We start from the raw sequence: 228,000 nt of genomic DNA on the forward strand, positions 1-228,000 counted from the left end.
AACGGGTGCGGCACGCCTTCGGGCAGCCGGTCGGACAGCGACGGACGCATCGGCTGCACGGTGCGACCATGCCCGCGCGGCCACATTTCGTGGCGGGCGGTGTCGACATCCTGGTCGATCCATGGCGGCACCTGCGGATGCGCGGTGCGGGTGTGGTAGCTTTCCGAGAAGTTGTCGGTCACGAACTTCCAGTTGGCGTTCAGCGCGATGCGGTACCACGCCACGCGGACGGCGCTGTCCATCGGGTAGCTCTTGTAGAGCTGCGGCATCGGATCGAGATAGTCGAGCAGCGGCTCGGCCTTGGGGTCCATCGTGTACCACACGAACCCGCCCCATGTGTCGCAGCGCAGTTCCTTCAGGCTGAGCTTTCCGCACGGATCGCCCTGCGGAAAATCGTGCCCGTCCTGCGCGAACTGCAGCACGCCGTCCTTGCCCCACTTCCAGCCGTGGTACGGGCAGGTGATCGCCTCAAGCGAGGAGCTTTCCGCAACCATGCGCATGCCACGGTGGCGGCAGGAATTGTAGAAGGCGCGGATCGACCCGTCATCCTGGCGGATGCAGATCACCGATTCCTTCATGAAGGTGTGGACGAGGAAGTCGCCCGGCTCGGGAATTTCGGCAGTGCGCCCGGCGACATGCCAGATGCGCGACCACAGGCCATCCCACTCCTTTTGCGCGAATTCCTTCGAATAGTAGCGATCGCCGGTGATCGGATCGCCACGCAGGTTGGCCGGATCGCGGCCATCGAGCGCGGCAAAGCTGGCGCTGTTCTCGTTCATCGTCGTCTCCCGCTCGTCCGTCTGCTGCGGATGCCGTGGGCCAAGCTGTGGCCCAGCGGTGCACGGCGGGATACTGGCAGAAGAACCAGATTAAAGTCCAGTCGGATTGTTTTCTTCGAGGTCGAGAATACCGGCAGCCGCCTCGGCGTGCAGCAAAGCCACCACGCGCGCCACCAGCCGGCGAACCAGCGCCGCGCGCTTCGCGCCGATGACGGGCAGGTTGAGCATGAGACCCATGTGGGCCGTCACCACGAAATCGCTGACGAGCTTCATCGTCTCCCACCGCGCCTGCCATTGCGGGAAGCTCTCGATCATTTCCGAGATCCAGACGGCATCGAAGCGCTGTGCGGCGGGCAGGAACACCCGCTCCAGGTCGCTATCGCTGCGGGCCGCCACAGCCAGCTCGACATAGGCCGCATAGTCGCGCGTCTGGACGCTGCGCCAGTACGCCTCTGTGCTGATTTCGAACAGCGACTCGTCGCGCGCGCCGGCGACAGCAGCGAGGTAATCGTCGAGGAAGGCCTGCATCCGGCGATAGAACACATGCTCCACCACGGCGGCGGCAAGATCCATGCGGGTGGCGAAGTGGTGGTGCATCGCCCCGCGCGAGGAGCCCGTACGCTCTGCCACCTTCTGCGTCGTGAGCCCGGCGTACCCCTCCTCGACCAGGCAGTCGATCGCGGCTTCCACCAGCCGGACGCGCGTGCGCACGCTCTTGCGCTGCTGCCAGCGCTCGGGCTCTGCCGCGAGATCTGCGGGAAGCATCGCATCGAGCATGCGTTGCTGCATCGTGGTGGCCATTCGGGCTCCTATCACAAACTTCAGGTTTTCGCGCGTGTGAACGGTGGCAAAAGAAACCGGCAAGGGTGCCTGTTTTCACGCCTCAAGCCGCAGAAATGCAACCTGCGAGTTTGGTGAGTGGGCATGAGGCGGGCATCAGGAGGATAGTGCGGTCCAACGGTCGCCGGCGTTCCAGATTCGCCGTCAGACCGCCCCTTGCGGGGAGCCGCCTGGAGAGGAACCGAAGATGACCGTTGAGCAGCCGATCTCGCGCTATTCGCCCGAATTCGACGTCGCCGTGCGCGGCGATACGATCACCGCAGACCGCTACATCAGCAAGGAATGGATGGAGCTGGAGCGCGACCGGCTGTGGCCCAAGGTGTGGCACCTGGGCGGCGTGACGGCCGAGCTGGAGGAAGAAGGCGATTTCATCCGCCACAACTTCGGCAAGGAATCGGTCATCATGGTCAAGCAGGCCGATGGCTCGATCAAGGCGTTCTACAACTCCTGCCCGCACCGCGGTAACCGCCTGATCCTGGGCGATGCCGGTTCGACCCCGCGCATCACCTGCGGCTATCACGGCTGGCAGTTCGATCCCGACGGCACGCTGGTCCACGTGCAGGACCCGGACGATTTCGCCGGCGGCAACCCCTGCGGCAAGACCAAGCTGTCCGAACTGCGCTGCGAAACCTGGGGTCCGTTCGTGTTCTGGTGCATGGACGACGATGTCGCCCCGCTGCACGAATGGCTCTCGCCCTTCCCCGAACGGCTCAAGGGCTACAAGCTGGAAAACTGGGTGCGCGTGCTGAACGTGTCGGCCGATGCGAACTTCAACTGGAAGATCATCCGCGACAACTTCAACGAGAGCTACCACCTCCCCACCATCCACCCCGAGCTGGCCACGTTCATCAACGACGGCCTGCCGACCACGCTGTTCGAGATGTACGAGAGCGGTCACAACGCGATGTGGATGATCGGCCACCAGGCCACCACCCGCAAAGACTACGTCAGCGGCGACGTGCCGCCGGGCCTCTATGAAGCGGCCGAAGCCTGGGGCATCGATCCCAAGGAATATCGCGGCCGCACCAACGACATCCGCGAGGCGGTGATCAAGGCCAAGCGCGAAAAGGGCGCCGAGCGCGGCTATGACTACAGCGAGATGACCGACCAGCAGCTGGTGGACTACTTCCACTGCACGCTGTTCCCCAACCTCACCATCACGATGTCGCCCGAACAGTGCCAGATCCTGCGCACCGAACCGCACCCCACCGACCCGGAAAAGTGCGTGTTCCAGCACTGGTGCCTCTATCCGCCGGTCGAAGGCATGACCGAGATCGACACGCCCGTGGGCCGCGCACCGTTCATGCACGATGCGATCCACCGCCACTCGGTCTACGGTGACGGCGTATCGGTGGGCTACGTCGCCGATCAGGACCTGTCGATCGGCACCACCCAGCAGCAGGGCCTCAATTCGCGCGGCTTCAAGGGCTGCCTGCTGCCCGGCCAGGAAAAGCGCATCCAGCGCTTCCACGAACTGCTCAACGACTACGTCAAGGGCGGCGCGTGAGCGCACTGCCGCAGGGGACGGCCGCCTTGCCGGCGGTCGTTCCCGGCCGCACGGGGCCGCACCTGATGCAGGCGGCCTTCATCGTCGATGACGTCGAAGCGGCCGCGCGGGCCTGGACCAGGGCCACCGGCATCGGCCCCTTCTTCATCGTGCCCCACATCCAGCTGGCCGAACTGGACTATCGCGGGCGACCGGCAGAGGGCATCGATTTCTCGGTTGCGCTTGCCCAGTCGGGCGGCACGCAGATCGAGCTGATCCAGCAGCACTGCGACCGGCCCAGCGCCTATCGCGACACCATCGCCAGGGGTGCGCAGGGGTTCCACCACTTCTGCATCTACACCGATGCCTATGACGAGACGCGCCAGCGCTATCTCGACCAGGGCTTCATCAGCGCGGTCGATGGCCGGTTCGGCGCGATGCGCTTCTGCTACATCGATACCTCTCCCGAGCTCGGCTGCATGATCGAGATCGTCGAGGAGGATGCGGGCCAGACCGAGGCGTTCACCCGCATCGCGCAAGCAGCGCTGGATTGGGATGGCGTGACCGACCCCATCCGCCCCCTGTTCGCCTGACCACAGACCACGATGCAGCCCGCAAAGGGCGCGTCGCAACAGCACCTCACCTTGGGAGAAAACCGTGTCCGTGACTTGCCCGATCGAGGATCGTCTCGCGATCCAGGACCTGATGATCGCCTATGCCCATGCCGTGGACAGCATCGGCAACATCGATGGCATTCTCGACGTGTTCACCGAGGATGCGGTGTTCGATCTTTCCGGGATCGGCCTCGCCGCGCTCGAAGGCCATGACGGCATCCGCGGCTTCTTCACCAACGTCTTTGCCAACATGGCGCACCATGCGCACTACCTGACCAACTTCGCGGTCACCGCCTATGCCGGCGATACGGCATCGATGCGCGCCTATGTGATCGGCATGGGCGTGGGCAAGGACGGCAGCACGGTCACCGTCAACGGCCGCTATTACTTCGACGTCCGGCGCACCGCCGCCGGCTGGAAGGCCACGCGCTACACCATGGATTTCCTGCTGCCGCTATCGGGCACGCTCGAGAACGCGAAGTAGGACGGGAGCGAAAACGTGAACCCAGATCTCGTGAACCTGACCGGCAAGGTTGCCATCGTCACCGGCGCCGGCGTCGGCATGGGCCGGGCGACCGCCTGCCTGCTCGCCGCGCGTGGCGCCAGGGTCATCGTCTCGGACATCAACGCCGAGACTGCCGCCGCCACCACGGAGGCGATCCGCGCGGCGGGCGGCGAAGCCCACGCCTTCTGCTGCGACGTTGCCGACGAAGCGCAGGTCGCACGTCTGGTGGCAGAAGCGGTCGCGGTGTTCGGCAAGCTCGATTGCGCGGTCAACAACGCGGCGATCACGCCGGACAACCTCCCCATCCACGAAGCCGACATGGCGGCTTTCGACCGGGTGATGAACGTCGACCTGCGCTCGGTCATGCTGTGCATGAAGTACGAGATTGCGCAGATCCTGCGCCAAGGCACGCAAGGCTCGATCGTCAACATCGGCTCGGTCAGCTCGGTGCGACCGCAACCGTTCAATCCCGCCTACGTGGCCGCCAAGCATGGCGTGATCGGCCTGACCAAGGTTGGCAGCCTTGACTACGCAGGCAAGGGCATTCGCGTGAACGCCGTGCTGCCCGGCGCCATCGACACGCCCATGCTGCGCGGCGCGCTCGAAACCACGGGCAATACCGAAGAAGATTTCGCCCCTGCCCTGTCGCTGTTCGGCCGCTTCGGCAAGCCGGAGGAAGTCGCCGAAGCAAGCGCATGGCTCTGCTCGGACGCCTCGAGCTATGTCACCGGCCACAGCCTTGCGGTCGAAGGCGGCTATCTGACGCGCTGACCGATTCGCACGCCGCGCAACGAAAAGGCCCCGGCTCCTGATGGAACCGGGGCCTTTTTCATGTCAGCTGGACGATGGCGTCAGACCTGGCTGAAGCCGCCGTCGATCACGAATTCGGCGCAGGTCACGAAGCTGGCCGCTTCGCTGCACAGATAGACAACGCCGCCGCCCATCTCGTCGGGACGGCCCTGTCGCCCGATCGGGTGGCGCGCTTCCATGTTGGCCTGCGCCGCTTCGCGCGAAGGCGCCGCGCCCAGTTCGACATAGCGGTCCATGATCGAGCCGAGCATGCCGGTATCGACCCCGCCCGGATGCACCGAGTTGACGCGGATGTTGTAGCCCAGCGCGGCGAATTCGGCGCCAAGGCACTTGCTCAACATCTTCACCGCCGCCTTGCTGGTGCAATAGGCCGCGTTGAACGGCGCGCCGCGCAGGCCGCCCACACTCGAGAAGTTGACCACCGACGCGCCCCCCTTCCGCGCCTTGCCGCCTTCGCGCAGCAGCGGCAGCAGCACTTGCGTGCCGATGATGATCGAATCGACATTCACGGCGTTGACGCGGTGGAACGCCTCGAGGCTGGTATCCTCGAATTTCTCGACGATCGAGATGCCGGCATTGTTCACCAGCGCGTCGAGCCGGCCGTAGTCCTTGTAGATCTTGCCCGCTAGCGCTTCCCAGTCCTGCTCGCTGGTGACGTCGTGCCGCACATAGGCATCGGCGCCTTTGATATCGGCGGTTTCGGCCATGTCGGTGGCGATCACCGTGGCGTTTGCGGCCTTGAGCGCCTTGACCAGTTCGCGGCCGATGCCGCCGGCCGCGCCGGTAACCACGGCCACCACGTTGTCGAGAGCGATTGTCATTGTGCGGTGAATCCCCCGTCGATGACCAGCTCGGCGCCGGTCATGTAGCTTGAATCCTCGGATGCGAGGAAGAATGCGGCGCTGGCCAGTTCGCTCGGCTGCGCGAGCCGCCCGATCGGCGTCGAGGCAACGACGCCCGCCACCAGATCATCGGGCTTCTCTGCAAAGCCCTGGTCGACCCAGCGCTGGAAGCCGGCCTTCAGCAGCGGCGTTTCGACGAAGCCGGGATGCAGCGAGTTGGCGCGGATCGGCGTCTGCTTCTGCGCGAACTCGATCGCTATGCCCTTGGTGAACAGCCGCACGGCGCCCTTGCTGGCGTTGTAGGCCGAAACCTCGTTCATGCCGACAAGGCCCATGATCGAGCTGACGTTGATGATCGACGAACCGCCGCGAACATCCTTGCCGCTTTCGGCCATCAGCGGGGTGAAGTGCTTCACCCCCAGGAACACGCCGTCGACGTTGATCGACATGATCCGCCGCCAGCCTTCCATCGACAGGCTCTCGACCGCACCGGTCAGGTCGATGCCGGCATTGTTGACCAGGATGTGGCACTTGCCGTGGCGTTCCTTGACCAGGGCAACGGCGCGCTCCCAGTCCTCTTCCTTGGCGACATTGGCAGAAACGTAGCTGGCCGCCTGGCCAATCCTGGCCATCGTCTCGCGCGCCAGATCGCTGTCTGGCGCATCGAGGTCGGACAGCACGACTTCGGCACCTTCGGCCAGGAAGCGTTCGACGCAGGCGAGGCCGATGCCGCGCAGGCCGCCGGAGACGAAAGCGACGCGGCCCTTCAGCCGCTGGGCAGACAATTCCATGCTCTCAGACCCCCATCATGCCGGCAGTTGTTGCACCGTCGATGGCGAGTTCCGCGCCCGACACGAAGGCCGCCTCGTCCGAAGCGAGGTAGGCGACGAGGCCAGCGATTTCTTCCAGCTTGGCCATGCGGCCCATCGGCGACATCGCGTTGTACATCGCGCGCGCGCCGTCCGGATCGGCCTGCGCGGCAAGGATGCCCATGATCAACTCGGTCTCGACCACGCCCGGCAGGATCGCATTGACGCGGATGTTGTAGCCCCGCTGCCCGCAATGCACCGCCGCCGACTTGGCGAGCGCGCAGACTGCCGCCTTGGTCACCGAGTAGGTGACGTAGTTGCCCAGCGGGCGCGTGGCGTTCATCGAGGAATTGATGATGATCGACCCGCCCGAACCGCCGGGATTGGCCTTCATTGCCCGAATCGCGTGCTGCACGGTCAGCATAACGCCGGTCTGGTTCACGGCGACGACGTTGTTCCAGCCGTCGATCCCGACGTCTTCGATGCTCGCATCGCCGCTTTCGGTGCCAGCATTGGCAAAGGCGATGTCGAGCCGTCCGAACGCGCTCAGAACCTCGTCGATCAGGCCGGGCCAGCTATCGGCATCCTGCACGCGGTGCGTGGCAAAGCGCGCGCCGGTTTCCTCGCACAGCGCGCGGGCGACTTCGGCCTTCGAGCCGGTGAAGAACACCTTCGCGCCGTCCGCGCTCAGTCGCCGCACGGCGGCCGCGCCGATCCCGGTCGTGCCGCCCGTGATGAGCGCGACCTTGCCTTCCAGTCTTCCAGCCATGTTCTCTCCCGCCGGTTTCCGGCTCATCAGGAATTCCGTGGTCGAAAGTGGTAGGCGACTGGGCTCTCTGCGCAACCTATGCTTTTTTGCAAGGTGACGCGCGCACGCGGGACCGGCAAAACCGGCAACATTGACGGAAATATCCCGACCGGGTGAGGAATCGAGAAAATGGCCGAAAGTGACCCCCAGATCGGCGGCGGACTCGCCCGCTGCGACAACGGCATCAGCTGGCAGGACCTGATGGCGCAGGATTCGCGGCCCGCGCCCGCGATCCTGACCGAAGAAAGCTACCAGTACCGCGGCAGCGAGCCGCTCGACGCCGCCCGCTACACCAGCGAGGACTTTGCCAAGCTCGAGCGCGAGAAGATGTGGCCCCACGTGTGGCAGTTCGCCGCGCGCGAAGAGGACATTCCCGAGCCCGGCGACTACATCGTGTTCGAGAACGTCGGCCGTTCCTGGCTGATCAGCCGGCAGGACGATGGCTCGGTCAAGGCAATGCACAACGTCTGCCTCCACCGCGGGCGCAAGCTGCGCACCGAGGACGGCGCGGCCGACAAGTTCGTCTGCCCGTTCCACGGCTTTGCCTGGAACAAGGACGGCAGCTTCGACGGCATGCCCTGCTCGTGGGACTTCAAGCACCTGCAGAAGGACAAGATGGGACTGCCCGAGGCCGAAGTCGGCCGCTGGGGCGGATACATCTTCCTGCGCGAGGAAAAGGGCGGGCCGACCCTCGAGGAATTCCTTGCCCCGATCCCCGAATTCTTCAAGCGCTGGCGCCACGAAGAATGCACCACAGTGATCTACGTCGCCAAGGAAGTGCCGGCGAACTGGAAGGTCACCGCCGAAGCCTTCATGGAAGCCTGGCACACCGTCGTCACCCACCCGCAGCTGCTCCCCTTCACCGGTGACGCGAACAGCGCCTACTGGACCTGGGGCGACAACGTGAACGTCAATCTGGTGCCCTTCGGCATCATGAGCCCGCACATCGACGGCGAAGGTCGCAGCCAGCAGTGGATCGTCGACGAATTCGTCAAGTACAACGGCCGCAGCGCCGACAATTACGAATCGAGCGGCGATCCCTTCGCGGTGACCGTGCCCGAAGGCATGACGGCGCGCGAAGCGCTCGGCGCGGCGATGCGCAAGGGCTATACCGAACAGACCGGCTACGACCACGATCACGCCACCGATGCCGAACTGCTCGATGGCCTTGTCTATAACGTGTTCCCGAACTTCGCGCCGTGGGGCGGGTTCATGCCGAACATCGTCTATCGCTGGCGCCCCGGCGCCACGCCCGACACCTGCCTGATGGAAGTGCGCATCCTCGCCCGCGTCAAGAAGGGCGAACCGATCCCTCGCGCCGTGCCGATGAAGCTGCTGACGGCGGATCAGAAGTGGACCGACGCGCCCGAACTCGGCGTGCTGGGCGACGTGTTCGAACAGGACATGGAAAACCTGCCCTATGTGCAGCAGGGCCTCCACGCCTCCAAGACCGGCCAGGTCAACCTGGGCGACTACCAGGAAATCCGCATCCGCCAGTTCCACCAGACGCTGGACAAGTACCTGAACGGCGAGCTGGGGGCCAAGGCATGAGCGAAGACGCGACAGAGAGCCATCCGCCGCGCATCGACTGCGTGCTGGTCTGCGGCGGGGTCTGGCATGACATGGACTTCGCCCGGCTGGAGCTGCTGAAGCTGCTGGCCGAAGACCCGCGCGTGCGCACCCGCGTGTTCGAGGATTACGAGAACATCGCCGCGATCGAGGCGGCCGACATCCTCATCACCTACACCTGCGACGTCACGCCTTCGCTGAAGGCGCAGGAAGCGCTGCGCAGCTGGCTGCAGGCGGGCGGGCGCTGGTATGCGCTGCACGGCACCAACTCGGTGCTGCGCTTCCTGACCGAAGGGCCGAACAAGGACCTGTGGGATGCGCCGCGCTGGGCGCCGCTGATGATGGACCTGCTCGGCAGCCAGTTCATCAGCCACCCGCCGATCGCGCCCTACACGGTCACCGTGGCCGACCACGATCACCCGCTGACGCAGGGGATCGAGGCGTTCGACACCACCGACGAGCTGTACCACCTCGAATGCCACGGCGATCTGCACGTGCTGCTGGAAACCGAGTGCACCGAACCCGGCACCGGCTTCGTCGAGGCGGCGGACGCGCCCGGCACCCATCCGGTGATGTACATCAAGGCCCATGGCAAGGGTGCGGTGCTCTACAACACGCTCGGCCATTGCCGCGGCCACTACGATCTCCAGCCGATGCTCGACTGGTGGCCCACGGTGGATCGCTGCGCGTGGGATCTCCCGGTGTTCTACGACCTCCTGCGGCGGGGGATCGGCTGGATCAAGGACCGAGCGCCCCGGCAGGGCTGAACTCGACGAATTCGCCTCCCGCATCGACCGGAGGCTTTGCCACAACGGACGGCAGGGCGCACAAGTGGCCCCTGCCGTTTCCCGTTTCGGGGATCGGCGCCAGGAAGGTCCCACCATGTCGTTCCGCCTGCCCCGCCCGGCCCGCATGATCTTCGGCCTTGGCCTTGCGGCTGTGGGCTTCCCGGCGATGGCCGCGCCCGATCCCGGCCTCCAGGCCTTTCTGGAGAGCACCGTGGCACAGGTCCGCGCGCGCAACCACCTGCCTGCCGTTGCCGCCGTGGTGCAGATCGACGGGCGGATCGTTGCCGAAACCGCACAAGGCCTGCGCGCCAACGGCTTTGCCGAGAAAGTCACGACCGGCGATCTCTGGCACATCGGCTCCGATACCAAGGCGATGACCGCCACGATGATCGCCCGCTTGGTCGAGCGCGGCCTGCTGCGCTTCGACGAGACGATGGGCGAGGCATTCCCCGATTGGGCGGCGACGATGGACCCGGCGATGCGCAAGGTGACGATCGTCCAGCTGCTCAGCCACACCGCCGGGCTCCTGCCCGTGACCGACGACAAGGACCTCGACAGCGTGATGGCGATCGCCGGCCCTGCAAGCGGCGGCTGGCAGGTGCAGCGCGCCAATGTCGCCCGCGCCTTCCTGTCGCGTCCGCCCGCCACCGCCGTGGGGGATTTCGCCTATTCCAACCTCGGCTACATCATCGCCGGCGCCATCGCCGAAGCGCACACCGGCAAGCCGTGGGAACAGCTCGTGGCCGAGGAAGTGTTCGCCCCGCTCGGCATGATGCACTCGGGGTTCGGCAACCCCGCGCTGCCCCACGCCCACGACCAGCCGTGGGGCCACAAGCCGGTGCGCGGCAGGCTCGTCGCCATCGATCCGGGTTCGCCGGGCAGCGACAATCCGCCGCTGATCGGCCCGGCCGGCATGGTCAGCCTGCCGCTGCACGACTGGCTGCTGTTCGCGCAGGACCAGCTCGACGGCGTCCACGGACGCGGCCGGCTGCTGAAGCCCGAAACCTATGCCCGGCTGCACACGGTGGTGGTGGCGCCCTACGCGCTCGGCTGGGGCGTCAAGCCGGGGGCGGACGGCAAGCCCGACCTGCTGACCCATTCGGGCAGCAACGGTTACTGGCTCGCCGATATCCGCATCATGCCCCGGCACGACATCATCACGCTGCTGGTGACCAACGCGGGCAACGATGCCGCCAACAAGGCCATCGTCGAGATCGGCAAGCCGCTGCGCGACCGCCTCAAACCCTTCGATTGACCTGCCTTCGATGGAACGGCGATCGACCGACCGGCGCCGCGATCAGGCGGCGTCGGCGAACCGGTCGAGCGCGGCCAGCGGGCTGTCGGGCCAGCGCGACAGCACCAGCAACCGCTTGTGTCCGTGGCCGATGGTCAGTTCGTCGGTCACGCCCATGCCGCCGTGGAACTGGATCATCTCGTGGCCCAGCGTCACCCCGGCTGGCGCGATGTAGGCGCGCGCGCCCGCCACCGCCTTGGCAAAGCCGTCGGTGCCGCTGCTGACCATCGCAAGGTTGAGCAGCGCGCGGGCCTGTTCGATCACGCCATACTGCGCGGCCATGCGGTGCTGGATCGCCTGGAACGATCCCAGCGTCACGCCGAACTGCTTTCGCGTGCGCAGGTAATCGAGCGTGTCGTCGAACAGGCGCTGCATGATGCCCAGCCCTTCGGCCGACCGCGCCAGCGATGCCAGCGTCTCGGTCTCGGCAAGCTCGGCCTGTCCGCCGGCTAGCGCAACCGCAGGCGTTCCCGCCAGTTCGAGCCGCACCGCCACCGATCCGTCGGCCATGCGCCAGGGCGTGGCGACAAGCCCAGCGGCCCGCGCTTCGACGAAGTAGAGGCCAAGCCCTTCGGCATCGCCCGCCGCGCCCGCTGCGCGCGCGCTCACGATATAGCCATCGACGCCCGCCCCGGCGACGACGCAGGCCTTGGTCCCGGTCAGTTGCGCCTCGGCCCCCGCACCTTGCGCGCGGGTTTCTACCCACAGGCTGCCATCGCGGCTGCCGGCTTCGGCATGGCCCAGCGCGATGCGGCGGCTGCCGTCGAGCAGCCCGGCAAGCCAGGCATCGCGCAGCGCATCGGGTGCCACTTGCGCGAACAGGCGCGCCGCAACCAGCACGTTGTCGATCAGCGGTTCGACCACCAGCCCACGGCCCAGCGCTTCGAACACCGTAGCGATGGCCGTGGCATCCAGCCCCAGGCCGCCATGTTCTTCGGCAAACGGTGCGGCGATCAGGCCCAGTTCGCCCAGCAGCGACCAGTTGGCGCGCGAGAAGCCTTCGTCCGCCGCGACGTATTGGCGGCGGCGATCGATGTCATAGTGGTCCTCGACGAAGCGCTCGGCCAGGGCCTTGAGCATTTCCTCGTCTTCGGTGAGGTCGAAGTTCACGAAGGGTTCCCTCTGTCCAACAGACGGCCAGCCCTACCACCGTCGAACACTTCGCCACGCTCTGCAAAAAGCTAGGGCTCTTGCGGGAATGTGATGATTGTTCAGCGCCTATAAGACCCCTATGAACCAAAAGGCATTTTGGGAGAGTTGCGGTGCTTTCGGTGGAATCGATCGACCGGGTCCGGATCAGTGGACCTGGAGACGTGCGGCGCGCAGCCGAGGCGCTGCACGAATTTGCGCTGGCCGCCGGGATGCGCGCCGCGCCCGCCCACGACATCGCGGACAAGCGCACGCCGGTGGACGCAGACGGCAACATTCTGGCCAACGACGTGTTCGGGTGGAGCGATGAAAAGGTGTGGTGGCGCAATTCGCGCATCGCGCTCGATTCGCCGATCACATCGGCCTGCCGGTTCGAAAGCGAACCGTTCTGGGTCAATGCCAGCGGGTTCCACACCCGCCAGCCCAACCATTACCTCAACGCGATCGACCTCACCAATTTCGAAACGCGCGCGATGACCCGCGCCGCGATCGTCGTGCCGGTGCACCTGCCCTTCGGCCAGATCGGCGCGGTCAGCTTCAACCCGGTCGATCCGACGGTGACCGAGCTGGATGACGCCTTCCTCGAACATGGCGATGCCTTCGGCGTCTATTCGCGCACGTTCATTGCCAGCTACGTCCACGCCATGGGCTCGGTCCAGGCGCTGCCGCCGGGCTCGCGCCTGTCGAAGCGCGAAGTCGAATGCCTGCGCTGGGCGGCGATCGGCAAGACCGACCTCGAAATCAGCATGATCATGGGCCGCAGCCGCGCCACCGTGCGCTTCCACATCCACAACGCCTCGATGAAGCTGAATGCGGTCAACCGCAGCCAGACCGTCTTCAAGGCGGCGCAGCTTGGTTACATCTCGCTCAACACCTGAAGGCACCCCCGCATGACCGACAAGCCGTTCGATCCCGTCGCCGCCTGGGCGGACATGGTCCAGAAGTGGGAGCAGGAGATCAACGGTTGGTCGGCGAAGATGACCGACAACGAACAGTTCGGCGCGCTGGTCGGCAACGTTTCGCGCATCCAGCTGGTGGTGCAGCGGATGGTGGCCGAACAGATGGAATCGATGCTCACCACCCTCGCCATGCCGACCAAGGCGCAGGTCGAGGAACTGGCCGAGCGCATGGCGGGGATCGAGGATTCGATCGACCGCCTGCGCCTCGCCATCGAAGCGCGCGTGCTCGCGCAGGGCAATGCGCCGGTCGATGCAGCGCCAGCGCCGGTGGAACCGAAACGCACGCGCAAGCCGCCGGTGAAGGGATAAGCCGGCCTTGGCGAGCGGAACCGAACCAAGCCGGGAAGACATCGCCGAGCGGGTCCGCCGCGAAGTGGACCGGGCGCTCAAGCGCAACATCAAGGGGCTCGAATTCCTGACCGCCGGGCGGCAGGACGTCGGCGCGATGAAGAAGGAGCTGGTGCACCGCGAAGGCACCGCGATGCTTTACCGCTTCACGCCGGTGGTCGACGAGATCTACCGCCTGCCGCTGCTGATCGTCTCGCCCCCCAGCAACAAGGGCTACATCTTCGACCTCGCCCCCGGGCAGAGCATGGTCGAATACCTGCTGCAGCGCGGCTACGACGTGTTCAACCTCGACTGGGCGCCGCCGCGCCACGATGAAAGCCACCTCGGCCTGGCGGACTATGTCGATCGCTTCATCCCCGACAGCATGGCCCGGATCGAGGAGATCACCGGCGAACGCGAACTGACGCTTGCGGGTTACTGCATGGGCGGCACGCTGGCGACGATCCATACCGCGCTTCATTCGGGGCCGGAGGCGCAGGGCGCGGCGGCCAACCGCGTCACCAACCTGCTGCTGTTTGCCACTCCCATCGACTTTGCGACGATGCGCCTGTTCCAGACCTGGGCCGACCAGCGCCACTTCGATGTCGACATGATGGTCGAACGGCTGGGGGTGATCCCGCCCGAACTGATGCTCGGCGCGTTCGATCTTGCCCGCCCCGCCAACCGCACGGCGGGCCGCATGCATCTGTGGACCAACATGTGGAACGACGAATTCGTCCGCTCCTACCGCATGTTCGATCGCTGGGCGGCGGAAACGCTGCCGGTGCCGGGCGAATACTTCCGCGAACAGATCAAGAAGCTGATGTGGGACAACGGCCTGGTCAACGACCGGCTGGAGGTAGCCGGGCGCATCGCCCACCTCTCGTCCATCACCTGCCCCATCCTCAACATCATCGCGCAGCACGATCACGTGGTCAGCCGCGAAGCCGCCGGCCCGCTGATGACGCTGACCGGTTCGACCGACCGCGAGGAAATCATCTCCAAGGGCGGCCACGTCAGCCTCGTGGCCGGCCCCGCAGCCTTGCGGCGCTTGTGGCCGCTGATCGACGACTGGCTTGGCAAAAGGTCCGTTTGATGTCCCAGACCGTTTCCTACCCCCGCACCATCGTGGCCAAGCAGCACCGCATGACGGTGCGCCCGCTCGCCGCGCACGATGCCGACGATATCGTCGCCTTCGCACGCTCGATCCCCGCGCACGACCTGCTGTTCCTGCTGCGCGATATCCGCAACCCCAAGGTCGTCGCCGCCTGGGTCGAACAGGTGGAGCGTGGCCAGATGGCCAGCCTCGTCGCGCACGACGCCAATGGCAAGGTGGTGGGATGCACCGCGCTGGTGCGCGACGAACTCAGTTGGTCGCCCCACGTCGCCGAGATTCGCATCGTGGTGGACCCGTCCTTGCGCGGCAGCGGCTTCGGCCGCGCCTTCACCCAGGAATGCATGGCGCAGGCGCTGGACCTGCCGGTCACCAAGATCGTCGCCCGCCTCACCCCCGATCAGGCCGGCGCGCTCAAGGTGTTCGAGGACATGGGCTTCGTGCCCGAAGCGCTGCTGCGCGACCATGTCCGCGATGCCGAGGGCGAAACGCACGACATCGCGATCATGGCGCTCAATATCGACCGCCAGGGCGGCCTCAAATCCGCTTACGGCATGGGTTGAGTCGAAATGCGCTGAGCGCGCGCGTTCAGGGATAGAACGCGGCGAACGGTCCCGCCTTTTCGAACGGCCGCCAGCCGCCTTCGGGCAAGGCGAGGCGGTCTGCCACGGCATAGAACACCGCCGGGTTCGACACGAAGCCGAAGTGCGAACAGTGCACCTCGATGTTCTCGGTCCGCGCGTCGGTCCCGCTTACGCAGTTCTCCCACGCGGTGATCCCGTCGGTGCGGCTGTAGATCGCGCTCGACGGCACCGGCAGCGGCTGGTGCCCCTGCGCATAGCGCGCCGATGTCTCGTTGCTCGAAACCTTGTTGCCGGTCAGCAGCTCGTAGAGCGAGGTCAGGCTGGTCGCGCGCGGGTTGCCGGTGAACGGGCTGCCCAGCGTGATCACCTGCCGCAACGCGCCGTCCGGCCCTTCGCGCCGCGCCGCCTCGCGCGCGATCACGCCGCCAAGGCTCCATCCCACGAGGCTGACCTTCGCCCCGGCCTTCTGCGCGATCTCCTCGATCCGCCGCGCCACGTGCTCGCCATTCTCGCCCGCGCTGTGCTGGTCAAGGTTCCAGCCAAGGTCCCACGGGAACACGTCGTAGCCGACCATCTGCAGATAACGGCGCAGCAGCGCGGTCATCGCATCGTTGGTGGCAAAGCCGGGCAGCACCATCACCGGATGCCCATCGCCGCGCGGCGTGGAAAACAGCAGCGGCCAGCTCAGCGCCAGCGCCCCGGCTTCGGCCAGAAAGCGCGGACTTTCCAGCATCGTCCAGCCGAAATGCGGGCGGCGGATATCGGCCACGGCGGGCGCATCGCCCGTTGCGGACCCGGCCCGCACGTCCTTGAACTTGATCACCGCCATCAGCCTGAACTTCCCTGCAGCGCGCGGGGGGCGTTCGCGACCCGCGCCTCTCCCCGTCTTCGCACCGGCACAATGGCACACTGGCAAAAGGGGTAACCCTAGCGTTTTGCAGAGTCGTCGTTGCCCGCGCGGTGGCGCTTAAGAGATGAATGAAGGAATCGATTGACGGGGCCGGGGCCAGAATGCGCGCTATCGCCGAAGGAATATGGACGGACGAGGCAGAACCGCGCCTGATCGGGGGTGTCGACGCCGATACCGGCCGGGTGGTGTTCCCCTGCCCGCCGGGCGGACGATACGAACCGCGCGCCCTGTCGCGCACCGGCACGCTGTGGTCCTACACGATCCAGCGGTTCCGGCCCAAGAGCCCGCCCTATGCCGGGCCCGAAGCGTTCCGCCCGTGGGCCGTCGGCTATGTCGAGCTGCCCGGCGAAGTGATCGTCGAAAGCCGCATCATCAACGTGCCGTTCGAGGATATCCGCATCGGCATGCCGCTGGAAATGACGCTGGTCCCGCTCGATCCCGAAGCGGCCGATCCCGTCCTGATCCACGCCTTTCAACCCATAGGAGCTGCGGCATGAGCGGCGACGTCTGCATCGTCGGCATCGGCATCCACCCCTTCGGGCGCACCGATGGCGTCTCCGGGCTCGACCAGGGCGTGTTCGCCGTCCGCCAGGCGCTCGCCGATGCGGGCATCGCGTGGCAGGATCTCCAGTTCGCCTATGGCGGCTCGGACGCGGCGGGCAATCCCGATACCATGGTCGAACGGCTCGGCCTGACGGGCATGCAGTTCATCAACGTGCGCAACGGCTGCGCGGCGGGCGGTTCGGCGCTGTTTTCGGCGCAGATGGCGATCAAGTCGGGTGAATTCGAGCTTGGCCTTGCCGTCGGCTTCGACAAGCATCCGCGCGGTGCGTTCAACGCGCTGCCGTCGGAATACAACCTGCCCGACTGGTACGGCGATGCGGGCTACATGGTCACCACGCAGTTCTTCGCCAACAAGATCACGCGCTACATGCACCTGCACGGCATCAGCCGCACGACGCTCGGCCGGGTCGCCGAAAAGGCGTTCCGCAACGCGGTGCACGCCCCCCACGCCTGGCGGCGCGAACCGGTGGCGCTCGACGAAATTCTCGAAGGCGCGATGGTTTCGGACCCCTACAGCAAGTACATGTTCTGCTCGCCGGCTGAAGGTGGCGTCGCGCTGATCCTGGCCAGCGAGAAGAAGGCGCGGGAACTCGGCAAGCCGCTGATCCGGCTGAAGGCCGCAGCCATGCGCACCCGCCCGCCCAAGAGCTTCGAGGTCTTCGCGCCTTCGGTCGAGCTCGGCGGCGGCACCGCCACCGCCACGCAGATCGCATCGGCGGCCGCGTTCGAGATGGCCGGCATCGGCCCGCAGGACATCGCCATCGCGCAGCTGCAGGATACCGAATGCGGTGCCGAAATCATGCACATGGCCGAAAACGGCTTCTGCAAGGATGGCGAACAGGAAGCCTGGCTTGCTGAAGGCCGCACCGAAATCGGCGGCGCGCTGCCGGTCAACACCGATGGCGGCTGCCTAGCCTGCGGCGAACCGATCGGCGCTTCGGGCTTGCGCCAGGTCTACGAAAACGTCGTGCAGTTGCGCGGTGATGGCGGCGGCCGCCAGGTTCCGGGCGACCCCAGGACCGCCTACACCCATGTCTACGGCGCGCCGGGCGTTTCGGCCGTCACCATTCTCGAGCGATAAGACCCAAGATGGATATCGAGCTTTCCCCCGACGACCTTGCCTTCCGCGACGAAGTCCGCGCGTTCCTGGCCGCCAACCTGCCGCAGGACGTGAAGGACGGCGCCGCCGCCTCGCCCACCGTCTTCGTCGAACCCGACATCGGCCAGCACTGGAACCGCGTGCTCAACGAAAAGGGCTGGCTCGCCTACCAGTGGCCGAAGGAACACGGCGGCACGGGCTGGAGCCCGGTGCAGCGCTACATCTTCGAGAAGGAATGCGCGCTCGCCGGCGCCCCCAACCTCACCGTGCTGGGGCTGAAGCTCGTCGCCCCGGTGATCTACACCTTCGGCACGGCGGAACAGAAGGCGAAGTACCTGCCCCGCATCCTGTCGGGCGAAGATTACTGGTGCCAGGGCTTCTCCGAACCGGGCTCTGGTTCCGACCTTGCCAGCCTGCAGACCCGCGCGGTGCTGAGCGAGGATGGCAGCCACTACAAGGTTACGGGATCGAAGATCTGGACCACCCACGCGCACTGGGCGAACATGATGTTCACGCTCGTGCGCACCAATGCCGAGGTCAAGAAGCAGGCGGGCATCAGCTTCCTGCTGATCGACATGAACCAGCCTGGCGTCTCGGTGCGGCCGATCCTGACGCTGGCCGGTGATCACGAAGTGAACCAGGTCTTCCTCGAAGACGTGGTCGTGCCGGTCGAAAACCGCATCGCCGAAGAAGGCGACGGCTGGAAGCTCGCCAAGTTCCTGCTCGAAAACGAGCGTGGCGGTTCGTGCCACGCGCCCAAGCTCGGCTACGATCTCGATCAGGTGGAAGTCATCGCGCAAGGGCAGAACGACGGTTTCGGCGGCACGCTTGCCGAGGACCGCGACTGGAAGCGCCGCGTCGCCAAGGTGCGGCTCGAAGTCCAGGCGCTCGAGATGATCGAGCTCAAGATCCTGTCGGAAGTGGCCAAGGGCCGCCCGCCCGGCCCGCAGACTTCGCTGTGCAAGCTGCTCGCCTCGAACCTGCGCCAGGACGTCGACCTGCTCGCGGTCGATGCGCTCGGCACCGCCGGCCTCCAGCTTGACACGATCCGCCCGCTCTATGGCGACAACGCGCCGCCGCCGGTGCAGGGTCGCGAAGCGCAGGTTGCCGCAGCACGCTATCTGAATTCTAGAGCGTGGACTATTTTTGGTGGGACAAACGAAGTGCAGTCGGGCATCATCGCCAAGACAGTACTGGGACTCTGAGGGAAGAAGCAGGATGCAGCTGAGCCGTGAGGCGCTATTGCGCGCCTATCGACAGATGAAAGTGATCCGGGAGTTCGAAGAACGGCTCCACGTGGATATCCAGACCGGCGAGATCGCCGGCTTCACCCACCTCTACTGCGGCCAGGAAGCCGTCGCGGTGGGCGTGTGCGAACACCTTTCCGATGACGACAAGATCGTGTCGACCCACCGCGGCCACGGCCATTGCCTCGCCAAGGGCTGCGACGTGAACGGCATGATGAAGGAAATCTGGGGCAGCCGCGAAGGCCTGTGCAAGGGCAAGGGCGGATCGATGCATATCGCCGATGTCGACAAGGGCATGCTCGGCGCCAACGGCATCGTCGGCGCGGGCGCTCCGATCGCGGTCGGCGCGGGCATCGCCGCCAAGATCGATGCCAAGGGCGCGGTGGCGATCGCCTTCTCGGGCGACGGCGCGTGCAACCAGGGCACCACCTTCGAAGCGATGAACATGGCGGTCGTCACAAAAGCCGCATGCGTGTTCGTTTTCGAAAACAACCACTACTCCGAACACACCGGCTTCGAATATGCCGTGGGCACCAGCAACGACATCGCCAGCCGCGCCGAAGCCTTCGGCATGAAGGTGTGGCGCGGGGACGGCACCGACTTCTTCTCGGTCTACGAGACGATGCGCGAAGTGCTCGACTATGTCCGCGTGCCCGGCAACGGCCCGGCGGCGGTGGAATTCGATACCGAACGCTTCTTCGGCCACTTCGAAGGCGATCCCCAGCGCTACCGCGGCCCGGGCGAGCTCGACCGCATCCGCGAGATGCGCGATTGCCTCAAGAACTTCCGCAAGAGCGTGACCGACGCCAAGCTGCTCGACCACGCCGATCTCGATGCGCTCGATGCCGAAGTGCTTGAAGCGATCGAGGAATCCGTCCGCCAGGCCAAGGCCGCCCCGCGCCCGACCGCCGAAGACGTCCTTGCCGACGTCTACATTTCGTACTGATCGGGGGAGCGAACGACATGGCCAAGATGATGTATCGCGACGCCGTCGTGACGACGATCGCGGAAGAAATGGAGCGCGACGAAAACGTCGTCGTGCTGGGTGAAGACGTCGTCGGCGGCATGGGCACGCCCGGCGGCCCCGAAGCCATCGGCGGGATCTGGTCGACCTCGACCGGCCTCTATGGCAAGTTCGGCGCCGCGCGCGTGATCGACACGCCGATCTCGGAAAGCGCCATCGTGGGCGCGGCGGCGGGCCTCGCGCTGTCGGGCAAGCGTCCGGTGGCCGAACTGATGTTCGCCGACTTCATCGGCGTTTCGCTGGACCAGATCTGGAACCAGATCGGCAAGTTCCGCTACATGTTCGGCGGCAAGACCAAGTGCCCGGCAGTGATCCGCATGGCCTATGGCGCGGGCTACAACGCCGCCGCGCAGCACAGCCAGGCGGTGCACCAGATGCTGACCGGCATGCCCGGGCTCAAGGTCGTGATGCCCAGCACGCCCGCCGACGTTAAGGGCCTGCTGCGCCAGGCGATCCGCGACGACGATCCGGTGATCTTCCTTGAACACAAGGCGCTCTACGGCATCACCGGCGAAGTGCCGGACGACAAGGACTTCACCATCCCCTTCGGCCACGCGCGCCTCAGCCGCGCGGGCGAGGACGTGACGATCGTTTCGACCGGCCTGTTGCTGGGCTTCTGCGAAGCGGTGGCCGACAAGCTTGCCGCCGAAGGCATCGGCTGCGACGTGATCGACCTGCGCACCACCAGCCCGATCGATGAAGAGACCATCCTCGATTCGGTCGAAGTGACCGGCCGCCTCGTCGTCGTCGACGAAGCGCCGCCGCGCTGCAGCCTTGCCAGCGACATCTGCGCGACCGTGGCCAACAAGGCCTTCGCCAGCCTCAAGGCGCCGCCGCAGGCGGTCAACCCGCCGCACACCCCCGTCCCGTTCGCGCGCGAGCTGGAATCTGCCTACCTTCCCTCGGCCGACAAGATCGAGGCGGCGGTGCGCAAGGTTCTCTCTTACCGCTGAGGAGCCAGAACATGGCCAATATCCGCCCGTTCTGCATGCCCAAGTGGGGCATCGAAATGACCGAGGGGACCATCGCCGAGTGGATGGTCAAGGAAGGCGAGGCCTTTTCCAAGGGCCAGACGCTTTGCCTGATCGAAACCGCGAAGATCACCAACGAGGTCGAGGCCGAATACGACGCGGTGCTCAAGCGCCTGCTCGTACCGGCAGGGGATGACGCGCACCCGGTGGGGGCCCTCCTCGCCGTGTTCGCCGATGCCGACGCCACCGACGCCGAAGTCGATGCCTTCGTCGAAGCCTTCAAGCCGGCCGACACCGCCGTCGCGGCCAAGGCCGGCGCGGGCGCAGCTGCCGAAGCGCCCGCCCCTGCCCCGGCTGCGCCAGCCGCCTCGGCCCCTGCGCGCCAACCGATCAAGATCGTCACCAACCGTCCGATCAGCCCCGAAGCGCTCAAGCTTGCCGAAGCCGAAGGCGTCGACATCGAAGGGATCGAAGGTTCGGGCCGGAATGGGCGCATCACCTACCAGGATGTGGCCCAGGCGCTGAAGCCCGAACGCGGGGCCAGCTATCGCGGCACCGTGCTGCTGCCCGAAGAGATCCGCGCGATCTTCGCCTCGCCGCTCGCGCGCCGCATCGCCGCGCAGAACGGCATCGATCTGTCGGGCCTTGCCGGCACCGGCCCGCGCGGCCGCATCAGCAAGGCCGACGTGCTCGCGCTGGTGAAGCCCAAGGCTCCGGCGGGCGCCCCGGTGTTCGGCGCGCCGTTCGAGCCGGTGGACAACCGCCCGCAGGTCCAGCCCTTCGACAAGGTGCGCAAGGTCGTCGCCAAGCGCCTGACCGAAGCCAAGCAGACGATCCCGCACTTCTACCTGCGCGTCTCGGCCGCGGTCGACGAACTGATCGCCCTGCGCAAGACCGCCAACATGGTGCTGGGCGTCAAGGCGTCGATCAACGACTACCTGGTCAAGGCGGTGGCGCTGGCGCTGGTCAGGCACCCCGACGTCAACGTGCAGGTGCATGGTGACAGCGTCCACGTGTTCCCGCACGCCGATGTCGCCATCGCGGTTGCCAGCCCCAAGGGCCTGGTCACGCCGATCGTGCGGCAGGCAGACCGCATGCACATCGCCCAGATCGCGGCCGCCACGCGCGCCCTGATCGACAAGGCGCAGGCCGGTCGCCTTGGCTACGAGGACATGGACGGCGGCACCTTCTCCGTCTCCAACCTCGGCATGTTCGGGATCGAACAGTTCGATGCGATCATCAACCCGCCGCAGGGCGCGATCCTTGCCGTGGGCGGCGTGAACAAGGTGGCGATCGAGCTGCCGAACGGGGACATCGGCTTCGAAAGCCGCATCCAGTTCACCATGTCGGTCGACCACCGCGCCATCGACGGCGCAGCAGGGGCGCAGTTCCTGCAAACGCTGAAGGGCCTGATCGAAGCGCCGGAAGGGCTGTTCCAATGACCCGCAAGATCCACGAACTGGGTCCGGTCGGCCAGCTCGCCTACCTACCCTCGGACTTCGACGCCACGCTGAAGTACTGGACGCAGACGATGGGCGTGGGCCCGTTCTTCCTGATGGAGAACATCCAGCTCACCGACTGCAAGTACAAGGGCGTGCCCACGGACGCGATGTTCTCGATCGCCATCGCCTATTGGGGCGATGTCCAGATCGAGCTGATCCGCCCGGAAAACCGCGAACCGTCGATCTACACCGGCGAATACGCGGTCACCGACCAGCTGCACCACATCTGCATCTTCGTCGATTCCATCGCCGAAGCACGCGCCGCCTGTGCCGAAGCGGGTGCCGAAGTGCTGGTCGAAGGTAAGGTCGGCGATGATGGCGAAGTGATCTACGTCGATCCAGGTGCCAGAGATGGCGGGGGGGGCCCGGGCCACGTGATCGAACTGCTGCAGAACACTGCCGCTGCACCCGGCCTGTTCCAGATGATCAAGGATGCGGGCAAGAACTGGGACGGCAGCGAGCCCTTGCGCAAGCTCGGCTGATCGTCAGCCCCACCAACCGACAGAGGCCCGGTGCACCCGATGCGCCGGGCCTTTTTCGTGTCAGCGTCGCTCCCACAAGGTCAGGTCCTGCGACAGGATCGTGCCCCGCTCGCGCGCCACGTAGCCCTGCCGCATCGCCCGCGCCACGATCGGCGCGGTGTGCGACTGCGGGTCCATGCGAGGGTCGGTCAGCGTGACCACGAAGCGCGGATGCCGGTTGAGCGCGGCCTCGACCAGCGCGCGCTGCGACACGCCCAGCGCGCCGTCCTCGAACCCTGCGCTGTGGTGCGAAGGGAAGGCAAACCGCCCCCCTTGCGTCCCCGTCGCCAGGTAAAGCGATGACGGCCCGTAGACGACATAGAGCCCGCCCGCGCGCCCGCCATCGCCGATGCGCTGCACGATGCGGTCGAACGTCGCCACATCGCGCCGGCTTTCGGCAATGCGCGATGGATAGTTCGCCGCCAGCAGGAACGCCGCCAGCAGCAGCGCCGCGCCAATCTGACCTGCCCGTACGCGCACATCGATGAACGGCACGGCCAGCAGCACCGCCCACGGCACCAGAAAGGCGTAGTAATAGGCCAGCACATTGGCCGTGCTGAAGATCGCCGCGATCGCCCCGGCGGCCAGCGCGGCAAGGATGGCATAGTCGACCTTCGCGTAGCTTCGCCCCATGCGGAAAAAGGCCCACAGCCCCACCGCAGGGGTCAGGAACAGCGGCCCGATCGCCGCCAACGTCTCCGCCGGCCAGCGCCCCACCGTCACCGGGCGCAGGAAGATCGACACGAAGTTGGCAAAGACGAACGCCTGCCCTTCGCCCATCGCCACATAGGCAAGCCACGCCAGCAGCGTCGGCGCTAGCCCGATGGCGGCAAAGCCCAGTGCCTCAGCGCCCAGCCGCAACGGCCGGCGATGCACCTGCCAGCGCTGCACCAGCGCGATCAGGCCCGCCACCGCACAGAACGGTGCGACCGAATACTTGATCTGGATGGCGATCCCGCCGAGCAGCATGGCCAGCGCCAGCGCGCGAAAGCTCCCCCGCCGCACGATCAGCAGCCACGCCATGGCAAGGCACGGCACCGCGAAGAACAGCTCGCTCTGCCCCCCGCGCGAACCATAGGCGTCTAGCCCGAGCAGGTAGAGCGCGGCGCAAACAAGCCCGGTTCCCGTCCCCGCAAGCCTCCGCGCGATCAGGAACGTCAGCATCGCCCCGCCCCAAGCAAAGCCCAGCGCCACCGTGAGGTAGGCATTGGCCCCCGGCCCGAATGCCGCGTGGGCGGCGGCATAGATCAGGAACAGCCCGATCGGCTTGCGGTCCCACACATCGACATACGGCAGCTGCCCGTGCAACATGGCATTGCCGACGTAGGAATAGAACGGCGCGTCAAGATCGGTCGCCGGATTGCCGAACCACCACAACCGGCACGCCAGCGCCATCAGCAGGATCGCGAGCGCAGGCCACCACGCAGCGGCCCGCCCGCCACGCCGCGTCTCGTCCCCTTGCGCCAAAGCCCCCGTCGCCATGATCGTCGCCATGACCGCGAGGCATAGCGGCCCGGCGTTTAAGAGGTCTTAACCATGAACGCCGCGCCACAAGCGAAAGGGGCGGCCCAACGGACCGCCCCCTCGTATTGACCGTCGGTCAAAAGCTCACCCGCGGGTGAAGCTGCCGCCGCTTGCCGCCTTTTCGACCAGCAGCTTGCACGGTTCGATGCCGGCGGCCTTCAGCCCTTCGACGACCTTCGACAGGCCGACGGTATCGCCCCAGAACATCGGCCCGCCGGTGTAGAGCGGCCAGTTGTAGCCCAGGATGCAGGCCACATCGATGTCGCTGGCGCGGATCGCCACGCCTTCTTCCAGCACCTTGGCGCCTTCGTTGACCACCGGATAGAGCAGACGGGCAACGATGTCCTGCTCGCTCAGCGCGCCGGTCGCGGTCACGCCCTTGGCCTTGGCGAAATCGGCGATCACCTGCGCCGCCACCGGGCTGGGCGATGCCTTGCGCTTTTCGTCATAGTCGTAGAAGCCCCCGCCCGACTTCTGGCCCAGGCGGCCCAGCTTGACGAGGTCGCCCGACAGCGTGCGCTCGTTGCTGCCGCGTCCGATCACGTCGAGGCCGACAAGGTCGGTCATCGCAAACGGGCCCATGGCAAAGCCATAGTTGAAGATCGCGGCGTCGATGTCCGACGGGGTCGGCCCTTCGAGCACCAGCGCATTCGCGGCGTAGGAGCGCGGCGCCATCACGCGGTTGGCGATGAAGCCGGGCCCGACGCGCGACACGACCGGCACCTTGGCGATGGTCTTGGCAACCTTCAGCGCGGTCGCCAGCACGTCGTCCGCCGTCTTCGCCCCGCGCACGATTTCCAGCAGGCGCATGACGTTGGCGGGCGAGAAGAAGTGCAGCCCCACCACGTCCTGCGGGCGGCTCGTGGCCGAAGCGATCTCGTCCAGATCGAGGAACGAGGTGTTGGAAGCGAGGATCGCGCCCTTCTTGGCAATGCTGTCGAGCTTGCCGAACACGTCCTTCTTGATGCCCATTTCCTCGAACACCGCCTCGATCACCAGGTCGACGTCCGACAGCGCCTCCAGCCCCAGTGCCGGGGTGATCAGCGCCATGCGCTGTTCCACCTGTTCGGCGGTCATGCGGCCCTTGGCGGCGGTGTTCTCGTAATTCTTGCGGATGACGCCCACGCCACGGTCCAGCGCGGCCTGGTTCATTTCCACCAGCGTCACCGGAATGCCCACGTTGAGGAAGTTCATCGTGATGCCGCCGCCCATCGTGCCGGCACCGATCACGCCGACCTTCTTGATCTCGCGCTCGGGCGTGCCCTTGGGCAGGTCGGGAACCTTGGCGCCTTCGCGCTCGGCGAAGAAGTAATAGCGCTGCGCCGCGCTCTCGGTGCTGGTCAGCAGTTCGAGGAACAGTTCGCGCTCACGCTCCATGCCCTGGTCGAAGGGCAACTCGGCCGAAGCCTCGATCGCCTTGACGATGTTGAACGGCGCCTTGAAGCCGCGGAACGCGCGGGCGTTCTTCTTGAGGTATTCGGCATAGACTTCGCTCTTGCCGCGATAGGGTTCGACCTTGTCCTGCCGGTCGCGCACGCGCACCAGCGGGCCGCCTTCGGCCACCAGCTTCTTCGCGAAATCGATCGCGCCTTCGCGCAGCTTGCCCTCTTCGGCCAGCGCATCGATCATGCCGAATTCCAGCGCCTTCTTCGCGCCGATCGGCTTGCCGCCGGTGATGATGTCGAGCGCGGCCTCGATGCCGACGATGCGCGGCAGGCGCTGCGTGCCGCCCGCGCCCGGCAGCAGGCCCAGGTTCACTTCGGGCAGGCCGACCTTGGCCGAAGGCACTGCCACGCGGTAATGGCACACCAGCGCCGTTTCGTAACCGCCGCCCAGCGCGGTGCCGTGGATCGCGGCGATCACCGGCTTGGTGCCTTCCTCGATCGTCTTGAACACGGCGTTGAGATCGGGGCCCTTCGATTCCTTGCCGAATTCGGAAATGTCCGCGCCGGCAATGAAGGTGCGGCCCGCGCAAATCAGCACGATCGCCTTGACCTCGTCGTTGGCGAACAGTTCGCCGAAGCCGTCGGCCAGCGCCTGGCGCGTCGCCGCGCTCAGCGCGTTGACCGGCGGATTGTCGATGGTGAGAATGCCGATGCCGTCGACGACTTCGGTGGTGCCTACCTGACCCATTGAAACGTTCCTCTCGTCTTTATCGCGGGGCCATGCGGATCGCGCCGTCAAGGCGGATGCTCTGCCCGTTGAAGTATGTGTTGCGTACCAGTTCCAGCGCGAAGCTGGCGAATTCTTCCGGATTTCCCATGCGCTTGGGGAACGGGACCGAAGCGTTCAGCCCGTCCAGCACCTTCTGCGTGTTGCGGGCAAGCAGGGGCGTGTTGAATATCCCCGGCTGGATCGCGTTGACCCGGATGCCCAGATCCATCAGGTCGCGCGCCATCGGCAGCACGAGGCCCGAGACACCCGCCTTGGCCGAACCATAGGCGATCTGCCCCACTTGCGCATCCTGCGCCGCCGCCGACGATGTCAACACGATCGCGCCGCGCTCGCCATCCTCCAGCGGATCGAGCCCCGCCATGCCCAGCGCCGACAGCGACGCCACGCGGTAGGTGGCCGTCAGGATGCCGTGGACTGCAAAGGCATAGTCCTCGCTCGAAAACCGCGTGAAGGCGCCCGTCTCGCGGTTGCGGCCCACGGTCTTTCCCTTGCGGTTGACCATCGCGCAGTGGACGGTCACGCGCTCCTGCCCGTGCGCGGCGCGCGCCGTGGCAAAGCCCGCCTCGACCGAAGCCTCGTCGGTGATGTCCACCTTGACGAACAGCGCGCCGGTCGCCGCGGCGACTTCGGCGCCCAGTTCCTCGTTCAGGTCGAAGATCGCGACTTTCGCGCCCGCCGCCGCCAGCGCCTCGACGGTCGCGCGGCCAAGGCCCGAAGCCCCGCCCGTCACCACCGCCGCGATGCTGGTGTCGATCTTCATTTCAGGAAGCCCTGCAGGCGGCCCTCGATGATGCCTTCGGCCTCGGCGATGATGCGGTCGATCAGCACCTGGCAGGTCGGGATGTCGTGGATCAGCCCCTGGATCATGCCGGCCCAGAACACGCCCTTCGACAGGTCGCCGGTGTCGAGCAGTTCCTTGCCTGCAGTGCCCGCCACCAGTTCGCGCACGTCCTCGAACACCGCGCCCGGCTGGGCCAGACGGCGCACGACTTCGTCCGAAACCGCGCTCTTGCCCACGCGCGCGGTGTTCTTGAAGTTGCGGAAGATCAGGTGGCTGCCGCGCTCGTCGTTGTCGATATAGGCCTGCTTGACGTTGTCGTGCACCGGCGCTTCGACCGTGGCGCAGAAGCGCGTGCCCATGTTGATGCCTTCGGCCCCCAGCGACAGCGCCGCGACCAGGCCGCGCCCGTCACCGAAGCCACCGCTCGCCAGCAGCGGGATCTTCACCTTGTCGGCGGCGGCGGGGATCAGGATCAGGCCCGGAATGTCGTCCTCGCCCGGGTGGCCGGCGCATTCGAAGCCGTCGATCGAGATCACGTCCACGCCCGCCTTCTCGGCCGAAACCGCGTGGCGCACCGCGGTGCACTTGTGCAGGATCTTGATGCCGTGGGGCTTCAGCTGCTCCCAGATCTCACGCACGGCGGGGGTGCCTGCGGTTTCAACCACCTTCACGCCGCCGTCGATGATCGCCTGGGCATAGGCCTTGTAGTCGGGCGAATTGATCGTCGGGAACACGGTCATGTTCACGCCGAATGGCTTGGCTGTCATGCTCCGCGTGCGTTCGATTTCCTCGCGCAGCTTTTCAGGGCTTGGCTGGGTCAGCGCGGTGACGATGCCGAGCCCGCCCGCGTTCGACACGGCCGAAGCCATCTCGGCGGTGCCGACATTCATCATGCCGCCCTGGACGATCGGATGCTCGATCTCGAGCATTTCGGTGATGCGGGTCTTGAAAGCCATGGGAAAAGCCCCCCTCGAAGCTTCTTGAAAAAGGGATGCCCGCCGCCTTCCCTCAAAGGCGACGGGCAAGAGGTTGCCGGCGCGTCAGGCCGGGATCTGGTTGAACGGCACGCCCTTGTCGGGGCGGTGATCCTGCGGCAGGCCGAGGATGCGTTCGGCAATGGTGTTGAGCAACATCTCGTCCGCGCCGCCGGCGATGCGGCCGGTGGGCGCGCTGATCCAGCTGTTGGTCCAGTCCTCGCGCGGAGAGTTGTGCTCGCTATAGGCGAAGCCCGACTGGCCCTTGAGGTCCATGGCCAGTTCCGACAGCTTCTGTCGGCTGCGCACCGCCACCAGCTTGTTGAGCGAGCCTTCCGGCCCCGCTTCCATGCCCGCCTGCATCATCAGCATGGCGCGCGCGGTGATCGATTCCAGCCCCGCGCGCATCGCGTGGTTGCGCGCGATCTGCGAACGGATGCGCCCGTCGGAAATGGCCGGGCGGCCGTTGTAGTCGGTGGTCTTGGCCAATTCGACGAACACGTCGAGCGGGGGGCCGAAGCCGGCGCTGTCGGTCGCGATGTAGCGTTCGATCATCAGCGTGTGCATCGCCACGGCAAAGCCGCCGCCCACCGGGCTCATGCGCTGGCTGTCTTCCAGTCGCACGTCGTCGAAGAACACTTCGTTGACGTGGCTGTCCCCCGCCGCCAGCTTCACCGGCCGCACCTCGACGCCGGGCGCCTTCATGTCGACCCAGTAGTAGGTCAGGCCCTTGTGCTTCTGCGCGGTGGGATCGGTGCGCGCCACGATCACGCCATAGTCGCAATACTGCGCCCAGCTGGTCCACAGCTTCTGCCCGTTGAGCCGCCAGCCGTTGCCGTCCACTTCGGCGCGGGTGCGAAGCCCTGCAAGGTCCGATCCGCCCGAAGGTTCGGAGAAGAGCTGGCACCAGATCTCCTCGCCGCGCAGCGCCTTGACGATGCGCTCCTTCACGAAGTCCTTGTCCTGACCGTAGTGCATCAGGATCGGCACCGGCATGCCCAGCGAAATGCCGAAATAGACCACCGGCATGCCGTACTTGGCCTCTTCGGTGTCGAAGATCAGCTTGTGCGTGTGGGTCAGCCCCTGTCCGCCATATTCCTTGGGCCAGCTGATCCCGCCGAACCCGGCGTCGTACTTGGTCGCCATGTAGCGACGGCCAAGCGCCAGATCCTGCTCCACGTCCAGCCCGCGCCGGGCGTCCTTGCCGAACTCGCCGGCCACGGATTCGAGGAATTCGCGCGCGCTGGCGCGGTAGGCTTCGAAATCGGTCATGCCGCTTCTCCCAGGTGATCCACCAGAAGGTCTTCCCAGAACATCAGGTTGCCCTGCTCCACGGCAAGGCTGCGCGCGCGGCGCATGTGCAGGTGCAGGCCGCCTTCCCACGTGGCGCCGATGCCGCCGTGGATCTGCACGGTATCGCGCGCGGCGGTGTCATAGGCATCGGTCGCCGAAATCCGCGCGTCGGCCGCGGCGAGAAGGAAGTTGTCCTTGCCCTCGCTTGCCACCGCATGGATGCAGTTGGCCCGCGCGATCTCGACGAAGCCGTAAAGCTCGGCGATGCGGTGCTTCACCGACTGGAACGCACCGATCGGCTGGCCGAAGGCCTTGCGCGTCAGCGCATAGTCGCGCGCGGTGAACAGCAGCGCTTCGGCCGCGCCGGTCTGCTCGTGCGCGGTCACCACCGCCATGCGGGCGAGCAGGTCGAGCGCCAGCGCCGATGCCGCCTCACCTTCGACCAGCAGCGTCGCCGGCGTGCCGTCGAACACCAGGTCGGCATAGAGCCGGGTGTTGTCGTAGCTGTCGATCGCGTTGCGCGTCGCGCCCGCAAGATCGGCCAGCACCAGCGCCGGCTTGCCCTGATGGCTCGCCAGCACCACCGCGACGTCGGCGGTGATCCCCGCGGTCACGCCCGGCTTGGTGCCGGACAGCTTGCCGTCGGCAAAGGTCACTTTCGGATTGGCGGGAAGCGGCGCGGTGCCTTCGGCAAAGGCCACGGTGCCGATCGCTTCGCCCGCCGCCAGCTTCGGCAGCCACGCGGCCTGCGCCTCGGCAACGCCGCTCGCCACCAGCGCCTGCGAAGCGCCATAGCCCACGGTCAGGTAGGGCGCGCCGGCGATCACCGCGCCGGCCTGCTGCGCCACCAGGCCCAGTTCGGCAAGGCTCAGGCCCAGCCCGCCATGCTCCTCGGGGATGGCAAGGCCGGTCCAGCCCTGCTCGACCGCCGTATCCCAGAACGGCTTGTCCACCTCACCCGTGGTCGTCAGCAACTTGAGCAAGCGGTCCTTGCTCGTGCGGGCTTCCAGAACGCGCCGCGATTCGGTCGCGATTGCCTGCTGCCCCTCGTCGTAAAGGATCGACATCCCTTTGTTTTCCTGTCCCACACTGCCTGACGCCGGTTGAAAACCGACGTGGCGATTTGTTTAATCGCCCCATTAAACTGGACCGGATGGCGCGGCAAGGCAAGCCGTGAAATGGCCCCGGCAATCGCCTTGCACTAACGGGTTGCCACCGGCCCCGCGCATGTTAATCCATCGGTTAAATAACCGACGAGAGGATCCTCATGTCCAAAACCGTGCGCATCGGCGGCGCCTGCGCCTTCTTCGGCGATTCGAGCGTCGCGCCAACGCAGCTGATCGCGGGCGGGGTCGATTACCTGATCCTCGATTACCTCGCCGAAGCGACGATGTCGGCGCTGGGCAGCCTCAAGCGCCACCGCGCCGATCTCGGCTATGCCAGCGATTTCACCGAATGGGTGTGGAAGGACAACCTCGCCGCGCTCAAGGCCACTGGCACGAAGATCGTCACCAACGCCGGCGGCGTGAACCCCAAGGCCTGCGTCGCGCGGATGCAGGCGATCGCGGCCGAGGCGGGCTACCCCGATTTCAAGATCGCCTATGTCGAAGGCGACGACATGCTCGGACGCCTTGATGACATCGCCGACCAGAGCGAGATGTTCACCCACGCGCCCTTCCCCCCGCGCGACAAGATCATCACCGCCAACGCCTACCTCGGCGGCGGCCCGATCGCGAAGGCGCTGGCCATGGGCGCCGATGTCGTCATCACCGGCCGCTGCGTCGATTCCGCGCTCACGCTCGGCATCTGCATCCACGAATTCGGCTGGGCGCCCACCGACTACGACAAGCTTTCGCAGGCCAGCCTTGCCGGTCACGTGATCGAATGCGGCGCGCAGGGATCGGGCGGCCTGTTCACCGATTGGGAAGACGTACCCGATTGGGAGAACATCGGCTATCCCATCGTCGAAGCCCATGCCGACGGTTCGTTCATCGTCACCAAGCCCGAAGGCACCGGCGGCCTTGTCAACAAGGCGGTCGTCGCCGAACAGATCCTCTACGAAGTCGGCGATCCGCAGGCCTATCTCCTGCCCGACGTCGCCTGCGATTTCACGCAAGTCCGCCTCGAACAGGTCGGCGAAAACCGCGTCCGCGTCACCGGCTCGATCGGCCGCGCGCCCACCGGCAAATACAAGGTCTGCGTCACCTGGGCCGATGGCTTCCGCTGCATCGGCTTCATGGCGCTGGTCGGTCGCGATGCCGCGAAGAAGGCGCAGCGCCAGGCCGAAGCGGTGCTGTCGCGCTGCAACCGCATGCTGCGCGATCGCAACATGGGCCCCTATCGCGCCAGCCGCATCGAACTGATCGGCGCGGAATCGAGCTACGGCGCCAACGCGCGCAACACCGATACGCGCGAAGTGGTCTACAAGCTCGCCGCCGAGCATGACGAGGAAGAGGCCTTCAAGCCCTTCCTGCGCGAATTCGACAGCCCCACCACCTCGATGTCGGTCGGCACCGCCGGCTGGTTCGGCGCCCGCGCGCAAGTCACCCCGGTGTTCCGCGTGTTCTCCGTCGCCATTGCACGCGATGCCGTGCCCGTCACCATCACGCTGGGCGATGCCCAGGAAACACTGACCGAGCCCGTCCCCGCCTCCGTCTTCGACGCATCCGCCATCGAACGCCCCGTCCCGCCCGCGGAACCCGACGCGCGCGGCGAAGAGCTCGTCGAAGTCCCGCTGGTCGATGTCGCCTGGGGCCGAAGCGGCGACAAGGGCGATGCCTTCAACATCGGCGTCATTGCCCGCAAGCCCGACGCCCTTCCCTGGATCCGCGCCGCGCTTTCGCCCGATGCCATGCTCAAGTGGTTCGCGCACGAATTCGAAGGCGGCGCCAATCCCGCCGTGCTGCGCTATGACCTGCCCGGTCTCGATGCGGTAAACCTCCACTTCCTCGACGCGCTCGGCGGCGGCCAGTTCTCCTCCCTGCGCCTAGACCCCCTCGCCAAGGGCAAGGCGCAGCAACTGCTCGACATGCCGATCAAGGTGCCCGCAAGCCTGGTTGCATGAACCCCTCCTCCCCGCCAAGGGGGAGGGGGTGCGGCCCCAAGAAAGAAGAACAGTCCTTCGACAAGCTCAGGATGGGCGGGGTTCGGGGCGAAACCATTACCCGCCAAAATAGCGTCATCCCAGCGAAGGCTGGGATCGCTGGCCGCCAAGCGCCTACCAACCGCTCCGCAAACCGCCAACGATGCCAGCCTACGCTGGCATGACGACCCCGGAAGCAAGAACTACCCCCTCCCCCATACCCGTTGCCCTGAGCCTGTCGAAGGGCTGCCCTTGTCCTTCCAGCGCAACAGCGAGATCGAACGCAGCACCTCCCCAAAGCGCTTGGCCAGCGCCGGAAGACGTCCCGGGAGCGCGAGGGGGTGACCCCCTCGCATCTGCTCTGTTCTCTGCCCTTCCTTCCCGACCTTGACAAAACGTACCATATAGGTTATACGCCCGCCCACGGACCGGGAGCGGCATGGCCGGCTTGCTCTTCGCTCCTTCGGGCCAATCTCCACGATGGGAAAGGCCCGACGCGACCGGCGCGGGTCGGCGCTGCGGGAGCCGGATCTCTCTCACGGGATACGGCAGCGAGGGCGTTAAGCCCCAAGTCCCTCAGGGCAACCCAACGCCACTGCAACGGACGGGCGGATGTGGTGCGGTGGTTCAACCGCGTGCATGCGCCTCCCTGAAGTCACAGTGCCCCATGACCTGCCGAAGATCCGCTTCCACGCCGATCCGATGCCGTCCGGGCTGATCCTTCAGGGACTTCTTCGCTACGGACCGGGCCGCCTTGCGAGCCGCCGCCCGGGTTTCGAGCCCCCGTCCGAATAAAGGCTGAGCCGATCCGGGATAGCCAACGCCCCGCCGGCCACTCGCCACAGCGTTCCTCTTGCCCTCCACGCGCACGCGCCACGCATGGCGCCCGCGCCGGTCGCGCAGGTCCGTATACTTCCCCACGGCGTTATCGTCCGGGCTCGCCGCCGGATAATCGCTCGTGCGCGTCCGGCGGCGGTCCGTGCCCCTTATTTGGGCGGCATGCGGATCGCGCCGTCGAGGCGCAGGTTCTGCCCGTTGAAGTAGCCGTTGCGCACCAGTTCGAGCACCAGGCTGCCGAATTCGGGCGGGCGGCCAAGGCGCTTGGGGAACGGCACCGAGGCTTCGAGCCCTTCGAAGATCGCGGGCGCGCGGTCCTTCACCGCCAGCATCGGCGGGGTGGCGAAGATGCCCGGCATGATCGAATTGACGCGGATGCCGATGTCCATCAGGTCGCGCGCCATCGGCAGGACGAGGCCGTTCACCCCCGCCTTCAGCGAGCCATAGGCGATCTGGCCGATCTGCGCGTCCTGCGCCGCGACCGAGGCGGTCAGCGTGATCACCCCGCGCTCGCCGTCCTCCAGCGGCTCGAGGCTCGCCATGCCCAGCGCCGAGAGCGAGGCGAGGCGATAGCTCGCGATCAGCACGCCGTGCGCGGAATAGGTGTAGTCGTCGGTCGAAAAGCGCTTGTAGGCGCCCTTCTCGCGATCCCAGGCGAGCGTCTTGCCGCCCTTCATCGTCGCCGCGCAGTGCACCAGCACGCGCTCCTGCCCGTTGGCCGCGCGCGCCGCCTCGAACCCTGCGACGACCGATTCCTCGCTGGTGATGTCCACCTTCACGAACGTCGCACCGATCTCGGCGGCGACCTTCTGGCCCCAGTCCTCGTTGATGTCGAAGATGGTGACCTTGGCCCCCGCCCCGGCAAGCACTTCAGCGCTGGCGCGGCCAAGGCCCGACGAACCGCCGGTGACGACGGCGGAAACCGAACTGTCGATCTTCATGTGCTTTCTTCCTCTCTTTTCGTGTTGGTTGTCGTTTCGTCGCCTCATCAGCTTTGGCAGGCTGGCCAAACCGGCAAGGCGCTATAAGTTGCATTGCGCAACGCGCCGGACGTCGCGCGCAATGGGAGAACGAGCATGTCCACTGCTGCCTGGGGCGCCACCGCGCCGGATTCGGGGATGGCCCCGCTGACCATCGAACGCCGCCCGCTTCGCGACGAGGACGTGGCGATCCAGATCACCCACTGCGGCGTGTGCCATTCGGACTTGCACACCGCGCGCAACGACTGGGGCCGCACCAAGTACCCGGCGGTTCCGGGGCACGAGATCGTGGGCATCGTCCGCGCGGTGGGCGCCGGCGTGACGAAATTTGCCGTCGGTGATCGGGTGGCGGTCGGCACCGTGATCGATTCCTGCCGCACCTGCGATGCCTGCACCCACGGGGACGAGCAGTATTGCGAGGTCGGCAACACCGGCACCTACAACGGCACCGACCGGATCGACGGCAGCCCCACCTATGGCGGCTATTCCGCCGATATCGTCGTGGCCGAACCCTACGTGCTGCGCGTGCCCGACAATCTCGACATGGCGGCCGCCGCCCCGCTGCTCTGCGCCGGCGCCACCACGTGGTCGCCCCTGCGACACTGGAAGGTCGGCCCCGGCACGCGTGTCGCCGTGATCGGCCTTGGCGGGCTCGGCCACCTCGGCGTCAAGTTTGCGAAAGCACTGGGCGCCCACGTGACGATGATCACCGGCTCGCCTTCGAAGATCCCCGATGCCGAGCTGCTCGGCGCCGACGAAGTGCTGCTGTCGAGCGACAAGGATGCCATGCGCGCCGCCGCGCGCAAGTTCGACTTCGTGCTCGACACCGTGCCCGTCCGCCACGACGTGACCAAGTACCTGTTCCTGCTCGATCGCAACGGCACGCTGTGCATCGTGGGCATGATCGACATGATGCCCGAACTGCATACAGGATTGCTGCTCGGCGGCCGCCGCGCGGTTTCCGGATCGGGTGTGGCGGGCATTCCCGAAACGCAGGAGATGCTCGATTTCTGTGCCGAACATCAGGTCCTGCCCGAAATCGAGATGATCCGCATGGACGAGATCAACCACGCCTTCGAGCGGATGGAGCGCGCCGACGTGAAGTACCGCTTCGTCATCGACATGGCCACGCTCGCCCCCGCTGCCTGACGGCTCAGCCCCAGCCGGCCTCGACGGCGGCCAGGCGCTTGCGCCAGCCGTCGCCGGGGACGCGCGCGGCGAATTCCTGCGCCAGCCGCGCGACAAGCCCGGCCACCGGCTCGATCCCGTCGATCAGCCCCACGCTCTGCCCCGCGCTGAACGTATCGCGCCAGCCGACCAGGCCTTCGGGCAAGTCGACCTTTCCGGGCGAGCGGATCGTCACGTCGTCCAGCCCGGCTTCGGCGAGCGAATCCCGGATCCAGTTGGCCGGCACGCCGTTGATGGCCGCCGAAACGACGATGCCATCCACCCCGGCGCGTTCGATGTGGCTGCGGTGCCCTTCGACCACGCCGCTTTCGGGCGTGGCGATGAAGCGCGTGCCCATGCAGGCGATGTCGCCGCCCAGCGCCAGCGCGCCCGCCATGCCCGCTGCGTCGGCGATCCCGCCCGCCACGATCAGCAGTCCGTCCCACACGCGGCGAACCGCCGGCACGAAGGCCAGCGGGGTGAGGAACCCGGTGTGCCCGCCCGCGCCCGAGCAGGTCACCATCAGTCCATCGACGCCCACCGCGATCGCCTTTTCGGCATGGCGCATCGTCGTCACGTCCTGGATGACCTTGCCGCCCCAGCCGTGCACCCGCTCGACCACCGCGGAAGGATCGCCAAGGCTGGTCAGCACCAGCGGCACGCGGTGCTTTTCCAGCAGGTCCAGCTTGGCCGGCCCGGTCGGCTCGGTAGCGATCCGCGCGGGCAGGTTGACGATGGCGGGGCCAGCAGCCGGACCAGCCCCCGGATCGGCCGCCAGCGCTTCGAGATAGCGCTCGAATTCGTCCATCTGGGTGTAGGTGCCGCCCTGCCAGCCGGCGATGATGCCGGCGCGCGCGCAGGCGGTGGCGAGATCGACCGAGGAGGCAATGCTCATCGGCGCGCACATCAGCGGGGCGGAAAGTTTCTCGAACATGCCGCAGTGATGGCCTTAATCAACCGACTAATCAATTCCCATAAAGGTACACTTTGCCCGAACGAAAGTGTTGCCGCACCGCCAAGGGTTTGAAAGAACCGTTAAAGTCGCGAAAGAAACAGGGTTACCGCCCTTCCCCGCAATTCCCCGCAGGGAGGGCTTCACCCCGATCTCACGCGATCGGCACCAGATTGCCGGCAATGCGTTGCAGCCCCGGCAGCTTCTTGCCGGACACGATCGAAGGGGTCATCCGCGCCGTGCTTTCGCGCCGTTCCGATCGCAGTGCAGCCCTCGCCATGGCGCTCATTGCGCTGTGGCCGGCGCTGGCGCGGGCGGATTCGCGGTTCGAGACGGGCACCGCATCGCCCACCAGGGCGAGCGCGCACCTCGACTTCACGATCATCGTGCCGAGCGTCGCCTTTTTCCGCCTCGGCACCGCCGGGACGACGACGCCCGCGCCGCAGACGATGACCCTGACCACAACGACCGCCACGACGACCACCACGGAAAGCTCGGTCCTGTCGGCGCAAGTGCTTGGCAATGCGGGCAGCCTTTCGCTCGGTACGGATGCGCAAGGGGCCGAAGGGTCAAAGGCTCTGGCGCAGGCGCTGCCGGTCTCCGGAAACGGGATCACCCGGCTCGATACCACGTGGACTTATGCGGACGCCGTACCCGTCAGCGCCGGACTGCCGACGCGCGTGACCTATTCGCTGGCGATGCCCTGAGCAGCCCCCGGAACGGGTCCAATTCCTGTTAAAAATTGTTTAATTCCATCTGAAAACTCGGCACTTTCACGGCATCCGCCGCAGCGGCCGGCATTGGCTCGCTTGCGCCGGGTCGGCGCTTCTGCAAGAATCGGCGGCAAGGATGGAGGATGCGTCGGCACAAGGGTCGCACGCCGTCTGAAGGCGATGGAATGGCGATCGGGGCGTGGCGCGGGATCGGCACGACGATGATCGGGACGGGGAATGAAAATGGGGTGGGTCGCGCATGGTCACGCACAGTGGCCGCGCTGTGGAGTCATTAACAGGCGCGCAATGGCGGGCGCGGCGCTGCTTTGTGCGATCGCGCCGGGGCTTGCCCATGCCTATGTCGTGACGATCGCATCGGGCACGCGGGCGATCTACCTGCAGGTCGGCGCGGGCGGCTACAACGCGCCCTCTTCACAAGGCGGCACGCCGGCCAGCAACAGCACCATCAACACCGTTTCGGTCTCGGTCGCGGCCACCGACGTCGGTTCGGGCACCGACCAGACGATGACGTCGAACAGCACCGTGGCGCAGAGCCCGATCGATGGCTTCGCCTTCTGCAATCCGCCCGCGCAAGTCTATATCGGCGCCTGGTCGCGCCCCGGCACCGGCACCGGCAGCGCCACGCTGACCGTGACGACGCCCACCAACCTGACCAGCGGCACCAGCACGATCCCGTTCAGCCAGATCCGCTGGACGATGTCGGGCAACAACGACACCACGTTCCAGTTTCCCGACGGCACCTTCAACGGCGCCACGCAGACGCTCGGCACGATCCCTCCCAACACGTGGAAGGAGCAGTGCATGACCTTCATCTACCTCAACGATGCCATCCCGGCCGCCGGCACCTACACCGGCCGGGCGGTCTACACGCTTTCGCTACCGTGATGCGCCGCTCCCTGATCGCCGCCGGCGCGCTGCTGATCGCGCCGGCCCTGGCCGCCCCGGCGCTTGCGCAAACGACTGCCGGCCAGTCGACGGCCGGAAGCGCCGCGCAGCGGGTCGACGACACCGGCACGGTGGTGATCGATCCCTATCTCGAGATGAAATGGATGCCCAAGCCCGGCAACGCCGGATCGCGCATCGTCGAATCCGGCACGCGGGTCAGCGTCCAGCTGAACCTTGCGCCCTACATCGGCCGGTCGGGCCGCATCTACATGGTGTTGCCGCGCGGCACCGGCCCAACGGTGCGCGCCACCTGGACCAGCGGGGGCAAGCTGCTGCCGGGGCAGGTCCTCTCTGGCGAACGCGCGCTGGTCTACAGCGGCGCGGTGCGCGGCCCCCTGCTGACCGACCTGCTCGACTTGCGCCTGCAGGTTGACAGCACCCGCCTTACCCAGCCGCAGGCGCTTGCCTTTGGCTTTGAAATCGAGGTCGATCCATGAACCGTTCCGCCGCCCGTTCCGGCCTGATGCTGCTGCCTGCGCTGACCGGGCTTTTCGCGCTGGCGCCGGCCGCGCATGCCGAGGAATTCGCGCTGTCGGTTTCGCCGCCGCGCTTTGAATTGAGCGCCGATGCGGGCCAGACGGTGCGCGGCGTGGTCGAACTGTCCAACGCATCGGCGATGGCGACGCCGCTGAAGTTCTCGACCGCGGAATGGGACCTCAACCCCGATGGCGGGGTGCGCACCAGCGACGCGCTGCGGCCCAATTCCTGCCGCCCGTGGGTGGCGATCGAGCGCAAGGAAACGACGCTTCAGGCCAAGTCGCAGCTGCGCTACCGCTTCGAGGTAACGCCGCCTGCCGGGACCGCGCCGGTCGAATGCCGCTTTGCCATCATCGTTGCCGGGCGGGACGAGAACATCAAGTCGAACGGGCTGGAGTTTCCCGTTTCGGCCCAGATCGCGGTGCTGGTCTATGTCGCGGTCGGCGGGGTCAAGCCGCAGCTCGAAATCGTCAAGGCCGACGTGCGCACGATCAACGGGCAGCAGACCCCGGTGCTGGAAGTGAAGAACAACGGCCAGGCCCACGGCCGCCTGTCCGCCTTCCTCAAAAGCGTCGATGCCAAGGGCGTGAAGCGCGAACTCGCGCCCTCCACGCTGCCGATCCTGCCGGGCGAAACGCGCACGATCTCGCTGGGCGTCGACAACGGCACCGATGCGGTGGAAGCCGACAAGGCCAGCCCGCCAGCCAAGCCCGATCCGATCACCTTCCCGCTCAAGGTGTCTGGCACGATGAACGATTCGGTCAGCGCCTTCGCCTTTGAAGGCACGTTCGAGCCCTGATGTCCAAAGGGGGGGACGACCAGCCGCAATGGGCCCCGCGCCCCGCGCGCTGCGACGCGGGCTCGCTGCTCGCGGTCGCCGGCGCGCTGCTGGCCGTGCCCCAGGCCGCCACGGCGCAGACCGCGCCGCACCCCGCCGGCACCGACGATCCGCCGAGCGACCGCAAGGCCGAGCCTGCGCACGCCTTCGTTCCCGAACCGGCCTTTGCAAAAGATGCACCGGCTCCTGCCGAACCGGCGGGCTACAGCGACCGGCTGATCTCGGACGGCAAGCTCGCGCCCGATACATCGCGCAGCGATGAGCCTGCGCACAATCGCAGCGGGCGCATCCGCTCGATCGTGGCCGAACTGGGCGGCACGCTGATTTCCCCGCACACGCGGATCAACGGGGTTACCTCCAGCGGATCGGACCAGGTCCAGCGCGAAATCGGCCTGTCGCTCTCGGGCCGCTACCAGACCGACAACTGGGGCATGCTGGGGATCGATGGCGAACTGTGGCGCGGCACCGCCGGGCGCAGCGGAACGAACAGCAGCAGGCGGCTGCAGGGCACGCTGGCGCTGAGCGACCGGCGGCTGGCGCTGGGGCGCGGGTGGCTGGCCGATACCACGCTGGGCACGCTGTCGGCCCCGGTGCTGACGCTGATGAGCCAGCAGCCGCGCTTCTACACCCCGTCGCTGCCGCTGCTGGGCGGCGGCGTGGTGCTGAACCGTTATCGCGCGCTGACGCCCAGCGATGCCGACGAAAATCCCAAGTCGGTTTCGACCGTGAACCTCGCCATCGGGCAGCCGGGCCTGTTCGGCGGGCTGCGGCTGGGCAACTTCACCGGGCTTGGCGGCCTGGCGATCAGCGCCGGCGCGCAGTCGGAACTGAGCGGGCGGCTGACCGCCGCGTTCCAGGGCATCGCGGTAGAAAACACGCGTGATCCCTATGGCGTGGTGTTCGGCACGGGCGATGGCACCACCGCCGTCCCGCGCGTCACCTCGCGCGGGGGGATCGCCAGCATCGCCTGGCGTGCGCCCGGCTGGCGGCTTCAGGCCAACGCCATCGTTTCGAGCGTGCGTTCGACCGGCGGCAGCGCCTCGTTCATCGCCAGCAGCGGCCTTGCCGCAGGGGCCTGGATCGACGGCAGCCACCGTTCGGGCCGCACCACGCAGACCGCCGGGTTCTATTACTTCGCGCCCGACCTTGCCTGGGGCAACGCGGCGGTGATCAACAATGTCTGGGGCGGGTACTACCGTTACAGCACATCCTCGCAGCGCTGGCGCTGGACGGGCACGATCGACGCGGTGCGCTCGGTCAACCGGCGGGGCACCGACGGCGCCCTCGCCACCGCCGACGTGCGCCGCCAGCTGACCTTCACCACCGACGTCGGCGTCAACGCCGCGCTGCGCGCCTCGCAAGGCCGGGTCACCGCGCAGGCGCTGGGCTATGTCGATTTCTCCACGCGCTTCGGCACCACCCGGGCCGAAGCGGGGTGGAGCCACGTGCCGACCTACGACCTCTACCGCGTCGCCTGGAACCAGACGTGGAGCCTGCCCCCTTCGCTGCCGGCGGGCGCGCGGCTCACCACCCAGATCGCGTTCGACCACCGCCGCGAAAGCGAGCTCGCCGCCACCACCACGGCATCGGCGGGCCCCGCGCACAGCCACAGCAACGCCGTGTCGATCGGCGTCAACGCGGGCGCCAATCCCTTTGCCGGCGTGGGCTTCGATGCGAGCGTGGTCTACAGCACCAGCGCCACGGCGCTGTCATCCAGCGTCTATGGCCCGGTCGACGCGGGCGGCGGCGTGCTGAGCATGCTGTCGACGCAGAGCGGGCGCACGCTGACCGCCAACGTCACCGCATCGGCGCGGCTGTCGTCGAAGTGGACGGCGATCGCCTCGTTCATCAGCACCCGCTCGAACACGCTCAACCGCTATGGGCTGACCGATCCGTCGCAATCGCCGATCGGGACGCTGCCGGGCGATTACGACAGCCGGCAGAAGACCTCGTTCCGGCTGGTCGCGGGATACCTGACCCTGCGCTATTCGATGTCGGCGGGATCGGCCCACCAGACCAACGGACTGCGGCATTATCCCTTCAGCGGCACGGGCGAGCTGGTCGGGCGGGTGTTCCTCGACGCGAACGGCAACCACCGGCGCGATCCGGGCGAAAAGGGCGCGGCCGACATCCTGGTCTACATGGACGGGCTCTATGCCGTGCGCACCGACGAGAACGGCTACTACCGGTTCGACAGCGTGGCCGAGGGGCCGCACCGGATCACGCTCAACGCCGATGCGCTGCCCCTGCCCTGGTCGATAACCGCACCCGAAGGCGCGGGCACGCAGGGCACCTACCTCAAGACCGTGGACGTGGGCGTGCGCCGCACCACCGAACTGGACATCGCCGCCGAGCGCGAGTGAACCGACAGGGTTAACGCCGGCGAAATGGCAAAGGATTGCGTGAGCGCAGATCAGCATTTGCGCGTATGGGAGCTGTTGTTTCCCTTATTTTAAGCCTCATTTACGGCCCTGCGAAACGCCCTGCACTGACAATTAGGCCATAGGACGAGCGGAGGACATTTGAAATACAGCGAGTGGAAAGCCCCTTTTGCAGTTCTATAATCCGCCCATCGCAAAAATCACGACGAAACTCGCTGAAATGTCCGAACCAAAATCCGCGATTTACTTAGCCGATATACCAAAGGAGGTATTTCCTTAACCAGCGTTATGTTACGTCACGGTCATACGTTCGATTACGAATAAAGTTGCTGGTCAAGATTTACCATTAAGCACTTTTCAACCAATCGACGCCATTAACCACATTCAAGGCCAACCGAATTGGGGGGGGCCGGTTGCAAGAGTGTGGAGCTAGTTTGATGACCAAGAAGATCCTTTGCGCGTCGCTCGCTGCGCTGGCCGCATCGGTGGCCATGGCCCCGGCCGCGCATGCTGAATCGAAGTTCGTGACCGGCACGGCATCGCCGCTGACCGCGTCGGCCAGCCTCGACTTCACCATCACCATTCCCAAGTTCGTCTACATCCGCGTGGGCACCGGCACCAACGTTGCCAACAACACCAACGTCGACAGCCTGGTGTTCAGCGTGCCCGCCGCCAACGTCGGCGACGGCACCTCGATCGCCGGCACCGGCGGTGACCTGACCGGCGGCGTCGTGACCGCCCGCGTCACCGGCAACAACGGCACGATCGCCTTCTCGTCGACCACGGCCGGCGCGCTGGGCAACGGCGGCGGCGACACGATCTCGTGGTCGCAGATGAACGTCGCGGTGGCGACCAACACCAGCACGACCGCGCTGGCCCACCCGACGCTGGCCGACAACAGCACGACCAGCATCAACCTGACGCCGACCAGCGGCACCAAGGTCACCAACCTCGATGCCAAGTGGACGTTCAGCTACAAGAACAGCAACATCGTCGCAGCCGGCACCTACGGCGGCGTGAACACCAACAACGGCCGCGTGACCTACGCGGTGTCGATGCCCTGATCCTCCGCCGGCGGGCTCACCCCGCCGGACCATCCACGGACGACGAGGCCGTCGCGACCATCGGTTCGCGGCGGCCTTTTCGCGTCGGCCATTTCGCGTCGGCTGGCGCGTCACTTCCCCGTGACGCGCGCCCCTGCCGGTCGCGTCACTCCACCGTGACGCTTTTGGCCAGGTTGCGCGGCTGGTCCACGTCGGTGCCCTTGGCCACCGCCACGTGATAGGCGAGCAGCTGCACCGGCACGGCATAGACCAGCGGCGCGATCAGCGGGTGCACCTTGGGCATCTCGATCGTGGCAAGGCAGCCCTCGCCCGCTTCGGCAATGCCTTCGGCATCGGAGATCAGCACCACCTTCCCGCCGCGCGCACGCACTTCCTGCATGTTGCTGACGGTCTTTTCGAACAGCGGCCCCGATGGCGCGAGCACGATCACCGGCACGGCTTCGTCGATCAGCGCGATGGGGCCGTGCTTCATTTCGCCCGAAGCATAGCCTTCGGCGTGGATGTAGCTGATTTCCTTGAGCTTGAGCGCCCCTTCCAGCGCCAGCGGATAGTCCGGCCCGCGCCCGAGGTAGAGCACATCACGCGCCGGCGCGATCAGCGGAGCCATCGCCGCGATCTCGTCGTCATGCGACAGCGCATCGTTGAGGCAGGCGGGCGTTTCGGCAAGCTGGTCGACGATGTCCGCCTCTTCCGCGCGGGTCAGCCGCCCGCGCTTGACCGCGAGATGCGCGGCGAGCGCCGCCAGCACGGCAAGCTGGCAGGTGAACGCCTTGGTCGAGGCGACGCCGATTTCCGGACCGGCATGGGTGGGCAGCAGCAGGTCCGCCTCGCGCGCCATCGAGCTGGTCGGCACGTTGACGACAACGGCGATGGTCTGGCCCGCCGCCTTGCAGTGGCGCAGCGCCGCCAGCGTATCGGCGGTCTCGCCGCTCTGCGAAATGAACAGGGCGAGGCCGCCCGGCTCGAGCACCGGGTCGCGGTAGCGGAACTCGCTCGCCACATCGATATCGACCGGCAGGCGCGCGAACTGTTCGAACCAGTACTTGGCGACCATCCCGGCATAGAAGCTGGTGCCGCAGGCGACGATCGTCACGCGGTTGATCTTCGACAGGTCGAAATCGATCTGCGGCAGCGCCACGGTCTGGTCGATGCGGCGCAGGTAGCTGCGCAGCGTCTGCGCCACCACGGTCGGCTGCTCGAAGATTTCCTTCTGCATGAAGTGGCGGAATTCGCCCTTCTCGATCGCGGCTGCCGTAGCGCCGGATGCGACCACGGGGCGCGTCACGGCATTGTTGTCGACATCGAAGATCTGCGCGCCTTCGCGGGTGATGACCACCCAATCGCCTTCTTCAAGGTAGCTGATCTTCTGCGTCAGCGGGGCGAGCGCCAGCGCGTCGGAACCGAGGTAGGTTTCCCCTTCCCCATAGCCCACCACCAGCGGCGAGCCGAGCCGGGCGCCGATCAGCATGTCGTCATGCTGGCGGAACGCGATGGCGAGCGCGAAGGCACCGCGCAATTGCGGCAGCACGGCCTTGACCGCGTCCTGCGGGGAAAGACCCGCCTCGACCTGTTCGGACACGAGATGCGCGACGACTTCGGTGTCGGTCTCGCTTTCGAACTTGCGACCGCGCGCGATCAGCGCCTCGCGCAAGGGGCGGAAGTTTTCGATGATGCCGTTGTGCACCAGCGCCACTTCGCCGGTGGCGTGCGGGTGGGCGTTGCTGGTGGTCGGCGCGCCGTGCGTGGCCCAGCGGGTGTGGGCGATGCCGATCTGCCCGGCGGCGGGATTGCGCGCCAGTTCGATCACCAGGTTGTTGAGCTTGCCTTCGGCGCGCCGGCGGATCAGCGCGCCGTCCTTGACCGTGCAGACGCCCGCGCTGTCATAGCCGCGGTATTCCATCCGCTTGAGCCCATCGACAAGACGGTCGGCCACTTCATCCTTGCCGACGATACCGATGATTCCGCACATGGGAGCAATTGCCTTTGGTTAGAGAGTATAAGGGACGCGGATCCCCGGCATTTCGGCCGGAAAGTCCTTGGTGTTTCGCGTAATCAGGATTGCGCCATTCACTTGCGCCGTGGCGAGGATATACGCATCCATCATCTTCATCTTCATGCGATGCCGGATATCGGCTGCGGCGGCTGCTATGCGCGCATCAATCTCAACCACTTCAAACGGAGAGATTAATTCGCGCACATGTTCGCGCCGTTCCAGCGGTTCGCCCGCAAGCACTTCGGTCCAGACGATACGACTGATGCGATGACGCCTGTAGCGCAGCAACTCGACCTTGGCCGGCGCCTTGCGCTTCAGCCAGTCGACCACGATGCTGGTGTCGAAGAAGGGATCGGACACGCGTCAGATGTCTCAGATATCGTGGTAAGGTCGGCGGTCTTCCCGCATGGCGCGTTGATATTCGACCCCGTCGCCGATGTCGTCGCGGTGCGCCCAGTAGCCGAACCCGCGCTCGATCCAGTCACTGTCACCTTCGTGCTGGACGAGGTAGAGCCTTACCGCTTCGCGGATCGCCGAAGCGCGCGAACGCTTCTCCCGCGCGGCCAGGGCATCGAGCTTTTCTAGGTCGTCGTCCGGAATATCTGCAAGGATGCGGGTCATGGCGATATCATGATATCATATCATGATATCGTCAAGCCTTGGCGGTTCGGTTTTCGCGCCACCAGCGGAAGGTGAACACCCCATCGCCTGGCCCTTCCGCGCCCAGCTTCGCCAGCATCGCCATGCCTTCGGCCACGCTGGGTTCGTGGCCCTCTGCCACCGGCCACAGCGCCATCGACGGCTCCAATGGGTCGAACCAGTCCTTGCGCCGCGCCAGCACCGCGCGATGGTCCGCCTGGCGATAGGCGAAGGCTTCGAGCGAAGGCACATCGCGCCACACCGACATGTTGACGATGAAGTCCGGATCGTCGGGGATAGCGGCGATGTCGGTCGCATTGCCGCCATCGCCCACCAGCCGCCAGACGAACCCGTCCGAGGCTTCGGCCATCGCGTTCACGTGATCGAGCGCGGCCATGAAGTCGGCATTGGCCGGATCGTCCTTGGCAACGCGAAACCGCGCGACGTTGATCTGGGCAATCGGCATGGACCCTCGTTCGATCTTTTGCGGCAAGCGGGGCGGGAACCCCGGGCAGGAACCTCATGCTGCGTAATCGTCCATACGTCCAGTGGCGGCTTGTCGACGCGCCGGGATCGCCATACCCTGCCCGCCCCGGGGGCTGAACGGGGGGACCGCAGACCATGACCTTGCACCGCATCGCGCGCTGGCTCGCGCCATTGTCGCTCGTACTGTCCACCGTGCCAGGGGCAGCCGCCCCGCCCGACAGCTACTACGCCACCGCCGGTCGGGCCGACGCGTGGAGCGGCGGCGCGACGATGATCCCGATCCACACGCCAAAGGGCGATTTCCGCGTGTGGGTGAAGCGCGTGGGGAACAATCCCAAGCTCAAGGTGCTGCTGCTCCACGGCGGGCCCGCCGTGCCGCACGACTATCTCGAGGCGATGGACAGCTTCCTGCCGGGCGCAGGGATAGAATACATCTACTACGACCAGCTTGGCGCCGGGCTCAGCGACAAGCCGGACGACGACGACCTGTGGACGCTGGAGCGCTATGTCGACGAGGTGGACCAGGTGCGCACCGCGCTGGGCCTCGGTCCCGGCAACTTCTGCCTCTACGGCCAGAGCTGGGGCGGCATCCTGGCGATGGAATATGCGCTGAAGCACCAGGATGCGCTCAAGTGCCTGGTGATCTCGAACATGATGGCGTCGATCCCGGCCTACAACGCTTATGCCGACAAGGTGCTGAAGCCGCAGATGAAGCCCGACGACCTCGCCATGGTCGAACAGCTCGAAGCGCAGGGCAAGACCAGCGATCCGCGCTACATGGGCATCCTGATCCCCGGCTTCTACGAACAGCACATCCTGCGCCGCCCCGCTGCGCAGTGGCCCGAACCGGTCAACCGCGCCTTCGCCAGGCAGAACGTGCACGTCTACACGCTGATGCAGGGGCCGAGCGAGCTGGGCTCGAGCGGGCGGCTCGAAAAGTGGGACCGCTTTGCCGACCTGCACACGATCAAGGTGCCGACGCTGGTCATCGGCGCGCGGCACGACACCATGGACCCGGCCTACATGGAGCGCATGGCGAAGGAGTTTCCCAAGGGCAGCTACGCCCTGATGGCCAACGGCAGCCACCTTGCGCTCTATGACGACCAGCAGGCCTACTTCGCCGCGCTGATCGCCTTCCTCAAGCGGCAGGAGTGAGCGCGGGGGGCGGTAGCGCTCAGCCCTTGGCCTTTTCGGCCTTTTCCGCCTTCTTCTTCTTCATCGCGTCGTGGAACTGGTCGGCCCAGCCCGGCTTGATCAGCTGTTCGGCGCGCACCAGCCGCAGCTCGCCATCGGAGACATCGCGGCTGACCGCGCTGCCCGCCGCGACGATCGCGTCCGCGCCGATCCGCACCGGCGCGATCAACGCCGAGTTCGAGCCGATGAACGCGCGCGGGCCGATCACCGTCTTGTGCTTGAAGTACCCGTCATAGTTGCAGGTGATGGTCCCTGCACCGATGTTGGCGCGTTCGCCCACCTCGGCATCGCCAAGGTAGGTCAGGTGGTTGGCCTTCGCCCCCTTGCCCAGCCGCGCGGCCTTCATCTCGACGAAGTTGCCGATCTTGCTGCCTTCTTCCAGCACCGCGCCGGGGCGCAGCCGCGCGAACGGGCCGATGCTTACGCCGCTCGCCAGGCTTGCCCCTTCGACATGGCTGAAGGCGTGGATCACCACGTTGTCCGCCACGGTGACGCCGGGGCCGAACACCACGTTCTGCTCGATCGTCACATCACGGCCGACCTGCGTGTCCCAGGCGAACCACACCGTTTCGGGCGCCACCAGCGTCGCCCCGTCGGCCATCGCGGCGGCGCGGCGCTTGTCCTGCCAGCGGGCTTCGGCAATCGCCAGTTCGCCGCGGCTGTTGATGCCCATGACTTCGTCGGCATCGTCGGTGACCACCACCGCGCAGACGCGCCCGTCGCCGTTCGCCACGTTGACGATGTCGGTCAGGTAGTATTCGCCCTGCGCGTTGTCGTTGCCGACCCGCGCCAGCAAGCCGAACAGATCGGCCCCGCGCACCGCCATCAGCCCCGAATTGCACAGGCGACAGGCACGCTCGGCGTCGGTCGCGTCCTTGTGCTCGACCATCTTGGCAACCACGCCATCGTGCGCGATCACGCGCCCGTACTGCAATGTGTCAGCCGGTTCGAAGCCCAGCACGACCACCGCCGGATTATCATCCCCGTGCAGCCTCTCGAGCATCGCGCGCATGGTTTCGGCGCGCACGAACGGCACGTCGCCATAGAGGATCAGCACGTCGCCATCAAAGCCGGCAAGCGCGCCTTCCGCCTGCTGCACCGCGTGGCCCGTGCCCAGCTGCGGGTCCTGCACCGCGATCGTCGCCGCGCCGCCCAGCGCCTTTTCAAGCTGTTCGCGCCCGTGCCCCGCCACCACCACCTGGTGTTGCGGCGAAAGCTGCGCGGCGCTCGCCAGCAGGTGCATCAGCATCGGCCGTCCGGCGATGGGGTGGAGCACCTTGTGCAGGTCGCTCTTCATCCGCGTGCCCTTGCCGGCAGCGAGGACGACGATCGCGAGAGGGGCGGTGAAGGAAGCAGCGAGGGGGGAGGAAGAAACGGTCATGGCACGGGCTATTGCCAGCATTTGCTTGCAGTTTCCAGAACGGGACGGCACGTGAGCGCAACATGACGCATTTCTCATTCGACGTGGTCGGGTTCGATCTCGACGGCACGCTGCTCGATACCGCCGCAGACCTTGGCAACGCGCTGAACCATGCGCTCGCCCTCGCCGGCCGCGCGCCGGTGCCGCTGGCGGAAGTCCGCCAGTTCATCGGCGGCGGTGCGGCGCAGATGCTGCGCAATGCGCTGATCGCCGGCGGCGGGGTGGACGAAGCCGCCTTCCCTTCGCTGCAGGCGAGCCTGCTCGAATACTACGCCGCCAACATTGCCGTTCATTCACGCCTGTTTCCCGGCGGCGAAGCGATGCTCGACGCGCTCGACGCGCGCGGCGTGAAGATCGCGGTCGCCACCAACAAGCGCGAGGACATGGCCCTGCGCCTGTTCGAAGAGCTTGGCCTGCTCCACCGCTTCGCCTGCGTGATCGGCGGCGATACGCTGGGCCCCGGCCGCGCCAAGCCCCAGCCCGACATGCTGCACGAAATGATGGCGCGTTGCGGCGGCACGCGCGGCGCCTTCGTCGGCGACACCACGTTCGACGTCGGCGCGGCGCGTGCGGCGGGCCTGCCCGTCGTCGCCTGCCGCTTCGGCTTCTGGGACCTGCCGCCCGACGAACTCGGCGCCGACGCGGTGATCGACCACTTCGACGAACTGGTCCCCGCGCTGGAGGTGATCGGGCGCAAGGGATAAGCCTTCTGGGATTGCGCGCGCCCTGCCGCCCCCTTCTGGACCGAAAGATGCACCCTTTCCCATCCCCCGCCGATTTGCAGTTCCTCGTCGGCAAAGCGCTCGAAAACATCTCCCTGCGCTTTTGGAGCTTTGGGTTCGGCTTCGGCGGCAATGTATCGATCACCGTCGAGGGCGATGTCCAGCACATCGGGGCGGACGGGACCTTGCGGCAGCACAATACCGACGAAGATCGTCTGTCGCCTCTGATGATCCACCACCTGATCGGCCAGACCGTGCGGCTGCTAGATGTCGAACCGTACTGCCTTACGTTGACGTTCGACCAAGGCGACAGACTCCGCATCCCGTCGGACGATGGTCCCTTCGAATGCGGACAGATCTATGATGAGGCCGGTCGGCTGAAGGTGTTCTAGCCGCCTGCGCGGGCAGAGCGCTGCGCCCTTGACCGCCATGGTTCCCGCCCCTTCCTACAGCGGGTACCGCATCGCCACGTTGCAGCGTTCGTAGCGCGCGCCGTAGTCGGCCATGATCTGCGCGTCGTGGACGAAGCCCAGCTTCTCGTAGAGATGCACCGCAGCCTCGCAGCGGCGGTTGGTCAGCAGATAGAGCAGCTCGGCGCCCATGGCGCGGGCGCGCTCGATCATCGCGGCGAGCAGGAATTCCCCCGCTTTCAGCCCCCGCGCGCTTTCGCGCACACCCATCTTGGTCAGCTCGAACCGTCCCGGCCCGGTCTGCTGCAGCGCGCAGGTGCCCACGACGCCAAGGCCGGGCGCGGCCACGAACAGGATGGTCCCGCCGCCATCGATGATCCGCGCGCGCGGGTTTTCCAGCACCTCGCGGTCCGTCTGTTCCAGCGCGAACATGGCGGTGATCCACTGCGCGTTGATATCGTGGAAGTCGGCCGCCAGCGTGTCATCGTATTCCAGCAGGGTCAGGCCCTGCGGCACCATCCGCGCCGCGCGCCCGGCAATGGAGTCCGCATCGAGCGCGCGCTCGATCGCGGCCAGCTCGGCCATGAAGTGCCGCGTGCCCTCTCCCAGGATGTCTTCCACCGCCATGCCGATGCGCGGCCACATGTCCGCAGCGGCGCGCCGGGCCGCATCGCGCCCCGCCGGCGTCAGCGCGATCAGCCGCGTGCGCTGGTCGCTGCCGCCCTGCTCCTCGGCCACGATGCCCAGCTGCTTCAACTGGCCGACGCTGCGCGTCACGCCGGGCTGGCTGATCCCCGCCGCTTCGGCCAGCTGGCCCACCGTCATCGGCCCGGTGCGCAGCGCCGCCAGCACGACCATGTGCGCCGGCTGCAGCGGCAGCCCCGCCTGCTCGATCACCTGCATCGCGCCCGCCTGCAGCCGTTCGGCCAGCCGCCGCAGCCGACTGCCCAGAAACGATGGCCCCATGTCCGCAAGAATGTCCGTCACGCCCACCTCCATATCGTGTTATATAACGTGATATGGAGGTGGGTATTCGTCAAGCGGGAAGTTGGCGCGCCTGCTTATGATCGGAACGGACGCGCAACGATCACAGCGGAGCCGGAATCGAGCGGGAACCGGCCAAATACATAAAAACCCTTCCGTCGCCCCGTGCTTGACACGGGGATTGGCTTCCCTTGCGACCTTGCGATCGCAAAGCGACACGAGGAACTCGACGTCGCCATCGCGCGCGAAAAATCGTCAGGCAACGGCGCCGAAGGGAAATTCGCGCTGATCGAGGCGGACAACTTCTATTGGCTCGACCTTCGGGAGCAATGGCATGCGGCAGCGGTGGCGCAAGGCGCGAGCGCGAAACAGCCAAGCCCCGTGTCAAGCACGGGGCGACGACGGATGTTGGTGGGGAGCGGACGCTTTCCTTTTCTTCGTCATGCCAGCGAAGGCTGGCATCGCTTTCGGCTGGGCGCTGGCTCAGGCAAGATGATCAAAGAGATCGTCCCAGCTCGGATTGGCTTGTTCGATCAGCCGGATTTTCCATTCGCGCTTCCACGCTTTCAGCGCCTTCTCGCGCGCAATGGCTTCCTCGATTGAAGCATGACGTTCGGCCAGCACTAGCCGGCTGATCCCGTACTTGCGACAGAAAGCCGATCCCGCGCCTTGCCGATGCTGCGCCATACGCGCAGCCAGATTACTGGTGACACCAATGTAGAGCACACCGCTCGGCTTGTTGGTCAGAATGTAGGTCCAGCCGCCCTGCTCCATGATCCGATCATCGCACCACGACGAGAGCGATGCCAGCCTTCGCTGGCATGACGGTTGGGAATCACACGTCCGCTACTGGGCGGAACCGGACATTGTAATTCGCCAGCACAGCCACGCTCGCGAACAAGTTGACACATACCTTGCATACGCAATGATTGAGCCACTGTCCTACACGCCAAACCGCGCGTAAAAGGCAGCGCGTCGCTCTTTCAAACCGTTGATATCAGGCGAACTTCCGCAGCTGCCCACCAGCGGCGCCCTCACTGCCGGTTTTGCCTTTGGAACACTGTCAACTTCGTCAACTTGGGGGGCGCGTGCCTCACCCCGCCTTGAGCAGTTCGACCGCGCGGGGGCCTTCTTCCAGCAGGGCGATCAGGCCGCGTTCGGCGCGGCTCAGCCAGCGGGTCGCGCGCGGCAGTCGCAGCCCTTCGCGCCAGGCTTCCTGTTCGTCAACCAGCGCCAGCACGGCGGGGTGGATGTAGGACTTGCGCGCGATGGCGGGCGTGTTGCCCAGCCGTTCGGACACGTCCATCAACAGCGCTTTCAACGGCACCTTCTCGCGCGCATCGGCGAGCAGTTCGAAGCCCAGCGCGCTCGCGTGCCAGGTGCGGAAATGCTTGGCGGTGAAGTCATCGCCCATTGTTTCGCGCAGGTACGCATTGACGTCGGCCGAGCCCACCGGGCAGGCCTCGCCGTGTTCGTCGAGGTACTGGAACAGGTGCTGGCCCGGCAGGTCCTGCATCTTCTTGACGAAGCGGACCAGGCCTCGGTCGGAAATGCGCATTTCGCGCAGCTTGCCCGACTTGGCCTTGAACCGCAGTCGCAGCACCTGCCCCTTCACGGCCACGTGGTCCATGCGCAGCGTCGTCGCGCCGAAGCTTTCGTTGGCCTTGGCATAGGCTTCGTTCCCAATGCGGATGCCGCCGGTATCGAGCAGGCGCACGACCGAGGCGATGCAGCGTTCGCGCGTCAGCTTGGGCGCGGCAAGGTCGTCCTCCACCCGCTTCCTCACCAGCGGCAGCAGGTGGCCGAAGCGGGCGCAGCCGTCGAACTTTTCCCCTTCGCGCGCGGCGCGGAATTCGGGGTGGTAACGGTACTGCTTGCGCCCCTTGGCATCGATCCCGGTGGCCAGGATGTGGCCGTTGGCGGCGGGGCAGAACCATGTCTCGCCATAGGCGGGCGGCAGACCGATGGCATTCAGCCGGTCGATCTCCTCGCGGTCGGTGATCCGCTGGCCGTGCGCGTCCCAGTACCCCCAGCCCCGGCCACAGCGGCGACGGCGGATGCCGGGCAGGGAATCGTCGACGTAGATCAATCGGGTCTTGCCGAAACGCAGCGCCTGGGGTTTGCTTTCCATCTTCGGCGAACGGGATAGCCCCCTTGCGGTTCCTGCCCCAGCCCCCCAACTTCCGCCCAGCTTCCCTTACGTTCACCTGCCAGCAAGGATGCCCGCATGTCCGAACAATACGTCCCCCCCAAGGTCTGGACCTGGGACCAGCCCAACGGCGGCGCCTTCGCCAGCCTGAACCGCCCGATCGCCGGGCCGATCCGCGAAGCCGAGCTGCCCGTGGGCGACCATCCCTTCCAGCTCTATTCGCTCGGCACGCCGAACGGGCAGAAGGTCACGATCCTGCTGGAAGAGCTGCTCGAAGCCGGCATCAGCGAAGCCGAATACGACGCCTGGATCATCAAGATCTTCGAAGGCGACCAGTTCACCACCGGCTTCGTCGACGTGAACCCCAATTCCAAGATCCCGGCGATGGTCGATCGCAGCGGGCCCGAACCGATCCGCCTGTTCGAATCCGGCGCGATGCTGCTGCACCTCGCCGAAAAGTTCGGCAGGTTCATCCCCACCGACGCCAAGGGCCGCGCCGAAACGCTGTCCTGGCTGTTCTGGCAGATGGGATCGGCCCCGTTCATCGGCGGCGGCTTCGGCCACTTCTACGCCTATGCCCCCTACAAGATGGAATACCCGATCAACCGCTATGCGATGGAAACCAAGCGGCTGTTTTCGGTGGCCGACCGCCGCCTTGGCGAAAGCCGGTTCCTGGCGGGCGAGGACTACACCATCGCCGACATCGCCACCTATGCCTGGTTCGGCGGGCTGATCCGCGGCGATGCCTATGGCGATGCGGCGACGTTCCTGTCGATGCACGAATACGAGAACGTGAACCGCTGGGTGAAGGAAATCGACACGCGGCCGGGCGCGCAGCGCGGCCGGCTGGTCAACAGCCCCAAGGGCCTGCTCGAACGCCATTCGGCCAAGGACTTCGACACGCTCTCGCCGGCCTGAAGCCGCTGTCGGGGCGGGCTCTGCCGGCCTGCCCCGACGGGTGCCACAAGCCCCCTTTTCACGAAGCGAAAGGCGGCTATAAGCGCGCCTCCTGCTGGGGCGTCGCCAAGTGGTAAGGCACCGGTTTTTGGTACCGGCATTCGCAGGTTCGAATCCTGCCGCCCCAGCCAGGCAGGCGCATTAGCGGCAAATTCCGCGCCCCGGCCGCTTTGTCCGGCAGGACGCCATCACGCGAATGTCAGGTAACCGGCCCGGGATAGGGGATCGTGGCGAGGCCTGCCGTGCCGCAATCGACTTCGAACAGTGCGCCGTCGAATTCGGTCGCGTCCAGACCGATCGAGGCCGACGTCACGAACATGCGATCGTGGTTTTCTCCGGCAAAGGCGATGTTGGTGATTCGCCGTGCCGGCAGTTCGATCGTCCGCACGCGGACGCCATCGGGCGAATAGCGGCTGATGCGCCCGCCATCCCAGTGCGCGATCCACACGAAGCCATCGGCATCGGTCGTCATGCCGTCGGGGAAGCCATCATCTTCATCGAAGACGGCGAACACGCCATCCTTCTGCGCCCGGCCGTCCTCCAGCGCAAAGCGGTAGATCGTCCGCCGTCCGCTGTCGGTGTGGTAAAGCCAGCGGTTGCACGGGGAAAACGTCGGGCCGTTCGGCACGATGTAGCCGATGTCTATGATCGACATGTCGCCCTGCGGGCCGATGCGATAGAGCGAGCCGCTGGCCTGCGTTTCGCCCATGTCCATCGTGCCGCACCAGATGGCGCCGGTGGCATCGGTCTTGCCATCGTTCATCCGGTTGCCCGGAAGGTGCGCCTCGATCGCCTTGCGCGGCCCGACGACGAGTTCGGGATCGACCGTGATCGGCGCGATGCCGGAGCGGAAGCCGCCGACAAGTCCGCCATCGACATGGACCACCACCCAGCCGAGCGGCTCGGGCATGTCCCAGCGTTCGACCTGCATCGTCGACAGCGCCAGGCGATTGAGGGCGGGCGCCAGGATGTCGACCCAGTAGAACGCGTTGTCACGGGCGCACCACAGGGCGCCTTCGCCCAGGACATCGCGAACGCCGGCGCGCTCGATCACCTTCCAGTTCGACATGGCGGCCAGCTCAGTGATTGTCGCGGGGAAGCCCGCGGGTCTGGGCGATGCGCTGGTACTTTTCCGCGCCTTCGAGAATGGCGCCTGTGTTCAGCTGCCCCACGATACTGCGCTGGATTTCCTGCCACGGCGTCTGCGATTCGGGATAGGGATAGCCACCCGCCGCTTCCAGCGCGGCGCGACGCTCGGCAAGGTCCGCATCGGAAATCAGCACGTCCACGCGGCCCTTGCGCAAATCGAGGCGAACGCGGTCGCCGGTCTGCAGCAGGGCCAGACCGCCCATCGCCGCCGCTTCGGGGCTGGCGTTGAGGATCGAGGGGCTGCCGCTGGTACCGGACTGGCGGCCATCGCCAATGCACGGCAGGGCGCCGACGCCTTCGGTGATGAGGTAGGCCGGCGGACGCATGTTGACCACTTCGGCGGCTCCGGGATAGCCGATCGGCCCTGCCCCGCGCATGAACATCAGCGTCTGCGCGGTGATGCCGAGCGCGGGATCGTCGATGCGGTGGTGGTAGTCCTCGGGACCGTCGAACACCACGGCCGGCCCTTCGAACGCTTCGGGATCGTCGGGGTTGGAAAGATAGCGCGCGCGGAATTCCTCGCTGATGACGCTGGTCTTCATGATCGCGGCATCGAACAGGTTGCCGGTGAGCACGAGGAAACCCGCCTCTTCGCGCAAGGGCTGTGCGAACGGGCGAATGACCCGCTCGTCCTCGATGACGGCATCCCGGCAATTGTCGCCGATGGTGCGGCCGTTGACCGTCATCGCCGCTTCGGCGATCAGGCCCTGCCCCATCAGTTGCGCCACCACGGCGGGCACACCGCCGGCGCGATAGTAATCTTCGCCCAGGTATTCGCCCGCCGGCTGCAGATTGACGAGCAGCGGAACCTTGTGACCCTTTTCCTGCCAATCGGTGAGCGGCAGCTCGACCCCCACGTGCCGTGCAATCGCGGCAAGGTGGATCGGCGCATTGGTCGATCCGCCGATCGCGGAATTGACGACGATGGCGTTGTGGAACGCTTCAAGCGTGAGGATGTCCGAGGGCTTGAGATCTTCGCGCACCATGTCGACGATGCGCTTGCCGGTGTGATAGGCGCATTCCTGCCGGTCGCGGTACGGCGCGGGTATGGCCGCCGAGCCCGGCAGCATCATGCCCAGCGCTTCGGCCAGGCTGTTCATCGTGGTGGCCGTGCCCATCGTGTTGCAATAACCGGTCGACGGGGCGGAGCTTGCGACCAGCTTGATGAAGCCGTCGGCGTCGAGCTCGCCCCGGGCCATCATCTCGCGCCCCTTCCACACGATCGTGCCGGAACCCGTGCGTTCGCCCTTGTGCCAGCCATTGAGCATCGGGCCGACCGAGAGCGCGATCGCCGGAATGTTGACGGTGGCCGCCGCCATCAGCAGCGCGGGCGTGGTCTTGTCGCAACCGGTGGTCAGCACCACGCCATCGATCGGGTAGCCATAGAGCGCTTCGACCAGCCCGAGGTAGGCAAGGTTGCGGTCCAGCCCGGCGGTCGGCCGCTTGCCGGTTTCCTGGATCGGGTGAACCGGAAATTCCAGCGCGATGCCGCCCGCTTCGCGAATGCCTTCGCGGATGCGTTCGGCCAGCACGATGTGGTGGCGATTGCAGGGCGAAAGGTCGCTGCCGGTCTGGGCGATCCCGATGATCGGCTTGCCCGAGCGCAGCTCCTCGAGGCTGATCCCGAAGTTGAGATACCGTTCGAGGTACAGCGAGGTCATGTCGATGTTGGCGGGATTGTCGAACCACGCGCGGCTGCGCAGCTTCATCGAAGGGGTGTCGGTCATTGCAGCTTTCGCTTGGGTAGGAACTTCGTTCAGCGGGCGACGCTGAGGCGATAGATCATGGTGTGGCGGTAGGGCTTGCCGGGATCGACGCGGGCGGACACGAACGCGGGCTGGTTCGGCGCATCGGGGAACTTCTGCGGTTCAAGCGCGATCCCGTCCCCCATGCGGTAGAGATGGCCCTGCTTGCCGACGAGCGTGCCGTCGAGGAAATTGCCGGAGTAGAACTGGACACCCGGTTCGGTGCTGAGCACTTCCAGCACGCGGCCCGACGCCGGATCTTCAAGACGCGCCGCGAGCTGCGGGGTTGCCGTCACGCCCTTGTCGAGCGCGAAGTTGTGGTCATAGCCGCGACCGACCACGATCTGCCGGTCGCGCCCGTCGCGAAGACCCTGCGCCACGGTTCGCGGCGCGCGGAAATCGAACACCGTGCCATCGACCTTTCGCAGTTCCCCGGTGGGGATCAGCTTTTCATCGACCGGCGTGAAGGCGGAAGCCGGGATCGTCAGAAGCTGCCCCATCGCTCCTGCCGCCGAACCTTCGCCGGCCATGTCGAAGATGGCGTGATTGGTCATGTTGACGATCGTCGGCTTGTCGGTCTTCGCTTCGAAAGCGATGGTCAGGTTGCCCGCTTCGTCGAGCGAGTAGGTCACCGTGGCTGCGAGGGTGCCGGGATATCCGGAATCGCCATCGGGGCTGAGCAGCGAGAGCACCACGCTGGCGACCGGCCCCGACTTGATCGAGACAACCTTCCACGCCTGCTTGTCGAAACCCTTGCCGCCGCCGTGCAGCGAGTTGGTCTTGTCGTTGAGCGGCAGGCGATACGTCTTGCCGTCGAGCGTGAAGGCGCCGCCCGCAATGCGGTTGGCGTAACGGCCAACAGTCACGCCGAAATAGTTGGGGTGATCGACATAGCCGGCAAGATCGTCATAGCCGAGGAGCACGTCCGCGAGCGTTCCATCGCGACCGGGCGCCTTGAGCGATTGCAGGGTGGCGCCGTAGGACAGGATGCGCGCCGAAATCCCGTTTGCGGCCTTCAGCGTGATGGCCTGGATCGGGGCGCCGTCGGCAAGGGTTCCGGCCGCTTCCTGCGTCGCTTCGGCGGCGACCGCGCCGGTACCACCCAGGATGCTGGCGCAGAGCGCTGCCGCCACCACCGCCGAATTCTTGCCGCGACCCCTCATTCCCGTATCCTTTCACGCAGGCAGCCCCATTGACGCCGCCGTTTAGTGCATATAGTCCGACAAATAGAACGAGCGCAAGCCGGTAAGAGACGGAACGCAAGACTTGCCGTCGGTGCCGTTGCACAGCGAGAGGACATTACAGTTATGCCGCCAGTGGTATCGCCGGGTGCAAGCGCCACCCCCCACGAGAGTTCCGTGCGCTACGGGCCCGCACTGACGCTTCTGGCCAGCCTGTTCTTCATGTGGGGCTTCATCACGGTCATCAACAACACGCTGCTGCCGCATCTGCGCGCCGTGTTCGACCTGAACTACACGCAGACCACGCTGATCGAGAGCGTCTGGTTCATTGCCTATTTCGTGGCATCGATCCCTTCGGCCAAGCTCATCGAGAAGATCGGCTACCAGAAGTCGCTGGTGACCGGCCTGCTGATCATGGCCGCCGGGGCGCTGGGGATGATGCTGGCCGCGTCCATGCCGTCGTACGGCGTGACGCTGACGATGCTGTTCGTGATCGCCAGCGGCATCACCTTGCTGCAAGTGGCCGCCAATCCCTATGTCGCCGTGGTGGGCAAGCCCGAGACGGCTTCGTCGCGGCTGAACCTGGTACAGGCCATGAATTCGGCAGGAACGATGCTGGCGCCGATGTTCGGCGCCTACCTGATCCTGGGCCGTTCCAAGAGCGGCACCGCGACTGCTGGCACGGTGCTGACGCAGGCGGAACGTATAGCCGATGCGCAATCGGTGATCCTGCCCTATGCGCTGGTGGCGACGGTCCTGATCGTGCTGGCCGTGATCATCGCGCGTTTCCCGCTACCGGCGATGGGGTCTGCGACACAGCGCCTGGCCAAGGAAGAGCGCAAGAAGCACTCGCTGTGGCAGCACCGCAACCTGGTGTTCGGCGTGCCCGCCATCTTCATCTACCTGATCGCCGAGATCGGCGTCGCCAATCTGTTCGTCAATTTCGTCAGCCAGCCGCAAATCGCCAACCTGACCCACGAGCAGGCGGGCAAGTACCTTTCGTTCCTGTGGGGCGGGATGATGATCGGCCGCTTCGCAGGCTCCGCGATCATGCAGAAGATCGACGCAAGCATCGTGCTCGCGGCCTTTTCGATCGGTGCCTTCGTGGTCATGCTGGTCACGGTGTTCAGCACCGGACCTGTCGCGATGTGGTCGCTGATCCTGGTCGGGCTGTTCCATTCGATCATGTTCCCGACCATCTTCACGCTTGGCATCAAGGGCCTTGGCCCCCTGACCGAAGAAGGCTCGGGGCTGCTGATCATGGCGATCGCCGGTGGCGCGCTGGTGGTGGTTCAGGGATACCTGGCGGACAGCTACGGACTGCAGACCTCGTTCCTGCTGACGGCGGCTTGCGAGCTTTACGTGCTGTTCTACGCGCTGTGGGGATCACGGCCGACGCACGCGCTGCCCGACGCGGCGATCGAGAGCTGACGCGCAGCCCTGCAAGGATTGTCGGCAGCAAGGGGCGGAGCCGGAAGGTTCCGCCCCTTTGCGTTACCTGCCAGCCGGGCGGGCTCAGCCAGTCGGGATCAGCCGGTCGGAATCAGCCGCTCGGAATCAGCCTGGGCCCCGCTCCATCGAGCTGCGCGTATCTTCTAGCGCCAGATCGACCAGCACACCCATCGCTTCTGCCGCGGCGTCGGCATCGCCTGCGGCGATGGCGTCCAGCACCCGGGCATGGTCCGGGATCGGATTGCGCGGCAGTTCGCGGGTCCGCTGCTTGAACTGGGTGGTCCAGTGAACGGCCGCGCCGATGCTGGCGGACAGCACGACCATGGCGTGATTGCCGGTTGCGCGAAGGATGGCGTCGTGGAAATCGCGGTCCGCAGCGCGACCGGCCTCGGTGGTCAAGGTGTGCCGACGCATCGCGGCCAGCGCTTCACGCATCAGCCGTACATCTTCCTTGGATCGGCGCAATGCGGCAAGCCTTGCCGCCGCAGGTTCGATGATCGAGCGCAGTTCGAACAGGTCGCGCACGAACGCCACGTCCGGTTCGCCGGCAAAGGCCCATGCCAGCACTTCGGGATCCAGGAGGTTCCAGCGTTCGCGCGGGAGCACCTTGGTACCCGCCTTGGGCCGGCTGGCGACCAGCCCCTTGGCGGTCAGCACCTGGATGGCTTCACGATAGGCGCTGCGCGAAACCTTCAGTTCTTCGGCAAAGGCTACTTCGCCTGGCAGGACATCGCCGGGCGCGTATTGGCCGGACAAGATCGCGGTACCCAGCTTGTGCGCCAGCGCGCCATGCAGCCGCCTGCCCGGTCCGCGCGTGGCGCCGCCCTTGGCGCCCTCTGCCGGGTTGCGCTGGTCGGAAAGCTTATCGGGTACGGCGTCCGTCACGTGCTGGGGTTCCTCCTGCTGACTTGGCTTAACAGCCTGTACCGCACGGCGAAACGATTAATGCAGCCAGGCCTGCGCAAGATATTGCGTTTCGCCAAGCGCCATAATATGTCGGAGTAAATCAGGAGACTCCAATGACCGACTTCCGCTCCGTGGCCGCCGCAACCGGTCAGCCACAAGGACCGTCCTTTGCCGTTCATGGCCCCGCCGATGTCGCCAATGCCTGCGCCGCCGCGGCCGAGGCGTTCGACACCTATCGCGCGACCGATGCGGAAGTTCGCGCTGCATTCCTCGAGCGCATTGCCGAGGAAATCCTTGCCATCGGGGACGACCTGATCGAAGCGGCGATGCAGGAATCGGGCCTGCCCCGGCCCCGCCTGGAAGGCGAGCGCGGCCGCACCGTCGGCCAGCTGCGGCTGTTCGCCGATGTGGTGCGCAAAGGCGCCTGGCAGCAACTGCGCATCGATCCCGCCCTGCCCGACCGCCAGCCGCTGCCGCGCCCGGACATTCGCCTGCGGATGATCCCGCTCGGCCCGGTGGCGGTGTTCGGCGCATCGAACTTTCCGCTGGCGTTCTCGACCGCCGGTGGTGACACCGCCTCCGCCCTCGCGGCCGGCTGCCCGGTTGTCGTCAAAGGCCATCCCGCGCATCCGCAGACGGGCGCGCTGGTCGCCGCCGCGATCGAGCGGGCGGTCGCTGCCTGCGGGCTGCCATCGGGCGTGTTCGGCCACCTTGTCGGCCCGTCGAACGAACTGGGTGCCGCGCTGGTGCAGGACCCGCGCATTGCGGCGGTGGGCTTTACCGGTTCGCGTGCAGGCGGGCTTGCGCTTGCCAAGCTGGCACAAGCCCGTGACGTGCCGATCCCGGTCTATGCCGAAATGTCGAGCATCAATCCCGTGCTGCTTCTTCCCGAAGCGCTGAAGGCGCGCGGCGAAGCGCTGGGCACCGCCTTCGTCGCGTCGCTGACCATGGGCGCTGGCCAGTTCTGCACAAATCCCGGACTGATCCTTGCGATCGAAGGCGAAGGGCTGGATGCGTTCGTGGCGGCTGCGACGTCGTCGGTGGCTGCGGCTGCGGCACAGACCATGCTGACCAGCGGGATTTGCCAGGCCTATGCCAGTGGCGTATCGGCGCTGGAAGGAAACGCCGCAGTCGAAACGCTGGCCAAGGGTGCGCCCGGCGAAGGGACGCAAGGCGGCGCGGCCCTGTTCCGCACAACCGCCAGCGCATTCCTGGCCGACAAGGCAATGGGCCACGAAGTGTTCGGTGCAGCGTCGCTCGTCGTCGTTTGCAAGGATGAGGCCGAACTGCTGGCGCTGCTCAAGGGACTGGAAGGACAGCTCACCGCCACGCTGCACATGGATGTCGCCGACGAACCGCTGGCCGCGCGTCTGCTGCCGGTGCTGGAGATCAAGGCCGGGCGCATCCTTGCCAACGGCTGGCCGACCGGCGTCGAAGTCTGCCATGCGATGGTGCACGGCGGCCCCTTCCCCGCCACGTCGGATTCGCGCACCACGTCGGTCGGCAGCCTGGCCATCGACCGCTTTCTGCGCCCGGTCAGCTACCAGAACCTCTCCGCCAATCTGCTGCCCCCGGAACTGCGCGACGATGCGCATGGCGCGCCCCGTCTGGTCGATGGCGTCCTGAAGATCTGAAGGAATAAACGATGTCTCTTCGCCTGCTTCAGCATCGTGCCCCCGATGGCACGCGATCGGTCGTCTTTGCAGATGGCGCCAGTGCTCACGTTCTGGACGGTGTCGCCAGCGTGCGCGATCTGGCGCAGCGCGCGATCGCCGGCGGCATAACCCTTGCCGCTGCCGCGCGCGCCTGCGCCCGAGGCAGCGACATCGACCTGGCGCAGGAACTGGCCGAAGGGCGCTTCCTGCCACCGATCGACCATGAAGATCCGGCGCATCTGATCATGACCGGTACGGGGCTGACCCACCTCGGATCGGCCGAAGGGCGTGACAAGATGCACCGGGATGCGGCAACCGCTGCGCACCAGACGGATTCGATGCGCATGTTCCTCGAAGGGCTGGAGGGCGGCAAGCCGGCACCGGGCGCGGTCGGGCAGCAGCCCGAATGGTTCTACAAGGGCGATGGTTCGCAGCTCGTCGGCCCGGGCGAGGCGCTCACGATGCCCGCGTTCGCAAAGGACGGAGGCGAGGAGCCCGAGCTTGCCGGAATATACCTGATCGGCACGGACGGCACGCCGTTCCGCCTGGGCTTCGCGCTCGCCAACGAGTTCTCCGACCACGTGACCGAACGGCACAACTATCTGTGGCTGGCGCACTCCAAGCTGCGCCAGGCATCGCTCGGTCCGGAGCTGCTGATCGACGAGGCGCCGAGCGACGTTCGCGGCACCAGCCGGATCGTGCGCAACGGCGAGGTGCTGTGGGAAAGGCCGTTCCTTTCGGGCGAGGACAATATGAGCCACGCCCTTGCGAACCTTGAACACCACCACTTCAAATATGGCCTGTTCCGTCGTCCCGGCGATATCCACGTCCACTTCTTCGGCACGGCCACGCTATCGTTCGCCGACGGCGTGAGCACCCAAGTCGGCGATACGTTCGAGATCGAGGCTGCGCCGTTTACCCTGCCGTTGCGCAATTCGCTGGCGCGGGCGGCCGGCGACGACGCGCCGGTTGCCGTCAAGGTCCTGTAACCATCATGGACCCGATCCGCATCGCCGTTGTCGGCGTGGGCAAGATCGCCCGCGACCAGCACCTTCCCGCCATTGCCGGCAACCGTGCCTTCAGCCTGGCCGCGACGGTCAGCCCGCACGATCCGGGCGTACCCGAGGTTCCGCATCTCGAAAGCCTGGAACAGCTGCTCGAAGATGGCCCGGCGGTCGATGCGGTGGCGCTCTGCACCCCGCCGCAGGTTCGCTACGGCCTTGCCGCGATGGCGCTGAAGCGCGGCATCCACGTGTTCCTGGAAAAGCCGCCGGGCGCGACACTGGCCGAGGTCGCCGCGCTGGAAAGCCGGGCGGACAAGGTGGGCGCGACGCTGTTCGCAGCCTGGCATTCGCGCTTTGCCGCCGGCGTGGCACCAGCACGGGCTTGGCTCGCCGAGCGACGGATCGAGCGTGTGGAGATCACGTGGCGCGAAGACGTGCGGGTCTGGCATCCGGGTCAGGCGTGGATCTGGGAGCCGGGTGGCCTCGGCGTGTTCGATCCCGGCATCAATGCGCTGTCGATCGTGACCCACATCCTGCCGCGGCCTTTCTTCCTCAAGACCGCGACGCTGGAAATCCCGGCGAACCGCGCGGCACCGATCGCGGCAGACATGCACTTCTGCGACACCGGTGGCGCGGCGATCCACATGGACCTCGACTGGCGCCAGACCGGCCCACAAAGCTGGGACATCGTCGTGGAGACCGACGCCGGCACGCTGAAGCTGTCGAACGGCGGAGCGGTCCTGTCGCTTCCCAGCGGCACCGAACACGCCGAGGACCACGAATACCCCGGCCTCTATGCCCGTTTCGCCACACTGATCCGCAGCGGCCGCAGCGACGTCGACGTCGATCCGTTGCGGCTGGTGGCCGACGCCTTCCTCCGAGGAAAGCGCGCCACCACCGAAGCATTCATCGATTGACCGACTGCCTTGGGAGAGGCCCGATGACATCACTTTTCCGCCGCACCGCTGCGGCCGTCCTGCTCGCCGCGAGCGCACTTGCCACGTCTGCACATGCCGACACCGGTGGCCGCCCTATCAGTGCCACGCTCCACGCCGATACGCCCGGCCCCGTCTATGACAGGCGGATCTTCACGCAGTTCGCCGAGCACCTCGGCAACGGCATCTACGGTGGGCTCTGGGTAGCGGACGACAAGTCGATCCCGCAGACCAACGGCTTTCGCAATGATGTCGTGGCGGCACTGAAGAACCTGTCGGTACCGGTTATCCGCTGGCCGGGGGGGTGCTTTGCCGACGAATACCACTGGCGCGAAGGCATCGGGCCCAAGGCAAAGCGCCCGGTCAAGGTCAACACGCACTGGGGCGGCGTGACCGAACCCAACGCGGTTGGCACGCACGAATTCTTCGAACTGCTGCGGCAGGTCGGTGCCGAAGCCTACATCGCCGGCAACGTGGGCAACGGTACGCCGCAGGAAATGGCGGAGTGGGTCGAATACATGACCGCCCCGGCCGGCAGCCTGGCCGACCTGCGCGCGCGCAACGGGCACAAGCAGCCGTGGGCGGTACCCTACTTCGGCGTGGGCAACGAACTGTGGGGCTGCGGCGGCAGCATGCGGCCCGAATATGCTGCTGACGTTACCCGCCGCTACGCCACCTTCATCAAGGCGCCGGCCGGCACCCGGATTCTGAAGATCGCCGCCGGGGCGAATGTCGACGACTACACCTGGACCGAGACGATGATGCGCGTGGCCGGTGACATGCTGGATGGCGTGTCCCTGCACTATTACGTGCATCCGGCCGGAGGGTGGCCTCCGCGGGCGCCGGCGGTCGATTTCGACGAACATGGCTGGGCCGATGCCCTCGCCGGCGCGCGCCGGATGGACGAGTTGATCACCCGTCACACCGCAATCATGGACAAGTACGACCCAAAGAAGCGGGTCTTCCTGGCGGTTGACGAATGGGGCGCGTGGTATGCGCAGGATCCGGGCACGCATCCGGGCTTCCTGCGCCAGCAGAATACCCTGCGCGATGCGCTGATTGCCTCGATCCACCTCGACATCTTTGCCCGCCACGCGGACCGCGTGCGCATGAGCGCCATCGCCCAGATGGTCAACGTGCTGCAGGCGATGATCCTGACCGAGGGCCGGAAGATGGTGCTCACCCCGACGTATCACGTGTTCGAGATGTACAAGCCATGGCAGGACGGGACCGTCCTGCCGATCGACATCGACGCGCCGTGGTATGCCAAGGACCAGTTCACGATGCCCGCCGTGAGCGGTTCGGCCGTCAAGGCCAAGGATGGCAAGACCTACGTCGCGCTGTCCAACCTCGATCCCAATCAGGCCAACACCGTGCGGGTGAAGTTGACCGGGGTGGCGGCCAGCGGTGTCTCGGGCCGCGTGCTCACCGCGCCGGCAATCAATTCGCACAACACGTTTGATGCGCCCGACGTGGTCAGGCCGGTGTCCTTCGACGGAGCTTCGATCAGCGACGGTGCGCTTTCCGTCACACTTCCTGCCAAGTCCATCGTGGTCCTGACGCTACAATGACCGCGGCGCAGGTCCTTGGCGACTGGGGCGGCACCAACCTGCGGCTGTGGCGGCTGCGCGGCGGGACGATCACCGACCGGATTGACGGACCCGGAACGACCGCGCTTGCTGGAAATGCAGCGCAGGTTCTTGAGGAGCGCCTGACGGCCTGGGCCGCGCAGGGACCGATTGAGCGCGTTACGCTGTGCGGCATGGCGGGCTCTCCCGCCGGACTTCTGCTGGCCCCGTATGTGCCCTGCCCCTGCACCTTGACGCAGTGGCTCGCCGCGCCGGCCACGGTAAAGGTGGCAGGTATCGACGTCGACGTCTTGCCGGGCCTGTCGCATCGTAGCGATGCGGCCGTGCCCGACGTGATGCGCGGCGAGGAAGCGCAGGTTTTCGGGGCGATTGCGCTGGAACCCTCTCTCGGGCAGGGCAGCCACGTCATTGTCCTGCCCGGGACCCACAGCAAGTGGGTAACGCTCGACGACGGCGCGATCCGTCGCTTCTCGACCGCACCGACCGGTGAAGTGTTCGCCTTGCTTGCTGGCAAGTCGTCGCTGACAGGAAGCAACGAGGGCGGAACCGGCAGTTTCGACGAGGGCTATGCCCGCGGCCTCGAGCGCGCGGGAGAGCCCATCCCAGGCGCCCTGTTCGAGGCCCGGGCAGCCCGCCTGATGGACGGGCGATCACAGGCATGGTCGCGCGGTTACCTCTCCGGCCTGCTGATCGGGGCGGAAGTCGCGCAATTTGCGCCGGGCACGGGGACCGTGATCGTCATCGGCGCGCCAACGCTCGCCACGCTCTATTCAGGCGCGCTGCAAAGCCGCGGCATCGCCTCGCGCACCATCGACGGCGATGCCGCCGTGCTCGCGGGCCTTACCCAATCGCTCCAGCAACAGGACCGGACATGACCATCGAAGAAGCATTGGCTGCGGGCGCTCCGCCGATCGTGGCGATCCTGCGCGGCATCGGCCCGCACGAAGCGGTCGCCGTGTCCGAAGCCCTGGTTGCCGCCGGCGTCCGCCTGATCGAGGTGCCATTCAATTCTCCCGACCCGGCGGTCTCGATCGCGGCCATGGCCGGCGCACTCGGCGATCGGGCCGCGATCGGCGGCGGTACGGTGACCAGCATCGCATTGGCCGAGGCACTCGCGCAGGCGGGCGGATCCTTCATGGTATCGCCCAACGTCGATCCCGGGGTTATCCGGCGCTCGCTGGACCTGGGGATGGACGTCCTGCCCGGTTTCCTCACTCCCACCGAAGCTTTCGCCGCCATCGGCGCGGGCGCGACAAGCCTGAAGCTGTTCCCCGGATCGGTGCTGGGCAGCGCCTATGTCAAAGCCATTGGCGAAGTCCTGCCCGCTGGCACGCGGATATGGGCCGTGGGCGGGGTGGGTCCGGCCAACGTCGCCGAATTCCGCAAGGCCGGTGTATTCGGTATCGGTGTGGGAGGTAGCCTGTACAAGCCGGGCGACGAGCCCGAGGCGGTTGGCGCGAAGGCGCGCGCTCTCGTCGAAGCCTGGATGGCATGCGAGGCATGAGCCGGCTGCGCGTTACCGTGCTGGCGCTTGCCCTGTGGATCGTCCCCACGCCGGGCAACGCGCAGCCCACCCCGTTGACCGGCGACCTGACGGTGCACGACCCCGTGCTGACCCGCGAAGGGGCGACATGGTACGTGTTCAGCACCGTAGGCAAGTATGTCGGGATCAAAACGTCCGCCGACCTGCGACACTGGACAGATGCCGGATCGGTTTTCGCCGAGATACCCGCCTGGGCGCGGCAAGCCGTGCCGGGGACGGAGGGGATCTGGGCACCCGATATCGCTTATGTGAACGGCGAATACCGGCTCTATTACTCGGTATCCACCTTCGGTTCGAACCGCTCGGCAATCGGCCTTGCGACGAGCCCGACCCTCGACCCCAAATCGAAGGCCTATCGCTGGACGGACCGCGGCATGGTTGTGCAATCCACGCCGCAAGACGATTTCAACGCCATCGATCCGAACTTCGTGGCCGAAGGCCAAGGGCGGCAATGGCTTGCGCTGGGCAGTTTCTGGAGCGGTATCAAGCTGTTTGCACTTGATCCGAAGACGGGCAAGCCCGCTCCCGGGACCGAACCCTATACCCTCGCCAGCCGGCCTGCCCCTGCCACCGCACCCGCAGCGATCGAAGCCCCGTTCATCGTGCCGCACGGGGGCGCCTACTACCTGATCGCATCGTACGATTACTGCTGCAAGGGCGTGAACAGCACCTACTACACCGTGGTCGGACGGGCGGACAGGATCACCGGCCCCTACAAGGGTCGCGACGGCAGTTCGATGCTGGAGGGAGGCGGCACCATTCTGCTTCGCGCCGATCTGCAGGAAAAGCAGCGCTATCGCGGACCAGGCCATGCCGGCGCGTTCACCGACGCGGACGGGACGACCTGGCTCGTGTGGCATGCCTACGATCGTGAAGCCAACGGCGCGCCTAAGCTGCGCGTCGGCAAACTGCGCTGGGACGAAACCGGCTGGCCTGTGGCGGAACCGATCGACTGAAGCCAATACGACAGAGAGGACCTGCCATGACAATCTCGCTCTCGCGCCGTGCCTTCGTTGCCGGCGGCGCTGCCCTGCCCATCGCCTGCACTCCCATGGCGGCACACCTGCCCTTGCCGTCGGCTGATGCGGGCCCCGTCAACCCGCTGGTCCGCCAGCGCGCCGACGCCCAGGTATTCCGGCACGACGACGGCTTCTATTACCTGACCGGTTCGGTTCCTGAGTACGATCGCCTGGTGCTGCGCCGATCGAAGACCATCGCGGGGCTTGCGACGGCAGAGGAGCGCGTCCTGTGGCGCCACCAGGCGTCAGGGCCGATGTCCGGGTTCATCTGGGCGCCAGAGCTGCATCTGATCGACGGGCGCTGGATCATGTACTTCGCAGCCGGCCCCAGCGGCGGCGGCGAAGACGTTTTCCGCATCCGCACGTTCGCCGTCGTCTGCGACGGACCCGATCCGATGGCCGGCAACTGGACGGTGCTGGGCCAGTTCCAGGCTCCTTGGGACAGTTTCTGCCTCGATTCCACCAGCTTCGTCCACCGCGGCACCCGCTACTTCGCCTGGGCGCAGCGCGAACCGGGGATCGAGACGAACTCGAACCTCTACATCGCCCCCCTCGCCTCGCCGCTAACCCTCGCGCGCCCGGCGACACGCCTGAGCATTCCGACGCTCGACTGGGAGGTGCGCGGCTTCAAGGTCAACGAGGCGCCCGCCGTGCTGGCCCGCAACGGTCGCCTGTTCATGACCTATTCGGCGAGCGCGACCGACGCGCGCTATTGCCTGGGAATGCTGACCGCGCCCGAGGATGCCGACATCATGGACCCGCGCGCCTGGACCAAGGCGCAAATGCCGGTGTTCGTCACCAGCCGTGAGACGGGCGTGTTCGGCCCAGGCCACAACAGCTTCACGGTCGATGAGCAGGGACGCGACATCCTGGTCTATCACGGGCGGGACTACGAACGGATCGATGGCGATCCGCTGTTCGATCCCAACCGCCACACGCGCGTTCAGCGGCTCTATTTCAAGGCCGATGGGTCGCCGGACTTCGGTGTCCCCGTGGGCAACGGGCCGCTCCCCGTCCGCCTGCTGGGTCCCGACGGATCGGCGCTTTGCTGTGAAGAGGGCCGCCTGTTCGTCGGTGCTGCCCATCTCGCATCGACACAGTTCCGCATGATCGAGGATGCGGCAGGAATCGTGACGATCCAGCCGATCCTGCGCCGTGACGAGCTTGTTACCGTGCTGCCGGATGGCGGCATCGGGCTTGCGCGCAATGGTGCAAGTCCAGCCCAACGTTTCATCGCGCACCGCTCCGCAGAAGGCACGGTATCGCTTGAGTCGGCCGCGCGCCGCTCGTTTGCCCTGTCGGCATCGCGTACCTTGGCGCTCGTTCCGGCGCCCAGCGCAACGCTTTGGCGCGTGGATTGATTACTCGGCGTTGTTCATACCAATGCATGGTGCAGATTGGAGAGCTGCCTGGCTGCTGCGTCGCTTTGGCAGCACTTCTTCCGACCGCCTCCAGAGCGCAAAAAAATCCCCTTGCCAAGAATAACTCAGACAAATAATTAGTCAGACAAATTTGGGCATGGCGAAGGGGCTGGCCCATAACAGGGAGGGTGATCTCATGGCGATCAAGCCATTTGCTTTCGGTACGACGTCGGTTCTCGCGCTCACGCTGTCGACGGTTGCGCACGCGCAGGCTGTGGACGCGGCTTCTGCGGACGCGGCGGCGGGCGATGAAATCGTCGTCAGCGGCGTGCGCGCCTCGATCGTGGGCGCATTGAACGTTCGCAAGCAGTCGACCCAGATCGTCGATTCCATCGTCGCGGAAGATGTCGGCAAGCTGCCCGACAACAACGTCGTGGAAGCGCTGCAGCGCGTTACCGGTATCCAGATCACCGATCGCGCCGGTGGCGAAGCAGGCGCCGTTACGATCCGTGGTCTGTCTGACCCGCTGACCACGCTCAACGGCCGCAATATCTTCACCGCCGCCGGACAGTCGTTCGCGTTGCAGGATATTTCCGCAAACCTCGTCAAGGCGGTGAACGTCTACAAGACGCGCTCGGCGGACCAGATCGAGACCGGCCTTGCCGGCCAGATCGACGTCGAAACCCGCCGCCCGTTCGATTTCGATGGGTTCACCATCTCGGGCCTCGCCCGCGGCATCTACAACGAGCAGGCCGATAGCTATAACCCCAACGTTGCCCTGCTTGTCAGCGATCGCTGGGAAACCGGCATCGGCGACATCGGACTGCTGGTCAACGCAAGCTACAGCAAGACCAAGTACCGGAACATGAGCACGACGGCCGGTGCCTTCGTGCCCTTCGCCACCGAGACGCCGCCCGCGGGTTCGGGCCTGAGCAAGCTTGAGCGCATCTTCCCCGGCCCGGGCAACGTCAACTGGCAGCCAGGGCTCAACGCCGGCCTACCCACGGCTGCGGGCTCCACGCTCAACATCAATGGCGTCGACGTTCCATATTACCTTGGCCGCGATGCGGTGTTCAGTTCGGACCTGTATGGCAAGCGTGAACGGCCCTCGTTCAACGTGGCGCTGCAATGGGCACCGAACAGCAGCTCGGTCTACACGGCCGAGGTGTTCTATGCCGGCTTCCGCGGCAACACCTTCAATTCGCTGCAGTTCAGCTTCGTCGACTGGTGGGGCAATCCGGGACCGGTCCAGCTCTATGATGGCACCAACATCATCAAGTCGCGCACCGTCGACAATGTCTACGGGTTCAACAGCGGCGATTACGCCACCAACCGCACCGACAGCTACGTCTATGCGCTGAACGGCAAGTGGGACCTTGGCAACCGCGGCAAGATCACAGCAGACCTCGCCTATCAGACCAGCACCAACAAGACGACGTTCCAGGCCATGCGCACCGATCGTGTCGCTGACCAGATCGTGGTCGATTTCAACAAGAGCGGCGGAATCCCCTCGTTCCACTTCAACGATGACAGCCTGCTGGCTGATCCGTCGGTTTGGAACGTCGCGGAGTTCTATGACAACGCCAATGAAGCCAAGGGCGATGCGATCACCGGTACGCTCGACGGCTACTACACCTGGGACGACGGCTTCCTTCGTTCGATCAAGGCCGGCCTGCGCGTCGATCGCCGAATCGCGCAGACCTTCGTGCGGACACAGGATGGCGGCCGCCTGAACCGGGCCTTGAACGCGGCCCTTCCCGCTGACGGCCTGTTCACAAACAGCGGCTTCTTCGACGGCCGCGCCGATGTACCGACCAGCTGGGTCTTGCCGAGCGGATACTGGATCAACTCGCACGCCGACGAAGTGCGCACACTTTATGGCCTGAAGACTTCGGATCAGCTGGTGCTCGATCGCGTGTTCGACATCACCGAAACGACGATGTCGGCCTATATCATGGCCGACGCGCAGATCGACCTGTTCGGGCGCCCGCTGAAGCTTCAGGGTGGCGTGCGTTTCGTGAACGTCGATACCGACAGCCGCTTCTTCGACCGCTATAACGGCGGTGCCGAAACCAACGCGTCAAGCGGATCGAACAAGTTCCTCCCGGCCTTCACGCTGCGGTATGAGGTGACCGATAACCTGCGGCTGCGCTTCAATTACGGTGAAACGCTGCGTCGTCCGAACTTCACCGACATCAACCCGAACTACAGCCTGACTGGCGATCTCACCAACGTCGGCTATGGCTCGGGCTCGGCGGGCACGGCGAACCTTCGCCCGACCCATTCGAAGAACTTCGACCTGGCGCTCGAATGGTACTTCGACCGCGACAGCGCGATCTACGTCACCGGCTTCCGGCGCGAGATCGACGGGCTGGTGGTGCCGCTGACGGTACGCGAATACATCCCGAACAATGGCATCCAGGCCGGCGCGACGGACTACTTTGCGATCACCCGTCCGGTGAATGCATCGAATGGCGTGCTCAAGGGCGTCGAAGTCGGCGTGACCTACTTCCCGCACTACCTGCCCGGCCCGCTCGACGGCCTGGGCTTCCAGGGCAGCGTCACGATCCTCGATTCGAAGCAGAACATCCCGGAATCCGACAGCGCCGGAAACATCGTCGGCCAGTCGACATCGCAGTTCTTCGGGGTGTCCAAGCTTTCGTACAATGCGACGCTCGCCTACGACAAGGGGCCCTTCAATGCCCGCCTGTCGTACATCTGGCGCAAGGAGTTCCTCCACAACAACGAGGCACGCCTGTTCGCCAACCCGATCGGCGTGTGGTTCCGCCCCGAAAAGAGTCTCGACCTTCAATTGACCTGGAACGTCACGGACAAGATCGGCGTCACCTTCGACGCGGTAAACCTGACCAACTCGACCCAGCAGAACTATTATCGGTTCGGCGACGTCGGCAATGCGGACCAGTTCAACCTGGGCACCACACTGCTGGCGCGCACCTTCGCGCTGGGCGTGCGTTTCAAGTTCGACTGATCGCGCCACTTGTACGGCGAAGGCCGCCCCGCGCTCCCTCGCGCCGGGCGGCCTTCCTGGTGGCGGTCGCCTGGCGCCGAAAGGCTTCTCTCCGCGCGTAGCGGCATGCGACCGCCATCAATACGTAGGAGGTTATGCTCAGGCCGCAGCCCGCGCCCAGTCGCGCGCTTCGGCCGAGGCGGTCCAGCGGATCGCGTTCTCGATCAGGCGGCGATAGACCGGGTTGGCATAAGTCACCTCGTCGTCGCCCGGCTGGAGATAGACCAGCGGGCTGTTGCCCGCGCGCTTGGCCCAGCCGATCAGGTTGCTGCCAGGCGCATGGTCCCAGCCTTCGTTCGAGAACATCGTGCCCTCGATCGCGGCGGTGGCGGAATAGAAGTTGTCGCGCTCGAACCGGTAGTCCGAGCGCAGCAGCGGAACGACGTCCTCCTCGAAGATCTCGGCGAGGTAGAGCTCGTCGGTCAGCGCAAACATCGGCGGTATGCCGGCCATGACCGGGTGATCGGGCGCGACCACCTGCGCGTTGTAGCTCGCCTGGTGGCGATAGCCCGAATCGAGCCGCGCCGCGCCGCGCAAGGTGGCGGCGCGATAGAGAAAGCGCCCGCCGACGATTTCGGCAAAGCCTTCCCAGGCGGGCCAGCCGGCAATCGCGTGGTGCGTGGCGACGACGCCGATGCCCCGCTCCAGCAACCGGTCGATCCCTTCGCGCACCGCGTCGGGGATCGGCACCGGCGCGCCCGGAACGGGTCCGTGGAAATCGATACCGGGCATGTCGTAGAGCAGCAGCACGTCGAACTGGTCGGCCAGATCAGGCTGCATCAGCAGCGACGCGGCGGGCTGGTCGACGAAGGTGACCGAAATGCCCTCCATGCCATCGAACAGCGCGGCATAGGCGTTGCGGTCGAACGGATGGCCGCGCACGGCGGCAAGGACCTTCAATGGGGCGTGATAGTCGATTGTCGGCATGCCGCCTTGGTACCACCCTGCCCTCCGAGCGCGATGCCCACTTTGGATAGGGGCCGGCTTGCCGAGAGCTTCGGGCGAGGTCTTGCGCGAGCCGGTAAGGGGCAATCAGTCCCAGTTGCCGACGAGCGCCATTTCCTCGTCTGCGCCCAGCGGCGACGTCGCGCCGATGCGGCGGTAGGCGTCCTCGATCGCCGGCGACGGCGCACTGTTTCCGGACGATGCCGCGTCGCCTTGCGCCTCGGTCACCCAGCGTCCGTTGCGGCGGCAGGCAAGGCCGCTGGCGCGCGCGAGGGTGTATTCGCGGCACCAGCTGCCGTCGGCGGCCCGCACCGTCAGCACGGGCGTCAGCATCCGGCCATCGGCGAGATGCGCGGTGCGCCCGGAAGGCGTGCCTTCGAGCGCGAGCGACACCGGATCGGCCGCGCTCTTGGCTGCACGCGGCCTTAGCGCCGAGACGACACCCGCTGCGACCATTGCCATGGCAGCGACGATCATGGCCAGGCGCTTCCAGCTCCAAGCCCCCGGCCGTGGTGCCGCCACAGTCTGCGGCCGGGCATGGCCTCGGCTCAGCCGCTCAACAATTTCAGGCTCGACCGATGGTGTGCGGCGCGGGGCGCGGTCGGCAAGCTGGCGGTCGCGGTCACGCCGTTCAAGCGCCAGGCGGGCCAGTACCACGTCGGCGGCGATTTCGCGGTCGAACGCGGCTTCCTCATCGGCAGTCATCGCACCGTCGAGATAGGCAGCAAGGCGTTCTTCGGTGTGGTCGCTCATCACCGTGTCTCCGCGCTACGGGGCATTCCGGCGGGCATTTCCGCGCGGGCGGACACAAGACCGCTGCAAACCGAAACGCTCGGCACGGCGGAAGCTTGCGCAATGGGATGGTAACGCAATTCGCGGGGCCAGACGAGCAGCCAAGTCCCTGTGACACCTGTACAAGCGCGACCAGTACGGCAGCGATCCGCGCGGTATTGGAGCAATCGTCCGTGACGCAGCGGCAGCGCGCGTTGCAGGGAGATCGCCGATCGCATCGTCATGATGCCAAGTGTCCTCCTCCGCGCGGTTAAGATCAAGGAAATAGTCGGACGACCGAGAGGGCAGACGTAATCGGTTGACGACCTTTCGACATTTCGGCAATATTCGAAATATGGATTCAGACGAGCAAGCTTCCCATGTCGTCCGTGCGCTCGGCGCGCTGGCGCAGGACCATCGCCTGGCAGCGTTTCGCCTGCTGATCGAGGCCGGCGGCAACGGCCTTGCCGCGGGCGAGCTTGCCGCTCGCCTTGCGCTCGCGCCCTCCTCGCTCAGCCATCACCTTGCGCTGCTGGCACAGGCCGGGCTGGTCAGCCAGGAACGCCGCAGCCGTTCGATCATCTACCGCGCCGAACTGGCGGCGATGAGCGCGCTGATCGGCTACCTGACCGAAAATTGCTGCGGCGGGGCGGACTGCGGGATCGCCGCCCCCGCCTGCACGATTCCCGCCCCTTGCGAGTGAGCGGCAGGATGACCCGCCCGATTCTGGCAGAGGCCGTCGGCAGCTTCCTTCTGTTTGCGACCGTAATCGGCTCGGGCGTGATGGGCGAAAGCCTGGCGCAGGGCAACGTCGCGGTGGCGCTGCTGGGCAACACCATCGCCACCGGCGCGATGCTCCACGTGCTGATCACCATGCTCGGGCCGATCTCCGGCGCGCATTTCAATCCGGCGGTAACGCTGGTGTTCCGCATCCTCGGCGCGCTCGATACGCGCCAGGCGCTGGGGCACGTTGCGGCGCAGATCGCGGGCGGCATCCTTGGCGTGTGGTGCGCACACGCGATGTTCGGGCTCGATGTGCTGCAGTTGTCGACCAAGGCGCGCAGCGGCGCGGGCCAGTGGACCGGCGAGGTGGTGGCGACGTTCGGTCTGGTGCTGACGATCATCGGCACCCTGCACCATCGGCCCCGCGCGGTACCGGCCGCGGTTGCGCTCTATATTACCGCCGCCTACTGGTTCACCTCCTCGACGAGCTTCGCCAATCCCGCGATCACGCTGGCGCGCAGCCTGTCGGACACCTTCGCCGGCATCGCACCTGTCGATGCCGCCCCGTTCATCGCCTGCCAGCTGGCCGGCGCCCTGCTCGCGCTTGGCGCTGCCCGGCTGTTGTTCCCGCAAGCCGAGCTCGACAAGGACGCCACCGCCGATGCCTGAAACCGCCACCCCAACCGCTCCCGCTCCGGTCGACATCGTCGTCTACCACAACCCTGCCTGCGGCACTTCGCGCAACACGCTGGCGATGATCCGCAACGCGGGGATCGAGCCGCACGTGGTCGAATATCTCAAGACCCCGCCGACCCGCTCGCTGCTCGAAAGCCTGATCGCGCGGGCCGGGATCACCGTGCGAGATCTGCTGCGCGCCAAGGGCGATCTCTACGACCAGCTCGGCCTTGCCGACGAAAGCCTGTCCGACGCGGCGCTGCTCGATGCGATGATGGCGCACCCCATCCTGATCAACCGACCGCTGGTGGTCTCGCCGCTGGGCGTGCGGCTGTGCCGTCCGTCGGAACTGGTGCTCGATCTGCTCCCCGCCGCGCAGCAGGGCGCGTTCGCCAAGGAAGATGGCGAACAGGTGGTCGATGCGGCAGGCAACCGCGTCGGATGAGCGATAGCAAGCATGGTCGTCTGCGCACGCTCGATGCGCCGGGCGTGCTGCCTGCGCTAAAGCCTGCCTATCTCGACGCAAGTCCGGCGCTGGGTCTTGGCCCGCTCGATCACCCGCCCCGCATCCTGCTGCTCTATGGCTCGCTGCGCGAACGCTCGTTTTCGCGGCTGGCGGTGGAGGAAGCGGCGCGGCTGCTTCATCACTTCGGCTGCGAAACACGGATCTTCGACCCTTCCGATCTGCCCCTTCCCGACCAGGTGGCGGGCGACGATCATCCCGCCGTCCATGAACTGCGCGAACATTCGCTCTGGTCGGAAGGACAAGTCTGGTGCAGCCCGGAACGGCACGGCCAGATCACCGGGATCATGAAGGCGCAGATCGACCACCTGCCCCTTGCCTACAAGGGCCTGCGCCCGACGCAGGGGCGCACGCTGGCGGTGATGCAGGTCTGCGCAGGGTCGCAATCGTTCAACTCGGTCAATACGTTGCGGGTGCTGGGCCGGTGGATGCGGATGTTCACCATCCCCAACCAGTCGAGCGTGGCCAAGGCCTATGAGGAGTTCGACGAGGCGGGCCGGATGAAGCCGTCGAGCTACTACGACCGGATCGTCGACGTGATGGAAGAACTGGTCCGCTTCACCGTCCTGCTGCGACCGCATGCCGATCGCTTGGTCGATCGCTACTCCGAACGCGTGGAGCAGGACCGCCCGGTTGCCGCCGCATCCGCCATCCTTTCCTCGATCTGAGGATAGCGCCGCAAGAAGTTCTTCTTGGGGGGTGTGTAGCAAAGCATTTGCTTGACGCTCATGAGTCTATCAAATAGATAGAGATTAACCCGAGGCGAACGGAGTCCAGGCCGTTCCCTTCGTTTCAAGGGTTCCAGGACCGCGGCATTTTACGGGCAAGCTTTGCTCCGCGTGACCAATAGCTAAAGCGCGCGACACCAGGGCGACATCGCCAGGCGTCGTGTTCCCCTCAACAACGAGGTGACATGATGCGCATGACCATGATGCGCGGCTAGGCCGCGTAACGGCAGGACCAGGAGCAGCCGGGCGCCCCTTTGGACGGGAGGCGCGACGCCTTCTCCTTGCGCCTTAAAACCCAGACACATCAGCACTTCCGCCGCCATCGCGCGGCAGGGGGATCGCCATGCACAGACTGACGCAGGCCGACCTGCGCGATCTGGCGCGATATCCGGTGTCTTTGCAGCAGATCATCGCCGCCCTCGCCGGCGTCGAGCTTTCGGCATGCGCCGAAGGCCTGCCCCGCACTGCGCCCGCCGCGCCCGCGTCCGCAGAAAACCGGCCCGACTAAGCATCCGCAAAGAACGAAGGTTCAGGGATCGACCAATGAAGAACGTACCGAACACTGTCAGCACCGCGCTTCTTGCTTCGGCAAGCGCGCTCGCCCTTTTCGCCAGCCCTGCGTTCGCCGCCGATGGCGCGGCCGAGGAGCAGGCGTCCTCTTCCGCCGCCACGCTCGCACCGTCGGACGCGGCTGACGAAGGCGGCATCGTCGTCACCGGTTCGCGCCGCCGCGAAGAGAATGTGCAGGATATCCCGCTCGCCGTCTCGGTGGTCAGCGCCGCCGCGCTCGAAAAGCGGGGCGATTACACGCTCGGCCAGATCCAGCAGCAGGTGCCCAGCCTGCAGGTCTTCAGCTTCAACCCGCGCAACACCAACATCAACATCCGCGGCCTCGGCTCCAACGTCTCGCTGACCAACGACGGGCTCGAAAACGGCGTCGGCTTCTACATCGACAACGTCTACTACGGCCGTGTCGGCCTGACCCAGTTCGACCTCGTCGATCTCGAAAGCATCGAAGTGCTGCGCGGGCCCCAGGGCACGCTGTTCGGCAAGAACACCACCTCGGGCGTGATCAACATCACCAGCCGCAAGCCGAGCTTCGACCCCGAAGCCTCTTTCGAAGCGAGCGTCGGCAACTACGGCTACCACCAGATCCGCGGATCGGTTTCGAGCGCGGTGATCAAGGACCTGCTCGCCGTGCGCGTGTCGGGCGCGATCAGCCAGAACGACGGCTTCGTCTACAACAAGACGACGGCGAGCCGCGCGCAGGATTATCGCAACGAAAGCATCCGCGCGCAGGCGCTGTTCACGCCTTCGTCGAACCTCGAAGTTCGCGTGATCGGCGACTATTCGCGCCAGCGCCAGCACAACGTGCTCAACCTGTTCGTCGCCAACCACACGACGTATGCCGACGGCACCAAGATCGCCAATAACTTCACCGATCGCACTTCGCGCTTTGCCGGCTACACCCTGCCAAGCTTCAACGCCTTTGACCGCGTGGGCGAAGCGGACAGCCATTACCAGGCGAACATGGCGGGCTATGGCGTTTCGGGGCAGGTCGACTGGGATCTGGGCGGCGCGGCGCTGACGTCGATCACCGCCTATCGCTGGTGGGACTGGGATCCGGCCAACGATGCCGACAACACCTCGCTGCCGGTGATCGTCAAGGCGCAGCAGGCCAACCGCCAGCGCCAGTTCAGCCAGGAAATCCGCCTTGCCAGCAAGGGCACCAACACCTTCGACTACGTCGTCGGCGCCTATTACTTCTGGCAGACGGTGCGCGGCTATGGCGCCACCGGCTATGGCTCGGCAGCGCCGACCTGGTTCATCCCGACGGTGGCCAAGGCAGTCGCCAACGCCGCGCTCAACGGTTACGAGGTCAACTCGTATTCCGAGCCGCAGACCCGCACGATCGCGGCGTTCGGCCAGACCGACTGGCACGTCACGCCTTCGCTGACGCTCACCACGGGCCTTCGCTTCACCCACGAGGAAAAGAAGGGCAAGTTCCAGCAATGGGTGGCAAGCGCCGCCAATATCTCGGCCTTTCCCGCCGCCGTACAAGCGGCAATCCTTGGCATCCGAGCGAACTTCAACAAGGTCGTCCCGCTCTACAAGACCCGCTTCAACGACGACAGCCTGTCGGGCCTCGCTTCGCTGAGCTGGAAGGTCGCGCCCGACGTCCTGCTCTATGGCACGTACGCGCGCGGCAACAAGTCGGGCGGGCTCAATCTGACGCAGCTGCCGGCCAGCATCACCGACCCGACGGTGCGCCCGGAAAAGGTGAATTCGTTCGAAGCGGGCTTCAAGTCACAGTTCTGGGACCGCCGCGCCACGTTCAACGCGGCCGCGTTCCTGACCGAGATCAGCGACTACCAGACCGCCATCACCGACGTCGACCCGGCCAACCCGCTGGTCACCCGCCAGTACATCGCCAACATCCCCAAGGTCCGCTCGAAGGGTGTGGAAGGCGACTTCAACCTGGCGCTGAGCCAGCATTTCCAGGTCAACGCATCGGCCAGCTACACCGAGGCGACGTACGTCCGCTACACCAATGCCCCGGTCGCGCCCGAACAGCACGGCATCGTCAACCAGGACCTGTCGGGCGAGCAGCTGCCCGGTGTGCCCAAGTTCGCCTATACCCTTGGCGCGGATGCCAATGCGCCGCTGGGTGAACTGGGCGGGCGCGAACTGAGCATCTACGCCCACGCCGACTGGTCGTACCGCACCCACTTCAACACCTCGTCGAGCAATTCGGCCTGGGCCGACGTCGCGGGCTACGGCCTGCTCAACGGCCGCATCGGCTTCAAGACCGCCGACGGCCTGTGGGATGCCTCGATCTGGGCCCGCAACCTGCTCGACAAGAACTACTACCTCAGCCTCTCGGCCGCGACCACTGGCGTCGTCACCGGCCAGGTGGGCGAACCGCGGACCATCGGCGCCACGCTGCGCACGAAGTTCTGATCCCACCAGCCAGACGACCAGGGAGCTGCGTCATGCCCTTTCATACCGCAACGGAGGATCGCCCCTCTGACGTGCTGGGCAGGACGCGGCTCTTGCGCTTCTCGGCGATGGCCGTGCCGATCTATGCTGCGGCGCAGCCGGTGGTGGCCTTCGTGCCGGCAATCCTGTCGCGCCACTATGGCATACCGCTCGCCTCGCTCGGCGTGCTGTTCCTGATTGGCCAGGCGCTCAATTCGCTGCTCGATCCGGTGATCGGCGCGCTGTCCGACCGCACCGTCAGCCGCTTCGGGCGGCGGCGGCCGTGGATCGCGGGCGGCGGTTTGCTGTTCATCATCGGCTGCGCGATGCTGTTCTTCCCGCCCGCCGGCTTCGTCAGCGTGGCCTGGGTCTCGATCGCGGTGCTGCTCTACTACACCGGCGCTGCGGCGACGGTCACGCCGCTGCTCGCCTGGTCGGGCGAGATCAGCGGCGATTACCATGAACGCACGCGCATCGCCTCGCTCTTCACCTTCCTTTCGGCCTCGGCGCTGGTGCTCACGCTGGTGCTGCCGGCGATCGCGGACCAGCTGCGGCCCGACGATGGCCCGCTGCGGCTGACGCTGTTCGGCATCCTCGTGCTCGGCACCGCCGTGCCCAGCCTGTGGCTCACCCTGACCGCCCTGCCCGATCGCAGCGCCGTGCCGGGCGAACAGGGCCCGTTCGATCTCAAGGCCACGCTGCGCGCGGTCTTTGCCAACAAGCTGCTGCTGCGCGTGCTCGCTTCGGACACCGCCGTCACCGCAGGTCAAGGCGTGCGCACCGCGCTGCTGCTGTTCGTGATCACGATCTACTTCGGCAAGCCCGAATGGGCCGCCGGCATGTTCCTGTTCCAGTATTCGTTCGGCATCCTGGCCGGGCCGATCTGGCAGCGCATCGGCCAGGCGCTGGGCAAGAGCCGCGCTGCAGTGCTCGCCGAACTCGTGCAGACCGCGATCAACCTCGGCCTCGTCTTCCTGACGCCGGACCGGTTCGGCCTGATGCTGTTCCTCGCCTTCCTGCAGGGGTTGAGCCAGGGTTCGGGCAACCTCATGCTGCGCTCGATGGTGGCGGACATCGCCGACCATCACCGCGTCGAAACCGGCGAGGACCGCGTCGGGCTGTACTACTCGGTGTTCAGCGTCTCGCAGAAGCTCGGCGGCGCGCTGGCCGTGGGCATTGCCCTGCCGCTGGTGTCGGCCTTCGGCTTCGATCCGCGCGGCGTGGTCAACCCGCCGCAGGCACTCGAGGCGCTGGTGCTGGTTTTCGCGCTCGGCCCGGCCCTCGCCCATGCCCTTTCCGCAGCGCTCGTCGCCGGCTTCCCGCTCGACAGCCGCGCCCACGCCGAAATCCGCAGCAGGCTCGATGCCCGGGTGCCCGAGCTTGTTCCGGCAGAATGATCCCCTCCCCCCTGAAGTGCCCCCGACATCCCTGAGGAGACGTGAAATGACTGCAATCGTGACCTACGCGAACGCCAAGGACCCCGCCTCGCCGCTCGACATCCGCCCCGTGACCGGCACCATCGGCGCCGAAATACGCGGCGTGACCCTGTCGGGGGATCTGGACGGCAGCACCGTTCAGGCGATCAAGGACGCCGTCGTCCGCCACAAGGTGGTGTTCTTCCGCGATCAGCATGAACTCGACGATGGAGCCCACGAAGCCTTCGCCGCGCTGTTCGGAGATCCGGTCGCGCACCCGACCGTGCCGGTCGCCGAAGGTTCGCGCTACCTGCTCGAGCTTGACAGCAAGGAAGGCTACGCCGCGTCGAGCTGGCACACCGACGTCACCTTCGTCGATGCCTACCCCAAGGGTTCGATCCTGCGCGCGATCACCATTCCCGAAGCGGGCGGCGACACGCTGTGGGCCAACGGCGAGACGGCGTACGAAGGCCTGCCGGAATCGCTGCGCCAGCTGGTGAACAACCTCTGGGCGGTGCACACCAACGTCTACGACTATGCCGCCGTGCTGCAGAACGCGCCGAAGAACGACGAGGCGGAGAAGAACCGTTCGGCCTTCAACCGCAACGTCTTCGCCTCGACCGTCTACGAAACCGAACATCCGGTGGTCCGCGTCCACCCCGTCTCGGGCCAGCGCAGCCTGCTGCTGGGCCACTTCGTCAAGCAGTTCGTCGGGCTGAACCAGGCGGATTCGGCGCGCCTGTTCCAGATCCTGCAGGATCACATCACCCGCCCCGAAAACGTCGTGCGCTGGAACTGGCGCAAGGGCGACGTGGCGTTCTGGGACAACCAGTCGACCCAGCACCGCGCCGTGGCCGACTTCGGCCTGCAGCGCCGCACCCTGCGCCGCGCGACCGTGGCGGGCGAAGTGCCGGTGGGCATCGACGGCCGCACCAGCCGCATCGTGCGCAAGGAAAAGGCCACGCAGTACGAACAGGCCTGATCGGCCTTACCTGACACGCTCCCTCGGAGGCGGCCCCCTCGGTCGCCTCCACCCATTTCCCGATGCGAAGGTTCGCCCCGATGTACCGTGACGCCCAAACCGACCACGGCTGGGAAGCGCCCCTGGCGCCAGGCCATCCAGCGCCCGCACGCCAGCCCTTGCTGCGCCGCCTTCTGCGCGAACCGCTGACCCATTTCGTCGCCATCGGCATCGGCATCTTCGTGATCAGCCACGTGATCGAGGAGCGCCAGTCGCGCTACAACCTCACGCTGACCAACGCCGACGTGCTGCGCATCGCCAACTCCTACGCCCAGCAATATGGCGCGCAGGCAACGCCCGAACAGATGCGCACGATGATCGACAACGCCGTGCGCGAAGAGATCTACCTGCGCGAAGGCCTCGCACTCGGGCTCGACCGCAACGACGAGATCGTCCGCCGCCGCATCGCCCAGAAGTTCGATTTCCTGCAGCAGGACCAGGCCGCCCCGCGTGAACCGAGCGAGGCGCAACTGCGCGGCTGGTACGGCTCGCACCGCGACCGCTTCGCCGCGCCCGCCAAGGTTTCGTTCGAACAACGCTACTTCGCGCCGGATCAGCGCGGGGATGCTGCGGCCAGGGCACTCGCCACGTCCGCATTGGCCCATCCCGAAACCGCGCCGGGCGACACCTTTCCCGGACCGCCCCGGATCGTCTCGCTCGCCCGCGACGACGTTGACCGCGTATTCGGCGGCACAGGCTTTGCCGCGAACGTCTTCGCCGCGCCCACGGACCGGTGGACGGGCCCGTTCCGTTCGGGCTTCGGCTGGCATCTCGTCCGCGTGACGGAGCACAGCGCCGCCCATCCGCGCAGCTTTGACGAAGCCCGCGCCGATGTGCGCAGCGACTGGATCGAGGCGGACCGCAAGGCGCGCAATGACCAGGCGTGGCAGCAACTGCGCGCGCGCTACACCGTAACCGTGCCGCAGGTGCGCTGATGCGGCGGATCCGCGCCCTTCTCGCGCTCTTTGCGCTGCTTGTCGGCGTAGCCATGGCCGGCTCGACGGGCGCTTGTGCGCACGAAGTGCGGCCCGCCTTTCTCGAGATCACCGCCCGCGCGGATGGCAAGGCCGACGTCACCTGGAAGCAGCCGTCCATCGGCATGCTGGTTGTGCCCTTGCGCCCGCGCATTTCGGGCGGGCTGATCGACGGCAAGGCAAGCCGCGTCGAAAGCGCCACCAATTTCGAGATCCGCCATTGGGATGGGGTCGACATTGGCACGAACGGGCTCAATGGCCGCGAAGTGCGGGTCGATGGGCTGGACCAGACGATCACTGACACGCTCGTCCTGATCCACCTTGCCAATGGCGACGAGGAAAGCCGCGTGCTGACCCCGGGTGAGCCGGCGATGACGATCGACGCCCACGCCGGTGCCGCCGTTCCCGCCTATCTCGTGCTCGGCATCGAACACATCCTGACCGGCATCGACCACCTGCTGTTCGTGTTCGGCCTGTTGCTGCTCAGCTCGGGCTGGCGGCAGCTGCTGCGCACCATCACCGCCTTCACCATCGCCCATTCGATCACGCTCGCGCTTACCGCGCTGCACGTGATGGCGCTCGATCCTGCGCTGGTGGAAGCGATGGTCGCCTGGTCGATCCTGTTCCTCGCGGTCGAACTGGTGCGCAAGCAGCGCGGCGCCGATGGCCTGACCCAGCGCCAGCCATGGCTGGTCGCCTTCGGTTTCGGCCTGCTCCACGGCGCTGCCTTCGCCGGCGCGCTCAAGCAGATCGGCCTGCCGCAAGGCAACATCCCGGCCTCGCTGTTCCTGTTCAACGTCGGCGTCGAGATCGGCCAGCTGCTGTTCGTTGCCGCTGTCATGGCCGCGCTGTGGGGCCTCAAGCGGCTGCGCTGGCCCGCCGCCACGCCGCGCATCGCCTGGACGGCGGCGAGCTACGCGATCGGCTCGTTCTCGTTTTTCTGGTTTCTCGAGCGGTTCCACGCCGTGATCGACTTTGCATGACGACAGGAGGGGACTTACCATGACCAAGCGTACCCGCTGGCTTGCCGGCGCTGCCATCGCCGCACCGCTCGCCTACCATCTGCTGATCGGCTTCGGCACCGCCTCGGCCAGCCAGCCGGTCGGCGCCGCAAGCGCCGCGGCGCAGCCGGCCGGGGTGCAGACGTTTCCGGACAAGCAGGCCTTCTTCGGCGACCTGCACCTCCACACCACCAATTCGTTCGACGCCTATGTGCTGATGGGCACGCGCACCACGCCCGAAGATGCCTATCACTTCGCGCGCGGCGACACGATCCAGTACCTGGGCCAGCCGATCAAGCGCAGCTTCCCGCTGGATTTCGAAGCGGTCACCGACCACTCCGAGAACCTCGGCGTGTTCAACCAGCTCGACGATCCCAACAGCACATTCTCGCTTTCCGACATCGGCAAGCTGGCGCGCGAAGGTGGGGCGGCCAACTTCATCAAGATCGCGCTGCTGATCACCAGTGGCAAGCCGCTGGGCGGCAATGCCGATCAGGTGGCAGCCTCCACCTGGGCGCGCGAGATCGAGACGGCAAACAAGTTCAACGAACCGGGCAAGTTCACCGCCTTCATCGCCTATGAATGGACCTCGATGCCGGGCGGCGCGAACCTGCACCGCAACGTGATCTTCAAGGGCGACAAGGCGCCCGCGCCGTTCACCGCAATCGACAGCAAGGATCCGAAGGACCTGTGGACCTGGCTTTCGAAGATCCGGGGACAAGGCTACGAAGCGCTGGCCATTCCGCACAACGGGAACGCCTCGAACGGGCTGATGTACGACTGGACCTCGCTTGACGGAAAGCCGATCGACGAAGCCTGGGCCCAGCTGCGCGCCACCAACGAGCCGCTGTCCGAAGTCTCGCAGAACAAGGGCACCAGCGAAACCCACCCGGCGCTTTCGGCCAATGACGAATTCGCCAACTACGAAATCTTCGACAAGCTGCTGCTCGGCAACACCCCGAGCAAGCCGGCCGGTTCCTACTGGCGCGATGCGCTGGGTCGCGGGCTCGTGCTGCAGCAGAAGCTTGGCGTGAACCCCTACAAGGACGGTGCGGAAGGATCGAGCGATCTGCACGGCGGGCTGCAGGTCAGCACCGCACAGGAATACGGCGGCATTGCCGGCGCGAACCTGGGCGGCGGCAAGCTGAAAGGCGACACTGCCAAGGAACAGCTCGGCCTTGCGCCTGGCCACACCGTCGGCCTCAATCCGGTGATCCTCAGCCCCGGTGCCCTGACCGGCGTGTGGGCAGAGGCCAACACGCGCGACGCGCTCTACGCCGCGTTTCGCCGCAAGGAGACCTATGCCACCAGCGGAAGCCGCCTGATGGTGCGCTTCTTCGGCGGTTGGGACTTTTCGCGCAGCTTCGTGGCCAAGCCCAACTGGGTGCACGATGCCTACAAGCTCAGCGTGCCGATGGGCGGCGACCTGCCGCAGGCGCGCGCCGGAAAGGCGCCGAACTTCGTGATCGAGGCGGTGAAGGATCCGCTGAGCGGCAATCTCGACCGCGTGCAGGTGGTCAAGGTCTTCCTTGAAGGCGGCAAGCAGCAGGAAAGGATCTTCGACGTTGCCTGGGGCAATGCCGCCGGCGGCGCCCGCAAGGTCGACTCCAGGACTGGCAAGCTGGCGCCCATCGGCAATACGGTCGATCTCAAGACCGGCAAGTGGGACAACTCGATCGGCGCCGCCCGCCTCGCCACGGTGTGGACCGATCCCACCTTCAAGGCCGACCAGGCCGCAGTCTACTACGTCCGCGTGCTGGAAATCCCGACCCCGCGCTGGTCCACCCTGCGCGCGATCGAGTTCGGCCTGCCGCTGCCCAAGGAAGTCGCGCCGACGATCCAGCAGCGCGCCTGGTCCTCGCCGATCTGGTACACGCCCACACGCAGCCGCTGATCGCAGCGCCGTGCATTGAACGGGGAGGCGCGCCGGGCGTGCCTCCCCGTTTTGCTTATGGGTTCTTTACGCCCGCGCGCCGCCTTTCCCGTGGAAGCTTAACGGGCACGCGGCCCACATCGTCTCTCGCGCTATCCTTCAAGGAGCCCGAGATGATTTCCACCCAAAGCCTTCGCCGCGCCGCGCAAGGTCCGCGTTCCCGCCGCCTTGGCGTCGCGCTGCGGCTGACCGGCGCGGCCGTGCTGGCCGCCTCTGTCGCCACCGGCGCGTTCGAGGAACGCGAACAGCACATTTTTGGCGGCGCCAGCGCGCTTGCCCTGCTGCTCTCGCTCGCCGTCGTCCTGCTGGCGTGGAGCGGGCTGACCCTGCTCGTCGGCGGGCGCGAACTGTTCCGCCCGCAGCCTGCGCCGCCGCGCTCGTGGCTGCCCGAACGTCGGCGCCACCGGTCGTGACCGATCTCGTCTGGATCGCCGTGCTCGCCGGCCTCGTCCTCGCCACGCTAGCCTTCCTGCGCCTGTGCGAAAGCGCCTGAGGAGACTTTTCCCATGCATCTGCCCGAACTGCTCGCCGCGATCACCGCGGCGGGCCTCGTCGTCTATCTCGTCGCCGCGCTGCTGCGGCCCGAGCGGTTCTGAGAAGGGCCCACCGTCATGACTTTCGCCGGCTGGCTTCTCATCCTCGGCTTCACCGCGCTCGTCGCGCTGCTGGCCAAGCCGTTCGGGCTGTGGCTCTTCGCGCTGTACGAAGGCCGCACCACCCCGCTCCACCGCGTCGCCGGCCCGATCGAGCGCGGGTTCTATCGCCTGTCCGGCATCGATCCTGACCGTCAGCAAAGCTGGCAGGCCTATGCCGTGCACATGCTGATGTTCCAGCTGGTGACGACGCTGTTCACCTACGCCGTCCTGCGCCTGCAGGGCGTGCTGCCACTCAATCCGCGCGGCCTTGCCGGCGTCGGCGCGGATGGCGCGATGAACACGGCCATCGCCTTCGTCACCAACACCAACTGGCAGTGGTATTCGGGCGAGGCGACGCTTTCCAACCTGTCGCAGATGCTGGGCCTGACGATCCACAACTTCCTGTCGGCCGCAACCGGCATTGCCATCGCCTTCGCGCTGTTCCGCGGCTTTGCGCGCACCGCGACGAAAACGGTCGGCAACTTCTGGGCCGATATGACGCGCGTCACGCTCTACCTGCTGCTGCCCGCCTCGATCCTCTACGCGCTGTTCCTGGTGCTTTGCGGCGTGCCGCAGACTTTCGCCGGCAGCATCGATGCCACGACGCTCGAAGGCGCGCGCCAGACGATCGCGCTTGGCCCCGTCGCCAGCCAGGAGGCGATCAAGATGCTTGGCACCAATGGTGGCGGCTTCTTCAACGCCAACTCCGCCCACCCGTTCGAAAACCCCAGCGCGCTGACCAACCTGGTCCAGATGCTGTCGATCTTCGTGCTCGGTGCGGGGCTTACCTTCACCTTCGGCAAGGCGGTCGGCAACACCCGCCAGGGCTGGGCGATCCTTGCCGCCATGCTTGCGCTGTTCCTTGTCGGCGCATCGGTAACGTATTGGCAGGAAGCCGCGGGCAACCCCGCGCTGCACCAGATCGGCCTTGCCGGCGCCAACATGGAAGGCAAGGAAGTGCGCTTCGGCATTGCCGCCAGCGCGCTGTTCTCGGTCGTCACCACCGCTGCATCCTGCGGCGCGGTCAACGCCATGCACGACAGCTTCACCGCGATCGGCGGCCTGGTGCCGATGTTCAACATGCAGCTGGGCGAAATCGTGATCGGCGGCGTCGGGTCGGGGATCTACGGCTTCCTGCTCTATGCCCTGCTCGCGGTGTTCATCGCCGGGCTGATGGTCGGTCGCACGCCCGAATACGTCGGCAAGAAGATCGAGGCGCGCGAGGTCAAGCTGGCGGTGCTGGCCATCGTCATCCTGCCGCTCTGCATCCTCGGCTTCACCGCGCTGTCCGTGGTGCTGCCGGCGGGTCTTGCAGGCCCCCTGAACAAGGGCCCGCATGGCTTCTCCGAAGTGCTCTATGCCTTCAGCTCGGCCACCGGCAACAATGGCTCGGCCTTTGCGGGGCTTACCGCGGGCACGCCCTTCTACAACGGCCTTCTTGGCGTTGCGATGTGGCTGGGACGCTTCCTCGTGATCGTCCCCGTGCTGGCCATCGCCGGCAGCCTTGCCGCCAAGAAGCACACCCCCGCGACATCGGGATCGTTCCCGACCACCGGCGGCCTGTGGATCGGGCTGCTCGTCGCCACGATCCTGATCGTCGGCGGCCTCACCTTCCTGCCTTCGCTCGCGCTCGGCCCGGTGGCGGACCACCTGACCCTGCTGTCCGGCAAGCTTTACTGAGGACCATGAACGTGTCCCAATCAGCGTCCCAAGAAACCTCCAAAGCCACGTCGATGTTTTCGGGCGAGCTTGTCCTGCCCGCCATCGGCGACGCCTTCCGCAAGCTGAACCCGCGCGAGCTGGTCAGGAACCCGGTGCTGTTCACCACCGCCGTGGTCGCCGCGCTGCTCAGCGTGCTCTTGTTCGTCGGCGGCAGCGGCCTTTCGCTCGGCTTCCAGCTCCAGCTGATTGTCTGGCTCTGGCTGACGGTTCTGTTTGGCACTTTTGCCGAAGCGCTGGCCGAAGGACGTGGCCGCGCCCAGGCCGCATCGCTGCGCGCCACCAAGTCCGATCTCGTCGCCCGCCTCCCCTCGGGCGAACAGGTGCCCGCCGCAACGCTGCGCCGGGGCGATACCGTGGTGGTCGAAACCGGAGACCTGATCCCGGCGGACGGCGAAGTCATCGAAGGCGTTGCCAGCGTCAACGAAGCGGCGATCACCGGCGAAAGCGCGCCCGTGATCCGCGAAGCCGGCGGCGATCGCAGCGCCGTGACGGCCGGCACCCGCGTCATTTCCGACCGCATCGTCGTGCGGGTAACGCAAGAGCCGGGGCAAGGCTTCCTCGACCGCATGATCGCCCTTGTCGAAGGCGCGCAGCGGCAGAAGACGCCGAACGAGATCGCGCTCACCATCCTGCTCGTGGGGCTGACGCTGATCTTCCTGATCGCGGTCGGCACGATCCCAGCCTTTGCCAACTATGCCGGTGGCCGCATCCCCGTGGCCGTGCTGGCCGCGCTGCTGATCACGCTGATCCCGACGACGATCGCGGCCCTGCTGTCGGCCATCGGCATCGCCGGCATGGACCGCCTGGTGCGCTTCAACGTCCTCGCCAAGTCCGGCCGCGCGGTCGAGGCGGCGGGCGATGTCGATGTCCTGCTGCTCGACAAGACCGGCACGATCACCATCGGCGATCGTCAGGCCAGCGCCTTTCGCCCGCTGTCCGGCGTCATGCCCGAAACGCTCGCCGAAGCCGCCCTGCTGGCCAGCCTTGCCGACGAAACGCCCGAGGGCCGCTCGATCGTGCGCCTTGCGGGCGAACTGCACGGACTTGTCCGCCAGGGCGTGCCGGACGGCGCCGAAGTGATCCCCTTCACCGCGCAGACCCGCATCTCCGGCCTCGCCCACAACGGACGCCTTGTGCAGAAGGGCGCGGTCGATGCGATCCTGCGCGCCAACCCGCAGGGCGAACGCAGTGCGACCGCCGCCGAACTGCGCCAGATTGCCGAAACCATCGCCCGCGCCGGACAGACCCCGCTGGCGGTCGCATCGGACGGCGTGCTGCTGGGTGTCGTCGCCTTGAAGGACGTGATCAAGGCCGGTGTGCGCGAACGCTTTGCCGAACTGCGCCGCATGGGGATCCGCACGGTGATGATCACCGGCGACAACCCGCTGACCGCCGCCGCCATCGCCGCCGAAGCCGGCGTCGACGATTTCCTCGCCGAAGCGACGCCAGAGGACAAGCTCGCGCTGATCCGCCGTGAACAGCAAGGCGGCAAGCTGGTGGCGATGTGTGGCGATGGCACCAACGATGCCCCCGCGCTCGCGCAGGCCGACGTCGGCGTCGCGATGAACACCGGCACCCAGGCCGCGCGCGAAGCGGGCAACATGGTCGATCTGGACAGCGACCCCACCAAGCTGATCGAGATCGTCGGCCTCGGTAAGCAGTTGCTGATGACGCGCGGCGCGCTGACCACGTTCTCGATCGCCAACGATGTCGCCAAGTACTTCGCGATCATCCCGGCGATGTTCATCGTGCTCTACCCGCAGCTGGGCGTGCTCAACGTGATGCGGCTGGCCAGCCCACAGAGCGCGATCCTTTCGGCGATCATGTTCAATGCGCTGATCATCCCCGTGCTGGTGCCGCTCGCGCTCAAGGGCGTGCGCTACCGCCCGATGGACGCCGGCTCGCTGCTTGCCCGCAACCTTGCCGTCTACGGCCTTGGCGGCCTCGTCGCCCCGTTCATCGGCATCAAGGCGATCGACCTCGTCGTCGCCGCGCTCCACCTCGCCTGAAGGATCGCTTCCATGCTCAAGGAATTCGTCGCCAGCCTTCGTCCGGCACTGGTCATGACCGGCCTTTTTGCAGGGCTGCTCGGCCTTGCCTATCCCGCCGCGATCACCGCCGTGGCGCAAGTCGCCATGCCACAGCAAGCCAATGGCAGCCTGATCGTGGAGCGTGGCAAGGTCGTCGGCTCGCACCTCATCGGGCAGCAGTTCGCCGCGCCCGGCTACTTCCACGGTCGCCCCTCGGCCGCCGGCAATGGCTACGATGCGGCGGCCTCGTCCGGCTCCAACCTGGGCCCCGCCTCGCAGGCGCTGCACGACCGTGTGCGCGATGCGCTCAAGTCCATCCCATCCTCACCGGGTTCCCTCGTTCCACCTGACCTGGTGACCACTTCCGCCTCGGGGCTCGACCCCCATGTAAGCCCCGAGGCGGCCTTTCTTCAGGTGAGCCGCGTCGCCAAGGCCCGCGGCCTACCAGAGGCGCGCGTCCGCACGCTGGTGCAGGACCATGTCGAAGGCCCGCTGCTCGGCCTTCTGGGCGAACCGCGCGTCAATGTGCTAGAACTCAACATCGCGCTCGACGCGATGGCCGCTTCGGGGGCAAACGGACCGACGTGAGCCCTGCCCGCCCCGATCCAGACGCCCTGTTGCGCGCCGCCGCGCGCGCCAGCACCGGCCGCCTCAAGGTTTTCCTCGGGGCGGCTCCGGGCGTGGGCAAGACGTACGAGATGTTGAGCGACGCCGCCGCCCGCCGCGCGGGTGGGCTGGACGTCGTCGTCGGGGTCGTCGAAACCCATGGCCGTAGCGAAACCCAGGCGCAGCTTGTCGGGTTCGAGATCATGCCCCGCGCGCGCATCGCGCATCGTGGCCAGCCGCTCGAGGAGATGGACCTCGACGCCATCCTCGCCCGCCACCCGGCGCTGGTGCTGGTGGACGAATTCGCGCACACCAACGCGCCGGGCAGCCGGCACGACAAGCGCTGGCAGGATGTCGAGGAACTGCTCGCCGCCGGGATCGACGTCTGGACAACGCTGAACATCCAGCACGTCGAAAGCCTCAACGATGTCGTCGCCTCGTTCACTCATGTCCGGGTGCGCGAAACGGTGCCCGACCGCCTGCTCGACAATGCCGAGATCGAAGTTGTCGACCTGCCCCCTGACGAGCTCATCACCCGGCTCAAGGCAGGCAAGGTCTACGTCCCCCACGAAGCGGCGCGGGCGCTCGATCACTTCTTCTCGAAATCGAACCTTTCCGCCCTGCGCGAACTTGCGCTGCGCCGCGCGGCGCAGGCGGTCGATGCGCAGATGCTCGACGATCTGCGCGCATCGGCCACCGGGGGATCGTGGGCGGTGGGCGAACGCCTGCTTGTCGCGGTCGGCGCCAACCCGGTGGCGAGCGAAGTCGTGCGGGCGGGCAAGCGGCTGGCCGATGCGTTGCGTGCGCCTTGGACGGCTGTCCACATCGAAACCACGGGCGAGCGCAGCGGCCCCGCCGCCGCCCATCTGGCGCAGGCGATGCAGCTTGCCACCCAGCTCGGCGGGCAAGTGCTGACGCTGTCCGGGCCAAGCGTGGTCGATGGCCTGGCCGATGCGGCGGCGGACACGCGCGCCACCCTGCTCGTGATCGGCCGCCCGCAGCCGCGCCGCTGGCCCTGGCAGCGCCGGCTCCACGCCCGCCCATTGGCCCGCCGCCTGCCGGGGCTTTCGCTTCACCTTGTCCAGACCAGCCATGCCGAGGCGGCGGGGCACGGCCTGCGCCCGCCCATGCCGGGCATCCCGGCAGGCCTCGTGCCCTCGTTCCTCGCCACTGCGCTGGTCACCGCGCTCGGCCAGGCGATCTTCGCGCGGGGCAACAACATCACCAACGTGGGCCTGCTCTACCTGCTGCCGGTGCTGTTTGCCGCGACCCGCTATGGGCTTGCCACCGGCATCCTCACCGGCCTTGTCGCCTCGCTCGCCTACAACTTCTGCTTCATCCCGCCGACCGGCACCTTCACCATCGCCGATCCGCAGAACATCATTACCGTGGGCGTCCTGCTGCTCGTCGCCGCCGTGGCCAGTCAGCTCGCCGCCCGACTGCGCGCGCAGGCCCTGCTCGCGGCCCGCAGCGCGCGCCAGAGCGCGGCGCTCGCTGGCTTTGCCCGCACGCTGACCGGCATGGCCCGGCCCGAAGCGCTGGGCGACGTGCTTTGCGCCGAAGCCGCGCGCCTGCTCGATGTGCGCGCGGTGCTGCTGCTGGGCTCGGCCGACGACCTGTCGATCCTCGCCACGACCGCGCCCGAAACCCCGCTCGCCGCACTCGATCTCGCCGCCGCGCGCTGGAGCGTGGACAAGGGCCAACCCGCCGGACGCGGGTCGAGCACGCTGACCGCCTGCGAATGGCTGTTCACCCCGCTGATGGCCGGCGGGGCCACGCTCGGCACGCTGGGCGTGGCGCGCGGCGATGGCGCCCTGCCCGTCCGCTCCGACCAGCTTCCCCTGCTCGGCAGCCTGGTCGATCAGGCCGCGCTCGCGCTGCAGCGCATCCGGCTCGAACAGGAAGCCGCCGACGTGCGCACGCTCGAAGAGCGTGACCGCCTGCGCGCCGCGCTGCTTTCCTCGGTCAGCCACGATCTGCGCACCCCGCTGACTGCCGTGCTCGGCTCGTTGCGCACGCTGGAGCCGCGCGATGACGAACAGCGCGAACTGCTCGGCGTCGCCCGGGCAGAGGCCGACCGGCTGCAGCGCTTCGTCGCCAACCTGCTCGACATGGTGCGGATCGAAGCCGGCGCTATCGCGCTGTCGATCGAGCCGGTGGACCTTGCCGAAGCCGTGGCCAGCGCCGTGCACGACCTGCGCCGCGCGCTGGGCACGCAGCCCCTGCGCATCGACATCGCGCCAGACCTGCCGCTTGCGCTGGTCGATCCGCGCCTATTCCATCATTGCCTGATCAACCTGATCGAAAACGCCGCGCGCCATGGTGGCGAAGGCCCGATCGCCATCGTTGCCGCGCGCCGGGGCGACGGGCTGGACCTGATGGTCATCGACGCCGGCCCCGGCCTTCCCCCCGGTAGCGAAGCACGCGTGTTCGAAACCTTCACCCGCCTCGAAGGCTCAGACCGCAAGGGCGGCACCGGCCTTGGCCTCGCCATCGTGCGCGGTTTCTGCAAGGCAATGCAGCTCGATGCGATCGCCGCCAACCGGAACGACGGGCCGGGTGCATGCTTTACCATCCGCTTCCCGCCTGACCGCCTGCGCCAACCGAGCGAACCCGAATGACCCTGCGCCTCAAGATCCTCGTCATCGATGACGAACCCGCCATCCGCCGCCTGCTGCGCGGCAGCCTTGGCCACGAAGGCTACGATGTGATCGAGGCGGGCGATGCGCGCGCCGGGCTGGCCGCCATGTCGATCGACAAGCCCGATGCGGTGCTGCTCGATCTCGGCCTGCCTGATCGTGACGGCATGGAGCTGGTGCCGCTGGTCAAGTCGGCGGGCGCGGCGCTGCTCGTCGTCTCGGCGCGCGACACCACGGAGGAAAAGGTCGCCGCGCTCGATCTCGGCGCCGACGATTACGTGACCAAGCCGTTCGATACCCACGAAGTCCTCGCCCGCATCCGCGCCGCGCTGCGGGCCCGACGCCAGCAGGGCAGCGAGGACAGCATCGTCGGCTTCGGCGAAGTCGAGGTCGATCTCGCCGCCCGCCGGATCACCCGCCGGGGCGAAGAGGTGCACCTCACCCCCAAGGAATACGGCTTTCTTGCCGAACTGTGCCGCCATCCCGGCCGCGTCGTCTCGCACGCCCAGCTGCTGCGCGCCGTGTGGGGCCAGGGCCATGAAAACGACGTCGAATACTTGCGCGTCGCGGCGCGCGGGGTGCGGCGCAAGCTTGAAGACGTCGATGTCGAACGCAGCGCCATCCGCAACGAACCCGGCGTCGGCTACCGCCTGATCGCGTGATCCGCAGGGCCAGAGCGCCCAGCAAACTTCGCCATTCGCACGATTGTCCTTGTATGGCGCCCGATCGTCCCTACATAGGCGAGGCTACCAGTCGCACACTGACGGTTTTTCGGCGCTTCGCGGCTGCTGCGTTTCCCTCAATCCCTGCCCCTTGCAGCTAGAGGCTCCCGCCTTTCGGAGAGCCGTTTTTGAAAGGATACGCACATGGCTATCACCGGAACCGTCAAGTTCTTCAACGTCGACAAGGGCTATGGCTTCATCGCGCCTGAAACCGGCGGCCAGGACGCTTTCGTCCACGCCACCGCCGTCGAGCGCGCCGGCCTGCGCACGCTGAACCAGAACCAGCGCGTGAGCTACGATCTCGAAACCGACCAGCGCGGCAAGACCAGCGCGGTCAACCTGCAGTCGGTCGACTGATCCGGCTGCCGGGCGTTCCTGCAAAGGATCGTCCGGCGCCAGTCGCAGCCGGCCTTCGCGTCGGCAGCGGCGTCACCAAACGGCAAAGGGCCACCCCCGGCGGATCAAGCCAGGGGTGGCCCTTTCGTTTTGCCTTATCTGTAGCGTACTTCGTCATGGCGCAGGAACGCGAACCTCTTCACCGCGCCTTCGATGATCGCTTTCTTGAATACCACGCGCGCCGCATCGGCGCCCTCGATCGTCAGGCAGACGAGATGCGTGCCGCCCGAACGCAGCGGCTCGATCGCGCTGATGCGGATGTCCTTGCGCTTGCACTGGTCGATGATGTCCTGCTCGGGCAGGGCGAGATTTATCGCGCGTGTCGCCATGTGATGCTCCATCGTCTCGTCACGAGGCCCGACCGGCGGCCGCCCCGTCCTTCTGGCGCAGGCGCTGGCCCGGACGGCCCCGCCCACAGCGCTCACCGGGTACGGTGACGCAACGCAGGGCCCCGGCATTGCCGGACCTCCCGCGAATTTCTCCGCGCGGCGCATGCCGCCAGCGCGGTCAGCGCGCCCAACGGCTGCGCTCTACCTGCGGGCGCCGCGCGGCGTCGCGGTGGATCATTTTCAGAACCTTGATCAGACCCCAGCGAGAAGCCATCGCCACCCGTTCGGGCGCTTCGCCAAGTTCGCCCTGCGGCGTCGTCATAAACGTCTGCGCTGCGCGCGGTCCGCCAAGCAGCTCGAAAGCTAGGTGGAAGGCCTGCCCACGGCGCAATACGGCGGGATTGCGATAATGCAGTTGATAATGCCGCCGCTCTGCTCTCCGCGGCAGCACGCTCAAGACATGTCGCCGACCGGCATGCCGCACCATTCGGGATAGGCCGACGCCCCCAGATGGTGACGCAGGCGATCAATGCGGACCTGGTAGTGCCGCACGAGATCGAAGCGCGATCCACATCCCGCCTCGTTCGACCCGGAAGCGCGCAGAACCGCGACCTGATGCTGGAAAAGGAGGTGATTGAGGTCCACGGCAGCTCTCCGATTTTGCGGGAGCGCGTTGGTCTCTCAGCCGCCTGGTGCATGTTCATGCAGGCGATGTCCATCAGATAGGGATGAATTGCGACTTTTGCAAGTCAGCCCCGGTGCCCAGCTTCATCTCGCCTGCCCTGCCCGGCCTTCCACCATTGCCTCCATCGTGAGGCTAAATGAAAAAAGTGCAACGTCGGGAAAGGCTTGCGTCACCACGCATTGATCCTCCAAGTCCCCTTGCCGGGGCAGGGAGCCGGTGATGAAACTGCCAGACTGGACGACCGCGGAATGGCTGGTCGCCCTGCTGATTGCGGGCTTGATCGCCATTGTTGCCGTGCTGGGCTTGGTGGTGCTGTTAGCCATCGTCTGACGCCTGGCGCCGGTGGCGCGTCGGACAACCCGCCTCATCCCTGGGCGCGAAGTCTCAGTTCCGCCAGCACGGCGCGAAACGCTGGCGAAAGGTTGTGCCGGTCGGGATAATAAAGGTGGTGCCCGGCAAAGGGCTCGCACCAGTCATCAAGCACCCGGACCAGCCGCCCGCTGGCAAGGTGTTCGTGCAGCGGCGCATCTTCCAGCACGCAGGTCAGCCCATGCCCCGCGATCGCCGCCTTCACCGCCATTGCGCTGTCGTTCAGCACCAGCGGCCCCTCGACCCTCACGCTCAGCGACTGGCCATTTTTCTCGAATTCCCAGGCATACAGCGTGCCGCGCGTGGCCATTCGCAGATTGATGCATCGGTGTTCCAACAGATCGCGCGGCACAACAGGCGTTCCGTGGCGCTCCAGATACGATGGCGCACCCACGACCGCGAGCCGCAGATCGGGTCCGATACGTACGCCGATCATGTCCTTTTCCACGCTTTCGCCGAGGCGCACACCGGCATCGAAGCGGTCGGCGACGATGTTGGTCAGCGCGCCGTCGATCGACAGCTCGACCTCGATCTCGGGATAGCGCGCAACGACCGCGTCTATCGCGGGCCACAGTATGGTTTCGGCGGCATGGCGACTGGTGGTGATGCGGACCAGCCCTGCGGGTGCACTGCGAAAGTGGCTCAACCTGGCAAGCCGCTCGCGGATGTCGCCCAGCGCGGGACGCAAGGTTTCGAGCAATTGTTCGCCCGCCTCGGTCGGCGCGACGGAGCGGGTCGTGCGAGCGAGCAACTTGATGCCGAGATTTTCCTCGAGGCGGCGCACCGCCTGGCTCACCGCCGACTGCGACGTGCCGAGCCTCGCCGCCGCCCGCGTGAAGTTGCGTTCCTCAGCCACGGCCAGAAGAATTGCCAGGTCGCCGAGTTCATCCCGCGCCATTGATTAGATTCCAGTATTGGTTCGTGCAGAAATCCGCGTCTAATCGAACAGATGCGCAAGGTCTATCTCCAGCAGGCACAGCAGGAGATCCCACATGGAAATGCGCAAGCTCGGCACGCTTGACGTATCGGCGATGGGCTTCGGGACGATGAGCTTCACCGGCATCTATGGTGCCGCGCCGGACCGGTCCGAGGCCATCGGCGTGATCAGGGGCGCGTTCGAAGACGGCGTCACCTTGTTCGACACGGCCGAAGCCTATGGCCCATTCACCAACGAGGAACTCGTCGGCGAGGCGCTGGCCCCCGTTCGCGATCAGGTGGTGATTGCCAGCAAGTTCGGCTGGAACATCGATCCCGTAACGGGAGAACGACGCGCCGGCCTGAACAGCCAGCCGGCGCATATCGTTCAATCGGTCGATGGCATGCTCAAGCGGCTGCGGGTCGATACGATCGACCTGCTCTACCAGCATCGCGTCGATCCGGCGGTTCCGATCGAGGAAGTTGCCGGCACGGTGCGTGACCTGATTGCCGCGGGCAAGGTGCGACACTTCGGGCTGTCGGAAGCTTCCGCCGACACTATCCGGCGCGCCCATGCGGTCCAGCCGGTGACGGCGGTGCAGAGCGAATATTCGCTGTGGACGCGCGATCCCGAAGACGAGGTCCTTCCCCTGTGCGCCAGCGAAGGAATCGGGTTCGTGCCCTGGAGCCCGCTCGGCGCGGGGTTTCTCACGGGCACCATCGACGCGACGACGCCCATCGCTGCGCAAGACTTCCGTTCGGCTTCGCCCCGCTTCACCGAGCAGGCCCGGCAAGCCAATCGCGCGCTGCTCGACGTGATCGAAGCCATCGCCGCTTCGCTTCAGGCCACGCCTGCGCAAGTCGCGCTCGCCTGGCTGCTCGCCCGCGCACCATTCATCGTGCCCATCCCCGGCTCGCGGCGGCTTGACCGGGTGCGAGAGAACAACCGCGCGACCACCCTTCGAATTCCGCCGGCAGACCTTGCCCGTCTTGACGACGTTCTCTCCTCCATCGCGATCGAGGGCGCCCGTCTGCCCGAGACCGTGCTGCGGTATTCCTACCTTTGAAAGGCAGAGCAGATGACCAGTGAAGTGATTGTAGTGATCGGGGCTGGCGGGATCGGCGAAGCGGTCGCCCGCCGGCAGGGCGTCGGGCGCACCGTACTGCTGGCCGACATCAACTCGGGCGTGCTTTCCGCAGCCGCGACCCGCCTGCAGGAAGCGGGCTACACGGTCGAGACGACCTTGGTCGACACAACGTCGCGTCCGTCGGTCACCGCGCTCGCACAGCGTGCGGCAGACCTCGGCGCGGTTGTGAACCTCGTCAACACGGCCGGTGTATCGCCCAACATGGCTCCTCCGGCGCGCGTGCTGGAGGTCGATCTCTACGGCACCGCGCTAGTGTTCGAGGTGTTCGAACAGGTGATCGCCCGCGGCGGTGCCGCGCTCGTCGTGTCCAGCATGGCAGGCCACATGATCCCGCAGCTTCCGGCGGAACAGGAAAAGGCGCTCGCGTTCACGCCGGCCGATGACCTGCTCACGCTCGACTTCCTGTCGCCGGCTGCCGTACCGGATTCGATGGCTGCCTATTGCCTCGCCAAGCGGGCCAACACGCTGCGGGTGCGCGGCGCCTCGATCGCGTGGGGCAACCGTGGCGCGAGGATCAACGCCATCTCGCCGGGAATCGTGGTCACGCCGCTTGCCCTGCACGAACTCGCCTCGCCCATCGGCGATGGCTACCGCGCCATGATCACAGCCTCGCCGGCCAAGCGCATGGCGCCACCTGATGAAATCGCGGCGGCCTGCGCGTGGCTGCTCGGCCCCGAAGCCGGGTTCGTGACCGGCAGCGACCTGCTGATCGATGGCGGCGTGATCGCTGCCATGTTCGCCGGCAAGATCGGCCTGCCCGGCTGAATTTTCGAAGTGAGGAAATGATGATGCAACACCGCAATCTCGGCCAATCCGGCCTTTCCGTCTCCGCCCTCGGCTATGGCTGCATGGGCATCGACTTCGGCTACAACAGCAAGCTTTCGCGTGAGGAAGGCATTGCGATCATCCGCGCCGCGTTCGAACGTGGCGTCACCTTTTTCGACACCGCCGAGGTCTATGGCCCGTGGACCAACGAAGACATGGTCGGCGAAGCGCTGGAACCGTTCAAGGGCGAAGTCGTGATCGCGACCAAGTTCGGCTTCGACATCGATCCGGACAGCCGCACGATGCGCGCGGTCGACAGCCGCCCCGAACAGATCCGCAAGGTCTGCGAAGCATCGCTCAAGCGCCTGCGGGTCGAAAGCCTCGACCTGTTCTACCAGCACCGGGTCGATCCCAAGGTGCCGATCGAGGACGTGGCGGGCACGGTGCGCGACCTCATCGCCGAAGGCAAAGTGAAGCACTTCGGCATGTCCGAGCCTGGTGCCGCCACGCTGCGCCGCGCCCATGCGGTGCAGCCGGTCTCGGCCCTCCAGAACGAATATTCGCTGTGGAGCCGCCAGGTCGAAACCAACGGCATCCTCGATGCGTGCGACGAACTGGGCATCGGTCTCGTGCCCTACTCCCCGCTCGGCAAGGGTTTCCTTGCCGGAGGCATCACCAGCGCCGACCAGGTGGCCAAGGGTGATTTCCGTGGAACGCTGCCGCGCTTCCAGCAGGACGCCTTTGCCAAGAACCTCGAACTGCTCGATCTGGTGAAGTCCATCGCGGCCGATCACGCGGCAACCCCGGCGCAGGTGGCGCTGGCCTGGCTGCTGGCGAAAGCGCCCTTCATCGTGCCCATTCCCGGCACCACCAAGCTGCACCGGCTCGAAGAGAACCTCGGCGCGGCGAATCTTGCCTTCGCGCCGGAAGAACTTGCGCGGATCGACGCGCTGCTCGCCACCGTGGCGGTTGAAGGCGGCCGCTACACCCCCGCCGGCGAAGCGATGACCGGGTTGTAAAGACGCCGGAGCTCAGCAAACATCCTGAAGTCGGGAGGGAAGTGGTATACAAGGACTGCGGATCGCCCGTGCGTGGGCGGGAGCGGTGAGCCTTGCGGTGGGGCTGTGTGCCGAACCGGCGCACGCCGCCGACACCACCATCCGGATCTCCAAGCCGGCCGAGTTGCGCGGGATTCCCTTGCGCAACGCGCCGGTGGAGGACACCGAAATCTGGGACAGCTGGCAAGGCCGGACGATCGTGCGCAACGTGGTGCGGCCGACGGTTACCCCCGTGCTTCCCACCCGCGAGAAGCAGACCGGCATCGCCGTGGTGGTCATTCCGGGCGGCGGTCACTGCGATCGGCTGACCGGCTCCCTCTGTTCCGGAGCCTGGTTGCCAGCCAGCCGCCGCTCCAGAGCCGACAGTCTCCGGGCCTGAAACTCGGTCTCGCTCATCTCCATCGCTTCGGCAAAAGCCGAAAGGCGGGCGACGAGCCGGCGCCATAGCGGTGGCTGCGTCGGTTTTTCGCTTTCCTGGGTCATTGGCCGTATCCCGATTGATGATGGACGGTGGATGCTGGGCGCGCTCAGCGCGCCACTTCGACCCTTGCGGTCACGGACAGGCCCGGACGCAACATGGCAACCGCCTTCTGTCCCTGCTCCAGCGAGATCCGCACCGGCACGCGCTGGACGATCTTCGTGAAATTGCCGGTGCCCGGTTCGAACGGCAGCAGCGCGAAGCTGGATGCGGTGCCGGGAGCAAGGCTTTCTATCCTGCCGCGCAGCTGGGTATCGCCCAGCGCGTCCACCTTCACGGTCACTGCCTGGCCGGGATGCATTCTCTCGGTTTGCGTCTCCTTGTAGTTGGCGACCACATAGACTTCGCTCTGCGGCACCAGGCCGAGGAGGTACGTGCCGGGCTGGACATAGTCGCCGACCCGCACCTTCTTGTTGCCAACCACGCCATCGATCGGAGCGCGGATAAAGGTGTAGCCGCTATCCTGCCGAGCAAGCGTCACCGCGGCTTGCGCGCGCGCCCGCGCCGACAGGGCCTGTTGCAAGGCCGCCTCCAGCTCGGGGCGGCGAGCCGAGGCCAGCGCCACCTCGCGTTGCTTCACGATGATGTCGGACCGTGCCTGTTCAGCGGAACTTTGCGCTCCGATGGCGGTCGACTGGGCCGCCTCGATATCGCGGGCAGCAATCGCCCCGCTCTGCGCAAGCGCCTCGTTGCGGCGCCGATCCGACAGTGCACGCCCTTCCTCGGCGCTGGCGGCCTTCAGCGCGCTTTGGCTGGCAGATACCCGTGCTTGGGCGAGCGACACCGAGACCGACTGGCTCGACAGGGCGGCCTTGGCGGCTGCGACGTTGGCATCCGCCTGTGCAAGTTCGGCAAGGGCCGACTCGAGCCGCGCGTCGAATTCCCTGCCCTCGATGACGACCAGGGGATCGCCCGCCTTCACCTGCTGGTTGTCACGCACCAGAACCTTGGCGACGAAGCCACGGATCCGCGGGGCAATCGTGGTGGTGTCTGCCGCGACATAGGCGTTGTCGGTCGTCTCTGCAGCGGGACTGGCCGTAAGCCAGATGATGCCGCCCGTCGCGACCACAGCCGCAACCCCTGCAACCAGCAATGCGCGAGGGAAACGCTTCTTGCCCACCCCTGCCGAATTGCCGTCGTCGGCCGTCAAAGTTTCGTCTGCCATCGAAGTCTCATGACCCTGCTTGTAAATATGACGTTCATCAGATATATGATGGTCAACATATTTACAAGCAGGTTCGTTGCCGATGTCCTCCCTCCCTCAGCGTCTCGCGGGCTTAAGCCAGGATTGGTCGCACGATCCCTCGGCCATGCCGACCGCGCGCAAGTTCACGCTTTTCGGCATCATGGCCTTCGGTCAGTTCATGGCGTTGTTCGACATCCAGATCGTCGCGGGCTCGCTGCGCGACATTCAGGCGGGGCTGTCGGCCGGTCCGGACGAGATCAGCTGGGTGCAGACCGCCTACCTGATGGCCGAGCTGGTGATGATCCCGTTGTCGGGATACCTGGCAAGAGCGATGTCGACGCGCTGGCTGTTCGCCTTCTCGTCGGGAATGTTCACGCTTTCGAGCCTGCTGTGCGGGTTCGCCTGGAACATCGAATCGATGATCGCCTTCCGCACGATCCAGGGCTTCACCGGCGGCGCGATGGTGCCGCTCGCCTTCGCGGTCGGCTTCACCATCTTTTCGGGTCCGCAACGGGCACTGATCCCGGCGATCCTCGGTACCACGGCGGTGCTCGGCCCCGCGCTGGGGCCCACGGCGGGAGGTCTGATTTCGGACGCACTCAGCTGGCATTGGCTGTTCTTCGTCAATGTCCTGCCCGGTATCGCGATCACCATCGCGGCGATCATCCTGATCCGCGTCGACCGCGCCGCGCCTGCGCTGTTCCTCACCATCGACTGGTTGCACTTCTTCTCGATGGCCCTGTTCCTCGGCGGGCTCCAATTCGTGCTGGAGGAAGGGCCGCGCCATGACTGGTTCGGCGATACGACGATCCAGATCGCGGCCTGGCTCTCCTTCGTGGGCTTCGTCGTGTTCCTCGAACGCGCGCTGTTTTCGCCCAACCCGGTGGTCTCGCTGAAGCCCCTTCTCGCACCGAACTTCGCCTTTGCCTGCCTGTTCAGCCTGGTCATCGGCTTTGGCCTGTTCGCTTCGATCTATCTCGTGCCGATTTACCTGGGCCGGGTGCGCGGGTTCAGCTCGCTGCAGATCGGGCTCACCGTCTACGTCGTCGGCATTGCCCAGCTCGTGTCGACATTCATCGCCGCAAGTCTCAGCCAGCGGGTCGACATGCGCTGGATGATCACCGTCGGCTTGCTGCTGTTCGCGTGGAGCAACTGGATCACCTCGCACCTGACGAGCGAGTGGGGCTTCTGGGAAATGTTCTGGCCGCAGGCGGTGCGCGGGCTCTCGCTGATGCTGTGCATCGTGCCAAGCGTGAACATGGCGCTCGCCGGAGTTGCGCCCAAGGATCTCGGCGCGGCATCCGGGCTGTTCAACCTGATGCGCAATCTGGGTGGCGCGATCGGCATCGCCACGGTCAACACCTGGCTGCAGGACAACACCCGGATCGCCGCGCTGCGCTTTGGCGAAACGCTTGGCCAAGCGCGGCAGGAAGCCGGCACCGCGCTCGATGGGCTGGCGGCCCGCTTTTCCGCCACTACCCCCGATCCCGTCATCGCGCAGGAAATGGCGCGGAGCGAATTCGCCCAGGTAGTCGGGCGGCAGGCCCTCACGATGGCCTTCGACAATGTCTTTCTGACCATCTGCTGGATGTTTCTGGCAGCGCTCGTGCTGGTGCCGTTCTGTCGTCAGTCCGGCGCCGCTCCCGCCGACACTTCAGCCGCACATTGAAGGGCTACGAGGACAAAATGGCTTTTTCCAAACTCGCACTCCTGCTCACAGCCACGGCCACGATCGGCGCTTTCTCGCCGGTCGAGGCGAGGCCGTTGCGCGCCCGGCCTGCGTCGGACGTTCCGGCGGTGCACACGCAGGCTGAAACTGCCGGCTGGTGGCGGGCCTTTGGCGACCCTGTGCTTGACCGGATCGTCGCAACGGTGCTCGACCAGAATCTCGATCTGCAGGCTGCATCGGCCCGTATAACGCAGGCCCGCGCGATGGCACGTTACGCGCGCGCCAACATGCTGCCGTCTGCCAATCTGTCGGCCAGCGCCCAGCGCGTCAGCCAATCGCTCGAAAGCCCGATCGGCGCGGCAGGGTCAGCGCTGGGCCTGCCGCGATCCTTCGATCTGTATCAGGCCGGGGCCGAGGCATCGTGGGAGATCGATCTGTTCGGTCGTCTTGGCCGCGAACGCCACGCCGCGTTGTCCGATCTCGATGCTGCCACCCATGATGCCGCCTCGATGCGTCTCAGTCTCGCAGCGGAGGCTGCGACCGCCTACGTGGATCTGCGCCGTCTGCAGGCAAGTCTCGCCATTGCCGAGTCCCAGGTGGCGAACGCCGAGAAAGCCGTCGAACTGGTCCGCCTGAAAGTCGATCAAGGCTTTGTCCCCGCTCGCGCGCTCGACCAGGCTTTGGCTCTCAGGGACGAAGCCCGGGCCGCATTGCCCGGTCTTCGCGCCGCCGTCGCTGCGGATGCCGACCGCATCGATGTGCTGATGGGCCGCAATGCCGGAGCAGCGCGCACGGAACTTGCCGGCGGCGTGGGCGAGCTTGCCGCGATCCCGGAAACGATCGATCCCGGTACCGCCATCGTTCCGGCCGATCTGATGCGTCGCCGGCCTGACGTGGTCGCGGCCGAGCGGCGCATGATCGCCGCCGATGATCGCGTCGCGGTCGCACTCGGGGAGTATTATCCGCGGATTTCGCTGGGCGGATTGCTGGGGGTGGTGACGCTGGGCGTGTCCAAGATGTTCACCGGGGATTCGGTACAGGCCGCGGGCGGCGCTTCCCTGCGCTGGCGCCTGTTCGATTTCAGCCGCGTCGATTCCGAAGTGGCTCTGGCGCGCGGCCGTCACGCCGAGGCTCTCGCCCGGTATCGCGGCGCGCTGGTACAGGCGACCGCGGATGTCGAAACCGCGCTCACCGGCCTTGGCGAGGCGCGCCTGGCGCTTGCCACCCGCCAGCAACAGGTCGAAGCCTTGTCCGCAGCGCGCGATCGAATCAACGCGGCCTATCGCAAGGGCGACGTGGCGCTTCTTGATGTGCTCGAGGCGGATCAGCATGTGCTGTCTGCAACGCAGCAACTTGCCCTGGCTCGCGCCCAGGCTGCACAGGCCTCGATCTTTGCAGTGCGCGCGCTGGGCGGCGGATTTGAACAGCGAGACAACGACCATGGCTAACAAGAGTGCGCACAAGGCGAAGATGCGTGACACGATCGTCAGGGAGGCGTCCTTCGCGCTTCGCTCCAAGGGGCTGAATGGGGTCAGCGTTGCCGAGCTGATGCAGCGCGCCGGGCTCACGCATGGCGGCTTCTATGCCTACTACAAGAATCGCGACGAGCTGGTGGCAGAAGCGATTGCCGAAATGTTTTCGGGCACAGGACGGATGCTCGACGCGTCGCTTGCCGGCAGCCCTCCGAAAGAGGGCCTCGCAGCGCTGCTCGACTTCTACTTGTCCGAGGCAAACGTGCGCAACATCGAGAAAGGGTGCGCCATCCCCGCGCTCTCGAGCGAGGCGAGCCGCATGCCGCTTGCCGCGCGCCGCACCTTCGAGGAGGGCGTGCAGATGTTCCAGACCCGGCTTGCGGCGGCGCTCAGGGATGCCGGCTGTGCCGAAGAGGAATCCCTGGCCCGCTCGGTGCTGGCGGAAATGGTCGGCGCGCTGACCCTCGCCCGCACGATGCAGGACCACACCGCCGCCGTCGCTTTCGTCGATTCCGCGCGCGCCGATCTCAAGAAGCGCCTCGGGCTCACCTGACACAGAGCCGCCCGCCCGCTCCAATATGGAGGACCAAGCCGATGACTACCGCCCCGGACACCCGCGATATGAGCGGCCTTGCCCTGCTTCAGTCTTTCCTGGCCGCCGGAACGCGTCCTCCCATGATCGAGCACATGGACTTCGCGCTGGTCGAGATCGAACCCGGCCGCGCCGTTTTCGAGGGAGAGCCCAAGGCGACGATGCTCAATCCGATGGGATCGGTCCACGGCGGCTATGCAGCGACAATTCTGGACACCGCCTGCGGCTGTGCGGTGCATGCCCACCTTGCCGCGGGCCAGAGCTTTACGACGCTGGAACTCAAGGTCTCCTACCTGCGTGGACTGTCCGCGCAATCCGGCCGGGTCCGCGCCGAGGGACGCACGATTTCGATCGGCAAGCGTGTAGCCTTCGCCGAGGCGACCCTGACCGATGACCAGGGCCGGATATGTGCCACGGCGACCTCGACGCTGATGGTGTTCGGGACCACCTGATCCATCGTATCACGCGGGGGACCGCATCGCCCGCCTCCCGAAGGATGGCGTTGCGGCACCGCAAAAGCCGGCCGCTTCGATCAAGCTTTCAGCGCGAACATGGCGGGCATTGACTATTCCCGATAACCCGCGCAATAGCCCGCCTTCCGGGGATCCGGGCGGTTAGCTCAGTTGGTAGAGCATCTCGTTTACACCGAGAGGGTCGGCGGTTCGAGCCCGTCACCGCCCACCACGCGCCGATGGCGCATTTCCGCGCCGGCGCTGCTCAGCATGACCTCCGCGACCTTGCCCCGCTCCGACAAACCGCCCTCAGCAACCCGGCGTACTACACCACCAGCGCGGCCGAAGCGGCCGGTGTCGCGATCTCCACGAAATAGCGCGCGATCGCGTCGGCCGCCTTTTCGGTCAGGGTGATGAACGCGCGGCGCCGGTCGGTTTCGTCCTCAAGCCGCTGCAGCAGCCCGGCCTCGGTCATCTGGCCGATCCAGCGCAGTGCGGTGGTGGGCGGCACGCCCGAAGCGATGCACAGCGAAGTGACCGACACCCGCGTGTGTTCTTCGCGCGCGGCGGTCAGGTCGAGCAGCATGTCCCAGGCGGGATCGGCGAACAGGTCGGGCGGCAGGAACCGCGCACGCGCCTGGCGGTGGCGGATGATCCGGCGCACCAGCCGCGGATCGGGCATCGGCGGGCGCGGCGGGCGCACCAGCCGGTCGCCCGAACGGTCGGCACCACGATCAAGCGCCCGCTCGCCCGACCGATCGATCTGCTCGTCGCCCAGATCGTTGCTGGCCGTGCCGTCGAAACGGAAGGCCGAGGCATCGGGCGAAAGCACGTTCTGCCCGGAAGACAGCGCCTCCAGCTTCTGCGCGATCTGCGTCACCTGGTCGGTCAGCCGCAGCAGCGACAGCCGGTCTTCCTCCGACAGTTCGCGCACCCGCGATCCGCTGCGCGCCATCACCTGCCCCAGTGCGATCATCCGCTCGGCACGGCTCGGCGAAACGAGGATCTGCGCATCCGACTGGTCAAGGCAGCCGAACACGTCGTCGAGCGAGCCCATGCTGGTCGATACCACCAGCGCCGCGCCCGTCCGCGCCGCATCCCTGTCCAGCCGGGCCAGCGCCGCCAGTTGCGCCGCTTCGGCCATCGGGCAATCCACCAGCACCAGTTCGGCCGATGCGATCACGCCTGCTTCGGGCCCGTTGTCCCCGCGCCCCAGCACCACGTCGAGCGATCCGGTCTGCGCCACGCGCAAGCCAGCCGCCGCCGCATCTTCCGCCATTTCGGCGCGAAGATAGCCTCGGTCGGCGAAGATCGAGACTGCCAGGGCACCGCCTCTCCGTTCGGCGCCGCCAGAGCCGCCGGGCCGATGATCGAACGGTGCGGCCGATTGCCCCATTAACTCAGTGCCTCCGTAACATTCCTGAGCGAACAACACGGGAACGACAGCGGGCGTTCAATCGGCAATGCTTCCAGAATGGATCAAGGTCGAATCTCGATCGGGGTGCCATCGGCCACCAGACCCCAGATTTCCTCTATTTCTTCGTTGCTTAAGGCAATGCAGCCGTCCGTCCAGTCGCCTTTTATACGTGTCATTCCGTAGCCGTTTGGTTGGCCATGAATAAAGATCAGGCCCCCTGCGCTTCGGCCCGCCGATCGCGCCCGCGCCACATCGTCCGAATCGGGATAGGAAATGTGCAGCGACAGGTGGTAGGCGCTGCCCGGATTGCCCCAGTCGATCACATAGCGCCCCTCGGGTGTGCGCCGATCGCCCTCGAAGCGCTTGGCCCCCACGGGCGCACCGCCGAGCGCGATGCCGGTATAGACGCGCAAGGGGACGCCGCTTTCGTCGAACAGCGTCAGCCGCCGCGCCGCCTTTTCGACCAGCACCGAGGCGGCAACGGGGCCATCCTCCTCGGCCGAGGCTTGTGGCACATCGCCCGCCGCCATGGCCGGCGAAGGCACGGCGAACAGCAGCAGCGCCGCCATCGCTCCGGTCCGGAACGGGCGGCGCAGTGCCATGTCAGTCGACGAAGGGATCGCGCACGAGGATGGTGTCCTCGCGCTCGGGGCTGGTCGAAACCAGCGCGACCGGCGTTTCGATCAGTTCCTGCACGCGCTGGATGTACTTGATCGCCTGTGCCGGCAGGTCGGCCCACGAACGCGCCCCGGCGGTAGTGCCCTGCCAGCCGTCCATTTCCTCGTAGATCGGCTCGACCGCGGCCTGGTCGGCGGCGTGGCTCGGGAAGTAGTCGAGCACCTTTCCGCGCAGGCGGTAGCCGGTGCAGATCTTCACCTTGTCGAACCCGTCGAGCACGTCGAGCTTGGTAAGCGCAATGCCGGTCACGCCCGAAATCGCGCACGATTGGCGCGTCAGCACCGCATCGAACCAGCCGCAGCGGCGCTTGCGCCCGGTCACGGTGCCGAATTCGTGGCCGCGTTCGCCAAGGCGCTGGCCGGTTTCGTCCTCCAGCTCGGTCGGGAACGGGCCTGACCCCACGCGGGTGGTATAGGCCTTGACGATGCCCAGCACGAAGCCGGTGGCGTTGGGGCCGAGCCCCGAACCCGATGCCGCCGTGCCCGATACCGTGTTCGAGCTGGTGACGAACGGATAGGTGCCGTGGTCGACATCGAGCAGCACGCCCTGCGCGCCTTCGAACAGGATGCGCGCACCCGCCTTGCGCACCTTGTTCAGCCGCTTCCACACCGGCTGGGCGAACTGCAGCACGAACGGCGCGATCTCGGCCAGCTCGGCCAGCAGCGCCGCGCGGTCGACCGGCGGCTGGCCAAAGCCCGCGCGCAGCGCATCGTGGTGGGCGCACAGGCGGTCGAGCTGGCTGTCCAGCGCATCGAGGTGCGCCAGGTCGCACACGCGGATCGCGCGGCGACCGACCTTGTCCTCGTAAGCCGGCCCGATTCCGCGCCCGGTCGTGCCGATCTTGCCCGAACCCGCCGCCTGTTCGCGCAACCCGTCCAGATCGCGGTGCAGCGGCAGGATCAGCGGGCAGTTGTCGGCAATGGCGAAGTTTTCGGTGGTGATCGTCACGCCCTGGGCGGTGAGCTTGTCGAACTCGGCCTTCAGCGCCCAGGGATCGAGCACCACGCCGTTGCCGATGATCGACAGCGTGCCGGTGACGATGCCCGAAGGCAGCAGGCTCAGCTTGTAGACCTGTTCGCCCACCACCAGCGTGTGGCCGGCATTGTGGCCGCCCTGGAAGCGGACCACGGCGTCGGCGCGGCTTGCCAGCCAGTCGACGATCTTGCCCTTGCCCTCATCGCCCCACTGGGCGCCGATCACGGTAACGCTGGCCATGAATATACTCCTCCACCCTGCCAAGGTGGATCCAGAAACGCCCTTCGACAGGTCTCGGCGTAGCGGACGGGATAAAGGGCACGCGAAGCGGCGCACCCGATGTGCGGTGCGCGCCCTAGGGTGGCATGGCGAGAGGGTCAAGGGGGCAGTGGCGCCCGGCGGCTTCGCGGCGCACTGACAGACAGCAAGATTGTGCAAAAAGCCGCGCGACCCTGGCTAAAGCCCTGCGCCGCCCTTGCCTCTATCTCTGCCCCCAAGAGAACGCCGGAGTTGTCCGGCCCGACATGGGGAGGATTGCATGAAGAAGACCCTTTCGCGCGCTCTGCTGCTGGCCAGCGCGCTCAGCCCGTTGCCCGCCCTGGCGCAGGAAGCCACCGATGCCGCCGATGAAGGCGTGATCGTCGTCACCGCACAGCGCCGCGAACAGTCGCTGCTCGACGTGCCGATCGCGATCTCGGCCGTGGGTGGAGACAGCCTTGCGTCCAAGGGCATCACCAATTCGGCCAACCTGCAATCGGCGGTGCCCAACCTGCAGATCAGCAGCCCCTATGGCTCGACCCAGCCGAACTTCTCGCTTCGCGGCATTTCGGTCGCCAACGAATACAACTCGAACCAGGCTTCGCCCGTCGGCGTCTATCTCGATGACGTCTACCTCGCCAACCGCACCGCGCACGGCATGGGCCTGTTCGATCTCGATCGCGTCGAAGTGCTGCGCGGCCCCCAGGGCACGCTGTTCGGCCGCAACACCACCGGCGGCGCGATCAACTTCATCACTCGCACCCCCTCGCTCTCGGGCAACGAAGGCTATGGCGAAGTCGGCTATGGCCGCTTCAACACCTGGACCGCGCAGGCCGCGCTCGAAACCACGCTGGTCGAAGACCACGTCGGCCTGCGCCTTGCCGGCAACCTCGTCAACGGCGATGGCCAGATGAAGAACGTCGCCCCCGGCGCGCGCGATCCCTACGCGCAGGACACGCTGCAGGGCCGCGCCATGCTGCGCATCAAGCCCGGCGACGGCGCGCTGGATATCAAGCTCAAGGCCTATGGCGGGCGCGACCGTGGCACCGGCACCGCCGTCCACGGCTTCCTGCCTTCGCGCGCCGGGCTCGGCTTCTTCGAAACCAACGAAAACCGCATCGGCCGCGCCAACACCGACGCCTGGGGCGTTTCGGCCAACATCGCCTATGAAATCAGCGACAAGCTGACCTTCACCTCGATCACCTCGCGCGATGGCGGCAAGCAGGATCTCGACCAGGCGGCCGACGGCAGCCCGCTCGACATCCTGCAGATCCGCTGGAAGTCGGACTACGACCAGTTCAGCGAAGAAGCGCGCTTCAACTACAGCGGCAACGGCCTCTCGCTCGTCGCCGGCGCGTTCTATGGCTGGGACCGCGTCGTCACCGACAACCGCTTCGCCATCGGCAGTGCCCTCGCTCCCGGCGTCGACGGCGGCTTCTTCCAGCACTACAATCAGCGCCGCTCGTCCACCGCGCTGTTCGCGCAAGGGGACGTCGAACTCGCCCGCTCGCTCACCCTCACCCTCGGCGCGCGCTACACCTGGGACCGCGCGACCTACAAGGACGGCTACGCCTACCTTTACGCCGGTGGCTTTGACGGACCCGACACCCCGCTCGCCACCACGGTGCCTTGCGCAACCCCGCCCGGCACCTGCGCCTACGATCCCGCCGCACGCTTCAACCTCAAGGGGCAGAACAACGCGCTCACCGGTCGTGTCGCGCTGTCCTACAAAACCGATGGCGGCGCGCTGGTCTATGCGAGCTACAACCGCGGCTACCGCTCGGGCGCGTTCAACGGCGGCGGCTACACCTCGTCGGTGGGCATCACCTACATCAATCCCGAAAAGGTCAACGCCTTCGAACTGGGCGCCAAGGGCCGCATCGCGGGCATGCTCACGCTGTCGGGCGCGGCATTCTACTATGATTACAAGAACCAGCAGGTGCAGGACACCCGCCCCGGCCCGGTCTCGTTCCTGGTCAACGCGCCCAAGTCCGAAGTCTATGGCGGTGAAATCGAAGCCAGCGCCAAGGTTTCGCCCATGCTCAGCCTCAACGCTTCGCTGGGCTACCTCCACGCCCGCTACAAGCAGTTGACGCTGCAGAACACCGTGCTCGATGGCAACCGCCTGCCCTTCGCGCCGACCTGGACGATCCAGGCCGGGGCCGACATCACGCCCTACGACGGCCGCGCGGGCAAGCTCACCATCTCGCCCAGCGTCGCCTACTTCTCGAAGCAGTACTTCTCGCCGTTCAACGCGGTGAACGCCACCGGCTCTGCCCAGAACAACGCCGAACTGGCGCAGGACGGCTATGCCAAGGTGAATGTCACCGCCGCGTTCAAGACCGGGCGCTTCACCGTGAAGGGCTACGTCAACAACCTCTTCAACGCGCGCACCTATGTCTACGGGCTCGATCTGCGCGGGGCGGGCTTCCCCTACAACTTCCTCGTGCCTGCCCTGCCGCGCACCTTCGGCGGCTCGGTCCGGGTCGATTTCTGATGTCTCTCCCCATCGAAGCCGACCTGTCGACCGACCTTCGGGACCCCGCGCTTTACGAAGCCGGGGTCCCGTGGGACCTCTTCGCGGCTCTGCGCCGCGAAGATCCGGTCCACTGGAACCCGGAAAGCGACGGGGCCGGCTTCTGGGCGCTGACCCGCCACGCCGATATCGTCACGGTGTCGAAGAACCCGGGCCTGTTCTCCTCGGCCTATGAAAACGGCGGCCACCGCATCTTCAACGAAAACGAGGTGGGACTGACCGGCGCGGGCGAAAGCGCGATCGGCATCCCCTTCATCTCGCGCGATCCGCCCACCCACACGCAATACCGCAAGCACATCATGCCCGCCGTCTCGCCCGCCCGCCTCGGCGATATCGAGGCGCGCATCCGCGAACGCGCCACCCGGCTGATCGACGCGATCCCGCTGGGCGAACAGATCGATCTGGTGCCCCTGCTCTCGGCCCCGCTGCCGCTGCTCACGCTGTGCGAGCTGCTCGGCCTCTCGCCCGACATGTGGGACAAGCTCTACCACTGGACCAACGCCTTCGTCGGCGAGGACGACCCCGAGTTCCGCCAGAGCCCAGAAGCCATGGCGGCGACCTTCGAGGAATTCGGAGCCTTCGCCGCCGACCTGTTCGAAGCCCGCCGTGCCGCGCCGGGCCACGACATCGCCACCTTGCTGGCGACGATGGAGGTGGGCGGCGAGCCGGCGAGCTTTCGCGATTTCCTCGGCAACATGATCCTCGTGCTGGTCGGCGCGAACGAGACCACGCGCAATTCGCTGTCGCATTCGGTCCGCGCCTTCAGCGACAACCCCGACCAGTGGCAGGCCCTGCGCAACGATCGCAGCCTGCTCAAGACCGCCGCGCCCGAAATGGTCCGCTGGGCCAGCCCCGTGCTGCACATGCGCCGCACCGCGACTGCGGACACCGAGCTTGGCGGCAAGGCCATCGCCAGGGGCGACAAGGTGGTGCTGTGGTATGCCGCCGCCAACCGCGATGAAGACGTGTTCGACCACGCCGACCGCTTCGACATCGCCCGCACCAGGAACCCGCACCTCGGCTTCGGCTTCGGCCAGCATGTCTGCGTGGGGTCCCGCCTCGCCGAAATGCAGCTGCGCGTCGCGTTTGACATCCTGGCGGATCGGGTGAAATCCTTCGATGTCACCGGCCCGTCGCGGCGCTTCCGCTCGAACTTCCTCAACGGGCTGAAGAACCTCGACGTCGTGCTCACCCCCGGCTGAAGCCCGGCGGCAAAGGACAGGACATGGGAGAGAGCTGGACCAACGAACAGATCATCGCCGATGCGCTGGGCCGCGGCGCCGACGTGCAGATCGGCGCGCGCGACAATTCCTGGCGCCTGTCGCGCTGGCGCCAGTTCGTCGGCACCTATGAACTGCCCGCGCTGCCCGATCCCACCTTCGTCGTCCACATCGCCGGAAAGCCGCAGGTCCGCACCCGCCTGCAGGACGGCTGGAGCGAAACCAGCTCGATCCCCGGCTGCGCCACCATCCTGCCCTCGGGTCGCCCCAGTGGCTGGCTGGTCGATGGAGAGCTCGACGTCGTCACGCTCTCCATCGCCTCGCGCGATCTGCAGGGCGTGCCCGCGGCGGACCAGTTCCGCGCCTTGCGCTTCGCCTTCTCCGATCCGCTGGGCGTTGCCCTCACCCGCCAGATCCTGGCCGAAATCTACGCCCCGCAGGACGATGCGCGGAAGGTCTACGTGTCCACGCTGGTCGATGCGCTCACCGCGCACATGCTGCGCGGCCCCCTCGCCGCCAACGATACCGCGATCCCCACTTCGGAGTTTTCCGCCCATCGCCTCCACGGCGTGATGAACACAGTGCTGGCCCAGCCGGGGGACGATCACCCGATCGAAGCGCTCGCCGCCATCGCCGGCCTCACCCCGTCGCACTTCTGCCGTGTGTTCAAGCGCGCCACCAACCTCACCCCGCACCAGTTCGTGATGAAGGCCCGGCTCGAACGCGCGCAGGATCTGCTCGTCACCACCGACCTCACCATCGCGCAGATTTCCGACCAGCTCGGCTTTGCCAGCCAAAGCCACCTGACGCGCGCCTTCCGCACCTTCACCGGCGTCACCCCCGCCGCCTGGCGCCAGCAATCGCTGGGCTGAACGGGGCGGCACGCGCCACCGGCCAGCCCGCTTGCCAAGCGGCCGATGGCAGAGCAGGATCACCGCTCTGCTGGAAGGGGGCTTCCCGATGAACACCCGGTCGATGCGCGTTCGCACCTTGCTGGCGGGCCTCGCGCTCCCGCTTGCCACCCTCGCGCCGGCCGTGGCCGCGCGGGCAGAGCCGGCCGCACCAGCCGCGCCCGTTCCCGGCACCACCGCCATCCCCGTCGGCACGGGGGCCACCATCGTCCCGCCCGAAGGCTGGAGCCAGAAGCGCGAAGGCCAGCTCGTCCGCTTCGTCGCACCCGAAGGCGATGCCTCGGCGGTGATCGTCCCCATCGCCAGCGCGCGCAATGCCGATGATGCCGCTATGCAGGCCTTCGCGCTGGCGCGCCCCGGCTTTTCGCGTGCGATCGACCTTACCCAGCCCCTGCCCCCGCGCGAAGGGTGGGACGATGCCGCTGTCACCGGGTTTGACGTGCCGCCCGCCGAAAAGGCGATCGCGCAGGCCATCGTGCTGCGCAAGGGCACCAGCTACACCGTGGTCGCGATCGAAGGCGCGCTCGCCACGCTCGCCAAGCGCAACGCCCAGCTGCGCGTCGCCAGCGACACGCTCAAGCCGGCGGGTTTCACGTCCGAAAGCTTTGCCGGCAAGGCCGCCCACCGCTTCGATGCGACAAGGGTCGAAGCGCTCAAGCGCTTTGTCCTCTTCGCCATGCAGCAGCTCAAGATTCCCGGCGTCGGCCTCGCCGTGGTCGATCATGGCAAGGTCGTCTACGAAGGCGGTCTCGGGGTGAAGGACCTCGCCACCGGCACGCCGGTCGATGCCGACACCCTGTTCATGATCGCCTCGAATACCAAGGGCATGTCCACCTTGCTGCTTGCCACGCTGGTCGATCAGGGCAAGCTCGACTGGAACCAGCCGGTCACCCGCTACATGCCCGAATTCCGCCTCGGCGATGAGGCCACCACCCGCAAGGTGCTGGTCAAGCATCTCATCTGCGCCTGCACCGGCCTGCCCCGGCGCGACATGGAATGGCTGTTCAACACCAGCCCCTCCACCCCGGCGACCGCCACGTTCGACCAGCTGGCCGCCTCGCAGCCCACCAGCGGCTTCGGCGAAGTCTTCCAGTACAACAACCTGATGGCCAGCGCGGCGGGCTATCTCGGCGCCCGCCTGATCGCACCGGGCAAGGAACTCGGCGCCGCCTACGACAAGGCGATGCAGGACCGCATCTTCACCCCGCTCGGCATGCGCGACACGACGATGAGCAACATCGTCGCCACGGCGGGCAACTGGGCGCGGCCCTACGATCTCGACATCGACGGCAAGGTCGCGCTGATCGACATGAAGTTCAACGATACCGTCGTGCCCTATCGCCCCGCCGGTGGCGCATGGTCCTCGGCGCATGACATGGCGCGCTACGTTCTCGATGAACTCGACCAAGGCCGCCTGCCCAATGGCAAGCGCCTCGTCTCGGCCACCAACCTGCTCGCCCGCCGCGTCCACAACGTGCCCGTGGCCGATCAGCAGTGGTACGGCATGGGGCTCGAGGATTCGATCATGTCGGGCGTCTCGGTCATCCACCACGGCGGCAGCATGTTCGGCTACAAGTCCGACTGGTTCGCCGTCCCTTCGGCCCAGGTGGGCATCGTCGTCCTTACCAATTCCGAAATGGGCTACGATCTGACCAAGGCGGCCAGCCGCCGCATGATCGAGCTGCTCTACGACGGCGCGCCGAAGGCCGCCCAACAGGTCGCCGTTGCCGCCCGGCAGGCCGATCTCTGGGTTGAAAAGAACCGCAGCCAGCTCGATCGCAACGTCTCGCCGGAAGAAGCGCGCCGCTATGTCGGCAACTACGCCAACCGCGAATTGGGCCCCCTCACCGTCACCTATGCCGACGGCGTGCTCCACGCGCGTGCCACATCGATCTGGTCGGACCTCGCGCTCAAGAAGAACGCCGATGGCTCGACCAGCCTCGCCACGATCTCGCCGGGCGCCAGCGGCTTCGAATTTCTCGCCACCACCCGCGATGGCAAGCGCGCATTGGTCCTGCAGGATCCGCAGCGCGAATATGTCCTGCTCGAAACGACCGGCTAGGCGCTCCAAAGCGGCATTGCGTATGCATGATGCATCACCAACGCCCCTCCACCTTCTGTCCTACAGTGCGTAAGGTCGTTACAACCCTGTTGCCCGGGTCCTGACCCACGCATTTGCGCCGATTGCCCTGCCAGCATGTGCCAGGCAGGGGCAATCGGTGACTTTGCTCTTTGAAGTCTGTCAACTTCGTCAACTTGGCCGATTTAGGCGGCCCCGAATCAGGCCCCGCATCAGGCGCCGAATCCTCCGTCGATGGTCTGTAGCGCGCCGGTGATCATCGCCGCGTGCGGCCCTGCGAGATAAGCCGCGTATTCGGCGATCTCGTCGGCGCGGGCGTGGCGCTTGATGGCCATCGTGGTGTGCATGAGGTCAGCCATCGGACCGTTGGCGGGGTTCATGTCGCTGTCTGTCGGTCCCGGCTGGATCACGTTCACGGTGATGCCGCGCGGTCCGAAATCGCGGGCCAGCCCCCGGACCATGCCCTGCATCGCCGACTTGGTCATGGTGTAGGCGGTAACGCCGGGAAACGGGATGCGGTCGCCATTGACCGATCCGATCACGATGATCCGGCCGCCGTCGTTCATCTTCCGCGCCGCCTCGACCGCGGCGTGGTATGGTGCGCGGACGTTGATGTCGATCATCCGGTCGACCGCGTCGGGATCGAGCGTCAGCGGATCGCCCATCAGCGCGATCCCGGCGTTGATCACGATCACGTCAAGCGCGCCCGCACCGGCGACGGTGGCGACCAGCGCGTCGCGGTCTGCGCTGTCGGTCTTTATCGCCTCGGCACCGGTCTCTGCGGCTATGGCAAGCGCAGCGGCTTCGGAGCCCGAATACGTGAAGGATACTTTGGCGCCGCCCGCAACAAAGCGGCGGACGATGGCGGCGCCGATGCCCCGGCTTCCGCCGAGCACGAGGACGGTCTTGCCTGCAAGGTCGGTCATGATTTCAATCCCCTGTTTCGATCGTCGGCAGCGCGATAGCCACCGGTTGCGACAGAGATGCACCCGCATCCCCCATCGCACCAGTGCGACAATTGCCGCCAAACCCTACAGGTAAATCGAAAAGTTCCAGGCCGCTGGGCTGCTCAGGCCAGCGCCACGACCTCGCCGCCATCAAGCGTGTGGCTGCAACCGAGCGATCCGGCGCTGTCGCCCTCGCTCAATGCGGCTGCCGTGCGCCAGCCGATGCTGCGCAGCCGGGCGGCCACTTCGCGGTCGTGGCCCAGCGGCAGGAACACCTTGTCGGAAAGCGGCTCGCTCTGCGCGATCAGGTCGATCAGCGCATCGGGATAGAGCGAAAAGCCTGTCGCGACTTCGCCTTCTCCCCCGGCATTGGCGCCGGCAATGCGGTAGGTGCCGCCGCGCCCCAGCAGCCCGCGCACGCCTTCGGCGTAGAGCGTGAAGCCGAACCAGCTCTGGTATTCGAAGCCGTGGCGTTCGCTGGGATCGAGCGTCAGCCGCGCACCGGTCGGAGCGATGGCGGCGGCGATTTCACGCAGCGCGGCGATGCGGCTGGCCAGTGCGCCACCGGCATCGATGGCGGCCAGCTTTTCGATCGCGCCGTCGAAATCCCCGGTCGCGTAGATCAGCGGAACGTACGCCTCGCCGCCCGCATCACGCAGGCCGCCGGCGTCCTTGGTATCGAGCTCGCGCCGCACCGCCTCGATCGCACCGGGTTCGAGCGGGAAGGCCTTGGCCGCCAGCGTATCGACCAGATCGGGCAGCGTGAAATCGACGCTGACGCCGCGGGCGCCCGCCGCCTGCAGCGCCTCGATCGCCACGGTCAGGATCTCGATCGCTGCCGCGACGTTGTCGGCGCCGATCAGTTCGGCCCCGCACTGCAGCTTCTCGCGCGCCGGGTCGAGCCCGTCGCCCTTGATCGTCAGCACCTGGCCTGCGTACATCAACCGCAACGGCCGCGCCGCGCCCGCCAGCCGGCCTTGCGCGATCCGGCCGATCTGCGGGGTGAAGTCGCTGCGCAGCGCCATCATCCGCAGGCTCGACGGATCGACGAAGCGGAACATGCGCCGGCTCTGGATGCCTGCCATCCGCGATGCGAGGCTCTTTTCGAACTCGATCATCGGCGGCAGCACGCGGTCGTAGCCGTGGCCGTGCATCACGTCCTGGATGCTGCGCATAGCACGCGTCGTCGTCGCCGCTTCACGCGGCAGGCGGTCCTCGAGCCCCTCGGGCAGCAGGTCGGTATCGTCGGTCATCGCGATTCGCCCCCTACCCGCTCGCCCCGCCAAAGTCGAAGGCGAAGCGAACGGGTCGGAGCATGGCGTCCGTCAGACGAACTTGAGCGCCTTGACCGTGCGGACGCCCTCGATCTCGCACGCCTGCTTGAGCACGTCGGCGGGGACCGGGCTATCGAGCGAAAGCAGCAGCACCGCTTCGCCACCGGCATTGCGGCGACCGAGGTGGAAGGTGCCGATGTTGATGCCCGCCTGGCCCAGCAGCGTACCGATGCGGCCGATGAAGCCCGGTGCGTCGCTGTTGACGATATACAGCATGTCGCCGTCGAGATCGGCTTCGATGCCGATGCCGAAGATTTCGACAAGCCGCGGCTGGCCATTGCCGAACAGCGTGCCCGCAACCGAGCGGTCGCCCGCGGCGGTGCCAACGGTGACGCGCACCAGCGTGCGGTATTCGCCTTCGCGGTCATGGCGCACTTCGCGCACGTCCAGCCCGCGCTCCTTGGCGAGGAACGGCGCGTTGACCATGTTCACCGACTGCGAATACTGGCTCATCAGCCCGGCGAGCACGGCAGCGGTGATCGGCTTCTGGTTGAGCTGCGCGGCGGCGCCTTCGACCTCGATCGCGATCTTGGTCAGGTTGTCGTGCGCCAGCTGGCCAACCAGCTTGCCGAGCTTTTCGGCCAGCGCCATGTACGGCTTGAGCTTGGGCGCTTCCTCGGCCGACAGGCTCGGCATGTTGAGCGCGTTGGTCACGCCGCCGGTGGTGAGGTATTCGGCCATCTGCTCTGCCACCTGCAGCGCGACGTTGACCTGCGCTTCGGTGGTCGATGCGCCGAGGTGCGGCGTGCAGATGAAGTTGGGCGTGCCGAACAGCGGCGAGGCCTTGGCGGGTTCGGTTTCGAACACGTCAAGCGCGGCGCCGGCCACCTGGCCCGAATCCAGCGCATCCTTCAATGCGGCTTCATCGATCAGCCCGCCACGCGCGCAGTTGACGATGCGCACGCCCTTCTTGGTCTTGGCGATGTTTTCGCGGCTGAGGATGTTGCGCGTTTCCGCCGTCAGCGGGGTGTGCAGCGTGATGAAGTCGGCCTTGGCCAGCAGCGTGTCGAGATCAGCCTTTTCGACGCCCATCTCGATCGCGCGTTCGGGGGTGAGGAACGGATCGTAGGCGACGACCTTCATCTTGAGGCCCAGCGCGCGGGTGGCAACGATCGAGCCGATGTTGCCTGCGCCGATCAGGCCCAGCGTCTTGCCGGTGACTTCAACGCCCATGAAGCCGTTCTTCGGCCACAGCCCCGCCTGGGTCTGCGCGTTGGCTTCGGGGATCTGGCGCGCGAGGGCGAAGATCATGGCGATGGCATGTTCGGCGGTGGTGATCGAGTTGCCGAACGGGGTGTTCATCACCACCACGCCCTGTGCCGAAGCCGCCGGGATATCGACGTTGTCGACACCGATGCCGGCGCGGCCGATCACCTTGAGGTTCTTGGCGGCGGCGAGGATTTCCTTCGTCACCTTGGTCGACGAACGGATGGCAAGGCCGTCGTATTCGCCGATGCGCGCGGTCAGCTGTTCGGGCGTTTCGCCGGTGATCACGTCGACGTCGCAGCCCATCTCGGTGAAGATGCGGGCGGCGTTGGGATCCATCTTGTCGGAAATGAGAACCTTGGGCTTGGTCATGTCATTATGTCCTTCGTCATCCCGGCCTTGCGCCGGGATCCCGCTTTTGGCGCGGGCGAGAAAACGAAGCGGGACCCCTGCTCAAGGCCGGGGTGACGCCAAGTGGTACAGGAAATCAGGCAGCGGCGAGCGCGGCCTTGGTTTCGGCGTAGGCCCAGTCGAGCCAGGGACCGAGCGCCTCGATATCTTCGGCGTTCACGGTCGCGCCGCACCAGATGCGCAGGCCCGCCGGGGCATCGCGGTATCCGGCGATGTCGTAGGCGGCCCCTTCCTTTTCGAGCAGGGCGGCGAACTTCTTGATGAAGTCGGCATCGGCGCCTTCGACCGAGAGGCAGACCGAGGTCTTCGACCGGGTCGCTTCGTCGGCGGCGAGGTGCGAGAGCCACGAACGCTCTTCGACGATCTTGTTGAGCGCGGCGGCGTTGGCGTCGCTGCGCGCCTGCAGGCCCTTCAGCCCGCCAAGGCCCTTGGCCCATTCGAGCGCGAAGATCGCGTCTTCGACGGCGAGCATCGAGGGGGTGTTGATCGTTTCACCCTTGAACACGCCTTCGGCCAGCTTGCCCTTGGAAACGAGGCGGAACACCTTGGGCAGTGGCCAGGCGGGGGTGTAGGTTTCGAGCCGTTCGACCGCGCGGGGGCCGAGGATCAGCACGCCATGGCCGCCTTCGCCGCCCAGCACCTTCTGCCAGGAGAAGGTGGCGACGTCGATCTTCGACCAGTCGATGTCGTAGGCGAAGACCGCCGAGGTGGCGTCGGCAAAGCTGAGGCCTTCGCGGTCCGCCGGGATGAAGTCGGCATTGGGCACGCGCACGCCCGAAGTGGTGCCGTTCCAGGTGAACAGCACGTCGTTCGACCAGTCGATCGCGTTCAGATCGGCGATCTGGCCATAGTCGGCCCGCAGGATCGTGGGATCGAGCTTCAGCTGCTTGGCGGCATCGGTGACCCAACCTTCACCGAACGATTCCCAGGCCAGCGTGGTGACCGGGCGCGCGCCGAGCATCGTCCACATCGCCATTTCGAACGCGCCGGTGTCCGAGCCGGGCACGATGCCGATGCGGTGCGTATCGGGCAGCTGGAGCACTTCGCGCATCAGATCGATGCAGTACTGCAGGCGCGACTTGCCGATCTTGGCGCGGTGCGAGCGGCCGAGCGATTCGGTGGCGAGAAGTTCGGGAGCGTAGCCGGGCGGCTTGGCGCAGGGTCCGGACGAAAAGAACGGACGTGCAGGCGTATTGGCCGGCTTGGCGGCGGGAAGCTCAGTCATGTAGTCTCTCCTTGCAGAGAGCACGCGCGGCGTTGGGACCGCGTGGCCCGTCGGCCGCCGTAGCGGCGATCCCTGCGTTGTCAATCACGGCCCCTTGTGCGATTCTACGTGGGTCAGGCGCCAAAACCGCGGAAGGCCGTGGCTTCGCCCTGCCGCAGATTTATTTTCATGCGGCGCAAGGACGGTGACAGGCGGCGCCGGGGAGGACAGCGAATCGTCATGCACGGCTCGTCGCGACGCTCACCAATCGTTAACCATCCGGGCCGAAAGTCGGCTGCATGACCCGCGCCCTTGCCCTGGCCGCGCTTTCTGTTGCCACGCTGCTGGCCGGCTGCGTCGGCGCGCCTGAGGCGCCGCCGCGCCGCCCGACGCGCACCACCATGGACACCATCGCGCCGCGCCCGGACGAGCGGCAGTGCATTGCCAACCTTGGCCGCAGCGAAGCCGCGTTCACCCCCTTGCCCGATCAGTATTACGGCGCGGGCTGTTCGACGCTGGGTGCGGTGCGGCTGAACTGGCTGCGCAGCGACGATTCGCGGCTGCAGCTTTCGAACCTTGGCCCGGTGACATGCACGGCGGCCAACACGCTTTCGGGCTGGGCGCGCTTTGGCGTGGACCGCGCCGCGCGCCAGATCCTGGGCAGCCCGCTTGTCCGCATCGAGACGATGGGCAGCTACAGCTGCCGCACGGTGGCGGGCACGAGCCGGATGTCCGCCCACGCCACCGCCAATGCCATCGACGTCGGTGGGTTCCTGCTTGCCGACGGGCGGCGGATCAACGTGATGCGCGACTGGAACAGCGATTCACCACAAATCCGCGCCTTCCTGCGCACCGTCCGCGACAGCGGCTGCAAGCGATTTGGCACCGTGCTGAGCCCGGACTACAACGCGGCCCACCACGATCACCTGCACCTGGAAGTGGGCGGCACGCGCAGCTTCTGTCGTTGAGCCGCAAGGGGCAAACCGCGCTGCCCTGGCATCCCGACGAGAATGGAGCTTGAAAGGGGATACATCGGCGCAGCGATGGGCGCGGCGCGCCTGTCAGATGCTCCACCCGGGCGACCAAGAATGCAGAAGTCCGAAACGAAGGCGGGCCGCCCGGCTGACGATCCGGGCGGCCCGCTCGATGAGACCGCGGGGGGCAACGTGGTCTCAGGTATATCCAGCCTGTCCGGCGGGGCGCGCAAGGTGCGCGCGGTCGGCAGGAAGATAGAATGGCCGCGGCGTGGCGAATGGTCGATCCTGGCCGTTGCGCACCCCCTGTGCGCCTGCCGCGCCCCAATCCCTCCTGGGCGTTACCGGCTTTGCGATACGGCCTTGATGCCCCCTGTCGTCACGCCGCGACGTCTCCGAGGCCGGCCGCCTCGATGCGCAGGCGAACCGCTTCTGCCGCATGGCGGGCGCCGAGCTTGCCCATCATCTTCATGCGGTGGATTTCCACGGTACGCGGACTGATATCGAGATCGCGGGCGATCGCCTTGTTGCTGCACCCTTCGGCCAGGCGATCGAGCACTTCGCGTTCGCGCAAGCTGAGGCGGGCGATGCGCTGGCGCGCTTCGGCGGCGCGGGCGCGCTGTGCGCGGTGCGTTTCCGCTTCCTTGGTGGCGTGGGCGATGGCTTCGTTGAGCGGGCCGATCTGCTGCGGCACGGCGAGGTAATCGAGCGCACCCGCCTTGATCGCGGTGACGACCGCGTGGGTTTCGGGCGTTTCGGCCACGGCGATCACCGGCAGCCAATGCCCGGCGCGCATCATTGCCGCGATGAGCGTGGCGATGCCCTGCCCTGTCGGTTCGTCGTGCGCCAGCACCAGGCCGTTCGACGGCGCGTGGGAGAGCAGCTCCTCCGCGTTGGCGTAGATTTCGGCATGGTGCCCCGCTGCGAAAGCGAGACGGGCGAGTTGCGCGCGTCGCGCACTATCGCCATCGAGGATGTGGAGTGTGACACGTTCGACCATGCCGGGAAGTAAGACGCCGTCCGAAGACGCAGCGCCATCGACGAAAGCTTCGTTCCGAAACGAAATGGTGGCCCTTTCGGACGATGCTACAGGCTTTCCCTTAGCCGCATTATATCCGGATCGGATTTTGTTCCCGGCGATCGTTTGCGTTCGAGGGTGAAGGTCGTGTTCCATGACCGCGGATATGCGCCTTGGCGCGTCTCATCGCAGTTACCAAGTATGGTTCGCCCCTTACCAAACTCGCCTCAGAGGTTATCCTAAGGCTTTCTACTTACTCGATAGTTCTGATCGAGGCCGCCTCATCATCGAAAGTGTAGTCGGGCAGTGAATGGAACGCCTTGCGCAAGGCTTCGCTCCAGCTGGAAGAGATCGATTTGAAGTAGGGATCGCTCGCCAGGATGCGCTTCTGGTGCAACGGTTCGAACCGATCCCGCTCGATCACCATCAGGTCGAGCGGCAGCCCGACCGACAGGTTCGCGGCCAGCGTCGAATCGAAGCTGACCATCATCAGCTTGACCGCGTTCTCGAAGCTCATCCCCGGATCGTAGCCGCGCAGCAGGATCGGGCGGCCGTACTTGGTCTCGCCGATCTGGAAGAAGGGCGTGTCGAAGCTGGCCTCGATGAAGTTGCCTTCGGGATAGATCAGGAACAGCCGCGGCTCCATGTCGCGGATCTGCCCGGCGACGATCATCGAGGCGGTGAAACGCGGCCCTTCGGACTGCATGCCCGAATCCTGCCGCCCTTCGATCACGTCGCGCAGCAGGCGGCCGACCTGGGTGGCCACCTGGAACATGGTCGGCGCTTCGAGGATGGAGGGGCGCCGTTCGCTGGGTGCCTTGTTGCGTTCTTCCAGCTGGCTGATCACGGCCTGCGTGGTGGCGAGGTTGCCGGCGGTCATGATCGTGATGATGCGTTCGCCCGGCACCTGCCAGGAATGCATCTTGCGGAACACCGAGATGTTGTCGACGCCCGAGTTGGTGCGGGTGTCGCTCATCAGGACGAGGCCCTTGTCGAGCACCATGCCCACGCAATACGTCATTGTCTTCCCCGGCTTTCCCCTGTCGCCGATCGTCCGACAGGGGCCGCTGAGTCAACCCGGCCCCTGCGCTTTGTCACCGATCGGTCTTACTGTTCCACACGCTGCTGCTGCACCGCAAGCCTGACGTGCATCGTCTCGTCGCTGCTGCCCACGCGTATGCCAGTAACCGGGGCCGCATCGCGATAGTCCGCGCCCGAGGCGACGCGGACGTAGCGCGCATCGGGGCAGATGCGGTTGGAGATGTCGAAACCGACCCAGCCCAGCCCTTCGACCTCGGCTTCGGCCCAGGCGTGCCCCGCATCCTGATCGATGCGATCGTCCATCAGCAGGTAGCCCGAGACATAGCGCGCCGGCACGCCGATCGCGCGCGCGGCGGCGATGAACACGTGGGCGTGGTCCTGGCACACGCCGTGCCCTGCGGCGAGCACTGCCTCGGCCGTGCTGGCAGCATCGGTATGGCCGAGTTCATAGGTCACCGCGTCGGCCACGAGATCGGACAGCGCATGGAGCCGGGCCAGCATGTCGGCGCCCGGCGCAAGCCGCGCGACCAGCGCGCGCACCTTGGGCCCGACCTGGGTGAGCGGGGTCGGCTCAAGGAAGTGCCAGCGCGGCAGGTAGCCCGCCGTGCGCCCGACGATGCCCGACTGGTCGGACGTTTCGACGATCCCTTCGCAGCGGATCGAGACTTCGCGCGTGCCCGGCTCGAAGCTGATCAGGGTGACGCGGTTGGCGTTGTGATCGTCGTATTCGAGCTGGACGCGCGCGCCTTCGAAATGGACCGCCCATTCGATCACGTTCTGCCCCTGGCTGTTGCGCGGGGTCAGGCGCAGCCGCTGCAACCCGTTCTGGATGCCGGGCGAAAAGTGGTAGTGCGTGGTGTGCTCGATGGCGATGCGCATGGCGGCCTTCCCCCCGTGGCCTATTCTGTGAACCGGTAATCGCGCTGGATCTGCGCGCCGAGGCGGCTGTTCGTGGCGATGAAATCGCCAATGAACTGGTGCAGGCCCTGTTCGAAGATCGATTCAATGGTGATGCCCTGCAGCCGCGCGGCGGCGGCGTTGAGGATATCGTGCGCCGGCGTGTGCGCGCCGTATTCCCGCGCCAGATGCGCAAGGTTCGATTGCAGCTTGCCGTAGCAGAACGCCAGGCTGCGCGGGAAACGCCCGTCAAGGATCAGGAATTCGGCAATGCCGCGCGCTTCCATCCGGCCGGCGTTGAGCCAGCGATAGGCGCGTTCCCCGGCGAGCGAGCGCAGCACGTTCTCCCACTGCACGTTGTCGAGGCTGGACCCCACATAGGAGAGCGAGGGCAGGAGCACGTAGTACTTCACATCAAGGATGCGCGCGGTGTTGTCGGCGCGTTCGATGAAGGTGCCCATGCGCGCGAAGTTGTAGATGTCGTTGCGCAACATGGTGCCTTCCATCGCGCCGCGCACTTCGGTCGACTGGCGGCGGATGGTGTCGATGACGAGGCCGAGCCGGGCGTCGGTGACGGGCCGGGCGAGCAGCTCCTTGAGCCGCATCCAGCTCTCGTTGACGGTCTCCCACACCTCGCGCGTGATGCCGGTGCGGACCATGCGCGCGTTCTGCCGCGCGCCTTCCACCATGGCGAGGACGTTGCCGGGATTGTCCTTGTCGCGCAGCACGAAGTTGAACACTTGCGGGCCTGCGTAATCGAGCCCGAACTTCGCCTCGTACGCGCTCTGCAGGCCCAGCGTGACGATTACCGAGCGCCATTCGTCCTGCGCATCGCGGGTATCGCGGGTGAGCGCCATGCGGAAACCGGCCTCGATCAGGCGCGCGGTGTTCTCCGCCCGTTCGAGGTAGCGGAACAGCCAGAAAATGCCGTTTGCGGATCTGCCTAGCATCGCGTGTCCTTCGGCATGCCCTCGAGATTGTATTCCGCCATCAGTCGTCCAGAACCCAGCTGTCCTTGGTGCCGCCGCCCTGCGAGGAGTTGACCACCAGCGACCCCTTCTTGAGCGCAACGCGGGTGAGCCCGCCCGGCGTGATGTCGATCCCGTTGGGGCTGACCAGCACGAACGGCCGCAAGTCCACGTGGCGCGGGGCGAGCCCGGCCTTGGTCAGGATCGGCACGGTCGAGAGCGAGAGCGTGGGCTGCGCGATGTAGTTGTCGGGCCGCGCCCGCAGCTTGATCTCGAAGGCGGCGATCTCCTTCTTCGAGGAGGTCGGGCCGATCAGCATGCCATAGCCGCCCGAACCGTGGACTTCCTTGACGACAAGGTCGGCCAGGTTGTCGAGCACGTACTTCAGCGCGTCCGGCTCGCTGCAGCGCCAGGTCGGCACGTTCTTCAGGATCGGCTTCTCGCCAGTGTAGAATTCGACGATTTCGGGCATGAAGCTGTAGATCGCCTTGTCATCGGCGATGCCGGTGCCCGGCGCGTTGGCGATGGTCACCCCGCCCGCGCGGTAGACGTCCATGATCCCGGCGACGCCGAGCACGCTCGACGGATTGAAGCTCAACGGATCGAGGTATTCGTCATCGACCCGGCGGTAGATCACGTCGATCGGCTGCCAGCCGCGCGTGGTGCGCATGGCGATGCGCCCGTTCTCCACGCGCAGGTCGCTGCCTTCGACCAGTTCCGCGCCCATCTGGTCTGCCAGGAAGGCGTGTTCGAAGTAGGCCGAATTGTAGATGCCGGGCGTGAGCACCGCGACCACCGGCTTGTGCCCGCGGGCGGCAGGCGGCGCGCAAGCGGCAAGACTGCGCGCGAGGCGCCGGGGATAGTCCGAAACCTCGCGCACCCGGACGCGGGTGAACAGTTCGGGGAACATCGCCATCATCGTTTCGCGGTTTTCGAGCATGTACGACACGCCGCTGGGCGTGCGTGCATTGTCCTCGAGCACCATGAACTCGTCCTCGTCGGTGCGGACAAGGTCGATGCCGACGATGTGGGTGTAGACGCCGCCCGGCGGGGTGAAGCCCGCCATCTGCGCCAGGAACGCCTCGTTCCCCTTAAGCAGGCGTGCCGGCAGGCGGCCCGAACGCACGATTTCCTGCCGGTGGTAGAGATCGTGGAGGAAGGCGTTGAGCGCGCGCACGCGCTGTTCGATCCCGCGCGAAAGCTTGCGCCACTGGTGCGCGGTGATGATCCGCGGCACCATGTCGAACGGGATCAGCCGTTCTTCGGCATCTTCGTTGCCATAGACGTTGAAGGTGATCCCGGTGCGGCGGAAGAACGCTTCCGCTTCGCTGCCCTTGCGGCGCAGGAGATCGGGGGGCTGCTCCTCGAACCATTGGCGGTAACCGGCATAGGCAGGGCGAACCGCCCCATCGGCATCAACCATCTCGTCATAGGACGAGGGTGAGGAGTTGTTCATAGGCGCATCCCGTCTTCGGACCCAAGCTTGCATAGGATCCGACGGCCCGCAAGCGCCGATGCTGCACCTGCGAAATATTTTACGATCGGGTTACGCCGCCGCGCCGTGAAGGTCCGCCAGCAGTGCCAGCAGCGTGCGCGCAACGTCGGGGTGGCCGGCGAACCCCAGGTGCGTACAGCGCAGCGCGATGGCGCGGTCGCGCTCCCCCTTGCGCCCGCAGGCCGATCGCGGCGCGACGATGCCGTCGCGCGCGCTCCACAGTGCCACCGTCGGTACCGGGGGCTTTGCGGCAAAGGCATGGCCGACCGGCGGGGCATCGACGCTGTGCCCCGCGATCGCCTGATAGGCGCGCCAGGCATTGTTGGCGCGCCGATCACCCGAAAAGGGCGAGCCCATCGTGACGACCATCGCCACCGCTTCGGGGTGGCGATGCGCGATTTCGCGGGCGAACAGGCCGCCAAGGCTCCAGCCGACCAGCACCAGGGGTTCGCCTTCCTTGCGCGCCATCGTGACCACGCGTTCGGCAAGCCGTTCGAACCCTTCTTCGGTGGGCCCGAAGTTGAAGCCCAGCCCCCAGTCCGAGACGCGGTGGCCGGCCGCTTCGAGCGCCACGCGCAGGCTCTTCATCCGCACCGGATGCGTGCCGAAGCCGGGCAGCAGCATGACAGGACGCGAAGGCGCGGCGGCGTCGGACCCCGGCCCCGGCACGGGTTCGACATGCCGCCGCGCGGCGCGGTGCGCCTGCCACAGCTCGACAGGGGTACGCAGCTCGGCCAGCAGCCGCGCCATGTGCGGGCCCCGCGCCGCGGTCGGGCGCGGCTCGAACGCCAGGGCGCTGCGGCGCGCGGCCTCTTCCCGGAACGCGGTCAGCCGCTCGCCCAGCGCGTGCCAGTCGAACGCCGTTTTCCGGGAAAGGGTCTGTTGCTGCGCCAATGCCATGATCGCTCCGCTGGTAGGTCCGCTTCGCCTACAACGCCAGATTCGCGCGAGTGTTTCATATTTGTGTCAAGAATCACACCGGACCGGTGACGATGTAGACCGGCTGGCCATCGACCTTGGCCGGAGTGGCGCTGCCGGCGCGGCAATTGCCCATCCAGTCGCACACCTGCGCCCCGCGTGGGACGGCACGGCTCGATGTCCCGGCATAATCCCACACCACGTCGATGGTGGTGCCGCCGCGCACGAAGCGATAGCCGCGCTGCGTCGGCAGAAGGCCGCTCAACGGACCGCGGGTGGTGGTGCCGTCGAGCAGCCGGGTCATTGCGGCATAGGCCGGCACGCTCATCTTGGGCGCGATGCGGTCGGTGCCGAAGGCGAGCCTGTCGTTGAGGTTCCAGTAGAAGCCGTGGGTCTGCACGTCCTTCGATCGCGGCCCGCCCGGCCCCCAGAAATCGGCGACGTAGAACGCGGTGTCGACGCTGGCGCCTTCGCCCAGCATGATCAGCGTGACGCGGATGTTCTCGCGCGCCTGCCCGCGATTGCCGCTGCGGCTGGTTTCCGAGCCGTGCTCGGTGCCGACAAGGCCGATGGGATGGCCGCCGCTCCTTTCCGCGGCAGCGATCTGCGTGCGCAGGTGTTCGGCAAGGCCGTGGGTTTCGGGCGGATCGCCCGGCGAATAGGGATGGATCGAATAGGCATCGATGTAGCGCCCAAGGCCGCCCGCCCACAGCCCGCGCAACTGATCGTCATAGTTGGACGATGGAAACAGCGTCGGCCCCGCCACCACCGCATCGGGATCGGCCGCGTGGATCGCATCGTAGGTCAGGCGGAAGTATTCGATCAGGTCTTCGTTCGTTCCGCCGAAGCACCAGCCCTGCCCCGGCTCCCACGCCATCTGGTAGATGCGCTTGTGCATCGTCGGGTAATCGTGCGCAAAGGCCCTTGCCAGCGCCGCGGCATAGACGGGAAGCGCCGCCTTGCCCTGCGCGTTGAGCCGGCCATAGGTCTTGCAGATCTTGCCGCCGGTGCCGGGCACCAGCGCCCAGTCGGGCACGCCCGAGCCCATCGCCGCCGCGATCGGATACATCGCCCACGGCTTGCCCTGCCATGATGGGGCCATGTCCTGGTCAAGGCCCTTTGGCCAGGGCTTGTTGCCGTTGCGCGCACGCTCGCTGTCCCAGGCCTTGGCGAAATTACCCGGGGCCTTCTCCTCCATCCAGTGCCACTGCACGCGATCGAGGTAATAGCGCAGGCCCAGCAGCGGCACGATCTGCGCCTTGGAACTGAACCCGCCCTGCATCGCAAAGTGCGAAGAATCAGGGCCATAGTCGGTCCGCCCGGCCGGATCGGGCACAACGGCATAGCTGGTGATGCCGGCGGGCCGCGTGCCTTCGGCCGCGATGGCCGTGCCATCGGCAAGCCGCGCGGCTACCTCGTAATATCCCAGCCGTCCGTGCGGCGCATCGAGCGCGACCTGCGCGGCGCCGCTGGCATCGGCGGTGACCTTCACTGACTTGCTCAGGACCGTGACCTGCCGGTCGTCGGTGATCGTCACGGCAAGCGTCGTCGCCGCCCCCGGCTTCAATCCCGTGACCGCAAATCGCAGCGAGACGGGCTGCCCTGGCGCGAACGTGCTGATCGACGGATTGCTGGTCGTCGCCCGCAATTGCACCCCTACGGGCGCGGCAGCGGAGGGACCGGCAGGCGGCGGCGCAGCCTGAACAGCCTGTCCGGCGAGCGCGAGCGGCAGGGCAGCGGACGACAGGGAAAACAGCATTCGCATCTGGAGCATGGCAGTTCCTTCAGGCGCTTGGCAGGTCCCACTGTTCAAGGAGCAATGGTCTTGCCTGGCATTGCAGAACGCAAGCTGAACACCCATACTCGAAGGCATGGCCGAACTCGTCATCCGCCGCGGGCTCGAAGAGCCCGACACTTCCGGCACCTTCGTCCCCCACAAGCCGCAGCGGCCCGAGAAATCGGATGGCGGGCGGCCGTTCAAGGTCGTTTCCGACTACCAGCCGGCGGGCGACCAGCCGACCGCCATTGCCGATCTTGTGGAGTCCGCGCTCGGCGGCGAGAAGACGCAAGTGCTGCTCGGCGTCACCGGTTCGGGCAAGACCTTTACCATGGCCAAGGTGATCGAGGAACTGCAGCGCCCGGCGCTGATCCTTGCCCCCAACAAGATCCTTGCCGCACAGCTCTACGGCGAAATGAAGAGCTTCTTTCCCGAGAACGCGGTCGAGTATTTCGTCTCGTACTACGACTACTACCAGCCCGAAGCCTACGTCCCCCGCTCGGACACCTATATCGAGAAGGAATCGTCGACCAACGAGGCGATCGACCGGATGCGCCACTCGGCGACCCGCGCGTTGCTCGAACGCGACGACGTGATCATCGTCGCCTCGGTCTCGTGCATCTACGGCATCGGCTCGGTCGAAACCTATTCGGCAATGATCTTCGACCTGAAAGTCGGCACCAGCGTCGACCAGGGCGAGATCATCCGCAAGCTCGTCGCGCTGCAGTACAAGCGCAACGACGCCGCCTTCCAGCGCGGCACGTTCCGCGTGCGCGGCGACAATCTGGAAATCTTCCCCTCGCACTACGACGACACCGCCTGGCGCGTGAGCTTCTTCGGTGACGAGATCGAGAGCATCGTCGAATTCGATCCGCTGACCGGCAAGGCGGGCACGAAGCTGGAAAACGTGCGCGTCTACGCCAATTCGCACTACGTCACCCCCGGCCCGACGATGAAGCAGGCGGCAGAGGCGATCCGCTTCGAACTGACCGAACGGTTGAAGGAGCTGACCGAGGAAGGGCGCCTGCTCGAAGCCCAGCGGCTGGAACAGCGCACCAACTTCGACCTCGAGATGATCGCCGCCACCGGATCGTGCGCGGGGATCGAAAACTACAGCCGCTTCCTCACCGGCCGCCTGCCCGGCGAACCGCCGCCGACGCTGTTCGAATACCTGCCCGACAACTGCCTGCTGTTTATCGACGAAAGCCACCAGACCGTGCCGCAGGTCGGGGCGATGGCGCGCGGCGACCACCGGCGCAAGCTGACGCTGGCCGAATACGGCTTCCGCCTGCCCAGCTGCATCGACAACCGCCCGCTGCGCTTCAACGAATGGGACGCGATGCGCCCGCAGACCATCGCAGTTTCAGCAACCCCCGCGCAGTGGGAGATGGAGCAGGCGGGCGGCGTGTTCGCCGAACAGGTGATCCGCCCCACCGGCCTGATCGACCCGCCTGTGCTGATCCGCCCGGTCGAGGACCAGGTGCAGGACTGCATCAACGAGTGCCGCGAAACCGCGGCCAAGGGCTACCGCACGCTCGTCACCACGCTGACCAAGCGCATGGCCGAGGACCTGACCGAGTTCATGCACGAAGCGGGGCTGAAGGTCCGCTACATGCATTCGGACGTCGAGACATTGGAGCGCATCGAGCTGATCCGCGACTTGCGCCTTGGCGTCTATGACGTGCTGGTCGGCATCAACCTGCTGCGCGAAGGGCTCGACATTCCCGAATGCGGCCTCGTCTGCATCCTCGACGCCGACAAGGAAGGCTTCCTGCGCAGCGAAACCTCGCTGATCCAGACCATCGGCCGTGCCGCGCGCAACGTCGACGGGCGCGTGATCCTCTATGCCGACCGCATGACCGGCAGCATGGAGCGCGCCATCGCCGAAACCGACCGCCGCCGCGCCAAGCAGCAGGAATACAACGAACTCCACGGCATCACGCCGCAGACCATCAAGCGCAACATCCACGACATCGTCGCCGACACCGCCAGCCGCGACGGTGTGCTGGTCGACATCGACGCGGAAGGCAGCAACAACCTCGTCGGCCACAACCTTCGCGCCTACATCGAGGAACTGGAACGCAAGATGCGCGCCGCCGCCGCCGACCTCGAATTCGAGGAAGCCGGCCGCCTGCGCGACGAGATCCGCAAGCTCGAAGCAACGGAGCTGGGCCTGCCAGAGGACGAGCGCAAGGCGCCGATCGTCGGCCGCAGCAACGAAGGCAAGCCGGGGACCAGGAAGACGCGGTTCGGGAAGAGCCAGAAGACCAAGTGGGGGCGGTGAGGCTGCAAAGGTGTAATGTTCGCTTTTCGCCAAAATGGTCGAAAGTAAGGTCTTACTTTCAAATCAAGGCTAGCTAGGCCCTCCTCCGAAGGAGTTGGACCTTGCCCAGATCTGTTGACTCCAAAGGGAGTGTCTCCTATACAGGACAGGCCTTTCAGCTGTCGGAAACACCCGACTTCTCCGATTGGTTCGGCTCCTTGCGGGACCGGCGTGCCCGAGCAAAGATCGTGGTTCGCCTCGAACGTCTGGCCGACGGTAATCTCGGCGACTGCAAGTCCGTCAAGGGCGGCGTTCACGAGCTTCGCGTCGACTACGGGCCGGGTTACCGGGTCTATTTCTTCCAGCGGGGCAAGGAGCTTGTCATTCTCCTGTGTGGAGGCGACAAGCGCACGCAGCACGCCGACATTGCCCAGGCAAAACGGCTGAAGGAAGAGATCGAGCGCACTGATGGAGCTTCGCCCATTTGACCCGGCCAACTACCTCGAAACCGAGGAGGACGTGCTCTATTATCTCGAAGCGGCGATGGAAGGGAATGACCCCCGCCATATTGCGGCCGCGCTCGGCAACATCGCCCGGTCGAAGGGCATGACCGAAATGTCGCGCAAGACCGGTCTTGGACGGCAGGCGCTTTACAAGGCGCTGTCCGAAGACGGCAATCCCACGCTTGAAACGCTGACCGCCGTGCTCGATGCGCTTGGTCTTGAACTCACTGTACAGAAGCGTCCTGCAGCCGCCTGACCGCCCATGAAAATCGCATATCCCATCGCCCTCGCCGCGCTTGCCCTCGCCGGCTGCTCCAGGTCTTCAGCCCTGCCCGCGCCCGACAACGCGCCGGTCGATGCCGTGCGCCTTGCCATGCCGCAGAGCGACGGCGCCGGATTTTCCGCGATCGATCCCAAGGCCAAGGGTAGCTGGATCGCTGCGCCCGACGGCGCTTCGGCAACGTACGGCTATGCCGGGCAGCCGCCCTTGCTGACCGTCGCCTGCCGGTCGGGCCTGCTGATGGTCACGCGCCATTCGCCCGCCGAAGTCGGGGCGCAGGCGCTGTTTGCGTTGCAGGGCGGCGGGCGCATCCTGCGGCTTCCGGTCGATGCGACCGCCGTCCCCGGTCAGCGCGGCTATATCTGGCAGGGCTCGCTTGCCCCCGGCGATCCGGGCGCGGCCGTGTTTCAGAGCGCCTTCAACGGCACCCTGCCCGGCGGCGGGATGATCAAGGTCACCGCGGGTGAACCGATGCGCGAGGTGCTACGCCGGTGCAAGGCCAACCCGGCTGCCGCCGCGCCGGTCACGCCCCTTGGCGGGACCGACGCACCGGCTTCCGAATAAGTCAGAGCTTGCCGAACTTCGCTTCGTAGGCGCCAGTATCGCCGCCTGCGAGCAGCGTCGCCTGTTCGATCCAGGCATCGCGCTTGGGGCGGCCGGCGAACGCCCCCAGTTGCGCGTCGATCGCGGCCAGGTCCGCCTCGCTCCACGCGGCGATCTGGGCAAAGCGGGTGACGCCCAGTTCCTTCAATCGCGCGTTGAGCTTGGGGCCCACGCCCTTGATCCGGGTAAGGTCATCGGCGCTGCCCGCCTCCACGGGTGCGGCGGCAGGTCCAGCAGCGACCACCGCGGCGGCTTCCACTTCCTCTTGCGCTTCGTGCGCCACCACTTCGGCGACGCCTGCCATGATCCCGGTGGCAGGTGCCGGAACGATCGGGGGCACGACCGGGGGCACGATCGGCGGGATGGCGGCGGCTGGGGGCGCATCGATCAGGGCGTCGTTGCGCTGCGCGGGGCCTGCGCCTTCGGACAGCACGTCGCGATATTCGCGTCTGGCGGGCGCCGGCTTCTTGCGTCCCCACAACAGCCAGGCCACCAGCAGCACCAGCACGACCAGTGCGGTCACGGCAATCCAGTTGGCTTCGATCATCTGCAGCATGCCAGCACGCCCTTTGATTAAACTTGAAAGCGCGCCTTAGCCCACGCGCTGCTTGCGGAACAACAGCCGGTCTTCCGGGCCGAACCCGAAGCGCCAGATGACGAAGCCATAGACGCCCAGGATCGCCGGGATGCCGACCGAAAGTTCGAGCCATTCGGGCAGCAGCTTGGCGGCGAACCCGACCAGCGCGGCAGGCGCTGCCGCCCAGATCAGCGGCCAGCGCAAATTGGTGATCCGCGCGCCGAGAATGCGGCCGAGCAGCTTCGACTTGATCAGCGACGACAGCGCGAGCCCGACCGCAAGCGCGAAAGCCGCAGCCTCTGCCTGCTGCAGCGGATTGGCGTGGGCACGGCGGGCCAGCAGCATAAGCGCAACCGTCAGCACGCCCTGCGTCGCGATCGCGCCGATGCTGATCCACAGGTTGCGCATGCGCGCCATGTAGATCAGCGCCGCTTCGCTCACCACGGCAGGCGCGGCGACCACTTCGGCGGTCAGCAGCAGCGCCAGCGCGCCGGTGCCGGCAACGAAGTTGGGGCCGACCAGCCCCATCACGCCCCGGCCCGGAATGCCCAGCGCCAGCGCGATTCCCGCCTGCGCCGCGGTGATCCAGAAGCCCACCTGACACACCTGCTGCGCGATCGCGGCGTAGTTGCCTTCCTTCAGGTTGCGCGTGATCACCGGCCCCAGGATCGGCTCGAAACTGGTCTTGAGCTTCTGCGGCAGCGTCGCAACCTGCTGCGCGGCGTAGTAGATCCCGACCGCCGCCGGAGAGGTGAAGAAGCCGAGCAGCGCGATGTCGAGCTTGCGCGTGCCCCATTCGATCATGTCCGCCCCGGCAAGCGGCGCTGAGGTCAAGGCCAGCCGCGCCAGCCGCGTCGGGCTGGGCGACCAGCGCTGCGGCGCGCCGTAGCTGCGCACCAATGGCACGCAGGCGACGATCAGCGCGGCCACCTTGGAGATGATGTAGGCAAGCGCCAGCCCGGCCTGCGGCAGCACGAACAGGAAGCCGACCGCCGCCAGCGTCTGCGCCCAGGGTTCGACCAGCGAACGCGCCCGCACGGTGGCGCCCACGTTGTAGCGATAGGCGAGCGCCGCCAGCGCCACGTCGGTCAGCGTGTTGGCGATCAGCGCAAACGGCAGCAGGCGGTCAAACGCGTTGAATTCGCCGCTGGGGAACATCGGCGCAGGGACCGCATAGAGCAGCACGGCGGCGAGCAGGGAGACGACCAGCGACAGCGTCATCGCATCGGCCACGCTGTGCGCGGCATCGCGCGTATCGTTGGCCAGCCGCTGGGCAAGGCCGCGCCGCTGGCCAAGGCTGCAGACCTGGCTCACCAGTTCGACGATGACGAGAGCCGAGGCATAGCGCCCCAGCGCTTCTACCCCATAGAACCGGCCGGCGATGAACAGGAACGGCGCGGTGCCGCCCAGCCGCAGCACGAAGCCGAGGAAGTTCGTCCGCCCGCCCTTGGCGAGCGCGGCGATGTCCTGCTGCTCGGGGCTGCGCGAAGGCAAGGCGGCGGCGTCAGCCAAGCAGCGCTTCCGCCCTGAGCGGCCGTGCCAGCAGTTGCGCGACGACCTGATGCGCAGGGGCCTTGCCTTCGAGCAGCAGCGTTACCGCCTCGACGATCGGCATCGATACGCCGCGCGCCCGTGCGATCTCGGCCAGCACCGGCGCGGTGAAGGCGCCTTCGGCCACCGTCGCCCGGTCGGCCAGGATGGCGGCCGCGCTCGCCCCTTCGCCCAGCGCCTTGCCCAGCGAAAAGTTGCGGCTGGACGTGGAGGAACAGGTCAGCACAAGGTCTCCCAACCCCGAAAGACCCGAAAGCGTTTCCGCTTGCGCCCCCATGGCAAGACCGAAGCGCTGCATTTCGGCAAAGCCCCGGCTGATCAGCGCGGCGCGGGCGTTCTGGCCGAGCCGCAGGCCTTCGACCACGCCGCAGGCGATCGCGAGCACGTTCTTGACCGCGCCGCCGATCTCGGCCCCGGCAACGTCGTCGGAGTAGTAGGGGCGGAAAGTTGGCCGCGCGATTGCCGCCGAAAGCCTGCGCCATTGCGCTTCGCCGCCGGCGCAGGCGAGCGTTACCGCGGTCGGAAGCCCCGCCGCGACTTCGTGCGCGAACGTCGGACCGGACAGCACGGCAAGGCTGGCGCAGGGGGCCGCATCGCGCGCCACGTCGGCCATCAGCCGCCCGGTGCCCGCCTCGATGCCTTTCGAGCAAAGCACCAGATCGCCATCGCCGCGATGACCGATACCCGAAAGCACCGCGCCAAGGTGCTGCGCCGGCGTAACCATCAGCAGCACCGGCACTTGGGCCAGGTCGGCCAGGTTGCCCGTGGCGCGAATGGTCGGGTGAAGTTCGGCCGATGGCAGGAACAGGCCGTTGCGCCGCTCTTCGTTGATCTGCGCCACCAGTTCGCTCTCGCGTACCCAGAGCAGCACCTCGCGCCCGTCGCTGGCGAGCATCTGCGCCAGCGCGGTGCCCCAGGCACCCGCACCGACAACGCCCACCGTGGCGAAATTGCCCTCGCTCATCCCTTCACCCCTGCGCCGCGTACTGGCGCGGCATTGGCATCGAGCGGCCAGCGCGGGCGCGCCGCCACGTCGAGCGCGTCGCTATAACCCATCGCTAAGCGTTCCGCCCCCGCCCAGCCGATCATCGCCGCATTATCTGTGCACAGCTTTGGCGGCGGCGCGATTAGCGGCAGGCCCGCGCCCGACGCCAGCTCCTCCAGCGCCCCGCGCAGCGCGGCATTGGCGGCAACCCCGCCCGCCACTACCAGCGCGGTCACCGGCCCGCAGGCGCCAAGCGCGATCCGCGTCCGGTCGATCACGCAATCGAGCGCGGCCTGCTGGAACGAGGCGGCGATATCGGCATTGCGATGCGTGCCCGCCTGCTTGGCGCGCATCACCGCGCTCTTGAGCCCTGCGAACGAGAAGTGCGGTTCGCCGCTGCCCACCAGCGGGCGCGGCAATGGCACGGCCTTGGCATCGCCCTCGCGCGCCAGCCGTTCGACCGCCGGGCCACCGGGATAGCCGAGGCCCAGGATCTTGGCAGTCTTGTCGAACGCTTCGCCCAGCGCATCGTCGATCGTGGTGGCGAGCCGGCGATAATCGCCAAGACCGCGCACTTCCAGGATCTGGCAATGCCCGCCCGAGACCAGCAGCAGCAGGTAGGGATAGGCGAGCGAAGGTTCGGCAAGGCGCGGCGAAAGCGCGTGCCCTTCCAGATGGTTGATCGCGATCAGCGGCTTGTCGGCTGCCATCGCCAGCGCCTTGCCGGTGACGAGGCCGACCATCACCCCGCCGATCAGGCCGGGGCCTGCCGTCGCGGCGATCGCGTCCATGTCGTCAAGCGTCAGCCCGGCATCGGCCAGCACCTGCCCGATCATCGGGCCCAGCACCTCGACATGCGCGCGGGCCGCGATTTCGGGCACCACGCCGCCATAGGGGCGGTGCATTTCGTCCTGCGAGGCGATCCGCTGCGCGACGATGCGCGCGGCGAGCGTTTCGCCGTTGCTGTCGATCACCGCGGCGGCGGTTTCGTCGCAGGAGGATTCGATGCCGAGGATCAGTGCCATGGGAGCGCTTCCCCTTAGAGATAATCGGCGTTACGGCAACCGGGCATGAACGCCCCGAACTTGCATACCGCTGCGCCGGGCCCAGCGCCCGCCCCCGCGCCGGACCGTCCGCTCAGGCTCGGCACCCGCCGCTCGCCACTCGCCATGGCGCAGGCCGAGGAAGCGCGCGACCGGCTCTGCTCCGCGCACGGCTGGGACCAGTCGCTGGTCGAGCTGGTGCCCGTGACCGCCAGCGGCGACAAGGTGCAGGACCGCCCGCTCGCCGAAGTCGGCGGCAAGGCGCTGTGGACCAAGGAGCTCGACGCCTGGCTGCATTCGGGCGAGATCGACTTCGCGGTCCATTCGATGAAGGACGTCGAAACGATCCGGCCCGACACGCTGACCATCGCCGCCGTTCTGCCGCGCGCCGACGTGCGCGACGTGCTGGTCGGCGCGGCGACCGTTGCAGCGATCCCGCCCGGTGCGCGCGTCGGCACCAGCGCCCCGCGCCGCGCCGCGCAGATGCTCCACGCCCGGCCGGATCTTTCGGTCATCTCGTTCCGCGGCAATGTGGCCACGCGCCTTGCCAAGCTGCAGGCGGGCGAAGCCGACGTCACCCTGCTCGCCGCCGCGGGCCTCCAGCGCCTTGGTGAGACCGGCGTCGGCCATCCGCTCGGCGAGGACGAATGGCTGCCCGCCCCGGCGCAGGGGGCGATCGGCATCGAATGCCTGACCGAACGCACCGACGTGCGCCAATGGCTCGCCGCGATCGACCATGCGCCCAGCCACGCCGCGATCCGCGCCGAGCGCGCGCTGCTGCTGGCGCTCGGCGGCAATTGCCACAGCCCGATCGCGGTGTTGAGCCGGATCGAGGGAGACACGCTCAGCCTGCGTGCCGCGCTCTACAGCCCTGACGGAGCCGAGCGCGTCGAAGCGAGCGCCCGCTTTGCGCCCGACGATGCCGCAGCCCCCGCGGCGCTTGCCGAGGTACTGCTGGCACAGGCGCCCGAGGCGATCACCGTCCACTTCTCCGGCCCGGCCAAGGACTGAACCGCCCGATGCGCCCGCTGGTCGTGCTGCGGCCCGAACCGGGCAACACCGCGACGGCCGAGGCGGCGCGCGCGCTGGGGCTGATCGTCCACGCGCATCCGCTGTTCGCGATGGCGCCGGTGCCATGGGGGGTTCCGCCTGCATCCGAATTCGACGCCATCCTCGCCGGCAGTGCCGCGCTATTCCGGCTGGGCGGCGCCGGGCTCGATGCGCTGCGCAGCCTTCCGGTCCATGCCGTGGGGGAGACGACCGCTGCGGTGGCGCAAGGATCGGGTTTCGCGATCGCGGGCACCGGCGAAGGCGGGATGGAGCCGCTCGTCGCGCAGCTTCCACCGGGCCGCTACCTGCGCCTTGCCGGCGAACGCCACGTGCCGCTGATGCCGCCGCCGGGGGTAGAGGTCGACACCCGCGTGGTCTACGCCGCGCGCGGCCTGCCGCTGCCGCCTGCGCTGGCCGCCACGCTGGCGGAAGGCGCGGTCGTGGCGCTCCATTCGGGCGAAGCCGCGGGCCACTTTGCCGCCGAATGTGTGCGGCTGAAACTATCGCGCGAACGGGTTTCGCTCGCCTGCCTGGCGCCCCGAATCGGAACAAAGGCGGGCGAAGGCTGGCAAAGCGTTGAAATCGCTGGCTCCAGAACCGATCAGGCCTTGCTGGCGCTCGCCGCACAAATGTGCCAGACAGTGTGACCCTAGGGCCACCAACAAGAAAAAAGGCGCATGCAGGACACGACTTATCCCGAACCGGGCCCGTCCCGGGCGGCAAGCCGGGGACGCGGCAACCGCGCAGTGGTGGCCGTTCTGGTGTTGATCATGGTGCTGGGCGTGCTCGCCGCAGCAACCTGGCTCGGCTGGCGTGAAGGCTGGCTCCACCTCTCGCTCGATGGCAAGCCCGCCGCCACGGCCAGCGCGGTGCCGGCCCAGAACACTCAGCTGATCGCCGACCGCGTCGCCACCGAAGCCGCGCTGGCCGGTGCCGCTGCCAAGGTTTCGGCGCTGGAACAGCGCCTCGCGGAATTGAACCAGCAAGCCATCGCCGCTTCGGGCCAGGCCACCCATGCCGAAGCGCTGCTGCTCGCGGTCGCCGCCCGTCGCGCGGTCGAACGCGGCGCGCCGCTCGGCTATCTCGAAAACCAGCTGCGCCTGCGCTTCGGCCAAAGCCAGCCCGGCGCGGTCGACCGCCTGCTGATGGCCAGCCAGAAGCCCGTCACGCTCACCTCGCTCGATGAAGAATTCGAACGCATCGCCCCGCGCCTTGCCGGTGGCCGTCAGGACGAAGGCAACTGGGACTGGCTCAAGCGCCAGATCGGCTCGCTCGTCGTCATCCGCCACGACGATTCGCCCTCGCCCACGCCCGAGAGCCGGATCGAGCGGGCACGCTATGCCATTGCCGGCGGCCGCATCGACGCTGCCATCGCCGAAGTCGAACGCATGCCCGGCCGCGATGTCGCGGTCGACTGGCTGTCGCACGCCCGCGATTGGGTCATGACCCAGCGCGCGCTCGATCAGCTCGAAACCTCGGCGCTTACCCTGCCCGATCCGGTGCAGGTGGCAACGCCCGCCGCGACCGCCATGCCGGCCCCGACGCCGGTTCCAAGCGCGTCAGCCAGAGAGGCGGCGACGCCCGCACCAGCCCCGCAGGCCAGCACCGCGCCTTAAAACACCCGGCGTCAGGCCTGCAGCAGCGCGGGCAGCTTCCCGCTCATCCCCCGCGCCTCGTCCATGAAGAAGCGCTTGAGCGTGGGGCTGCGCTGCACGCCGGCCATGCCGAAGCGGCGGATCGCCGAAGGAATCCGCCCCGGCAGGCCGAACAGCCGCGTCAGCACGTCGGTGGCGCCTGCCACCATGAACGTATCGAGCGCGCGCCAGCGTTCGTAGCGCGCCAGCAGCTGCGCATCGCCGGGCTCCAGCCCCAGCCGCGCGCCTTCGGCCAGCACCTCGACCAGCGCCGCCACGTCGCGAAGGCCCACGTTGAGCCCCTGCCCCGCGATCGGGTGCATCCCGTGCGCGGCATCGCCAACCAGCGCCAGCCGGTCGGACACGACCTTGGCAGTGTGGTGGAAATTGAGCGGATAGGACGTGCGCGGGCTGGCCAGCTCGATCTTGCCGAAGATTCCGTCCATCTGCCGCGCGACTTCGGACAGGAACGCGCCCTCGGGCAGGGCGAGCACGCCGGCCGCATCCTTTTCCGCCACCGTCCAGACCAGGGCCGAACGATGACGCCCGTCCTCATCGAGCAGCGGCAGCAGCGCGAACGGCCCCGCCGGATAGAAGATTTCCCACGCGACATTGTCGTGCGGCTTTTCGTGCCACAGCCCGCTGATGATCGCGCGATGGCCATAGTCCCAGCGCGCCGGGGTGAAGCCCGCCTCGTCGCGGGTGGGCGATTGCCGGCCTTCGGCGCCGACCAGCAGGCTGCCGGCCAGCACCCGCCCGTCGTTCAGCGTCACCGTCACCCCGTGAGGCCCCCGCTCCCGGCTGGCGACACGGGCGTTGGTGATGAAGGTGATTGCCTCTTCACGCGCAGCGGCGGCGTACATCGCGATGCGCAAGTCGCGATTGGCGTACATCCGCCCCAGCGAGCCTTCGTCGGCGTTGGGGCGGAAATCGATCCGCCCCGGCTTCATCGCGTCGGTCACCGCGATCGCGTCGATCGGGCAGCCCTTGTCGACCAGATCGCCCGCCATGCCGAGATTGACGTAGAGGTTCCAGCTCGCGGTCGAGATCGCCGAGGCGCGGCCGTCAAACCCTTGCGCCGTCTGCGCCGCCGGGTCCGAACTGTCGACCACAACGCTGGTCAGCCCCTGCTTGGCAAGCCCGATCGCCAGCGTCATGCCGACGAGGCCACCGCCAAGGATGACCACGTCTGCCCGTGCATTGGGTTCGCGGGCCGAAACTTCGCCGTTAACGTCGCTCAATTGGTTGCTCCACACGTGGTGCCGGGGCCGGCATCGAGATCGAGGCATCGTCCATCGAAAGTGCCCGCCGGTTCCTTGAGCGCGATCAATGCGGCAAGGCTGGGGGCGATGTCCACCGTCTCTACCGCGCTCGGCTGTTCGAACGGGGTCATCCCGGCGCGCCAGAACAGGATCGGCACGCGGCGGTCATAGTCCCAGGCCGAGCCGTGCGTCGCCACGATGCCCGGCATCGGGCGCACGATCGGCACCACCCCGCGCTTCAGGATCACCACCAGATCGCCCGAACGCGGCGCATAGAAAGAGGCGCGCGCGCGGTCGAGCAGGCTCCAGGTATCGGGCGTGCCGGTGGGCATCGGCGCCGCGGCAAGCTCGCTCGCGGTGAACACCGCCTGCACCTGCGGCTGCGACAGGAACACCGCCTTGGCCGCATCGATCACCTTTGTCTTCTGATCGGCCGGCACCGCCTTGTTGATCCAGAAGTCGCCGAACGCGCCATCGCCCAGGATCAGGTCCTTGGGCTCCATCCCGAGCTTCGCGCCGACAACGGCTGAAACCTGATCGGGCAGCAGCGCGGGCGCGGCGCGCTCGGCGCTCGGCAGCGCCTGTTCGCGCAGGCGTTCGGGAAGGTCGAACCCGCCATGGTCGGCGGTCAGCACCACGGCATAATCGATGTGGCGGTCATCCAGCGCCTTGAAGAAATCGCCCAGCGCCAGGTCGAGCTGCTGCATCTGGATGCACATTTCGGCGCCTTCGGTGCCCGTGGCATGGCCGACATAGTCGGTGGCCGAAAGGCTCACCGCCAGCATGTCGGGCGTCGGCCCCTTGCCCAGCTTCATGCTGTCGACCAGTTCGGTCGCCAGGTCGAGCGTCGCGCGGTCGAGCCGGGGCGAGGCGCGGAAGGCGTTGGCATCGTTCGGCGCCAGCGCGAAATGGCCGGTGCCCACGGTAAAGCCGCTCGCCGTCGGTGCAGGCGCGGCCGTGGCGAGCGAGTTGGCAATGCCGATCCCGCCGCTGGCCGGCGCGCCGCCGCCCAGCGCGATCGCGCGGTCGTGCGGGCCGCACCATGCGGGCATGGTCATCGCCGGTGCACCCTGCGCCAGCACGCTTTCAAGGCTCTTGTTCTCGGCCACGGCCTCGGGCCCCAGCGTGCGGCCATCGAGCGTGGTGAAGCCCTTGCCCTTCCACCAATAGACCTGGTCGATCACATGCCCGCCCATCATCAGCGCGGCGCGGTCCTTGCCCGAAACGGCTACGTTGCGGCTTGTCGGCCACTGGCGCTTGATCATCTCGCCCAGCGTCGGCACCAGCAGATGATCGACCGAGGCGACATAGTCCTTCGGGTCCGCCGCCTGCTTGGTTTCATCCTCGGCGCAGTAGATCGCCTTCTTCGGTCGCGCCGCCGACTGGTCGATCCAGGTGTTGGCGATGATCCCGGTGTGCGCTGGCCGCATGCCGGTCAGGATCGTCGAATGGCCGGGGCAAGTCTCGGTCGCGGCGTGGCTCTGGTAGCCCGCAGGGAACACCATGCCGCCTGCCAGACGCCCCAGCCCCGCCACGAAGTGGCTGCGATACTGTGCGAACAGATCGGCAGAGAATTGGTCCACCGAAATCGCCACCAGCAGGCGCGGCGCGCCCTTAACCGGCCCCGCTGGCTGCACCTGCGGGCGCGGCTGGCTGGTGCCGGGACCGGCCTTGGCCGGCGCGGCAGGCTTGGCGTTTGCAGCCATCGGCAGCATCGCGGCGGCGAGGAGAAGCAGGGCTTTGGAGCGGATCAGGGGGCGGATCATCTGGGACGTGTTCCTATGGGTCATGCACTATGGGCTGCACTGGACTCAGGTACAATGCGCCCTTAAGCGCGGGGTTTGGCCCCGCCAGCCCAATGGCGCAAGGGGCCGCGCCAGCCGGAAGGGCCAGATCGTCCATGCGCGCCAGCACTTTAGCCGCGAATGTGACCGCACGGTTGCTTGCGGTCGTTCTTTCGCTCGTTGCAGCGCTCAGCCTGCCCGCTTCGGCGCGGGCGAACCACATCGCCGCCTCGCTCGTTGCCGAAAAGCCGGGCGCGCCGGGGGGCGAGGTCATGCTGGCGATCGCCATGCAGCCCGAACAGGGCTGGCATGGCTACTGGGTCAACCCGGGCGATGCCGGCCTCGGCCTCACGCTCGACTGGACCCTGCCCAAGGGCGCCAAGGCGGGCGACCTGCAATATCCCGTGCCGCAGACGCTGCTGGTGCAGGGGCTGATGAATCACGTCTACGAACACGCCTATGCCGTGATCGTGCCGCTGACCCTGCCGGCGGACGCAAAGCCGGGCACCACCCTGCCGATCAGCGCCAAGGCGCAATGGCTCGCCTGCACCGAAGCAATCTGCGTACCCGAACAGGCCACGCTGCAAGGCACCGTTGTGGTCGGCGGAGGCGCTTCCGATCCGCGCTTTTCGGCCTGGCGCGCCGCCCTGCCCGCCCCGCTCGATCGCGCCGGCACTTTCGCCAGCACGGCCAAGGGGATCAGCCTCGCCATCCCCTTCCCTGCCTCGGCCACGCTCGAAAATCCGCACTTCTTCATCGCGGGTGACGGCCTGATCGATTACGCCGCGCCGCAAGCTTTTCGCCGCAAGGGCGACCTGCTGATCGTCGACATGGCCCGCGCCAAGGTGCCGAGCGCCGAACAGCCGACGCTGGTTTCTGGCGTGCTCTCGCTGGGCCAGGCACGCGGCGGCATCGCGCTCACCGCCAACGCTGGGCCCGTGCCCGATGGCGGCACCCCGCTTGCCGGAAGCGCCGCGCCCGCCTTCTCCGCCGCCGCGCTGATCGCCGCCATTCTCGGCGCGCTCGCCGGCGGGCTGATCCTCAACGTGATGCCCTGCGTGTTCCCGATCCTCAGCCTCAAGGCGCTGGCGCTGGCACGCGGCAATTCCGCCCACGCCCGCAGCGAAGGCCTCGCCTATACCGCCGGCGTCGTCCTCGCCTGCCTCGCGCTTGGCGCGGCGATGCTCGCCCTGCGCGCGGCGGGCGAACAGGTCGGCTGGGCTTTCCAGCTGCAAGACCCGCGCGTCGTCGCCGTGCTGCTGCTTCTCGCAGCGGCGATCACCGCCAACTTCGCCGGCCTCTTCGAACTGCCCGGCCTCTCGGTCGAGCGCGGCTCGGGCCCGATGGGCGCGTTCGGCACCGGGCTGCTTGCGGCCTTCGTCGCGACGCCGTGCACCGGGCCGTTCATGGCCGCGGCGATGGGCGCGGCGCTGCTGCTGCCGACGTGGGCCGCGCTCGCCGTCTTTGCCGCGCTCGGTCTCGGCCTTGCCTTGCCGTTCCTGGCGCTCGGCTTCATCCCGCCCTTGCGCCGCCTGCTGCCGAGGCCCGGCGGCTGGATGGAAAAGTTCCGCCGCTTCATGGCCGTGCCGATGGGCCTCACCGCGCTGGCCTTGGGCTGGCTCGCCTGGCGCGTCGGAGGGCCGACCTTCCTCGCCGTGCTCGTCGGCACCGCCGTGCTGCTGCTCGGCGCGCTCGCCGCCGTGGGCGTCACGCAGCGCAAGGGCAAGCCCGTTGCCCTGTTGTTCGCCATCGCCGCCGTGATCGCGATCGGCGGCGTCGTGGGCCTGCCGCCCGCCAAGCCCGCCGCCGCGCAAGAGAGCAGCCTGCTCGCCGCCCAGCCCTTCAGCGAGGAAGCGCTCGCCAAGGCGCGCGCTTCGGGCAAGCCGGTCTTCGTCTACTTCACCGCCGACTGGTGCCTGTCGTGCAAGGTCAACGAAAGCACCTCGATCGAGCGCGAGACCACCCGCGACGCCTTTGCCAAGGCGGGCGTCGTCGTCCTCGTCGGCGACTGGACCCGCCGCGACGAAGCGATCACCCGCTTCCTCACCGCGCAAGGCGTCGCCGGCGTGCCGCTCTATCTGTGGTATCCGGCCAAGGGCGAGCCGCAGAAACTGCCGCAAGTGCTGACGCCGGAAACCCTGCCGGGTCTGGCGGCGGGGAAGTAACGGATCAGGAAAGGCAGTCCTTCGACAAGCTCAGGACAGGCGGGATGAGGACAAAACCTCCTCCAATCCCGTCCGCCCTGAGCCTGTCGAAGGGCTGTTCTTCTTCTCTCCGGCTTACAGGCTCTGCCCGTCGTCCACCGTGATGTGCGAACCGGTCACGTATTCCGACGCGTCCGAGGCGAAGAACAGCATCGGATCGTCGAGCGCGCTGATGTCGGTCAGGCGGCGGCGCGGCCAGCTGGCGATCTGCTTGGCGCCGCCTTCGCTGTCGAACCATTCGCCGTCGATCTCGGTACGGATGTAGCCCGGCTGCACGGTGTTGACGTTGATGCCGAGGCGCGCCCATTCGCGGGCGAACTGGCGGCCGAGGTGGACCACGCCGGCCTTGCTCGCGGCATAGGCGGCATCGCCCTGGCCGGTCATCTCGGCCGTGATCGATCCGGTCAGGATGATCCGCCCGCGCCGGCTTTCCTTCGATCCCGCCTTGATCATCCGCCGCGCGCCTTCGCGCGCGGTCAGCCAGACGCCGTTGAAGTTGGTGTCGACCACGCGGCGCATCGCGTCCGCCGGAAGATCGACCGAGCGCCCCGCCTCGGCGATGCCGGCGTTGGCGACCACCACGTCGGGCGCGCCGAACGCGGCTTCGGCGGCGTCGAAAGCTGCGATGATCGAGGCTTCGTCGGTCACGTCCATCGACACGGCAAGGCAGCGCCCGCCCGCAGCCTCGATCTCTGACGCAAGGCTGGCGATCCGCTCGGCCCGCCGCGCGCCGATCACCACCGCCGCGCCCGCCGCCGCGAACAGACGCGCAAACCGCGCGCCAAGGCCCGAGGATGCGCCCGTGATCAGCGCGACGCGGCCTTCGAGCGAATAGCGGGGCTTGTCCATCATCTCTCTCCCATCACCGAACGATTAAGCGGGCGCTTAACAGACCTGTGAACAAGGTCGAGTCCGATTTTGAAGAGGCGCGGAGAAAGCAAAGGCGATCCTTCGACAGGCTCGGAATACGCGGCGAATGGGCCAAACCTCTGAACCCCGCTGCCCTGAGCTTGTCGAAGGGCCGCCCTTACTCTTCCCGGCACGGCGCATGGCTCAAGAACAAGAACGGTCCTTCGACAGGCTCAGGACATGCCGGGGAAAACGAACGGTCCCCCAACCCGCCGGCCCTGAGCCTGTCGAAGGGCAGCCCTCTTCTTCCGGGCACTACGCAAGACAGAAGTCAAAACTTGTTGTCCCTTGGAAAACCGTTGGGCGGCAACCGCCCGGCCGCACCGCGCGCCACCTTCCACGGCAGCAAGTCCTTTTCCACCCGCACGCGCCCGCTCTCGCCGCCCATCGTCCAGGTGAGGCCGTCCTCGAACTTCAGCGTGACGAGGTCGGCCATCCCGCCGTCCTTGTAGCGCTGCAACGTCACGCCCTGCCCCTTGGCTAGGATCGGCACTTCGGACAGCGCGAAGATCACCAGCTTGCGGTTGTCGCCGATCACCGCGACGTGGTCGTGCTCGGGCGCGATTTCGCGTACGTGGGTCAGCTTCACGCCCGGCTTGGTCGAAACCACGCCGCGCCCCTTTCGCGTTTCGGCAAGCAGTTCGTCCATTTCCGCCGTGAAGCCACGGCCTGTGTTGCTGGCGAGCAGCAGTTGGCCCTTTGCCTTCCACGGCAGAATGGCGACGATGTGCGCTTCGGGATCGATGTCGACCATCGTGCGGATCGGTTCGCCAAAGCCGCGCGCGCCGGGCAGCTTGTCGGCGCCCAGCGTGTAGAACCGCCCGTTGTCCGCTGCCACCAGCAGCTTGTCGGTGGTCTGCGCATGGAGTGCGAAGGCCGGGCCATCGCCTTCCTTGAACTTGAAGTCGCTGTCGAGCGGCACATGACCCTTGGCCGCGCGGATCCAGCCCTTGGCGGACAGGATCACCGTCACCGGCTCCTTCTCGATCATCGCGTCCATGTTGAACTCGCGCGTCGGCGCGGCTTCGGCAATGGTCGTGCGACGGCGGCCGAGCGCGGTTTCCGGCCCGTATTCCTTGCGCAGCGCGTTCAGATCGCGCTTCAGCCGCGTGCGCTGCCGCGCCGGGCTGTCGAGCAGCTTTTCCAGCTCCTCCTTCTCGGCCAGCAGCTCGTCACGCTCCTTGCGCAGCTCCATTTCCTCGAGCTTGCGCAAAGACCGCAGCCGCATGTTGAGGATCGCCTCGGCCTGCCGGTCGGTCAGGCCGAACTCGGCCATCATCACCGGCTTGGGCTCGTCCTCGGTGCGGATGATCTCGATGATCCGGTCGAGGTTGAGGAAGGCGATGATGTAGCCTTCGAGCAGCTCCAGCCGCGCGGCGATCTTCTCCAGCCGATGGCGCGACCGGCGCAGCAGGATGTCGATCTGGCTGATCACCCATTCCTGCAGCAGCAGCTTCAGCCCCAGCACGCCGGGCGTGCGGTGCGCGTCGAGCACGTTGAGGTTGAGGCCGAACCGCGTTTCCAGATCGGTCAGGCGATAGAGCGATTCCTTGAGCAGCTCGGGATCGACGTTGCGGCTCTTGGGCACCAGCACGATGCGGATCTGTTCGTCCGATTCATCGCGCACGTCTTCCAGGATCGGCAGCTTCTTGTCGGCGATCAGCGCGGCGATCTGTTCGATCAGCTTGCTCTTCTGCACCATGTAGGGGATTTCGCTGACCACGAGCTGCCATTGCCCGCTGCCCAGCTTTTCGATCCCCGTCTCTTCCCAGCTGCCGCCTTCTCCCTTTCCGGTGGAGAACCGCCCGCGAACCCGGATCGCGCCGCGCCCGGTTTCATAGGCGGCGGAGATCACCGCCGGGCTGTCCACCACCACGCCGCCGGTGGGCAGGTCGGGCCCATGGAACACCTGCATCAGCTGGGCATGTTCGACGGCGGGATTGTCGATCAGCAGCAGCGTCGCATCGACGATCTCGGCCACGTTGTGGCTGGGGATGTTGGTCGCCATGCCCACCGCGATCCCGCTGGCCCCGTTGGCGAGCAGGTTGGGGAACAGCCCCGGAAAGATTTCCGGCTCCTCGTCCTCGCCGTTGTAGGTCGGAACGAAATTGACGGTGCCTTCGTCGAGCCCCGCCATCAGCAGCATCGCCGTGCGCGTCAGCCGCGCCTCGGTGTAGCGGTAGGCGGCGGCGTTATCGCCATCGACGTTGCCGAAGTTGCCTTGGCCCTCGACCAGCGGGTAGCGCAGCGACCAATCCTGGGCGAGGCGCACCATCGCATCGTAGACCGAGGCATCGCCGTGCGGGTGGTACTTGCCGATCACGTCGCCCACCACGCGCGCCGATTTCTTGAACGCGTCGGTGGGGTTGAGCTTCAACTGGCGCATAGCCCAGAGCAGGCGACGGTGCACCGGCTTCAGCCCGTCGCGCAAGTCGGGCAGCGACCGCGCCGTGATCGTCGAAAGGGCGTAGACGAGGTAGCGCTCGGAAAGCGCGGAATCGAACGGCGCATCGACGATGGCGTCGAAGGGATCGGGCTCTGACGTGGTGCTGGCCATAGACGGAACGTCTTAGCAACGAGTTGGTCCGTGGGGAACCGAGGAACTGTCCCCCCCTCTGCTCATTATGGCGGGGCGAATCCCCCCTCCCTTTCCCCACGGAGTTTCAACAAGATGGCCAAGCGCGTGCTCATCATCGCCACCGACGGCTTCGAGCAGTCGGAACTTATCGAACCCAAGAAGCTGCTCGAAGCAGCAGGCTACAAGACGGTCGTCGCCAGCCCCAAGGTCGGCGAAATCAAGGGCTGGAACCACGGCGACTGGGGCCAGAGCGTTCCCGTCGACGCCGATCTCGACGACGTTTCGGCCGAGGATTTCGACGCGCTCATGCTGCCGGGCGGGCAGATGAACCCCGATATCCTGCGCATGGACGAACGCGCCGTCGCGCTGGTCGAGGAATTCGACGATCTCGGCAAGCCGATCGCGGCGATCTGCCACGGCCCCTGGCTGCTGGTGGAAGCCGACATCATCGATGGTCGCACCGTCACCGGCTGGCCCTCGATCCGCACCGATCTTGAAAATGCCGGTGCCGACGTGGTCGACGAAGAAGTCGCCATCGACGACAACCTCATCACAAGCCGCAAGCCCGACGACATCCCCGCCTTCGCCCAGGCGCTGATCGACGCGCTCGAAGCGCAGGAAGAAGAAGAGGAAGAGCTCGACGACGAGGACGAGGAAGAAGACGACGAAGTCGAAGAACTCTAAGGCCGTTCCAAGCCCCTCCTGCCACGCGGGAGGGGCTGTACCCTCAAGAGCCGTCATCCCGGCGGAGGCTGGGATCGCCGGCAGCTATGCCGAACCCGATACGCGCAGCCCTATTCTTGCCGATCAGCCCCGCTGCATGTCGTGTGCCTCTTCAGGCACGCGCACTTCCAGCCCGTCAAGCTCGGCGGTCAGCGAAATCTGGCAGGCAAGGCGGCTGGTGCGGGTGACCCCGGCGGCCAGGTCGAGCATGTCCTCCTCGTCCTCCACCGCGGGCTTCAGGCGGTCGAACCAATCGGGCGCCACGATCACGTGGCAGGTTGAACACGCCATCTGCCCCTCGCAGGTGCCTTCCAGCGGCAAACCGGCGTTCTGGCCGACTTCGAGCAGGCGCTGGCCGGCCTCGCCCGTCGTCTCGATGCGTGCGCCTTCCGCGTTCACGAACGTCACTCGTACCATCGGCTAGACTCCTTGCGCCCGCTCCGCGGCGTTTATCGCCACGGCGGCCCGTTCCAGCTCCTCTTCCCCCGTATATCGTCCGAACCCCAGCCGGATCGCGTTGCGCGCATCCTTGTCCGACAAGCCGATGGCGCGCAAGACATGGCTTGGCCTGCCAGAGCCGCTGGCGCAGGCCGAACCTGCCGAAATCGCCACGCTGCGGCATTCGGACAACAGTCGCGCCACGTCCAGCCCCGCGCGCCGGATGTTCAGGTTGCCGTGCCAGCGCTGCTCCTCGCTGCCGTTCAGCGTCCAGTCGGCGAACAGCGCGCGCGCCTTGGTCCACAGCCTTTCGACATGTTGTCCATCGCTTTCCCACCATGTTTTGCACAGGGCCGCCGCCGCGCCGAACCCTGCGCACAGCGCCGGAGACAGCGTACCCGATCTAAGGCCTCCCTCCTGCCCGCCGCCGTGGACCAGCGGTGCCAGATCCACCCCATCGCGCACCCACAGCGCGCCGATGCCCTTGGGGCCGTACATCTTGTGCGCCGAAACCGCGATCAGGTCGGCGCCCTCCGGCGCGACGATCTTGCCCGCGCCCTGCACCGCATCGCACAGGAACAGCGCGCCCATCGCCCGCGCCCGCGCCGCCAGCGCCTCTACCGGCTGGATCGTGCCGATCTCGTTGTTGACCTGCATCACCGCGACAAGGCCGGTGCCTTCGGGAATGGCCACGTCCGCCGCCACCAGTCCGCCCGCATCCACTGGCAGCAGCGCCACACCGGGATCGACGAAGCGCGCGGTATCGAGCACCGCCGCATGCTCGATCGCGGAGACGGCCAGCCGTTCGCGCGCCGATCCGACGATCGCCAGGTTGATCGCCTCGGTCGCGCCCGAGGTGAAGATCACCCGTCCGCCCGGCGGCAACAGCGCGGCGACCTGTTCGCGCGCCACTTCCACCGCCGCCGCCGCCCCGCGCCCGGCGCGATGCGAACTGTGCGGGTTGGCAAAGCCTGCGCCCTCCGGCCCGCCCAGCCAGGGCAGCATCGCCTCGCGCGCTTCGGGCGCCAGCGGCGTCGTCGCCTGGTAATCGAGGTAGATCATGCCGCAATCTCCCGCCATGCCGCCACGAAGGCGTCGATCTCGGCTGCGGTCGTCTCGCGCCCGATCGACACGCGGATCACTTCGCCCGCGCCCTCCACGCCCATCGCGGTCAGCACGTGGCTCGCCTTGAGCGATCCCGAAGAGCACGCGCTCCCCGCCGAAACGGAAAAGCCCATGCCGTCGAAGCGGATCAGCTGCGCATTGGCGGACCGCCCCGGCATGCGATAGGCGCCGATCGTCGGCAGGCGCGGCGATGCTGCGGCAATCACTTCACATCCACTCGCAACCAGCTGATCTTCCAGCGATTTGCGCAAGGTCGCGGCCTGTTCCATCCAGCCGCTGCCCGCGTCCAGCGCGGCGACCATCGCCAGCACGCCGGGCAGGTTCTCGGTGCCGGGGCGATAGCCGCGCTCCTGCCCGCCGGTGGGTTTCAGCATCGCCCAGTCCCTGACCAGCAGCGCGCCGACCCCGATCGGTCCGCCGAACTTGTGCGCCGACAGCGCGATCAGGTCCGCTTGGGGCAGCGCGATCTTGCCCGCGCCTTGCGCGCAATCGGCCAGCAGCCAGCCGCCACCTTCGCGCACGCTGGCGGCCAGCGCATCCAGCGGCTGGATCACCCCGGTCTCGTTGTTGACCTGCTGCACGGCGACCAGCCCGCCCGCTTCAGCCGCAGCGGCAAGGATTCCGCCCGCATCGACCGGCAGCCGCGCCACATCGCCCGCCAGCCGCAGTACGGCTTCATGCTCGACTTGAGATACCGCCACCAAGGGTTTGATCGAGCGCGATATCGCAATTCCCAGCGCCTCGCTCGCGCCGCTGGTGAACACCACTTCGCCGCTCCAGCCCAGCAGCGCCTTGATCCGCCCGCGCGCTTCTTCCAGCGCCGCGCGCGCCGCGCGGCCGGCCTTGTGCGGGCTCGATGGATTGGCCCAGATCCTGAAGCCATCGGCCATCGCCGCCTGCGCCTGGGGCAGCATCGGCGTGGTCGCGGCGTGGTCCAGATAAATCGGAGACAATGGCTGATCCCGGAAACATTGCTTTTGGAGCGCTCGTTTCTATATAGCGCTTGCTTCATTTCCCAAGCCCCGGCGCATCCTCGCCGGCGTGGCTTCCCAGCAAGGTTCACCAGGACACACGATGCCAGCCGTCATCTTCCCCGGTCCCGAAGGCCGTCTCGAAGGCCGTTTCCAGCCCGCTTCGCGTCCGCGCGCACCGGTTGCGATGATCCTCCACCCGCACCCGCAGGCGGGCGGCACGATGAACGATCGCATCACGCAGGCGCTCTACAAGACGTTCGTGGCGCGCGGCTTTGCCACGCTGCGCTTCAACTTCCGCGGCGTCGGCCGCAGCCAGGGCAGCTTCGACAACGGCATCGGCGAACTGTCCGATGCCGCCGCCGCGCTCGACTGGGTGCAGTCGATCCATCCCGAAGCCAGCACCACCTGGATCGCCGGCTATTCGTTCGGCGCGCTGATCGGCATGCAGCTGCTGATGCGCCGCCCGGAGATTCGCGGCTTCATCTCGGTCGCCCCGCCCGCCAACATGTACGACTTCAGCTTCCTCGCGCCGTGCCCGGCAAGCGGCATCATCGTGCAGGGTTCGGCCGATACGGTCGTCACGCCCAACGCGGTGCAGAAGCTGGTCGACAAGCTGCGCACGCAGAAGCACATCACCATCCACCACGACGAAGTGCCGCGCGCGAACCACTTCTTCGAAAACGAGATGGACGACATGATGCGCGCGGTCGACAACTACCTCGACATGCGCCTCTCGCCGGACTGCCCGATCAAGTGACAGGCGCGGGCAGCCGCGCGCCAACTGCGCGGCTGCCCCCGCCACGCCCACGCCCTCACCGTCATCCCAGCGAAGGCTGGGATCGCTGGCGTCCTTGCGGAACCGCTCCGCCAACCGGAAGCGATGCCAGCCTTCGCTGGCATGACGGTGACGACTATTTTCCGGCCGCTGCCTGCACCAGCGTACCGCCCTGCTGTGTCGGCAGGGTCCAGATCACCAGGTTGCCCAGCATGATCGCGGCCAGCACCAGCATCAGCACCGGCCGCTGCCGCTCGCCGCGCCGCCACAGGAACGCAGCGCCCACCAGCAGGGCGATCGAGGCGAGCATCAGCAGCGATAGAGCAGTGTCGAGCATCGTTTCGCGTTAGTCCGGCTAAAGGCTGCGGCGCAAGGCCGGAACCGCTCCCGCTCCCTGCCGGTTGCTCCTGCAAAACCACAGGAGCCTTATCGCCGTGAGCATTTTCTCCAAGATCATGGACGCCATCTCGTTCAAGGGCACCCGCCCCACCCAGACCGGCCAGCATCACGATGCCCCGGCGCAAGCCGCGCCCGTCCCCTCGGCCGCCGGCGCCGCGCCGCAGGCTGCCCCCGCCCCGGCCGTGCCGCCCGCCACCGCCGCCCCGGTGCTCCAGGATGTCGATGTCGAAGCCCAGCTCGCTCAGCTGGCGCAGGGCAAGAACCTCAACTGGCAAAGCTCGATCGTCGATCTGATGAAGCTCGTCGGGATCGATTCGAGCCTCGACAACCGCAAGGAACTCGCCCGCGAACTCGGCTATACCGGCGCGCTCGATGGCTCTGCCGAAATGAATATCTGGCTGCACAAGGCGACGATGCGCAAGCTTGCCGAAAACGGCGGCAAGGTTCCCGCCAGCATGACCGACTGAGCCAGCCGACAGCCCATTTGACAGGTGGCGCGCGCCCGGACAGGGTGCGCGCCATGGTTGCACCCGAAACGAACGCGCTCGCCCCGCTGCCCTCATCAGGCCACACCCTCTCCCGCCGCCAAGCGCTGGCGTCCCTCGCCGCCGGCAGCTCCGCCCTCGCTCTCAATGCCTGCGCGCCTGCCGCCTCCGGCATCATCGGTGCCCCGCCACTGCCCGCCACGGCCGAAGGCGCCAAGGCGTTGCTCGATGCGGTCGCCTGGAACATGCTCGCGCTCTCGCCCGAAGGCGCGACCAGCCTTGGCGTCGATACCAGCGCGCATGCCGACTTGCGCAGCCGCCTCACCGATCGCTCCGCCGCCGGCCAGCGCGCCATCGCCGCGCAAGTCCGCGCCGACCTCGCCCGCGTCGAAGCGTTTGACGCATCCGCGCTCGATCATTCCACCCGCACCAGCTTCGCGGTGATCCGCAGCGCCTACAAGACCGCGCTCGAAGGCTTCGCGCTCCCCTATGGCGATGTCGCGGTGGGCGGTTATCGCAACACGCCCTACGTCGTGATCCAGAACGTCGGCGCCTATCTCGACATTCCGCGCTTCCTCGATAGCGACCATCCGATCGACACCGCCGCCGATGCCGAAGCCTACCTCACTCGTCTCGCCGCCTACCCCGGCGTGCTCGACGGCGAAACGGAGCGCCTGAAAACCACCGCCGCGCAGGGTGTGATCGCGCCCGATTTCCTCATCGACAAGGCGTTGGTCCAGCTCAAGGCCTCGCTCGCCGGGGCGCAGAGCGGCGGCGGCCTGGTCGAATCCATCGCCCGCCGCACCAAGGCCAAGGGCATCCCCGGCGATTGGGAGGCCCGCGCCCGCACGCTCGCCACCGGCCCCGTGGTCGCGGCGCTCGGCCGCCAGGTCGCCGAACTCACCCGCCAGCGCGCCCTTGCCAAGTCCGACGCCGGCATGTGGGCGCGTCCCGGCGGTGATGCCTTCTATGCCTGGGCGCTCAAGGCCAGCACCACCACCACGCTTTCGCCCGAACAGATCCACCAGATCGGCCTCGATGAACTGAAGGCGCTCCACGCCCGCATGGACCCGATCCTGCGCTCGCTAGGCTATACGCAAGGGTCGGTCGGCCAGCGCATGACCGCGCTGGGCGATGATCCGCGCTTCGCCTTCCCCGACAACGACGAAGGCCGCGCCCAGATCATGGCCTTCATCCAGAAGCGCCTCGATTACATCCGCGCGCAGATGCCGCGCGCTTTCGGCAAGCTGACGCGCGGCAACGTCGAAGTGCGCCGCCTGCCGCCCGAGGAGGAGCCCGGCGCACCCGGCGCCTATGGCGGTCCCGGCTCGATCGACGGCAAGATTCCGGGGCGCATGTGGATCAACCTCGGCACGACGAAGCTGCACAACAAGTTCAGCCTGCCCACGCTCGTCCACCACGAAGCGATTCCCGGCCACGTGTGGCAGGGCGAATATGCGCAGACCCTGCCGCTGATCCGGTCGATGCTCGCCTTCAACGCCTATTCCGAAGGCTGGGCGCTCTATTCGGAAACGCTGGGCGATGAACTCGGCGCCTATGATGGCGATCCGGTCGGCCAGTTGGGCTACCTGCAATCCATCGCGTTCCGCGCCTGTCGCCTCGTCGTCGATACCGGCCTGCACGCCAAGCGCTGGACCCGCGAACAGGCGGTGAAATGGTTCGCCGAAACGAACGGCTCCAGCGTGGCCGAAGTGGCCCCCGAAGTCGATCGCTACTGCAGCTGGCCGGGCCAGGCCTGCGGCTACAAGATCGGCCACACCGAAATCCTGCGCCAGCGCACGCGGGCACAGACCGAACTGGGCAAGGCCTACGATTTGCGCAGCTTCGATGATGCGGTGGTCGGCGGCGGCAATGTGCCGCTCGATGTGCTGGCCGACAACATCACCGAATACATCCGCACGACCAGGGCCTGAAGGCCGCGCGGTTCAAGGCAGGGTGGGCGCGTGCGCCCACCCTCGCCCGTCCTTCAGGCGAAGACGTCCGAAGGCACCGGGTTTTTCGGGTCCGGACCGAAGCGGTTGGGCCCGCGCGTGCCTTCAAGGCACATCAGCACCAACAGCGCGAACCATCCCAGGAACGGGATGAACATCAGCAGCAGCAGCCAGCCCGTGCGGTCCTGGTCGTGCAACCGCCGCACCGACACGGCAAGGCTGGGGATCAGCGAGGCCAGCCAGAACAGCCCGCCCACCCAGTTGCCCGCGCCCACCAGCCGCGAACCATAGACGAACGTGCCCGCCCCGCGTTGCACCTCGTTGGTGCCGAACGCCGCGTTCAGCGCCACCAGCACCAGGAAGTAGAACAGCGCGAACATCCAGTACTCGCGCCGCCGCGACCGGCCGGAAAACTCGGCATAGCGGCGATAGGGCAGCAGCATCCAGTTCATGTCAGATCGTCCTTGCTGGGCAGGGCCACGGGCTTCACGAAAAGATCGAAACGCCGCCGGGGTCTTTCGGGTCCGGACCAAAACGGTTCGCCCCGCGCGTGCCTTCAAGGCACATGAACACCAGCACGATGATCCCGCCGACATAGGGCACGAAGCCCAGCAGCACCATCCAGCCTGACCGGTTCTGGTCGTGGAAGCGCCGCACCTGCACCGCGATCGATGGGATGAAGCTGCCGATGCCCCACACCGCCAGCAGCCCGACGCCAAGCCAGAACAGCCCGCCCGGCTGGCCGCTGCCGTCCACTTCGTTCTGCAGTCCGCCTGCGATCATCAGACCGCCGCAGACAAAGGCCACGATGAATGTGAGCAGCACGAACATCCAGTATTCCTTGCGCCGCGAACGCCCCGAAAAATCGGCATAGCGACGGTACGGCATCAGCATCCATTCCATAAGTCTGCCCCCCTTGGCCCGCATCCCGCGCAAGGCCAGCCGCCCGATTGAGCCATCAAACGCCGCTTTGCGCAAGCGGTTCGCGGTTCAGGGGCGCTTGATCGGTTCGAGCGGCGGCCGGTCCCATGCCGGTGCCGTCACCACCGTCGCGGATTCGCCGCCGACCGGCGCCGCCTCCCCGCCTGAAACGCGCAGCACCACGCCGCCCCAAGTCACGACGCCGGCGTAGGTGCTCGCCACCGCTGCCCCGTCCGCGCCGATCGCCGGCCGCAACTGCGCGCGCCGCAGCGCGAGCTTGCAGGTGAGCTGGCCGAGGCGCTCTTCGGCGGCTTCGTTCTGCACGTGGCACGATGTCGCCTGTCCCTGTTCGTCGACCATCAGGCGGAAGAACACCTGCCCGCTCTGGATGCCGCTGGCGCCGAACGACGGGAAATCCGCCGTGGTGAACCACCGCGTCCGATCGTTCACCGGTTGCGGCCGCGATTTCAGCCGCGATTGCCCCTCGGGATCGAGCCCCCAGCCGCGCACCATGTCCGCCCTGCACGCGCGCAACTGCTCGATCGGAGCCGCCATTGGCCCTGTGTCGAGCACGAACCGCTTTGTCCCGATGTCGATGGCCAGGGCGTGCTGCGCCTCGGCCTGTGCCGCGGTGACGGGGGGCAAGACCTCGTTCATGTCCGCCACCCGGCCCAGCAGGTCCGACCCGCCGATCATCCATCCTCCCAACGACCGGCGGTTGTACGGCGTGCTCCCCCAAGCCGCAGCGATCCGCGGCGTCGGCTTGCCATCGGGCAGAAAGCGGAAGGAGGCGACGCTCACGCCATGCATGTTGCCAAAAGCGTCCACTTCGAACCACTCGCCCGCGCCGTACGACGTCAGGCGCAGGCGCACGAATGTCTTGCCGGCACCGAAATCGCGCAACAGCACGCACCGCTCAGGCGCGGCGGTCAGGCTCCAGTCGGTAGTGGCTGGCACAGGCGCGGGCGGCGCCCCGGCCAGCGCCGGACTTGCCGTCGTCAGCAGCGCCGCGGCCATCGCCGCCATCGAAGTTGCCCAGGTGCGGATCGTTAAGTGCATCGGCCATGACCTAGCAAAGCCCCCGTCATTGCCAAGACGGTTCCCCCTGCCCCAGCGGACAGCCGCACCCGAACCGCCTTTCGCGCGTTATGCGATGCGCAACAGGAGGCCCGCAGATGCCATCGAAGATCACCGCCGAAGACGAAAAGTGGATGCGCATGGCGATCGATATCGCCCGGTCGAAGGGCTCCGACCCGTCGACTTCGCCGCTCGGCTGCGTGATCGTGCGCGATGGCGCGGTGCTGGGGGCCGAACGCAACCAGACGCAGGAACTGCCCGATGCCACCGCCCACGCCGAGATGATGGCGATTCGCCGCGCCTGCGAAGGGATCGGCGACATGGAACTGCGCGGCGCGACGCTCTATTCCACGCTGCAGCCGTGCGGCATGTGCACGATGGCCTCGATCTGGTCCAAGGTCGGCCGCGTCGTCTACGGCGCCGGGCGCGGCGACGTGCACCGCATGTATTTCGAGGACCGCCACATCAACACGCTCGATTTCATCGCCGATGCCTATCGCGACGATATCGAGATCACCGGCGGCTGCCTCGCCGCCGAATGCGCCACGCTCTACTACGGCCCGAACGACGACGTGCCGGAAGAGGAACAGGGAAATATCTGACCCCCAACGTCACCCCCGCGCAAGGCCGGGGTGACGTGGGAAGCGATCGATCAGAACCGGTACCGCACCGTGCCGCCCCAGGTGCGCGGCTGGTTGGTGTAGCCGCTGATCGAGTAGGGCTGCGCCGGGCTGTCGAAGGCGTTCAGCAGGTAGCGGTTGTTGGTGATGTTGCGGCCCCACAGCGTCAGTTCCAGACCCATCGCCATGGCATAGGTGATCGAGGCGTTGGCCTCGCTCACTTCGCGGCGATAGGGGCGCGCGGCGTTGATCGCGGCGGCAACGCCCAGGTCGAGGAACGCGGGCATGCCTTCCACGATCTGCGACGGGCTTTCGTAGTGATAGTCGCCCAGCACGATCAGGTGGTCGCCGCCCGGCAGCGCGAAGTCCTTCTGCGCCGCGAACGTGGTCGACAGCGACGGGATGCCCGCCGGGTCCGTGCCCGAAAGATCGCCCACCGCCGAAAGCTTGAAGCTGTCGTAGCGCGCATCGAGGTAGGTGAACGATACCGAGAACAGCCACCCCTGCGCCGGCTTCACCGTGCCTTCGAACTCGATGCCCTTGACCGTTTCCTTGCCCGCATTGGCCAGCACGAAGCCGCTGCCGGTGAACACGTTCGACTGGAAGCCTTCGATCGATTGCTGGAACAGCGCGATGTTCGCGGTGGCGACCTTCCAGTCCGCCTTCAGCCCGATTTCATAGACCTTCGAATATTCCGGCCCCGCAAAGCGCGAACCATAGGTCTGATTCACCACCTGGATGCCGGCGCTTTCGATCGCGTTCTGGTCCGCCCCGCTCGGCCGGCTGTCGCGCGACAGGTTGATCGAGCTGGCCTTGAAGCCGGTTGCATAGCTTGCGTAGAGGTTGATCTCGTCGGTCACGTCGAAGGCGACGCGCGCCGTCCAGCTCACCTTGCTGTCGCGCGTCTTGCCCGGCTCCACCGCGTTGGGCACGTTCAGGAACGCGGGCAGGTACTGCAGCTTGGTCAGCCCCAGCAGCGGCGCGGTGGTGCGCTGCGCGGCGGTGTTGATCTGCGCGAAGGCCGCCGGGTTGGCGGCAGCAAAGCCCTGCACCTGCGCTGCCGAAGCCAGCGGCACGCCGAAGAAGGTCTGGCCGATGTACTGCGCGATGCCAAAGTTCGCCGCGGCGGTGCGCAGCGAGGCGATGTTCAGCTGCGCGAACACGTCGCTGGTCTGCACGTCGGTCGAAAAGCGCTTCTTGTCGCGGGTGTAGTTCACCCCGCCGGTCAGCGTCACGCGGTCACCGATCTTGAAATCGGCCTGCCCGAACAGCGAAATCGCATCGTTCTTCAGGCGATAGCGTTCGTCCAGCCCCTGCCCGTCGGCGAAGAACCGGCCGATGTAGTTCCGGCCCGAAAGCCCGCTGAACAGCGTCTCCAGCCCATTGAGCGTGATCGCGTTGCTGCTGATCCCGCGCACCAGCACGTCGGCATAGCCGCGCGCGTCCGCACCCCACTTCAACGCGTTGGCCTGGTCGATCTTCTCGTTGAAGTAGTACGCGCCCGCCAGGAAGTTCAGCGGCCCTTCGATGTTGGTGGCAACGCGCAGTTCCTGCGTGAAGGTGTCGATCTTCGTGTCGTTGGCAAACGTGCCGATCAGGTCCGCGCTGGTGAAGTCGGCATCGGTGTCCGACTTGTTCTTGCCCTTGCGGTACGAGGTGATCGACGTGAACGTCAGCGGGCCGAAGTCATAGTCGACCTGGCCCGACACGCCATAATTGCGGATGTCGTTGGTGGGCTTGTAGCTGGAATAGACCTTGTCGTCATAGATCGCGCTGGGATCGTTCACCTGCCCGCCCAGCAGCGCGATCGCGCCCGTCGCGCTCGAACGGCGCAGGTTCACCGTCGCGCAGCACAGCTCGTTGATCCGCGAATAATCGCCGATCACGCGCACGCGCAGGCCCGTGGTAGGCTCGGCATAGATCTGCCCGCGCACGAACCAGCGGTTGCGGTCGTTGATGTCGGTTTCGGTGCCCAGATCCTTCACATAGCCGTCGCGGCGGTTGTACCCGCCCGCCAGGCTCACCGCGACCTTGTCGCTGATCGGGCCAGTCACCACGCCCTTGGCCACCACGGCATTATAGTTGCCATAGCTCAGCTCGCCGCTGCCGCCGAAGGTGAAACTCGGTCTGGCCGTCACGATCGAGACCACGCCCGCGCTGGCGTTCTTGCCGAACAGCGTCGATTGCGGCCCGCGCAGCACTTCGATGCGCGACACGTCGGGGAAATCGCCGATCTGCGCGGACGAACGCGAACGGTACACGCCGTCGATGAACACGCCGACCGAAGGTTCGATGCCGGGGTTGTTGGCGCCGTTGCCGAAGCCGCGGATGAAGAAGTTGGTGTTCGCGCTCGATTGCAGCTGGCGCACCTGCAGCGACGGCACCAGGCTCGAAAGGTCCTTGATGTCGCGGATCTGCGCCTGCTCGATGGTCTTGCCGCTGGTCACGCTGACCGCGATCGGCACGTTCTGCAGCGTCTGCTCGCGCTTGGTGGCGGTCACGATGATCTGGTCGCTGTCGCCCGCCGCCGCATCCCGGGCGGGCTGGGCTTCTTCGGTCGCCGGCTGCGCCATTTCCTCAACCTGATCGGTTCCTGGCGCGGCGGTCGTGGCATCTTGCGCAAAGGCGATGCCCGGCAACGCGAAGGCAGCGCCAGCAAGCAGCAGCGCGCGCGGCGCAATCGAAACGGCGGTCATTATGGTATGCTTCCCCTGTTCTTTGTATGCACGTGGGGAGGCACCGGCGTTCGGCCTTTCCGGCCTGAACGCGCCAACCGCCACGAACCTTCGCCCTAGCCGCAGCCATGGGGCGAAACAATCCGCACTGCGACGGAGCGATCGCGGCGGTCCGGCCCTAGTTGCCACAAAGGCACAGATCGGGACACCGGCCTGCCGCTCCAGCCTTGCCGCAGCGCACAATTACGTGTAGGCGCGCGCCCGTATCGCCCCGCATTCCAGGCTTTGCCTTGCGCTTGGGGCACCGACCCGATTCTCAACCGAAAGCACACCATGTCGTTGCCCCTGCGCAATATCGCGATCATCGCCCACGTCGACCATGGCAAGACCACGCTGGTCGACCAGCTCTTCCGTCAGTCCGGCACGTTCCGCGACAACCAGCGCGTTGAAGAGCGCGCGATGGATTCGAACGACCTCGAAAAGGAACGCGGGATCACCATCCTTGCGAAGCCCACGTCGATCGAATGGAACGGCATCCGCATCAACATCGTCGACACCCCCGGCCACGCTGACTTCGGTGGCGAGGTGGAGCGCATCCTCAGCATGGTCGACGGCGTGATCCTGCTGGTCGACAGCTCCGAAGGCGCGATGCCGCAGACCAAGTTCGTCACCGGCAAGGCGCTCGCGCTCGGCCTGCGTCCGATCGTGGTGGTCAACAAGGTCGACCGTCCCGACGAACGCATCCAGGAAGTGCTCGACGAAGTGTTCGACCTCTTCGTCACGCTCGATGCCAACGACGAACAGCTCGAATTCCCGGTGCTCTACGCTTCGGGCCGCAACGGCTACGCCAGCACCGATCCCGATCGCCGCGAAGGCACGCTCGAACCGATGTTCCAGCTGATCGTCGATCACGTGCCCCCGCCCAGCCTCGATGCCGACGCACCGTTCAGCTTCCTCGCCACGCTGCTCGATCGCGACAACTTCCTCGGCCGCGTGCTCACCGGCCGCGTCCAGTCGGGCGTGATCCGCGTCAACGATCCGATCCGCGCGCTCGACATGGATGGCAAGATCATCGAAACCGGCCGTGCGTCGAAGATCATGACCTTCCGCGGCCTCGACCGCGTGCCGGTCGATGAAGCCCGCGCAGGCGACATCATCTCGATCGCCGGGATGACCATCGCCACCGTGTCGAACACCATCGCCGCGCCGGAAGTCACCGTGCCGATCAAGGCCCAGCCGATCGACCCGCCGACCCTGTCGATGCGCTTTGCGGTGAACGATTCGCCCATGGCCGGCCGCGAAGGCAGCAAGGTCACCAGCCGCATGATCCGTGATCGTCTGGAGCGCGAAGCCGAGTCCAACGTCGCCATCCGCATCACCGAAAGCGCCGACAAGGACAGCTTCGAAGTCGCCGGCCGTGGCGAACTCCAGCTCGGCGTGCTGATCGAAACGATGCGCCGCGAAGGCTTCGAACTCGGCATCAGCCGCCCGCGCGTGCTGTTCCAGAAGGACGAGGACGGCAACCTGCTCGAACCGTACGAAACCGTCATGATCGACGTGGACGACGAACACTCGGGCACCGTCGTCGACAAGATGGCCATCCGCAAGGCGGAACTGACCGACATGCGCCCCTCGGGCGGCGGCAAGACCCGCATCACCTTCTCGGCTCCCTCGCGCGGCCTCATCGGCTACCACGGCGAATTCCTGTCGGACACGCGCGGCACCGGCATCATGAACCGCCTGTTTGAAAAGTACGGCCCCCACAAGGGCAAGATCGAAGGCCGCAAGAACGGCGTGCTGATCTCGAACGGCACCGGCGAAGCCGTCGCCTACGCCCTCGGCCCCCTTGAAGAGCGCGGCATCCTCTTCGTCGGCGTCGGCACCCCGCTGTACGAAGGCATGATCATCGGCGAAAACGCCAAGCCCGAAGACCTCGAAGTCAACCCGATGAAGTCCAAGCAGCTGACGAACTTCCGTTCGAGCGGCAAGGACGATGCCATCCGCCTGACCCCGCCCAAGATCATGACGCTCGAACAGGCCATCGCCTACATCGACGATGATGAAATGGTCGAAGTCACGCCCAAGTCGATCCGCCTGCGCAAGGCGATCCTCGATCCGAACGAGCGCAAGAAGGCCTCGCGGAAGAAGGAAGCGGCCTGAAACAGCGAAAGGGCGGTCCCAACGGGCCGCCCTTTTTCTTATCCCCTGCCCCGCGCCCGTTCAGCGCGCGCCGTCAACGCCGCTGCTACGCGTCAACCAGGTGGGCCAGCTCGCACGTCAGCGACCATTCCACGCCCGTCGGCGCGAACGACATGCACGTCTCGCCGCGCAACGATCGCTGCGTCAGCTTGCCGATCAGCGCGGAACCGAACCCGGTCCGTTCCGGCGCCGTCACTCCGGGGCCGCCGATCTCGCGCCAGGTCATGCGCAACTCCGGGCCCTTTGCACCGTCCTCGATGCGCCAGGCGATGTCCACCCGCCCCGTATCGACCGACAGCGCGCCGTATTTCACCGCGTTCGTCCCCAGCTCGTGCAGCGCCAGGCCCAGCGCCTGCGCCGCCGCCGGTCCCATCGACACGGACGGCCCCTGGATCGCGATCTGCGTGCCCGCTGTGCCGCCGAACGGCTGCATCTGCGCCGTCACCAGATCGGCCAGGTCGACCTGCGCCCATTCCCCTTGCACGAACAGGTCGTGCGACAGGGCAAGGCCCCGCATCCGTTCCTCGAAGCCCCCCACGAAGTCGTCCGGCCTCGATCGCTGGCTCTGCTTCAGGATCGCCTGCACGACCGCCAGCACGTTCTTGGTGCGATGCGCCGCCTCGCGTCGCAGCGTGCGTTCGAACTCCTCGCGCTCACGCCGCTCGGTCACGTCCCGCACGATGCTCTGCAGCCGTCCGTCCGGCAATTGCCCGCCGACCAGCTCGCCCACGAAGGTCGATCCGTCCTTGCGCAGGAAAAGCCATTCGCTGCGATGGATCTCCATGTCCGCCATTTCGGCCACGACCGCATCGAGCCGCGCCAGTTCGCCGGGATCGACGACGTCGACCAGCGTCAGCGTGCGGAATTCCTCCAGCGTGTAGCCCATCATGCGGCAGCCCGCCGGGTTGACCTCGAGATAGCGCCCCTGCGCATCGGCGACGAACACGCCATCGCCCAGCGCCTCGAAAATGTCGCGCAACTGGATTGAAGCCTGCACGAACCCCCCAGATTTTTCGCCACTTGCTGACAGCTGGCAATGGCTTGGCGCTCAAGCTGTGCCCAGAACGCAGGGTACCGGCGTCTCTTCAACGCGTCTCTGCCCGATCGGTTCCCGCAGGAACACACGTCCGTGCGCGCATTCATAATGCGTTCTGGAACCGGATAGGACAAGGAAGCGTATTCGGGCAAACCAACAGGGGACCACCTGCCATGACCATCACCACCCGGCTCGCCACCGCCGCGCTTTCCGGCCTGCTCCTCGCCGCGACGCCCACCGCGCCCGCCGCCGCACAGGCCCAGCCGCAATACCAGCCGCGCGCCACCACCCAGACCCAGAAGCCCACAGCTCTGCCCATCACCGCGGCAGACCGGCAGGAAGGCGCCAAGGCCCACCGCCAGCTGCTGGCCGAATACGGCGGCCCCTATTCCGGCCCGCAGGTCCCCTATATCGAATCCATCGGCAAGAACATCGCCGTCCAGTCCGGCCTCGGCAGCGCGAAGACCGACTTCACCGTCACCATGCTCAACTCACCCGTAGAGAACGCCTTCGCCAACCCCGGCGGCTACATCTACCTCACCCGCCAGCTCGCCGCGCTCGCCAACAACGAGGCGGAGCTCGCCGCCGTGCTCGGCCACGAAGTCGGCCACGTCGCCGCGCGCCATTCGGCCAAGCGGCAGAGCGCGGCGCAGCGCAACTCGATCATCGGCGCGATCGGCTCGATCCTCAGCGGCGTGGTGCTGGGCAACACGGGCCTTGGCCAGCTCGGCCAGCAGCTGTTCTCCAGCGGCTCGCAGCTGCTCACGCTCAAGTTCTCCCGCGCGCAGGAAAGCGAGGCCGACCAGCTCGCCGTCACTTACCTCAAGCGCGCCGGCTACGATCCCACTGCGCTCGGCGCCATCCTCCAGCGCCTCGCCGCGCAGAACGCGCTCGATGCGCAGCTCCAGGGCACCAGCGACAGCACCCCCACCTGGGCCTCCACCCACCCCGAGCCCGCCGCCCGCGTCCGCACTGCCCTCGCGCTGGCAGGCCAGGCGCGCGGCATCACCAACCGCGATGCCTACCTCACCCGCATCGACGGCCTGATGTACGGAGACGATCCGCGCCAGGGCATGGTCGAAGGCCGCACCTTCACCCACCCCGAAATGAAGCTGACCTTCACCGCGCCCGCCGGATCGTTCCTCGCCAACGGCACGCAGGCCGTGTCCATCGGCGGCCAGAACGGGCAAGGCCAGTTCACCTCGGCCCCCTTCTCGGGCGATCTCGATACGTACGTGCGCGCCGTCTTCGGCAAGCTCAGTTCGCAAGCCCAGCTCGCCCCCACCCAGATCGAGCGCACCACCGTCAACGGCATCCCCGCCGCCTATGGCCAGGCCCGCGTCACCACCAGCGACGGCCCGGTCGACGTCACCGTCTTCGCCTACGCCTTCGCGCAAGGCCAGGCCTACCACTTCGTCACCATTGCGCCTGCCGGACGCGGCGGCGCCTTCGATCCGATGTACCGCTCGCTGCGCCGCATCTCCACCACCGAAGCGAGCCAGATCCGCCCCCGCCGCCTGCGCATCGTCACCGTCAAGGCCGGCGACACCATCCGCACCCTCGCCGCCCGCATGGCCTACACCGACGCGCCGCTGCAACGCTTCCTCGTCCTCAACGGCCTCACCGAAACCACCCGCCTCCCCACCGGCACCAAGGTCAAACTCGTCACCTACTGAGCGGAGAAAGGTATCGAGGCGTCCAATACCTCCCCCAACGGGGGAGGGGGACCGCCCGCGCAGCGGGTGGTGGAGGGGTAGCGCGCCAAAGCACCCCCACCATCACCACACCAACCCGCAAAGCGCGCGGCGGAGGGGCAGCGCCACAACGCCACCACAACCCCACCGCCCGAACGACACCCCCAACCCGACGCCTCAGCCCGGCAAGGCAACAAGCAAAAAGGCCAAATGCGAGGGCCATCGCCCTCGCGCTCGCGCTCGCACTCTCGCGTCTTCAATTCAGCAGATATTGACGCCAAACTTAATGCCATTACGTCTTCACCGCTGTTGCAGGAACAACGCGGTGCAATCGTAATGCCAGTCTATTTGAAAAGCCTATCCTTAGAAAACTATCGCGGAATCGGCGAACAACAGCTGATGACCAAATTCCAGAACTTTAACTTTTTTATCGGACCCAACAACTCAGGAAAATCTATAATACTCAATTTTATTAGTAACTATATCCCCCTAAGAAAGGGCTCAAGTAGATCACAAAACTGGGAAGAAATACGAGGCCTTGAGACACATGGAGGAATTTATGGGGGGGCAGTACAAGTTAGGATTGGCTTTCCTACTGGAGAAATTTTGCAAAAATTCTTCGAGAGGCATCCTTACTTGGATGTCGGAAGATTCCAAGACACTATAATTTCTACATTTAACGCCATATCTCACGAACAACATTTATGGCTAGACTGCTCCTTGCCATTTATAGGCCGTCATTTTGAAATATTATATAATATAGATCATTTATTCGGATTAAATCCAGCTCATATTTGGTCCGAAATTCATAATCTTATAAGAACAAACGGTCAGTCTATTTCCTCACCATATGACAATTCTCATCAAGATATTCGGAATAACAAGATACCGGACATAATTTCGAGAATTAAGTCATGCATGGAAATCGACAACCTACCCGAGACTCAGCTCATTCCAGCGATACGGCAAATCGGACCAACCGGCGCTCGCTTTGCCGATTTCAGTGGCGCCGGGCTCATCGACCAACTTGCGCTCATACAAAACCCAGATCACAATCACCAACAAGATCGAGATTTATTTGACAAAATAAATACATTTTTACAATCAGTTACTGATCGACACGACGCCAGGATAGAAATCCCCAATTCAAAAGCCCATGTACTTGTTCGTATGGACGGAAGGGTACTTCCCCTACACTCTCTAGGAACTGGGATTCAAGAAGTAGTTATGATTGCAGCTTTTTGCACGATAGCTCAAGAACAAATAATATGTGTTGAAGAGCCAGAACTTCACCTTCATCCTCTTCTTCAGAGGAAACTGATTAGGTATTTAAAAGAAAATACAAACAATCAATACTTTATTGCCACTCACTCTGCTGCATTTATTGATACTCCAGGCGCAGAAATTTTTCATGTGAAGCAAGAATTGGGCTTAACTAAGATAAAATCCGCCAGCCTAAACAAAGATCTTCATGCTATTTGCGCAGACCTTGGGCATCGTGCGTCTGACATTATTCAATCCAATGCAGTCCTGTGGGTTGAAGGACCATCCGATAGGATTTATCTAAAGCATTGGATTAGCCTATTAAATCCCAATTTATTGGAAGGTATTCATTATTCTGTCATGTTTTACGGCGGGAGGTTGCTAAGCCATCTTTCTGGCGATGACGATGATGATGTTCATGAATTTATACAACTTCGTGCATTGAACCGTAATCTCGCCGTTATGATTGATAGTGACAAGCGAACAGCGCGAACGCCGCTTAATCCAACGAAAACACGGCTTTCAGATGAGTTTGCAAGACAGGGCGGCATTGCGTGGATTACTAAGGGCAGAGAAGTGGAAAACTACATTGATTTCGACCTCTTGCAAGCAGCTGTGAAGGCTGTGCATAGCGCCACGTATCAAGGTCCAGTTAGTGGTACGCAGTACGACCATGCGCTTTATTACAAGCGGAAAGCTAAGAAGGGAGTCGCAATTGAAGGCGATACTCTATCTATCGAAACTAACGTAGATAAGGTTAAAGTAGCACGCCATGTTGTAATGAGCGGCGATGTAACGCTTAACCCACTTGACCTAAGAAAGCGCATCAGAGAGATAGTTACTATGATCGAAAACGCGAACTCTTAATCTGTATAAACGCATGAATGGGAGCAAAATACTTAATAATAATCACTAAAAGTTTAGAGGAAAGTTGTGAACGTGGCCCTCTTTGAATCATCAACGCGCGGCCACTTTAATTCACGCCAAATTCGCGTTTGGAAGACAGAGTTTTAGCGAAATTTTGTCCTTCTGTCGCATCGTGGGAGGACTGCAGATTTCAGGTGGAGCTGACGCTGGCGCTATGAACGCAACGCCTTACACGAACATTGCTAATACCCCCCATTTCCTACACACCCCCACCTGCGGTAGTCCTCGGCCCCTTTTTGTTCTTGTGGGACTCGCCTCATGGACCAGACGAACGCCGCCGCTTCCGCGCCTTCCGCTTCCTGCCGCAGCTTCACCCTTGCGCGCCGCGTGCGCTTCCTGTCGGAACTGGCCGGGCATGGCCATGTGCGCAAGGCCTGCGCACAGGTCGGGGTTTCGCCGCAGGCGGCCTACATGGCGCGGCGGCGCGATGCGTCGTTTGCCGCCGGGTGGGATGCGGCGATGGTGCTGGGGCTGGAACAGGCCGAACAGGTGCTCGCCGCCCACGCAACCGAAGGCTATCGCGAACAGATCTGGTATCGGGGTGAGGTCGTGGGCGAACGCATCCGCTTCGATGCGCGGCTCCAGCTGGCCTGGCTCGCCCGGCTCGATGCCCGCGCCGCCAATCCCGCCGCGCACCAGCTGGCGGGGCGCTTCGACGATTACCTTGCCGCGCTGCTCGATGGCGATCTCGATCCGGAAAAGCCTTTCCCCACTCGCGATGAGGCGATGGACCAGGCCGCGAGCGCGGTGAACGAGGACTTCCCCGGCCATGTCGAGGATCTCGACGAAGCCGTGGTCCAGCGCATCCTGTCCGATCCCGCCCACGATCCCGATGCGCTGGAGGAGCGCGACATCGTCGACATCGCCTTTGAAGAGGCGACGCACGCCGCCCGCGAAGAAGCCAGCGCCCTATGGCACGAAGACCGCGCCGACCGCCTCGCCCGCCTCGACGCGGTGCTCGAAGCGCCGGATGACGATGATGATGATGTTGATGCAGAAGTAACCGTCATCCCAGCGAAGGCTGGGATCGCCCTCCTCCAGGCACCCAGGCCGCTCTCCCCCGAGCCCCTGGAGGCCCAGGAAACCGGGCACAAAACCGCCTTCCCCCCGCTCGAATTCAAGTCGCATGAACACTGTCAACTTCGTCAACTTGGGCGCCCGTCGCACCCTTCGCGAGGGTTGGCTGGCGCAGCGCCCTACCGCCCCTCGCCTGCGACGAAGCGTGATCGGCGCCCTCGCCTATTAACAAACATTTAAGCCGGGGTTCAGCGCTGCGTGTCATAGTGTGTCCAGTTCGCTCCGGCCCCTGCGCGCCTTTGCCCGCAGGCATCGCCGGCGCCACGGAGAGACGTTATGAACCTTGTGAAGAAGGGCGCCCTTGCGCTCGGCCTCGCTGCCTCGGCGCTCACCGCAGCCGCTCCGGCGCAGGCGCGTGACTACTACCGCCACGGCGGCGGCGGCGATGATGCCGCGATCGCCATCGGCGCGGGCATCATCGGCCTTGCCGTCGGCGCGGCCATCGCGTCGGACCACCGCGATCGCGATGGGTACTATTACCGCGATGGGTACTACTACCCCCGCGCCTATCGCGGCGGCGGGTACTATTACAACTACAACTACAACGCCTATCCGGCCTATCGCGGCTATGATCGCTATCGCGATTACGACCGCTATCGCCGCTATGATCACTATCGCGGCGGCTGGGGCCATGATCGCGACCGGGATGGCTGGCGCGATCACCGTCGCGGCTGGTAAGGCCTGACGGACGGTTGAAGAAGGGCGGCGGCGGGAAAGCGCCTGCCGCCGCCCTCTCGCCAAGTTGCACAAGCGGGTCTATGGCACGCGCGATGGACCCGATCCCAGAATCCAACACGTCGGCCGCGCCCCTTTCCGGCCTGCGCGTCGCGCTGTTCAGCGGCAACTACAACGTCACCGTCGATGGCGCCAACCGCGCGCTCAACCGGCTGGTCGGCTATCTCCTGCGCCAGGGCGCGCAGGTCCGGGTCTATGCCCCCACGGTCGCCAATCCGGCGTTCGAGCCCACCGGCGATCTCGTTTCGGTGCCCTCGTTCGCCATTCCCGGCCGCGCCGAATACCGCCTGCCCAGCGCGCTCTCGCCCCGCGTCCGCCGCGATCTCGCCGCCTTCGCGCCGCAGGTCGTCCACGTTTCCTCGCCCGATATCGCCGCGCACCGCGCCGTCAGCTGGGCCCGCCGCCGCGGCCTGCCGATCCTTGCCTCGGTGCACACCCGGTTCGATACCTACCCGCGCTATTACAACATGGCCTGGCTCGAACCCGCCCTCACCGCCCTGCTCCGCCGGTTCTACCGCCGCTGCGATGCGCTGGTCGCCCCGTCGGAAAGCTTCGCCCAGGTCCTGCGCGATCAGCGCATGAACTACGATATCGACATCTGGTCGCGCGGCGTCGATCGCGACGTGTTCAACCCCGGCCGCCGCGATCTTTCCTGGCGGCGCAGCTTGGGGCTTGCCGACGATGACGTGGTGATCGGCTTCCTCGGCCGGCTGGTGATGGAAAAGGGGCTCGACGTCTTTTCCGACGCGATCGACCAGCTTTCCCGCCGCGGCATCGCGCACAAGGTGCTGGTGATCGGCGAAGGCCCTGCCCGCGACTGGTTCACCGCGCGCCTGCCCGATGCGGTGTTCGCCGGGTTTCAGGGCGGTGCCGATCTCGGCCGGGCGGTGGCCAGCATGGACGTGCTGTTCAACCCCTCGATCACCGAGACGTTCGGCAACGTGACGCTGGAAGCGATGGCCTGCGGCGTTCCCGTCGTCGCCGCCGCCGCCACCGGCAGCCAGAGCCTGGTCGACGATCACATCTCGGGCCGCCTGATCACGCCGGGCGCGGTGCGCCAGTTCGCCGAGGCGCTGCGCTGCTATGTCGAGGACGCGGACCTGCGCACCGCGCACGGCGCCGCGGGCGAAGCGCGCAGCCTGGAATTCAGCTGGGACCGCATCAACCAGGCGGTGGCCGACACCTACCTGCGGCTGATCCGGCAGAAGAAGCAGCGGATGGCGGGCGGCTGAAGGCTTTCAGCCTAGCACTCCTTCGCGCTTCATCCGCATCGCGTAGATCAGGAAGAAGGCGAGCGCGCCCCAGATCGTTACCACGATCGCCGCGGGCGGATCCTGCGGCGGGTGCAGCCAGAGCATCTGCGCGCCCTGGCTGACGGCCAAGCCGAGCAGCGAGAGCGCGAAGGCCGGCACCGCCAGCCTCGAGCGGGCGAGCAGCAGGATCGAGCCTGCGAGCGAGCCCCACACGCCCAGCGCCCAGAACGCGGTGAGCCAGGCCGGGAACGCCGCCATGTAGGCCACCATGTCCGGCCCCAGCCCCATCTCCGCGAAATAGGTGTCGGGCGACAGCTTGCTCATCACGTAGTCGTAGCAGCCGAACGCGTTCCACAAGAGGCCGATCGTACCGATGGCCCAGAGGTGCCACGGCGCGGAAGGGCGGGTTTCGGCAGGTGCAGTGCTGGCCATCGCAGGTCTCCCCCCGTGCGACAATGCGCCGAAGATACGCCTGTCGGGCCAGCGGCGCAACCGAGCGTGCAATGGGGCTCAGGCGTCGACCCATTCGAACGGCAGCGGCGCTTCGCGGAAGGCGAAGCGGTCGACGTGGCGGGCGACCGCACCCTTGAGCCCGTCGCGCTGGCCCGGTTCGCTGGCTTCGATCCGGCAGACGAGCACGTCGGGTTCGGCATCGAAGGTGACGACGGCATCGCCCGCCCAGCTGGCGCCGCGCGCATCGCGGGGGAACGTCACCTTGCCGTGCTGCGCATCGAATTCGACGGCAAGGTTGTGGGCCCAGTGCTTGCAAAGCTGCTGGAGATAGCGCGAGCCGCTGGCGGTGGGCACGCGGGCCGTGCTGGCAAAAGTGGACGTGGTATCGGTCATGTCTTTCAGAGCCTTTCGATCTTGCGCGCCGCATCGTCGATGATGTCGGCAATCTGGTGGGCGGTGTCCTTGTCGAGCGCGCCGGCAAAGGCGCGCTGGCGCAGCGCGAGCTTGAGGTTGCTCATCGCGCGCAGCACCGGGGGGCTGGCTTCGCGGCCGCGCATTTCGGCAAGGCCTTCGAGCCGGGCGCGGATCGCGGCGACGGCTTCATCCTTGCCCGTGAGTTCGGCGCGACCTTCGTCGGTGGCGGCAAAGGCCTTGCGCGCGCCTTCGCCCGGGACTTCGGCGATCAGCCCTTCGTCGACGAGCAGGTTGAGCGTGGGGTACACCACGCCCGGGCTGGGCGCATAAGTGCCGCCGGTCAGTTCCTCGATCGCCTTGATCAGCTCGTAGCCGTGACGCTGCTGTTCGCCCAGCAGGTGGAGCAGAAACAGGCGCAGTTCGCCGGGCGCGAACATGCGGCCCATGCGGCCACCGCCGCGCGGACCCCCGCCATGGCGGCCGCCGTGACGCCCGCCGCCGAAGCCGAAGCCCCCGCCGAAGCCCCCTCCGAAGCCGTCCCCGTCATCGTTGAAGCGTCCACCGCCAAAGCCACCGGCCATGGCCATCTTCTTCATCATCCTGTGGCCGAAATGGCCGTGGCGCGGATGTCCGCCGTGTTCGAAACGCATGATAACTCCTAATTCGATTCGATGGCTCTAAGATATATCTTTAAACGCTCTTTGCAAGGGCAAGGATGCAATTCGCGATGGCAGGCCCTATGTGGGAGAGGACGCCATGGCCGACCTTTTCGCCCCGCCCCCGCAGGATACGCCCCGCCCCGCCGCCGACGAGGCCGGCCCGCTGGCCGACCGGCTGCGCCCGCGCGAACTTTCAGAAGTGATCGGGCAGGAACACCTGACCGGCGCGGAAGGCGCGATCGGGCGGATGGTGGCGGCGGGCAAGCTTTCGAGCATGATCCTGTGGGGCCCGCCCGGCACCGGCAAGACCAGCATCGCCCGCCTGCTCGCCGATGCGGTGGGCATGCGCTATGTGGCAATCAGCGCCGTGTTTTCGGGCGTGGCCGACCTGAAGAAGGTGTTCGCCGAGGCCGAGGCGATGGCCCAACTGGTCGGGGGCGCCGGCCGCAAGACGCTGCTGTTCGTGGACGAGATCCACCGCTTCAACCGCGCGCAGCAGGACGGCTTCCTGCCCTTCGTCGAAAAGGGCACGGTGACGCTGGTCGGCGCGACGACCGAGAACCCGAGCTTTGCGCTGAACGCCGCGCTCCTTTCCCGTGCGCAAGTGCTGATCCTTCACCGGCTGGACGCGGAGGCGCTGGGCGCGCTGCTGTCTCGCGCCGAGGAGCACACCGGCCTGCGCCTGCCGCTGACCCCGGCGGCGCGCGACGCGCTGATCGCTTCGGCCGATGGCGACGGGCGCTTCCTGCTGGGGCAGGCCGAAACGCTGTTCGACGTATCGCTGCCCGAACCGCTCGACCCCGCTGGGCTGTCGAAGTTCCTGATGCGTCGCGTGGCGGTCTACGACAAGGATCGCGACGGGCACTACAACCTGATCAGCGCGCTGCACAAATCCCTGCGCGGATCGGACCCGCAGGCGGCGCTCTATTACCTGGCGCGGATGCTGGTGGCGGGCGAGGAGCCGCTCTACGTCCTGCGGCGGCTGGTGCGCTTTGCGAGCGAGGACGTGGGCCTGGCCGATCCGCAGGCGCTGGTGCAGTGCCTTGCCGCCAAGGACGCCTACGACTTCCTCGGCAGCCCCGAAGGCGAACTGGCGATCATGCAGGCCTGCCTCTACCTTGCCACCGCGCCCAAATCGAACGCCGCCTACACCGCGCAGAAGGCGGCGTGGAAGTCGGCGCGCGATACCGGATCGCTGAGCCCGCCCGCCAACATCCTCAACGCGCCGACCAAGCTGATGAAGGACATCGGCTATGGCAAGGACTACGCCTACGACCACGATGCCGAGGACGGCTTTTCGGGCGCGAACTACTGGCCGGAGGACATGGCGCCGCAGACCTTCTACCGCCCGGTGGAACGCGGGTTCGAGCGCGAGGTGAGCAAGCGGCTCGAATGGTGGGACAAGAAGCGCCGGGAGCGGGGGTGAGGCCCGACCGGTTCCGGCATTTCGCCGCGATCGACTGGTCGGGCGCGGCGGGCGAGCGCCATGCCGGGATTGCGGTGGCGATCTGCAGCGCAGGCGATCAGGCGCCCGAACTGGTGCGCGCCGGCCATCGCTGGTCGCGCGCCGAAGTGCTCGACTGGCTGGCAGGCGCCCTGCCCCGCGATACGCTGGTGGGCATGGACCTTGGCATCAGCCTGGCTTTTGCCGACCGTGGCGCGTTCCTGCCCGGCTGGGCGGAAAGCCCGGCCGATGCGCGCGCACTGTGGGCGCTGGTCGATGCGACGTGCGCCGATGACCCGCACCTTGGCGTTTCGAGCTTCGTCGATCATCCCGCCATTGCCCCGCACTTTCGCCGCCACGGCGGGCGCGAGGGCGCGCATTTTGCCGACAACGGCACGCGCGGCGGCCGGGGGCGCTTTCGCGTGACAGAGCGCGCGCAGGAGGCGATGGGGTGCAAGCCCTACTCCAACTTCAACCTCGTCGGCGCGGCGCAAGTGGGCAAATCGAGCCTTTCGGGGATGCGCGTGCTGCACCGCCTGGCGGGGCGGCTGCCGGTCTGGCCGGTCGATCCCCTGCCCGCGCATGGATCGGTGGCGTGCGAGATCTACACCACGATCGCAGCGATGGCGGCGGGCCGCACCGCGCAACGATCGAAGATCCGCGATGGGGGCGAACTCGACGTGGCGCTCGCCGCGCTGGGCAGCCGCGCGTTCGGGCACATGGGCGCGATCGACGACCATCGCAGCGACGCGATCCTTACCTCTGCCTGGCTGCGCACCGCCGCGCACGATCCCGGCTTGTGGAAACCGGCTGGCCTGACCGAAGAAATTGCCCGCACCGAGGGCTGGACGTTCGGCGCCCGGTAAGGCTATGCGCGATCAGCGCGTTTGGTGGGCCGGCTTAGCACAGTGGTAGTGCAGCGGTTTTGTAAACCGAAGGTCGGGGGTTCAAATCCCTCAGCCGGCACCATGCGACCTCAGCTCTGAGAACCCCCTGAGTTTCTGATGCGCTACGCCGCAAGCGGCTCCGCTGCGGGGTTCAAATCCCTCAGCCGGCACCAGCGAACTCAGCTTTGAGAACCCCCTGAGTCTTCTGATGCGCTACGCCGCAAGCGGCTCCGCTGCTGGGTTCAAATCCCTCAGCCGGCACCATGCGATGCTGTCTCCGGGAACCCCCGAGTCCTTGATGCGCTGCGCCGCAAGCGGCTCCGCTGCGGGGTTCAAATCCCTCAGCCAGCACCAACGACGTTCGTTTCATCAATCTGTCCGATCATTGCCGCAAGTTCATCGCTCCGCCACGGCCAAGCTGGATGATCAGGTGCATGACCCTGTTCGATGCCCGACCTGCCAGGCGGCGAGGAGGAAAAGCGTGGTCGTTGAACGCAAGCCCATCTGCACAGCGTGTGGCGCGGACGTGGAACCGGCGGCGCTCCACGGCGGGTGCGAGCGCTGTGGCTGCGCGGGCACCGACGCCGAGGACCAGGACGAGATGGACCAGTTCCTGGTCGACTGCGGCATGCTGCCCGATGGGAGCGACAGCGCCGTGCACGCTTTCCTTTCGGGTCAAAGGCGAGAGAGCTGACCCGGCTTCGATAAACGGCTTCCGCACTGATAAAGCGTCGCCAGTCGAACCCCGGCAGGTACCGCCATCGCGCCTCCGAAAAGCGGAAGATCATCCGGACCGAAATATCGAGGGCTGACCGGTGGCCTCCCTTCCAGGGCTTGCTGCGCTTTGCAGCGGTGTGGCTCGCCCAGCTGCGGGCGAGCCTCAAGCGATCAGAAACTATACCGGATCGAACCGGTCACCGTTCGACGGTTCATCGTCCGGATGTTGGCGATACCCGATGCGGGGATCGTCGAGGCCGATGCGGCGTAGACCGCCAGCTTGTCGAAGACGTTGAATGCATTGACGGCGAGCGTGAGCTTTTCGGCAGGCCGGAACTGCACGAACGGGCTCACGAGGACATAGCCCGGCAGCTTGAGCTGGTTGCTATCCTGCGCATAACTGCTGGTCGTGGCATTGATCACGGCGCCCACGGCAATGGTGTCGAATTCGACGGACGGCCGGGCGTTGAAGGAAAGAGACGGAATGTAGCGAGGAACGTTGCCCACCAGCTCAGGGAAATCGGCGTCCTTGGCGATCTTCGCCTTGGTCCAGGTTCCCCCGATGGCCAGCCTGAAGGGCCCACGGTGGACTTCCCCTTCGAGCTCCACGCCCTTGGCCGAATACTCGCGCACCACATCGAGAACGATGACATTCCCGTTCTTGTCCGCGGCAAGTTGGGTATTGCGTTCTTCGGTCGATGCCCAGAAGCCGGTGACGTACAGTTCGAAACCGTCCTTGCGGTACTTTACGCCCGCCTCCGCCTGCTTGACGAGACCGTACTTCAACGCGTCATTGGTAAGCTTGCCGGTCGTGCTGCTCAGCGATCCGGGCCGAAGCACGCGGTCCGCACTGGCCCGACCACCGCGGCTGTAGCGGGCGAAGACCGAGACCGGCTGGGCGATGCGATAGTTTACACCGGCCGAATATGACAGGTAGCCATAGCGGTAGCCGACCGGGATCTGGCTGGTCAGCGGCAACAGCGCAACCGACGTCTCGACTGGGGCAATCACGCCGTCGCGGTTGATGTCGGAGGGGCCGACCAGCGAATCCGTAAGCACATGGCCGCTGACATCACCGCGATCGTAGCGCAGGCTTCCACCGATCGACAACTTGCCCTTGGCGAAGTTGATCGAGCCATAGGGGGCCGTAATGCGGTATTGCACATCGTAGTAGTAATTGCCGTAAGCGCGCGGCTGGCCGAACCCAAAGCCGTAAGCGAATACCCCGTTCTGGCTCAGCAGCGTGCCTGCGGCGTTGCGCAGGTCAAGCGGCGCCATCCGGCCATTGCCGACGACATCAGAAATGGCATTCGTGAAGTTCCAGTCGGCCTTGTAGTCCTGAACCGTGTGGTAGACGCCGCCGCTGACGGTCAGCTTGCCGCCGGAAAGATCATAGACGCGCGAGGCGCGGAGATCGTTGGTGACGTTGTTGACCGACTTCTGATCGAAGTTCAGCAGAAGATTGATGCTGGCAAGGCCATTGCCGTTGATCTGGCTGCCGGGCGCGACCACTTGGCCAGCATTCGGACCGGAGGCATAGGTCAGCGTCGAGCCAGGGCCTGCGAGAATGGTCGAGATGACCGCCGAAGGCGCGGCAAGCATCGAATCGATCTGATTGAAGCTGCCGCTGATATCGGCGAACCGGAACCGATCGCTCACCGTCCAGTCGGCGACCTGAAACTGCGTTTCCAGCCCGATGGACTTGACCACGGCGTGCATGCCGTCTTCGAGACTGCGGCTTACCGGATTGTTCCGATCGTCGGTGCCGAGGTAGCCCGCGATCAGCGGCGAGCCCAAGCCGTCGCTGGCAAGGCGCGTACCAGGGATGCTGGCAAAGGTTGGCGATGCATCCGTTCCCGCAATCAGGGCCGGTTCGGTGCCGTAGTTCGGCTGACGGTCGTCAAGGTACTTGCCGTAGATGCGAATGTACCCTCCGGCAAAGCTGCGCGTAATGTTGAGCTTGACCTGTCCGCCGCGGAACGCGGTGTATCCGTAATCCCGCGGCCCTTCGCCTTCACGATAGAACCCGCCGACGTGGAAGCGCCAGTTTTCTCCAAGGGGACTGCCATAGTCGAAGTCCAGCCGCTTGAGATCGTAGCCAAGCCCGCTGGACACCTGGACATTGCCGCCTTCCGTTTCTCCCGTCTTCGAGATCAGGTTCACGACGCCGCCGGGCGAATTCGACGCAAAGGTCGAGGCCGAACCGCCGCGTATGGACTGGATCTGGGAAATGTTCAGGTCAGCCCTCAAGAACCGGTCTGCAGTGTTGAACTGCATGTCGGCGAATTCCAGGACAGGCAGGCCATCTTCCTGAAGTTGCAGGTACTTCGAGCCATCAGCGGCAAGCGGCAGACCGCGGACCGTGATCGACGAATAGCCGTCGACATCCGAAGTCAGCGACCGGATGCCGGGGATGTTCTGCATGATGCCGGAAATGGAACTGACCGACAGCTTGGCGAGCTCGCCTTCATCGATCACGCTGGCCGAAATGGCCGTGTCGAGAAGATCGCGGCCTTTGGCGACGCCCGTGCTGAAGGTCTTTCCTGCCGGCGCGGGTTTGGACACGCCTTCGGCAAGCTTGGACGAAGCCGGCTCACCCGTATCGCCCGCGTCTTCGGCCAGGGCGGGAGTTGCCATGTAACAGCTGAGAAGCGTGGCGGAGAGCAAAGTCCAGGTGCGCATCTAGTTTCTCGTCAAAAATTTCCCTCCCAAGCGCATTAGAAGACGCATGTTAAGCGCTATGAATTCCGCATTTACGTAGTGATACGGCGCAATATAATTAGCTACCAATTGCTTAACATACTTATAGGTTATGCTACACGTCACCATTCGTCAGTTACTGATCATACGGCACTTATGCCAATTCGATGTTGATTTTCCCGGAGAGGGCCATCGTCATCGACAGCACCCGCAAGCGCGAGATCCGCGCGGAGATCGCAGTCCTTCCCGAGCTGCGCGGCACCTTCCGCCACCACTCTCCTGATCGATCAGGAGATTGCCCGCAGCGCCGCTACTTCGACGAAGAACGCGTGGTCGTGTCGCTGCACAAACGCCTAAGCGCGCGAAAGTTTACAGGATTTTGTAAACTTCGTTTCAGTCGAAACCGCCAGGCATCATAGGTGCTTGAAAGGTGGTAGCGGAGGAGGGATTTACTAAATACTATATCTTGTTGATATAACGTGATTTATTATTCTGGATTGCGCAAATACCCCCAATTATACCCCCGGCTGTGGACGTTTTCGACGGACTGAGTTCATGGTCGGACGAGTTGACGGGGACTCGATTTTCGGAGCTGTTCAATTGTGCGTCTCCAGCCGATCGCGCATTCTTGCGGCTTTGAGCCACAGGCAACACAAAGCCGCCTCAGTACCAAATTCCGCTGTTGAGACATCGCCGTTAGAGGCGCCATCCGGAGCCAAGGCCCCTTTTCTTCGGTGCCGATTTCGACATAGACATAGCCCGACGCGAGCGCCGCCCCGACCTCGTTGGTACCTCGTCTCGACACAGAAGCGCCGACTTCGCGGCTCCCCGCGCGTGAAATCACTCGCAAAGCAGCCCCCTCTCGCTTTGAGGATGATCGCAGCGCTCGCTCCCTCGGGCACGAAGTTTTATGCGACGGGTAGCCAAGCAAATCGGCGAGCGCCCCCGTCAGCGATGATGTCGGCCTGCCGCCCGGCCCTTATGCCTCGCAGGTTGCTGCGAAGTCCTTCGAACGGATTTGCGGATATAGACAGCCTCGTAACGGAAAAGGGTCATCGGCTTTCCGTTCACCGGCACTTGAAGCAGCATTTACAGTGCCGGATCAACACTCAGACTGCCGTGATGCGGGCAGCGCCGCCTTCTGTGGTGTAGCAATAAGAGCGGAGCGGCACCGGCAACGCTAGCCTTCATCCGCACAACCACATGACGTCCCATCGATTTCGACCTTGAGCGGTGCGCCTCGACCCGCAATCATAAGTCGCTGACCGATCCGCCTGCCTATCCAACATGCCAACAGCCCAATACGCCCCGCTTATCTGGAGGGCCGCGCGCTGGATCAATGCATCGCGATCAGCGCGCTCCACCCTAGCTTCCGGTGCGATCTACACGAAGATTCCTTCGCCGAATGGGGACCTCATCGAGCGCGGTCGTCATCATCAAGGGTCCGTGCCACCACTGCACACTTCTATATGCCCGGTGCACAGTTGCGGTCGCCGGCGACTGAGCATCCTCGGCGTGCGCGACCGGGCCAAGATCATCACGACCGCAATTTCCCGAAGCTCTTGGGTGCGGCGCCTTGGCGCGAGCTGCACAAACTTGGAACGAGCATCAGCTGCGGGAGCGTCGCGCCGATTGCCGGGCTCCCCAGGCGGCGTTGACCAGGCCGTTCAGCCAGTCCTGGTGGCCGTTGATCATGGGGTTGGGTCGTGCCGCAGCCATTTCTTTCGCGGGTGCGCCGTTCTGCGTTTCCTGTGTCAGTATCCGCACGCGGCCATGCGAGAGATCCTCGATCAGCCAGGCGTGATGAACGTCGAGCCGGTCTGCGGCGCCTTCTTCGCCGGCCCAGCCGTGCCAGGCGATTCGCGCAGGCTGCCCGGCAACCGGCGGCACGCATTCGACGACGCGGGCAGGAACGGGGAAGCCGAAGGTGCGGAAGAAGAAGCTGTCGCCATGCGCCAGTTCTGGCCCTTTGCCATCGTAAATCTCGACGTCCGATGCGTTGTCATAGTAAGTCGGCCACGCTGTGGGCATGGCCAAAAGAGGCCAGATGTCGTCGGATGAAAGTCCGGCAACGATCACTTCGTTCGAAACGTAATTGTCGGTAAAGCCCGGGACAAACCCCTCGGGCCAGATGATATCGGACATGGATGCTCCTCCGCAACGCGCTGCCATCGTCGGCAGCCATTTCATGCTGACAAAATGGGGCCATCTGCGGCATAACTCCAATCGATAAGTGGAATTTTGGATATCGGCATGACCAATATCAAAAATCTCGACCTCAACCTGCTTCGCGGTCTGCACGCTTTGATCGAGACGCGTTCTGTCACGCGCGCAGCAGAGCGGCTGGGGCTTAGCCAGCCTGCGGTGAGCGGCATTCTCGCACGGCTGCGCGATGCTCTCGGGGACCCCCTGTTCGTGCGTGGCCAGCACGGGCTGATGCCCACGCCGCGCACACTTGAGCTGTCCGGCCCGCTCGCCCGGCTGCTGACGGAATTAGAGGCCCTGGTAAAGCCCACCGCATTCATTCCGCACGAGGCGCAGATGACCTTTCGGATTGCAGCCACCGACTATGCGCAGACGGCAATCGTGCTTCCGCTGCTGAAGGCACTACGCAAGGCGGCTCCGGGCATTCGCCTCGCCGTTCGCCCAGTGGGTCCCCATTTTGCCGATGAGTTGGCAGAAGGCAGGATCGATGTGGCATGCGTCACCCCAGATATGGCACCTGACACGCTGCGCGCACGCACGTTGTTCGAAGAGGATTACATCTGCATCCTGCGCCCAGGGCACCCCGCTGCCGACCAGCTTGACCTTGATCGATTCTGCGGACTTGATCATGCCATCATGTCGCATGACGGTACGCGATTTCGGGGCGCCACTGATGTGGCACTGGACCGCATCGGCCGCAGCCGCAAGGTGATTGCAACCGTGCCGAGCTTTCTGGTGCTCATGGACATCGTCCGGGGTTCCGACACCATCGCGCTTGTGCCGCGGCGTCTTACGGCAGGTGCAAACGGCCTCGTGCTGCGCGAACCTCCCATCGCGCTAAAGGGGTTCACCAAAATCCTGACCTGGCACGAGCGGATGCAACACGATCCCGCGCATATCTGGCTGAGGGACCAGCTGGTGCGACTAGCCGCCTGATGGCGGCCGAGCTGCTCGAAGATCGGTCAGGTCACGGCGACGAGGGAAAGCCAGCCGTTTCGCAAAAGCTGGGGCTTTGCTATCGGCCATCGCGACCGAACATGATACCAAGCTTAGAACAGGACGCAGCCATATCCGATGTTGATCTCCACTCTTGCTGTTGCCGCGCGTGACCGTGACCGCCTTCAGGAATTGAGCGGGGTCGCCTCGCGGTTTGGTCTGGGCGTACTGCTCAACAAGTTCGGGATCGAAGGCGCGCGCGGCGACGACGGTGCGGCAGTCCATCCGGCCAGCCCGCCGCGCCGGGTGCGGCTCGCGCTTGAGGAACTGGGCCCGACGTTCGTCAAGCTGGGGCAGATCCTTGCCACTCGCAGCGATATGCTGGGGCCGGAATGGATTGCGGAGCTGGAGCAGTTGCACAGCCAGGCCCCGACAGTTCCCTTTGTGGAGCTTCGCTCCATCGTGGAGGACGCACTCGGGATGGCACCCGAAGAAGCGTTTGAGACTTTTGATGAACAGCCTCTGGCCGCTGCCTCCATGGCTCAAGTCCACCGCGCAACCCTGAAGGACGGCACGGCTGTCGTCGTAAAGATCCAGCGTCCGGGCATCCGCCCGCGAATGGAGGCCGATCTTCGGCTTATGACGCAGCTGGCCGAGTTGATAGAGCAGGCCAGCACTGCGGCACGGCAATTTCAGCCAGCGGCACTGGTGCGTCAATTGGCCGCTGCCCTGCTGGAAGAACTGGACTTCACCAGCGAGGCCCGCAACGCTGAATTGCTGAAGGCCGACTTTGCCCGGAATGAACAGGTCGTCCTGCCGGCGATCCACTGGCAATTCACGACGCCGACCGTGCTGGTGATGGATTTCATCGCCGGCATGCCGCCAAGGGACGCTGTTGCGCTTCGAGCCGCCGGCCTCGATCCCGAGACGATCGCTGCCGTCGGCGCGGACATGGTGCTCGACATGATCTTGGTCAACGGACGCTTCCATGGCGACCCCCATCCAGGCAATCTGCTATGCCTTCCCGGCAACCGGCTAGCGCTGATTGATCTGGGCATGATCGGCCACGTATCGCGCAGGCGACGCGAGGAGTTCATCGCGTTCGGTCAGGCGATGACAACCGGCGACGCTCCATTGTTGACGGACGTGTTGTACAGCTGGACGTCCGAGGGCGGTGCATCGCGCGAAGCGGCTCGCCGGGCTAGCGACAGGCTGATTGCCAGCCATGGCGGCAAGTTGATCATCGGCCCGCTGATCCGCTCCTTTATGACGCTGATGCGGGACGAGGGGCTGGCTATGCCACTCGATCTGATGCTGATGTTCAAGGCTCTCCTGACCATGGATGGCGTGCTGTCCGCGATCCAGCCCGACTTCGACCTGACCAGCGCGATGCAAGGAGCGGTTGCAAGGACATCCCGCCGAAAGCTTGACCCGGGCTATTGGCTGCCGCTGGGCGCTGCCCTGAGCATGGAACTGTCCCGCCTTGGCGAGGACGCTCCACGCCTTGTCCGCAGTCTCGTCCGCCGGCTCGAGGCTGAGCCAGCCGCACCGGCACCCGACAACACCAACGCAATCCGCCGATCAGGAAACATCATTGCTGCTGCGATCTTAGTCGGGTCGCTTATCATTGCCGTGGCGATAAAACTGAATTGAGTTCACGAGCCCGTCCTTTTCATCCGGACCCGCGGCATCCGCAAAGTCGCTTGAGATCGCCGTGCCAAAAGGTGAGCAGAGCGATGCCAGCCATGCCGGATCTGGCAATGTCCGGCATGCTCATGCGGACGAGGTTAATGGGCACATTGAACTGATCACTGACACCGGGCTGAGCCATCCGATCATCCCGACATCAAGGCCAGCATCGAGGTCGACCAAAGAGTTGGTGGCCCGTGAGCTTCAACAACAGGTTCTCGCGACACCTGCTCCACTGCAGCATTGCGTCATTGTCAGCGCTTACTGCAGCAGACTTTGATACTTCAGCGAGATAAAGTTCTCCGCCGATAACGTATTTCATTACTTCGGAAGATCCCGCCAGGATCCTGTTAATCCGCGAAACCATAAACATGCGGCAGATCTCATATTCCTTCATGTAGCGGGCACCGCTGTGAAGCTGGACAACTTCATCGACCATGTCGCGTGCATACGTGCGCATCCCGGACATATCGCTGCCTGCCCCCGTTTCGGTCATGCCGACAGCAAGGATCTTCCTGCGGCGACACAGTCGGGAAGAAATCGTTTGCGCTGCTCCTCGGTTCCGAGCTTGAAGTAAGGAACGACAAGCCGCGAAGGGAGCGGCGGATAGAATTCGCTGACATCGGCCCGCGATCTCTGCGATAATCAGTTGTTCGAAGCGGAAGTCGTTGTCCCTAACTCCCCGCCGTACTTCTCGCTCGGCCACAGCACGAGCAGACCCCGCTGCCCCGCAGCTTCGTAGGCCGATCGGCCCACGATGCCCTGCTCGCGCTAGCGGGCCATGTGCGGCACGATGTCGCTCTCAAGGAACTTACGATAGTATAGGATGCCCGAAATAGAACCTGTTCTTCCGTAGACGCACGCATCTGATGCTGTCCTCCTGTGAACGGCTTCCGGTATCGGCCGGAGTCCCGCAAGAGCCAGGGCTCATCCATTACCTATGTGTTCATCGATCGCGATCCGGCCTGGGGCTGCGCCAGCACAAGCCTCATTGACGGTCCTTCGGACCGAAGTATACATGCGTATACATCCAAGGAGAAAATCATGAGGACGCAAGGCAAGGCCTATCGCAAGGGCTCAGGGATCGAAGGTGACTTCGATGTCATCGTGGTCGGCTCGGGAATGGGCGGCATGGGGGTGGCATCTGCGCTCGCCAAGAACGGCAGGAAGGTGCTGCTTCTCGAACAGCACAATGTGGTGGGGGGCCTTGCCCAATCGTTCGAGCGCAATGGCTACCGCTGGTCGGTCGGAATGCACTACATCGGGGATGTCGCCAGCCCCCATACGATGACGCGCAAGATATTCGACTATGCGACGAACGATGCGATCGAGTGGGCCCACCTCCCTTCGATCTTCAATCGGATGGATATCGGGGGGCGCCAGTACGCCATTCCCGCAGGGATCGATGCCTATCGCGAAGCGCTCGCCGGATGGTTCCCCGACGAACGCAGTGCGATCGACCGCTATCTGGAACTGGTGGGCGAAGTGACTCGCTCCTCCCCGGCATATTTTGCCTTGAAGGCCTACCCCGAGGGCCAGCGGCCTGCCCAGCTTCAGGAGGCTGCGCAGCCCTTCTTCCGGCTTGCGCGCCGGATAACGCTCGACGTCATCGGCGAGCTGACGTCCAACGCTGAGCTGATCGCCGTCCTCTGCGCGAACTGGGGCGATTACGGCATCGAGCCCTCGCGCAGTTCGTTCGCGATGCATGCAATGCTCTTCAAGCATTACGTCAACGGCGCAAGCTACCCGATCGGCGGCGGAGAGGCATTCGCCGATGCGATGGTCCCGATCATCGAGAGCGCAGGAGGCCTTGTCCTGCACAGCGCACCTGTCGAACAGATCCTGATCGAGGGTGGGCGAGTTGTCGGCGTGCGGCTTGGCGACGGCAGCACCGTGACCTGCAGAACCGTCATTTCAAACGCCGGCCTGCACGCGACGTTTGGCCGCCTTGTCGATCGGCAGGTGGCGCAATCGTACGGGCTGGCGGAGAAGCTTGAACAGGTGAGGCCGACCGGGACTGTCGTCGGCATTCACGTCGGCCTCGAAGGCAGCGCGGGCGAACTCGGCCTTGAGCCGGCCAATGTATGGTCTCATCCCGGCACGGACTTCACGGCCAACCTGGCTGCACACAAGTCGGACTTTTCGGCACCTTTTCCATTCTGCTTCGTCACGTTCGGTTCCGCGAAGGACCCGACTTGGGACGAGAAATTCCCCGGTCGATCGACGATCGAGCTTCATGCGTTCACGGACTACAGCCATTTCGAGCGCTGGGAAAACACGCGCTGGATGAAGCGAGGCGCCGAATACGATGCGCTGAAGGAACAGATAATGGAGCGCTTGCTGGCCGAACTTTACCGGCTGGTTCCGCAGGTCAAGGGCAAAGTCCGCCATGTCGAAACCCACACACCTGTGAGCTATGGGACGTTCCTGCGCAGGGAGCGCGGAGAGATACTTGGCATAGAGGGCTCCCCATCGCGGTATGCGCAGGAATGGCTGGGGGCATGGACGCCCGTTCCGGGCCTCTTCCTCACCGGGCAGGATGTCACCAACGACGGAATGATCGGAGCGCTGTTCGGAGGCATCATCGCGGCATCCGCCGTGCTCGGAAAAGATCTCGTCTCCGAAATTCGCTCTCGCGAACAGGCAGTGCCGGCACTAACCACGGGGGAATGAAGCGCGAGACCGTTAAGACCGCCCGGCGCATCCTGGAAGCTGCAGCGCAATCCTTTCGCGAGAAAGGATTGCCCGCAGTCTCGATGCGTGAGGTTGCCAAGAAGGCGGGCGTGACGCCCATGGCGATCTACCGGCACTACGCAGACAAGGCCACGCTGGTGGAAGCTGTGGTTGCCCACGGCTTCGAGGAGTACGAACGCTACGTCGGCGCCCCGCCCCCGGATGCGGAGCCGCTGGCTGCACTGCGCCACCGTGCGGGGAGGATATTCGACTTCGCCGTGGACCATCCCGTCTTTTTCGAACTGATGTTTCTCTCCCCCCAAGCGTCGCGGGAGATCGTATCTGCGCAACGCATGCGAAGCATCCATGCGCCGACGTACAAGATTGCCTACGAGGCGGTGCGATCGTGGAGGATTGGGCAAAGACAAGTCAATCCGAGCAACAGCGTCCTTACGCTCTCGCTGCTGTCCTATTGCATTGGCTTCTGCGCGTTCCACCTGAACGCGACCATGAACCTGTCAGACAGTGCCGCACGAGAGCAGTACATGATCGGCCTCGAGGCGCTGCTGGCGCCTTAGGCTGCAGGCACCCGATCGATCTGTTGTTACCGCCTTGATCGCGGCGACCTGGCCCCGCAGCGAAAACCGATAATTTCAGGTACGCCTGCCGAACGCGACTTTTCCGGCTGGTCTGCGTCGGTATCTTATCTTCGACCGGCATCCCGAGGTGAAACTCGCCTGCGATCCTCAGATCTTGTGGCGCCGACCGCAATATACCGAAAATTACCTCAACCACCCCAAAGATCCCGCGGCGCTGATTGCTGCGCTTCGACGCGTGGATCAGATCTACGCAATGCCGGGACTGCATTCCTTGCTTGTTCGCCGCCTGGCATCATCCGAAAACCTGAATCTGACCAAAGACCGATCCGTGGACGGTAACATCAGGGCGTTCGGCAACACGATCAATCATCCTGTCGGAACCTCCAAAATGGGCGGTGCCGGTGAAGCCGTCGTCGACAATCTTCTGCGCGTCCATGGAGTCAGCGGCCTGCGCTTAGCTTACGCCGCGATCATGCCGACGATCGTTTCCGGCGACACCAACGCGCCAGCGATCATAATCGGCGCCATGGCTGCGTGGATGATCATGGAAGACAACGCCGCAGGTTCGCGAACCGTGGGCTCAAGCACTCTTCTCAAACCGGCATGCGTGCCTTCACCGCGCTGACGAACCGTTCTTTGAGCAGCGCCAGGGACGCAGTCGTCAGAACCTTATCACCAATTAAATCACGGCCGATCGCCAAGCCCTGCGTCGCGCTGATGAGCAGATAAATCTCGGTCAGCAATCCGCTAAGATCGGACAAACCGTACTGCTCGGCTACAGTCATCACCTTGGCGCTGGTTAGGGAATTGACGTTTGCCATGGCGCGGCGCAAACCCTCCTCCAGCAGTGGATCCCAGCGGCTGGCCAGCTGGATTTCCGTCAAGGCCCGCGCGGGAAGGTCGTTCTGAACCCGCCACAGGATATTGGGAAAGTCCATCAAGCCCCTGAGCAGGTCCCCGTGACGGAGCAACCCTGCTTCAACAGAGCCCATCATTCGCACCATTGCCTCCTCGCCGGCGGCAGCAACCAGCAAGTCCCTCGTTGGGAATTGGTGCAGCAGCGAGCCGCGGCTCACACCAGCATCATCGAGCACCGCTTGCGTGCTCGTGGCGGCATATCCTTGCAGCGCAATAAGCTTGATCGCGCTCGAAAGCAGGATTTCGCGCATGGCTTGCCCGCGCCGGGTCTTGGCTCCCGTCCGCTCGCCAATTCCATCGACCATGCTTTCCTTCGACACTGCTCTTCCCGCCACGTAAGTCACGTGGCAATGATGCAGAAAAGATCGGGCGGCGTAAACCGCACGCAGCCGGTGCGTATCAACTGGCGAAGAACCGAAGCCCGTCAAAATCACCCCGCCCCAGCCAGTCATCCATCACCTGAAAGAACGCCGCCGCGCCCGCGCCATAACCGAAGCCCTGTGCCGCTTCCTGTGTAAGCTTGCCTTCAAGATTGTAGTAGCCCGGTGTGCACTGTTCGAAGAACGGAATCAGGTTCCCGGCCACGTCTCCGCAATGCGCGACCCAGGCATCCTCGGCCTGCTGCGTCACCTCGATCTGCGGCATTTCGATTTTTCGCGCATGGGCGACGATCGCCGCAATGGCCTTTGCACCTTCGGCAAGGCCATGGCAAAAATTGGCCGGAAGCGCAGCCTGCGCGGTCTGGTGCAGGAACAGGTTCGGAAAGCCGTGGACCTGCATCCCGTGGAACGTCGTAAAGCGGCGCGCCCACTTGGCCTGCAGGGATTCCCCACCCCGTCCCACAATGTCGTACCCGGCTCGGCGAATATAGTCGGTGCCGACCTCGAACCCGGAAGCAAAAACAATACAGTCGACCGGGTATTCTTTCTCTCCCACGCGGAAGCTCGTTTCCCCGATAGCATCGACACCGCGCCCGTCTGTGTCGACGAGCGTCACATTCGTGCGGTTGAACGTCTCCAGGTAGCCGTCGTGAAACACCGGTCTCTTGCAGAACCGCCGATACCACGGCTTGAGCGCCTCGGCCGTCGCGGGATCACGCACAACAGCATCGATCCGGCCGCGGATTTCGTTCATCTTCTCGGCATCCGCGATCTCGCCGGCCAGGATGATCTGTTCGAGCGCGTCCTCACCTGTGGCGCTCTGTGCGGCGGCGGCGATGCGGGTGAACAAGAACGTCCAACCGTCCTGGATCAGATCCTCGCTGGCCATGCCGCCCGATGTCAGCGCGTTGAAATTGTTGATCAGTTCCTGCTGCCATCCGGGCTTGAGCGATGCCGCCCAGTCCCGATCTGTTGCCACTTCCTCGCGCACGTCGACGCCTGAGGGTGTGCGCTGCACCACGTAGAGATGCTCGGCGTGCTCAGCGAGATAAGGAGTGCACTGGATGCCGGTCGCGCCAGTGCCGATGATCGCCACGCGCTTGCCCTTGAGGCCTGTCAGCCCCCCATCGGGCGAGCCGCCGGTGTAGCTGTAATCCCAGCGGCTGGTATGGAACGTGTGCCCCTTGAACCCGGCGATGCCCGGAATCCCCGGCAACTTGGGCTTCGACATCGGACCGTTCGCCGTCACGAGATAGCGTGCCTCGATCGTATCCCCACGATCTGTCGATATGCTCCACAATCCGCTGTCCTCCTGCCAGCGCGCTTCTGTCACCGCGGTCTGGAACAGCGCCTTGTCGCGCAGGGCCCAATGATCGACAATCCGTTCGGCATGGGCGAGGATTTCAGCGCCCGATGCATAATTGCGCGGCGGGAGGTACCCAGTTTCCTCCAGCAGCGGAAGGTAGACGTAGGACTTCATGTCGCAGGCCAGGCCGGGATAGCGGTTCCAGTACCAGGTGCCACCAAAGCTGCCCGCCTTGTCGATCATCAGAACATCGTCAATGCCTGCGTCCTTGAGTTTTACTGAAGTTAGAATGCCCCCGAAACCCGCCCCAACGATAGCCACCTCGCAGCGCCGCACGATGGGCGCACGTTCGATCCACGCGACATAGGGATCGTCGGTAAAGTAAGAAAACTCGCCGTCGGCCTCGATGAACTGCTTGATGCCATCGGTGCGCAATCGCTTGTCACGCTCCATTCGGTACTTGGCGCGGAGCGTTTCAAGGTCAACGGGCTGGGCGTTCAGGTTGGTCATTGGCATGTGTCTGATCCTTGCCTCGAACGGCCTGCACCGGCCGATCGTGGAGGGAGTGCATCAGGAAAGATTCGGCAAATTCCGGGGCAATCGAAGACGATCAGGCCGGCTTGACCCAGAATTCGTCGAGACCACGAAAACCGGGGTTGCTGCTGAACACGGGCGTATGCGCGGCGTCGGCGACCAGGCCGGGCAGCCGCTCGATCATTGCCTTCAGCAACTCCTGCGCCTCCAGTCGAGCCAGCGGTGCGCCAAGGCAGATATGTCGCCCACCGCCGAAGGAAAAATGCTTTACGGCCTTGCGCGCGATGTCGAACTTTTCAGGATCGACGTTAAGCGCAGGATCGTGGTTCAGCGCGGTCAGCATGATCGAGATGTTCGCGCCCTTCGGAATGGCGACGCCGCCAACTTCCATGTCTTCGGGAGCGATACGGTCGGTCGAAAAGATCGGCGGCTCATAGCGGATCGCTTCATCGACCGCACTCGGGATCAGAGCGGGATCGGCACATAACCTTGCCCAGTTATCTGCGTCTTTCAGAATTTGGCAGAGCATCGTGCCGAGAAGGTCGGTTGTGGTCTGGTTGCCGGCGATCAGCAGCAGCTGGGAATGCTCGATGATTTCCGCGTCTTCCAAGCGCTGCCCGTCATGCTCGGACGTCATCAAGGCGGTGATCAGATCGTCGCCCGTCATTCCCGCAGCCCGGCGTGCTGCGATTTCGGCGGCGAACAAGTGGTACAGGCTAACAGCCGCTTCCGCTCCGGCCGCCTTGACTTCGGCTGGCGCAAGAGGATTGAGGCTCGCCGCGACCATCTGGTCCGACCAAACCTTGAAATCGTCGTGGTGGCTGGGATCGACACCCAGGATCTCGGCGATGGTGATCGTCGGCAGCGGCCGCGCGATGGCCTCGATGAAGTCGAAGCTGCCGCCTGCCACGGGATCGAGTAGGCGGCGGCACAGCGCAGCGACACGCGGACGCGCCCGCTCGATGCGCTCGGCATTGAATGCGCGGGCGACAAGACCGCGCGCCCGCTTGTGCAACGGATCGTCCATGAACAGCAGCGGCGGCGCCTTGGACAGATCCTCGCCCCGCATCCGCCGGGTCGACGTTTCGGCAGTCATCCGCGGATCGGTCGGCAAGCTGCGGTCAGCCAGGACCTTGCGCCCGACTTCAGCCGAAAGCACAACATAATCGCGCAACTGACCATCAGGATAGACCGGACAGCGATTGCGCGCGCCGTTGAGAACGGCTTGCGGGTTTTCCCTGAAGACGGGAGAAAGCGAAGTCAGTTCGACGCCCCGCGGAAGGTCATCCTGGACAAGAGTGGTCATCGGTTGTTCCTTGGAAATCGGCTGAAGTTAAGTGAGCGGCTGAAGGTTCAGCATCTGCTTGGCAAATTGCAGAAGACCCACATCGCTGGCTGGTTCGCCCTCTATGGCGGCTTCGATCTGCCGATGCCGGGTCTCGATCTCTTCGCGGTATTCAGGGTGCGTGATCACATAAAAGCGCCGTTCCGCCAAAGCGGCAAAGGCCTGATCGGCAACGGCATCCGACGCAATTCCGTTGCTAACGAACGAGCGGGTAAAGGCGCGCTCCTCCTCTGCTGCGGCAGTGATCGCGCTGCGCTCGACTTCGGCAGGCAGGTTGCGGTCAGCCTCGGTAATGTTCGTTGCAACACTGCCTGGACACAACACGCTGACATGAATGCCGTGGGGGCGCAGTTCGTGGGCGAGCGTCTCTGACACGGCAAGCACGGCATGCTTGGTTGCCGAATAGACTGCCGAAGTGCCTGGCGATGTGATCAGACCGGTGATCGAAGCGGTATTGATCACATAACCCTGCTGCCCGCTATCGATCATGGCGGGCACGAACAAGCTAATGCCGTACCCTGTGCCAAGCACGTTCACCGAGACCATCCAGCGCCAGTCCTCGGGCGTCGCGCCACTGGCCGGTGCCTTCCACGCCACACCCGCGTTGTTAATCAGCAGATGGGGGGCACCATGTTCGGAAAGAACCGAATTGGCTACCTCGCGATACTGGTCCAGATTGCCCACATCAAGGATGTATGTGAACACTTTGACACCCTCGCCCCGAAGCGATTGCGCTGCCGATAGCAGGGCGCCCTGCTCGATATCCGCCAGCAGGATCGTCATCCCCTCTGCCGCGCAACGCTTAGTTAAAGCGAGGCCGATACCGCTGGCTCCACCGGTGATAAAGGCTGCCTTTCCACGAAGATCCATGAATTGCCCTTCCCCTCCAAGATCGGAGCTCATATGGATTCCAATCCATCAAGTAGTCTGCTTAGACTATTTTTAGAGTGAGCGCCATCGTGATTTTCGACAGCCGCACAAAAATGTTCGCCGGCGTGGGCGGAAGCTGCCTCAGCCGCCTTGGGGCGGCGTGTAATAGAGTGCACGGCTGCCGAGATCCTTGCGTACCCGCGCAATCTCGTTGCGAGCGATCATCCTGAGATGCACTTCATCAGGGCCATCGACAAAGCGCAGCGCACGCGCCCAGCCGAGAAAGCCTGCCAGCGGTGTGTCATTGGTCAGGCCCATCGCCCCGAAAACCTGCACCGCGCGGTCGATCACGCGCGTCTGCAATTGCGCGGCCACGACCTTGATCGCCGACACGTCGATCTTGGCAGCCTTGTTGCCCTCCCGATCGAGCACAGCTGCAGCGCGCAGCACGAACAGGCGGGCCTGATCGATTTCGATTCTCGACAGCGCGATCCAGTCCTGGATATTCGCATAGTCCGAAAGGTTGCGGCCAAAAGCCCTGCGCTCCAGCGCCCGCTCGCACATCAGGTCGAGCGCCAATTCGCATTGCCCGATGGTCCGCATGCAATGGTGTATGCGGCCCGGACCTAGCCGCGCCTGCGCCAGCGCAAAACCAGCGCCTTCGGCACCCAGCAGGTTTGTCACCGGCACCCTGACGTCGCGGTACAGCATCTCGCAGTGCCCTTCGACCGCGAGATGGTTCAGCACCGGCACGTTCCTGACGATGGTCAGTCCCTGCGTGTCCATCGGAACGATTACCATCGAATGCCGCTCGTGCGCCGATGCGCCGTCGGCATCGTTGGTGATGCCCATCACGATCGAGAACCTGCAATTGGGGTGAAGCGCGCCGGTGGTGAACCACTTGCGGCCATTGATCACGTATTCGTTACCTTCGCGGCGAATGCGCGTCTGCAGGTTGGTCGCGTCTGCCGAAGCGACATCCGGCTCTGTCATGGCGAAGCAGGAACGTATTGAGCCAGCAAGCAGCGGGTCGAGCCAGCGTGCGCGCTGTTCGGGCGTTGCGAAAAGATGCAGCAGTTCCATGTTGCCGGTATCGGGCGCACTGCAATTGAACACCTCTGCTGACCACGGCATGCGGCCAATCATCTCGCCCAGCGGCGCGAATTCAAGGTTGGAGAGCCGCGTGCCCGGCTCGTCGTCCCGCAACGCGGGCAGGAACAGGTTCCACAGACCCTCAGCCCTCGCCAAGTCTTTCAGCGGCTCCATGATCTCTGTGGGGTAACGCCCGGCCTCGGTCGCATGTGCCCAGGCGCGATTGTGCGGAAGGACGTACGCGTCGAGAAAATCGCGCATGCGGGTGCGGAGTGCGCCGACGCGCTGTGAATATGCAAAGTCCATGATCTATCCTTGAGAAATTTTCGGTCAGGTGACCTGTTCCACGGCCAGCCGCGCGAACCGCCCGGCGAGACAGCCCACGTCGGACGCATTTTCTGCAGTCGCTGTGCCTTGGCGCGCACGCGCTGCAATGCCTTCAAAGATCACTGCAAGCCGGAACAGAGAAAAGGCGGTGTGGAAGGGCTCTACCGCAAAATCGTGGGTCGCCCGCTCATGATAGCGGGCAAGATATTCGGCCTCGGACGGGATACCCAGGGACTTGGGATCGAGATCCGCCATGCCCATGTACTCGGCGGCCCCCAGTTTCCAGCCCAGCGCGCTGTAAGCGACGTCAGCGGCAGGATGGCCCAGTGTGGACAGCTCCCAATCCAGCACTCCGACCACCGTAGCTTCCGTCGGGTGGAACATCAGGTTGCCGATGCGGAAATCGCCGTGAGCTATCGTCGTGATATCACCGGGCGGCACGTTGCGCGGCAGCCAATCGATTAAGAAGTCGATGTCCGAAGATGGCTCGGCACCGGCAAGCCCCCATTGCTTTGTCCAGCGGCGCACCTGGCGGTCGAAAAAATCACCGGGACGCCCGAAGTCGGCCAGTCCAAGCCGCTCCCAATCGACCGCATGCAGCGAGGCAAGTGTATCGGCCATCGCCAGGTACATCGCACCGCGATCTTGGCGGCTGACACCCGGCAGCGCAGGATCGTTGAACACGCGCCCCTCAATGCGGTCCATCAGGTAGAAGGGCGTGCCGATCACCGCCGGATCACTGCAATAGTGAATCATCTTCGGCACCGCGATGCCGCTCTGCGCCAGCGCGCTCATGATGCGATATTCCCGATCAATCGCGTGCGCAGACGGCATTGCGGCAGCCGGCTGCTTGCGCAGCACCATGCGCACATCGCCCCGAGTCAGGAAAAAGGTCGGATTGGACTGACCGCCGGCAATCGGCTCGATCGAAAGCGCTTGCCCTCCCACACCTAGCACCGAGTCGAGATAGGCCCCCAACGCAACCTTCACGCGTTCCATCGCAAATTCCATCTAACTAGTCTACTTATCCTACATTTATTGAAAATTCGGGAATTATTTGCAACATAAAACGGCCTTAAGCCGACCTTTTATCAAGATTGCGCACAAAAAGTGATCAGCATAAACTACTTTTCTCCGCTGTGAGAAATGTGTAGCGAGGCTTGGGGAACGGGGAGCCAACGCGGTTGGCGCCGTGGCTACACGCTCGCACACCATCGAAATGGAAGAGACCCAGAGGAGGGGAAATGTTCAGATCAGCCTTGGCCAGGACTGCGTCCTTGGCCGCCACCAGCTTTCTCGCACTAGCCATCACGTCGGTTGCCCATGCACAGTCGGCCCCTGCACAATCGGGATCTCCGGAGCAGCCCGGAACAGCACTAGAAGCCCCGTCAAGCGAGATCATCGTAACCGCGCAGAAGCGCAGCGAACGGGTCAACGATGTCGGCATGTCGATTCAGGCGCTGAGCAATGTCGCGCTGAGCAATGCCGGGATTGCCGCGCCGCAGGACCTGGTCAAGATCGTTCCTGGCTTCAACAGCAACCCTACGCCGTATGGCTCCAACGTCTTCACGCTGCGCGGTATCGGTTATCAGGAGACGACGCTCTCTGCCGCACCGACCGTCACGGTCTATTCCGATGAAGTGCCGATTCCGTTCAGCCCCGAAACCGCCGGGGTGGCGCTCGACCTTCAGCGCGTCGAAGTGCTGAAGGGGCCGCAGGGCACTCTATATGGCCAGAATTCCACAGGTGGCCTGATCAACTTCATCGCCGCCCGCCCGACCGACACCTTCAGCGCCGGCGGCGAAGTCAGCTACGGCCGCTTTGACGCTGTAGACATCAACGGCTTCGTGTCCGGCCCGCTTAGCAGCACGCTCAAGGGCCGCTTAGCCTTTTCGGCAAGCCAAGGCGGCGCATGGCAGAAGAGCTACACGACTAACGCCAAGCTGGGCGAGCGCGATCTGCTGAATGGCCGCGTCCTGCTCGACTGGGATCCCGCCAGCAACTTCCACGCCAGCCTGAATGTCAGCGCGTGGCGCGATCATGGCGAGACCCCCGCCCCGCAGTTCTTCGGGATCCAGGTGCTCACACCCGGTGCCGAGCTGCTGATGCCGCCAGGCCTGCTGGCCTACCCGGTCGCCCCGAAAAACAACCGCGCTGCTGATTGGGACGCGGGCGTTGACTATCATCGCCGAAACTCGTTGCTCTTCAGCTCGCTCAAGCTGAAATACGACCTCGACGAGGATGTCAGCCTGACATCGATGACCTCATACCAGCGCTTCAAGCGCAATCAGCCCGTGGAAGGCGATGGCACCGCGTTTCAGGACTACTCCACGATCCAGGCGGGCGACGTGAAGACCTGGTATCAGGAGCTACGCGTCGATGGCAGCTTTGGCGGCAAGGGAAACTGGCTGATCGGCGGCAACTACGAACACGATACCGTTTTCGATCAGTTCCGCATTCTCAATCGCGACGGGTCATTCAGCCACGTCCTGCTGTCGCTGTCGCCGCTTACGATCCTCAACCTACCCGGCAACTACGAACAGACTGATCAGAAGATCAAAACGGTGGCGGCCTTCGCCAACGTCGAATACCCGTTGACCGAAACGTTAAAGCTGCAGGGCGCCGCCCGCTATACCCAAACCACCCGCGATTTCTTCGGTCAGGCCTACGATGGTGTAAACGGCAACACGGCGTTCTTCTTCACCCTGCTGCAGGCGCAGCTGCGCGCCGCTTACGGCATTTTCACGCCCAGCGGACAGATGCCTGGTTTGAACGATTGCCTGTCGCTGGGCGCCGCGCCGACTTTCTTGATGGGGTGCCGCAAGGACCGGCTCAAGCAAGACAATGTCAGCTGGCGCGTCGGCCTTAACTGGAAGGTCGATGCCAACACCCTGATCTATGCCAACGTCAGCCAAGGCTACAAGGCAGGCAGCTTCCCCACCATCATCGCCTCAACTCAGGCCGAGATGGACCCGGTGACGCAGGAACGGGTGCGCGCCTACGAAGTCGGCCTCAAGACCTCGCTGTTCGACCGGACGCTCGATATCACCGCTGCCGGTTTCTACTACGATTACCGCAACAAGCAGACCATCGGCCGCTATGCAGATATTGCTTTCGGTACCCTGCTCAAGCTGCTCAATGTTCCGAGATCGCGTGTTGCAGGCTTCGAGGTGGCCGCATCTTGGCGGCCGGTTGCAGGACTGACGATCAATCCCGTCCTGTCCTACACCGACACCAAGGTTCGCGGCCAGTTCCTGAACTTCGATTATGTCGGCGCACCGGCTGATTTCGGCGGCCGCGCCTTTCCGCTGGTGCCCAAGCTGCAGACCTCGGTGGATGCCCAGTACCGCTGGGCTCTGGCCGAAAATCTCAACGCATTCGTCGGGGGCAACCTGACCACGCAGAGCGGTACCTACACCAGCTTCGTGCCCAATGCGAACGAGAGGGTTCCGGCCTACCAATTGGTCGATTTGCGTGTAGGCGTCGAAGCCGGAAACTGGCGTTTCAGTATGTGGGGCCGCAACGTGACCGACAAATGGTACTGGACGTCCGCCACGCGCATCAACGATGCCCTGGTCCGCCAGACCGGGATGCCGCGCACCTTCGGCGCAACGATCGGCTTCCATTACTGAACTCTGCGCGAAGGGGCCGGACGTCGCCTTCTCGACATCCGGCCCACGTCTTAACAATGGTCGCATTACTTTATAGTCTATTTAGACTATTAGGCGCGCGACATTTGCGTCGCGATTGAGGATCTCCAATCTTCGCCCTCCCCAATCGGTGATCCAACCCCCATTTACGACATGCTGCAGAACCATACTAAACTAGGTATTCTCGGAGATCCGCCAATCGAGCGAGCCGAGAACGATGCGAGACACCTTCCACAATCAGCAGCGCGACACCGCCGCATTAAAATATTTTATAGTCCGCGTTGACTGGTTTGTTTTTTTCTCCAAGGTGGAAACGGCAAACGGACGAGTCGCAATTCCGGCAGCTGGCAAATCGCGGATGCCCGGACCGCCAAACCCGCCCCTTGGCAGCAGCAAAATCGGTCGGAACAGGCCGGACTGGGAGAAAATTGGCCATGAACAAAGTGCGTTTGCGCGCGGCCGCGTGCACCCTTGCAGTATCCATTCTGAGCACAGGCAGCTTCGCCCTACCGACAGCGGCTTCGGCTCAGGCGATCGGTGAATTTCCGCCGATCGAAACTGGCATCACCCTGCCAAAGGACGAAGCCGCGCATCGTCAGCCCGCCGAATGGTGGTACATGACCGGCTTTATCGATGGCACCGACCCCTTGGGCAAGAAGCGTTCCTACGCCTATCAGGTCGTGGTCTTCCAGATCGCACCAGTCGCCGGTCTTCCCCCGGTTTATGATGCGCATTTCGCCATCTCCGACCTGAATCGCGGCACCTTCAGCTTTGAAAAACGCACCCTGCCGGGTCTATTCACCAGCACGAAAAACCGCTTCGATCTCGACGTGCTCGGGTTCAAGATGGGCGGCTCCATGGGCGGTTATTACGCCAAGGCCGCGCGTGCGGACCTTCAGTATGCGATCGACCTCACTTCGCAGGCGACACAGGGACCGACGCTGAACGGCGCCAATGGCGTCGAGACCTACGGCACCTGGAAGTCCCCTTACTATTCCTACAACGTCAACCGCACGACAGGCACGCTTTGGGATCATGGCGTGCCGATCAAGGTCACCGGTACCACTTGGTACGACCACGAATGGGCCACCGGCGCTCCCGGTCAGGCTGACAGCGGCTGGACGTGGTTTGGCGTCTCGATGGATGACAACACGCAGTACAACCTCAGCTTCTTCATGAAAGGCAATGGCACAATCGACAAGGTCATCGGCGTGAAGACAGCGAATGGCACGTTTACGCCGATCCCGGAGAACCAGCTCAGCCTCGAACGCATGGGCAGCTGGAAGAGCCCCCACACGGGCTACACCTATCCGGCGAGCTGGAAGGTCAACCTCCCGGAAGGTTCGATCAATATCGTGCCGATGATCCAGGATGCGGAGCTGTACGCCCCGGTTACTCAGAAATTTTATTATGAAGGCCCCGCGAAAGTCACCGGAACCTTGGGGGGCAGGGCCGTAACTGGGAAGGCGTTCGCGGAGATGAACCCTTGGGGTGTCGATTGGGGCTTACGGATTTTGCCCTAAAATACCGACAAAATGCTCAAAACAGGAGGGATGAATGAATTGGAAGAGAGGTCGCAGGCTTCTGGGCCGCGCAGCATGCTGGCTGTCCGCAGTCGCAATGCTTGGCGGGATCGCTGCATCGCCAGCCCAAGCCCAACTTTTTGAACAACCTGCACCCGTAGTCCTGCCCAAGGACGAAGGAGCCCATCATAGCCAGCTTGAATGGTGGTATTTCGTTGGCCACCTTTACGGCACAGATCCGAGCGGCGCCAAGCGAGAGTACGGTTACGAGGTCACCGTGTTCCAGCTCTGGCCATTGCCGCTCGGCCCCGCCACTTATTCGTGGCACGTCGCCGTCACCGACGTGAATAACAAACTCCATCGGGTCGAGGAGCGGATCAAGGCTGACCTTATCCCGACGCAAACCGGCGGGTTTAGCTTCACCAACAAGGACTGGTCGATCAGCGGGTCTCAGCAACGGTACGCGATCAAGGGCATGCTTTCCGATGGCCGCTTTGGCATTGATCTGACCACAAGCAGTAAAATTCCTTTCGTCGTCCACAATGGCAACGGCGTCGTGGATTACCGCCCGATTGGCAAAACATCAGCCTACTATTCGTCGACCGCGCTCGACACCGTCGGCACAATTTACGACAATGGCGTCCCGATCAAAGTCACCGGTATTTCTTGGCAGGACCGCCAATGGTTCGTTAAAGGTACTGTCATCGACGGTGGCGGAACGATTTTTGGCGGTGGCTGGAATTGGTTCGCGATGCAGCTCGACAATAACACGCAATACATGCTTTATTATCTGCAGGACCCGTTGACCGGTGCCGTCGTGAACAAGTTCGGTACGCGCGTTGTGAACGGCGTCAGTAGCAAGCTGACCGGCGCGCAGATGGACCTCAACGTCCTTTCGACTTGGCGCAGCCCGAAATCGGGTTACAATTACCCGTCGAAGTGGAAAGTGATCCTGCCCGAGGGCGCGGTGACCGTTACCCCGCAGGTCCAGGACCAAGAAATGATCTGGCCAGGCCACCGCACCTATTGGGAAGGCACTTCGGAAGTTGCGGGCACGCTCAATGGACAGACCGTCACTGGACGTAGCTACGTCGAAGTAAATCCCTACAACCAGCCATATGCTTCGCTGCCATAAGGGGCGCGGTTAGAGGATGTCCGGGTGTGCTGCACCCGGACATTTTCCGATTCTTGAGTATCTGCTCACTTAAAAGGTACGAGAATCTGGACCTTGCGAGTTTCGGAGACGAACTGCGCCGCATCCTGTTTTGGAAGGTTTGGTCAAATGCTTGCTGTTTGGGACTCGTTTACTGGGGTTACAAGCCGAACAATCGCGCTCGCACGGGTCATCAGACTGACTGTAGCAATCATACTGGCCTCATTCTTCTGCGTTCGGCCCGCCCTTGCACAGACCGGCGAAGTCCTGTCGTACCTGACCGCAATAACAGTGGTCGAGGATGCGGACTCCAAGACCGTGCTGAAGCTGCAGCTTGCGCCACGCATGAATAGCCATGTCGCGGCATCCGATGCTTCTGGCACACCGGCCATCGCGTTCACTCTCACGCAACGGGGCCAGCAGCTCGCGATACCCGTCCTTTTCAAAGGGCCGCTGAAGACCATTCGGGTTGAGGAAAACCCTGGCTTCCTGTTTTTGCGCTTCGACACAAAATATCCCGGCGCGCAGATCGCATCGGCTGACAATTCCGATGCGAGCGTCATTGTAACTATCAGCGATCCACATGGTGGCGGCGATCGTGCAACGCCGTCCGCCACTTCGGGCAACGGCACGGGCAATGCGGCCGGCATGGGGTCGTCTTCGGTTGATTACGCAGCGATGGGCTTCGCGCTTGTTATGCTCGAATATGCCGATGTCAGCGAAGTTGCAGGCCTTTTGGCCGACAGCGGCGCGATTAAGCCCAACGATACCTTCGTACCCCGCTCCCCCGGTTTCGGATCGACCAGCGCCAGCGGCATGGGCAACAGCTACAACCCGGGGCCCCAAACCCAAACTGGTGAAGCCCAATCGTTGGGGCAGCCAGTCAATGCAAACATTGCGATTGATCGCCGGCTCAATGCCATCTGGCTGAGGGGCGATACCGAGACTATCAAGCGGCTGAAGGCCCAGATCGCGGCGATTGACCGCCCGATCGACACCGTCATGCTTGAAACCCAAATCGTGGAGCTGACCGAAACCGGCGCCCGCAACATCGGCCTCGATCTTGCCAACGCCAACGGCCAAGTGGCGACCGCCTACGGCTCCTACGGGAACATTTCGTCCTCCGGCGGTGCCTTTCCACTAACCCGTTACCAGTTCAACGGCACGGTCAATGTCCAGGCCGCGCTCTATGCCCAGATCCAGAAGGGCGAAGGCAAAATCCTTTCCCGCCCACGCATTGCCGCGCAAAGCGGCGCGTCGGCCCGGATCGTCACCGGCGATGCCATCCCCATCCTTACCTCGATCACGCTTTCCGGAGTCAACGGAGTTTCACAGCAGGTCCAGTACGTCAATGTCGGCGTGACCTTGCAGATCGCCCCGCGCGTCACCGAGGAAGGCATCGTTTCGAGCCACATCTACTGCGTCGTCTCGAGCGTGACCGGCTATCTCCAAGGCTATCCCACGATCAGCCAGCGAGAGGCTGAAACCTTTGCCACGGTGCGAGACGGGGAATCGTTCGTCATCGGCGGGCTGTCGCAGGAGAGCTCGATCAAGAACCGGTCGAAACTGCCGATCCTGGGTGACCTGCCAATCCTTTCGATTCTGGCGGGTGCCAGCAAGATCAGCAAGCAGAAAACCGAACTTTACATCATGGTAACACCCCACGTGATCCGCAGGCTCGATCTCAAGACTGCCGGCGGTCGCGATGCGGTTCCTCCTGGTGCGCTCGTTCCGACGCAGCCATGAGGCCGCCTTTGCCCACTTAGCTTTAGCGGACAGAGGATCTCGCCCCCCAACACGATCGGTTCCACCCGCCTGAAATCCTATCCCAAAAAACGTGACGGAAGCAGCGGAAAGTTCCATCCAGAAAGGCATACATCTAAGGCCTCAAAAAAATCATGAACGAGTTGGGCGCACGATGGCGGACCTGACCTGCCACCTTTGCTTCACGCGATTATGAAGGCTGAGCTCGGCGACCTCTACATTTTTCATGGCGGGGTTAGCCATCGGTTGGAGTCAAGGTTCTCGAGAACCTAGTTTCCCAAGAATTTCTGTGCCGTAAAGACAGTGTGCTTCCGCAGATTCTCCGGTCATACCAACTGAAAACATTTACTGCGTAGCAATTCTTCTCACCCGTTATACGATACGAATGACAGAAAAGACGGTCCCAATTGTATGTAAGATGATTTATATCTTTAAACTAATTCAATATCTGCAATATTGGAATATTATTTTGCTATATGACTATTTCATTGTTATTTCTGTGTTTATAAAATTTAGTCTACTTTATTGTTTCATAAATGCGTATTTAAAGATTTTAAACTTGGAATAAAAATGCAGAATAAAGTGTTTCTTATGAAAATCTTCAAGTGCGATGAATATCTATTCAGGCACCTAGTTGAACCTTATTTTGCCTTGGAGGCAGCACACCTCCACAGGAAAATTATCGACTTTCAATTCACCTAAAACTTCGATAATTAAATCATATGAAACCTTCACCTCACCCCTTGGAAGATGACCGTCTACGAGAGCTGCGGCGATACGCGATTTTAGACACCCAAAGGGAGCGAGAGTTTGACGAGCTCGTTGAGATAGCGTCTGAAATTTGCCAAACTCCTGTGTCGGTCATCAATTTCATCGATCATGGTCGGCAATGGTTTAAGGCAGAAGTCGGTTTGGGTGTCAGATCAACCCCGCTTGAAACAAGCCTTTGTGGTCACGCCATCCTGCAGGGTGATTATATAGAAATCCCCGACACGCTTGCTGATGCACGAATGGCAGATAATCCCCTCTGTACTAGCGATCCTGGGTTCCGCTTCTATGCAGGCTCCGTTCTCAAAGGAGCCAACGGTCTTCCGTTAGGCACGCTTTGCGTGTTGGATCACAAACCACGGGAGTTGACAGAACATCAGCGGCGAGTGCTGCGGGTCTTGTCACGCCATATTATGCGCGAACTGGACCTGCGCATATCGCTAGAACGAGAGCAAACGCTGCGACGAGAGGTTGATCACCGGGTCAAGAATTCCCTCGCCTCAATCAGCGCCCTGCTTTCGATGAAAGCCCGCAGAGAAAACAACATTGCCGTGAGATACGCACTCGAGGATGCGATTAGCCGAATTCGCTCCCTTTCGGCTCTTCATGAAGAGCTTCATGAGCTTGGCTGCCAGGATCAGGTCAGCCTCAAATCGCTATTCGCCCGTATTGAAACCGGCCTCCAACGCTTACTTTCTGAAGGGATTGAGTTGAAAATTTCAACGAGCGACGTCAGCGTCGCTCCGGAACTGGCTAACTCCCTTATCCTCGTAGTGAATGAATTCGTCGCCAATTCCGCGAAGCATGCTTTTAGCCTTGGCGTTGGCTCGATCGCAGTGGACATAAAAGTGCAATCTAGCCAATTGGCGCTGGTTTGCCGGGACAACGGGAACGCTGGCCAAGCAGAAGCGGAGCGCGCAGCCATAGGCACAGGGTTGGGCACGCGAGTCATACAGTCCATCGCTTCGTCGCTGAACCTAGTGCCTCAATGGCACGCTAGTGGTAACGGGATGGAATTGAAGCTGAGCGGACCGCTCACTACCGATGTGAAATAACAATTCGATATTTAGTAGTGGCCAGCATAGATTCGGACTGACTCAAAGTAGCGTCATAAACCTGAATTTATGGTCCTCTGGCTTTGGACTTCGGCGCTATGGGTGTCGTATTGCCTCATGATCAAAGTGACTAAGCAGATACTAGGGCGCTGGTAGGCGGCTCGCGATAGTTCCCAAACGCCATCAGCACCGTGACCATCATCACTTGCCCCTCTTTCCATCCAACTGCCGCTGGTCCGTGATCACGGCCTCCTGCCGGTATTGGAAATGGACGGCTACCTCAGCTGCGTCCTGGTGACGCCGCACCTGGAAACCTCGCAGTGGGTCTTGGGCGTGTGGTGAGAGCGGCCTGCCATCGATCCTGCCCGGATCGAACAGGGCCTCATCTCGGCGCTAGCCCATCGCAAGGCCATTGAGACCAGCATCGCCGTTAGTGTTGCGTGCGCCCCACATGGACGTCGGGCGGTCGGCAAGGTGATTTGACCAATGCGGCACTGTGAGGCGCCGCCCGCAACAACTGTAAGACTACTACAGCAACGGGGGCGCCGGCGACCAGATCCACTGGCCGAGGTTACAGATCAGTTGCAGACTTGGTTCACCGAGGAGCCATGGTTCACTGGATGCGAGATGCTGGAAAAGCTCCAGACCAATGTGCCGGGAGATTATACGGAGGGTCTCCTGCGGACCGTCCAGCGTCGATTTAAAGGTTGGCGCACTGCACAGGCCCGAGCGCTCGTGTGCAGCGTAGTAGCTTCCTCGCGCAATAAGGAAATGGCAGCCACATGGGCTTTGGTAGGCGTTGCTTGACGGATTGCCACTCTGCCTCGCCTACGGCTTGGGGCTGCGCGGCAATCCGTCAGGCAAGCAGTGGTCAAGCCCGGCAATGTCTTGCAGGGTACATACTACGTGAGGCAATGATCGACCACTCGGGAACATTCCTCCATGAGGCAACACGAATCCTCATCCAGTTTGTCGCGCTACAGGGGCGCGAGATCGATGCGGAGATTTCTCCTCGCTCGCTGATTAGGCCATGGGCAGCAACTTGCCAGGTCGCCGAAACGGCAAGCTACCGCGCCGGACGATCCCGCGCGCATTGGCAGGGCCAATGCCGAGCGATTAACGACTCGCTTAGCGGTCGATCACGAGCTCGTCAGCCAGAAACATCGCATGGGGGGCCATTGTTCGCACCATCGGCATCGCCCGAGCCCGCAACAAATTCGACTGGCGAACCTGGCTTGTCACCACCTCAGTCACGCGTAACTCGATGGGTTCACTGTACCTGCTTGGGGGGAAAAACCGCCCTCTATGGCCGGGTCCGCCAGCGAAATCAGCAGAGAACCAAACCAAGCGCCTGATCGATTCCATCGCTCTTATTCCATCGGCAGAAGCCGACCCCAAGAGGCGATGCCGAGGCGATTACCGACACCGAACGGGTTGACGGGAAGCCCTAACATCGCGAATAAGCCGCTACTGCGAGTCAGTCGCATTATCAGGAAGGATCGTAGATGGGGGTGTATCCAGAGTTCCGGCAGCCCGAAAGGAAAGGGTGTTCGATTGACCGGCGTCCTCAGAGGTTCGCCGCATGGCAGCACGCCCGGCCGGCGTGTGCATCTCTCGCACTGGCCGTTGCCATGCTCGGCGCTCCAGCTCAGGCGCAGGACAACGACGGCTTCTACTGGCTCAACCGGATGAACCAGATTGTCGTCACCGCAACGCGGACGCCGGTGAAGGTCGAGGATCTGGCGGTTACGGTGTCGCTGCGGACCGATGGGCAGATTGCCGATGAACTCGCCACGGACATCAAGGATCTTGTTCGCTTCGAGCCGGGCGTCAGCGTCCAGCGCCAGCCCGCCCGCTTCAACGCTGCGCTCTCGGCGACCGGGCGGGCCGGCAACGACGGCTTCAACATTCGCGGCATCGGCGGCAACCGGGTGCTCATGCAGGTCGATGGCGTGCGGGTGCCTGATGGCTTCAGTTTCGGCGCGCAAAGTGCCGGGCGCGGCGATTATGTCGATATCGGGCTGATCAAGTCGGTTGAAATCCTGCGCGGCCCGTCCTCGGCGCTCTATGGCAGCGATGGTCTGGCGGGCGCTGTCAGCTTCATCACCGCCGATCCTGCCGATTTCCTCGAAGGCGGCAAGACCGTGGGCGGACTTGTACGCAGCGCCTATTCGAGTGCGGACAACGAGTTTGCCGAAACAGCCATTCTCGCAGGCAGGTCCGGCGCGTGGTCGGCGATGGCTGCCTATACCCGGCGCGACTGGCAGGAACTGGACAACAAGGGGACGGTCGGCGGCCTTGGCGCTGCGCGCACCGAGCCCAATCCCCAGGACGGCCGTTCCGATGCCGTGCTCGCGCGGATCGTCTACGACCCGGCAGGCGGCCACAAGCTGCGCCTGACGGGCGAATACCTTGGCACGCATCTGTTTACCGAGGGCCTGACCGGCCGCAGCGCGACCGTCGAACTGCTCGAGGGTATCGATACGGGCGAGCGCAAGCGCATCGCCCTCGACTGGAGCTGGGAAGGCAGCGGCATCATCGATTTCGCGCGCGCCGCGGTCTTCTGGCAGGATGGCGAGGACCGCCAGTTTACCGACGAGGACCGCACCCCGGCGGCAGACCGCGAGAGGCTCAACACATTCGAGAATCGCGTGATCGGCTTTTCCGCCGATGCGCGGTCCGATTTCGCCACCGGCGCGCTCTCTCACCGGCTTGTCTTCGGCGGCGATTACAGCCGAACGCGCCAGCGCGGGCTGCGCGACGGCGTGGTTCCGCCGGCCGGCGAAGTCTTTCCCACCCGCGCCTTTCCGACCACCGATTTTACCCGGGCGGGGCTGTTTGCCGGTGACCAGATCACGTTCGGCGCGCTGACGCTTTATCCGGCGCTGCGCTTGGACTGGTATGCGCTTGATCCGCGCAAGGACGTTTTGCTGCCCAGCTTCACCGGTGCTTCGCAGAGCGGCGCGCGCGTTTCGCCCAAATTCGGCGCCGTGTGGAAGCTGACCGACACCATCCGTCTGTTCGGCAACTATGCGACCGGCTTCAAGGCCCCTGAACCCGGGCAGGTCAACCAGTTCTTCCAGAACCTCGCCTTCGGCTACACCTCGCGCCCCAACCCCGATCTCGGCCCGGAACGCAGCGAAAGCTTCGAAGGCGGCCTGCGCTATTCCAGCCGAGCGGTAAGCCTCGATCTGACGGCGTTTTCATCACGCTACCGGGATTTCATCAGCCAGGAAGTGGTCAGCGGCAGCTTCACCCCAACCGATCCGGCCATCTACCAGTTCGTCAATCTGGACCGGGTCCGCGTGAAAGGCGCGGAGGCGCGGTTCGAAGGGCGCGCGCGCAATGGCCTCCATGCCACGCTCGCGCTGTCCTACGCGACAGGGGACGTGATCGAGCCGGGCGGCATCCGCACCCCGCTCTCCACGATCGACCCGCTCAAGCTGGTCGTCGGCCTTGGCTATCGCGATCCACGGGGGCGGTTTGGCGGTCAGCTGATCGTGACGCACAGCGCGCGCAAGGCGCTGGACCGCACCACCGGCCTGTGCACCCCGGCCTGCTACCGCCCCGATGCCTTCACCATCCTCGATCTGACCGCGAACGCCCGGATCGCGGAGGGGCTGACGCTGCGGGCCGGCCTCTTCAACCTGCTCGATACGACATATGCCTGGTGGAGCGACGTGCGCGGGCTGGCCTCCACCACGACCATTGCCGATGCCTATACCCAGCCCGGCCGCAACGCGAGCGTCTCGCTCAGCTATCGTTTCTGATCTCAAAGGGAGGCAAACCTGTGAACCCCATCAAGTCTTTATTCGGTGCAAGCCTGCTTGCCGTTGCCCTCGCTGCCAGCCCTGCTCTGGCCCATCCGCCAATCGCCGCAGAACAAGCGGCGGCCAGCTTTGAAACCGACCGCGCCGATATCCTCGCGATGGCGGGGAACTACCGCGTGAGTTTCGACATGCAGGAATCCACCCGCTGGGATCCGGCCTATACCCCGCTGGAAAAGAAAACCTCCGGCGGCCACGAAGTCGTTCGCGTGATCGAGGACACCGGGCGCAAGATCGTGCTTCAGCACCTGCTGGTGGTGGAGCACGAAGGCAAGGACATGGTGATCAAGCACTGGCGCCAGGATTGGGAGTATGAACCAGCCCGCGTGCTGGTCTACGCTGATCGCAACACCTGGAAGTGGGAAGAAGTGCCGGAAAAGATGCGCACCGGCCGCTGGTCGCAGACAGTTTGGCAGGTCGACGATTCCCCGCGCTATGGCGGCTGGGGCCAGTTCGAGACCCAAGGCGGCGTGCGCCGCTGGCGTTCCAACTGGACCTGGCGCCCGCTTGCGCGCCGCGATGCGGTGCGCAAGCCCGTGTATGATCGCTACCTCTCGATCAACCGCCACCAGAACAGCCCCGACGGCTGGATCCACTGGCAGGACAACACCAAGATGGGTTCGAAGCAGGGCAAGCTGGCGCCAATTGTGCAGGAATATGTGCTCAACACCTACACCCGGTTCGATGGCTACAACGTTAAGGCCGCCGACGACTATTGGGCGGCGACCAAAGACTATTGGGCGGCCATTCGCGCGGAATGGGACAAGGTTGCCGCCCAAAAGGGCGGGATCGGCATTCAGGAGGAGGCTGAAACCGGAACCGTTATCAGCGCGCGGCTGATGCAGCTTGCCGACGACATCCGGTCGGGCAAGACCAGCACGTCCAAAGCCATTACCGAGGCGCGCCGCATCATGGACGAAAACACGCGCACGCTTTGAATTGGCGGGCCTTGCCGTTTGGAAGCGACATCGCGCGTTCAAAAAGGCAAGGCCGACATTGTGGGTCTTAGCCCTGTGGGTGGATCGTGCCTATGATTGCACCATCAGCTTCGCGTAATTTTTCTTGTATCGTAGGGATTTACATCAGTGTCTGACATTCTTCACCGGCCCGCGAGATTCGTCGCCAGCTTCACCGCGGCGCAAGGCAGCGCGGCAATCCCGCCACACGCAGATAAAGCGCCCCACGGTGCGAGAAAGAATGGCAAGACAATGAATTCCCGGCGCTATGCGAAAGTGGCAGTGAAACTGGCCTGTTCCGCAGCACTTGCCTTATTCGGGGCCAGCGCGGCTCTGGCCAAGACCGCACCTGCCGCGCGCCTGCAGGTCGATCCGAAGGCGTTTACGCTCGTCCATGTCACGCTCGACGGCAAGCCGTTGGCGCTGCGCCGCTATGAAGCTGTCTATGTCCGCAAACCGGTGGCCATGGCCGCCAATCAGCCCACCCGCCGGATGGGACCGGGAGGCAGCCCGGCTGCGGCGGATAAACAGGTTCTTGCCAACCCCCTCGCCTACCAGTCGCTCTATGTTTTCGTGCCTGAAGGGGCGAAGGCTGATGCGGCCATCATCCTCAACGTCAACAATGGCGGCTGGTTCGCCAGCGAGCTTCGGGCGGGCATCCGCGATGGCGGCAGCTATCAGTCTACCAGCAACACCGACAAGGTCGGCGCCGCGCTTGCCGCCGGCTACGTCTATGTCGACGTAGGCACACGCGGACGCGGCATCGTGGCTGCCGACGGGTCCTATCCGGGCCACGCGCCGGCGGCGGTGGTCGATACCAAGGCGGCCATCCGCTGGCTGCGGCTCAACGATGCCGCCCTGCCCGGTTCGGCGGAACGGATCGTGGTGACGGGCACATCGGGTGGCGGTGGGCTGACTGCGGTGATCGCCGCATCGGGCGACAGTCCCGATTTTCTACCCGAACTGGCCGCGATCGGTGCCGCCGGGATCAGCCGAACCGGAAAAAGCACGCTGTCCGATGCCGTTTTTGCCGCGATCGCCTATTGTCCGATCACCGATCTTGGCCATGCCGATCTGGCCTATGAATGGCTCTACGGGCCGGTCCGGTCGGCGGGCGGCACGGCGGGCGGCCAATGGACGGCGGCCCAGGCTGCTGCCTCGGCCCGGCTGGCAGCGGACTATCCCGCCTATCTGGACAGTCTGGGCCTGAAACTCGCCGATGGCCGGGCGCTGACCGCCGCCACGATGCGCGATGCCATTGGGGCGCAGGTGATCGCGGAAGTGGAGCGCCACATCGCGCAAGGCGGCACCGTGCCCGCGCGAGGCGAACCCTTCAACATTGCCATCCCGCGCATGTTTGGCGGCTCGATGCAGATCACGCGGGCCAACGACTGGGTGACGGTCAGCGGCGGCAAGGTCACCGATTTCAATCTCGGCGCCTACCTTGCGTTCGTCGCTGCGATCACCCCGCTGAAGCCGATGCCCGCCTTCGACCGCAGCCACAACAGCGGCAACACCGGTATCGACGGCGAAAACACGCTGTTCGGCGCGGCCGATCAGGCCTGGTCGAACTTCACAGCCTACGGCTGGGATGCCAATGACGTAGCGGGCGATGGGTCCGGGGCAGACGATGCGGGCCTCGCCTGGCAGAGCTGGATCAAACACAATGGCAAGCCCCTGACCCGGCAGCTTCGCATGATCGATCCCTTCAGCTACCTTGGCGCCAAGGCCGGAGCCAGGGTCGCCCCCTATTGGTATGTGCGCCATGGCATGATCGACCGCGACACTGCCTTCCCTGTCGAAATCGCGCTTTCGCGCGCCATCGCAGGCGATAGCGCGGTGAAGGAACTTGATTTCGCGCTACCATGGATGACCCCCCACAGCGGTGATTACGATGTGCAATCGGCTTATCGCTGGCTGAAAAAGGTCATTGCGGAGAGTGGGGCCGGGCAGGACTTACCATCTAGCTGAAGCGACTAAGTCATATCTCGACGTGAGTAAGTATAGTGGGATTTTCTGACCTTAGCGGCCTCAATCGGTTTCGTGCGGACGCAAAACCACTCTTGATCAGTAGGCCCTTGTTTTCGGATCTGGTATGCACACCCTACGCGGCCTAAGCCGCAGAAATGGGCAAAAGTGCAGCAAATTCAATAAAGGCAACGCTTGAAGCGCTCGGCAGCTTGACTGCTGCTGATGGCCGCCTGGTCCCCAGAATTGGCAATAATTCCGAGACTTTGCCGAGCAGTTCCGATAGTTCTGATGGCCATATGGTCCCCAAACGGCATTTGCCCGGGAACCGGGCATTCCTTGACGGCAATCTGGCTCGCCGGAAAATGCCGCCTGAACCCAGTGAGTACGTCATCTGGGATACGGAGCTTGCGGGCTTCGGGCTGCGGGTTCGACCGTCCGGCAATCGCTACTGGTTCGTTCGGCTGCGCCGCCGTGGCAGGCATTGCCGCGTCTCGTTGGGGAAAGTTGACGAAGTCGATGCCCCCACCGCACGGGGGGAGGCGCGCAAGCGGCTTGCCGAGGTCGCGCTTGATGGTTTGCCGCGCCGCGTATCGGTAAAGATCGCACCATTGTTTTCGGACTATTCCGACGAATTTTGGACGGATTATGCAAGGCATTGGAAGGCCTCGACGCAGAAGCGCAATCTCGACGCGATCAGGCGCGACCTATTACCGCGCTTCGGCACGATGCGGCTCGACCTGATTGGCAAATCTGACGTTGTGCGCTGGCGCGACGATAGCGCGACCGTGCGCGAAAGCCAGTTCAACCGAGCGGTCCCGGTTCTGGCGGCCATGTTCAAATATGCGGCGCAGCTCGGCTACGTTCGGAAAGGGTCAAATCCGTGCCGAGGCATGCCCCGCTTCAAGACCAAGTCCAAGGAGCGGTTCCTTAGCCCCCAAGAGTTCCGTCGTCTGGCCCGAGAACTTGACGCGGACGAGGAAGATTACCCGGCGCAGGTCGCTGCCACGCGCCTGCTGATCTTCACCGGTGCGCGCTTCGGCGAAATCCGCGACCTGGAATGGGACTGGGTCCAATTGCCACGACTTCTCCTGCCCGACAGCAAGACAGGCCCCAAGACCATCTGGCTCAACAGCCAGGCCGTGAAAATCCTTGAGGGGATCAAGAAGCGCGAAGACAGCAAGTACGTTTTCGCCAACCAGTCCGGCGCACGTCCCATCCACATCGACAATTGGTGGTATCCTTTCCGCAAGCGTTGCGCGCTGCCCGACGTGCGTATCCATGATCTTCGCCATAGCTTTGCCTCCGTCGCTGTGCGCGAAAAGGTCCCGCTGGCAACAATCGGTGGACTGCTCGGTCACGTTCTGCCCGAGACAACTGCTCGATATGCTCACCTCGCCGACGAAACGATTGCCGACGCTGCTTCGCGGGTATCGAGCGGGATCGCTGGCTCATTGGGACTTTCCGCATGACGAGCCTGTCACTCAAGCAGATCGTCGAGAAGGCTCTGGCAGAGATCGGCGTCAGCCCGAAATTGGCTCAACCGCCGAAGGGCAAGGCGCGAACGACGACCTGGATTGCCGTGGAAAACGGGTTCGGCATTCGGCACTATCCCAGCGGACGGCATGTCTACATCGTGCAGACGCGGATGGGCGGACGGGTTCGGACGATCACGATAGGTCCGGCTTCAGTCATCACGCGGCATCAGGCGGTGATGGTGGCGCGCCAAGTCATTGCCCATGCGCGCGTCGGCCACGATCCAGCCACTACGCGCGAGCGTATCCGCAATGCGCCGCGCATGGACGACTTCATGCGGGAATACTGGGAGAAGTGCTCCTCGGCATGGAAGCCCTCAACGCAGGAAACGGCCACAGGCTACCGCCGTTGTCACATCGATGGGGCGTTCCCGGAGGCGTTTGTGGATAGCCTCAACGAGGCCGAAGTGACCAAATGGTTCGTCGCGTTGACTGACAGGTCTGGCCCCGGCGCTGCAAACCGGTGCCTCGAAATCTTGCGCGCTGCGCTGAACAAGGCGGAGGAATGGGGATATCGCGTCGAGAACACGAACCCCTGCTATGGTATCCGCCAGAACCGGAAGAACCACCGCAATCGATTCCTGTCAGACGACGAACTAGCCCGGCTTGGCGCTGTCCTTGCCAAAGCACGTGCTGGAGAGGACCGGACAGAGCAGGCTTATGCTTCGGCGATTCTGCTGCTCGTTCTGACTGGATGCCGGGTCGGCGAAATTCTGTCCCTGCAATGGCCCGACCTCAAAGGCCTCCGCCTACATCTGCGTGACAGCAAGACCGGCCCGCGCACAGTCTGGCTGGGTGATGAGGCGCGTGAGCTGATCCTCGCCATGCCTCGCAGCAGCAAGAATCGATGGATTTTCTGGAACTGGCGCTTCGATCGTCAAATCCAGAGCATTCATAGCCCGTGGGCGAAGTTTCGCGATGAGGCCGGTCTGAAGGATGTGCGGCTCCATGATCTACGGCATACTTATGCTAGTCATGCTGTCATGGGCCGGGAGAGCCTTCCCATGATTGGTCGACTTCTCGGCCACGCCAGGGTCAAGTCAACATCCCGTTATGCCCACTTCGAGGACGCGCACCTGTTGGACGCAGCCGAGGCGATCGGCGCTGCGATCGAGCGGGCAATGCTGACCGGCCGACCCTGAGGCGGTGCCACTGTCCATTGAAGCATAATACAAAGTATGATAGTCGGATGGTGACTATGACCGGTAAGCAGCAAACCCGCATCTACAAGAATCGCTGGTTTGCGAAGTTTGCGAGCCGTGAAGGAATAAGTGACGCGACGCTTGTTGCGGCCATAAATCAGGCCAATGGTGGGCTGATCGACGCCGATCTCGGCGGCGGCCTGATCAAGCAGCGCGTCGCACGCGAAGGTGGAGGCAAGTCCGGCGGCTATAGGACGCTGGTTTTCTTCCGCCACGAGGAGCGGGCCATATTCGCCTTTGGCTTTGCCAAGAGCGATAAGGCCAACCTCAGCGCGGCCGAGCTGAAGGTCTACAAGAAGGCCGCGAAGATCGTGCTCGCACTGACGCAGGCGCAAATCGATACCGAGGTGCGCGAAGAGAGACTGTTCGAGGTGAATGACGATGCCCAGGACCTATAAGAGCGAGGCGCTTGCCGCCGTTCACGAGATGATGGAAGGACTGCACGAGGCCGGATCCATCGACAAGCGCACACTGCGCGAGTTCGACGAGTCTTGCCTAGTCCAGGCAACCCCGCTCCAGCCAGAGGAGATCAAGGCGATCCGCGAGGCGGAACATGTCTCGCAGCCGGTGTTTGCGCGCTATCTCAATGTGTCGAAGAACCTCGTTTCCGACTGGGAGCGCGGAAAGAAGCGGCCTGGTGGCCCGGCGCTAAGGTTGCTTTCGATCATCCAGCGCAAAGGGCTGGAAGCAGTTGCCTGATGGTCCAGCAACTGTTGTTTTAGAGTTGCCGCATATGTCGCTGTCAATCGCCTTATGTTGGTGAATTACACTGAGGATGCTTGATACGGGAAAGCCCTAATCCTAGGCGTCTCAGATATTAAGGCTGTTTTCGTATAGCTTTCCAATGACCTCGATCGGCTCGCTCACCACTCGGCAGATCATGTCGCTCTCGACCACTGCGATACGGCAGTGGACCCCGGTCGATGTTCAGGAACTCACGACCGAACAAGCTGGAGTGCTATCGGCAGTTCAGGTTTCCGCGCTTAGCACCGATGTCGTTGCGGGGCTCTCCAAGCAGCAGGTGTCTGCGCTAGCGGCCAGAGCCATGTCTGGTCTCACGCGTTCGCAAATGGCGGCGCTATCGCCCGATCAAGTAACGGGTTTTACCCGCCCCCAAGTCGCATCATTGTCGACCACACAAATCGCAGCCATGTCCGGTGCCCAAGTTGAGGCGATGACGCCCGAGCAGGTCGCCGGGTTCAACGCCCGCCAACTTACGGCAATGGCGCCAGCAACGCTTGCGCTGTTTTCGACCGATGACATCGCCGCGATATCTCCCGGCGCAATTGCAGGCATTACGCCCCAAGGCCTGGCAGCACTTTCCATTGATCAGGTCGCAAGCCTGACAGCCGCGCAGATGGTTGGATTCACGTCCGCTCAAATTTCATCGCTGTCGCCCGGGAAGGTCCAAGGACTTTCGTCGGCGCAGATTGGAGCCCTCGGCCCAGGTCAGATTGCGTCACTGATTTCGACCAAGCTGACCGATCTCTCAGGCGATCAGATTTCGGCCATCAAACCGACTTCTCTGGCAGCCGTTGCACCTACGCAACTTGCCACTTTTTCCGCCGACCAGATCAAGGGTTTGACTGCCAGCCAGATCAACCTGCTCGGCACGAAACAAATCGCGGCGTTCGGCACCAATGCGGTTGTCAGCTTCTCACCATCGCAGATCGCCGGTCTCAACGCTGCTGTCATCACCAGCCAATCTGCCCAGACGATTTCATCGCTCTCGGCTGAGCAGGTAGCCGCGTTCACACCGAAACAAGTGGCAGTGCTTCAGCCCTGGCAGGTCACCGCGCTGAAGCCCGAGCAATTGTCCGCTTTGACGTCGGCACAAATGGGTTCGCTTAACGGCTCGCAATTGGCGGCGGTCTCGGTAGCGAACCTGTCGGCGCTATCGCCCTCGCAAGTCGGCGCCATCGCCTCGACCGCCATACCTTCGCTTACCACAGCGCAGGTTTCGGGATTGTCAGCGGATCAGATCGGCGGGCTTGTTGCAGGGCAGATTACCAATCTGAGCTCGCGGCAGATCGCCGTCCTGGCCCCGGCAAGCCTGGCCAAGTTCACCGGAGCCGAAATTGGCGCGCTAAATCCGAGCGCGGTTTCCGGGCTGACCAATGACCAACTGGCAGCACTTTCACCAGATCAAATTGCGGGCTTCACGACCCGGCAAATACCCTCGCTTCGCACAACGCAAATTGCGTCTCTGACATCTGCCCAGACTCAAGCGATGACGCCCGAGCAGATCGGTGCAATGAGCGGCGCGCAGCTTGCAGCGATCACGCCAGACAAGTTCGCGTCCCTGTCGTCCGCGCAGATTGGCGCGATCAAACCGGCTGCCATCTCTGGCCTTTCGACCGCGCAGCTTGGTGCATTGTCGCCGACCCAGGCTGCTGCGTTGTCCTCAGCTCAGGTGGTCATGCTTTCGGGCAAGCAAATCCCCGCACTTAGCACCGCCACCCTCAGTGGTTTCTCTTCATCCCAGCTTGGCGCAATAGCGCCCGCCGCGATAACCGGCCTGACCACCGAGCAGGTAGCAGGTCTGGCGCCGACGAAACTGGCCGGACTTTCTGCAGGTCAGATCGCCAGCCTTCGACCTTCTCAATTCGCCGCACTTACGGCACCGCAAGCAGCGGCTCTTACGACAACGCAGGTGCAGGCAGCGAACGCGGGACAGCTTGCAGCTACATCGGTTGCAGCCATTTCTGCCATGTCGGGAGAACAGATAGCGGCTATATCGGTCAAGGCCGTTCCCGGTCTGACCACTGCACAGATTGGCGCGCTTTCGGCTGAACAAGCAGGGGCATTCTCAACGACCCAGATCGCCGCCTTCAGTGCCTCCCAAATCGGCGCTCTGAGTTCGAGTTCGGTGAGTGGATTGTCCGGGGAAGATGTCGCAGCCATTGGCGTAATTGCTTTTGCAGGGATGAGCGCAGCGTCGGTCTCATCATTGTCGACCGATCAGCTGGCAAGCGTCACCATCCCACAAGTACGCTCGATGAAGGTCGCTCAGGTCGCGGCGATTACTCAGTCACAAGTGGCCGGGCTCGATCCGGCGAAAATCGGAGCCTTCAGCGCCGTTCAGATCGGTTCGCTGGCTACTACGACCGTAGCAAAACTGTCGTCGGCTCAGGTCGCTGCGATTGCGCCGCAGGCCATCGGTGGGCTGACTGCCACCCAGATCAGTGCGATGAGCGCGGACCAGGTCAAAAACCTCACGCCCGCGCAAATTGCGAACCTCACCTCGCTGCAGGTCCAGGCAATCAACAACGAGGGCCTGGCTGCAATCACGACGCCCGGTGTTGCTGCGCTTACCACCAAGGCTATTGCGGGCCTAAGTGCCAGCCAGATGCCTGCTCTCACCCTGGAACAGATCGCTTCACTCAGCACAGCGCAGTTGGCGGCTATCAAGCCTGCGCAACTGGCGGGGCTGACAAGTCCACAGATGGACGGATTCTCTGCCGCGCAGGTATCGACGCTGTCCGCCGCTCAGGTTGCGGGCCTTCCAGACAACAACATTGCTGCCCTGTCCGCCGAACAGATTGGGGCGCTGTCGACCAAGGCAATTGCCGCCCTCAAGCCGACCCAGATCACCGTCCTTTCTGCTGAGCAGATCGGTAGCCTGACTACCGAGCAGGCGGCGAGTTTTGGCGGATCTCAGGCAGCAGCGATCGCGACAAGCGTACTTCCAGCGTTGGCGCCTGATCGCCTTGCGGCCATGACATCCGCAGCAATCGGTGGACTCTCCGCCGAAGCCATTTCGGCTCTGACTGACGCTCAGATAGGCAGCCTGACTTCAGGGCAAATTGCGGGACTGAGTACTACGCAGATTGGCGCTCTAACGGCTGCGCAAACTGATTCCCTGGATACCGCGCAGATCGGCAGCCTAAGTAGCGTGCAAGTTGGTGCATTGCCCACTCCCGTCGTTGCGGCGCTGGGAACACAGCAAGTAAGGGCCATCGGACCAAGCGCCTTTGCGGGCCTCAAGGCGGCACAGATTTCTGCCATGTCCCCGGCCCAGATCGCTGGATTCACGAACATTCAAATCGGGGGGCTTTCGTCTTCGCAGCTTACAGCTTTCACGCCTGACATGCTGGCCGCGATCGGCGACGATTTGCTTCCATCGATACCGTCCGGTTCGATCACCGGGTTGCCGATAGAGACATTCGCTTCGCTGGATCAGGAGCGCCTCGCCCTCCTTTCGCCCGCCCAGATCGGCGCGGCGTCTGCCAATCAGATTGCGGCGCTTTCGCAGTCGCAAGTGCTCGGGCTTTCTGCCGAGCAAACCGGCGGCCTGACGGCAAGGCAAATCCCTGCCATTTCGACCGACTTGCTGAGTGCAATGTCACCTGCTCAGGTACGTTCGCTCAGCACGGCCACGATAGCTGCAATGAGTAAAGCACAGGTCTCTGCGCTTACGCCCGCGCAGGCCGATCACCTATTGCCCGTGCAGCTTGGGGCATTGTCGGCAGCGCAAGTTTCCGCACTGTCATCCGAGGTTCTCGCGGCTCTCGATTCTACCGACCTGTCCTCGCTGTCGACGACCGCTATTACCGGCCTGACAACCGATCAGATTAGCACCTTGGTGCCAGAGCAGGTTGCAGGTCTTTCGGCAGCACAAGTCGCCGCACTGCAGCCCAGCCAACTTGCCGCGCTGACGCCTGCGCAATTCGCCGCGCTGTCGGCGACGCAGGTCCACGCTATCAGCGGAACTCAAATCGCTTCGCTGTCCCCTTCAACCATTTCTGCGCTGTCCATCGAACAGGTCGCGGCACTTGATGGAAGAGCCATCGCGGCATTCTCGCCAGCGCAAATCTCAGGTCTTTCGTCGGGGCAAGTGGCGGCGCTCGTGCCAGCGCAGATTGCCACAATGTCCGGCCAGCAGATCGCGGCTCTAAGCCGGGATGCCTTTGGCACTTTCTCGCCTGCAGACATTGCCGCGATTGACCCTCGTGCTGTCACCGGAATTACCGCCGACAAAGTGGCATCTCTTGACAATGATCAGACAGCCGCGCTCACGCCGCAACAACTGGCGGCATTCTCCTATTACCAGGTCAATGCTCTCAGCACCGACCAGGTATCAGTGCTCACAGGAATGCAGGTTGGCGGGTTCAATGCTCTGCAGATCGGCGCGCTTGGAGCGACACGTATTCAGGCCTTCTCGAACGATCAGATCGCGGCCATTGCACCTAGAGCTATCGTGGGGTTGTCACCCGTACAAATCGGCGCACTCTCTCTCGAACAGGCAGCCGCATTTACTCCCGAACAGGTGGCTGCCTTTACCGGAGTTCAGATCGAGGCTTTTAGCGCGAATGGGCTCGCCACGTTCACTACAACCGAGCTTGGTTCGATCAGCACCAACGGCCTCACAGGCATTTCGGAAGGCAACATCTCCGCGCTGTCGAGCGACCAGCTTCAGGCGTTCACCACGGACCAGGTGCAGACCCTGAACACAAGGCAGATCACAGCGATTGTTTCGGCGTATCAAGCTCTGTCTACGTGAGCTTCTGACGTTTGAAGATTCGCTCGTGTGCTTGCGTTTGGGGTCAAGGTATTGGCTCACGCTTTGTCGCTTACGCGGACTGCGAGCCTTTGCGGAAAGCGCCGCGAACTTGGAATTCCCATGATGGCTATTTGGTCCCCAATCTGGAATTTTTCCGGAACGCTGGGCATGTTTCCAGTGACTGGAAGGTGCCGCTCGAATGCCGCTCAACCGCTCAAACCCTCGGAAACGAGAACTTTTCCCCATTAATTGCGCCAACCCAAACACAGGGCTTTGCATCTGGATTATCGGGACTTGACATGCACACCCTACTCTATAAATTCTTCAGCATTCTAATCAGATTCCTCGGCAGTCTACCTCATCGGATCGACGATCTAGGCAGCTATAGGCATAGTAGCGCATTGGTTCATGTTTGACGCTCGCCACGTTACAAACGACGCTGAAGTCGCTCTCCGTGGGCAGAATCACCAAAAGAGTGTCGGCCCTAGATCTCGGTTTAAGGATCAGATAACTGCCCAGCCCCTGTGTCCGCTTAAAAGGAATTCAAGCTCGGGCATTCGACAGAATCAGAGCAGGAAGCGCGCCGTCACACGAACCTGGCGCGGTTCGACCGGATGGATATGCCGGTCATCGATCCCGCCAGCCGGTTCGCCGCGCAGCCGTGACGCATAGAAGTAAGATATGTCGGGATCGCGGGCATTGAACAGATTGAGTACATCAATCCCAAGGCGGAGTCGTCCAGCCTCACGGTAGGCGCCAAGGTTCATCAACGTCGTAGCATCGGACTTCTGCGAATTGTCCTCGATCAGCGGCGCGCTGGCAAAATGACGGATACGCAAAGTGGCGGTAAGCGGTCGGTGATCGAGGCACTGATGCCGCCGCGCAGCACGAACGGCATGGCACCGGGGATGAAGGCTTGGCCCGGTGCTGCACCACGAAAGCGCGCGCGGGTGTATGCAGCGGTACCATCCACCGTCACGCCGGGCAGAGGCCGCTAGAACAGGGCAAACTCGGTTCCAAACCGGCGCGATGCATCTTTGGTTTCGGTGCTTCCGGCAACACCCACGAAGACCAATTCGGAAGAACAAACGCCCGATGGCTAGATCCCGGTTTCCGTGATTGTCCAGATTTGGGCCCGCACACTCCAGGAATCGGTCCTCGAAGGCAAGCTCGAGACATCAGCCCGTCCGCTCACAGGCGGTAAACCCGTCCAACTCAGGCCCCTGCATTGGGAAATCGACACCCCAGTCCCGCGCATGGCAAGTCGTTGCCTGAAACTCGATGACTGGTGAAATGTCCTGGCGACCTCAACCCACCGGATCTTCGTCAACCGTACTGACTTTGGGGAATTCCTCGCATCGTTCATGATGCAGGACGAGATCTACGATGCCGTCGGAGCCAGCGCCCGCGCGAGAAAGCTAGCTGTCGAAGTGCTGCCAGTCTCGACATCCTGAAACCGAAAGAAGGCTTAGCCGAAACAGCAGGTCCCACATGCAGCGACCGCCGCATCACTGGCTAAGTTACAATTTGAGCCAGCTGCGATCGCTCGACCGGTCCAGCAGTCCGAAGAAGCTATCCTGTGCCGTCCTGAAGTTCTCAGCCGGATCGGGGTTTCTCAATCCACTCTCGCCTACATGATCAAGGCTGGCACCTTTCCCAAGCAAATCCCGATCGGCCCTCGCGCGGTAGGCTGGTATGCAAGCCAGATAGCGGAGTGGATGGAAATAGGGGCTGAAGCTGCAAAAAACTGACAGGTAAACGCTGCTCTTGAACCCGGCCACAGTCAGATAATTGGCGACGCTCAGCGATCTTCTGTAGCCACCAGCTTTACTGGCGAAGCACAGGCTTGTTTGAAGGAGACCAGGCAGGTCATCGGAGGGGCAGTCAGTCTACATTCCATCAACATTTGTTTGAGCCGTTTGGAAAACTTGGCAAATTCTGCCGCTGAGTGGACGATTGCCCTCTTTAGGAGCCTATTCGACACTCCCTTTAATGTTCGCGACGACTACCTTGGTGCCTTTATCCGCCCAGAACTGCACTTCGCTTCCCACCGACGCAGAAAGTGTCCGGATCAGGCGTATGCCAAGGCTACTGATCTGCGCCTTGTTGGGATCGAAATCCTCCGGAAGACCGGCCCCATTGTCCGAGACGACTAAAGTCGCCGTTTCGCCAATCCTCTCCAGTTTGATCTCGATCTTTCCACTTCCACCATCAAGATAGGCATATTTCATCGCGTTCGTAACAGCCTCCGTCACAAGAAGCGCGATCGACGTGGCTGCTGAGGCAGTCACTACGAAAGAATCGATGTCGCAATGGATAGAGTGGTCGGGAGCCTGTGCATCGAGTTGATGACAAAGTTGAGGGAGAAGCTCCAACAAATCCACCTTGTCCCCAGCCTCCTGACGCCAGACTTGATCGTGTGTCGCTGCGACTGCGAGGATACGATCCGAGGCATCGCCCAACGCGGTCATGGTCTCGTCAGTCTTAGCGCTGCGTGCCTGCATCTTCATCAAACTCGACAGCATGGCCAAGCTGTTCTTCACCCGATGGCTCGCCTCCTTTACCAGCATTCGCTGGTGTTCCAACGACTGGCGCAGCTGTTCCTCCGCGGCAATACGATCGGAAGCGACACCGACCAGATTGGCCAGTCCCTGCAGAAAGGCAAGATCTGCCGCTTCGAATTCGCCGGCATTAGAACTGTCGACCTCGAGCACACCCCACGGCCCGCCGATACGCGCGATGACAACGTTGATCGCGCGCCTTACGCCGTGTCTAGCCATCACTTCAGGGGTACGAAACCGTTCCTCTTTCTCGAGGTGGTTGGAAATGACAGGCGAGCCGCTCTGGAACGCGAACCCGGCTGGTGAACCTGCGTCAGCGCCAATAGAAGCCTTCCCGACAACGCCCTTTTGCCAGCCCACGCCGGCTCGAATCAGCAAATCCGCTTGGTCGCGCCGGTATTCGAGGATTTTGGCGAGACTGGTCCTCATCCCTTGGGCCGCACTTTGCGCGGCATCGTCGAGTAGATCATCGAGCGACGACCGCTGAAGAGCACGAAGGCCAAAATCCGAGAGGATCGCCTGCTGGGTCAAACGGTAGCCCAACATCGAGCCCTCGCCCACTTCCGCGACGGCTTCCTCGAAGTTGCCAGCTTCGGTTCTGTGCGTCGTTTCCACTACTTCGAGCGAATTATCAGCAGAAAAGGCTACGGGATTGCTTCCAACTGGCTGCGAGGAAGCGGACGTCTTGGTCATGATCAACAATATCCCTTGGGCGTGGCTTATGAGGCGCCCGAGGTTCAACTGTGTAAGCTCATATTGGTTGCGCGATGAGTAGGTGAGTTGCGGACCACTTCTGCGAAAGCCCACCTGCTGGCGGAATTCACAATCTGGGTGTGATGTTACTGGGCATATACAATATCCGCGCTCGCGTAGCGCCTTTCAGCCGACAATCATTCGAATGACTGATCACAACCCACTTTCGCCGTCTGGCTGCTATGTGGTTAGCGTCCGCTCACGCTACGAGCAGTCATTCGCATCTGGTCGGGCCCAAGGGAGGTCCACGAGGGCATTGCTAGTCGGCAATCTCGCATCTTGCGAACTCATGGCCGTACTGGGGCCGGGCAGGTTGCGGAACAAACGACCGAGGGGTCTATTCATTTCCAGCGACTGCAAATGTGGGGGCTATAACTTGAATAAATGGCAGTGGGCTTTGCGGCTTCTGACAAGGCGCATGTGGTTTCGCGCCGGGCTGTTTTGCGTGTTCGCGATAGCTCTGGCACTTGCCAGCGCGGTTGTCGGCCATGTCATTTCTTACGAATTTGCCACAAAGGTTGGTGCCAGTTCGGTCGACAGCATTCTCAATGTGCTCGCATCGAGCATGTTGGCCGTGACGACGTTCTCGCTGACGGCAATGGTCTCTGCATACTCAGGCGCGACCAGCAACATCACGCCTCGTGCAGTGCAGTTGCTGGTCGAAGATTCAACCGCGCAGAATGCACTGGCGACGTTCCTTGGTAGTTTCCTGTTCGCCATCGTTGGCATCGTCGCACTGTCGACCGGATTTTATGGCGAGAGCGGACGGGTGATACTGCTTGGCGGGACGATCTTCGTCATTGCCACCATCGTTATAACTTTTCTTCGCTGGATCGAACACATCACCCGCTTCGGGCGGGTTAACGATACGATCGCTCGTGTCGAGATGGCAGCTTTGAAGGCCATATCTGCTGTCAACCCACCGTGCTTCGGGCCCCGCAAAAGGATTGACATTCCTCCAGGCGCGACGCGGATCTATCTAGAACATATCGGCCGCATCACGCATGTGGACGTCGCAGTATTATATGAGGTGGCGAAAGACCTTGATGGCCACATCGCTCTGTCTGCCTTGCCCGGGGTGATGGCAAATCCGGCGCGCATGGTTGCTTGGACAAGTGTCCGGCCCGACAAGAAGCAAGTAGAACGCTTGCGTTCGGCGTTTACCGTCGCAAATGACCGCGCCTTCGATCATGATCCCCGTTTTGGTCTCGTGGTCCTTTCCGAGATCGCTTCGCGCGCTTTGTCGCCCGCCGTGAATGATCCGGGGACTGCCATTGCGGTGATTGAAGCGGGCACGAGGGTCCTGTCGGCAATCGTCGCAATCGAGGAGAGCGCCGACGAGCCATGCATTGACAGCGTGATCGTGCCTCCCCTGAGCTTTCCCGAACTGCTTGAGGACTTCTACCGTCCGATTGCGCGCGATGGCGCGGGGCTGATCGAGGTAGCGATCAGATTGCAAAAGTCGCTCGCTGCTTTGGCCGAAGCAGAGCCCGCTGCACGCGCCGATTGCGCGGCAGCAGCAGCCGAGGGGCTGACCCGCGCGATGACTGCGATGACTGCCGAAGCCGACCGGGCGCAGATTGCCCGCATACATCGCCGCTATTGGTCCTGACGGCATCGCAGCAAGTGTCCGATAGAACTGGAAGCGGCAGATCGCTCAAGCTAGTCAAACCCTTAACGGCCCCGTTCGGATCAAGTCCTTTCGGCGCGACAAGGAGCCAGCCGAGTGATCGGAAGTCTTATCTCACGCCCTTCAACGCTGCTGGCGTGCTGATCGTGGTCGCCGCCGTCTTGGGCTATATCAATTTCAGGTTCCTGCGCCTGCCGTCGTCCATTGGACTGACGGTCATGGGCGCGCTGGCGTCTCTGCTGGATGTTGCCCTGGACGAGATGCTGCCGTCGAGCGGATCGCGCCAGGAACTTCCATTAGCGAGGGCCCGTCCGGATCCATGTTGATGAACACGAAGCCGCCCCAGTATCGGCCCACGCTTCGGGAAGCGAAACATCCTTGCCTTCCTACTGTGGATAATCCCAGGCGATGGGATTGTTCTTGAACGTGCCGTCGATGTTGCACGCCAGAGCATGACAGGGGCGGCGGAACTCTGCGTTTCAGACCCGGTACGTGATTAGCTCGCGGCCGCGGTGCAGGCAGGGATTATGAAAGGTGTGGATCGTCCCTTCGACCTGCCGCACAATCAGCAACGAGCGCGCGGCTATCTCATACGCAATGGTATCGCCGGGCGCAGGGATTTCCTCCTCGCGGCAGACCATCTGCCAGACCTTGGGTCCGAGGTGCTTTTCCTCCAGCCGGGCGAATGCCGCCTCAGTGAAGCGGGCCGTAACGACTGCCTCAGTGCCGATATCCGGGACCCGACCTTCACGAAGATGCGCGTCCGGCCCGCGCGTATGTGTTTCGAGGATTTCCTCTTAGTTTTCAGACGGATGCAGATCGGGGCGAAAAGCTTTCTCGGCAAAGGCGCCTGGCACTGCGTTCATTGCGCACTCTCCGCGTTTACCCGCGCCTTTGTGATGTGCGTTGTCGATCTTGAAACGCTTACCAACGCAATGCCGATGAGGCATCTCCCCCGGTACGAACCAGCCCCCTTGCGTTTCAGGCCCTCGCCCAATCGTGCGCGGCGGGTGATGCGGTCCAGCGGATCGCGTTCTCGATCAGGTGACGATAGACGGGGTTGTTATACGTCACTTCGTCATCGCCGGGCTGGAGATAGACAAGCGGACTCTTGCCGGCGCGTTTGACCCAACCGATCAGGTTGCTGCCCGGCTCGTGCTCCCAGCCCTCGTTCGAGAACATCCGCCCTTGCATCGCCTCGGTAGCCGAGAAGAAGTTGTCCCGCACGAAACTGTAGTCCGAGCGGAGCAGCGGGATCACGTCGTCCTCGAACACCTCGGCGAGGTAGAGTTCATCCTTGAGCGGAAAGCTGGCGGGGATACCGGCCATGACCGGATGATCGGGCGCCACGACGTGCGCCATATATTCTACCTGATGCCGATAACCCGAGTCCGGCCGTGCCTTGCCGCGCAGTTCGCCGGGGCGATAAAGGAAACGGCCGCCGATGATCTCGGCATAGCCCGGCCAGTCCGGCCAGCCGCTCATCGCATGGTGCGTCGCCACCACCCCGATCCCCCGCTCGAGCAGTGCAGGAAGACCGGCGCGCAGCCGCTCGTCCGAGGGCGCGGGGATGCCCGGCGTCTCGCAGTGGAAGTCCACGCCCGGCATGTCATAGAGCAGCAGCACATCGAAATCGTCGACCAGCTCCGGCCGCAGCAGCAGGGAGGCAGCAGGCTGATCGACGAAGGTGACGGAGATACCCTCCATTTCGTCAAACAGCGCAGCATAAGCATTGCGGTCAAAGGGGTGACCCCGCACGGCGGCAAGGACCTTGAGCTTGGCGTGATAGTTGATGGTCGGCATGGTAGGCAGAGTATACCGCAGAGCCAAATATGCAACGCGTATCGCAATTCTTGGCACTTTGGTATGTGCCGGTCCGGTTGGCGATGGCGCTGCCACGCAATCAGCCTGCGGTTGCTGTTGCCTTGCCGCTACTCCAACGCCTCGGCGCGTTTGGCGCGTCTTGCGGGATGACACCGCAGCGTCAGCCCGCTTCAAAAACCGACTGGTCGGTGCGGGAAGTACGGCTCTTCAAGCGCCGCGCTTTCTTCCGCGCTCAGCATGATGTTGCTGTTGCCTTGCCGCTACTCCAACGCCTCGGCGCGTTTGGCGCGTCTTGCGGGATGACACCGCAGCGTCAGCCCGCTTCAAAAACCGACTGGTCGGTGCGGGAAGTACGGCTCTTCAAGCGCCGCGCTTTCTTCCGCGCTCAGCATGATATCGAGCGCCGCCAGCGCATCGTCGAGCTGCGCGGCCTTGGTCACCCCGACAATCGCCGAGGAAATTGCCGGCTTTTGCAGCAGCCAGGCCATCGCCACTTGCGCCATGGGCAGGTCCCGCGCTGCCGCCACGGCCTCCAGCGCCGCGACGACCTGCCGGTCGTTCTCCTCGGTCTTCCCGTAGAGGTATTGCCCGAACTGATCGGTTTCGGACCGCGACGTGGTGATACCCCAGGGCCGGGTGAGCATGCCGCGCGCCAGCGGGCTCCACGGCAGCACGCCCACCCCCTGATCGAGGCAGAGCGGCAGCATCTCGCGCTCTTCCTCGCGGTAGACGAGATTGACCTGCGGCTGCATCGAAACGAACCGGGTCCAGCCGCGCGTTTCCGCGACATGCTGCGCCTTGGCAAACTGCCATGCATACATCGAGGATGCCCCAATATAGCGCGCCTTGCCCGCCTTCACGATATCGTGCAGCGCCTCCATCGTCTCCTCGATCGGGGTCTGCGGATCCCAGCGGTGGATCTGGTAGAGATCGACATAGTCCATCCCCAGCCGCTGCAGGCTGTCGTCGATGGCCTGGAACAGCGCCTTGCGGGAAAGACCCCCGGTGTTCGGCGCCTTGCGCCAGGGAATGAAGGCCTTGGTAGCCACCACGATCTCGTCGCGCCGGGTGAAATCGCGCAGCGCCCGGCCGAGGATTTCCTCCGAAGACCCGGCGGAATACTCGTTCGCCGTATCGAAGAAGTTGATGCCCGCTTCGGCCGCCTTGCGGATGATCGCGCGGCTCGGCTCCTCCGCCAAAGTCCATTCATGGCGGCCGCGATCCGGTTCGCCAAAGCTCATGCAGCCAAGGCACAGGCGCGAGACTTCAAGGCCGGTGCGGCCGAGGCGAGTATATTTCATGCAGCGCTATCCTGCTCTGCGAGAATGTCGGCGACCATCAGGGGAATATCCCACTTTTCCGCGCCTTCGAACCACGGGGCCTGCCGGGCATAGGCCGCTGCGAGTTCGGCCAGCCGGGTCTCCGCCGCTTTCAGCGAATGCGGGTGGGTGACGATATAGAACTCGCCCGCCGCGACGCCCGCCAAAGTGCGCTGCGCGGCTTCCTGCGCCGACATGCCGCGCGCCATGACCTTGGCGCTCATCAGATCGCGGCGGCGCTCCGACAGGCTCTCGGGGCGCGGCTGCTTGTTCAGCGCAGTGCCGACCACGCCCGGGCACAGCACGCTGACCTTGATATTGGCGGGCGCTTCGGCGCGCATCACTTCGGCAAGGCCGAGCACGGCATGCTTGGAAGCGGTGTAGATGCCCGAGCCGGCATGCTGCAGCCCCAGCGAGTGTTCCGATCCGGTGAGCACGACATGCCCGCCCCCGGCCTGCGCCGCCATCAGATTGGTGAAGACCGCAGCGGTCGACCATGTGCCGCGCAGATTGATGCCGAAAAGCCAATCGACCTCAGCCGGGACGGCGCGGACCGTCCGCCCGCTCATGATCACCCCCGCATTGGCGAAGGCGAGATCGCAGCCGCCCAAGGTTTGCTGCACGAA

Annotated in this window: 200 protein-coding genes and 3 tRNA genes (2 of these 203 only partly in view); 119 read left to right on the forward strand and 84 right to left on the reverse strand. The window is 65.1% G+C overall.

The genetic code is table 11. The annotated features are described in order from the left end of the window. Both AACH40_RS10395 and AACH40_RS10400 read right to left on the reverse strand, forming a co-directional pair. A protein-coding gene (locus AACH40_RS10395) for an aromatic ring-hydroxylating dioxygenase subunit alpha (RefSeq protein ID WP_338642348.1) crosses the window boundary here: on the reverse strand, positions 1 to 779 show its 5' portion. 562 nt of this gene lie to the left of the window's left edge; the window shows 779 of its 1,341 coding nt (coding positions 1-779); it begins with the start codon at positions 777 to 779; its stop codon lies beyond the left edge, outside the window. A 90-nt stretch (positions 780 to 869) separates the two neighbouring features. Then, on the reverse strand, positions 870 to 1,580 hold the full coding sequence (locus AACH40_RS10400) for a TetR/AcrR family transcriptional regulator (RefSeq protein WP_338642349.1): 711 nt from the start codon (positions 1,578 to 1,580) through the stop codon (positions 870 to 872). Positions 1,581 to 1,806: 226 nt separating this feature from the next. On the opposite strand from AACH40_RS10400, the gene AACH40_RS10405 reads away from it, so the two are divergent. From AACH40_RS10405 to AACH40_RS10420, 4 genes are all read left to right on the forward strand, one after another. Further along, a complete protein-coding gene (locus AACH40_RS10405; RefSeq protein ID WP_338642350.1) occupies positions 1,807 to 3,126 on the forward strand; it encodes an aromatic ring-hydroxylating dioxygenase subunit alpha in 1,320 nt (439 codons plus the stop codon). After that, a complete protein-coding gene (locus AACH40_RS10410; protein ID WP_338642351.1) occupies positions 3,123 to 3,698 on the forward strand; it encodes a VOC family protein in 576 nt (191 codons plus the stop codon). The genes AACH40_RS10405 and AACH40_RS10410 overlap by 4 nt, the downstream gene beginning before the upstream one ends. Positions 3,699 to 3,762: 64 nt before the next feature. Next, the gene (locus tag AACH40_RS10415; protein ID WP_338642352.1) at positions 3,763 to 4,203 is read left to right on the forward strand and encodes a nuclear transport factor 2 family protein; all 441 of its coding nucleotides are present in this window, start codon (positions 3,763 to 3,765) and stop codon (positions 4,201 to 4,203) included. Positions 4,204 to 4,218: 15 nt separating this feature from the next. Further along, the gene (locus AACH40_RS10420; RefSeq protein ID WP_338642353.1) at positions 4,219 to 4,995 is read left to right on the forward strand and encodes a glucose 1-dehydrogenase; all 777 of its coding nucleotides are present in this window, start codon (positions 4,219 to 4,221) and stop codon (positions 4,993 to 4,995) included. A gap of 80 nt (positions 4,996 to 5,075) precedes the next feature. Here the strand turns inward: AACH40_RS10420 and AACH40_RS10425 are convergent, their stop codons facing one another. Genes AACH40_RS10425 through AACH40_RS10435 form a run of 3 tightly spaced genes read right to left on the reverse strand, consistent with a single transcriptional unit; the run spans position 5,076 to position 7,454 of the window. After that, positions 5,076 to 5,855: an SDR family NAD(P)-dependent oxidoreductase gene (locus AACH40_RS10425; RefSeq protein ID WP_338642354.1), complete on the reverse strand. Its 780-nt coding sequence runs from the start codon at positions 5,853 to 5,855 to the stop codon at positions 5,076 to 5,078. Next, a complete protein-coding gene (locus tag AACH40_RS10430; RefSeq protein ID WP_338642355.1) occupies positions 5,852 to 6,667 on the reverse strand; it encodes an SDR family NAD(P)-dependent oxidoreductase in 816 nt (271 codons plus the stop codon). The genes AACH40_RS10425 and AACH40_RS10430 overlap by 4 nt, the downstream gene beginning before the upstream one ends. A gap of 4 nt (positions 6,668 to 6,671) precedes the next feature. Further along, positions 6,672 to 7,454: an SDR family NAD(P)-dependent oxidoreductase gene (locus tag AACH40_RS10435; protein ID WP_338642356.1), complete on the reverse strand. Its 783-nt coding sequence runs from the start codon at positions 7,452 to 7,454 to the stop codon at positions 6,672 to 6,674. A gap of 168 nt (positions 7,455 to 7,622) precedes the next feature. Between AACH40_RS10435 and AACH40_RS10440 the strand changes: the two genes are divergently transcribed. The 3 genes from AACH40_RS10440 (at position 7,623) to AACH40_RS10450 (ending at position 11,105) form a co-directional block, all read left to right on the forward strand. Next, positions 7,623 to 9,044 (forward strand): aromatic ring-hydroxylating dioxygenase subunit alpha, encoded by a 1,422-nt coding sequence (locus AACH40_RS10440; RefSeq protein ID WP_338642357.1) that lies wholly within the window; start codon positions 7,623 to 7,625, stop codon positions 9,042 to 9,044. Continuing rightward, complete coding sequence (locus tag AACH40_RS10445) at positions 9,041 to 9,829, forward strand: ThuA domain-containing protein (RefSeq protein ID WP_338642358.1); 789 nt, start codon at positions 9,041 to 9,043, stop codon at positions 9,827 to 9,829. The genes AACH40_RS10440 and AACH40_RS10445 overlap by 4 nt, the downstream gene beginning before the upstream one ends. Before the next feature lie 115 nt (positions 9,830 to 9,944). Next, the gene (locus AACH40_RS10450; RefSeq protein ID WP_338642359.1) at positions 9,945 to 11,105 is read left to right on the forward strand and encodes a serine hydrolase domain-containing protein; all 1,161 of its coding nucleotides are present in this window, start codon (positions 9,945 to 9,947) and stop codon (positions 11,103 to 11,105) included. Positions 11,106 to 11,147: 42 nt separating this feature from the next. Here the strand turns inward: AACH40_RS10450 and AACH40_RS10455 are convergent, their stop codons facing one another. Further along, positions 11,148 to 12,254, reverse strand: a complete 1,107-nt coding sequence (locus AACH40_RS10455; protein ID WP_338642360.1) for an acyl-CoA dehydrogenase — start codon at positions 12,252 to 12,254, stop codon at positions 11,148 to 11,150. Positions 12,255 to 12,406: 152 nt separating this feature from the next. On the opposite strand from AACH40_RS10455, the gene AACH40_RS10460 reads away from it, so the two are divergent. From AACH40_RS10460 to AACH40_RS10475, 4 genes are read left to right on the forward strand one after another with little or no spacing between them, the layout of a single operon-like run. Beyond that, positions 12,407 to 13,171 carry a LuxR C-terminal-related transcriptional regulator gene (locus tag AACH40_RS10460; protein ID WP_169492989.1) on the forward strand — a complete coding sequence of 255 codons (765 nt, stop codon included), beginning with the start codon at positions 12,407 to 12,409 and terminating at the stop codon, positions 13,169 to 13,171. 12 nt (positions 13,172 to 13,183) lie between these two features. After that, a complete protein-coding gene (locus tag AACH40_RS10465; RefSeq protein WP_338642361.1) occupies positions 13,184 to 13,561 on the forward strand; it encodes a hypothetical protein in 378 nt (125 codons plus the stop codon). Between the two features lie 7 nt (positions 13,562 to 13,568). Next, entirely contained in the window at positions 13,569 to 14,675 is a 1,107-nt protein-coding gene (locus AACH40_RS10470) for an alpha/beta fold hydrolase (protein WP_169492991.1), read from the forward strand. After that, complete coding sequence (locus tag AACH40_RS10475; RefSeq protein WP_338642363.1) at positions 14,675 to 15,256, forward strand: GNAT family protein; 582 nt, start codon at positions 14,675 to 14,677, stop codon at positions 15,254 to 15,256. The genes AACH40_RS10470 and AACH40_RS10475 overlap by 1 nt, the downstream gene beginning before the upstream one ends. Before the next feature lie 25 nt (positions 15,257 to 15,281). Here the strand turns inward: AACH40_RS10475 and AACH40_RS10480 are convergent, their stop codons facing one another. Further along, positions 15,282 to 16,106, reverse strand: coding sequence for an alpha/beta hydrolase (locus AACH40_RS10480; RefSeq protein WP_338642364.1), 825 nt, complete (start codon positions 16,104 to 16,106; stop codon positions 15,282 to 15,284). 149 nt (positions 16,107 to 16,255) lie between these two features. On the opposite strand from AACH40_RS10480, the gene AACH40_RS10485 reads away from it, so the two are divergent. The 7 genes from AACH40_RS10485 to AACH40_RS10515 are packed head-to-tail and all read left to right on the forward strand — an operon-like array spanning position 16,256 to position 23,076. After that, complete coding sequence (locus tag AACH40_RS10485; RefSeq protein ID WP_420874036.1) at positions 16,256 to 16,684, forward strand: Zn-ribbon domain-containing OB-fold protein; 429 nt, start codon at positions 16,256 to 16,258, stop codon at positions 16,682 to 16,684. Next, the gene (locus AACH40_RS10490) at positions 16,681 to 17,832 is read left to right on the forward strand and encodes a thiolase family protein (protein ID WP_338642365.1); all 1,152 of its coding nucleotides are present in this window, start codon (positions 16,681 to 16,683) and stop codon (positions 17,830 to 17,832) included. Before AACH40_RS10485 ends, AACH40_RS10490 begins: the two co-directional genes overlap by 4 nt. An 8-nt stretch (positions 17,833 to 17,840) precedes the next feature. Further along, a complete protein-coding gene (locus AACH40_RS10495; RefSeq protein ID WP_338642366.1) occupies positions 17,841 to 19,055 on the forward strand; it encodes an acyl-CoA dehydrogenase family protein in 1,215 nt (404 codons plus the stop codon). A 13-nt stretch (positions 19,056 to 19,068) separates the two neighbouring features. Continuing rightward, entirely contained in the window at positions 19,069 to 20,043 is a 975-nt protein-coding gene (locus AACH40_RS10500; protein WP_169492995.1) for a thiamine pyrophosphate-dependent dehydrogenase E1 component subunit alpha, read from the forward strand. Positions 20,044 to 20,060: 17 nt separating this feature from the next. Next, a complete protein-coding gene (locus AACH40_RS10505; protein ID WP_338642367.1) occupies positions 20,061 to 21,074 on the forward strand; it encodes an alpha-ketoacid dehydrogenase subunit beta in 1,014 nt (337 codons plus the stop codon). An 11-nt stretch (positions 21,075 to 21,085) separates the two neighbouring features. Next, positions 21,086 to 22,534 (forward strand): dihydrolipoamide acetyltransferase family protein, encoded by a 1,449-nt coding sequence (locus AACH40_RS10510; protein ID WP_338642368.1) that lies wholly within the window; start codon positions 21,086 to 21,088, stop codon positions 22,532 to 22,534. Next, positions 22,531 to 23,076 carry a VOC family protein gene (locus AACH40_RS10515; RefSeq protein WP_169492998.1) on the forward strand — a complete coding sequence of 182 codons (546 nt, stop codon included), beginning with the start codon at positions 22,531 to 22,533 and terminating at the stop codon, positions 23,074 to 23,076. Before AACH40_RS10510 ends, AACH40_RS10515 begins: the two co-directional genes overlap by 4 nt. A gap of 60 nt (positions 23,077 to 23,136) precedes the next feature. Here the strand turns inward: AACH40_RS10515 and AACH40_RS10520 are convergent, their stop codons facing one another. The 6 genes from AACH40_RS10520 to AACH40_RS10545 all read right to left on the reverse strand — a co-directional run bounded on the left by AACH40_RS10520 (position 23,137) and on the right by AACH40_RS10545 (position 30,929). Then, positions 23,137 to 24,609 carry a hypothetical protein gene (locus tag AACH40_RS10520; protein ID WP_338642369.1) on the reverse strand — a complete coding sequence of 491 codons (1,473 nt, stop codon included), beginning with the start codon at positions 24,607 to 24,609 and terminating at the stop codon, positions 23,137 to 23,139. Positions 24,610 to 24,723: 114 nt separating this feature from the next. Beyond that, a complete protein-coding gene (locus tag AACH40_RS10525) occupies positions 24,724 to 26,772 on the reverse strand; it encodes a 3-hydroxyacyl-CoA dehydrogenase NAD-binding domain-containing protein (protein ID WP_338642370.1) in 2,049 nt (682 codons plus the stop codon). A 19-nt stretch (positions 26,773 to 26,791) separates the two neighbouring features. Then, entirely contained in the window at positions 26,792 to 27,574 is a 783-nt protein-coding gene (locus AACH40_RS10530; protein ID WP_338642371.1) for an SDR family oxidoreductase, read from the reverse strand. Continuing rightward, positions 27,571 to 28,551: an NAD(P)H-dependent flavin oxidoreductase gene (locus AACH40_RS10535; protein WP_169493002.1), complete on the reverse strand. Its 981-nt coding sequence runs from the start codon at positions 28,549 to 28,551 to the stop codon at positions 27,571 to 27,573. Before AACH40_RS10535 ends, AACH40_RS10530 begins: the two co-directional genes overlap by 4 nt. 84 nt (positions 28,552 to 28,635) lie before the next feature. After that, the gene (locus tag AACH40_RS10540; protein ID WP_169493003.1) at positions 28,636 to 29,841 is read right to left on the reverse strand and encodes an acyl-CoA dehydrogenase family protein; all 1,206 of its coding nucleotides are present in this window, start codon (positions 29,839 to 29,841) and stop codon (positions 28,636 to 28,638) included. Beyond that, complete coding sequence (locus AACH40_RS10545) at positions 29,838 to 30,929, reverse strand: acyl-CoA dehydrogenase family protein (RefSeq protein ID WP_338642372.1); 1,092 nt, start codon at positions 30,927 to 30,929, stop codon at positions 29,838 to 29,840. Before AACH40_RS10545 ends, AACH40_RS10540 begins: the two co-directional genes overlap by 4 nt. A 200-nt stretch (positions 30,930 to 31,129) precedes the next feature. On the opposite strand from AACH40_RS10545, the gene AACH40_RS10550 reads away from it, so the two are divergent. Beyond that, positions 31,130 to 32,926, forward strand: coding sequence for an acyclic terpene utilization AtuA family protein (locus AACH40_RS10550; protein ID WP_338642373.1), 1,797 nt, complete (start codon positions 31,130 to 31,132; stop codon positions 32,924 to 32,926). Between the two features lie 1,004 nt (positions 32,927 to 33,930). On the opposite strand, the gene AACH40_RS10555 is transcribed toward AACH40_RS10550, so the two are convergent. Further along, positions 33,931 to 34,722, reverse strand: coding sequence for an SDR family oxidoreductase (locus tag AACH40_RS10555; protein WP_338642374.1), 792 nt, complete (start codon positions 34,720 to 34,722; stop codon positions 33,931 to 33,933). A 135-nt stretch (positions 34,723 to 34,857) separates the two neighbouring features. On the opposite strand from AACH40_RS10555, the gene AACH40_RS10560 reads away from it, so the two are divergent. Further along, positions 34,858 to 35,910 carry an NAD(P)-dependent alcohol dehydrogenase gene (locus AACH40_RS10560; RefSeq protein ID WP_169493007.1) on the forward strand — a complete coding sequence of 351 codons (1,053 nt, stop codon included), beginning with the start codon at positions 34,858 to 34,860 and terminating at the stop codon, positions 35,908 to 35,910. 4 nt (positions 35,911 to 35,914) lie between these two features. On the opposite strand, the gene AACH40_RS10565 is transcribed toward AACH40_RS10560, so the two are convergent. Both AACH40_RS10565 and AACH40_RS10570 read right to left on the reverse strand, forming a co-directional pair. Next, on the reverse strand, positions 35,915 to 36,862 hold the full coding sequence (locus AACH40_RS10565) for a nitronate monooxygenase (RefSeq protein ID WP_338642375.1): 948 nt from the start codon (positions 36,860 to 36,862) through the stop codon (positions 35,915 to 35,917). A gap of 172 nt (positions 36,863 to 37,034) precedes the next feature. Continuing rightward, complete coding sequence (locus AACH40_RS10570) at positions 37,035 to 37,160, reverse strand: hypothetical protein (RefSeq protein ID WP_338642376.1); 126 nt, start codon at positions 37,158 to 37,160, stop codon at positions 37,035 to 37,037. On the opposite strand from AACH40_RS10570, the gene AACH40_RS10575 reads away from it, so the two are divergent. The 6 genes from AACH40_RS10575 (at position 37,159) to AACH40_RS10600 (ending at position 43,319) form a co-directional block, all read left to right on the forward strand. Then, the gene (locus AACH40_RS10575; protein ID WP_338642377.1) at positions 37,159 to 37,587 is read left to right on the forward strand and encodes a hypothetical protein; all 429 of its coding nucleotides are present in this window, start codon (positions 37,159 to 37,161) and stop codon (positions 37,585 to 37,587) included. The genes AACH40_RS10570 and AACH40_RS10575 overlap by 2 nt on opposite strands. 312 nt (positions 37,588 to 37,899) lie before the next feature. Then, positions 37,900 to 38,499, forward strand: a complete 600-nt coding sequence (locus tag AACH40_RS10580; RefSeq protein ID WP_169493009.1) for a hypothetical protein — start codon at positions 37,900 to 37,902, stop codon at positions 38,497 to 38,499. Further along, positions 38,496 to 38,996 carry a hypothetical protein gene (locus AACH40_RS10585; RefSeq protein WP_338642378.1) on the forward strand — a complete coding sequence of 167 codons (501 nt, stop codon included), beginning with the start codon at positions 38,496 to 38,498 and terminating at the stop codon, positions 38,994 to 38,996. The genes AACH40_RS10580 and AACH40_RS10585 overlap by 4 nt, the downstream gene beginning before the upstream one ends. Further along, complete coding sequence (locus AACH40_RS10590) at positions 38,993 to 39,835, forward strand: hypothetical protein (protein ID WP_169493011.1); 843 nt, start codon at positions 38,993 to 38,995, stop codon at positions 39,833 to 39,835. Before AACH40_RS10585 ends, AACH40_RS10590 begins: the two co-directional genes overlap by 4 nt. Beyond that, positions 39,835 to 42,237, forward strand: a complete 2,403-nt coding sequence (locus AACH40_RS10595) for a hypothetical protein (RefSeq protein ID WP_338642379.1) — start codon at positions 39,835 to 39,837, stop codon at positions 42,235 to 42,237. Before AACH40_RS10590 ends, AACH40_RS10595 begins: the two co-directional genes overlap by 1 nt. Positions 42,238 to 42,692: 455 nt before the next feature. After that, entirely contained in the window at positions 42,693 to 43,319 is a 627-nt protein-coding gene (locus AACH40_RS10600; RefSeq protein ID WP_169493013.1) for a hypothetical protein, read from the forward strand. 145 nt (positions 43,320 to 43,464) lie between these two features. Here AACH40_RS10600 and glmS read toward each other — a convergent pair whose 3' ends face one another. The 4 genes from glmS to AACH40_RS10620 are packed head-to-tail and all read right to left on the reverse strand — an operon-like array spanning position 43,465 to position 46,417. Then, positions 43,465 to 45,288, reverse strand: coding sequence for a glutamine--fructose-6-phosphate transaminase (isomerizing) (glmS, locus tag AACH40_RS10605; protein ID WP_338642380.1), 1,824 nt, complete (start codon positions 45,286 to 45,288; stop codon positions 43,465 to 43,467). An 18-nt stretch (positions 45,289 to 45,306) separates the two neighbouring features. Continuing rightward, positions 45,307 to 45,672, reverse strand: a complete 366-nt coding sequence (locus AACH40_RS10610; RefSeq protein ID WP_338642381.1) for a PIN domain-containing protein — start codon at positions 45,670 to 45,672, stop codon at positions 45,307 to 45,309. Positions 45,673 to 45,684: 12 nt separating this feature from the next. After that, the gene (locus tag AACH40_RS10615; protein ID WP_338642382.1) at positions 45,685 to 45,933 is read right to left on the reverse strand and encodes a CopG family ribbon-helix-helix protein; all 249 of its coding nucleotides are present in this window, start codon (positions 45,931 to 45,933) and stop codon (positions 45,685 to 45,687) included. Between the two features lie 31 nt (positions 45,934 to 45,964). Then, positions 45,965 to 46,417, reverse strand: a complete 453-nt coding sequence (locus AACH40_RS10620) for a DUF3291 domain-containing protein (protein WP_338642383.1) — start codon at positions 46,415 to 46,417, stop codon at positions 45,965 to 45,967. A 155-nt stretch (positions 46,418 to 46,572) separates the two neighbouring features. On the opposite strand from AACH40_RS10620, the gene AACH40_RS10625 reads away from it, so the two are divergent. Next, complete coding sequence (locus AACH40_RS10625) at positions 46,573 to 47,592, forward strand: proline iminopeptidase-family hydrolase (protein WP_338642384.1); 1,020 nt, start codon at positions 46,573 to 46,575, stop codon at positions 47,590 to 47,592. A gap of 19 nt (positions 47,593 to 47,611) precedes the next feature. Here AACH40_RS10625 and glmU read toward each other — a convergent pair whose 3' ends face one another. Beyond that, positions 47,612 to 49,012 (reverse strand): bifunctional UDP-N-acetylglucosamine diphosphorylase/glucosamine-1-phosphate N-acetyltransferase GlmU, encoded by a 1,401-nt coding sequence (gene glmU / locus AACH40_RS10630; protein WP_338642385.1) that lies wholly within the window; start codon positions 49,010 to 49,012, stop codon positions 47,612 to 47,614. Positions 49,013 to 49,074: 62 nt separating this feature from the next. Here glmU and AACH40_RS10635 point away from each other — a divergent pair, with 62 nt between their 5' ends. Together AACH40_RS10635 and AACH40_RS10640 are read left to right on the forward strand one after the other, a co-directional pair. Next, positions 49,075 to 49,755, forward strand: coding sequence for an HAD-IA family hydrolase (locus tag AACH40_RS10635; protein WP_338642386.1), 681 nt, complete (start codon positions 49,075 to 49,077; stop codon positions 49,753 to 49,755). A gap of 47 nt (positions 49,756 to 49,802) precedes the next feature. After that, positions 49,803 to 50,165, forward strand: a complete 363-nt coding sequence (locus AACH40_RS10640) for a hypothetical protein (protein ID WP_338642387.1) — start codon at positions 49,803 to 49,805, stop codon at positions 50,163 to 50,165. A 54-nt stretch (positions 50,166 to 50,219) separates the two neighbouring features. Here the strand turns inward: AACH40_RS10640 and AACH40_RS10645 are convergent, their stop codons facing one another. The 3 genes from AACH40_RS10645 to AACH40_RS10655 all read right to left on the reverse strand — a co-directional run bounded on the left by AACH40_RS10645 (position 50,220) and on the right by AACH40_RS10655 (position 53,298). Then, on the reverse strand, positions 50,220 to 51,170 hold the full coding sequence (locus AACH40_RS10645; protein WP_338642388.1) for a bifunctional helix-turn-helix transcriptional regulator/GNAT family N-acetyltransferase: 951 nt from the start codon (positions 51,168 to 51,170) through the stop codon (positions 50,220 to 50,222). Positions 51,171 to 51,650: 480 nt separating this feature from the next. Beyond that, positions 51,651 to 51,941: a GIY-YIG nuclease family protein gene (locus tag AACH40_RS10650; RefSeq protein WP_338642389.1), complete on the reverse strand. Its 291-nt coding sequence runs from the start codon at positions 51,939 to 51,941 to the stop codon at positions 51,651 to 51,653. 319 nt (positions 51,942 to 52,260) lie between these two features. Continuing rightward, complete coding sequence (locus tag AACH40_RS10655) at positions 52,261 to 53,298, reverse strand: DNA topoisomerase IB (protein ID WP_338642390.1); 1,038 nt, start codon at positions 53,296 to 53,298, stop codon at positions 52,261 to 52,263. 96 nt (positions 53,299 to 53,394) lie between these two features. Here AACH40_RS10655 and yghU point away from each other — a divergent pair, with 96 nt between their 5' ends. Further along, positions 53,395 to 54,234, forward strand: a complete 840-nt coding sequence (gene yghU, locus AACH40_RS10660; RefSeq protein WP_338642391.1) for a glutathione-dependent disulfide-bond oxidoreductase — start codon at positions 53,395 to 53,397, stop codon at positions 54,232 to 54,234. Positions 54,235 to 54,329: 95 nt separating this feature from the next. Further along, a tRNA-Gln gene (locus tag AACH40_RS10665) sits at positions 54,330 to 54,404 on the forward strand. 68 nt (positions 54,405 to 54,472) lie between these two features. Here AACH40_RS10665 and AACH40_RS10670 read toward each other — a convergent pair. Genes AACH40_RS10670 through AACH40_RS10680 form a run of 3 tightly spaced genes read right to left on the reverse strand, consistent with a single transcriptional unit; the run spans position 54,473 to position 58,330 of the window. After that, a complete protein-coding gene (locus AACH40_RS10670; RefSeq protein ID WP_338642392.1) occupies positions 54,473 to 55,342 on the reverse strand; it encodes an SMP-30/gluconolactonase/LRE family protein in 870 nt (289 codons plus the stop codon). A gap of 10 nt (positions 55,343 to 55,352) precedes the next feature. After that, positions 55,353 to 57,149, reverse strand: a complete 1,797-nt coding sequence (locus tag AACH40_RS10675) for an IlvD/Edd family dehydratase (protein WP_338642393.1) — start codon at positions 57,147 to 57,149, stop codon at positions 55,353 to 55,355. 29 nt (positions 57,150 to 57,178) lie between these two features. Then, positions 57,179 to 58,330, reverse strand: a complete 1,152-nt coding sequence (locus AACH40_RS10680) for an aldose epimerase family protein (RefSeq protein ID WP_338642394.1) — start codon at positions 58,328 to 58,330, stop codon at positions 57,179 to 57,181. 144 nt (positions 58,331 to 58,474) lie between these two features. Between AACH40_RS10680 and AACH40_RS10685 the strand changes: the two genes are divergently transcribed. After that, complete coding sequence (locus AACH40_RS10685; RefSeq protein ID WP_338642395.1) at positions 58,475 to 59,779, forward strand: sugar MFS transporter; 1,305 nt, start codon at positions 58,475 to 58,477, stop codon at positions 59,777 to 59,779. Between the two features lie 126 nt (positions 59,780 to 59,905). Here AACH40_RS10685 and AACH40_RS10690 read toward each other — a convergent pair whose 3' ends face one another. After that, positions 59,906 to 60,595, reverse strand: coding sequence for a FadR/GntR family transcriptional regulator (locus AACH40_RS10690; RefSeq protein WP_169493286.1), 690 nt, complete (start codon positions 60,593 to 60,595; stop codon positions 59,906 to 59,908). Positions 60,596 to 60,819: 224 nt separating this feature from the next. Here AACH40_RS10690 and AACH40_RS10695 point away from each other — a divergent pair, with 224 nt between their 5' ends. The 9 genes from AACH40_RS10695 to AACH40_RS10735 all read left to right on the forward strand — a co-directional run bounded on the left by AACH40_RS10695 (position 60,820) and on the right by AACH40_RS10735 (position 72,801). Next, complete coding sequence (locus AACH40_RS10695; protein WP_338642396.1) at positions 60,820 to 62,340, forward strand: aldehyde dehydrogenase (NADP(+)); 1,521 nt, start codon at positions 60,820 to 60,822, stop codon at positions 62,338 to 62,340. Positions 62,341 to 62,351: 11 nt separating this feature from the next. Next, a complete protein-coding gene (gene araD1, locus AACH40_RS10700; protein ID WP_338642397.1) occupies positions 62,352 to 63,350 on the forward strand; it encodes an AraD1 family protein in 999 nt (332 codons plus the stop codon). A 5-nt stretch (positions 63,351 to 63,355) separates the two neighbouring features. After that, entirely contained in the window at positions 63,356 to 64,282 is a 927-nt protein-coding gene (locus AACH40_RS10705; RefSeq protein WP_338642398.1) for a Gfo/Idh/MocA family oxidoreductase, read from the forward strand. A gap of 23 nt (positions 64,283 to 64,305) precedes the next feature. Continuing rightward, positions 64,306 to 65,871: an alpha-N-arabinofuranosidase gene (locus AACH40_RS10710; RefSeq protein WP_338642399.1), complete on the forward strand. Its 1,566-nt coding sequence runs from the start codon at positions 64,306 to 64,308 to the stop codon at positions 65,869 to 65,871. Further along, the gene (locus AACH40_RS10715; protein ID WP_338642400.1) at positions 65,868 to 66,764 is read left to right on the forward strand and encodes a 2-dehydro-3-deoxygalactonokinase; all 897 of its coding nucleotides are present in this window, start codon (positions 65,868 to 65,870) and stop codon (positions 66,762 to 66,764) included. The genes AACH40_RS10710 and AACH40_RS10715 overlap by 4 nt, the downstream gene beginning before the upstream one ends. Continuing rightward, on the forward strand, positions 66,761 to 67,393 hold the full coding sequence (locus AACH40_RS10720; RefSeq protein ID WP_338642401.1) for a 2-dehydro-3-deoxy-6-phosphogalactonate aldolase: 633 nt from the start codon (positions 66,761 to 66,763) through the stop codon (positions 67,391 to 67,393). The genes AACH40_RS10715 and AACH40_RS10720 overlap by 4 nt, the downstream gene beginning before the upstream one ends. Continuing rightward, entirely contained in the window at positions 67,390 to 68,388 is a 999-nt protein-coding gene (locus tag AACH40_RS10725) for an arabinan endo-1,5-alpha-L-arabinosidase (protein ID WP_338642402.1), read from the forward strand. The genes AACH40_RS10720 and AACH40_RS10725 overlap by 4 nt, the downstream gene beginning before the upstream one ends. A 26-nt stretch (positions 68,389 to 68,414) precedes the next feature. Beyond that, entirely contained in the window at positions 68,415 to 69,812 is a 1,398-nt protein-coding gene (locus tag AACH40_RS10730) for a glycoside hydrolase family 43 protein (RefSeq protein ID WP_338642403.1), read from the forward strand. Positions 69,813 to 70,008: 196 nt separating this feature from the next. Then, entirely contained in the window at positions 70,009 to 72,801 is a 2,793-nt protein-coding gene (locus tag AACH40_RS10735) for a TonB-dependent receptor (protein WP_338642404.1), read from the forward strand. A 138-nt stretch (positions 72,802 to 72,939) separates the two neighbouring features. Here the strand turns inward: AACH40_RS10735 and AACH40_RS10740 are convergent, their stop codons facing one another. Both AACH40_RS10740 and AACH40_RS10745 read right to left on the reverse strand, forming a co-directional pair. Beyond that, on the reverse strand, positions 72,940 to 73,767 hold the full coding sequence (locus AACH40_RS10740; RefSeq protein WP_338642405.1) for a ThuA domain-containing protein: 828 nt from the start codon (positions 73,765 to 73,767) through the stop codon (positions 72,940 to 72,942). Between the two features lie 105 nt (positions 73,768 to 73,872). Next, complete coding sequence (locus tag AACH40_RS10745; RefSeq protein WP_338642406.1) at positions 73,873 to 74,538, reverse strand: hypothetical protein; 666 nt, start codon at positions 74,536 to 74,538, stop codon at positions 73,873 to 73,875. Positions 74,539 to 74,911: 373 nt separating this feature from the next. Between AACH40_RS10745 and AACH40_RS10750 the strand changes: the two genes are divergently transcribed. The 19 genes from AACH40_RS10750 (at position 74,912) to AACH40_RS10840 (ending at position 95,239) form a co-directional block, all read left to right on the forward strand. Continuing rightward, positions 74,912 to 75,259: a metalloregulator ArsR/SmtB family transcription factor gene (locus AACH40_RS10750; protein WP_338642407.1), complete on the forward strand. Its 348-nt coding sequence runs from the start codon at positions 74,912 to 74,914 to the stop codon at positions 75,257 to 75,259. An 8-nt stretch (positions 75,260 to 75,267) separates the two neighbouring features. Further along, positions 75,268 to 75,948: an MIP/aquaporin family protein gene (locus tag AACH40_RS10755; protein ID WP_338642408.1), complete on the forward strand. Its 681-nt coding sequence runs from the start codon at positions 75,268 to 75,270 to the stop codon at positions 75,946 to 75,948. Continuing rightward, positions 75,941 to 76,399 (forward strand): arsenate reductase (glutaredoxin), encoded by a 459-nt coding sequence (arsC, locus tag AACH40_RS10760; RefSeq protein WP_338642409.1) that lies wholly within the window; start codon positions 75,941 to 75,943, stop codon positions 76,397 to 76,399. The genes AACH40_RS10755 and arsC overlap by 8 nt, the downstream gene beginning before the upstream one ends. After that, positions 76,396 to 77,145 carry an arsenical resistance protein ArsH gene (arsH, locus tag AACH40_RS10765; protein WP_338642410.1) on the forward strand — a complete coding sequence of 250 codons (750 nt, stop codon included), beginning with the start codon at positions 76,396 to 76,398 and terminating at the stop codon, positions 77,143 to 77,145. The genes arsC and arsH overlap by 4 nt, the downstream gene beginning before the upstream one ends. 403 nt (positions 77,146 to 77,548) lie before the next feature. Further along, the gene (locus AACH40_RS10770) at positions 77,549 to 77,713 is read left to right on the forward strand and encodes a hypothetical protein (protein WP_169493118.1); all 165 of its coding nucleotides are present in this window, start codon (positions 77,549 to 77,551) and stop codon (positions 77,711 to 77,713) included. Positions 77,714 to 77,748: 35 nt separating this feature from the next. Beyond that, positions 77,749 to 80,166, forward strand: a complete 2,418-nt coding sequence (locus AACH40_RS10775; RefSeq protein WP_338642411.1) for a TonB-dependent receptor — start codon at positions 77,749 to 77,751, stop codon at positions 80,164 to 80,166. Between the two features lie 32 nt (positions 80,167 to 80,198). After that, complete coding sequence (locus tag AACH40_RS10780; protein WP_338642412.1) at positions 80,199 to 81,581, forward strand: MFS transporter; 1,383 nt, start codon at positions 80,199 to 80,201, stop codon at positions 81,579 to 81,581. 46 nt (positions 81,582 to 81,627) lie between these two features. Further along, positions 81,628 to 82,581, forward strand: a complete 954-nt coding sequence (locus AACH40_RS10785) for a TauD/TfdA dioxygenase family protein (protein ID WP_169493121.1) — start codon at positions 81,628 to 81,630, stop codon at positions 82,579 to 82,581. A gap of 80 nt (positions 82,582 to 82,661) precedes the next feature. Continuing rightward, on the forward strand, positions 82,662 to 83,555 hold the full coding sequence (locus tag AACH40_RS10790; RefSeq protein ID WP_338642413.1) for a peptidyl-prolyl cis-trans isomerase: 894 nt from the start codon (positions 82,662 to 82,664) through the stop codon (positions 83,553 to 83,555). Further along, positions 83,555 to 84,577: a HupE/UreJ family protein gene (locus tag AACH40_RS10795; RefSeq protein ID WP_338642414.1), complete on the forward strand. Its 1,023-nt coding sequence runs from the start codon at positions 83,555 to 83,557 to the stop codon at positions 84,575 to 84,577. Before AACH40_RS10790 ends, AACH40_RS10795 begins: the two co-directional genes overlap by 1 nt. Before the next feature lie 19 nt (positions 84,578 to 84,596). Beyond that, complete coding sequence (locus AACH40_RS10800; RefSeq protein WP_338642415.1) at positions 84,597 to 86,489, forward strand: DUF3604 domain-containing protein; 1,893 nt, start codon at positions 84,597 to 84,599, stop codon at positions 86,487 to 86,489. A gap of 152 nt (positions 86,490 to 86,641) precedes the next feature. Beyond that, positions 86,642 to 86,941, forward strand: coding sequence for a hypothetical protein (locus tag AACH40_RS10805; RefSeq protein WP_338642416.1), 300 nt, complete (start codon positions 86,642 to 86,644; stop codon positions 86,939 to 86,941). Positions 86,942 to 87,034: 93 nt separating this feature from the next. Next, on the forward strand, positions 87,035 to 87,124 hold the full coding sequence (gene kdpF, locus AACH40_RS10810; RefSeq protein ID WP_169493126.1) for a K(+)-transporting ATPase subunit F: 90 nt from the start codon (positions 87,035 to 87,037) through the stop codon (positions 87,122 to 87,124). A gap of 15 nt (positions 87,125 to 87,139) precedes the next feature. Then, on the forward strand, positions 87,140 to 88,843 hold the full coding sequence (gene kdpA / locus AACH40_RS10815; protein WP_338642418.1) for a potassium-transporting ATPase subunit KdpA: 1,704 nt from the start codon (positions 87,140 to 87,142) through the stop codon (positions 88,841 to 88,843). A gap of 53 nt (positions 88,844 to 88,896) precedes the next feature. Continuing rightward, complete coding sequence (gene kdpB / locus AACH40_RS10820; protein WP_338642419.1) at positions 88,897 to 90,894, forward strand: potassium-transporting ATPase subunit KdpB; 1,998 nt, start codon at positions 88,897 to 88,899, stop codon at positions 90,892 to 90,894. Between the two features lie 12 nt (positions 90,895 to 90,906). Next, entirely contained in the window at positions 90,907 to 91,503 is a 597-nt protein-coding gene (kdpC, locus tag AACH40_RS10825) for a potassium-transporting ATPase subunit KdpC (protein ID WP_338642420.1), read from the forward strand. Beyond that, a complete protein-coding gene (locus AACH40_RS10830) occupies positions 91,500 to 94,142 on the forward strand; it encodes a sensor histidine kinase KdpD (protein ID WP_338642421.1) in 2,643 nt (880 codons plus the stop codon). Before kdpC ends, AACH40_RS10830 begins: the two co-directional genes overlap by 4 nt. Further along, positions 94,139 to 94,822, forward strand: coding sequence for a response regulator transcription factor (locus AACH40_RS10835; RefSeq protein WP_338642422.1), 684 nt, complete (start codon positions 94,139 to 94,141; stop codon positions 94,820 to 94,822). Before AACH40_RS10830 ends, AACH40_RS10835 begins: the two co-directional genes overlap by 4 nt. 204 nt (positions 94,823 to 95,026) lie before the next feature. After that, positions 95,027 to 95,239, forward strand: a complete 213-nt coding sequence (locus tag AACH40_RS10840) for a cold-shock protein (RefSeq protein ID WP_169493132.1) — start codon at positions 95,027 to 95,029, stop codon at positions 95,237 to 95,239. Between the two features lie 134 nt (positions 95,240 to 95,373). Here AACH40_RS10840 and AACH40_RS10845 read toward each other — a convergent pair whose 3' ends face one another. From AACH40_RS10845 to AACH40_RS10860, 4 genes are all read right to left on the reverse strand, one after another. Then, positions 95,374 to 95,607, reverse strand: coding sequence for a hypothetical protein (locus tag AACH40_RS10845; protein ID WP_169493133.1), 234 nt, complete (start codon positions 95,605 to 95,607; stop codon positions 95,374 to 95,376). Positions 95,608 to 95,785: 178 nt separating this feature from the next. Further along, positions 95,786 to 95,929, reverse strand: coding sequence for a hypothetical protein (locus AACH40_RS10850; RefSeq protein WP_338642424.1), 144 nt, complete (start codon positions 95,927 to 95,929; stop codon positions 95,786 to 95,788). 131 nt (positions 95,930 to 96,060) lie between these two features. Continuing rightward, entirely contained in the window at positions 96,061 to 96,252 is a 192-nt protein-coding gene (locus tag AACH40_RS10855) for a hypothetical protein (RefSeq protein ID WP_338642425.1), read from the reverse strand. Between the two features lie 404 nt (positions 96,253 to 96,656). Next, positions 96,657 to 97,559: a LysR family transcriptional regulator gene (locus AACH40_RS10860; RefSeq protein WP_338642426.1), complete on the reverse strand. Its 903-nt coding sequence runs from the start codon at positions 97,557 to 97,559 to the stop codon at positions 96,657 to 96,659. 94 nt (positions 97,560 to 97,653) lie between these two features. Between AACH40_RS10860 and AACH40_RS10865 the strand changes: the two genes are divergently transcribed. The 4 genes from AACH40_RS10865 to AACH40_RS10880 all read left to right on the forward strand — a co-directional run bounded on the left by AACH40_RS10865 (position 97,654) and on the right by AACH40_RS10880 (position 100,926). After that, positions 97,654 to 98,643: an aldo/keto reductase gene (locus AACH40_RS10865; protein WP_338642427.1), complete on the forward strand. Its 990-nt coding sequence runs from the start codon at positions 97,654 to 97,656 to the stop codon at positions 98,641 to 98,643. A 12-nt stretch (positions 98,644 to 98,655) separates the two neighbouring features. Then, positions 98,656 to 99,489 (forward strand): SDR family oxidoreductase, encoded by an 834-nt coding sequence (locus AACH40_RS10870; RefSeq protein ID WP_338642428.1) that lies wholly within the window; start codon positions 98,656 to 98,658, stop codon positions 99,487 to 99,489. A gap of 23 nt (positions 99,490 to 99,512) precedes the next feature. Continuing rightward, on the forward strand, positions 99,513 to 100,508 hold the full coding sequence (locus AACH40_RS10875; protein ID WP_338646044.1) for an aldo/keto reductase: 996 nt from the start codon (positions 99,513 to 99,515) through the stop codon (positions 100,506 to 100,508). An 85-nt stretch (positions 100,509 to 100,593) separates the two neighbouring features. Next, entirely contained in the window at positions 100,594 to 100,926 is a 333-nt protein-coding gene (locus tag AACH40_RS10880; RefSeq protein WP_338642429.1) for a hypothetical protein, read from the forward strand. Positions 100,927 to 101,074: 148 nt separating this feature from the next. Here the strand turns inward: AACH40_RS10880 and AACH40_RS10885 are convergent, their stop codons facing one another. Continuing rightward, positions 101,075 to 102,190 carry an HlyD family secretion protein gene (locus AACH40_RS10885; protein WP_338642430.1) on the reverse strand — a complete coding sequence of 372 codons (1,116 nt, stop codon included), beginning with the start codon at positions 102,188 to 102,190 and terminating at the stop codon, positions 101,075 to 101,077. Between the two features lie 82 nt (positions 102,191 to 102,272). On the opposite strand from AACH40_RS10885, the gene AACH40_RS10890 reads away from it, so the two are divergent. From AACH40_RS10890 to AACH40_RS10910, 5 genes are all read left to right on the forward strand, one after another. Beyond that, positions 102,273 to 103,880, forward strand: coding sequence for a DHA2 family efflux MFS transporter permease subunit (locus AACH40_RS10890; protein WP_338642431.1), 1,608 nt, complete (start codon positions 102,273 to 102,275; stop codon positions 103,878 to 103,880). A gap of 17 nt (positions 103,881 to 103,897) precedes the next feature. Beyond that, entirely contained in the window at positions 103,898 to 105,328 is a 1,431-nt protein-coding gene (locus AACH40_RS10895; RefSeq protein WP_338642432.1) for an efflux transporter outer membrane subunit, read from the forward strand. Beyond that, complete coding sequence (locus AACH40_RS10900) at positions 105,321 to 105,905, forward strand: TetR/AcrR family transcriptional regulator (RefSeq protein ID WP_338642433.1); 585 nt, start codon at positions 105,321 to 105,323, stop codon at positions 105,903 to 105,905. The genes AACH40_RS10895 and AACH40_RS10900 overlap by 8 nt, the downstream gene beginning before the upstream one ends. Positions 105,906 to 105,946: 41 nt before the next feature. After that, the gene (locus AACH40_RS10905) at positions 105,947 to 106,396 is read left to right on the forward strand and encodes a PaaI family thioesterase (protein WP_338642434.1); all 450 of its coding nucleotides are present in this window, start codon (positions 105,947 to 105,949) and stop codon (positions 106,394 to 106,396) included. A 156-nt stretch (positions 106,397 to 106,552) separates the two neighbouring features. Then, positions 106,553 to 106,628: transfer RNA gene (locus AACH40_RS10910), tRNA-Val, on the forward strand. A 93-nt stretch (positions 106,629 to 106,721) separates the two neighbouring features. Here AACH40_RS10910 and AACH40_RS10915 read toward each other — a convergent pair. From AACH40_RS10915 to AACH40_RS10925, 3 genes are all read right to left on the reverse strand, one after another. Continuing rightward, on the reverse strand, positions 106,722 to 107,792 hold the full coding sequence (locus tag AACH40_RS10915) for a winged helix DNA-binding protein (protein WP_338642435.1): 1,071 nt from the start codon (positions 107,790 to 107,792) through the stop codon (positions 106,722 to 106,724). Between the two features lie 83 nt (positions 107,793 to 107,875). After that, positions 107,876 to 108,415 (reverse strand): L,D-transpeptidase family protein, encoded by a 540-nt coding sequence (locus AACH40_RS10920; RefSeq protein WP_422394846.1) that lies wholly within the window; start codon positions 108,413 to 108,415, stop codon positions 107,876 to 107,878. 1 nt (position 108,416) lies between these two features. Next, positions 108,417 to 109,706 carry an adenylosuccinate synthase gene (locus AACH40_RS10925; RefSeq protein ID WP_169493146.1) on the reverse strand — a complete coding sequence of 430 codons (1,290 nt, stop codon included), beginning with the start codon at positions 109,704 to 109,706 and terminating at the stop codon, positions 108,417 to 108,419. 298 nt (positions 109,707 to 110,004) lie between these two features. Here AACH40_RS10925 and AACH40_RS10930 point away from each other — a divergent pair, with 298 nt between their 5' ends. From AACH40_RS10930 to AACH40_RS10945, 4 genes are all read left to right on the forward strand, one after another. Beyond that, positions 110,005 to 112,221, forward strand: coding sequence for a TonB-dependent receptor (locus AACH40_RS10930; protein ID WP_338642436.1), 2,217 nt, complete (start codon positions 110,005 to 110,007; stop codon positions 112,219 to 112,221). Further along, a complete protein-coding gene (locus AACH40_RS10935) occupies positions 112,221 to 113,462 on the forward strand; it encodes a cytochrome P450 (RefSeq protein WP_338642437.1) in 1,242 nt (413 codons plus the stop codon). Before AACH40_RS10930 ends, AACH40_RS10935 begins: the two co-directional genes overlap by 1 nt. 23 nt (positions 113,463 to 113,485) lie before the next feature. Further along, complete coding sequence (locus tag AACH40_RS10940) at positions 113,486 to 114,352, forward strand: AraC family transcriptional regulator (RefSeq protein WP_338642438.1); 867 nt, start codon at positions 113,486 to 113,488, stop codon at positions 114,350 to 114,352. A gap of 88 nt (positions 114,353 to 114,440) precedes the next feature. Beyond that, positions 114,441 to 116,453, forward strand: a complete 2,013-nt coding sequence (locus tag AACH40_RS10945) for a serine hydrolase domain-containing protein (protein WP_338642439.1) — start codon at positions 114,441 to 114,443, stop codon at positions 116,451 to 116,453. A 230-nt stretch (positions 116,454 to 116,683) separates the two neighbouring features. Here the strand turns inward: AACH40_RS10945 and bdcA are convergent, their stop codons facing one another. The 4 genes from bdcA to AACH40_RS10965 form a co-directional block, all read right to left on the reverse strand. Continuing rightward, positions 116,684 to 117,397 (reverse strand): SDR family oxidoreductase, encoded by a 714-nt coding sequence (bdcA, locus tag AACH40_RS10950; protein ID WP_338642441.1) that lies wholly within the window; start codon positions 117,395 to 117,397, stop codon positions 116,684 to 116,686. A gap of 143 nt (positions 117,398 to 117,540) precedes the next feature. Next, a complete protein-coding gene (locus AACH40_RS10955; protein WP_338642442.1) occupies positions 117,541 to 118,671 on the reverse strand; it encodes an ATP phosphoribosyltransferase regulatory subunit in 1,131 nt (376 codons plus the stop codon). 72 nt (positions 118,672 to 118,743) lie between these two features. Continuing rightward, positions 118,744 to 120,330: a phosphoglycerate dehydrogenase gene (gene serA / locus AACH40_RS10960; RefSeq protein ID WP_338642443.1), complete on the reverse strand. Its 1,587-nt coding sequence runs from the start codon at positions 120,328 to 120,330 to the stop codon at positions 118,744 to 118,746. Positions 120,331 to 120,445: 115 nt separating this feature from the next. Next, positions 120,446 to 121,594 carry a phosphoserine transaminase gene (locus AACH40_RS10965; RefSeq protein ID WP_338642444.1) on the reverse strand — a complete coding sequence of 383 codons (1,149 nt, stop codon included), beginning with the start codon at positions 121,592 to 121,594 and terminating at the stop codon, positions 120,446 to 120,448. Positions 121,595 to 121,872: 278 nt separating this feature from the next. Here AACH40_RS10965 and AACH40_RS10970 point away from each other — a divergent pair, with 278 nt between their 5' ends. After that, entirely contained in the window at positions 121,873 to 122,541 is a 669-nt protein-coding gene (locus AACH40_RS10970; RefSeq protein WP_338642445.1) for an extensin family protein, read from the forward strand. A gap of 385 nt (positions 122,542 to 122,926) precedes the next feature. On the opposite strand, the gene AACH40_RS10975 is transcribed toward AACH40_RS10970, so the two are convergent. The 7 genes from AACH40_RS10975 to AACH40_RS11005 form a co-directional block, all read right to left on the reverse strand. Further along, complete coding sequence (locus AACH40_RS10975; RefSeq protein ID WP_169493155.1) at positions 122,927 to 123,547, reverse strand: response regulator transcription factor; 621 nt, start codon at positions 123,545 to 123,547, stop codon at positions 122,927 to 122,929. 271 nt (positions 123,548 to 123,818) lie between these two features. Next, entirely contained in the window at positions 123,819 to 124,586 is a 768-nt protein-coding gene (locus AACH40_RS10980) for a proteasome-type protease (RefSeq protein WP_169493156.1), read from the reverse strand. A gap of 86 nt (positions 124,587 to 124,672) precedes the next feature. Continuing rightward, a complete protein-coding gene (locus tag AACH40_RS10985; protein WP_338642446.1) occupies positions 124,673 to 125,485 on the reverse strand; it encodes a transglutaminase family protein in 813 nt (270 codons plus the stop codon). Positions 125,486 to 125,505: 20 nt separating this feature from the next. Further along, a complete protein-coding gene (locus AACH40_RS10990; protein ID WP_338642447.1) occupies positions 125,506 to 126,453 on the reverse strand; it encodes an alpha-E domain-containing protein in 948 nt (315 codons plus the stop codon). Positions 126,454 to 126,493: 40 nt separating this feature from the next. Beyond that, positions 126,494 to 127,927 carry a circularly permuted type 2 ATP-grasp protein gene (locus tag AACH40_RS10995; protein ID WP_169493159.1) on the reverse strand — a complete coding sequence of 478 codons (1,434 nt, stop codon included), beginning with the start codon at positions 127,925 to 127,927 and terminating at the stop codon, positions 126,494 to 126,496. Between the two features lie 90 nt (positions 127,928 to 128,017). Next, positions 128,018 to 128,866 carry an alpha/beta fold hydrolase gene (locus AACH40_RS11000; RefSeq protein ID WP_338642448.1) on the reverse strand — a complete coding sequence of 283 codons (849 nt, stop codon included), beginning with the start codon at positions 128,864 to 128,866 and terminating at the stop codon, positions 128,018 to 128,020. A 73-nt stretch (positions 128,867 to 128,939) separates the two neighbouring features. Then, a complete protein-coding gene (locus AACH40_RS11005) occupies positions 128,940 to 130,658 on the reverse strand; it encodes a hypothetical protein (RefSeq protein ID WP_338642449.1) in 1,719 nt (572 codons plus the stop codon). Positions 130,659 to 130,755: 97 nt separating this feature from the next. On the opposite strand from AACH40_RS11005, the gene uvrB reads away from it, so the two are divergent. The 4 genes from uvrB to AACH40_RS11025 all read left to right on the forward strand — a co-directional run bounded on the left by uvrB (position 130,756) and on the right by AACH40_RS11025 (position 134,271). Continuing rightward, positions 130,756 to 132,945 (forward strand): excinuclease ABC subunit UvrB, encoded by a 2,190-nt coding sequence (gene uvrB, locus AACH40_RS11010; RefSeq protein ID WP_338642450.1) that lies wholly within the window; start codon positions 130,756 to 130,758, stop codon positions 132,943 to 132,945. A gap of 101 nt (positions 132,946 to 133,046) precedes the next feature. After that, positions 133,047 to 133,412, forward strand: a complete 366-nt coding sequence (locus tag AACH40_RS11015; RefSeq protein ID WP_338642451.1) for a type II toxin-antitoxin system RelE/ParE family toxin — start codon at positions 133,047 to 133,049, stop codon at positions 133,410 to 133,412. Beyond that, positions 133,393 to 133,683, forward strand: coding sequence for an addiction module antidote protein (locus AACH40_RS11020; protein WP_338642452.1), 291 nt, complete (start codon positions 133,393 to 133,395; stop codon positions 133,681 to 133,683). The genes AACH40_RS11015 and AACH40_RS11020 overlap by 20 nt, the downstream gene beginning before the upstream one ends. 6 nt (positions 133,684 to 133,689) lie before the next feature. Then, the gene (locus AACH40_RS11025) at positions 133,690 to 134,271 is read left to right on the forward strand and encodes a hypothetical protein (RefSeq protein WP_338642453.1); all 582 of its coding nucleotides are present in this window, start codon (positions 133,690 to 133,692) and stop codon (positions 134,269 to 134,271) included. Position 134,272: 1 nt separating this feature from the next. Here the strand turns inward: AACH40_RS11025 and AACH40_RS11030 are convergent, their stop codons facing one another. From AACH40_RS11030 to tsaD, 4 genes are read right to left on the reverse strand one after another with little or no spacing between them, the layout of a single operon-like run. Further along, positions 134,273 to 134,866, reverse strand: coding sequence for a hypothetical protein (locus AACH40_RS11030; protein ID WP_338642454.1), 594 nt, complete (start codon positions 134,864 to 134,866; stop codon positions 134,273 to 134,275). A 36-nt stretch (positions 134,867 to 134,902) separates the two neighbouring features. Further along, the gene (locus AACH40_RS11035; protein WP_206069486.1) at positions 134,903 to 136,399 is read right to left on the reverse strand and encodes a lipopolysaccharide biosynthesis protein; all 1,497 of its coding nucleotides are present in this window, start codon (positions 136,397 to 136,399) and stop codon (positions 134,903 to 134,905) included. Continuing rightward, positions 136,392 to 137,402 carry an NAD(P)H-dependent glycerol-3-phosphate dehydrogenase gene (locus tag AACH40_RS11040; protein ID WP_338642455.1) on the reverse strand — a complete coding sequence of 337 codons (1,011 nt, stop codon included), beginning with the start codon at positions 137,400 to 137,402 and terminating at the stop codon, positions 136,392 to 136,394. Before AACH40_RS11040 ends, AACH40_RS11035 begins: the two co-directional genes overlap by 8 nt. Further along, positions 137,399 to 138,448 carry a tRNA (adenosine(37)-N6)-threonylcarbamoyltransferase complex transferase subunit TsaD gene (gene tsaD, locus AACH40_RS11045; protein ID WP_338642456.1) on the reverse strand — a complete coding sequence of 350 codons (1,050 nt, stop codon included), beginning with the start codon at positions 138,446 to 138,448 and terminating at the stop codon, positions 137,399 to 137,401. Before tsaD ends, AACH40_RS11040 begins: the two co-directional genes overlap by 4 nt. Positions 138,449 to 138,592: 144 nt before the next feature. On the opposite strand from tsaD, the gene hemC reads away from it, so the two are divergent. The 3 genes from hemC to AACH40_RS11060 are packed head-to-tail and all read left to right on the forward strand — an operon-like array spanning position 138,593 to position 141,132. Continuing rightward, positions 138,593 to 139,477: a hydroxymethylbilane synthase gene (hemC, locus tag AACH40_RS11050; protein ID WP_338646046.1), complete on the forward strand. Its 885-nt coding sequence runs from the start codon at positions 138,593 to 138,595 to the stop codon at positions 139,475 to 139,477. Positions 139,478 to 139,485: 8 nt separating this feature from the next. Continuing rightward, the gene (locus AACH40_RS11055; protein ID WP_338642457.1) at positions 139,486 to 140,163 is read left to right on the forward strand and encodes a uroporphyrinogen-III synthase; all 678 of its coding nucleotides are present in this window, start codon (positions 139,486 to 139,488) and stop codon (positions 140,161 to 140,163) included. Between the two features lie 30 nt (positions 140,164 to 140,193). Further along, a complete protein-coding gene (locus AACH40_RS11060; RefSeq protein ID WP_338642458.1) occupies positions 140,194 to 141,132 on the forward strand; it encodes a hypothetical protein in 939 nt (312 codons plus the stop codon). An 11-nt stretch (positions 141,133 to 141,143) separates the two neighbouring features. Here the strand turns inward: AACH40_RS11060 and AACH40_RS11065 are convergent, their stop codons facing one another. Together AACH40_RS11065 and AACH40_RS11070 are read right to left on the reverse strand one after the other, a co-directional pair. Beyond that, positions 141,144 to 142,391 carry an FAD-dependent monooxygenase gene (locus tag AACH40_RS11065; protein WP_422394847.1) on the reverse strand — a complete coding sequence of 416 codons (1,248 nt, stop codon included), beginning with the start codon at positions 142,389 to 142,391 and terminating at the stop codon, positions 141,144 to 141,146. Continuing rightward, positions 142,388 to 144,178, reverse strand: a complete 1,791-nt coding sequence (locus AACH40_RS11070; RefSeq protein WP_338642459.1) for an alkaline phosphatase family protein — start codon at positions 144,176 to 144,178, stop codon at positions 142,388 to 142,390. The genes AACH40_RS11065 and AACH40_RS11070 overlap by 4 nt, the downstream gene beginning before the upstream one ends. Before the next feature lie 134 nt (positions 144,179 to 144,312). Between AACH40_RS11070 and AACH40_RS11075 the strand changes: the two genes are divergently transcribed. Beyond that, positions 144,313 to 146,361 (forward strand): protein-disulfide reductase DsbD family protein, encoded by a 2,049-nt coding sequence (locus AACH40_RS11075; RefSeq protein WP_338642460.1) that lies wholly within the window; start codon positions 144,313 to 144,315, stop codon positions 146,359 to 146,361. A 114-nt stretch (positions 146,362 to 146,475) separates the two neighbouring features. Here the strand turns inward: AACH40_RS11075 and AACH40_RS11080 are convergent, their stop codons facing one another. Together AACH40_RS11080 and parC are read right to left on the reverse strand one after the other, a co-directional pair. Further along, the gene (locus AACH40_RS11080) at positions 146,476 to 147,252 is read right to left on the reverse strand and encodes an SDR family NAD(P)-dependent oxidoreductase (protein WP_338642461.1); all 777 of its coding nucleotides are present in this window, start codon (positions 147,250 to 147,252) and stop codon (positions 146,476 to 146,478) included. Positions 147,253 to 147,580: 328 nt separating this feature from the next. Then, positions 147,581 to 149,866: a DNA topoisomerase IV subunit A gene (gene parC / locus AACH40_RS11085; RefSeq protein ID WP_338642462.1), complete on the reverse strand. Its 2,286-nt coding sequence runs from the start codon at positions 149,864 to 149,866 to the stop codon at positions 147,581 to 147,583. 114 nt (positions 149,867 to 149,980) lie between these two features. On the opposite strand from parC, the gene AACH40_RS11090 reads away from it, so the two are divergent. Further along, entirely contained in the window at positions 149,981 to 150,571 is a 591-nt protein-coding gene (locus tag AACH40_RS11090; RefSeq protein ID WP_169493177.1) for a type 1 glutamine amidotransferase domain-containing protein, read from the forward strand. Between the two features lie 123 nt (positions 150,572 to 150,694). On the opposite strand, the gene AACH40_RS11095 is transcribed toward AACH40_RS11090, so the two are convergent. The 3 genes from AACH40_RS11095 to AACH40_RS11105 are packed head-to-tail and all read right to left on the reverse strand — an operon-like array spanning position 150,695 to position 153,087. Continuing rightward, a complete protein-coding gene (locus AACH40_RS11095) occupies positions 150,695 to 151,027 on the reverse strand; it encodes a 2Fe-2S iron-sulfur cluster-binding protein (protein ID WP_338642463.1) in 333 nt (110 codons plus the stop codon). 3 nt (positions 151,028 to 151,030) lie between these two features. After that, entirely contained in the window at positions 151,031 to 152,110 is a 1,080-nt protein-coding gene (locus AACH40_RS11100) for a cysteine desulfurase family protein (protein ID WP_338642464.1), read from the reverse strand. Then, positions 152,107 to 153,087, reverse strand: coding sequence for a cysteine desulfurase family protein (locus AACH40_RS11105; RefSeq protein WP_338646051.1), 981 nt, complete (start codon positions 153,085 to 153,087; stop codon positions 152,107 to 152,109). The genes AACH40_RS11100 and AACH40_RS11105 overlap by 4 nt, the downstream gene beginning before the upstream one ends. 160 nt (positions 153,088 to 153,247) lie before the next feature. Here AACH40_RS11105 and AACH40_RS11110 point away from each other — a divergent pair, with 160 nt between their 5' ends. Next, the gene (locus AACH40_RS11110; protein WP_169493181.1) at positions 153,248 to 153,904 is read left to right on the forward strand and encodes an alpha/beta hydrolase; all 657 of its coding nucleotides are present in this window, start codon (positions 153,248 to 153,250) and stop codon (positions 153,902 to 153,904) included. Between the two features lie 154 nt (positions 153,905 to 154,058). On the opposite strand, the gene AACH40_RS11115 is transcribed toward AACH40_RS11110, so the two are convergent. Further along, positions 154,059 to 154,259: a hypothetical protein gene (locus tag AACH40_RS11115; protein ID WP_338642465.1), complete on the reverse strand. Its 201-nt coding sequence runs from the start codon at positions 154,257 to 154,259 to the stop codon at positions 154,059 to 154,061. 97 nt (positions 154,260 to 154,356) lie between these two features. Here AACH40_RS11115 and AACH40_RS11120 point away from each other — a divergent pair, with 97 nt between their 5' ends. Both AACH40_RS11120 and AACH40_RS11125 read left to right on the forward strand, forming a co-directional pair. Beyond that, positions 154,357 to 154,788, forward strand: coding sequence for a DUF3597 domain-containing protein (locus AACH40_RS11120; protein WP_338642466.1), 432 nt, complete (start codon positions 154,357 to 154,359; stop codon positions 154,786 to 154,788). 53 nt (positions 154,789 to 154,841) lie between these two features. Next, positions 154,842 to 156,740 (forward strand): DUF885 domain-containing protein, encoded by a 1,899-nt coding sequence (locus tag AACH40_RS11125; RefSeq protein ID WP_338642467.1) that lies wholly within the window; start codon positions 154,842 to 154,844, stop codon positions 156,738 to 156,740. Positions 156,741 to 156,793: 53 nt separating this feature from the next. Here AACH40_RS11125 and AACH40_RS11130 read toward each other — a convergent pair whose 3' ends face one another. The 3 genes from AACH40_RS11130 to AACH40_RS11140 form a co-directional block, all read right to left on the reverse strand. Continuing rightward, positions 156,794 to 157,210 (reverse strand): DUF805 domain-containing protein, encoded by a 417-nt coding sequence (locus tag AACH40_RS11130; protein WP_169493184.1) that lies wholly within the window; start codon positions 157,208 to 157,210, stop codon positions 156,794 to 156,796. 34 nt (positions 157,211 to 157,244) lie between these two features. Then, on the reverse strand, positions 157,245 to 157,661 hold the full coding sequence (locus tag AACH40_RS11135) for a DUF805 domain-containing protein (RefSeq protein ID WP_338642468.1): 417 nt from the start codon (positions 157,659 to 157,661) through the stop codon (positions 157,245 to 157,247). Between the two features lie 87 nt (positions 157,662 to 157,748). Further along, positions 157,749 to 158,738, reverse strand: a complete 990-nt coding sequence (locus tag AACH40_RS11140; protein ID WP_338642469.1) for a hypothetical protein — start codon at positions 158,736 to 158,738, stop codon at positions 157,749 to 157,751. Positions 158,739 to 158,854: 116 nt separating this feature from the next. Between AACH40_RS11140 and AACH40_RS11145 the strand changes: the two genes are divergently transcribed. Then, positions 158,855 to 159,358: a nucleoside deaminase gene (locus tag AACH40_RS11145; protein WP_338642470.1), complete on the forward strand. Its 504-nt coding sequence runs from the start codon at positions 158,855 to 158,857 to the stop codon at positions 159,356 to 159,358. Positions 159,359 to 159,408: 50 nt separating this feature from the next. On the opposite strand, the gene AACH40_RS11150 is transcribed toward AACH40_RS11145, so the two are convergent. After that, positions 159,409 to 162,072, reverse strand: a complete 2,664-nt coding sequence (locus AACH40_RS11150) for a TonB-dependent receptor (protein ID WP_338642471.1) — start codon at positions 162,070 to 162,072, stop codon at positions 159,409 to 159,411. A gap of 318 nt (positions 162,073 to 162,390) precedes the next feature. Here AACH40_RS11150 and typA point away from each other — a divergent pair, with 318 nt between their 5' ends. Beyond that, on the forward strand, positions 162,391 to 164,211 hold the full coding sequence (gene typA, locus AACH40_RS11155; RefSeq protein WP_169493292.1) for a translational GTPase TypA: 1,821 nt from the start codon (positions 162,391 to 162,393) through the stop codon (positions 164,209 to 164,211). An 85-nt stretch (positions 164,212 to 164,296) separates the two neighbouring features. Here typA and AACH40_RS11160 read toward each other — a convergent pair whose 3' ends face one another. Then, the gene (locus AACH40_RS11160; protein WP_338642472.1) at positions 164,297 to 165,247 is read right to left on the reverse strand and encodes an HWE histidine kinase domain-containing protein; all 951 of its coding nucleotides are present in this window, start codon (positions 165,245 to 165,247) and stop codon (positions 164,297 to 164,299) included. A gap of 212 nt (positions 165,248 to 165,459) precedes the next feature. On the opposite strand from AACH40_RS11160, the gene AACH40_RS11165 reads away from it, so the two are divergent. The 5 genes from AACH40_RS11165 to AACH40_RS11185 all read left to right on the forward strand — a co-directional run bounded on the left by AACH40_RS11165 (position 165,460) and on the right by AACH40_RS11185 (position 172,214). Next, positions 165,460 to 166,962, forward strand: coding sequence for a M48 family metalloprotease (locus AACH40_RS11165; RefSeq protein ID WP_338642473.1), 1,503 nt, complete (start codon positions 165,460 to 165,462; stop codon positions 166,960 to 166,962). 228 nt (positions 166,963 to 167,190) lie between these two features. Continuing rightward, positions 167,191 to 169,110: an AAA family ATPase gene (locus AACH40_RS11170; protein WP_338642474.1), complete on the forward strand. Its 1,920-nt coding sequence runs from the start codon at positions 167,191 to 167,193 to the stop codon at positions 169,108 to 169,110. A gap of 318 nt (positions 169,111 to 169,428) precedes the next feature. Next, on the forward strand, positions 169,429 to 170,427 hold the full coding sequence (locus AACH40_RS11175; RefSeq protein WP_169493193.1) for a hypothetical protein: 999 nt from the start codon (positions 169,429 to 169,431) through the stop codon (positions 170,425 to 170,427). A 96-nt stretch (positions 170,428 to 170,523) separates the two neighbouring features. Further along, on the forward strand, positions 170,524 to 170,925 hold the full coding sequence (locus tag AACH40_RS11180) for a hypothetical protein (protein WP_169493194.1): 402 nt from the start codon (positions 170,524 to 170,526) through the stop codon (positions 170,923 to 170,925). 92 nt (positions 170,926 to 171,017) lie between these two features. Further along, positions 171,018 to 172,214: a glycosyltransferase family 1 protein gene (locus AACH40_RS11185; protein WP_338642475.1), complete on the forward strand. Its 1,197-nt coding sequence runs from the start codon at positions 171,018 to 171,020 to the stop codon at positions 172,212 to 172,214. Positions 172,215 to 172,220: 6 nt separating this feature from the next. Here the strand turns inward: AACH40_RS11185 and AACH40_RS11190 are convergent, their stop codons facing one another. The 3 genes from AACH40_RS11190 to AACH40_RS11200 form a co-directional block, all read right to left on the reverse strand. Next, a complete protein-coding gene (locus AACH40_RS11190) occupies positions 172,221 to 172,667 on the reverse strand; it encodes a hypothetical protein (protein WP_169493196.1) in 447 nt (148 codons plus the stop codon). A gap of 78 nt (positions 172,668 to 172,745) precedes the next feature. Then, on the reverse strand, positions 172,746 to 173,081 hold the full coding sequence (locus tag AACH40_RS11195) for a DUF2218 domain-containing protein (RefSeq protein WP_169493197.1): 336 nt from the start codon (positions 173,079 to 173,081) through the stop codon (positions 172,746 to 172,748). A gap of 5 nt (positions 173,082 to 173,086) precedes the next feature. After that, a complete protein-coding gene (locus tag AACH40_RS11200) occupies positions 173,087 to 173,752 on the reverse strand; it encodes a PadR family transcriptional regulator (protein WP_338642476.1) in 666 nt (221 codons plus the stop codon). A gap of 106 nt (positions 173,753 to 173,858) precedes the next feature. On the opposite strand from AACH40_RS11200, the gene AACH40_RS11205 reads away from it, so the two are divergent. The 4 genes from AACH40_RS11205 (at position 173,859) to AACH40_RS11220 (ending at position 176,786) form a co-directional block, all read left to right on the forward strand. Continuing rightward, positions 173,859 to 175,187: a replication-associated recombination protein A gene (locus AACH40_RS11205; protein ID WP_338642477.1), complete on the forward strand. Its 1,329-nt coding sequence runs from the start codon at positions 173,859 to 173,861 to the stop codon at positions 175,185 to 175,187. After that, positions 175,154 to 176,071 (forward strand): hypothetical protein, encoded by a 918-nt coding sequence (locus tag AACH40_RS11210; RefSeq protein WP_206069489.1) that lies wholly within the window; start codon positions 175,154 to 175,156, stop codon positions 176,069 to 176,071. The genes AACH40_RS11205 and AACH40_RS11210 overlap by 34 nt, the downstream gene beginning before the upstream one ends. A gap of 28 nt (positions 176,072 to 176,099) precedes the next feature. Then, positions 176,100 to 176,174 (forward strand) — tRNA-Thr (locus tag AACH40_RS11215). Between the two features lie 399 nt (positions 176,175 to 176,573). Further along, positions 176,574 to 176,786, forward strand: coding sequence for a hypothetical protein (locus AACH40_RS11220; RefSeq protein WP_169493201.1), 213 nt, complete (start codon positions 176,574 to 176,576; stop codon positions 176,784 to 176,786). Positions 176,787 to 176,980: 194 nt separating this feature from the next. Here AACH40_RS11220 and AACH40_RS11225 read toward each other — a convergent pair whose 3' ends face one another. Then, a complete protein-coding gene (locus AACH40_RS11225) occupies positions 176,981 to 179,446 on the reverse strand; it encodes a TonB-dependent receptor domain-containing protein (RefSeq protein ID WP_338642478.1) in 2,466 nt (821 codons plus the stop codon). Positions 179,447 to 179,676: 230 nt separating this feature from the next. Between AACH40_RS11225 and AACH40_RS11230 the strand changes: the two genes are divergently transcribed. Next, positions 179,677 to 179,928 carry a hypothetical protein gene (locus AACH40_RS11230; protein ID WP_338642479.1) on the forward strand — a complete coding sequence of 84 codons (252 nt, stop codon included), beginning with the start codon at positions 179,677 to 179,679 and terminating at the stop codon, positions 179,926 to 179,928. 1,189 nt (positions 179,929 to 181,117) lie between these two features. Here the strand turns inward: AACH40_RS11230 and AACH40_RS11235 are convergent. Further along, positions 181,118 to 181,810: an SRPBCC domain-containing protein gene (locus AACH40_RS11235; protein ID WP_338642480.1), complete on the reverse strand. Its 693-nt coding sequence runs from the start codon at positions 181,808 to 181,810 to the stop codon at positions 181,118 to 181,120. Here AACH40_RS11235 and AACH40_RS11240 point away from each other — a divergent pair. Next, positions 181,763 to 182,650: a LysR family transcriptional regulator gene (locus tag AACH40_RS11240; RefSeq protein WP_338642481.1), complete on the forward strand. Its 888-nt coding sequence runs from the start codon at positions 181,763 to 181,765 to the stop codon at positions 182,648 to 182,650. The two genes, AACH40_RS11235 and AACH40_RS11240, sit on opposite strands and share 48 nt — an antisense overlap. A 138-nt stretch (positions 182,651 to 182,788) precedes the next feature. Then, complete coding sequence (locus AACH40_RS11245) at positions 182,789 to 184,303, forward strand: ABC1 kinase family protein (RefSeq protein ID WP_338642482.1); 1,515 nt, start codon at positions 182,789 to 182,791, stop codon at positions 184,301 to 184,303. A 193-nt stretch (positions 184,304 to 184,496) separates the two neighbouring features. On the opposite strand, the gene AACH40_RS11250 is transcribed toward AACH40_RS11245, so the two are convergent. After that, complete coding sequence (locus tag AACH40_RS11250) at positions 184,497 to 184,835, reverse strand: acyl-CoA dehydrogenase family protein (RefSeq protein WP_338642483.1); 339 nt, start codon at positions 184,833 to 184,835, stop codon at positions 184,497 to 184,499. Positions 184,836 to 185,383: 548 nt separating this feature from the next. Between AACH40_RS11250 and AACH40_RS11255 the strand changes: the two genes are divergently transcribed. The 3 genes from AACH40_RS11255 to AACH40_RS11265 all read left to right on the forward strand — a co-directional run bounded on the left by AACH40_RS11255 (position 185,384) and on the right by AACH40_RS11265 (position 188,236). After that, positions 185,384 to 187,012, forward strand: coding sequence for an NAD(P)/FAD-dependent oxidoreductase (locus AACH40_RS11255; protein ID WP_338642484.1), 1,629 nt, complete (start codon positions 185,384 to 185,386; stop codon positions 187,010 to 187,012). Further along, the gene (locus tag AACH40_RS11260) at positions 187,009 to 187,590 is read left to right on the forward strand and encodes a TetR/AcrR family transcriptional regulator (protein WP_338642485.1); all 582 of its coding nucleotides are present in this window, start codon (positions 187,009 to 187,011) and stop codon (positions 187,588 to 187,590) included. The genes AACH40_RS11255 and AACH40_RS11260 overlap by 4 nt, the downstream gene beginning before the upstream one ends. Before the next feature lie 148 nt (positions 187,591 to 187,738). Then, on the forward strand, positions 187,739 to 188,236 hold the full coding sequence (locus AACH40_RS11265; protein ID WP_338642486.1) for a GMC family oxidoreductase: 498 nt from the start codon (positions 187,739 to 187,741) through the stop codon (positions 188,234 to 188,236). Here the strand turns inward: AACH40_RS11265 and AACH40_RS11270 are convergent. The 6 genes from AACH40_RS11270 to AACH40_RS11295 all read right to left on the reverse strand — a co-directional run bounded on the left by AACH40_RS11270 (position 188,205) and on the right by AACH40_RS11295 (position 195,394). After that, positions 188,205 to 188,981: a TetR/AcrR family transcriptional regulator gene (locus tag AACH40_RS11270; RefSeq protein ID WP_338642487.1), complete on the reverse strand. Its 777-nt coding sequence runs from the start codon at positions 188,979 to 188,981 to the stop codon at positions 188,205 to 188,207. The genes AACH40_RS11265 and AACH40_RS11270 overlap by 32 nt on opposite strands. Next, a complete protein-coding gene (locus AACH40_RS11275; RefSeq protein WP_206069516.1) occupies positions 188,929 to 190,725 on the reverse strand; it encodes an NAD(P)-binding domain-containing protein in 1,797 nt (598 codons plus the stop codon). Before AACH40_RS11275 ends, AACH40_RS11270 begins: the two co-directional genes overlap by 53 nt. 100 nt (positions 190,726 to 190,825) lie before the next feature. Then, positions 190,826 to 192,055 (reverse strand): cytochrome P450, encoded by a 1,230-nt coding sequence (locus AACH40_RS11280; protein ID WP_338642488.1) that lies wholly within the window; start codon positions 192,053 to 192,055, stop codon positions 190,826 to 190,828. A gap of 27 nt (positions 192,056 to 192,082) precedes the next feature. Then, complete coding sequence (locus AACH40_RS11285) at positions 192,083 to 192,964, reverse strand: SDR family NAD(P)-dependent oxidoreductase (RefSeq protein ID WP_338642489.1); 882 nt, start codon at positions 192,962 to 192,964, stop codon at positions 192,083 to 192,085. A 141-nt stretch (positions 192,965 to 193,105) separates the two neighbouring features. Further along, positions 193,106 to 194,362: an acyl-CoA dehydrogenase family protein gene (locus AACH40_RS11290; protein ID WP_338642490.1), complete on the reverse strand. Its 1,257-nt coding sequence runs from the start codon at positions 194,360 to 194,362 to the stop codon at positions 193,106 to 193,108. A 24-nt stretch (positions 194,363 to 194,386) separates the two neighbouring features. Beyond that, complete coding sequence (locus tag AACH40_RS11295) at positions 194,387 to 195,394, reverse strand: phosphotransferase family protein (protein ID WP_338642491.1); 1,008 nt, start codon at positions 195,392 to 195,394, stop codon at positions 194,387 to 194,389. A gap of 266 nt (positions 195,395 to 195,660) precedes the next feature. On the opposite strand from AACH40_RS11295, the gene AACH40_RS11300 reads away from it, so the two are divergent. The 13 genes from AACH40_RS11300 (at position 195,661) to AACH40_RS11360 (ending at position 219,287) form a co-directional block, all read left to right on the forward strand. Beyond that, entirely contained in the window at positions 195,661 to 198,015 is a 2,355-nt protein-coding gene (locus AACH40_RS11300; protein ID WP_338642492.1) for a TonB-dependent receptor, read from the forward strand. A 452-nt stretch (positions 198,016 to 198,467) separates the two neighbouring features. Beyond that, positions 198,468 to 199,556, forward strand: a complete 1,089-nt coding sequence (locus AACH40_RS11305; RefSeq protein WP_338642493.1) for a carotenoid 1,2-hydratase — start codon at positions 198,468 to 198,470, stop codon at positions 199,554 to 199,556. Positions 199,557 to 199,590: 34 nt separating this feature from the next. Beyond that, positions 199,591 to 200,691 carry a carotenoid 1,2-hydratase gene (locus AACH40_RS11310; protein ID WP_338642494.1) on the forward strand — a complete coding sequence of 367 codons (1,101 nt, stop codon included), beginning with the start codon at positions 199,591 to 199,593 and terminating at the stop codon, positions 200,689 to 200,691. A gap of 336 nt (positions 200,692 to 201,027) precedes the next feature. Next, complete coding sequence (locus AACH40_RS11315; protein ID WP_338642495.1) at positions 201,028 to 202,455, forward strand: hypothetical protein; 1,428 nt, start codon at positions 201,028 to 201,030, stop codon at positions 202,453 to 202,455. A gap of 740 nt (positions 202,456 to 203,195) precedes the next feature. Continuing rightward, entirely contained in the window at positions 203,196 to 204,296 is a 1,101-nt protein-coding gene (locus tag AACH40_RS11320; protein ID WP_338642497.1) for a sensor histidine kinase, read from the forward strand. Between the two features lie 1,631 nt (positions 204,297 to 205,927). Then, on the forward strand, positions 205,928 to 208,066 hold the full coding sequence (locus AACH40_RS11325; RefSeq protein ID WP_338642498.1) for a TonB-dependent hemoglobin/transferrin/lactoferrin family receptor: 2,139 nt from the start codon (positions 205,928 to 205,930) through the stop codon (positions 208,064 to 208,066). A 20-nt stretch (positions 208,067 to 208,086) separates the two neighbouring features. Beyond that, complete coding sequence (locus tag AACH40_RS11330) at positions 208,087 to 209,061, forward strand: DUF6607 family protein (RefSeq protein WP_338642499.1); 975 nt, start codon at positions 208,087 to 208,089, stop codon at positions 209,059 to 209,061. Between the two features lie 270 nt (positions 209,062 to 209,331). After that, positions 209,332 to 211,050, forward strand: a complete 1,719-nt coding sequence (locus AACH40_RS11335; protein WP_338642500.1) for a subtype B tannase — start codon at positions 209,332 to 209,334, stop codon at positions 211,048 to 211,050. 155 nt (positions 211,051 to 211,205) lie between these two features. Next, complete coding sequence (locus tag AACH40_RS11340) at positions 211,206 to 212,519, forward strand: site-specific integrase (protein WP_338642503.1); 1,314 nt, start codon at positions 211,206 to 211,208, stop codon at positions 212,517 to 212,519. Further along, positions 212,516 to 213,724, forward strand: coding sequence for a tyrosine-type recombinase/integrase (locus tag AACH40_RS11345; protein ID WP_338642505.1), 1,209 nt, complete (start codon positions 212,516 to 212,518; stop codon positions 213,722 to 213,724). Before AACH40_RS11340 ends, AACH40_RS11345 begins: the two co-directional genes overlap by 4 nt. 56 nt (positions 213,725 to 213,780) lie before the next feature. Continuing rightward, positions 213,781 to 214,182, forward strand: coding sequence for a type II toxin-antitoxin system RelE/ParE family toxin (locus AACH40_RS11350; RefSeq protein WP_338642506.1), 402 nt, complete (start codon positions 213,781 to 213,783; stop codon positions 214,180 to 214,182). Then, positions 214,166 to 214,483, forward strand: coding sequence for a DNA-binding transcriptional regulator (locus AACH40_RS11355; RefSeq protein ID WP_338642507.1), 318 nt, complete (start codon positions 214,166 to 214,168; stop codon positions 214,481 to 214,483). Before AACH40_RS11350 ends, AACH40_RS11355 begins: the two co-directional genes overlap by 17 nt. Before the next feature lie 145 nt (positions 214,484 to 214,628). Next, the gene (locus AACH40_RS11360; protein WP_338642508.1) at positions 214,629 to 219,287 is read left to right on the forward strand and encodes a hypothetical protein; all 4,659 of its coding nucleotides are present in this window, start codon (positions 214,629 to 214,631) and stop codon (positions 219,285 to 219,287) included. 566 nt (positions 219,288 to 219,853) lie between these two features. Here the strand turns inward: AACH40_RS11360 and AACH40_RS11365 are convergent. Continuing rightward, complete coding sequence (locus tag AACH40_RS11365; RefSeq protein WP_338642509.1) at positions 219,854 to 220,126, reverse strand: hypothetical protein; 273 nt, start codon at positions 220,124 to 220,126, stop codon at positions 219,854 to 219,856. 795 nt (positions 220,127 to 220,921) lie between these two features. Here AACH40_RS11365 and AACH40_RS11370 point away from each other — a divergent pair. Next, positions 220,922 to 221,038: a helix-turn-helix transcriptional regulator gene (locus AACH40_RS11370; protein WP_338642510.1), complete on the forward strand. Its 117-nt coding sequence runs from the start codon at positions 220,922 to 220,924 to the stop codon at positions 221,036 to 221,038. Between the two features lie 222 nt (positions 221,039 to 221,260). Here the strand turns inward: AACH40_RS11370 and AACH40_RS11375 are convergent, their stop codons facing one another. After that, a complete protein-coding gene (locus AACH40_RS11375; RefSeq protein ID WP_338642511.1) occupies positions 221,261 to 222,541 on the reverse strand; it encodes a sensor histidine kinase in 1,281 nt (426 codons plus the stop codon). A 478-nt stretch (positions 222,542 to 223,019) separates the two neighbouring features. Here AACH40_RS11375 and AACH40_RS11380 point away from each other — a divergent pair, with 478 nt between their 5' ends. Beyond that, positions 223,020 to 224,213: a DUF2254 domain-containing protein gene (locus tag AACH40_RS11380; RefSeq protein ID WP_338642512.1), complete on the forward strand. Its 1,194-nt coding sequence runs from the start codon at positions 223,020 to 223,022 to the stop codon at positions 224,211 to 224,213. A 155-nt stretch (positions 224,214 to 224,368) separates the two neighbouring features. Further along, entirely contained in the window at positions 224,369 to 224,557 is a 189-nt protein-coding gene (locus tag AACH40_RS11385; protein ID WP_338642513.1) for a hypothetical protein, read from the forward strand. A gap of 153 nt (positions 224,558 to 224,710) precedes the next feature. Here the strand turns inward: AACH40_RS11385 and AACH40_RS18915 are convergent, their stop codons facing one another. The 4 genes from AACH40_RS18915 to AACH40_RS11400 all read right to left on the reverse strand — a co-directional run. Then, a complete protein-coding gene (locus AACH40_RS18915) occupies positions 224,711 to 224,872 on the reverse strand; it encodes a Rieske 2Fe-2S domain-containing protein (RefSeq protein WP_422394848.1) in 162 nt (53 codons plus the stop codon). Between the two features lie 340 nt (positions 224,873 to 225,212). Further along, positions 225,213 to 226,034 (reverse strand): ThuA domain-containing protein, encoded by an 822-nt coding sequence (locus AACH40_RS11390; RefSeq protein ID WP_338642514.1) that lies wholly within the window; start codon positions 226,032 to 226,034, stop codon positions 225,213 to 225,215. 344 nt (positions 226,035 to 226,378) lie between these two features. Then, positions 226,379 to 227,356 carry an aldo/keto reductase gene (locus tag AACH40_RS11395; protein ID WP_338642515.1) on the reverse strand — a complete coding sequence of 326 codons (978 nt, stop codon included), beginning with the start codon at positions 227,354 to 227,356 and terminating at the stop codon, positions 226,379 to 226,381. Further along, a protein-coding gene (locus tag AACH40_RS11400; RefSeq protein WP_338642516.1) for an SDR family oxidoreductase crosses the window boundary here: on the reverse strand, positions 227,353 to 228,000 show its 3' portion. 213 nt of this gene lie beyond the right edge of the window; the window shows 648 of its 861 coding nt (coding positions 214-861); its start codon lies beyond the right edge, outside the window; it ends in the stop codon at positions 227,353 to 227,355. Before AACH40_RS11400 ends, AACH40_RS11395 begins: the two co-directional genes overlap by 4 nt.

The sequence above is a fragment of the Novosphingobium olei genome (assembly GCF_037076535.1).
Classification (GTDB): Bacteria; Pseudomonadota; Alphaproteobacteria; order Sphingomonadales; family Sphingomonadaceae; genus Novosphingobium; species Novosphingobium olei.

What these genes read in the sequence shown, in the direction of transcription:
- AACH40_RS10400 (WP_338642349.1), bottom strand. Translation starts at nt 1,580, where the DNA reads ATGGCCACCACGATGCAGCAACGCATGCTCGATGCGATGCTTCCCGCA.
- AACH40_RS10405 (WP_338642350.1), top strand. Translation starts at nt 1,807, where the DNA reads ATGACCGTTGAGCAGCCGATCTCGCGCTATTCGCCCGAATTCGACGTC.
- AACH40_RS10425 (WP_338642354.1), bottom strand. Translation starts at nt 5,855, where the DNA reads ATGACAATCGCTCTCGACAACGTGGTGGCCGTGGTTACCGGCGCGGCC.
- AACH40_RS10430 (WP_338642355.1), bottom strand. Translation starts at nt 6,667, where the DNA reads ATGGAATTGTCTGCCCAGCGGCTGAAGGGCCGCGTCGCTTTCGTCTCC.
- AACH40_RS10435 (WP_338642356.1), bottom strand. Translation starts at nt 7,454, where the DNA reads ATGGCTGGAAGACTGGAAGGCAAGGTCGCGCTCATCACGGGCGGCACG.
- AACH40_RS10440 (WP_338642357.1), top strand. Translation starts at nt 7,623, where the DNA reads ATGGCCGAAAGTGACCCCCAGATCGGCGGCGGACTCGCCCGCTGCGAC.
- AACH40_RS10445 (WP_338642358.1), top strand. Translation starts at nt 9,041, where the DNA reads ATGAGCGAAGACGCGACAGAGAGCCATCCGCCGCGCATCGACTGCGTG.
- AACH40_RS10450 (WP_338642359.1), top strand. Translation starts at nt 9,945, where the DNA reads ATGTCGTTCCGCCTGCCCCGCCCGGCCCGCATGATCTTCGGCCTTGGC.
- AACH40_RS10465 (WP_338642361.1), top strand. Translation starts at nt 13,184, where the DNA reads ATGACCGACAAGCCGTTCGATCCCGTCGCCGCCTGGGCGGACATGGTC.
- AACH40_RS10475 (WP_338642363.1), top strand. Translation starts at nt 14,675, where the DNA reads ATGTCCCAGACCGTTTCCTACCCCCGCACCATCGTGGCCAAGCAGCAC.
- AACH40_RS10480 (WP_338642364.1), bottom strand. Translation starts at nt 16,106, where the DNA reads ATGGCGGTGATCAAGTTCAAGGACGTGCGGGCCGGGTCCGCAACGGGC.
- AACH40_RS10485 (WP_420874036.1), top strand. Translation starts at nt 16,256, where the DNA reads ATGAAGGAATCGATTGACGGGGCCGGGGCCAGAATGCGCGCTATCGCC.
- AACH40_RS10490 (WP_338642365.1), top strand. Translation starts at nt 16,681, where the DNA reads ATGAGCGGCGACGTCTGCATCGTCGGCATCGGCATCCACCCCTTCGGG.
- AACH40_RS10495 (WP_338642366.1), top strand. Translation starts at nt 17,841, where the DNA reads ATGGATATCGAGCTTTCCCCCGACGACCTTGCCTTCCGCGACGAAGTC.
- AACH40_RS10500 (WP_169492995.1), top strand. Translation starts at nt 19,069, where the DNA reads ATGCAGCTGAGCCGTGAGGCGCTATTGCGCGCCTATCGACAGATGAAA.
- AACH40_RS10505 (WP_338642367.1), top strand. Translation starts at nt 20,061, where the DNA reads ATGGCCAAGATGATGTATCGCGACGCCGTCGTGACGACGATCGCGGAA.
- AACH40_RS10510 (WP_338642368.1), top strand. Translation starts at nt 21,086, where the DNA reads ATGGCCAATATCCGCCCGTTCTGCATGCCCAAGTGGGGCATCGAAATG.
- AACH40_RS10515 (WP_169492998.1), top strand. Translation starts at nt 22,531, where the DNA reads ATGACCCGCAAGATCCACGAACTGGGTCCGGTCGGCCAGCTCGCCTAC.
- AACH40_RS10520 (WP_338642369.1), bottom strand. Translation starts at nt 24,609, where the DNA reads ATGGCGACGATCATGGCGACGGGGGCTTTGGCGCAAGGGGACGAGACG.
- AACH40_RS10525 (WP_338642370.1), bottom strand. Translation starts at nt 26,772, where the DNA reads ATGGGTCAGGTAGGCACCACCGAAGTCGTCGACGGCATCGGCATTCTC.
- AACH40_RS10530 (WP_338642371.1), bottom strand. Translation starts at nt 27,574, where the DNA reads ATGAAGATCGACACCAGCATCGCGGCGGTGGTGACGGGCGGGGCTTCG.
- AACH40_RS10535 (WP_169493002.1), bottom strand. Translation starts at nt 28,551, where the DNA reads ATGGCTTTCAAGACCCGCATCACCGAAATGCTCGAGATCGAGCATCCG.
- AACH40_RS10540 (WP_169493003.1), bottom strand. Translation starts at nt 29,841, where the DNA reads ATGACCGATTTCGAAGCCTACCGCGCCAGCGCGCGCGAATTCCTCGAA.
- AACH40_RS10545 (WP_338642372.1), bottom strand. Translation starts at nt 30,929, where the DNA reads ATGTCGATCCTTTACGACGAGGGGCAGCAGGCAATCGCGACCGAATCG.
- AACH40_RS10550 (WP_338642373.1), top strand. Translation starts at nt 31,130, where the DNA reads ATGTCCAAAACCGTGCGCATCGGCGGCGCCTGCGCCTTCTTCGGCGAT.
- AACH40_RS10555 (WP_338642374.1), bottom strand. Translation starts at nt 34,722, where the DNA reads ATGAAGATCGACAGTTCGGTTTCCGCCGTCGTCACCGGCGGTTCGTCG.
- AACH40_RS10560 (WP_169493007.1), top strand. Translation starts at nt 34,858, where the DNA reads ATGTCCACTGCTGCCTGGGGCGCCACCGCGCCGGATTCGGGGATGGCC.
- AACH40_RS10565 (WP_338642375.1), bottom strand. Translation starts at nt 36,862, where the DNA reads ATGTTCGAGAAACTTTCCGCCCCGCTGATGTGCGCGCCGATGAGCATT.
- AACH40_RS10575 (WP_338642377.1), top strand. Translation starts at nt 37,159, where the DNA reads ATGGCGCTCATTGCGCTGTGGCCGGCGCTGGCGCGGGCGGATTCGCGG.
- AACH40_RS10570 (WP_338642376.1), bottom strand. Translation starts at nt 37,160, where the DNA reads ATGGCGAGGGCTGCACTGCGATCGGAACGGCGCGAAAGCACGGCGCGG.
- AACH40_RS10580 (WP_169493009.1), top strand. Translation starts at nt 37,900, where the DNA reads ATGGCGGGCGCGGCGCTGCTTTGTGCGATCGCGCCGGGGCTTGCCCAT.
- AACH40_RS10590 (WP_169493011.1), top strand. Translation starts at nt 38,993, where the DNA reads ATGAACCGTTCCGCCGCCCGTTCCGGCCTGATGCTGCTGCCTGCGCTG.
- AACH40_RS10595 (WP_338642379.1), top strand. Translation starts at nt 39,835, where the DNA reads ATGTCCAAAGGGGGGGACGACCAGCCGCAATGGGCCCCGCGCCCCGCG.
- AACH40_RS10600 (WP_169493013.1), top strand. Translation starts at nt 42,693, where the DNA reads ATGACCAAGAAGATCCTTTGCGCGTCGCTCGCTGCGCTGGCCGCATCG.
- glmS (WP_338642380.1), bottom strand. Translation starts at nt 45,288, where the DNA reads ATGTGCGGAATCATCGGTATCGTCGGCAAGGATGAAGTGGCCGACCGT.
- AACH40_RS10615 (WP_338642382.1), bottom strand. Translation starts at nt 45,933, where the DNA reads ATGACCCGCATCCTTGCAGATATTCCGGACGACGACCTAGAAAAGCTC.
- AACH40_RS10620 (WP_338642383.1), bottom strand. Translation starts at nt 46,417, where the DNA reads ATGCCGATTGCCCAGATCAACGTCGCGCGGTTTCGCGTTGCCAAGGAC.
- AACH40_RS10625 (WP_338642384.1), top strand. Translation starts at nt 46,573, where the DNA reads ATGACCTTGCACCGCATCGCGCGCTGGCTCGCGCCATTGTCGCTCGTA.
- glmU (WP_338642385.1), bottom strand. Translation starts at nt 49,012, where the DNA reads ATGACCGTTTCTTCCTCCCCCCTCGCTGCTTCCTTCACCGCCCCTCTC.
- AACH40_RS10635 (WP_338642386.1), top strand. Translation starts at nt 49,075, where the DNA reads ATGACGCATTTCTCATTCGACGTGGTCGGGTTCGATCTCGACGGCACG.
- AACH40_RS10640 (WP_338642387.1), top strand. Translation starts at nt 49,803, where the DNA reads ATGCACCCTTTCCCATCCCCCGCCGATTTGCAGTTCCTCGTCGGCAAA.
- AACH40_RS10650 (WP_338642389.1), bottom strand. Translation starts at nt 51,941, where the DNA reads ATGGAGCAGGGCGGCTGGACCTACATTCTGACCAACAAGCCGAGCGGT.
- AACH40_RS10655 (WP_338642390.1), bottom strand. Translation starts at nt 53,298, where the DNA reads ATGGAAAGCAAACCCCAGGCGCTGCGTTTCGGCAAGACCCGATTGATC.
- yghU (WP_338642391.1), top strand. Translation starts at nt 53,395, where the DNA reads ATGTCCGAACAATACGTCCCCCCCAAGGTCTGGACCTGGGACCAGCCC.
- AACH40_RS10670 (WP_338642392.1), bottom strand. Translation starts at nt 55,342, where the DNA reads ATGTCGAACTGGAAGGTGATCGAGCGCGCCGGCGTTCGCGATGTCCTG.
- AACH40_RS10675 (WP_338642393.1), bottom strand. Translation starts at nt 57,149, where the DNA reads ATGACCGACACCCCTTCGATGAAGCTGCGCAGCCGCGCGTGGTTCGAC.
- AACH40_RS10680 (WP_338642394.1), bottom strand. Translation starts at nt 58,330, where the DNA reads ATGAGGGGTCGCGGCAAGAATTCGGCGGTGGTGGCGGCAGCGCTCTGC.
- AACH40_RS10685 (WP_338642395.1), top strand. Translation starts at nt 58,475, where the DNA reads ATGCCGCCAGTGGTATCGCCGGGTGCAAGCGCCACCCCCCACGAGAGT.
- AACH40_RS10695 (WP_338642396.1), top strand. Translation starts at nt 60,820, where the DNA reads ATGACCGACTTCCGCTCCGTGGCCGCCGCAACCGGTCAGCCACAAGGA.
- araD1 (WP_338642397.1), top strand. Translation starts at nt 62,352, where the DNA reads ATGTCTCTTCGCCTGCTTCAGCATCGTGCCCCCGATGGCACGCGATCG.
- AACH40_RS10705 (WP_338642398.1), top strand. Translation starts at nt 63,356, where the DNA reads ATGGACCCGATCCGCATCGCCGTTGTCGGCGTGGGCAAGATCGCCCGC.
- AACH40_RS10710 (WP_338642399.1), top strand. Translation starts at nt 64,306, where the DNA reads ATGACATCACTTTTCCGCCGCACCGCTGCGGCCGTCCTGCTCGCCGCG.
- AACH40_RS10715 (WP_338642400.1), top strand. Translation starts at nt 65,868, where the DNA reads ATGACCGCGGCGCAGGTCCTTGGCGACTGGGGCGGCACCAACCTGCGG.
- AACH40_RS10720 (WP_338642401.1), top strand. Translation starts at nt 66,761, where the DNA reads ATGACCATCGAAGAAGCATTGGCTGCGGGCGCTCCGCCGATCGTGGCG.
- AACH40_RS10725 (WP_338642402.1), top strand. Translation starts at nt 67,390, where the DNA reads ATGAGCCGGCTGCGCGTTACCGTGCTGGCGCTTGCCCTGTGGATCGTC.
- AACH40_RS10730 (WP_338642403.1), top strand. Translation starts at nt 68,415, where the DNA reads ATGACAATCTCGCTCTCGCGCCGTGCCTTCGTTGCCGGCGGCGCTGCC.
- AACH40_RS10735 (WP_338642404.1), top strand. Translation starts at nt 70,009, where the DNA reads ATGGCGATCAAGCCATTTGCTTTCGGTACGACGTCGGTTCTCGCGCTC.
- AACH40_RS10740 (WP_338642405.1), bottom strand. Translation starts at nt 73,767, where the DNA reads ATGCCGACAATCGACTATCACGCCCCATTGAAGGTCCTTGCCGCCGTG.
- AACH40_RS10745 (WP_338642406.1), bottom strand. Translation starts at nt 74,538, where the DNA reads ATGAGCGACCACACCGAAGAACGCCTTGCTGCCTATCTCGACGGTGCG.
- AACH40_RS10750 (WP_338642407.1), top strand. Translation starts at nt 74,912, where the DNA reads ATGGATTCAGACGAGCAAGCTTCCCATGTCGTCCGTGCGCTCGGCGCG.
- AACH40_RS10755 (WP_338642408.1), top strand. Translation starts at nt 75,268, where the DNA reads ATGACCCGCCCGATTCTGGCAGAGGCCGTCGGCAGCTTCCTTCTGTTT.
- arsC (WP_338642409.1), top strand. Translation starts at nt 75,941, where the DNA reads ATGCCTGAAACCGCCACCCCAACCGCTCCCGCTCCGGTCGACATCGTC.
- arsH (WP_338642410.1), top strand. Translation starts at nt 76,396, where the DNA reads ATGAGCGATAGCAAGCATGGTCGTCTGCGCACGCTCGATGCGCCGGGC.
- AACH40_RS10770 (WP_169493118.1), top strand. Translation starts at nt 77,549, where the DNA reads ATGCACAGACTGACGCAGGCCGACCTGCGCGATCTGGCGCGATATCCG.
- AACH40_RS10775 (WP_338642411.1), top strand. Translation starts at nt 77,749, where the DNA reads ATGAAGAACGTACCGAACACTGTCAGCACCGCGCTTCTTGCTTCGGCA.
- AACH40_RS10780 (WP_338642412.1), top strand. Translation starts at nt 80,199, where the DNA reads ATGCCCTTTCATACCGCAACGGAGGATCGCCCCTCTGACGTGCTGGGC.
- AACH40_RS10785 (WP_169493121.1), top strand. Translation starts at nt 81,628, where the DNA reads ATGACTGCAATCGTGACCTACGCGAACGCCAAGGACCCCGCCTCGCCG.
- AACH40_RS10790 (WP_338642413.1), top strand. Translation starts at nt 82,662, where the DNA reads ATGTACCGTGACGCCCAAACCGACCACGGCTGGGAAGCGCCCCTGGCG.
- AACH40_RS10795 (WP_338642414.1), top strand. Translation starts at nt 83,555, where the DNA reads ATGCGGCGGATCCGCGCCCTTCTCGCGCTCTTTGCGCTGCTTGTCGGC.
- AACH40_RS10800 (WP_338642415.1), top strand. Translation starts at nt 84,597, where the DNA reads ATGACCAAGCGTACCCGCTGGCTTGCCGGCGCTGCCATCGCCGCACCG.
- AACH40_RS10805 (WP_338642416.1), top strand. Translation starts at nt 86,642, where the DNA reads ATGATTTCCACCCAAAGCCTTCGCCGCGCCGCGCAAGGTCCGCGTTCC.
- kdpF (WP_169493126.1), top strand. Translation starts at nt 87,035, where the DNA reads ATGCATCTGCCCGAACTGCTCGCCGCGATCACCGCGGCGGGCCTCGTC.
- kdpA (WP_338642418.1), top strand. Translation starts at nt 87,140, where the DNA reads ATGACTTTCGCCGGCTGGCTTCTCATCCTCGGCTTCACCGCGCTCGTC.
- kdpB (WP_338642419.1), top strand. Translation starts at nt 88,897, where the DNA reads ATGTTTTCGGGCGAGCTTGTCCTGCCCGCCATCGGCGACGCCTTCCGC.
- kdpC (WP_338642420.1), top strand. Translation starts at nt 90,907, where the DNA reads ATGCTCAAGGAATTCGTCGCCAGCCTTCGTCCGGCACTGGTCATGACC.
- AACH40_RS10835 (WP_338642422.1), top strand. Translation starts at nt 94,139, where the DNA reads ATGACCCTGCGCCTCAAGATCCTCGTCATCGATGACGAACCCGCCATC.
- AACH40_RS10840 (WP_169493132.1), top strand. Translation starts at nt 95,027, where the DNA reads ATGGCTATCACCGGAACCGTCAAGTTCTTCAACGTCGACAAGGGCTAT.
- AACH40_RS10845 (WP_169493133.1), bottom strand. Translation starts at nt 95,607, where the DNA reads ATGGCGACACGCGCGATAAATCTCGCCCTGCCCGAGCAGGACATCATC.
- AACH40_RS10850 (WP_338642424.1), bottom strand. Translation starts at nt 95,929, where the DNA reads ATGACGACGCCGCAGGGCGAACTTGGCGAAGCGCCCGAACGGGTGGCG.
- AACH40_RS10860 (WP_338642426.1), bottom strand. Translation starts at nt 97,559, where the DNA reads ATGGCGCGGGATGAACTCGGCGACCTGGCAATTCTTCTGGCCGTGGCT.
- AACH40_RS10865 (WP_338642427.1), top strand. Translation starts at nt 97,654, where the DNA reads ATGGAAATGCGCAAGCTCGGCACGCTTGACGTATCGGCGATGGGCTTC.
- AACH40_RS10870 (WP_338642428.1), top strand. Translation starts at nt 98,656, where the DNA reads ATGACCAGTGAAGTGATTGTAGTGATCGGGGCTGGCGGGATCGGCGAA.
- AACH40_RS10875 (WP_338646044.1), top strand. Translation starts at nt 99,513, where the DNA reads ATGCAACACCGCAATCTCGGCCAATCCGGCCTTTCCGTCTCCGCCCTC.
- AACH40_RS10885 (WP_338642430.1), bottom strand. Translation starts at nt 102,190, where the DNA reads ATGGCAGACGAAACTTTGACGGCCGACGACGGCAATTCGGCAGGGGTG.
- AACH40_RS10890 (WP_338642431.1), top strand. Translation starts at nt 102,273, where the DNA reads ATGTCCTCCCTCCCTCAGCGTCTCGCGGGCTTAAGCCAGGATTGGTCG.
- AACH40_RS10895 (WP_338642432.1), top strand. Translation starts at nt 103,898, where the DNA reads ATGGCTTTTTCCAAACTCGCACTCCTGCTCACAGCCACGGCCACGATC.
- AACH40_RS10900 (WP_338642433.1), top strand. Translation starts at nt 105,321, where the DNA reads ATGGCTAACAAGAGTGCGCACAAGGCGAAGATGCGTGACACGATCGTC.
- AACH40_RS10905 (WP_338642434.1), top strand. Translation starts at nt 105,947, where the DNA reads ATGACTACCGCCCCGGACACCCGCGATATGAGCGGCCTTGCCCTGCTT.
- AACH40_RS10915 (WP_338642435.1), bottom strand. Translation starts at nt 107,792, where the DNA reads ATGGGGCAATCGGCCGCACCGTTCGATCATCGGCCCGGCGGCTCTGGC.
- AACH40_RS10920 (WP_422394846.1), bottom strand. Translation starts at nt 108,415, where the DNA reads ATGGCACTGCGCCGCCCGTTCCGGACCGGAGCGATGGCGGCGCTGCTG.
- AACH40_RS10925 (WP_169493146.1), bottom strand. Translation starts at nt 109,706, where the DNA reads ATGGCCAGCGTTACCGTGATCGGCGCCCAGTGGGGCGATGAGGGCAAG.
- AACH40_RS10930 (WP_338642436.1), top strand. Translation starts at nt 110,005, where the DNA reads ATGAAGAAGACCCTTTCGCGCGCTCTGCTGCTGGCCAGCGCGCTCAGC.
- AACH40_RS10935 (WP_338642437.1), top strand. Translation starts at nt 112,221, where the DNA reads ATGTCTCTCCCCATCGAAGCCGACCTGTCGACCGACCTTCGGGACCCC.
- AACH40_RS10940 (WP_338642438.1), top strand. Translation starts at nt 113,486, where the DNA reads ATGGGAGAGAGCTGGACCAACGAACAGATCATCGCCGATGCGCTGGGC.
- AACH40_RS10945 (WP_338642439.1), top strand. Translation starts at nt 114,441, where the DNA reads ATGAACACCCGGTCGATGCGCGTTCGCACCTTGCTGGCGGGCCTCGCG.
- bdcA (WP_338642441.1), bottom strand. Translation starts at nt 117,397, where the DNA reads ATGACCGACCTTGCAGGCAAGACCGTCCTCGTGCTCGGCGGAAGCCGG.
- AACH40_RS10955 (WP_338642442.1), bottom strand. Translation starts at nt 118,671, where the DNA reads ATGACCGACGATACCGACCTGCTGCCCGAGGGGCTCGAGGACCGCCTG.
- serA (WP_338642443.1), bottom strand. Translation starts at nt 120,330, where the DNA reads ATGACCAAGCCCAAGGTTCTCATTTCCGACAAGATGGATCCCAACGCC.
- AACH40_RS10965 (WP_338642444.1), bottom strand. Translation starts at nt 121,594, where the DNA reads ATGACTGAGCTTCCCGCCGCCAAGCCGGCCAATACGCCTGCACGTCCG.
- AACH40_RS10970 (WP_338642445.1), top strand. Translation starts at nt 121,873, where the DNA reads ATGACCCGCGCCCTTGCCCTGGCCGCGCTTTCTGTTGCCACGCTGCTG.
- AACH40_RS10975 (WP_169493155.1), bottom strand. Translation starts at nt 123,547, where the DNA reads ATGGTCGAACGTGTCACACTCCACATCCTCGATGGCGATAGTGCGCGA.
- AACH40_RS10980 (WP_169493156.1), bottom strand. Translation starts at nt 124,586, where the DNA reads ATGACGTATTGCGTGGGCATGGTGCTCGACAAGGGCCTCGTCCTGATG.
- AACH40_RS10985 (WP_338642446.1), bottom strand. Translation starts at nt 125,485, where the DNA reads ATGCGCATCGCCATCGAGCACACCACGCACTACCACTTTTCGCCCGGC.
- AACH40_RS10990 (WP_338642447.1), bottom strand. Translation starts at nt 126,453, where the DNA reads ATGCTAGGCAGATCCGCAAACGGCATTTTCTGGCTGTTCCGCTACCTC.
- AACH40_RS10995 (WP_169493159.1), bottom strand. Translation starts at nt 127,927, where the DNA reads ATGAACAACTCCTCACCCTCGTCCTATGACGAGATGGTTGATGCCGAT.
- AACH40_RS11000 (WP_338642448.1), bottom strand. Translation starts at nt 128,866, where the DNA reads ATGGCATTGGCGCAGCAACAGACCCTTTCCCGGAAAACGGCGTTCGAC.
- AACH40_RS11005 (WP_338642449.1), bottom strand. Translation starts at nt 130,658, where the DNA reads ATGCTCCAGATGCGAATGCTGTTTTCCCTGTCGTCCGCTGCCCTGCCG.
- uvrB (WP_338642450.1), top strand. Translation starts at nt 130,756, where the DNA reads ATGGCCGAACTCGTCATCCGCCGCGGGCTCGAAGAGCCCGACACTTCC.
- AACH40_RS11020 (WP_338642452.1), top strand. Translation starts at nt 133,393, where the DNA reads ATGGAGCTTCGCCCATTTGACCCGGCCAACTACCTCGAAACCGAGGAG.
- AACH40_RS11025 (WP_338642453.1), top strand. Translation starts at nt 133,690, where the DNA reads ATGAAAATCGCATATCCCATCGCCCTCGCCGCGCTTGCCCTCGCCGGC.
- AACH40_RS11030 (WP_338642454.1), bottom strand. Translation starts at nt 134,866, where the DNA reads ATGCTGCAGATGATCGAAGCCAACTGGATTGCCGTGACCGCACTGGTC.
- AACH40_RS11040 (WP_338642455.1), bottom strand. Translation starts at nt 137,402, where the DNA reads ATGAGCGAGGGCAATTTCGCCACGGTGGGCGTTGTCGGTGCGGGTGCC.
- tsaD (WP_338642456.1), bottom strand. Translation starts at nt 138,448, where the DNA reads ATGGCACTGATCCTCGGCATCGAATCCTCCTGCGACGAAACCGCCGCC.
- hemC (WP_338646046.1), top strand. Translation starts at nt 138,593, where the DNA reads ATGGCGCAGGCCGAGGAAGCGCGCGACCGGCTCTGCTCCGCGCACGGC.
- AACH40_RS11055 (WP_338642457.1), top strand. Translation starts at nt 139,486, where the DNA reads ATGCGCCCGCTGGTCGTGCTGCGGCCCGAACCGGGCAACACCGCGACG.
- AACH40_RS11060 (WP_338642458.1), top strand. Translation starts at nt 140,194, where the DNA reads ATGCAGGACACGACTTATCCCGAACCGGGCCCGTCCCGGGCGGCAAGC.
- AACH40_RS11070 (WP_338642459.1), bottom strand. Translation starts at nt 144,178, where the DNA reads ATGATCCGCCCCCTGATCCGCTCCAAAGCCCTGCTTCTCCTCGCCGCC.
- AACH40_RS11075 (WP_338642460.1), top strand. Translation starts at nt 144,313, where the DNA reads ATGCGCGCCAGCACTTTAGCCGCGAATGTGACCGCACGGTTGCTTGCG.
- AACH40_RS11080 (WP_338642461.1), bottom strand. Translation starts at nt 147,252, where the DNA reads ATGATGGACAAGCCCCGCTATTCGCTCGAAGGCCGCGTCGCGCTGATC.
- parC (WP_338642462.1), bottom strand. Translation starts at nt 149,866, where the DNA reads ATGGCCAGCACCACGTCAGAGCCCGATCCCTTCGACGCCATCGTCGAT.
- AACH40_RS11090 (WP_169493177.1), top strand. Translation starts at nt 149,981, where the DNA reads ATGGCCAAGCGCGTGCTCATCATCGCCACCGACGGCTTCGAGCAGTCG.
- AACH40_RS11095 (WP_338642463.1), bottom strand. Translation starts at nt 151,027, where the DNA reads ATGGTACGAGTGACGTTCGTGAACGCGGAAGGCGCACGCATCGAGACG.
- AACH40_RS11100 (WP_338642464.1), bottom strand. Translation starts at nt 152,110, where the DNA reads ATGATCTACCTCGATTACCAGGCGACGACGCCGCTGGCGCCCGAAGCG.
- AACH40_RS11105 (WP_338646051.1), bottom strand. Translation starts at nt 153,087, where the DNA reads ATGCTGCCCCAGGCGCAGGCGGCGATGGCCGATGGCTTCAGGATCTGG.
- AACH40_RS11110 (WP_169493181.1), top strand. Translation starts at nt 153,248, where the DNA reads ATGCCAGCCGTCATCTTCCCCGGTCCCGAAGGCCGTCTCGAAGGCCGT.
- AACH40_RS11115 (WP_338642465.1), bottom strand. Translation starts at nt 154,259, where the DNA reads ATGCTCGACACTGCTCTATCGCTGCTGATGCTCGCCTCGATCGCCCTG.
- AACH40_RS11125 (WP_338642467.1), top strand. Translation starts at nt 154,842, where the DNA reads ATGGTTGCACCCGAAACGAACGCGCTCGCCCCGCTGCCCTCATCAGGC.
- AACH40_RS11130 (WP_169493184.1), bottom strand. Translation starts at nt 157,210, where the DNA reads ATGAACTGGATGCTGCTGCCCTATCGCCGCTATGCCGAGTTTTCCGGC.
- AACH40_RS11135 (WP_338642468.1), bottom strand. Translation starts at nt 157,661, where the DNA reads ATGGAATGGATGCTGATGCCGTACCGTCGCTATGCCGATTTTTCGGGG.
- AACH40_RS11140 (WP_338642469.1), bottom strand. Translation starts at nt 158,738, where the DNA reads ATGCACTTAACGATCCGCACCTGGGCAACTTCGATGGCGGCGATGGCC.
- AACH40_RS11145 (WP_338642470.1), top strand. Translation starts at nt 158,855, where the DNA reads ATGCCATCGAAGATCACCGCCGAAGACGAAAAGTGGATGCGCATGGCG.
- AACH40_RS11150 (WP_338642471.1), bottom strand. Translation starts at nt 162,072, where the DNA reads ATGACCGCCGTTTCGATTGCGCCGCGCGCGCTGCTGCTTGCTGGCGCT.
- AACH40_RS11165 (WP_338642473.1), top strand. Translation starts at nt 165,460, where the DNA reads ATGACCATCACCACCCGGCTCGCCACCGCCGCGCTTTCCGGCCTGCTC.
- AACH40_RS11170 (WP_338642474.1), top strand. Translation starts at nt 167,191, where the DNA reads ATGCGAGGGCCATCGCCCTCGCGCTCGCGCTCGCACTCTCGCGTCTTC.
- AACH40_RS11175 (WP_169493193.1), top strand. Translation starts at nt 169,429, where the DNA reads ATGGACCAGACGAACGCCGCCGCTTCCGCGCCTTCCGCTTCCTGCCGC.
- AACH40_RS11180 (WP_169493194.1), top strand. Translation starts at nt 170,524, where the DNA reads ATGAACCTTGTGAAGAAGGGCGCCCTTGCGCTCGGCCTCGCTGCCTCG.
- AACH40_RS11185 (WP_338642475.1), top strand. Translation starts at nt 171,018, where the DNA reads ATGGACCCGATCCCAGAATCCAACACGTCGGCCGCGCCCCTTTCCGGC.
- AACH40_RS11190 (WP_169493196.1), bottom strand. Translation starts at nt 172,667, where the DNA reads ATGGCCAGCACTGCACCTGCCGAAACCCGCCCTTCCGCGCCGTGGCAC.
- AACH40_RS11195 (WP_169493197.1), bottom strand. Translation starts at nt 173,081, where the DNA reads ATGACCGATACCACGTCCACTTTTGCCAGCACGGCCCGCGTGCCCACC.
- AACH40_RS11200 (WP_338642476.1), bottom strand. Translation starts at nt 173,752, where the DNA reads ATGCGTTTCGAACACGGCGGACATCCGCGCCACGGCCATTTCGGCCAC.
- AACH40_RS11205 (WP_338642477.1), top strand. Translation starts at nt 173,859, where the DNA reads ATGGCCGACCTTTTCGCCCCGCCCCCGCAGGATACGCCCCGCCCCGCC.
- AACH40_RS11210 (WP_206069489.1), top strand. Translation starts at nt 175,154, where the DNA reads ATGGTGGGACAAGAAGCGCCGGGAGCGGGGGTGAGGCCCGACCGGTTC.
- AACH40_RS11225 (WP_338642478.1), bottom strand. Translation starts at nt 179,446, where the DNA reads ATGGCAACTCCCGCCCTGGCCGAAGACGCGGGCGATACGGGTGAGCCG.
- AACH40_RS11230 (WP_338642479.1), top strand. Translation starts at nt 179,677, where the DNA reads ATGTTGATTTTCCCGGAGAGGGCCATCGTCATCGACAGCACCCGCAAG.
- AACH40_RS11240 (WP_338642481.1), top strand. Translation starts at nt 181,763, where the DNA reads ATGACCAATATCAAAAATCTCGACCTCAACCTGCTTCGCGGTCTGCAC.
- AACH40_RS11245 (WP_338642482.1), top strand. Translation starts at nt 182,789, where the DNA reads ATGTTGATCTCCACTCTTGCTGTTGCCGCGCGTGACCGTGACCGCCTT.
- AACH40_RS11250 (WP_338642483.1), bottom strand. Translation starts at nt 184,835, where the DNA reads ATGACCGAAACGGGGGCAGGCAGCGATATGTCCGGGATGCGCACGTAT.
- AACH40_RS11255 (WP_338642484.1), top strand. Translation starts at nt 185,384, where the DNA reads ATGAGGACGCAAGGCAAGGCCTATCGCAAGGGCTCAGGGATCGAAGGT.
- AACH40_RS11260 (WP_338642485.1), top strand. Translation starts at nt 187,009, where the DNA reads ATGAAGCGCGAGACCGTTAAGACCGCCCGGCGCATCCTGGAAGCTGCA.
- AACH40_RS11270 (WP_338642487.1), bottom strand. Translation starts at nt 188,981, where the DNA reads ATGACTGGCTGGGGCGGGGTGATTTTGACGGGCTTCGGTTCTTCGCCA.
- AACH40_RS11275 (WP_206069516.1), bottom strand. Translation starts at nt 190,725, where the DNA reads ATGACCAACCTGAACGCCCAGCCCGTTGACCTTGAAACGCTCCGCGCC.
- AACH40_RS11280 (WP_338642488.1), bottom strand. Translation starts at nt 192,055, where the DNA reads ATGACCACTCTTGTCCAGGATGACCTTCCGCGGGGCGTCGAACTGACT.
- AACH40_RS11285 (WP_338642489.1), bottom strand. Translation starts at nt 192,964, where the DNA reads ATGGATCTTCGTGGAAAGGCAGCCTTTATCACCGGTGGAGCCAGCGGT.
- AACH40_RS11290 (WP_338642490.1), bottom strand. Translation starts at nt 194,362, where the DNA reads ATGGACTTTGCATATTCACAGCGCGTCGGCGCACTCCGCACCCGCATG.
- AACH40_RS11295 (WP_338642491.1), bottom strand. Translation starts at nt 195,394, where the DNA reads ATGGAATTTGCGATGGAACGCGTGAAGGTTGCGTTGGGGGCCTATCTC.
- AACH40_RS11305 (WP_338642493.1), top strand. Translation starts at nt 198,468, where the DNA reads ATGAACAAAGTGCGTTTGCGCGCGGCCGCGTGCACCCTTGCAGTATCC.
- AACH40_RS11310 (WP_338642494.1), top strand. Translation starts at nt 199,591, where the DNA reads ATGAATTGGAAGAGAGGTCGCAGGCTTCTGGGCCGCGCAGCATGCTGG.
- AACH40_RS11320 (WP_338642497.1), top strand. Translation starts at nt 203,196, where the DNA reads ATGAAACCTTCACCTCACCCCTTGGAAGATGACCGTCTACGAGAGCTG.
- AACH40_RS11325 (WP_338642498.1), top strand. Translation starts at nt 205,928, where the DNA reads ATGCTCGGCGCTCCAGCTCAGGCGCAGGACAACGACGGCTTCTACTGG.
- AACH40_RS11335 (WP_338642500.1), top strand. Translation starts at nt 209,332, where the DNA reads ATGAATTCCCGGCGCTATGCGAAAGTGGCAGTGAAACTGGCCTGTTCC.
- AACH40_RS11340 (WP_338642503.1), top strand. Translation starts at nt 211,206, where the DNA reads ATGGGCAAAAGTGCAGCAAATTCAATAAAGGCAACGCTTGAAGCGCTC.
- AACH40_RS11345 (WP_338642505.1), top strand. Translation starts at nt 212,516, where the DNA reads ATGACGAGCCTGTCACTCAAGCAGATCGTCGAGAAGGCTCTGGCAGAG.
- AACH40_RS11350 (WP_338642506.1), top strand. Translation starts at nt 213,781, where the DNA reads ATGACCGGTAAGCAGCAAACCCGCATCTACAAGAATCGCTGGTTTGCG.
- AACH40_RS11355 (WP_338642507.1), top strand. Translation starts at nt 214,166, where the DNA reads ATGCCCAGGACCTATAAGAGCGAGGCGCTTGCCGCCGTTCACGAGATG.
- AACH40_RS11360 (WP_338642508.1), top strand. Translation starts at nt 214,629, where the DNA reads ATGACCTCGATCGGCTCGCTCACCACTCGGCAGATCATGTCGCTCTCG.
- AACH40_RS11370 (WP_338642510.1), top strand. Translation starts at nt 220,922, where the DNA reads ATGATCAAGGCTGGCACCTTTCCCAAGCAAATCCCGATCGGCCCTCGC.
- AACH40_RS11375 (WP_338642511.1), bottom strand. Translation starts at nt 222,541, where the DNA reads ATGACCAAGACGTCCGCTTCCTCGCAGCCAGTTGGAAGCAATCCCGTA.
- AACH40_RS11380 (WP_338642512.1), top strand. Translation starts at nt 223,020, where the DNA reads ATGTGGTTTCGCGCCGGGCTGTTTTGCGTGTTCGCGATAGCTCTGGCA.
- AACH40_RS18915 (WP_422394848.1), bottom strand. Translation starts at nt 224,872, where the DNA reads ATGGTCTGCCGCGAGGAGGAAATCCCTGCGCCCGGCGATACCATTGCG.
- AACH40_RS11390 (WP_338642514.1), bottom strand. Translation starts at nt 226,034, where the DNA reads ATGCCGACCATCAACTATCACGCCAAGCTCAAGGTCCTTGCCGCCGTG.
- AACH40_RS11395 (WP_338642515.1), bottom strand. Translation starts at nt 227,356, where the DNA reads ATGAAATATACTCGCCTCGGCCGCACCGGCCTTGAAGTCTCGCGCCTG.